Below are 230686 nucleotides of genomic sequence, written 5' to 3'. Positions count from 1 at the left end.
GATCAGTCCCTCAATGTTCAAAATTGCGAGCTACAAACTTAATAATTAGCATAAATATAAAATTTGCTAAAAATTAAATTAACCGTTTACCTTTTTCCAGGAGACAACAATGAAATCATTACAACAAGGTTTTACCTTAATTGAGTTGATGATCGTAATCGCGATTATCGGTATTTTGGCTGCCATCGCATTGCCTATGTACCAAGATTACATCACCAAATCACAAGTTACTCGCGTTTACTCTGAAATGAAAAACGCTACTCGCTTGGCTGACGTAGAGTTGTTTGAAGGTCGTGATCCTCAAATTGCAGACCCAGCAGCTGATGGCTACATCGGTGTTAAAGCTGACTCTTCAAACTTGATGGAGTTGACTGACAACTTACCTGCTACTGGTGTTGGTAATTTGCAAGCTACTTTCAACGGAAGTGCTAACTCAGGCATCACTACCGCAACCATGACGTTGACTCGTGCAGCTGACGGCGCATGGACTTGTGTTATTGCAGGCGGTTCAAACTTCAAAGAGAAGTTCAAACCTACTGAATGTACTGGTGCAGCAGGCTCAGGCTCTTAATTCTAAATAAGTATTTTAGACAAGCGTGTAATCATTTACACGCTTTTTTCATTGTAGATTGCTGCCAGTTTTGCTTATTAACAATCTATTTTTTGTCACCTAAAAATTTATTCGACATATTGCCACTCATGCATTTACCCACCTTATTAAGTCGTAAATTCAGCTTACCCCATATCACTACTAAGCAACTCATTTTTTTGGTTTTATGGATTATTCTGCCAAATATCTTTTTTTTAAGCATTGCATGGTTTAACAATTTAGCACGTCCGATTATCAATCTAGACTACCTTTTTGGCTTATTGTTGTTGTTGTTATCCTCGCCTTTATTACGCCGCTTAGGATTAATCAGCGTTGGTATCGCTTTTTTACTGGATGCGCTGGCTTTAAGCATTCAGATTTTTCCATTTTTAGATTTAAGCACCTTAATTTATTTCGCACCTTTTATTCCCACTGCTCCCATACGATATTTGATATTAATTGGAGTTTTATTCACTGTATGGTTAGCATGGCTGCTCTTTACATGTAAAAGTACATCATACTTCCACCAAACGTATACATTCGCCAGCATTCTATTGTTATTAGGCTTCGCTTATATGGCATTAGATTTCCGTTATGATCAATATAAAAGCAGCCTCATGGGGCGAAATAATTATTATATCGCACATGGTGTGAGTGCTTTGTTATACCAAAACCAAGATGTGTCTTTCCATCAAAGCATGCTCAAAGAACCTGAGTTAATACCTATACAACCTTCACAAAAAAATGCCCAAGAGCAATTAAAAAATCCACCTTCAAAAAAAATTCTGTATATAGTAGCCGAATCATTGGGTAGTGTACGTATGCAAGGCATACAAGACACCATGTTAGCAACTTTGAAACAACAACATCAATTTGAATTTTTCAAACAAGGTTCATTTGATTTCAAAGGTGCTACTGTACAAGCAGAACTGCGAGAACTTTGCCGTTTGGATGTAAGAAATGGCTATGCTTTTCGCAAATTAACCCACAATCCATTTACCCATTGTTTGCCTAACCAACTTAAACAACAAGGTTATCGCACCATTGCTCTACATGGGGCTACTAGTATTTTATATGACCGTCAGTCTTGGTATCCCAAAGCTGGTTTTGACAAACTCATTTTCAACGAACATTTACTGCAATTAGCACGTTGTACTGCTTTTAAAGGTACTTGCGACAACGCTCTAAAGCCAATCATTATTGAAGAGTTTGGCAAAAATACAGAACAGCCCTTATTTTTTTATTGGTTAACCTTAACCTCGCATTCACCTTTTTCGCAAGATGACATTGTTAATCACCGCTTTAATTGTAGTCAATTTGGCTTACAAACCAATGGTGATCTTTGTCGTAACTTGATGTTGCATACCCAATTTTTTGACAACCTCTCTAATTTGCTAAAACACCCTAATATGCAAGGTACTGAAGTCATGATTATTGGAGACCATATGCCGCCTATTTGGGGACATGAGCCAACACATCTGTTTTTAAAATCCAATCATGTCAGTTGGTTCCACTTTAAAACCATCTGACTTAAATTCCAAACACTGCTGTAATCCATAAATAAGCGTCCTGTAAACATTGACAGGACGCTTGAAACCAACATCAAAACCCTATCACACTTTGAATACCAACACACCGACCAACAAGACCAAAATCACCAACAAAACTTGCTGATTGCGCAATTGTTTGTACAGGCTTTCAGAACTGTTGCTGCGGCTTTGCTGTTCCAAAATATCGTTGATTTTGCGTGGCAAGCTTGGCAAGATATTCGCCCAATCGGGTGCTTCTTTCATCAAATTTTTGCGCAAGGCTTTCAAACCCATTTGCTCATTCATCCAATTGACCAAAAACGGTTTTGCCGTCGCCCACAAATCCAGTTCAGGGTCTAGCTGTCTGCCCAAACCTTCAATATTGAGCAAAGTTTTTTGCAACAACACCAATTGCGGCTGAATCTCGACATTGAAACGGCGACTGGTTTCAAACAAACGCATCAACACTAAGCCAAACGAAATTTGCGACAAAGGACGGTTAAAAATCGGCTCGCACACGGTTCGCACTGCCGCTTCCAATTCTTCGGCACGCGTATCAGCAGGCACCCAACCCGATTCAATGTGTGCAGTGGCGACACGGTGATAATCGCGATTGAAAAACGCCAAAAAATTGACCGCCAAATAACGTTTGTCGTATTCGTTCAAGCTGCCGACAATGCCAAAATCCAACGCAATATAACGCCCATCATCCGCCACAAAAATATTGCCCGGATGCATGTCAGCATGGAAAAAGCCATTTTTAAACACTTGCGTGAAGAAAATTTCCACACCAAAACGTGCCAATTGTTTTAAATCTATGCCTTTGGCTTTGAGCGTGGCGATGTCTGAAATCGGCGTGCCGTTCATCCATTGCATCGTCATCACCGTGCGGCTGCAATAATCAAAATACACTTTCGGCACAATCAACATGTTGCTGTTTTCAAAATCTCGACCCAATTGGCTGGCATTGGCCGCTTCGTGCATCAAATCCAATTCGTCATGCAAATATTTGTCAAACTCCGCCACCACTTCACGCGGCTTCAAACGCTTGCCATCTTTAAACAAACGCTCTATCCAACCTGCCGCAAAATGCATCAAAGCCAAATCTTGCTCAATCACAGGCGCAATATCAGGACGCAAAACTTTGACCGCCACTTGCACCCCTTGACCGCCTGCCTCATCAAACAAATACGCTTGATGCACTTGCGCAATCGAAGCACTGGCGACAGGTTCACGTTCAAATTGGTAATAGATTTGTTCCAAAGGTTTGCCAAACGCTTGTTCAATTTGCGCAATCGCCACGCCACCATCAAATGCAGGCACACGGTCTTGCAATTTTGCCAATTCCACGCTGTATTCGGCAGGAATCACATCAGGACGGGTCGATAACACTTGTCCGAGTTTGACAAAAATCGGTCCCAATTTTTCCAAAGCCAAACGCAAACGCACAGGATTGCTGTGCGTTTGGCTCGCTTGCGATTGTGGCACAATGCCCATCAACCAGCGCAGCACAGGATGGCGCAATTCTCCATCGAGCAATTGCAGCAAACCAAAATACCAAACCGTATGCACAATCAAATGAAAACGTTTCAACCACTTCATAAAGCCATTCCAAACCGCGCGTTTAAGCGTCCTGTAAATTATTGAAGACGATGCAAACGCGCTTGCAAGCGTGCCACATCATCGCGCAAAGCATCAATCGCTTCGCTGTGTTGTTGCCATTGCGCTGCCGACACCACAGGCGCATTTTGCTCCAACATAAAATCTTTCACTTCACCTTCTACTCGCGCCACCATCGCTTGCACATTGGCAAACAATGTTTTGGCGGTATGATCCAAATGGCTCGCCATCGTATTGCCAAACAAACGTGTGGCATCAACATATGGCTCATATTCCAATTGACTGAAAATCGCCAATACTTGCATCGCCAAATCTGCATCGCCATCAATGCTGATATCGCCCACGCCCAACGCTTTCGATTGCAACAATTTGCTCCATGCATCGCCTTGTATGGTGATATGGCATTCGGTGGCTATTTCGGCAGGCAATGTATGGACATAACCTTCTTCACCAATGAGCATGTCCACATTCACACCCAAAGCAGTCAAACGCAAGCTGCGTCCTGCTAAAAAGCTGAATGCTTGTTTTAAATGCTCTTGTTGTAACAACAAATGATTGATGAGCGCATGACTGATCCACATCTTGAGATTCCTTTAAAATGACCAGTGCTGATGGCAACTGACAATGACTTTACCACGGTGGGCATCATCGACATTGAAAACAGGCACAGGCAAACCCAAACGAGCCGCCTCTGCGGTATAAAACTCGGCACGGGTCGGATGCCCGCGTTCGACAATGTTCAAAACAGACTCTTTCGGCTGTTGCACCACATCGATTAAAGCTTGTATAGCGTGTTGACGGTGTACGACATTGACCACTTGATTTCCGCCCGCAATGTCCACGCGCCCACTCAAACGCTTGGCAGGATGGCGTTCATCATCATACAGGCCGCCCAAACGCAACACGCTGATATGTGGCAAACCACTTTGCAACCAAATGTTTTCACAAGCTGCTATTTTGCGCGCAGATTCGGTTTGCGGTGCAATGGGACTGCGTTCATCGCAGACCCGCGCGGCATCGCCATACACCGAAGTCGAAGAAGTATAAACCACATGGCGAATGTTTGCCGCTTGCGCTTGCTCGCACAACACTTGCATCTGCGCCACATAATCCACCGCCCCAGATGGCGGCAACAACACCACCCACACATCTGTTTGTTGAAAATCTTGCACAAGCAAAGCGGCCTGAAAATCCCAATAATGCCAATTCACACCGCTTAATTCATGGCGGCTACTGGCAACGATGCGATACGCTTGCGCTGCCAATTGCTGCGCCAAAGGGCGACCCAAATAGCCCGCCCCTGCAATCCAAACCGATTTCAATCTTGCATCCATTGTGGCTGATGCCATTTTTGTGTGTACACCGGCTCATAAGCACGCATCTTGTCTAATAAAGTTTGCGGATTGCTGTCGACCACCATCAATGTGCGATTGCTTTCAGGCATGAAACCCGATGTGATGGCTTGCTCAATCAAAGCCAATAAGGGCTGATAAAAACCATCCACGTCCAACAAACCAATCGGTTTTTGTTGCAAACGCAATTGTCCCATAGACAACACTTCAAACAATTCTTCAAACGTCCCCACGCCACCGGGCATGGCAATATACGCATCGGCTCGAACAATCATTTCTTGTTTGCGTACGGTCATATCAGGCGTTTCAATCAACTCACTCAAACCATCATGCGCTTTTTCCAACTCACGCAAAAAAGTTGGAATCACGCCAGTGACATGACCACCATGTGCCAAAACCGCATCGGCAATCGTACCCATCAAACCCACTTTACCACCGCCATACACCAAGCCCAAATTTTGCTCAGCCAACAAGCGTCCTAACTCTTGCGTCGCATCAAAATAATTTTTGGATTCACCAAAATTTGAGCCGCAATACACTGCAATTTTTTGCATCACAATACCGCCTTAGGATAAGCGCCCACAATTTTCAAGAATGCCGCCCGCTCTTGTAAATCTGCCAACGCATTTTTAACATGTTCGTCTTCTACATGGCCTTCCACATCAATGAAAAACACATATTCCCACAAACCCACTTTGGATGGACGGCTTTCCAATTTGCTCATAGACACACCGTTCTCAGACAAAGCATGTAGCAACTCATGTACCGTACCCACTTTATTGGGTGCTGAGACAATCAAAGACGTTTTGTCTATGCCGCTGGCACCTGTGGTTTGGTGACCCAACACCAAAAAACGGGTGGTGTTATTCGGCTCATCTTCAATATTAGAAGCCAATTTACACAATTCAAAACGTTCTGCCGCCGCTTGAGAAGCAATCGCCACTGCCGTTTCATCTTCAGCTGCCAATTGCGCCGCACGTGCATTGCTAGCAACTGCCACACGCGCCACATGGCTAGGCAAATTTTTATTCAACCACTCATGGCATTGCGACAAAGCTTGAGCATGCGCATACACTTTGGTAATGCCTTCTTGATTCGCCACTTTGCGCAATAAATGATGGTGTATGCGCAAAACCACTTCACCACAAGCTTTCAAAGGCGATGCTACCAACAAATCCAAAGTGCGACCCACTGCGCCTTCGGTTGAATTTTCAACTGGCGCCACCACATAATCCGCCTGACGTGCTTCGACCAAACGAAACGCTTCATCTATCGTCGCACAAGGTTGCGTGTGAGCGGCATGACCGAAATGCTTATTCGCTGCTTGCTGCGTGAACGTGCCTTCAGGACCCAAATACGTGATGGTCAATGGGCGCTCTACCGCCAAACACTCACTCATGATTTCACGGAACAACCGTGCCACCGCCTCATTAGATAACAAGCCACCCAAACCACCATTCAACTCTTGAATGCGGCGCAACACTTGTGCTTCACGTTCAGGACGGTAAACCACACCGCTGCCTTTTAATTCCCCAATAGCGCGTGCATGGGCGGCACGTTCATTTAACAAACTCAAAATGGTTTGGTCGATGCTGTCAATAGCATCTCGGTGCGGTTTCAGTAAATCATCCGTGCTCATGAAGCTGTATTCCGTCTGCGTTAAAAAAGAATGATTTTAACCCAAAAGCCATCAAAAAAGCGTCCTGTAAGTTTTACAGGACGCCTCAAAACCAAGCCTTGCAGGATTATGCTCACATACGCTTCAATTTTAAAACAGTATTTTTAGAAGCATCCAATAACAGCAGTTTATCACCTTCAATACGCCATGAAGACACACTTTCCAAATTGCGAATGACTTTGTACTCAAACTGCATGACAGAATCAGGCGAACAAGCCATACGACTAGTAGCAATACCTTTAAACTGAATCAATGCACCATTGCTGGCATAAGCGCTCATTAATTGATTACAGCCTACGCTGCCTGAAACGCGAGATTGCTCAGTATCAAATTGCAAAACCTTTGCACGCACGCCCTCAGACGGAACCGCAGCAGACGAAGCTTCTAGCAATTGCCAATGACCTTGTAAACTGCTGGCAGATTGTATAGAAGGTTTACCAATATTGGCACAAGCACCCAAACACATTGTTGCTAATAATATCCACGCTGTCTTCATACTGCCTCCTAGAAACATCTATTATTAAAATGCTTCATTCACCTTAACGCCACCTAGCAAATCTTTAGCAGAAGCCAAAGATGCCACACGCTGCTGCGCGGCTTTAAACTCAGGTGTTTGTAGCAATGCATCAAATTCAGCAACCGTTTTTTGACCAACCACATATTCCCAACGCTGCGCCAGTTTAGGTTGTGCTGCTGCATCCCATTGCCATTGATGTAACAGTTCATCCACCAAATCAGGACGATTGCAAATCAAAGCAATGTCACAACCTGCATCCAAAGAAATTTGCGTGCGTTCCACAATCCCACCCACACCACAAGCTCCTTCCATGGTCAAATCATCGGAAAAAATAATGCCATCAAAACCGACTTTATCACGCAATATTTGTTGCAACCAAAATGGTGAAAAGCCCGCAGGCAAAGCATCTATTTTAGGATAAACCACATGAGCAGGCATCACCGCACCCATGCCTGCTGCGCTCATCTGTACAAACGGTACAATGTCGTTTTGCCATAAAACTTCAAATTCACGCTCGTCTTGCGGTAAAACATGGTGGCTGTCACCTTCTACAAAACCATGACCTGGAAAATGCTTGCCACAGCTGCTCATGCCGCCTTGTTTTAAACCTTCTTGCAATGCCAATGCCAAAGCTGTCACTTCTTGTGCATCTTGTGAAAAACTGCGATTACCAATCACACTGCACGCACCCCAATCCAAATCCAAAACAGGTGTAAACGACAAGTCAATGCCACAAGCACGCAGTTCTGATGCCAATACCCAACCGACTTCACGGGCTTGATTCAAAGCCATTTCTTGACCTTGGTTTTGCCACATTTGACCCAAAACCGCCATCGCTGGCAAACGGGTAAAACCATCAATAAAACGCTGTACTCGACCACCCTCATGATCCACTGCGATGACCAATTCAGGCGTACGCAATGATTTGATGTCTGCTACCAACGCTTTGATTTGTGCTACTGAAGAAAAGTTGCGACGAAATAAAATCACACCACCGATTTCAGGACGCAACAAACGCGCACGTTCAATATCTGTTAATTCAAACGCTGCCACATCGGCCATCACAGGACCACGAGCTAAATTTTGCATATTTTTCATCTTTCTCACAAACAGCAACAGGCAGCCCAAGGCTGCCTGATTTCTCAAAATATCACTTCACACGCAACGGCAAAAAGAACGTATCTTGGTCACGCATGACAAACAATGGCGCGGCTGTACTCGCTTCTGCCAAAGCTTGTTTAAAAGTTTTTTCATCGGTCAAAGGATTCGGACCTGCGGAGATAATAATGTCACCTGCCATCAAACCCGAAGCGGCCGCAAAACCTTGTGCCTCAACCACCAATAAGCCACCAGCAATATCACGCTGCTTAGACTCTTCCGCTGACAATGCCACCAAAGACAAGCCCACTTCCGGCACCACAATGCGACTGCGAGTATCACTGCCATCATTTTGATTAAAGTTCGGCACAGTGACCGTACTTTCACCGGTCAACTCTGACAATTCCACTGCTACTTTGACTTCTTTAGAATCTCGCCATACGGTTAATTCAATCTTACTGCCTGGTTTCATCGCACCAATCAACACAGGCAAATCACTAGAACGCTCCACCACATTGCCATTGACTTTTAAAATGATGTCGCGTACTTGCAGTTTGGCTTTTTCAGCTGGACCATTTGGCAATACTTTCACCACCAAAGCACCACTGGGTTTATCTAATTTGAATGATTTGGCCAAATCAAACGATACTTCTTGAATGATGACACCTAATTGCGCACGACGCACACGACCGTATTGTTTCAATTGGTCAGCAACATTGGTTGCAACATCAATTGGAATTGCAAATGAAATGCCCATAAAACCACCTGAGCGGCTGTAAATTTGCGAATTGATACCGATAACTTCGCCTTTCAAATTGAACAATGGGCCGCCTGAATTACCAGGATTGATGGCCACATCTGTTTGAATGAAAGGTGTATAGCTTTCGTTAGGCAAAGAACGGCCTTTTGCTGACACAATACCTGCAGTGACAGTATTGTCAAAACCAAATGGTGCACCAATCGCCGCAACCCATTCACCCACGCGCAATTCATCTGGCTTGCCCAATTTCACCACGGGCAAATCTTTGGCTTCAATTTTCAATACCGCCACATCAGATTGTGTATCTGAACCGACTAACTTGGCTTCAAACTCACGTTTATCCGTCAATACCACACGAATAGAGTCGGTTCCACTGACCACATGAGTATTGGTCAAAATATAGCCATCATTGCTAATAATAAAACCCGAACCAAAGCTAGCACCATCATCGTCTTCTGGATTAGCAGGTGCCCCTGGAAAATCAGGAATCAAGCGACGAAAATATTCCAACATGGGATCTTCTTCGCTGCTCGTACCCTCATACGTCCCCATGCTACCTTGCTTCACTGCCTGTATGCTCACCACCGTCGCACCTTGCTCATTCACCAATTTGGTAAAATCCGGCAACAACATGGCTACAGAGTTATTGTCAGCAGGCTTAACCTCCTGTACATATTCTGTATTATTGCGATCGTCTTTTTTTACTAACCACTCTGGTTTGTCACAAGCGCTTAACGTCAAAGCGGTAACACACGCAGCGGCCATTAACGTGATTTTATTCACACATTATCCTTTATTTGACTTCTGCTGACTGCACTGTTCTATTGTTTTGTATATCCATAGCAATACATGGATTGGATTTAAAATTATGGCACTTTTACCATAAAAATAATATGCTTATTTAATGGCTTTACAAGGCTTTAGCTTTGTAATCGCACAAATCTTCAATCAAACAGGTCGCACACTGCGGTTTCAATGCCTTACATGTATAACGCCCATGCAAAATCAACCAGTGGTGCGCATCCACCATAAACTCTTTGGGAATGTGTTTGACCAATTGGTCTTCCACTTCGCGCACATTTTTGCCTTTGGCAATACCTGTTCGATTACCCACCCGAAAAATATGCGTATCTACCGCCATCGTTGGCTGACCAAACGCAGTATTGAGTACCACATTGGCTGTTTTACGCCCAACTCCTGGCAAGGTTTCCAAAGCCTCACGAGTTTGAGGCACTTGACCGCCAAAATGGTTCAATATCGCATCACAAGTTGCTATCACATGGGCAGCTTTGGTTTTGTATAAACCAATCGTTTTAATGGTGTCACGCACTTTTTCTTCGCCCAGTGCTAACATCGCTTGTGGATTGGGTGCCAAATCGAACAAAACTGCCGTCACTTTGTTCACTGCCACATCGGTGGTTTGTGCTGACAACAACACTGCAATCAACAATTGAAATGGACCATCAAAAACCAATTCTGTGGTTGGATGTGGATTGGCCTCACGCAAACGGCTAAAAATTTCATAACGTATTTGTTTGTTCATACTTTTTGATACTTTATTATTGTGCGCGCTCAGATTGGCGAAATGCCCATGGTGCTTGTGCTTGATGATTGCGCCACAAACCTACACGCTGCTTTTGAGCCTGTTGATGCAAACATTGATAATAACGATAAGCATCCACTTGCTGCTGTTTTTTGGCAATAGAATCGTAATGCCAAGCCAATCCCTGTGCCAATTGGCTTGCATTCACATCCACATCACCTTGCCACACAATCGCCACTTGGCGTTGGTATTGGTCTATGTCTGTCACTTGCACTTGGACTGTTTTTTGGCGACTCAACATGTTTTGCAAATTTTTGAAGCTCTCTTTGCCTGCCGCTTGCCGCATTTCTGGTGCATCAATAAAAGCCAAACGCACACGGTGTTTTTGACCGTGTGTGTCTTGAATTTGTACCGTATCACCATCACTGATTTTAACAATGCGTCCTGAATATTGTTTGACATTGTTTTTAGCATATTGCGCCATGTTTACAGACTGCCATTGCTGGCACGCAGTCAAGATATGGTCGTCACTTTGCGCTTGTGCACAAGAGATTAGCAAAAAGCTTGCCACAATTACCATACATGGTTTGAACATACTGCCATCCTTTAAAATCAGGCAGTGTGATTTTTCTGCCATAAGACATCAGACACATTCAAACGGCGATTCATTTCACGACCCAAAATAAAAAACACATCACTCAAACGATTCAAATAACGCTGCAAATTCAAAGAAATAGTTTCATCTTCCGCGCGCAAAGCAACCACACTGCGCTCCGCACGACGGGCAACAGTGCGTACCACATGCACTTGTGCCGCTTGGGCTGAGCCACCGGGCAAAATAAATTCTTCCAATGGACTTAAATTTTCATACCAAGCCGCAGCGCTGTGTTCCAAAAAGGTCAAATAATTTTCAGTAATGACATTCCAACCAGGCACCGCCAATTCAGAGCCGACATCAAACAATTGGTGTTGAATTTGGGTTAATTTTTGCTGAATGTCTTCAGGTATCGCCATTGCCAACAACACCCCTAAATGCGCATTGAGCTCATCCACTTCGCCAATTGCATGAATGCGCAAACTGCTTTTGGCCACGCGTGAGCCATCGCCCAAACCCGTATTGCCCGAGTCGCCTGTTTTGGTAATAATTTGTGTCAAACGATAAGCCATGATTTTTCTCACCATGAAAAATGCCGATGCAATCGCATCGGCGTAACAATAACAAAAACCATCAGCTCACATGGCTAACAGTAATGACTTCTGCACGGTCAGAGTGACCCAAAATCAAAACATCCGCAGGATGGCGTGCAAACACACCATTTTCCATCACGCCTGGAATGCGGTTGATTTCATCTTCCAATTTCATAGGCTCATAGATTTCCAAATCATGCACGTCTAAAATCTCATGACCACCACGAGTAATCACGCCTTCACGCAAAACAGGACGACCGCCTAATTTAACCAATTGAGATGCCACCCAAGAACGGGCAAATGGTACGACTTCAACAGGCAATGGAAACGCACCCAATTTAGACACGTATTTGCTTTCACCTGCCATGCAAATAAATTGGCGTGAAGCATGTGCCACAATTTTTTCACCCAATAATGCCGCACCACCACCTTTAATCATTTGCAAAGAATGGTTCACTTCATCAGCACCATCAAAATAAACGGGCAATTTACCCACATCAGCCAATGCCACTACTTTGATGCCATGTTGTTCCAATAAATCACGCGACTCAATAGATGCAGCCACCACACCACGGACACGGTCTTTGATACTGGCCAATTCTTCAATGAAAATAGCCACTGTTGATCCCGAACCCACACCAATATACTCATCGTGTGGTACATATTCCAATGCTTTGCGCGCGGCCTGACGCTTAAAATTATCTTGAGTAGACATGCTGACTTCCCTATTCTGTATGAATGACTGCTATAAGCAAGAGTGTAAGGTTTTAAGCCTGAACAAGCAACACCACAGCCTGTGCTTCTATGCCTTCTTCACGACCCAAATAGCCTAATTTTTCATTCGTCTTGCCTTTAATATTGACCAAGCCAATATCAATACCCAAATCTTGGGCAATATTTTGGCGCATACCCAACAAATGCGGCTTCAATTTAGGCTGTTGGGCAATGATGGTGGTGTCCACATTGACCACACGCCAGCCCAAATCTTGCACACTTTGATACGCCGCACGCAACAACACACGGCTGTCAGCATCTTTGAATTGTGCTGCTGTATCCGGAAAATGATGACCAATGTCTCCCAAAGCCACCGCACCCAATAAAGCATCGGTAATGGCATGCAATAAAGCATCGGCATCCGAATGACCTAACAAACCTTTGTCATGATCGATGGTCACGCCACCTAAAATCAAAGGGCGGCCTGTAACCAATTGATGGACGTCGTAACCTTGTCCCACGCGAATATTCATATTGTGTCCTACAAAGTGCCACTATCGAGCAGCAACTCAACCAAAGTAGCATCTTGTGCCAGTGTTAATTTTAAATTGCGCACATCACCCACCACCAATTGCGCATGAATGCCTTGCAATTCCATCGCCGAAGCTTCATCGGTAATGGCACTCAAATCATCTATACTCAAAGCGTCCTGTAAGGCCTTTGCACGAAACATTTGCGGTGTTTGCGCTTGCCACAAACCACTGCGGTCAATGGTGTCCGCAATCTTGCCACGAGCATCTTGTTTTTTGAGCGTATCGGCAACAGGCAAAGCCAAAATCGCACCTTGGCAAGCCTCATTCGCCACCGCCAACAAACGCTGCAAAGCCTGCGTTGGCAAAGAACAACGTGCGGCATCGTGTACCAACAACCAATCGTTGGCAGCGACTTTTTCAGATTGCATCAATTGCTGTATGCCATTGCGCACACTTTCAGCACGGCTCTGGCCACCGCAATACAATACTTGCAAACGCGCCGTTTTCGCCCAAGCTGGCAAAACCAAATCTTTAAAATAACCATCGTCAGGCGACAAAACCACTGCCACTCCTGCCAAACTCTCACACTCAAGCAAGCGTTGTACGGTGTGTAATAACACCGCTTGTCCTGCAATACTCGTATATTGTTTGGGAATGTGACTGCCGAAACGGCTACCAACCCCTGCTGCTGGCACCACCGCAAAAAAACGTGAATTCATACTCAAATATCTTGCATTTGTTGTCGGTACAAACTCTCACCACCGACTGACTTGTCCAATACTGCCACATACGCTGCATGTGCCGCTTGCTCTTGCTCGTCTGCGTCTATGACTTTAAAACGCATGCCTGCTTGGCGCTCAAACTGATGCGCGGCCTGTAAATGCAAAGCCTCTTCGTCAGTTGCTTTCACATCCAAGCTGAACTGACCCCGAGTCATGCCCAAATACACTTCAGCCAATAACTCGCAGTCAATCAAAGCACCATGCAACACCCGTTTGGTCTTATCCACACCCAAACGATTGCACAAAGCATCCAAATTGACTTTTTGTCCTGGATACAAACGGCGTGCCATCGCCACGGTATCAATGCTTTTGTGACCTGTAATGTGTTCGGTTTCAGGCATGCCCAAGCGAGCAAATTCCATATTCAAAAAGCCGATGTCAAACGCAGCATTGTGAATAATGAGTTCGCTGTCTTGCAAAAAGTCTGCTATGCGCTGCGCCACTCCCGCAAACTTGGGTTTGTCTGCCAAATCATCCAGCGTGATGCCGTGCACCGCAATGGCTTCAGGTGCAATGTCACGCTCAGGATGTACATACTCATGCAAATACTTGCCCGTCAAACGACGGTCTATCATTTCCAAACCTGCAAATTCAATCAAACGATCGCCTTGGTTGGCATACAGACCCGTCGTTTCAGTATCCAATACAATTTGTCTTACCGCCATCAGATACCCTTATTGTCCTGTCGCAGAAGCTGCCACTGCTGGCGTGCTCGCTGCAACAGGTGCCTCATCCATCAATTCATCAATCGATTGCTCTGGTGCCACTTGAAAACGCTTGCCGTTGAAGAGCAATTGGTTTTTAGTCACTGCAATTTCGCTGTCAATCACACCATTTTCTTGTGTCAAATAACCCGCATCTGCCATACCATTCAAAGTCGAGCGTACCAAAAAGCGTGCGGTATCACGTACTTCGTCCATGCTTGGTGGATTTTCAACATCAGGATCAACTGAGAAAATCGAATCCGCTTGCGCTACCGCCAAATTCTCTAACAAAATTTGCGGTGCATTCACATGAATCTTGCCTTCGGTTTTGCCCATTAAAGCATTAAAGCTGTTCATATCAGCGGCCTGTAAATCTTTAAAGCCAAACTCAGCGCTGAATTTCAATTGACCATCAGGCATTTTCAAATCAAATTGCGACACTTTAAACACAGGATTATTGGTGAAAATCGGCAAGGCTTCGTTTTGTGCCAATTTCAATAAAGCATCACGATATTGCGCTTCATTCAATGACTCGTTGCTCAAGCGGAAAAATTCATCGTTCAATTTCACCAAAGCAGCGGCCTGTAAATGTTCCGCACTGGCTTTCACAAGCAATGGTCCATAAACGTCTTGACCATACTGGAATTGATTGAACTGAATCTCGGCTTTGGCATCGGCAAAACCATCTTGCTCATCGGTTGAACGCTTCAATGCAAATTGTTGTACTGCGACATTGTTCGGTGCAATCGTACCATTTGGATTGATAAATGCACCAATTTGCAAGTCCTACACCATGTTAATCAACGAATTGAGTTTGATGTTGTAATCCACACCTTCAGACCAAGCCATACTGGCTTTCGCCACTTTCAACTCATTTTCACCAACATTCAAGCCAGATGGATTTAGACGAGATTTTGCCGTATAACCGATGTCTTCTAAAACCAATTGACCTTTATCTGCCAATTTAATATGGATGCCGCCACTTTGGCTCAAAACTTCATACGCATCGTAATTGTCTTGGTAATCCAACTCGATATTCAGACCTTTCCAATCAATGGCAATGCCTGACAATTCTTCATATTGAAAAGCGGGTATAGAGGCATTCATCACACCACCACCAAACAAATTCAAACGATTGGTCACAGACAAAGGGGTTTGCTTCTGGAAAAAACGTTCTAAACTTTGTTGTGCTTGTGAGCTAAATTTCACCTCAGACACCGATACCGCTTTCACTGGCGACAAACCATCGGCAAAGGGACCATGCTGAATGTGATTGGTAATGGTGAATGGTTCATTGACAATGACTTTGATATTGTCTGGCACATTGTCGCCCAATTTGTTCAACAAGTTGGGTTTCAAGCGCAATACGGTCACTTCTTTCGATGAAAACCAGCCACGCTCGTATTCATAACTGACCACATCTAATAATGGATTTTTTTGCACCAATTGTTGATGTTGCTTCATGCTCGCTTCAGCGCGCAAACCAAACCAATATGGCAAAGCCACAAAAACCAATATCACTGCCGCAATGACGCACATCAACGGCAGCATCCAACGTTTATTCTTCATTCGTGTGTCAAACATCAAGTTAAAATGAGCACAAGCATATCATTTATTTCATGACTTTGCTGCCCAAGTACCTTGTAAAGCAAAGTTAAAAACGTACAGGACGCTTGATTCAATACGACTTATTCACCTCAAAACTGTAGTCTTGGACTAATTTTTTACTTGTTAAAAAATTTAATAAGATGCATAAATTGATACTTTAAAGTTTAAAAGATGCACAGTATTTGATTTAAAATCAAAGTGTTCCTTTTCCGCACTCTAAATTAAAACCTTTATAAAACAAACGATTAAATCACAAACACCTGATGTTAACTCTATTAAAAACATACCCATTACCTAATAATAGAGTTAAACTCTAGGATTGATAAAATCACAACGATGAAAGTTCTACACATGCACAACGATTTTAAGCCGCTTACCATTCGTGGTCGTGAATTGATTCCTATCGTTCAAGGCGGCATGGGCGTGGGCATTTCTGCTTCTAGCTTATCAAGCGCAGTAGCACGCGAAAATGGCGTAGGTACGATTGCCAGCGTGGATTTGCGTCACTTGCATGAAGACTTATTGGCAGATTCCAAAATTGACCAAAGCGAAGAAAAATACGACCGCTTAAACCGCATTGCCTTAGACCGTGAAGTCAAAGCAGCGGTTGAAAAATCAGAAGGACGCGGCATGATTGCCGTCAATGTGATGAAAGCCGTTAAAGACCATCCCGCTTTGGTACGCCAAGCGTGTGAGTCTGGTGCTCACGCCATCGTGATGGGAGCTGGTTTGCCTTTGGATTTACCAGAAATGGTAGAAGGTCATCCTGATGTGGCCTTGTTCCCCATTTTGTCAGAGTCTCGCGGCATCAACATCGTTTTGAAACGCTGGATGAAAAAAAACAAATTACCAGATGCCATCGTTATTGAGCATCCTAACCATGCCGCAGGTCACTTGGGCGCAGCTACCGTTGCAGGCTTGGGTGACGCTCGTTTTGAGTTTGACCGTGTATTAGAAGAAACCTTTGAAGTCTTCAAAAAATTGGGTTTAGAGCGTGAAAAAATCCCATTAATTTTGGCAGGTGGTATGGCCAATTTTGACAAAATCAGCACCGCTTTAAACCAATGGGGCGCTTCTGCCGTACAAGTCGGTACTGCTTTTGCAGTAACCCATGAAGGCGATGCCCACATCAACTTCAAAAACACGTTGGCAGGTGCTGAAGGCGAACAAATTGTTGAATTCATGTCTGTTGCAGGTTTGCCTGCTCGTGGTGTGAATACGCCATTTTTGAAAAGCTATTTGAAGCGTGAAGAAGCTTTACAAGCCAACGCCAAAGCCGATCCACGCCGCTGTACTCAAGGTATTAACTGCTTGACCCAATGCGGTTTGCGTGATGGCTTGGATAAAATCGGTCAATTCTGTATCGACTTGAAATTGGCTGCTGCTTTCCGCGGTGAAGTGAACAAAGGTTTGTTCTTCCGTGGCAAAGACCCATTGCCATTTGGCAACCAAATTCGTTCCGTTAAAGAAACAGTAGAGTATTTGCTAACAGGTCAAACTGCATTGAACAGATAAGCGTCCTGTAAATCAAAACACCATAAAAAAGCCCCTATTCAGGGGCTTTTTGCATACGTAATGAAACTTGGAGTATGGCTTATTCAGCAGAATGAGTGCTAGGTGCTGCAGGTTTGCCACCATCATGACTGATGCTTACCGCACGAGCAGGAACCACAGTAGAAATGGCGTGCTTATAAACCATTTGCGTCACAGAAGTGTTGCGCAACAACACCACATATTGATCAAACGACTCTACTTGACCTTGTAGCTTAATACCATTTACCAAGTAAATAGATACCGGTACATGCTCTTTTCGCAATGCATTCAGAAAAGGATCTTGTAGCAATTGTCCTTTATTATTCATGTTTTAAACTCCATGTTTTTATTGTGATAAGCATTTGCATCTCAGGATATGCAAATGGAACGTCTAATGCTAACACACTATGGCTTAATATTCTTCTTAGCACTCACTTTAACCTTGCGTTTTAGTTGCTTTTTTTCCTCTTTTTTAGCAATACGAGGACTCAACTTAGCACGACGTAAGGTGGTTGGTGCTTTTGCTGGTGTGCCTTCTTGATCAAATGGATTTTCAGTCGATTTGTATTGCACACGCAAAGGCGTACCTTCTAAATGGAAGGCTTTACGGAAAGTTTGTACCAAATAACGGGTATAACTGTCTTTGATATGGTGCAAAGCATTACCATGAATCACAATAATCGGAGGATTCACACCACCTTGGTGAGCATAACGCAATTTTGGACGGATTGGACCCACACGAGGCGGTTGTTGGCGTTCCAAAGCCGATTGCAACACACGAGTAATCTTAGGTGTTGGCATTTTAATCATCGCAGCTTGATAGGCTTGGTTGATAGAATCAAACAAATCATCAATGCCTTTGTGTTTCAAAGCCGAAATATAATGGAACTTGGCAAAATCCAAGAAATACAATTTGCGTGCAATGTCTTTTTTGATTTGCTCTTTGCGCTCAGGTGTCACCACATCCCATTTGTTAATGGCAATAACCAATGCACGACCCGCTTCCAAAGCAAAACCTGCAATAGTCGCATCTTGGTCAGCAATATCTTGGTTGGCATCCAACACCAATACCGCCACATTCGCCGCTTCAACCGCCTGCATCGACTTAATTACTGAGAATTTCTCAATCGCCTCATCGACTTTACCACGACGACGCACACCGGCTGTATCGATGATGGTGTAAGGCTTCTCATTGCGCTCAAAATCAATGTGAATCGAGTCACGTGTGGTACCTGCTTGGTCAAATGCAATAACGCGCTCTTCGCCCAAAATGGCGTTCACCAAAGTGGATTTGCCCACATTAGGACGACCAATCACCGCAAATACAGGGTGTTTTGCATCCTCTTCTTCTTCCTCAGGTTCTGGGAAATCACTCAATACAGAGTCAATCAAATCCCAAACACCATCGCCATGCGCAGAAGAAATCACGAATGGTTCTAAATTCAAGCCCAATTCATAAAACTCTGCTGACACAACCGCACGGTTAGCACCTTCAGCTTTGTTCACCGCCAAATATACAGGACGACCACTCATACGCAATTTTTGCGCAATCAATTTGTCTTGTGGTGTCACACCCGCACGCGAATCCACCAAGAAAATCACCGCATCTGCTTCATCTACCGCTTGCAAAGTTTGCTTGGCCATTTCAAACAAAATACCGCTGTCTACTACAGGCTCAAAACCACCCGTATCGACTACCAAATAAGGTTTTTCACCCACACGACCATGACCATAGTGACGGTCGCGAGTCAAACCTGGCAAATCTGCTACCAAAGCATCTTTACTACGGGTCAAGCGGTTAAACAAAGTCGATTTCCCGACATTTGGTCGGCCGACCAACACTATCGTTGGTTTCATAATTCAATATCCTTTAATGTTTTAAGGCCATGCATCAATAAATACAGGACGGCTGCCCATGGCAACCCATGTGACAGCCGTCCCCTGATGCAAGGTTTACTGCTCTGCCTTAAATTTAACTAATTCATAATTTGGTGAGGTTTTTTCGTCCAAACCTTTTAATGCTTGCGCATATGCTTCTTTGGCCTTAACCACATCACCTTTGGCAACCAAAATATCACCTTTGGTTTCCAGCATCATTGGTTTCAATGCTTCAGGCACCACAGCATCTGCATATTTCAAAGCATCATCGTATTTTTGCTGTTGCAATTTCAAAACTGCCAAACGCTGATTGCTCAAAGCTTGCAAAAAAACATCTTGATGGTGAGTTTGCACCCACAACAAATGTTTTTCAGCTTGCTCATATTGTTTTTCATCAAATGCTTGTGCGGCTGCCATCAATGTGGCTTCGGCGGCACCAAAAGAATCTGCATACTGCTCTTGCAAAGTTTTCAATTCAGTCAAGGCAGTAGCATCTTTAGCACTGCTCTTTTCGATAAATTGATATGCCAAAGTAGCCGCTTCTTTATGACGATCAGCTTGATGGCTTTTGTTCAATACATAGCCTAAATACGCTAACGCCAAAACCACTAACAATATAAATAACCATTTGCCACCACGATGCCAAAAATGTTTTATATCATCCAGCTCTTGTTGCTCTTGAACATCATATGCCATTTATTATGCCATCCATTGTTGTAATTGCGATGTCAATTGCGTTGACACAATTTGTATCTGACCATTGTCACCACGCAAATCTTTCAAAGTCACCACGCCTTCAGTCACTTCGCTTTCGCCAATAATGACCGCAAAGCGTGCACCACTGCCATCGGCTTTTTTCATTTGCGCTTTCAAACTTTGCGTGCCTGAATATTGTGATACTGACAAACCTGCTTGGCGCAAGATTTGTGCATTGATCACCGCTTGTTGCATCGTGCCTTCACCTTGGTACATCACAAACACATCCAAGTTGTTTTCCACTTTCAGGACGCCTATTTGCTGTACCAATAACAACAAACGCTCAATACCCATTGCAAAACCAATGGCTGGCGCTTCTTTGCCACCCAAAGATTCAATCAAGCCATCATAGCGACCACCACCACAAATAGTACCTTGTGAGCCCAACTCACTGGTCACCCATTCAAATACCGTTTTGTTGTAATAATCCAAGCCACGAACCAAACGTGGATTTTCGACATACACAATTCCCACAGCATCCAACAACGCTTTGAATTGTTGGTAATGGTTCAGAGACTCTTCACCCAAATAATCCAACAAACGTGGTGCATGGTTGGCTATTTCTTGCAAATCTGGATTTTTGGTATCCAATACACGCAAAGGATTGGTATGCATGCGACGCTTGCTGTCTTCATCCAAAACCGCTTCATGTTGCTGTAAATAAGCCACCAAAGCCGCACGGTGCGCCGCGCGCTCTTCAGGAATACCCAAAGTATTGATTTGCAATTGAACTTTATCCAACACACCCAATCGTTCCCACAAATCAGCTGTCATCACAATCATTTCGGCATCGACATCAGGTTGGCTATAACCCAAAGCTTCAAAACCCGCTTGATGAAATTGACGATAACGACCTTTTTGTGGTTTTTCATGACGGAACATCGGACCCATATACCAAAGCTTCATAGGGCCGTTATAAAGCAAATTATGCTCAACCACAGCACGCAAACAAGAAGCCGTTCCTTCAGGACGCAAGCTCAATGAATCACCATAATCATCAAACGTGTACATCTCTTTGCCTACAACATCGGTCTCTTCACCGATAGAGCGCACAAACAAACCTGTTGATTCAATAATCGGAGTGCGAATGAATTGATACGCATATTGCTGCGCCCATTCATTCACCACAGTTTCAAATGCTTGCCAATAAGCAGAAGTGATTGGCCAGTCTTTTTGTTCAACTGGCAACAAATCATTCATGCCCTTCACTGCTTGAATCTTTTTTCCCATAATGCGTAGCTTTAGTCTTTACAATGTTTGAATCGGAATCACACGGTTTTGGCTGCGTTTGGCACCATTTGCACCGTAATTAGTTTCGACATACTCTTCGACAATGGCAATAAATTCTTGCGCCATATTATCGCCTTTTAAAGTCACTTTGCGCTCACCATCGACATATACAGGTGCGATTGGCGTTTCGCCTGTACCCGGTAAACTGATACCAATGTCAGCCAACTTGCTTTCACCTGGTCCATTCACCACACAACCCATCACCGCCACATTCAAGCTTTCCACACCGGGATATTTCAAACGCCAAACTGCCATTTGCTCACGCAAATAATGCTGAATATCGCGCGCTAATTCTTGAAATACGGTACTGGTTGTGCGACCACAACCTGGACAAGCTGTCACCAATGGCGTGAAATTACGCAAGCCCATGGTTTGCAACAACTCTTGTGCTACGACCACTTCTTGAGTGCGCGGCGCACCTGGTTCTGGTGTCAAAGAAATGCGAATCGTGTCACCAATGCCTTGCTGCAGCAAAACCGCCAAAGCCGCACTAGAGGCCACAATACCTTTACTGCCCATGCCCGCTTCGGTTAAGCCCAAATGCAATGGGAAATCACAACGCTTGGCCAAATCTGCATACACTTCAATCAAATCTTGTACATTGCTGACTTTACAAGACAAAATGATTTTGTTCTTTGGCAAACCTAAATCCATCGCTTTTTGTGCCGAAGTCAAAGCAGAGGTAATCAAAGCTTCTTTCATAACAGCATCAGCAGGCGCAGGATGGGCCAAAGCCAAATTGGCATCCATCATTTTTTTAGCCAAACTTTGGTCTAAAGAGCCCCAATTCACACCAATACGCACTGCTTTGTCATGCAAAGCGGCTTGTTCAATCATGTAAGCGAATTTCTCATCGCCCTTCACACCTTTGCCCACATTACCTGGATTGATACGGTATTTTGCCAAGGCTTTGGCACAATCTTGATAATCGCGCAACAAACGTTCACCATTGAAATGGAAATCGCCCACCAATGGTGTATTACATCCCATATCATCCAAACGTTGGCGAATCTCAGCCACTTTACTGGCCGCCTCAGGACTGTTAACCGTAATGCGTACCACCTCAGAGCCGGCATCCGTCAATTGCTTGACTTGCAAAGCCGTACCTTCTGCATCTACCGTATCGGTATTGGTCATGGACTGAACCAAAATAGGATGATCAGAACCCACCCACACATTGCCTATTTGGACTTGTTGGGTTTGTCTTCTTTTGATTTCATTCATTTTTGAGGCACCGTAAATGCTGCTGTTTTACCATCGACATAGTGTTTTTGAACGTCAATTTTTTGATCATTGAAGTTCACCTCACTGCCTGTTGCATAACCAATGCGTACTTGATAAGGCGTTTTGCCTTTAAATTGATGCACCGAATTAGCTGCAACAATACCGCTATGCAATGGCGTACCATCCGCATCGGTCACAATCAAATTAGAGCGATAACGCACTTTGATGTGCAAAACACCATCAGCCACAGCTTCTGTACCGCTTGCTGCAACAGCTGCACTGGCCGCGGCAGGTTCAGGAGTAGAAGCTTCGACAGCAGATGCCGAAGTAGATGCCATCGGCACAATCTGTACATTAGGATTGTCCAAAGCTGGCTGTGCCACTTCACCGACTTCCAAAGTAGATTTTTCCTGAGTTCGTGTTTGCTCAGAAGACTTGCTTTGCCAAAAACCAATAGCAATGACAACCACAATCAACACACCTACCAATGGCAACCATTTAGGTAAGCGGAACGGTTTTTGTTGGTCTTGAAAATTCAAACCATCGCGATTTTCAGATGAGCTTGTACTTGTAACATTTTTAGAAGCTTGCTCAGGAAATGCCTGATTCAATAATTGACCCAAAGTATCATTGTCAATTTCCAAGAAACGAGCATACGCTTTGATAAAACCTTTAATAAAAATAGGTTCTGGCAAGCCCTTATAATCTCCGCTTTCCAAACTTTCTATTTTTTTTGCAGTAAATTTCAAACGCTCTGCAACTTCGCCAATTGCGATTTTTTTGTCCAATCTTTTGGCTTTTAATAAAGCGCCAAGCTCTTGGGCGGCTTGATTGAATGCGCGCTCTTCTGACATGTTAGTGTCCTGTGGTCATTTGTCTTAATTCATCGGAATATGGGTAAGTAGAACGCAACTGCATTTCATACTCAGCTGCGGCCTGTATATGCCCCACACGGTGGGAAATCTGCCAACCTAATAATAAATCATCGGCAGACAAACGTTGTATTTGGCTTTGGTATATCTTGAAATAAGTATTGGCTAAGGCATCTTGCCCTTCGTTCATTTTCAAACGTGCCAATTCTTTATTGGCTACTGTAAACTGCGGATTGGCTGCCAAAGCTTGCTTTAATAAAGCCTCGCCTTGAGCATACTGCCCCAAACGCGCCGAACAAATACCTTTATTATAATAAGCAATAAATGGGGTTGGATAAGTAGGGTCTGCTAAAGCCACATCAAAATGCGTTAAGGATTCAGCAATACGCCCTAAGGTATTGCATTGGTACCAACCATAATTGTTATTCACTTCAGCGCTATTGGGCTCAATCGACAAAGCACGTTGATAACTTTCCTCAGCTTTGTCTGTCATCTTCAAATAATGATAAATTTCAGCCCGGGTCAATAATGCATTCAAACTGCGACTGTCTATTGCCAATGACTTATCAATTGCTTCAATTGCAGCGCGGTAGTCTTGAGCATTCATATACTCAATGGCCAATTGATTTTGAATTCTAGCCAAATCTTGAGCTTTTTCTGCTTTTGTTGGCTCTTTCAATTTGCTAGAACTACAAGCACTCAAAGCCAAAAAACTTACCGCAAGGATTGAAGCAATTTTCAAATTCATGACTGTCCTTTATCCAAATAAATTTGTTCCCACTTAGCTTGGCGCTTGGTTTTGTCTTTGACCTGACCTGCCAACTGGCCACATGCTGCATCAATATCATCACCACGTGTTTTACGCACAGTCACAATCAAACCCGCCTCCATCAAAATCTCTTTAAAGACATTGATACGCGCATTGCTTGAACGCTCATAACCTGAATTAGGGAAGGGATTGAATGGAATCAAATTGAATTTACAGGGCACATGTTTCACCAACTCAACCAATTCGCGAGCATGTTGCGGATGATCATTCACACCATCCAACATCACATATTCAAACGTAACAAAATCACGTGGTGCCTTAACCAAATAGCGCTCACAAGCGGCCATCAATTCTTTTAATGGATATTTTTTATTCAATGGCACAATTTCATCACGAATGCGATCATTCGATGCATGCAAAGACACAGCCAATGCTACAGGTGCAACCTCTTTCAAGCGATCCATTTGCGGCACCATACCTGAAGTGGATACCGTCACACGACGACGTGACAAACCATAGCCATGATCATCAAGCATGATATTCAAAGCCGTCACCACATTGTCAAAATTGGCCAAAGGCTCGCCCATACCCATCATCACCACATTGGAAATGACGCGCTCATTTTTAGGTGTCACACCCATGGCTTTATTCGCCCACCACAATTGACCAATGATTTCAGCCGCAGACAAATTGCGATTAAAACCTTGGCGGCCTGTAGAGCAAAATGTACATTCCAAAGCACAACCGACTTGCGAAGAAATACACAAAGTACCGCGCTCCGCTTCAGGAATGAACACTGTTTCGACACCGTTACCAGTGCCCACATCCAACAACCATTTGCGTGTACCGTCTTTAGATTGCTGTGATGTCATTAAATCCGGAACCACCAATTGTGCTTGGTCATTCAATTTAGCGCGCAACGATTTAGCCAAATCGGTCATTTCGTCAAACGATGAAGCACCACCTTGGTGCATCCAACGCATCACTTGTTTGGCACGAAAAGCTTTTTCACCCATTTCTTCGAAGTGAGCGGTCAATTGGGGTAAATCAAAATTCAATAAATTGGTGGTCATATCTAATACTTTAAGCCGCTTACAGGACGCCCTCTAAGCGGCGATGATTACAAAATTAACGTGAAACAACTTCTTCAGCAGAGAAGAAGTAAGCGATTTCAATCGCTGCATTTTCCAAGCTGTCAGAGCCATGAACCGCGTTAGCATCGATAGATTCAGCAAAATCAGCACGGATGGTGCCAGCAGCCGCTTCTTTAGGGTTGGTAGCACCCATCAATTCACGGTTAGCCAAAACTGCGTTTTCGCCTTCCAATACTTGAATCATAACAGGACCAGAAGTCATGAAAGATACCAAGTCATTGAAGAAAGGACGTTCTTTGTGTACAGCGTAAAAGCCTTCAGCATCTGCTTGGCTCAACTGTTTCATTTTAGCTGCAACGATTTTTAAGCCAGCTTTTTCAAAGCGAGAGTAGATTTCGCCAATCACGTTTTTCGCTACTGCATCAGGTTTGATGATAGAAATTGTTTTTTCAATTGCCATTTTTATGCTCCATTAAGAAATTTTCATGCAATCTGCTATTTTAGCAAGGTTTCTTGCCTTGTTGTAGCCATTTTGCCGTCTATATGTGTCAACTTTTGTTATTACCTAAACTTAAATGCGGTAAAGACAAATAATTATGCGATTGCATTTCCACCATTCGGCTTACGGTACGGGTAAATTCCTCTGCAAAAGAACCTTCTATGTAAATCTCTCCCGCTTCAACTTCTGACGTAGCACACATTTTGACACGGTAATCATAAAACACATCAACCAGCCAAGTTAAACGACGTGCTTCATTGCGCTGCAAAGGTGTCAACGCTGTCATATTAGAAACAAACACCATTTCATAATTTTGTGCCAAATACAAATAATCCGCCTGAGAGCGAGGACCAAAACACAAAGTCTCAAACTCAAACCAAATCGCTTTGCTTGTGTGCGCTTTGGCTTTTAAAGGCCGGTCCCAAATACTGATGGTATTTTCCAAACGGGTCTGCCCCTGCGTCATTTTTTCAAACAACTCTGACAATTTTGCTTCATGTTGCGAATCATTTGGCACCAAAAAAATCGGCGCTTGCGTCAACGTGCGCAAACGATGATCCTCACCACCATCCACATTGATGACCTGTAAATGGTTTTCAATCAGTGCAATCGTGGGTAGAAAACTGCTGCGATTTTGACCTTGGAAATACAAATTTTTAGGCTCATAATTGGACGTCGCCACCATCACCACACCACGATTAAATAAACCTTCTAATAAACGACCTAAAATCATTGCATCGGCAATATCACTGACATGAAACTCATCGAAACACAACACACGGACTTCTCGCGCCAGCTCTGCAGCCACAATATCCACTGGATTTTCTTCTGATTTGTATTTGCCTAGACGAGCATGCATTTCAGCCATAAAAGCATGAAAATGCACACGTCGCTTACGACGATATGGCAAACACCCAAAAAAAGCATCCATTAAAAAGCTTTTACCTCGACCCACCCCACCCCACAAATACAAGCCATTTGGCGATTGCGGCGAACGAATGCTGCGACCTAAAAAGCGATTGCGCTTTTGTTTAAAGGCCATTAATTCACCCCATAATTGATCCAAATGCGCAATCGCCATTTCTTGGGCATTGTCTGCAATGAAACCTTTTTGTTGCTTAGCTTCGGCATACCAAGTTTTTGGTCGCTCGCCCTGAAATGACGGAGGGGTAAAAGTGTTCATGGTTTGAGTCATAAGATACTTTATTAATAAGTTTTAAAGATTGTACCGTACCTTGCATCAAAAAAGCACCGCTAAATAGCGGTGCTTTGTTAGTGACTGATTCAATCAATTACAATTTTGCAAGGCTTGGTCCACGCGCTCGCGCAATTCCTTACCAGGTTTAAAGTGTGGTACATATTTCTCAGGTACTTCCACTTTATCGCCTGTTTTAGGATTACGACCTACTCGTGCAGGACGGTGGTTCAAATCAAAACTACCGAAGCCGCGAATTTCAATGCGTTGGCCTTTAGCCAATGAGCGTGTCATCGTATCAACCAATACTTTAACACTATGCTCCACATCTTTAGCGACCAATTGAGTCCCTTTTTGAGCAGAAACCAACTCTGCCAAGCGTAACATTAACTCAGATTTGGTCATGCACTTGCCTCTTATTCTTGCTCGCCAGACAACTTGGCTTTCAACAAGTCGCCCAAGCTGGTAGTGCCAGCATTAGCACTGCTGCCAGAAACAGATTTCAATGCATCAGACTCTTCTTTAGCGTCTTTGGCTTTGATAGACAAGTTGATGTTGCGGTTTTTACGGTCTACGTTCACGATAACCGCTTCAACTTCATCACCCTCTTTTAAGTGAGTGCGGATGTCTTCAACGCGATCGCGTGATACTTCAGAAGCGCGCAAGTAACCTTCAACGTCATTACCCAAATCGATTACAGCACCTTTAGCGTCCAAAGATTTCACAGAACCTTTAACCAAAGCACCTTTGTCGTTCATTGCCAAGTAGTTGTTGAATGGATCGCCTTCCAATTGTTTGATACCCAATGAAATGCGTTCTTTTTCAACGTCGATTGCCAATACAACAGCTTCAACTTCATCGCCTTTTTTGTATTTGCGAACCGCTTCTTCGCCTTGTTCAGACCAAGACAAATCAGACAAGTGAACCAAACCATCGATGCCGCCAGCCAAACCTACAAACACACCGAAATCAGTGATAGATTTGATTGCGCCAGACAATTTGTCGCCTTTTTGGAAGTTTGCAGCAAACTCATCCCAAGGATTAGGCATACATTGTTTCATACCCAAAGAGATACGACGACGGTCTTCGTCGATGTCCAAGATCATCACTTCTACTTCGTCGCCCAATTGAACCACTTTGCTTGGGTGTACGTTTTTGTTAGTCCAGTCCATTTCAGACACGTGAACCAAACCTTCGATGCCTTGTTCGATTTCCACGAATGAACCGTAGTCAGTCAAGTTAGTCACTTTACCGAACATACGAGTACCTTGTGGGTAACGACGTGCCAAACCATCCCAAGGATCTTCGCCCAATTGTTTCAAGCCCAAAGATACACGGCTCTTCTCTTGGTCGAATTTCAATACTTTAGCTTCAACTTCTTGACCCACTTCCAAAACTTCAGAAGGGTGTTTCACACGGCGCCATGCCAAGTCAGTGATGTGCAACAAGCCATCGATACCGCCCAAATCAACGAACGCACCGTAATCAGTGATGTTCTTAACGATACCTTTGATGATTGAACCTTCTTGCAAGTTTTCCAACAATGCTTTGCGCTCTTCGCCCAAAGTTGCTTCCAACACTGCACGACGAGAAACCACAACGTTGTTGCGTTTTTTGTCCAATTTGATGACTTTGAACTCGATCTCTTTACCTTCGTAAGGAGTCGTGTCTTTTACAGGACGGGTATCAACCAAAGAACCTGGCAAGAATGCACGGATGCTGTTGATCATCACAGTCAAGCCGCCTTTGACTTTACCGTTGATCACGCCAGACAAGATGTCGCCATTTTCCATTGCTTCTTCCAAAGCAACCCAATCAGCAGCACGTTTGGCTTTTTCGCGTGACAATTTAGTTTCACCGAAACCGTTTTCAACAGATTCGATAGTAACAGTAACGAAATCACCAACTTTGACTTCAACTTCGCCTTGAGCGTTCTTGAATTCGTTTGCATCAATCAAAGATTCTGATTTCAAACCAGCGTTTACAGTTACGAAGTTATTGTCAATGGCAACCACTTCAGCGGTGATCACTTCACCAACGCCCATTTCCTGTAATGCAAAACTTTCTTCAAGCAGCTGGGCAAAATTTTCCATACTCATAAATTCTCACAAATACACTGCCAAGGTGTGCAGAGGTTAGTTAGTCGCAGCTTACTGCCTTGGCCAAGTAAGCGAAATAAATCAATCAGTTGACAAAAAAATCATCAATTTGGTTCCAATATTTGAATTTGAAACCGTAAGTCAGCGATTATATCCTAAAAATCAAACTTGTTGATACCATTCCAAAACTTTTTTTACCGCATTTTCAATGCTTAACTCAGTGGTATCCAATAAATAAGCATCAGGCAATTGCTGTAATGGCGCAACAGAACGGTTGATGTCATTGAAATCGCGCTGCTTAATGTCATTGACAATGGCCTGGTATTGCTCGCTTGCCAAGTCAATATTCAATTGCAAAGCACGACGACGAGCACGCTCTTCTGCCGTTGCCGTTAAAAATATTTTTAAGGCCGCATCAGGAAACACCACGCTGCCCATATCACGGCCATCAGCCACCAAACCACGCTCACCAGCAAACGCTTGCTGACGTGCCAATAAAGCTGTGCGCACTTGTGGATGCTTGGCTACTTGAGATGCGCCCATACCAATGATTTCTTGGCGAATGGCTGCGCTCACATCCACACCTTTTAGTAAAATTTGACTATCGGCAAACACCACATCCAAAGCCGCAGCAACGCCAGCGACTGCCGCTTCATCGTCCCAAGCCAAATTTTGCTGCTGCGCTGCCAAAGCCGTCAAACGATACAAAGCGCCTGAATCCAAATAATCCATGCCCAAAGCCGCAGCCACTCGTGCGGCAACCGTGCCCTTACCCGAAGCACTCGGCCCATCAATTGCAATGACTGCTGTCATATTGTGCCTTTCAGTTAAAACCAAGCAAACACACATTATATATAGAGGCGGCTACAATTGCCCGTCCTGTAAAAACCAACTTTAAACTTGGCATAAAATGCCAAAATTATGCCAAAATCTTTATCTATCACATGAAGTTGTTTACACTGACGCTTCTCGTTGAATGGTTTTTACAGGCCGCCTTTACTTTGAGTTGATGATGAAAGATTTTATTTTCCTACCTGCTAGCAACATTCGTGACAGCCATGTTCGCTTACCCGGCTCTAAAAGCATCAGTAACCGCACTTTGTTATTGGCGGCTTTGTCAGACAATGAATGTGTTTTACACGATGTTCTAGATTCAGATGACACCCAGCGCATGCTCGAGGCTTTGGCACAATTAGGTGTTGTCATTGAAACGATTGATGCCAACAGCCATCGCGTTCACGGCAGCAAGCAGCGCTTCCCCAACAAAGACGCACAATTGTTTTTAGGCAATGCAGGTACGGCTTTTCGCCCTTTAACCGCCGCTTTGGCATTGATGCAAGGACATTATGAATTGTCGGGCGTACCACGTATGCACGAACGCCCTATTGGTGACTTGGTTGATGCGTTGCGTTTGTCAGGTGCGGACATCACATATTTGCAAAACGAAGCTTATCCACCTTTGAAAATCCACCCTTGGCGTGACAATGAACAACGCACGATTCCCGTCAAAGGCAATGTTTCTAGCCAATTTTTAACCGCTTTATTGATGTCTTTGCCATTAACAGGACAAGCTTATACTATTGAGGTGGTCGGCGAATTGATTTCCAAACCCTACATCGACATCACTTTAAAATTGATGGCACAGTTTGGCATCGTCATTGAGCACGAGCAACACCAAGTATTCCATTTGCCTGCCAATGCGCTTTACCATGCGCCAGAATCTTTGCATGTCGAAGGCGATGCTTCAAGTGCATCTTACTTTTTGGCAGCAGGTTTGCTCACAGGTAAAAAAATCACCGTCGAAGGCATCAATGAAAAAAGCATTCAAGGCGATGTGGCATTTGTCGATGCTTTGGTGCAAATCGGTGCACACGTTTCTTATGGTGACAACAGCATCACAGTTTGGCGCGACAAAAAACAAGCCATCCAAGCTTTTGATTTCGATGCCAACCACATTCCCGATGCTGCAATGACTTTGGCAATCGTTGCCGTTGCCACAGGTCAAGAATGCCACATTCGCAATATCGAAAGCTGGCGTGTCAAAGAAACCGACCGTTTGAGCGCGATGACTGCCGAATTGCGAAAACTGGGTGTGCACGTTGTCGAAGGACAAGACTACATCAGCATTCATGCCCAAGCGCCCTTAAAACCAAACGTGCGCATCGACACATATGATGACCATCGCATGGCAATGTGTTTTTCATTGATTGCATTATTGGGCACACCGATTATTATCAATGAACCTGAATGCGTGAACAAAACCTTCCCAACGTATTTTGAAGCATTTGCCAAATTGTGCGTTTGAAATCTTTAGGGTTTTAAACGCCTAAAAATAAGCGTCCTGTAAAGTTTACAGGACGCTTATTACTGATAAAACAGCTTTTAAATAGCATATTCCACTTCGTATTTGGGCAAATTCAAAATGCGATCCAAAATCTTTTGCTCAATGTGTGCCACTTCCGTCAATTGCGTTCTTGGATAAGGCAAGGTCACAGTTTCATTCAAATCAATTTGTCCTTGCTCAATCAAAACCACTCGCTGCGCCGTCAAGACCGCTTCATTAATATCATGCGTCACCAATACCACCGTAAAGCCATATTGCTGCCACAACTTGACAATCAATTGCTGCATTTCCAAACGTGTCAACGCATCCAATGCACCCAAAGGCTCATCCAATAATAAGATTTTCGGCTGATGAATCAAGGCACGCGCCAATGCCACACGCTGTTTTTGACCGCCAGACAAACTGCTAGGCCAATCGTGCGCTCGCTCTGCCAATCCCACATCCGCCAAAACCTTAAATGCTCGTGGCTTCCAATCGCCTTCCAAACCCAAACCCACATTTTCCAACACCGATTTCCAAGGCAACAAACGAGCGTCCTGAAACATCAAACGGGTGGCTGCTTGGCGTTGCGCATCCGTATGATTGAAAGACACAATTTGTCCATCGGTTACGTCATCCAATTGCGCCAACAACCGCAACAAGGTCGATTTACCACAACCGCTGCGCCCGACAATGGCGACAAACTCGCCTGCTTGTATGTCTAAATGCACGCCTTTGATGATGTGGCGAGGACCGAATGATTTGTGTACGTTGACCAAACGCAACGCAAAAGCGTCTTGACTCATGCTTTGTCTCCTTGTTTTACCACGTAAGCTGGATGCCAGCGCAACAATACACGTTCCAATTGGCGCGCAATCCAATCTGCAACAAAACCCAATAACGCATAAATTAAGATGGTAAAAATAATGATGTCGGTTTGGAAAAATTCCCGCGCATGCATCGCCAAATAACCAATACCGCTGGTTGCTGAAATCGTTTCTGCGACAATCAAAGTCAACCACATAATGCCCAAAGAAAAACGCAAGCCGACCAATACGCTCGGTAAAGCTCCCGGTAAAATCACTTCTTTAAACAATGCCCAACCTGACAAACCATAGCTTTTGGCCATTTCGATCAAAGCCGCATCGGCATTGCGTATGCCATGAAACGTATTCAGATAAATCGGGAAAAAAGTCCCCAAAGCCACTAGGCACAATTTTGCAGCCTCATCAATACCAAACCACAAAATCACCAATGGAATCAAAGCCAAATTGGGAATATTGCGCAACATTTGCAAAGTATTATCCAACAAAGTGCGCAAAGTCGGTGACAAGCCCGTTGCGACACCCAAAGTCAAGCCTGTGACCCCACCAATCAATAAACCTGTGAGCGCACGCGCGGCGCTGATGCCCAAATGCAACCACAATTCGCCATTGATTGCCAATGTCCAGCCCGCTTGCGCCACCGCCAAAGGCGATGACACATTGCGCAAATATTGCTCGGGCAACCACTGCCACGCGGCTATCGCTTGCCATGTCAATAACAATGCCAATGGCAATAACCATGGCAACCATTTTTGCTGGTGCTTGAATAAAATGCTTTTCAGGACGCCTCTTGCTTGCGGGCGTACAACAGGCAAGGTCTTGGCTTTCAATTGTGCCATGATATTCTCCTTTAGCTGGCGCTGAGCGCAGCAGGACGGAAACTGTGTCCGACCACATCGCCACGGGCTTCTTGCTCGACAATATTTGGAATGCTAGGCTTATTCACATCCAACAATGGGAACAACAATTCCGCCACATGATAAGCTTCTTCCAAATGTGGATAGCCTGAAAAAATAAAGGTGTCGATGCCCAAATCAGCATATTCTTGAATGCGTGCTGCCACGGTTTGTGCATCGCCCACCAAAGCCGTTCCTGCCCCACCGCGCGTCAAACCAACGCCTGCCCACAAATTCGGACTCACCTCCAATTTATTGCGGTCACCACCATGCAAAGCCGCCATACGTTGTTGACCGACTGAATCATGAGTCGCAAATGCCGCTTGCGCTTTGGCAACGGTATCGTCATCGACATATTTGATCAGTTCATTGGCAGCACGCCAAGCTTCTTCATTGGTTTCACGCACAATCACATGCAAACGGATGCCAAAACGCACAGTGCGACCATGTTTTGCCGCTTGCGCACGCACATCATCCAATTTTTCCTTAACCGCAGCAGGCGGCTCACCCCAAGTCAAATACAAATCCACTTGTTCGCCTGCCAATTTGTGCGCAGGTTCTGAAGAGCCACCAAAATACAAAGGTGGGCGTGGTTGTTGCAAGGGTTTGAAATCCAACACCGCTTTGTCTACATGAATGTGTTTGCCGTGGAATGTCACTTCTTCGCCTTCCATCAAGCGTGTCCACACTCGCGTAAATTCGTCCGCTGCCTCGTAACGCTCGCCATGTTCCAAATAAATGCCTTCCGCTGCCAATTCGTCAGGCTTGCCACCTGTAACCAAATTGAACAAAGCACGCCCATTGGACAAGCGATCCAAAGTCGCAGCTTGACGCGCGGCAACCGTTGGCGAAATCACACTCGGGCGCACTGCCACCAAAAAGCGCAAGCGCTGCGTCAACGGAATCAAAGAAGCGGCTACCAAAGCGGCGTCTTCGCACGAGCGGCCTGTAGGAATCAATACGCCACCAAAACCCAAACGATCAGCCGCTTGGGCAATTTGCGACAAATAAGCATGGTCTACAACACGCGCACCTTTGCTACTGCCCAAATAACGTGACTCACCTTGCGTTGGTAAAAACCAAAAAATATTCAATGACATGATTATTGCTCCTGATTAGTTTTGTGGGGCTTGCCACATGATTTCGTTGACTTGGATGGCTTTAGGAATCAATTTTTCTGCATAAAATGCATCCGCCACTTTTTGTTGTTCAATGGCAATTTCAGGTGTGATGAACGCTGCACCATATTTACGGCGAATCACTGCTTCATAAGCAATGTCTTCTGGAACACCTACTTGCTTGGCTGTGATGTTGCCAAAAGCTTTCAAATCGGCATTGATGGTTTGGTCGGCTTGGTCAATATGCTTCACAATCGTCTTCACCAATGCAGGGTGTTGCTCAGCAAACTCTTTACGCGCCAAATAAAACGAATAACTTGGTTTTAAGCCTGAAGTATTAAACAAAGTGGTCGCACCCAATTGTTTTTCAGCCGCAGCTCGATATGGCTCCCATACCACCCACGCATCGACACTGCCTTGTTCAAATGCCGCACGACCATCAGATGGCTGCAAATACACAGGTGTAATATCGCTGAACTTCAAACCGTGTTTTTTCAAACCTTGTAACAAGGTGTAATGCGCGCTTGAACCTTTAACAACCGCAATTTTTTTACCTTTTAATTGACTCACATCGGTGATATTCGAACCTTTTGGCAACAATAAGCCTTCTGAATCAGGCGAAGCCGCTTCGTGTGCCACATACACCAAACCTGCATTGGCCGCTTGCGCAAAAATCGGCGGGGCTTCCCCTGTCGTTGCAAAATCCAAATTGCCCGTATTCAAAGCTTCCAGCATCGGAGGACCTGAAGTGAATTTCACCCAATTGACTTTGATATTCTCTTTGGCCAAAGCTTCATCCAGCGTTTTCTGATCTTTCAAAAACACCAAAGAACCCGATGCCTGATGACCAATGCGTACTTCTTGAATAGTAGTTTGAGTGGCAGTGGCAGCGGCTGCCACAGTCGTTTGGTTCGCTTCGTTACCAGCTTGTACGCCACAAGCTGCCAAAGCCAAACTCACAGCCGCGACCAACAAATGGGATACTAAAAATGGTTGACTCATATTGAAGATGCTTTCTATTAATAGGTGATTGGATGAACGTTCAATGTGTCTTGGTTTGCCTGCCCAGCCGAACGTCGACATCGCAACACATATTGAAATTGTCCAACCGCCCAATCCAAACGCTCTTTCAAATCGGCATCCAACACCACATTGTGTTCCTGCACTTGAATTTGTTGGTCTTGAGCAAACACGCCTGACAAAATTTCCTGCGCCTTCATCGCTGATAACACTGGCTTCAAGGCATAATCCAAAGCCAATAAATGTGCCACCGAACCACCGCTTGCCAATGGCAAAATGACTTTGTGTGCCAAAGCATCTTGCCCCAACACATCCAAAATGATTTTCAGGACGCCTGAAATAGAAGCTTTGTAAACTGGCGTGGCAATCACCAAACCATCGGCACGCTCCACATCATCTTGAAATGCTTTAATACTGGGATGATTGAAATCACCGTGTAACAAAGCATCTTGATTGAAATCACTCAATGAATACGATTTGACTTGGATGGATTCAGCATGCAAACGCTGGCTAACATAACGTAACAAGCTGCTTGAACGCGAAACCGACTTCGGACTTCCTGCTAAGGTCACTATGTACATCTGCTGCACTCCGTTTTAAGATTGAATGCAATGTAACAAGAATTTACATAAATAAAAAAGAATAAAAAATCATTTTTTTATTCTTAGAAGTTATAAAAAAATAGCAACAATGCTGATTCTGGCAATTGTTATTTACAAATTTTGCCGACATAATGTGATTAAAACAGATTCATGAAAGAACAGTTATGACCACTATTTTTATCATCATTGGCTTGATTTTATTGGTGATTGGTATCTTAGGCATTGTCTATCCCGCTTTGCCTGGCTTACCGTTGATGTTTGTTGGCGCGCTGTCCATAGGCTATGCCAACCAATTTTTTTACATGTCTTGGTGGAGCTTAGGCGCCATTGCCTTGATTGCCATCATCGGCTCTGCGCTCGATTATGTGGCAGGCACTTTAGGCGCCAAATTCACAGGCGCCAGCAAAAAAGCCTTGTGGGGCAGTATTATTGGGGCATTGGTCGGAGCGGTAGTGTCGTTGGGTGGCCTGTGGATTGCGATTTTCTTGGGGCCTTTGGTAGGCGCTGCCATTGGTGAATATTTGGACAAAAAAGATTTGCTCAAAGCAGGCAAAGTCGGTCTGGGCACGTTTATCGGCTTCATTGCTGGCGTGATTGCCAAAATTGGCTGCGCATTCATCATTGTTTCGGTAGTGACCATTGCACATTTAATACCGTGGTTACAAAATATATTTTAAGCGGCCTGTAAACCTAGTCGCAAAAAAAACGCTGCTTAATCAAGCAGCGTTTCCATTTTTCATCCTTATAAATTCTTTTCTTCTTCAATGATTTGTGCCAATTGATGACCGTTAATGAGTTTCATTGCAATGCCTTTGGCAAACGCCACCGCATCAGGCGTAAAGTGTCCTGAAGTGATGACGTAACCGCCATCTTTGCCTTCTGCTGCCACCACGCCATACAACTCGCGCACCACTTTCACGCCCACGCGCTGTGCTTTCCAATGCTTGCACTGTACCAAATATGTGCCGCCATCGCGCTTAACAATCACATCTATGCCACCATCGGGGTGATCGCCGCCTTGCAATTGCACGTCAAAACCTTGGCGACGAAACAATTCTGCTACCAAAACTTCAAAGTCTTGCCACGACACATCATCAAAACCACTTTTAGTCTGGTATTGCAATTTTGTAATGATTTTTTTGCTCTGAAAACGCCGCCACAAACCCCATATAAAACACAAAAAACATCCTAAAGGCCACAAAAATGGCACAACATACACAGCAAGGCTTACAGGACGCTTGAACGCATCAGGCCATGCAGATTCTGTCCATAACCATGCCTCCACCCAACGCCAAACACCATGCCAAACCAATACGCCAATCACCGCCCAAATCAAGACCGTAGAAAAACGTTGTGCCGCCAAATAGCGACACATCCAAACCAACCACGTTGTGGGTTTTAACCACTTCATTTACACCTCATCATGTTCTGCTAGCCACTGCGCCACCACTTGTGGCACCCCAATGGTTGCGGGCGCTGCAATGGTTTGTACTGAGTTGCCCAAAACCGCTTGGGCATTCGGGTCGACATAGACAATTTTGGCATGTGGAGGGGCTTCATGTAACAAACCTGCCGCAGGATACACTTGCAAAGATGTGCCCACAATAAGCACCAAATCCGCTTGTTTCACCCACGCAATGGCATCCTTAATCAATGGAACATTCTCACCAAACCACACAATAAACGGGCGCATCGGATTGCCCCAAGGGTCGCAATGCGCTAAGGTTTGCGGCTCAGTCCAATCAATCACATAATGCTCATGCACACTGCTGCGCAACTTGTTCAATTCACCATGCAAATGCAATACTTGCGTACTGCCTGCTCGCTCATGCAAATCATCCACATTTTGCGTAATAATCTGCACATCAAAATCGCGCTCTAAATCCACCAACGCCCGATGTGAGGCATTCGGCTGTACGGTTTGCAATTGCGCTCGACGCTGATTGTAAATACCAATTTGGGATTGCGGGCAAACGCCTCAGGCGTGGCAACGTCTTCCACCTTATGACCTTCCCACAAGCCATTGGCATCGCGAAAAGTTTTCAGGCCGCTTTCTGCACTGATGCCGGCACCACTCAAAACCACCACACGACGTTTGCCCATTTTTAACCTCAATCTAGATTACTTGTCCGCTTGCACAAAAGCTTGTGCCGTTTGGCGCAAAGCCGCCACAGCGTCCTGTAAATCTTCATCACTGAGCAACAAACTTGGCGCAAAACGCACCACATTGCTGCCTGCATTCAAAATCATCAAACCGTGTTGCAATGCCACTTTCACAAATTCGCCTGCCCGTTGTGCATAAGCCTCACTCAACACCGCTCCGATTAAGAGCCCCAAACCACGCACTTGTTCAAACAAACCGAATTCTTCACCAATTTGGCGCAAAGCGTCCTGTAAACGTGCACCTTGCGCATTCACATGTGCCAAAGTTTGCGCATCGTTGATGATGTCAAATGCGGCGCTGCCTACCGCTGCTGCCAATGGGTTACCACCGAATGTGCTGCCATGCGAACCCAAAGACAAGCTTGGTGCCACTTTATCGCTGGTCAACATCGCACCAATTGGGAAACCCGCGCCCAAAGCTTTGGCACTCGAAACAATGTCTGGCAACACGCCATAATGCTCGTAAGCAAACAATTTGCCGGTACGTCCCATGCCTGTTTGCACTTCGTCCAACACCAACAATGCTTGATTTTCGTCACACACACGACGAGCGGCCTGTAAAAATTCAATGTCCGCAGGCAACACACCGCTTTCTCCTTGCACAGGCTCAATCACCACTGCACAAGTTTTGTCGCTGATGGCCGCTTCCAAAGCCGCCACATCGTTGAATGGAATATGGGTAATGCCAGCAGGTAAAGGTGCGAAACCTTCTTGGTATTTGGGCTGTCCACCGACACTCACCGTAAATAAAGTGCGACCATGAAAACCATTCACACAAGCGATGATTTCGTTTTTCTCAGCACCAAAATGGTCAAACGCATATTTGCGCGCCAATTTAAACGCCGCTTCGTTGGCTTCGGCACCCGAGTTACAGAAAAAAACCTTGTCCGCAAACGTGTTTTCAACCAGTTTTTGCGCCAAATCTTGGGCAGCTTGGGTCGTGTAAAGATTGGAGATGTGCCACAATTTTGCCGCTTGTTGGTTCAAAGCGGCCTGTAACACAGGATGGCAATGTCCCAGCGCATTGACAGCAATGCCGCCAGCCAAATCGATATATTCACGACCTTCAGTGTCCCAAACACGGCTGCCTTGGGCAGACTCAGGAATCACGGGAGCAAATGCAAAATTGGGAGTTAAGTAGTTTTCCATGGTGTCAATTCGTGAGAGCAACAAAAAGAAGTTGATTGTAGCCCCAAGCCAGCCGTTTGACCATGCCACAAAATAAGCCAAGCCGAGCTTGCACAAGCTTCTTGCTTTAAATCAGCAAGATGTGAATGAAAAATGTCTACAATGTAAATAGTGGCTAGGTTTACACAACTAAACACTAACAAGGAGAACAGCTCGGTACAATATGCAGCGACTATTACCTTATCATCATAAAATGAAGTTCGAATTTACAAAGGAACAGCTTATGTTAAACGTGCTGCGCCGCAAACCCACTTGGTATGCCACTTTAGGTTTGTGCTTGACATTAGGAATCAGCCTTCCTGCCCACGCCGATGATTTAGACATTTTAGGTCAATTTATCTCAGAACAAAATTTGGTCACTCCCGAAGCCACGCCCCAAGCACAATTTCGTGAATTGAGTTTTGAAGCGCAACAATTAGGTCCGGTATTGACATCACAATCGGCTTTGATTTTAGATGCCAATACAGGCCGCCCTTTGTATCAAAAAAGCAGTAACAGCGTGCGTCCAATTGCTTCTATCAGCAAATTGATGAGCGCCATGGTATTGCTGGATGCAGGACTGAACCCTAACGAGCGCATTACCATCACCAATGATGAAATCGATCGCCTCAAAGGCACAGGCAGCCGTTTGTCTATTGGTACGGTGTTGACGCGTGAACAATTGCTACACATCGGCTTGATGAGCAGTGAAAACCGAGCCATTCATGCTTTGGGTCGTACTTATCCAGGCGGTATGCCTGCATTTGTCAACGCCATGAACCAAAAAGCGCAACAATTGGGTATGACCAATTCTCGCTTTGTCGAACCTACTGGCTTAAGCCCACAAAATGTATCCACGGCCAACGATTTGGCCAAAATGGTTTTAGCAGCGTCTCAATACCAAGCCATCCGTTATTACTCCACCCACAACGAAGCGTTTATTCCAACCAGTGCGGGTAAAACCCAAAAATATTCCAATTCCAATGCATTGGTGCGTGAAGGCACTTGGAATGTGGTGGTACAAAAAACAGGTTATATTCGTGAAGCCGGTCGTTCTATGGTCGTAGAAACCCAAATTCAAGGCCGCCCTATTGTCATGGTCTTGCTCAACTCGCCAACTTCTGCAACGCGCGTCAACGACGCTCGCAGTATTGGCAATTGGGTGCAATACCAAGGTCCTGTTTAGGTCGCTACGCAAACATCTAAAAAAAGCCACTGTTTCACCAGTGGCTTTTTTGATTGCATATTGCATTTTTCACAACAAAAAATACATCAATGCAGGCAAAGTCAAAACACTTAAAACCGTTTGCAAGCTGATAATGCCTGCCATCAAAACCGCATCACCGTTCAAAACTTTGGTCAATACATACGATGCCGATGCTGTTGGCAAACCAAAAAACACAACCAAAACTTGTGTTGCCAAAGGACTCAAGCCAAACAACCAACACACGCCAAATGCCAATACGGGCAACAATAACAATTTTGAAACACTGTGTAATACCACCCAATGTGCGTTTTGTTTGATTTGCCCAAATTGCAAGGCCGCACCCACACACAACAAGCCCAAGGTCAAACTGGAATTAGAAAACAATTGCAACAATTGCCCCAAACCTGCCCATATTGGAATGTTCAACACATTGACAACAGAACCTGCCACACAAGAGGCAATCAATGGATTTTTAAACAATGATTTCAAAATATTGGGCAAATTCATTTGCTCTTTTGGCAGCAAAGAAACAATAGACAAAACATTCACCAATGGAATGCTCACCGCCATGATGACCGCCAAAATCGGCGCACCCAATCCGTCTGCCAAAGTAGACACTACCGCCAAACCAATATACGTGTTAAAGCGGATATTGCTTTGCATATACACGCCCAAACGTTGTGGGCTGATGTGGTATTTTTGACCCAACCAAAATACCAAAGCTGCCACCACACCCACCACCATCAACATCGCCCACACCACTTGCACCAATGGTTGCCATGTAATGTTGGCTTTGGATAAAGACAAAAACAGCAAAGCTGGAAACAAAACGTAATAATTCAGCTTCTCCGCACCTGCCCAAAAATCTGCACCAAAAAAATTTTGCCGTTTACACACATAACCACTGGCAATCAAGGCAATTGCTGGAAACAGCGCCAATACCATTTGTTCCATCTTGTTTTCATCCGCTCACGCCTGTTACAGGCCGCTTTGTTTGAGAATGAACACAGCATACCACTCATGCATACTCATGATAAAATGAGGTTTTACTCATGTATCAGCCATGACTTTCACCCAATTGGACATTTTTGTTTTGGTGGCAGAATTGAAAAGTTTCACCGCCACAGCCGAACGCTTGAACATTTCACAATCGGCTGTTTCACATGCCATCAAAAGCTTGGAAAAAGAATGGCAATTGAGCTTGATGTCGCGCCACCACACCGAGTTTGAGCTCACTGAGGCAGGGCACACGTTGTTGTTACATGCCAAAGAATTGCTGAGTGTGAATCAAACCTTGCAGCAACATGTGTCCTCTTTGCGCGGTTTACACGAAGGCTCCATCAAAATTGGTTCATTTGGAACCTCGGCTTCGATTTGCCTGTTGCCCAAAATTTTAGAAGCCTTCCAACAACGCTATCCCAAAATTGATGTGTACATAGACGAAGGCGATGACAAAGAAATCAGCACTTGGCTGTTAGAGCGTAAAATTGATGTGGGTTTTGTGGTCTTGCCGGATGAGCGTTTTGACACGTTTGCTTTGACCGAAGACCGCTTTGTGGCTTTGCTTCCCAGCAGTTTCCCATTGGCACAACAAACCTTTATTCATCCCAAGGATTTAGATCATCTACCCTTCATCATGACCACCGCAGGCAGTCAAACCTATGTTGAGAAAATCTTGCAACAACACCAATCCAAACCCAAAATCCAATACCATTTTTCTCAATTAATGACCATCATCAATATGGTCAATGCACAACTAGGTGCGAGTATTGTGGCAGAGATGGCTTTGTTTGATGAAGTATTGGAGCGTTATCCAAATGTAATTAAAAAACCGCTGCGCCCGAATGTCAGCCGCAAAATTGGTTTGGCGGTGAAAAACAAAACCCATATGAGCCCTGCTTGCCAAGCATTCATTGAAGTGGCACAAAGTCTTTTTGATTGAAAGGTGTTACAGGACGCTTGAAAACCACATTTTTGAACAGTGCCTCCCCAAAAAACCAAAAAAAAATCTGCCTTTGAGCAGATGATGATTTTTTGAAACTTGGATTCAAATGGTGGCCAGAGGCGGGATCGAACCGCCGACACACGGATTTTCAATCCGTTGCTCTACCGACTGAGCTATCTGGCCATGATGTCTCATGACAAGTTTTGAAGCAATCTTAAATGGTGGCCAGAGGCGGGATCGAACCGCCGACACACGGATTTTCAATCCGTTGCTCTACCGACTGAGCTATCTGGCCGCGCTTAAGAGATGCGTATTAAAACACCAATGGCGATTTTACGCAAGCATTTTTCGATTCTAACATCGCATAAATCACGAACACTTTGTTTTTATACACTTTAAAAGTGTCATACAAACACATCAAAAGCGTCCTGTAAACCTCAAAAAATGCCTACAAAACGCCTTAAGCGTATTATGACACTGCATCATTCAGCAATGTTGCAGCCACTTGACCAAACAACAATTGGCTACCAATAACGGCATTAGGGTCATTTTCACCTTTAGGTGGACGCTTGTGCGCCGCTTTAAACGCATCCGAAGCGCGCCAAACTTGAAAATCCTCCATAGTGCGCCAATACATATTCACGCTCATTTCATCTTGATTTTCTTGCTCTACCACAATCACCTCTACTTTGATGAAACCTGCAAACTCACACAAAGCTTGAGAACTGGTAAAACGTGGCGCCATTTCAGCACCTTTGCCTTTAGACACACAGATACGATTGGTCACAACAATCATTTTGCTTCCTTATTATTTGATTTAAGACAACTTTTAAAACATGACATCTGTTTCAACCCAACCTTTTTACCACAAAAAATAAACTTATCTTGACAATTCTTTGGGAACATTCCGATAATAATACAAATGATAATAATTATCAAAATTATTATCACAACTATACCATTCATCAACCGATACCGATTGCCAGAAAGTTTTTCAATGATTCGCTCTCTTCGTCCCATCGTTTACTGTGTCTGCAGTGCTTTAGCGGCTCTATCTTCACAAGCTGCATGGTCAGCCAATAACGAAGCAGAAACCGTGTTACCAACCATTATCATCAATGCCGACCAAGCAACGACTGCCAACACCCACAATCAAAAAATCAGTCGCGATGATTTGGACAAAGCTGGCGCGCACGACCTCAAAACCATGGTTGGGTATGAGCCCGGCGTAGAAGTGGAATCCCAAACAGGCTTGAACAATGGCAATTTCAATATTCGAGGTATTTCAGAAGACCGAGTTTTGGTCATGGTCGATGGTTTGAACCTACCCGATTCATTCAAAGACAGTTTTTGGTATGGCGGCAACAACAATCGTTCTAAAAATGGCATGACATTCGGTCAAAATGTGGTGGAACCCGATACCATCAATACCATCAACGTGGTCAAAGGGCCGTTTGAAGCACAATATTCAGGTGAAGCCATTGGCGGCTCGGTCAATATGAAAACGTACAATCCTGAAGATTTGATTGCCGAAGGCAGCCGTGTCGGTGGCTTATTCAAAGGCGGTTATAACAGCGGCAATCAAGGTTGGAGCAGTACTTTAGGCGGTGCTGCCAAAGGCGACGTGGCTTCAGGCTTGGTGATGTATACCCATCGCAGCTATGGCGAAACCCAAAGCGCAGGCGCACAATCGAGCGAGCAAGACAATGACAGCAACAATCTTTTGCTCAAAGGCAAACTGGATTTAGGTACACATCAATTGAGCGCCACAGGCGAATATTTCAAACGCAATGGTCATTCTCAAGATTTATTGAGCGTGGGCAGTTTGGATGACACTGCCAGCGAACGCATGCGCACCAGCTTGCAATACCAATATCTGCCTGAAAACAATGGCAGCTTGCAAGCCATCAAAATGGGATACGATTACCAAGATTCGGATTCAGAACTGTTCCAAATTGAACCAAGCAGCCGCCATTTTCAAGGCTATGATCAATCTCAACACCGTTTTCATACCCAAGGTTTGTGGCAATTTGATGCAGGTGTTCAACACAACATCATGACAGGCTTGGAATACCGCAATGTTACAACATCAACCAATCGCCACAAAACCGATTACAACGCTTCAGGGGTTCAAGTCGGTGCAGTTGATACTTTATTGTATTACCCTGAAAACCAAAGAGATATTTGGAATGTATTTGTACAAGACCGTATGGTGTTTGACAATGGTCTTTCTTTGACGCCTGCTTTGCGCTATACCCATGAAACATCCACGCCCAATCGCGATGATTTTGATCGTTTGAAAAACCAAGCAAATGTGTCTTTTGACCAAATGGCAGCCAAACGCAGTTACAGCAAAATCTTGCCAAGCTTGAAATTGAACCTGCCGTTGAATGACGAAAACCAATTGTTTGCCTCTTACGCCAAAGGCCATAAAACACCACAATTTGACTCACAAGGCGCAGCTTCACACAGCGTTTTAGGCGGCAGAATTCAATATTACAATATACCTAATTTTGATTTAAAACCTGAAGAATCCGACAGCTTCGAGTTTGGCTGGCAACACGATGGCGACAATACCCACGCCAAAATCACCGGTTTTTACAACCGTTATAAAAACTTCATTCAAGAAAGCCAAACCATCAACACATTCTATCCTTCAGGACGCCCACCGTTCCCGATGGTAATGGAATTGAGTGCAGTGAATCTGGACAAAGTGGTGACTTATGGTATCGAAGCACGTGGTCAATATGATTTTGCACCTTATTGGAACGTCAATGGCAGCTTCTTTTGGATGCGTGGTGTCAACCAAGATGACAACAGCCATTTGAGCAGTGCCTTGCCAATGAAAACCCGTTTGGGCTTGGCTTATGCCAATGAAACTTGGGGCGCCAATGCCGATTGGACCATCACTGCCGCCAAAACCAAATATGCCAGTGCTGACCAAACCACGCCCAAAACACCCGGTTATGGCTTATTGGATTTAGGCGCGTTTTGGAATGTGAACAAACACACCAAACTGTCGTTGAATGCTTACAACGTTTTGAACAAAAAATATTGGTTGCCCGCTGACATGTTGTGGTTGAACACCACAGGTCAATTGGCTGACAAAGACAGTCATACACAAATGGGTCGTGCCATTGGTGCCAATATCCAAATTAAATTTTAATCTGTAGTCCCAATATAGTTACAGGACGCTTAAATTAGATACAAGCGTCCTGTAAACCCATAACACCTATTTTATATGGAACCCAATCATGTCTCAATTATGGCAACAATACCAAGATTTAAAAGCACAAAACGCTTATTTATTCCAATACGAAGCAGCCGATTTGCTTCATGTCAGTGAAGGTGAGTTATTGTCATCGGCACCTGAATCTGTGTATTTGGGTCAAGACTTTGGTGCCATTTTCAAACGCTTAGAAGCGATTGAAGAAGTGCAATTGATGGTACGCAACCACATTGCCGTACACGAAAAACATACCCGCATCACACCGTTAAAATTGTCCCCAAAAGTGGGTTTGGCCATTGATGTGGGTGGTTTTGATGTGCGCTTATTCCCTAGCCATTGGCACCATGCCTTTGCCCATGATTTTCCTAGCCGCGGCAAAACCTTGCGCTCTATTCAGTTTTTTGATGCTCATGGTTTTGCTTTGCAAAAAGTGTATTTACAAAGTGACAACGACGATGTGTGGCAAGCGATTGTGGACGATTTCAAACAAGCGCAAAAACCCACATTCACACCAGAAACACCGCATATCACCGAACAAACCGTTTTAAACGATGAACAATTGCAAACTTTCCAACAACGCTGGCGCGGTTTGACCAATGTACATCAATTTTTCGGTTTGTTAGAAAGCTATGCTTTAACACGCCAACAAGCGTTTGAGTCGGCACCTGAAGGTTATGCTTTTCAATTAGAAACCACTGCCATCGAAGCCATGTACGAAACGGCAGCAGCACAAGAAGTACCGTTGATTACCTTTATCGGTAACAAAGGTATTGTGCAAATTCAAACGGGTACAGTAAAAAATGTGTCACGCATGCGTGGTTGGTTGAATATTTTTGACCAAAAACACAATGGTTTCACCATGCATTTAGACGATGCCAAAATCGCCACCACTTGGTTGGTATTGCGCCCAACCACAGATGGTTTAATCAGCTGTATTGAAGCTTTGGACGAACAAGGTCATACGGTTTTGAGCGTGTTTGGTCAACGTGTAGAAGGCCAAGCAGAGTTATCTTCTTGGCGCCAAGTATTGCAAAACGTGACCGAGCAAACCATTTCTGAGGAATCATTGGCATGAAACCGTCCATCAAAATACTGCTGTCAGGCATAGTATTGGCAATGACGACGGTTTCAGCGCAGGCAGCCGAACGCATTGTGGTATTGACCAGCGATGTGTCTGACATCATCGTGGCTTTGAAAGCGGAAAAACAAGTCATTGGCCGCGACAATTTGAGCAAAGCGCCCAGCTTGGCACATGCAAAAAACATCGGCATGTTTCGCAATTTGACTGTTGAGCCGATTGTCGCTTTAAAGCCGACGTTGGTATTAGGCAGTTGGATGGCCAATCCAACCCATATTTATGACCAATTAAACCGCCATCAAGTCAAAGCGGTGAATGTTTCACCACAACAAAATGAGCAAACATTCGCCAAAGGCATTGTGCTCGTGGGAAAATACGTGGGTAAACAACCCCAAGCCCAAGCTTTGTCCAATCAATGGTCGGCACAAATGAAACCTCGCTCACACACAGGCAAGCGTTATGTTTTCACTTACGATGGTCAAATGGTGGCAGGTAAAAATACCGTCGCAGACACTTTGATTCGTTTGGCAGGTGGCGTGAATGCTGCCAATCAATTGGAAGGCATACGCCCGATTGCACGCGAAACATGGGCCACATTGAAGCCTGATGTGATTGTGATTGCCAATCACAGCTTGCCTGTGGTCGGTGGCAGTATTGAAACATTCAAGCAGCGTCCTGAAATCGCTGTCAGTGCCGCAGCCAAGCACAATAAAGTGTTGACCATGACGGCCAATGAAGCTTTTAGCTTGGATTTAAATAGCCCGAAAGTTGTAGAAAAACTCCATGCGCTCGCTCGTTAGTCATTTGCCCATGCGGCACACTGCGCTCCCAAAAATCTTGTTTTGGTTTTTGGGAGCGGTATTGTTGGTTTGGTTGTGTTTGGGTGTCGGCTTGGGAACGTGGGAGCGTCCCGACCAAATTGACCCGATGATTTGGCAATTGCGCTGGCCTCGTGTTCTTGTCGCATTGCTCGTTGGCACAGCTTTGGCAGTGGCAGGTGCGGCAATGCAAGCTTTGTTTGCCAATCCTTTGGCAGATCCAAGCTTGATTGGTACCTCCAGTGGCGCGGCTTTGGGCGTGGTATTGGTGTTGGCGTTTGGCTTCGGCGGCATGGGCGTGTCACTCGCTGCATTTTTAGGTGCCATGACCGTGTGTTTGTTGGTCTTGGGCGTACACCATTTATTGGGTGCAGGACGCTTGGGTTTGCTGATTATCGGCTTTGCCATCAGCGCATTTTGTATGGCCGTGGTGAGCTTAATCTTGTTCATTTCAGACGACATGGTTTTGCGCAGCGCCACCAATTGGCTCTCAGGCAATTTGGGCGCAGCAGGCTTTGTGCCGATTCATTATGCCGCCATCACCATGCTCATCGGTTTGGTGGTTTTGGTCGCCAAAGCCCGTGATTTGGACATTTTATTATTGGGCGATGAAACTGCTTTGTCTATGGGCATCAATGTCAAACATTCTCGTTTGTGGATTGTCATCGGCACCACTTTGCTCACAGGTGCGGCAGTGTCTTTGTCAGGTGTGATTGGTTTTATTGGCATGATGATACCGAATGTGATTGCCTCGATTTGGGGCGGCACGCGCGCGAGCATCATGTGGCGTTCGGCTGTGGTCGGTGCAATATTTTTATTGCTCGTAGATACGTTTGCCCGCTCGATTGTTTATCCCATTGATTTGCCTGTCGGCATCGTCATTTCATTGATGGGCGCACCGTTTTTCTTGTGGTTATTTGTCAAAGGCATCCGCACATGAGCGATTTATTTCATATCAGCGGCCTGAAAGTCGCTTTTGGAGAACGGGTGATTTTGGACATTGATGAATTGGCCATTTCCAACCACGCCATCACCGCCATCATCGGTCCCAATGGTGCGGGCAAATCGACGTTGCTCAAAAGCTTGCTCGGACAATTTCCCAGCCAAAACTTGTCTTGTTTGGGCGAATCGGCAAGCCATATGCTCAAGCAAGGCAAAATTGCATGGGTTGGGCAACATGAAATGTTTGCCACACCTTTGAGCGTATTGGAATATGTATTGTTGGGTCGCTATCCGCATTTGGGTTGGCTCTCTCGCCCTAGCCAAAAAGACACAAATGATGCGCACCAATTGCTAGCAGAATTTGAACTCAGCGCTTTTGCCAACAAGCGTTTGCAAGCTTTGTCTGGCGGTGAAAAACAGCGTGCAGCCTTGGTACGGGCGTTGTTGCAAGACACCCGCATCATGTTGCTCGATGAGCCTAACAACCATTTGGACATCAAACACCAACACCAATTGATGCAACAATTGAATCATTTCCAACAACAAAAATCGGTTAGTTCGGTGATTGTGTTACACGATTTGACGCTGGCGGCCAATTATTGTGATGAAGTGATTTTATTGGGTCATGGTCAATTGATTGCGCAAGGCAAGCCCGAAGATGTGATGACGGCAGCCAATTTATTTGAAGCGTATCAATGGCACATCACACCGCAATACCGTGATGGTATTTGGTATTTTGACTCGTTTCAAGCAGCCCATTGAATGCACTTACAGGACGCTTTAAGCGTCCTGTAACTTATATGGTCTGTTCTATTTTCGCTTCTCGAATCGGCAAATGAATCAATGCAGCCACAGCCGCCAACACCATATCCGCATACCACATCCAACGATAATCCCCAAACTCGGTAATAGATAGACCACCCAAATACGCACCCAAAAAACCACCGACTTGGTGCGAAAACAAAGTCAAACCAAACAACGTCGCCAAATAACGCACGCCAAACAATTTGCCAACCAACGAAGCCGTTGGTGGTACGGTCGCCAAAAAAGTAAAGCCCAAGCCAACTGCCAAGACATAAAACACCCATGGCTCACGCGGCATATTGATGAACCACAACACCATCACCGCCCGCGCCAAATACATCCAAAACAAAATGTATTTGCTGCGATAACGTGACACCCAGCGTCCTGCCAGCAAACTGCCCGCCACATTCGCCAAACCAATCAATGCCAAAGACCAACCCGCCACTTGCGCATTCAAACCGCAAATCGCCACTTCACCGGGCAAATGTGTCACCAAAAAAGCAATGTGAAAACCACAAGTGAAAAAACCCAAATGAATCAGCAAATAATCTCGATTTCGCAATGCACTCAGCACAGTTTGTTTTAAACCACCATCGGCAGTGGCGGCAGTGGCGGCCTGTGTTTTGTCATACGGGCGTGTGGCGGCAAACAACAAAGGAATGGTGGCCACAGTCAAAGCCGCCATCGCAAACATCGACTGCATCCAACCAATCGATTTAATCAAGCTTTGTGTCAACGGCGATACCACCACTTGTCCCAATGAGCTGCCAGCATTCATGATGCCCGAGGCATTGCCGCGCATTTGCGGTGTAATGTGTTGCGCCACCGCACCCATCATAATGGAAAAGCTGCCTATGCCCGAGCCAATGGCACTTAAAATACCCAAACCCACCATCATGCCCCATTCGCTCGGCCACAAAGGTGGAATGACCAAGCCAATGAGTAAGACCACCATACCAAACACCAATACAGGTCGTGGTCCAAATTTGTCCGCAATCGCACCCGCTACAGGTTGAATTGCCCCCCATAAAAACTGTCCTATCGCCAAAGCCAAACTGATAGAGGCGATGCTGATGGAAGTTGCTTCGCTGATAGGCAATACATACAAACCCAAAGAATTGCGCACACCCATGGTAATCAACAACAATAAAGTGGCGGCCAAAACCATATACCACAGCGAACGACTGGATGAAGCGTGTGAAAACATGTATGCTCCGCTAAAAAATCGGTATTTAATTTAAATATATTCCATCATTTAAAAAAATTTTGATGGATTCAAACACTCAAGCAAACTTATTTGACATTATCTAACTCAGACGTGCGCCCATCTTGAGCATATCGTTGTTGGAAAAAAACAAATCCATCCAATCAAAACAAACATTTAAATCGATTGTCATAACAATATCAACACCTGTATCTATACAACATTGTTATCTTTCAAATAATATTTTTGTAGATTTTGAAACCATCTTTTTTGAAATCATCTATTATGAAAGCCATCATCCTACAAGCAATCTGTTAGCAAACACACAACTGGATACCAAAAAGATTCAGGCCACATACACATCTAGCTGCCATCTACACGAGAACAGCGATTGCACGGATTTTGATTATGGAAACACACGACCCGCCCAAATCATCACCATTATGGAAAGTCGTCTTTGTATTGATACTTGGCACTTTTGCGATGGGCAATGCCAAATTTTCTATCATTCCTTTGGTGCCAACCATTGCCGCTGATTTGCAAATCAGCAATCAAGCGGTTTTGGATTCTGTGTTTGCTTATTTTTGGGGTGGCTTTGCCGGTGCACCGATTTTGGCTTTGCTGTTTCGTAACTGGAACAAACCTAAAATCTTGGCCTTACTGAGTTTGTGGTGTTTTTTAGGCAATATTCTCAGCTCTTTTGCCCATAATGCCGAAACCTTATATTGGTTGCGCTGGTTTAGCAGCATTCCTCATGCGGCTTTTATGGCATTTGCCACTTTATTAATCTGCGAAATCGCCCCGCCCCAAAAACGCGGCCTGTATTTAGGCATCATCTTATTGGGCATCTCGTTGTCCACCTTATTTGTCGTGCCATTTAACACCTTAATTGGCATGCAACACGGTTGGGAAATCTCTTTTCGGTTTGTGGCTTTATTGGACTTGTTGATTTTCATATTGGTATTGGATTTACTGCCCAAAAACCTCAATCCCACCATTTCCACCACCATTGCCCAACAATTGTCAGGCTTAAAAAATCCACAAGTCTGGCAATTATATGTTTTGGGTTTGTGTATCATCACTTGCGCCACTGCCGCATGGTCGTTTGGGATTGCCACCATCAACCACGCAAGCCCACTCAATATGCCCTTCAAAGTCACGTTATTGGGTATTTTAGGATTGGGCTTTATCATTGGCCAAATCATCGGTGGTCTCGCCGCCGACAAAAATGTCCATGCCGCCATCGGCATCAATACGGCTTACACCTTATTGGTCTTGATTTGTTTGATTGCCAGCTTGCCTAACTATCACATAGGCATTATGGCAATTTTTTTACTGAGCATTTCATTTGCAACCATCAATATCATGATGCAAATTCGTTTATTGGATTTTCCCAGCACATCGCTGTATTTGATTATGTGTTGTTTCAATGCTTGCATACAATTGGGCAATTTTTTGGGCTCTTGGCTCTCAGAAGTGGCTCAACACAGCCATCAATCCACACAAACCATGATGGTTTATACCTTACCTTTAAGCCTCTTGGCGCTATTCATTTGGTGGTATTTAGACCATCAGCGTATCAAAAAACCTCAATCAAAATTTCCTTCTAGCTAGGTTTAATACATAAAAAAGCGTCCTGTAAAGATTACAGGACGCTTATTCTGATTACCGCATCAATATTGTCATGTCTGTTTTAACGCAATTCTTTTGGCAATACAAAAATAATGCTTTCTTCGACGCCGCTTAACTCTTCCACCACGCCATGTCCCCATTCTTGGATTTGCGCAATCACGCCTTGCACCAACAACTCTGGCGCCGAAGCACCTGCGGTCACACCAACATGTTTTTTGCCTTCAAACCAAGCTGGTTCTAAGTAAGTGGCATTGTCGACCATATACGCATCCACTCCCAACAACGCCGCCACTTCACGCAAACGGTTGCTGTTAGAGCTGTTAGGCGAGCCAACCACAATCACAATGTCGCATTCCGATGCCAATTTTTTCACCGCTTCTTGGCGATTGGTCGTTGCGTAGCAAATGTCTTCTTTGTTCGGGCTTTTAATATGTGGGAAACGTGCTTTCAACGCTTCAATAATGTCGAACGTCTCGTCCACAGACAATGTGGTTTGGCTCACATGCGCCAATTTTTCTACATCGTCTACTTCCAACCTAGCCACATCTTCCACCACTTCCACCAGCAACATACCGCCTTCGCGCACCTGTCCCATTGTGCCTTCGACTTCAGGATGACCTTTGTGACCAATCATGATGATTTGATAACCTTCATCATTCAAACGCTGTACTTGCTTGTGGACTTTGGTCACCAGTGGGCATGTGGCATCAAAAATGCGAAAACCGCGACTGATGGCTTCTTCTTGCACCGCCAAAGACACACCATGTGCAGAATAAATCAAAGTAGCACCTTCTGGCACATCACTCAATTCCTCAATGAAAATCGCACCTTTATTGCGCAAATCATCGACGACAAATTTATTGTGTACCACTTCATGGCGCACATAAATCGGCGCACCGTATTCTTCCAACGCACGCTCAACAATGCTGATGGCACGATCAACGCCCGCACAAAAACCACGAGGATTCGCCAATAAAATCGGTTGTGACATGTGTATATATCCTTGTTATTTGGCAGCGTTTGCCGCTGCTTGTTGTTTTTCTAATTTGCTTTGATGAAAACCATCAATCACCAACATCACCGCACCCACACAAATAAAGCTGTCGGCAATATTGAAAGCAGGATAGTAATAAGGCTCAACATAAAACAATAAAAAATCGATGACATGACCATGTACAAAACGATCGACCACATTGCCTATCGCACCGCCCACAATCGCCGCCGCACCCCAATTGCCCCAACAACCAAACTGCGCTTTGCGGATAGACCACAATAGCCAACCGCTGATGGCAAATGCCAACACTGAGAAAAACACCACTTGCCAACCGCCTGCATTCGCCAAAAAACTGAATGCCGCACCCGGATTGTAAACATGGGTCAAATCAAAAAAATCAGTGATGATATTGATGCGAGTCGCGCCCAAAAAATAACCTTGCTCATCGTAAACAGGCGCTGGAATTTTATGAATGACCATCCATTTGGTGAATTGGTCTAACACGATGGCCAAAAATGCCAACAACAAATATTTGCCTAAAGCAACAGGCTGAACAGGCTGGTTTTGAGTGTGCATAAACTGATTAACTTTATTGAGAACGTTCGTATTGTCGCACAATTTCAGCAATTTCCACGCGACAAGATTTGTACCACTTCCAGACACCTTTGTTTTGAGCAATTTGATGGTCGACATTATGACGCCATGCTTGAATATCGCCTAAGCTGTGCCAATATGAAACCGCGATTTCATCATTGCCTTGACCACAAGCTTGAAAATCAATGCAATGGTATTCATTTATCGCCAATTGACGCAAATATTGAGCAGTTTGCACATAATCTTCGTCCAATTGATCAATTGTTGCTCTAAAAATCACCACATACATTTTTGACTCCCTTATTTTACAGGTCGCTTCATCATGCTTTCGGTATCAACCATCCCATACATTCAAAACAAATTTACAGGACGCTGCTTGAAAGCGTCCTGTAAAAGATGGATTTATGCTGAAAACACGCCCGTAGACAAATAACGATCCGCGCGGTCACACACAATACACACAATCACCGCATCTGGATGGTCTTTGGCAATTTGCAAAGCCGCCCAAGCCGCACCGCCCGAAGACACGCCAGCGGCAATGCCTTCTTCAGTCGCCAATTGGCGCATGGTCGTTTCGGCATCGCTTTGCTCGACATCCATAATCACATCCACACGCGAAGCATCAAAGATTTTTGGCAAATACTCTTGCGGCCAACGACGAATGCCCGGAATGCTTGAGCCTTCGGCAGGCTGTAAACCGACAATTTGCACGTCTGGATTTTGCTCTTTTAAATATTTAGACACGCCCATAATCGTGCCTGTGGTGCCCATAGAGCTGACAAAATGGGTGATTTTGCCTTGCGTTTGTGCCCACAATTCAGGACCCGTAGTCAAGTAATGCGCTTCGTAATTGTCTGGATTGGCAAATTGGTCTAACACTATGCCTTTGCCTTCGGCTTGAAGCTGCAACGCCAAATCGCGCGCGCCTTCCATGCCTTGTTCTTTGCTCACTTCAATCAACTCAGCACCATACACACGCATCGCATCTTTACGTTCTTGGCTCATATTGTTAGGCATAATCAATTGCATTTTGTAGCCACGCATCGCCGCCACCATCGCCAAAGCAATGCCCGTATTGCCTGAAGTCGCCTCAATCAAAGTGTCACCCGGTTTGATGTCACCGCGTTTTTCCGCCTGCATAATCATATTGTAAGCTGGACGGTCTTTGACCGAACCTGCTGGATTGTTGCCTTCCAATTTGGCCAACACCACGCCCGCACCTGCATCTGATAAACGCTGCAAACGTACCAAAGGTGTTTTACCTACAAATGCATCCAATAAATATTCTTGTTGAGCAAACACATTGTTTTGCGACATAGTCATCCTTCATTCACTGCAAAAATAGCGGCACCTGCCGTCAGAAGCCGCTATTGTACCGCTTTTATGCGTTAAATTTGGTTTACATTCACGCCAAACACATGCGCAAAAATGCCATTGAACGCTGCCACGCCACCTCAGCCGCACCTTCGTTGTAAGCTGCTCGCTGATTGCAATTGAATCCATGCGCCGCAGGATAGACATACACCACCACTTCATCGGCATATTTTTCACGCAAAACATCAATGCCGTCCATCGGAGTGGTCATGTCATTATCCGAAAAATGTGCCAACACAGGCGCAATCGGCTTGTTTTGCAATTCCACCTCCGCAACCATGCCACCGCCATAATAACAAATCGCCGCCCACAAGCCTTGCGCCTGTTGTGCTGCACGCCAAGTATTCAGGCCGCCCCAACAAAAACCCATCATGCCCACTTTATTGACATGTTCATTGTCATACGCCCAATCAATACATGCTTGGATATCGCTCATCACTGGCGCTTTGAATATCACTTCGATTTCTTGTTTCAAAGCCTTGCCATGCTCAATGTCTGCCGCGCCATACGCCATATTGACGTTTGTTTCCACACGGTCAAACAATTGTGGTGCCATCGCCAAATAGCCTTCTTTTGCCAAACGGCGACACACATCTTGAATGTGGCTATTGACACCAAAAATCTCCATCGCAACCAAAACTGCGGCTTTAGCAGGTTTTTCAGGACGCACCACAAATACCTGCGTTTGAAAACCATCATCAGAAGCGATGCTGAGCCATTGTTCATTCATATTGTTTCCCCTGCTTTTATTACAAATAACCACACCCTAACGCTTTACCATAATTTTGTCATGACCATAATGGAGATTCACCCATTTATTGATTCATAAAAACTCAAACATGACAGTGACGATATGCTTCTTTTAAACAGAACATGAAAAACACAAGCAGATGCTTTGAAAGCGGCCTGTAAACATTCCCATCCATTCACACTCAAACAATCACTGCTTTAAATCATACTGGCATACAAACACGCCACCGCCACCATCGCCACCAACAAACCCAATACATTGATTTTGTGCAAACGCTCTTTATAAACCAACACCCCAATCACCGTTGCCAAACTCAACACGCCCACATTCACGCCTGCAAACACCACGCTTGGCGTATCACTCAAGGCTTGATGCGCTTTGATGTAAAAATAAATATTGGCAAAATTCAGCAAGCCTAATAACAAACCGCAACGCAAACTGAAACCATGCCATCGGGTTTTACTCAACAACAAAAAGCCCCAAATCAAGATTGCTGCCGCCACAAAACCCACCAACAACAATAAAGAAAATTGCGCGCCCGTTTTGGCCACTTGCTTGAAAATGATGTCAATGATGCCATACCCCATCCACACCAAAAACAACATCCATCCTGCACCCGTACCAACATTGGTTTGTTGTACGTTTTGTAATAATTCAGATTTGGGTTTTACCACAATCAACAATACCGCCAACACTGCCAAAGCAACGCCCATGCCTTTCAGGCCGCTGATATGTTCCCCAAAAATCCATACTGCCGCCAACAAAGGTATCACCAAAGACAAACGCTGTGCGGCATCGGCTCTCACCATTCCCGCGCGATATACCGCTTGTGCCATGAACACAAATACAGTCGGCAACAACACCCCCAACAAAATCACCCAATGCCACGGCAAAACATAGATTTTTTCCATACTGACATCAGGCTGCAGCAACACATAAGTGGCGAGAATGGTCACCCCATAATTCACTGCAATCGCTTGAGCGGCCTGTAAACCTTTTGGTCTTGCCCATTTGAATAAAACCGATACCGCCACACTGCACAACACACACAATACCAACATCCACATGTACCGAATACTCCCTAATCAAAGTCCAATTCTGGCTCCACTATGGTCGCCGCATCGACTGCTTGCATATTGGATAAATGAACCATTTGTATTTTTCGCCGCCGTTGTATACACAAACGCAATACCTCTTTTTTTTCGGCATCGTTATATGTGAACCACTGTTGCCGCTCTTCGCGCGAACGCAAACAACCTTTGCAATAACCACGGTTATTGCTTTCACATACCGAAATACACGGATTGGGTATTTTGAAAAATTCCAATTGTTCCATGACTCACCCACCTGACTGTGCAAGCTGCATGCATTTGATTGTATTCTCTATTTAGCATAAGCCCAAATTTTGTCTCCAGATACAAAAAAACGCCATCTTATGGAACATAAGACAGCGTTTTTCGAAACGATTTCAAGACTTACAACAACACGCGCTCAATACCGCCATTGGCTGCTTTGGCTACAAACTCATTTTGCCATTGCTCACCCAACACATGTTTTGCCATTTCAATCACGATATAATCGGCATCAACATTGGCATCGTCTTTGTAGCGGCTCAAGCCTTGCAAACACGCAGGACAAGAAGTCAAAATCTTCACAGGCTCGCCTTGTGGTAAAGCGGCTTTGCCTTTTTCAATTTCTTCTTGCTTACGGAAACGCACTTGCGTGGCAATGTCAGGACGGTTCACTGCAAACGTACCGGCTTCACCACAACAGCGATCTGACAATGGCACGTTTTGACCCATCAATTCAGATGCCAATTTAGCCGGCTGCATGGTTTTGATAGGTGTGTGACAAGGGTCGTGGTACAAATATTGCTGACCTTTGACGCCATCCAATTTCATGCCTTTTTCAAGTAAAAATTCATGAATATCAATAATGCGACAACCTGGGAAAATTTCCTCAAAACGGTATTCTTGCAATTGGTCATAACACGTACCACAGCTCACCACCACGGTTTTGATGTCCAAATAATTCAAAGTATTGGCCATGCGGTGGAACAACACGCGATTTTCAGTGGTGATTTCTTGCGCTTTTTCCACATTGCCCGCACCTTTTTGCGGATAACCACAGCACAAATAGCCCGGCGGCAACACCGTTTGCACACCGACATGCCACAGCATCGCTTGCGTTGCCAAACCCACTTGGCTGAACAAACGCTCCGAACCACAACCTGGGAAATAGAACACCGCTTCAGTGTCTTCTTGCAATTGTGGATTGCGAATAATCGGCACAGTTTTGTTGTCTTCAATCGCCAACAACGCACGCGCGGTCTTAATCGGTACATTGCGTGGCAATGGACGATTGATAAAATGCACCACTTGTTCTTGAATTTTTGGCTGTTGTGTGGTCGCCTCTGGCTGTTTTTTCTGTTTTTTGAGCTTACCAAAACTGAATTTTTTCGCCAAATCATAAGCCGCGTTTTGCGCCTTAAAGCCCACATTGACCACGCCCATACGCAAGGCTTTCACCGTTGCAGGATCTTTGGCATTCAAAAACGCCATGCCAATGGCAGCCGTTGGATTGAATTTCTTCTTGCCTTGTTTGCGTAAGAAGTCGCGCATTTCCACGGTTACATCACCAAAGTCAATGTTCACAGGACACGGTTTTTCACAGCGGTGACACACAGTACAGTGATCAGCCACATTATTGAATTCTTCAAAATGCTTGAGCGACACACCACGACGGGTTTGTTCCTCGTACAAGAATGCTTCGGTCAATAAACCCACACCCAAAATCTTATTACGCGGGCTGTAAAGCAAATTGGCACGCGGCACATGTGTCGAACACACAGGCTTACATTTGCCGCAGCGCAAACAATCTTTGACCGAATGGGCAATTTTGCCAATGTCAGACTGCTCCATGATCAAAGATTCAACGCCCAGCAATTCAAACGATGGCGTGTAAGCCATGCGCAAATCGCTGCCACGCATCAATTTGCCACGGTTAAAACGGCCATGTGGGTCGACTTTGGCTTTGTAATCCCAAAATGGCTGCATTTCTTCATCGGTCAAATATTCCAACTTGGTAATGCCAATACCATGCTCACCCGAAATCACACCGTTCAAATCGCGCGCGATTTTCATGATACGGTCTACCGCTTTGTGAGCGACCTGTAACATATCATAATCGTCTGAGTTCACAGGAATATTGGTATGTACGTTGCCATCGCCTGCGTGCATATGCAAAGCCACAAACACACGTGAACGTACCACTTTGCCGTGAATTTTGCCCAATTGCTCCATGATTTTCTTGTCAACATGACCGCTGAAAATCTCGCCAATTTGACGCATCAAATCACGTTTAATCGACACACGCAATTTGAAATCGCGCATCGCAATGAAGCAAGTGTTGTTCAAATCGGCGCTCGCATCTTCCAAAACCTCAGCACCAAAACGCTCAACATATTCAGATAAAGGCGCATCCAAATGGTCCAACAACCACTGCCAACGAGCATGTACCGCTTCGACATGTTGCAATGCATATTGACCACGCTCACCCAACAATTCTTTGCTAGGCAAATCTTCGCCCATTTTGTCCACAGGCAATTTTTCATGGCGCAAATACGCCTCCAAAGCGCGCACCAAAGCCAATTTGTTTTGAATCGACAACTCAATATTGATGCGCTCGATGCCGTCTGAATATTCACCCAAACGCTCAAGCGGAATCACCACGTCTTCGTTAATCTTGAACGCATTGGTGTGTTTGGCAATCGCAGCAGTGCGAGAACGGTCTAACCAGAAGGTTTTGCGTGCTTCAGGCGACACCGCAATAAAGCCTTCGCCTTCACGCGCATTGGCAAAACGCACAATGTGTGCCGCTGCTTCTTGAACTGCGTTTTCGTCATCGGACACAATATCAGCCAAAAGCACCATTTTTGGACGACCTTTGCCGGCGGCTTTGGTGGCATAACCAACCGCACGCACATAACGCCAATCCAAATGTTCCAAACCTGCCAATTTCACCGATTCGTGACCCAACAAATAATCGCGAATTTCGACAATGGCAGGTGTTGAGTTGGCAACCGTACCAAAGAATTCCAAACACACCGTACGGGTTTGTTTTGGCATCGTGTGCAATACAAAAGCGACACTGGTGATAATGCCATCCGTACCTTCTTTTTGCACACCCGGCACACCCGACAAGAATTTGTCGGTCACGTCTTTACCCAAACCAACTTTACGGAATTTGTGACCTGGAATGCTCAAACGCTCGGTTGAAACAATGGTTTTACCATCTTCTTTTAAGGTATGAACGTCAAAATCCGCCATATCTTGGTCATGGATTTTGCCAAAATTGTGGTTCACGCGTTCAATCAATAACCATTGACCTTGCGGATTGACCATTTTCCAATAGGCCAAATTGTCTAATGCTGTGCCCCACAACACCGCTTTTTTACCGCCGGCATTCATTGCCACATTACCACCGACACAAGAAGCATCGGCAGAAGTTGGGTCAACGGCAAACACAAAACCAGCTGCTGTTGCCGCTTCTTCAACACGGCGTGTCACCACACCTGCGCCACAATGAATGACAGGGTGTTTGCCTTCTAAACCTGGCATCGCCACCATTTGCACACCCATGTGCAAATCGAGTTTTTCAGTATTAATGACCGCACTCATGGCATCCAAAGGAATCGCACCACCGGTATAACCTGTACCACCACCACGAGGAATGATGGTCAATTCAAGCTCAATCAAAGCTTTCACCAAAGGCGCAATTTCCGCTTCCGAATCGGGATTGAGCACCACAAATGGATATTCCACACGCCAGTCAGTGGCATCGGTCACATGTGACACACGTGCCAAACCGTCAAACATGATATTGTGTTTTTTGGTAATCGAACTTAAACGCTTGACGATTTGCTCACGTTTGATGCGGGTTTTTTCAAATGATGCATCAAAATCATCGACCGCCACCGCTGCCAAAGACAGCAATTTTGCGACTTTGATATTGTCATCACGACGCTTTTGAATCTCATTCAAACGGTGGCGCATCTCGCCCACCAACGCCACTTGACGGTGTTTGTGTTCCAACAAATCATCGACCAAATAAGGATTACGCATCACCGCCCAAATATCGCCTAAAACCTCAAACAACATGATGGCAGAGCGGCCTGTACGGCGCTCAGAACGCAAATCGTCTAAAATCTCCCAAGCTTCGGAACCGATCAAACGGATGATGATTTCTTTATCAGAATATGATGTGTAGTTGTACGGAATTTCGCGAATGCGCGCGGTAGCAGTCATTGTGGTTCCATGTAACAGTTTTTTATAGCGTGCCAGCCTGAAAACTTGTCTTTCAGCGACACCAATTTTGTGTAAAACGACAGATTGCTAGTTTAACCGATACAAGATGTCCTGAAAACCTCAAATCCACCATCATGTCATTGAGGTTTTGTTACAAAGCCAAGCTTTATCAGCTTGCCCACCCTTTTATCTATTTTTAATAAAACTGTTATGTCGTTTTAAATGAAATGATAAATGGCTTATTGAGGCTAAAAATATTCCAGCAAAATACCCATATCAGTTCACCGTACACATTCCAAATCACAAAACCCCAAGTCAGCTTTCAATCTGACTTGGGGTTGGTATCAATGTGTACAGATTTCACGTCTCTTACATCAACTTACCTTAACACATTCATGATTACCATGCCATCATCTTACGATGCTTCTTCCAAGCTCGGAAACAACGCATGATAAGCCTCTTCATCAATGATATCGACCTGTAAACCTTGCATATAAGCCCACACAGACAACCAACGCTGCGCGCTTGGTGCGATTTCGGTTTCAAAACGACATAAAGTATCTGTCACAATCGCAGCGGTTAACGCGGCATCGGCTTGAGGCTCAGGATTGTGACGATTCCACAATGCCAAAGCTTGTTCAGGATGGCTTTGCCACGTTTTTACCGCCTCTTGCATGTGTGTAACCAAGCGAGCAATCGCTGCTTGTTTTTCAGGCGCAGCTTGCGCTTGACCAATCAACTCCAAAGCTGAAAAACCCGGAATCCCTGCATCTTTGGTCGTTACCATAATAATAGGCATGCCCAATTCTTTGACCATCACACCTTCAATATTGGCAAATGCCAACCATGCACCATCGGCGCCATTTTGCAAATTGGTGATGTGGTCAAAGCCTTGCTCCAACACTTGAATCTGCTCTTTTTGTACATCCACACCTTGCTTGTAAGCCCAAACCATCACAATGCGGCGGCACAATTCATCGGTCACATCATTGGACACAGGTGAACAAATTTTCACGCTTTCGCCTTGTTCCAAACGACTCAAGACATCTTCACGCAACAACACACCACCATCGGTTTCAAAAAAACAACCGTGCGATTGCATGGCCGCACTGTGTTTTTCCAATAAATGCAAGGGCTCATTGACGACAATATCGACCTCTCCCGTAGCCAAAGCTTCAAAACCATCATAATGATCGTCTGGAGCAATCAATTCAATCTCGTCCTCACTCGCCTCTTGTGCTGCCAACAAAGGCAAATGATCTGGATTTAAGAACCACTCCAATGCAATTTTCAACTGTGCCATTTTTCGCTTTCTGATTGCGTTTTAATGATGAATACAAACACAAATAGCGTGCTTGTCGGCAAACATGTTACAGCATTTTCCATTTAGAGCTGCACACAAAAAAGCGTCCTGTAACAGTATTACAGGACGCTTAAAAAAACCTTGGTCATCGACTCATCACATCACACCATAAGCCGCATTTCAAAAACAAAAAAGACTTGGAATTATCCAAGTCTTTTTGAAATTCTGGTGGAGGTAAGCGGGATCGAACCGCTGACCTCTTGCATGCCATGCAAGCGCTCTACCAACTGAGCTATACCCCCGTTAAGAAGCCGCATATTAGCAAAAAGCATTTTAGTTTGTAAATACTTTTTATAAAAAATTAATCCTGCTTAACAAATTTCATGGCTAAGGAATTGATACAATAGCGTTCTTTTGTGGGTGGTGGGCCATCTGGGAAGACATGCCCCAAATGCGCATCACAGCAACTACAACGCACCTCCTCACGCACCATACCATGACTTTCATCCAAAATACGCACAGTCGCCCCCACTTGCGCCTCATCAAAGAACGCAGGCCAACCACAATGGCTGTCAAATTTGGTTTGATGGGTGAACAACAAAGCATCGCAACACGCACAATGGTATTGCCCCACCTCATGAAAATCATTATAGCGGCCTGTATATGGACGCTCAGTACCCGCCTCACGCGTTATATAATACACATCGTCAGGCAACAAATCACGCCATTGTGAATTGGTTTTATGCACTTTTTCCATGTTAATATTTCCTTCTTTTTCGTGGTGGGTCAGATTTTTTTGAGTCAGATGAAACATGCCAACCTATGACAAAAATAGGCAACACCATCTCAAACGGTACCCAGACTCTTGTTTAATTGAATATTGAGGCATTATGACCAAAAAATGGTTGTTCTTCATCATTGCTGCATTGATTGGCTGCATATTGGCTTTTGCCGCCATGTTGTTTATCCCCAAAAGCAATGATGGCACACAAAAAATCCTGATTAAAAAAGGCGATTCCATCTCCACAATCAGCCAACAATTGGCCAGCAAAGAGGTGATTTACAGCCGTCCATTTTTGGTTTTAAGCAGCCGCTTACTCGGTCGCAGCCAAGTTAGACCCGGACAATACCGCTTGTCAGAAAGCATGTCGACTTGGGACATTTTACAAAAACTCGCTGGCAATCCTGACAGTTTTTATGTGCGCATTCCTGAAGGTTCCACCATCAAAGACATGCGGCGCATCATCAAAAATTTGCCACATTTAGACGATACCACTTCGCATTTGTCTACGGCACAATTCATCCAAAAAATTGATGCCAATGCGCCAGCCGACCGTTATCCAGAAGGTTTGTTCTTTCCCGATACCTATGAATACACGCCCGGCATGAATGATGTCCAATTATTCAAAATTGCGTATGACAAAATGCAAAATGAGTTACAGGACGCTTGGGATGACAGGCAAAACAATTTGCCTTACCAAAATCCATATGAATTGCTCATTATGGCAAGCATCATCGAAAAAGAAACCGCTCATCCCAATGACAGGGAACATGTGGCAGCAGTTTTCGTCAACCGTTTGCGCATAGACATGCGTTTGCAAACCGACCCAACGGTGATTTATGGCATGGGCGAGCGTTATAGCGGTAAAATTTACCGCTCAGATTTGCGCCGTGACACGCCTTACAATACCTATACACGTGCTGGTTTGCCACCCACACCCATTTCATTGCCAAGTACCGCAGCCTTACAGGCCGCTGGCAACCCCTCTTCTGAAAAATACCTGTATTTTGTGTCCAAAATGGACAGCACAGGTGAAAGTTATTTCAGTCACGATTTAAAGGAACACAATGCAGCCGTTAACAAATACATCCGCAAACGCGGCAACTAAACCCGTTTTCATCAGTTTGGATGGTATTGATGGCGCAGGCAAAACCACACATTTAAACGCCATTCAAACTTGGTTTACCGAACAAAATATGCCTTTCATCATGACACGCGAACCCGGTGGTACGCCATTGGGCGAACAATTGCGCAGCTTGTTGTTAGACCCAAAAACCCAAGTGAGCAATGAAACCGAATGTTTGTTGATGTTTGCCGCGCGCCAACAACATTTGCAAGACGTGATTGTGCCTGCCTTACAACAAGGCACTCATGTCATCAGCGATCGTTTTACCGATGCGACATTTGCTTATCAAGGTGGCGGACGTGGTTTACCGTGGGAGAAAATTGCCCAATTAGAACAATGGGTACAAAACGGTATTCAACCTGATTTGACCATCATTTTAGATGTGCCATTAGACGTATCGTTAGAGCGCATCGAACGCAGCCGCGAAAAAGACCGTTTTGAGCAAGAACAAAGCGCATTTTTCCAGCGCGTGCGCGAAGCGTATCACGCTCGTGTGGCGGCTCATCCTGAACGCTACGTCATCATCAATGCCCATCGTGAACGTGAAGAGGTCAAAGCCGATGTCATTGCAGCCGTCAATCGTCTGATGCAAAACCAAGGCGCGAACACATGATTTACCCATGGCAACAAGCCTCTTGGCAACACTTAAGCGCACGCTGGCAAACCTTGCCACACGCGGTGCTTTTAAGTGGACAACAAGGCATAGGCAAGCAAGTATTTGCCCAACATTTGGCACAAACTTTATTGTGTGAACAACCGCTGGCACAACAAGCTTGCCAACAATGTAGTGGCTGCCATTTGTTTGCCCAAAACAGCCACCCTGATTATTTGTTCGTCACACCCGAACAAGATGCCTCTTCTGCCCGCAAACTGGCACAGATTAAAGTCGATACTGTGCGTGAAATTTTGGCATTCGCTCAATTGAGCAGCCACCAAGGTGGCAAACGGGTGGTGGTGATTTCACCTGCAGAGAGTTTGAATATACAGGCCGCCAATGCTTTATTGAAAGTGTTGGAAGAGCCGCCTGAAAACGTTGTGTTCATTTTAATCAGCCACCACCGAGACCGCTTGTTGCCAACTGTTTTAAGCCGCTTGCAAATCATCGCTATGCCCAAGCCGACACCACAAGAAGTGCAAACCTATTGGCAACAACAAGGTTTACAGGCCGATATGGCGCAATTGGCTTTTCATGCAGGCTCGCCCTTACAACAAGAAGACGAAGCGGTGTCTGCCTTGCGTGAGCAATGGCTGCATGTTTTAGCCAAGCCTAGACTATTGGCTTTGTTAGATTTTGCCCATAGTTTTGACCAACAAAAACGCCCTTTGGCCGAAGCCTTAGATTGGTTGTACAAATGGTTGGTTGATGCAGCATTGGCTCAACAAAACGTGAATGCTTTGTATTACCCACAACACCAACAAGCATTGAGCCAATTACCTGCTTATCCAACTTATTTGTGGCAACAATTGGTCGAAAAATTGCATGACTTGATGCCATTTGGACACCACACATTGAATGTTAAGCTACAATTAGAAGACATCTGTATCGACTATTTGAATTTGATGACCACAAAGGAATCTTAAATGGCACAGCAACCGACATCCCCAGCACCCGTACCGGGTAAAATGGTCAAAATGGCTTTGGCCGACCGCACGACCATTTATAACTCTTACATGAGTTTTTTAAATAATGGTGGCGTATTCATTGCCTCTGACGATCATTTTGAAATGGGTGATGAAGTTTTATTGGTTTTGGAAATCGGAGATGCTTTAGAACGCTTTCCACTAAAAACCAAAGTGTGCTGGATTAACCCTAAACGTGGCAGCAGCACCCGTCCTCGAGGTGTGGGCTTGGCCTTTGACAACAGCGATGTTTCTAAAAATGCACGCCATTTAATTGAAAACAATTTGGCAGGTCTTTTAGACTTGCCTCGCGCAACTTATACGATTTAAAACCATGTTAATTGATTCACATTGCCATTTAAACTTCCCCGATTTGATGAACCGCTTGCCAGAAGTTTTGGACAATATGGCAGCTAACGATGTGCGCCAAGCTTTGGCTATCAGCGTCAGCCGCGACACTTATACCCAAGTACAAGCTTTGGCCGATGCACACGAACACATTTTTTGTACGGTTGGTGTGCATCCTGATGAAGAAAATGCGGCCGAATTTTTAGCCGAAGAAATGATTGCTATCGCTCAAGCACAGCCCAAAGTGGTCGGCATTGGTGAAACAGGCTTGGATTACCATTGGTGCAAAGGAGATTTGACATGGCAACACGATCGCTTTCGTGCCCACATTCAGGCCGCCAATGCCACCAAACTGCCTTTGATCATTCACACACGCGATGCAGGTCACGATACTTTGGATGTCTTGCGTGCAGAAAAAGCCCACGGTGGCGTGATTCATTGCTTTACCGAAGATGTGGCTTTTGCACGCGGGGCGTTGGATTTGGGATTTTACATTTCATTTTCAGGCATTGTGACGTTTAAAAATGCCCAACAAATCCAAGAAGCGGCCAAATTTGTCCCACAAGACCGCATTTTGGTTGAAACCGACGCGCCATTTTTAGCACCTGTTCCCAAACGTGGCAAAACCAATGAACCTGCTTACGTCAAACACACCGCAGAATTTTTAGCACAATTGCGTGGCGAAACTTTTGCTGAAGTAGAACAATATTCTTGTGACAATTTCTACCGCTTGTTTGACCAAGTTCCTCGCATCGACAAGGCTTTCATATGACAACTAGCATCACACTCACTGTTTTAGGCTGTGGCAGCTCTTCCGGCTGTCCTGTGATTAATTGTGACTGTGACACTTGTCAAAGCAATGCACCGCAAAACAAACGCAGCCGCTGCTCGGCATGGATACAATCGGATGATGCCTCTATCATCATTGACACAGGTACTGACTTTCGCAGCCAAGCTTTGCGTGAAAAAATTCCCCGTGTCGATGCCGTTTTATACACCCATCCTCATGCCGACCATTTAAACGGCTTGGATGATTTGCGCGCTTTTTGTTACAAACAACAAGCGGCCATTCCCATTTACGGTCATCGTTATACCTTGTCAAATATCGAAAGCCGTTTTGATTATGCGTTTTTACAACCCATCAAATTTTGGGACAAACCTGTTTTAAAAGCACACCGTTTACAGGACGCTCAAACCGTTATCGGTTTGCCTGTGCAAGCATTTGAAGTGCCACATGGACGCTGGACGGTTTCTGCTTTTCGCATTGGCAATATTGCTTGGTTGACCGATTTAAACGACATCAGCGATGAGGTGATTGCGCAATTGCAAGGCTTGGATTATTTGTTTTTAGATTGCTTAATGGACAAACCATACCCAAGCCATTTGAGCGTAGAACAATCGTTTGCTTTTGCCAAACGCATCGGTGCCAAACAAACTTATTTAATCCACATGACCCATTCTTTAGAATACCATGCGCTACAAGCACGCTGTCCTGAAAATGTATTTGTCGCTTACGATGGTTTGAAAGTCACCAGCGTCCTGTAAAAAAATAAGTGTTACAAATAAAAAACGATGCCAAAGCATCGTTTTTTTTATCGTGATTAATCTACTTTAGGATAATACGGATTGCCCCACAAAGCCTCTTTAGGATGGCTCATCATGATTTGTAAAAACAATGGCAACATATCAGACAAAATTCGCACTGCATCTTTCAGTTGCGCGCGATTGACACCGCTTAAATGAGTCGAGCCACCATGAAACACTTGATTGCGCAAAGTATACAAGCGTTCAAACACCACAAATAAAATCGTCGAAGTGTCTTTGTCTCGCAAAGCATCGTGGCTGCGGCGGCGTGCTTTGCTAAAAGCGTCTTGCCAAACTGCATCGCTGATTATACCGTTGTGATGATTCCAAAAAGGCTGAAACACATATTTGGAATCCAATAAATTGCGAATGCTGCTTGAATAAGTCTGCCAAACCAAATGGTAAATGTCATCATTATTGACACTGCAAATTTTCAGCAAAAAATCTCTGAAACCGATTTTATCTGCCGAAGGCAACGTATTTTGTGCGTCATGTGCATAAGCGGCATTAAAAGCCACCCACAAACACATAAAACGCACATCCAAATCCTCGCTGCGCTCGGCTTGCCTAAGCCAACTCAAGCTGCGATGAATGCGCAAACGCACAGGTTCTGACAAATCCATTTTACATTCAGCATACACATTTTCTACTTCGCCAAAAACATCTATTTCCCCCATCACTCGCTCCTTTACCCATTATTCATTTTTTAATCAAACCACCTTAATGACTTTGGCATTTATTTTCAAGTACCAACATCCACACTTTTACTTTATGATAGGCAATTAACTGATTTTTAAAAGAGATTGGTCATGAAAAAACATTTATTGGGTTTCACATTGCTGTTAAGCTTGCCGATAATGACATGGGCAAATCCTGCTTTAAGCACTGTGTCACCTGCTCAAAAAAGAATTTCCAAAAACCATATTCCAAAAACCTACCAAACCCAATGGCAAAAAGCCGAAAATCGCAACACATGCGCGCCATTGGTCTTACCATCTACTGCACCCTCGCACATCAAAAATGCCAGCATCCGTCCTGCTTCTTTTCATGGCGGTTGGGGCATTGCTTACGATTTACCCAACAAACGCAGTGCTTACGGCATTGCTGGCGCAGGCATCACAGGCAGTTTGGAGGATGTAAGTCGTTGGTCGCAATACCACGTTTGGAATGATGGCAGCGGTGCGGGCTGGGGCTTGGAAGGCGATACTGGACCGGGTCATTTGGCATATGTATATTTGAATACACAAGGCTGTTTGTACAATGTTTGGAGCAATGTTAGTGAAACACATTTGATTAATATGCTTAATGATTTACGCTTAACAAGGCATTAAAGCGTCCTGTAATACAAAAAAGCGTCCTGTAAATGTTTACAGGACGCTTTTGCATCACCTACTTAAAAACCCATTCATCTTAAGAAGCGTGCGCAGCCACCAGCAATTGGTTCATACGCTTAACAAAGCTGGCTGGGTCTTCCAATTTACCACCTTCAGCAAGCAAAGCTTGGTCGTACAACAATTGTGACAATTCCGCCTGAATCACACCATTGCCTTCATTGGCCAAACGCTGCACTAATACATGTTCTGCATTGATTTCCAAAGTCGGTTTCGCGCTTGGCATTTGGTCTGCTGCACCTGCTTGCGCCAACATACGCTGCAAGTTTTGGCTCATATCAAATTCACCCACCACCAAACACGCTGGGCTTTCAGTCAAACGCGTGGTGGCGCGAACATCGGCCACTTTGTCACCCAAATGGGTTTTGATGGTTGCCACCACATCTTTGGCAGCTTCTTGGGCTTTTTCTTGTTCGGCTTTGTCTGCTTCATTGGCCAAATCGCCCAAATCCAATTCGCCTTTAGACACGCTCGCCAACTTCTTGCCTTCAAACTCAAACAAGCTACCCACCACCCACTCATCCACACGGTCGGTCAACAACAAAACCTCAATGCCTTTTTTCAGGTAAATTTCCAAATGTGGGCTGTTTTTCGCTGCCGCATAAGTCTCAGCAGTGATGTAGTAAATCTTGTCTTGGCCTTCTTTCATGCGTTCAATATAGTCTGCCAAAGACACGTTTTGCGTGGCATCGCCACCTGCAGTCGATGCAAAACGGCACAAGCCTGCCAATTTATTTTTATTCGCAGCATCTTCACCAATGCCCTCTTTGAATACGCTACCAAACGTGTTCCAGAAGGTGGTGTAATCTTCAGCTCGATTTTTCGCTAAATCTTCTAACATCGCCAAGATTTTTTTCACCGCACCAGCACGAATTTGATCCAAATCGCGGCTTTGCTGCAAAATTTCACGTGAGACATTCAATGGCAAATCGCTGGTATCAATCACGCCTTTGATGAAACGCAAATACATCGGCATCAATTTTTGTACATCATCCATGATAAACACACGTTTGACATACAATTTTACGCCACCTTTGGCTTCGCGCTCATACAAATCATACGGCGCAGCTTTGGGCACATACATCAAGCCAGTGTATTCATGCTTGCCTTCAACACGGAAATGCGACCATGCCAAAGCGTCCTGAAAATCATGTGAAATGTGTTTGTAAAATTCTTGATATTGCTCGTCGCTGATATCATTTTTGCTGCGCGTCCACAAAGCTTGGGCTTGGTTCACAGCTTCCAACTCTTCCGCATGAATGATATTGCCTTCGTCATCGTATTGCGGTGCTTGCTTCATCAAAATTGGTACAGAAATATGATCGCTATACGTGGTTACAATGCGGCGCAAAGTCCAATCGCTGAGCAATTCGGCTTCGGCCTCTTTAACGTGTAAAGTAATGCTGGTACCACGCTCTGTTTTTTCAATCGCTTCAATCGAAAACTCGCCATCACCACGACTCACCCAACGCACCGCTTCATGAGCTGCTGCACCTGCACGACGGGTTTCCACTGTCACTTCATCAGCAACGATGAAAGCAGAATAAAAACCCACGCCAAATTGACCAATCAAATTAGCATCTTTTTTGGCATCCCCTGACAATTGCTCAAAAAAGGCTTTGGTACCTGATTTGGCAATCGTACCCAAATTCTCAATCACCTCTTCGCGACTCATGCCGATACCATTATCACTGACAGTAATCGTTTTGGCTTCGACATCACAAGTCACAGTGATTTTCAAATCACCATCATTTTCCAATAAAGCAGCTTGATTCAAAGATTCAAAACGCAATTTGTCCGTCGCATCGGCAGCATTGGAAATCAATTCACGCAAAAAAATCTCTTTATTGGAATACAAAGAATGAATCATCAATTGCAATAATTGTTTGACTTCAGTTTGAAAACTTAAGGTTTCTTTCATGAATTCCCTCGAAAATATGAGCTGTGACAAAGATAGAACTTAAATAAGGCATCAACTAAAAATTTCAAGAGACTGAACATGCATATTTGGATTTTTCGAGGCTACAAAATAAAAGTGCTTTGCCTCACGGCAAAGCACTTTTCAGATTTATTTGCATAAACATTAACCTTTGTAATATTCAAAAATCATCAAGGTTATAACTTTGATTATGCATTTTCAGAGCCTGATCCCATAACACAATACACTGGTAAATTGGTAAATGTAGCTAAATGTATTGCAGTAAATGAATATGATTCTGCATAGTATTTTACAAACCCATCATCTGAATATACTAAGTACCCGTCTGTTAAATTTTTCATACGCAACGCTAAACGAGCGACCAACAAACGTACCTCAGGTACTTCTGTATTACCTAGGCTTAATACTTGGGGTAAAGGTTTCAGAGCTACTTTGCCAGTTGCCATATTTTTCTGAAAACCAACAGAGTAAATTTCTGAATAAGGAGGCTTAGCAAGCATCAAAGTCTTTACTTTTCTAATCACGGTATCCATAGGTTAAGCTATTTGCCTTTCTTGAGAGAAATTGAAATATTTCATAAATTAAAACCACGAATCAACACCATTTTTTATGAAATTTCAATATATAAAATAATCATATTTAAAAAATCTGAGTTGGTAATAATGGTTCTTTTCCTAACGACAACAAAATGATAAATAACGATAAATTAAAAAATAACAATTACTTTATTATATTAACCGTACTGCATATTATTCATATTGACTATATAAATAATTGATACAAATCAAAATCTGTAACAAATCCTTTCTCAAAGACACAAGAAAGAAAAATTTAATACAATCAAACACATAAATTATTAAAATAATATATTAAAATTATAGCTATATATCATCGAAAATCCAAATAATACCTTTCTTCAATAGGGTTCAACCTATCCCCAAAAGTCTTTTACACATCTAGATGAATTTCCACTTTAATGCTGTTGATTTTTTCATTCATATCTTCTTTATTAAGATGTAAAACTGATATCAATCCATCAATTTTCACACCAGTCTCACTCTCAAAATCATGTATCAATTGAGCGACGTTTGTTTCTAAATCTTGTTTACGCTGCCGTAATTCAGAGATTTTCAACATTTTTTATCCTTCCACATCTATTTTTAAAACATTGCCTGAAATAATGTTAAGAAAAAATCATTTTATTGGAGATTCGCAAAGCAATATAAGTTCTTAATTAATGATACTTTTTACATAAACCATTCAATTCATTAAGAAGTTAAATACATCAAGATAAAAAATGCAATAAATTAACAATTACATACCCTTTTAAAACCAATTTTCCACATTGTAAGAATTAGTTTTAAAAGACAATAAAAACAACATATTCTATATAAATATTTTCAGTGTGGCTTAAAACAACTTCCGTCAAAATATTAATTAATATGCTTTATCTCCGACCCAACAAGCGATGCATCCGTTCACGTAAACGATCAAAATAAACATACACAATCGGTACAACAATCAAAGTTAAAATAGTAGAAGTAATCAAGCCACCAATAATGGCAAATGCCATAGGCTGGCGAGTTTCTGAACCATCACCCGAACCCAAAGCCAATGGCAACATGCCAAAAATCATCGCCAAACTGGTCATGACAATCGGACGCAAACGCACCTTGCCCGCTTCCACAATCGCATCCATCTTTTCCATACCTTGATTCACTCGCGCATGGTTAATGAAATCAACCAACAAAATGCCATTTTTCGCAGCCAAACCCATTAACATCACAATGCCAATGATAGAGAACATGTTCAATGTATTATTTGTTACCCATAGGGCAACAAAAACACCAATAAAGATTAACGGTAATGACATCATGATGGTTACAGGCAGGGTAAAACTTCTGAATTGCGCGACTAAAATCAAATAAATGAAAATGATGCCCAAAGCCAAAGCTTGCAATGCATAAATGCCAGACTCTTGCATGTCTTTACTGGCGCCTTCTTGCACAAATGTGACACTGTCTGGCAAATCCAAATCAATTTTCAAAGCATCGATTTGACTGAAAATATCACTAGGATTGTAACCATCTGCAATATTGGCAGTGAAATTGACTTCACGTTGCAAATTAACACGATTGATTTGACGAGGGCTCACACCTTCTTGCACAGAAGCGATGGTATCCAAACTGATCATGCGCGTTTGCCCATCACTGCCCGTTGCGGGAATGGTGATTTGCTGCAATAACTCACTGCTGCGTGCTGCTTCAGGAATGCGCAATTGCACGTTGTAACTGTTACCATCAGACGCTTCCCAACTGGATGAACGCTCACCTGCAAACATCATTTTCATGGTATCGCCCAATACAGCCAAATTGATTCCCAATGCTGACGCAGCATCTCTATCAATGACAATATTCAAAGACGGATCGGCATCGGCTTCGCTGTTTTCAATGTCAGTGACCCCTGCGATTTTATTCAAAGCGGCCTGAACCTCTTTGGCAGCCAACATCAAATCGTCACTATTATTGCTGCGCAAACCCACATTAATGACTTTGCCACCAGGACCTGCCTGACCCATCGCTTCAATCGACGTGATTTCAATACCTGCCACAGGTGCCAAATCCGTACGAATAACACGCATCAATTCATGAATGTCACGTTCACGCTCGTTTTTATCACCCACATTCACACTAAGCGAGCTATTGGTTTTACCATTACCAAAACCTGCAGCACCCACATCCGCAGCCACACTCTGCACCTCTGGCAAACGGCTGATAAGATTTCGCACTTCCGTCGTTTTAGACATGGTGTATTCCAAGCTAGAGCCTGGTGCCGTTTTAAAAGTAATTTTGATTTTGCCACGGTCTTGTTGCGGCATGAATTCACCACCAACCATGCCACTCACCACTAAGCCAAAGCTGGCGATCATCATCAAACCAACCACAGACAAAACCTTGATAGGATGTTTCAAACACCAGCGCAACCAAGATGTATAACGCTCAGCCACATCATCAACCCAACGATCAAAACGATCGACCAAACGCCCTAACCAACTGCGCTTGACATTTTTTGGGTCATGCCAAATGCTTGACAACATGGGGTCTAAACTCAAAGACACCACCGTAGAAATGACGATGGCAGCAGCCACAGTCAAACCAAATTGATGGAAGAACTTGCCAATGATGCCATCCATATAACCAATCGGCAAAAACACTGCCACAATACACAAAGTGGTCGCCAAAACAGCCAAACCAATTTCTTGAGTGCCATCCAAAGCAGCTTGATAATGGCTTTTGCCCATTTGCACATGACGCACAATGTTTTCACGCACCACAATTGCATCATCAATCAATAAACCCACTGCCAATGACAATGCCATCAATGTCATCAAATTGATGGTAAAACCCATCAATGAAATCGCCCACATCGCCCCAATCAAAGACACAGGCAAAGTCAAACCTGTAATCACCGTAGAACGCCAAGTGCCCAAAAATAAAAATACAATTAAAACCGTCAACACCACACCTTCGATCAATGTATCGCGTACTTCATTGACCGAACGGCGCACCTCTTCAGATTGGTCATAAGTATAAACAGCTTTCAAATTTGCAGGGCCACGAACCATTTCTTGATCCAGCATGGCTTTGACGCCATCTGCCACATCCACCACATTCGCACCGCGCGTGGCACGAATGTTCAGCGACACCGCAGGCTCACCATTCAAAGTAGCAATACTCAAAGCCTCAGCAATGCCATCGCTGACATCAGCCACATCACTGACACGAATCAAACTGCCGCCACGCTCAGCCACCACAATATTGGCAAATTGCAACGGATCTTTGATTTTGCCACTGACACGAACCGCCATTTCATTACCGTTTTGCATGACCGTACCAGATGGATAATCGCTATTGGCAGCACTGATGGCTCGACTGACATCAGCCACATTGACATTCAGACTGCGCAGTTTTTCAGGTTTCAAAGCAATCGAAATTTGACGCGTGGTTCCACCGACAATTTCTACTTCACCGACACCAACAACCGTTTGCAAACGCTTTTTCAATACGTTTTCTGTCCAATCGGTCAACTCACGCAAGCTGACCGATTGCGTACCCAAAGAAATATTGAGCATAGAGGCATCCATAGGATTGAATTCAGATACCACGGGTGTATCAATATCACGGTCAAAACCACCGCCAACCGTACCAATTTTGTCTCGTACGTCCTGTAAAGATTTAGCGGTATCCACATCCAACTCAAACTCGGCAATCACCACAGATGAGCCTTCAAATGAATACGAACGGATATTTTTCACACCATTGATAGTATTGAGCGCCTCTTCAATCGGTTTGGACACATCGCTTTCAACCACTTCAGGCGAAGCACCTTCATAAACAGTTGACACCATCGCCACTGGAAAACGCACATCAGGGAATGCCTCTACTGGCAATTTGAACATCGAGAAAAAACCCAACACCACAGTTGCCAACACAAGCACTGCTGCAAAATAAGGGTTATTAACACTTAGTCGGGTCAACCACATATTATTTACCCGCCTTTGGCAACGCCACCGCATCACCCACTTTCACACCCAGCAACTCTGTACGCAATACATTGGCACCTGCAGACAAACCATCAATAGCCAATAATCCACTGGTCGTATCTTGTAAAACAATTTTGATATTTTTTTGCGCCAACACACCATTTTCAACCACATATACAAATGGTGCTTGCTCTAGATTGCGCACAGCCAATTGTGGAATGACCAAAGCATTGTCTAAGCTTTGCAATACCACTTTGCCTTGTGCAAATTGACCGACTTTCAGGACGCCTTCGGGATTATTAACATGGATAAAAACTGTGAATTGGCGGGTCGCTGCATCTGCTACGGGGTTGATTCGTACAATGCGGCCTGTATGGCTTGGCGCACCCACAGCCACTGAAAAAGACACCTCCTGCCCCACACGCACAAAAGCCACTTGTTCAGAAGAAACCGTTGCAGCAATCTCCAACACACTCACTTGCGCCAATTTTAAAATTTGTCCACCAGCGGGTAACAATTCACCTGCATTGACCAATTTTTCATACACCACGCCAGTAATCGGCGCTTTCACACTCGCATCGGCTTGATTTTTATTCATTTTAGCCAATTCCGCTTGTTGTACTTTGTGGTTACCCAAAGCCACCTGATATTCGTTTTGAGCTTGCTCCAAAGCCAATTTGGAAACAAATCCTTTTTCAAACAACACTTGTTGTTGCTTAAGTTTGGTATTCGACAAAGCCAAATTGGCACGGCTGTTATCCACTTGTGCTTGCAAAGATTGTACATTTTGGCTGACCGCTTGGTTGTCCATCACTGCCACCACTTGCCCTTTTTGCACCTCATCACCTTCAGCGACCAACATCTTCGCTACCGTACCACCAGATTCAGCACTGACTATGGCTTCTTGCAACGGCCTTAACGATCCTGTAAAAGCAATGGTTTGTTCAAAATTTTGTGGTTGGATTTGTACCACATCAGCTGCCGATAATTGCTTGATGACCGTGGTTGTTTCATTAGAAGCTTTTTCACTACTGCACGCACTCACCAACCCAATGCAACAAACCAAAACCAACATCATCAAATTATTATTCATTTTTACTATGATTCTTTCTCAAAAATAGCTTCAGCATCGGCTTTTCATTGCAAAACCATGCAAATGCCTCACCATCAGGCAAATAAACGTAACTTTAAGCAAATAGACGCAGACTGTCACATGATTTATCAAGTGCTTGCATCGTCTTCAGATACAAAGCAACATCAAGGACAATACCTGCTGTGGTAAAATCAATTCTCATTCTAATAAGGATACACCATGAGCATGTCAACCACGTTTTCACTTACAGGCGAAACCCAAATCACATTACAACGCCTGTCTGGTGCAATGGATGCCCATTTTGAAATTTTAGGCAAAACTTTGAACGTGGAAATTCGCCGTGGTGCAGATGAATTATTGGTACGTGGTGATGCTGCCGAATTGGCAGTTTCTTGTTTACAACAATTACTGTCTTTGGCACAGCAACGCGACCTGAATGACAGTGATATCCAGCTGGTCATTGTTGCAGCCAAAGCCCAATCGACAACTGAAATGATTCCAAATCAATGGATTGAGAACCAGCGCAGCCAACAAGAGCAACGCGAATCCAATCCTTACAGTTTCAAAACCCGTCGCGGCCAATTAAGCGGTCGCACACCACGCCAAAATGGCTATATCAAGGCTTTGCTCAACCATGATGTGGTCTTTGGCTTAGGGCCTGCAGGTACGGGGAAAACTTATTTGGCAGTGGCCGCTGCTGTCGATGCAATGGAACGCCATTTGGTCAACCGCATTGTGTTGGTACGACCTGCCGTAGAAGCAGGCGAAAAATTAGGTTTTTTACCGGGTGATTTGACACAAAAAGTTGATCCTTATTTGCGCCCTTTATACGATGCTTTATATGAATTGATGGGTTTTGACCGTGTGAGCAAATTATTAGAAAAAGGTCTCATTGAAATCGCACCATTGGCATACATGCGTGGTCGTACACTCAATTCCGCTTATGTGATTTTAGACGAGGCACAAAACACCACACCTGAACAAATGAAAATGTTTTTAACGCGCATTGGCTTTGGTGCCAAAGCGGTGATTACAGGCGACTTGAGCCAAATTGATTTACCACGTCATATCAAATCAGGTTTGCGCGATGCGCGGGATAAATTGTCACAAGTCGATGGTTTGTATTTCCACACGTTTACCAGCGAAGATGTGGTACGTCATCCATTGGTACAAAAAATCGTTGAAGCCTATGACCAAGCAGCAGACACAGACCAACAAACCCATCCATCGGCCTCTAAAAGCGGCCGGTAAAAGGACAAAGCCATTATGGAAACCTTACTCAGTATCGTATTAGGTATCGGCTTAGCAGCTGCGGCAGGTTTTCGGGTCTTTGTACCTTTGTTTGCTCTGAGTTTGGCAGGATTTTATGAAGTGTTGCCGATGAATGAACAATGGCAATGGCTCAATTCTCCTGTGGCTTTAACGGTCTTAGCAGCGGCCTGTATCATAGAAGCGCTGGCTTATTTGATTCCTTGGTTTGACAATTTACTCGATACTTTGGCCATCCCATTAGCAGGTCTGGCTGGCACTGCCATCATGGCTTCTACTGCCATGGATTTACCACCGGTGTTCACTTGGGCATTGGCCATTATTGGCGGTGGCGGAGCAGCGGCAACGATTAAAGGCATCAATGCCAGTGCCAGAGCCACATCGACCGTAACCACAGGTGGTATTGCCAATCCAATTATCTCGATTGGCGAAACCATCAGCGCGATTGTATTGGCCATTTTATCTATTTTTGCCCCATTTTTAGCACTTGCGGCTTTGTGTTTTTTAGCGTTTATTTTGTACAAAACATGGCAAAAAATCCAAGCTCGCCGTACCCAAACATTGACTGAAACACTTTAAATTATGAAAAAAGCCAAAACCTTTCCTTTTCTAGCCATCCAAAAACAACGTTTACACTTGCATGTGGACAATGCCTCTAGCGCCCAAACGCCCACTGAGCAAGATTTTTTCAAATGGGCATGGCAAGCCATGAAACCATTTTACCGTCATGCAGAAATCAGCTTGGTATTATTGGATACAGAAGACGCACAAAGTTATAACCGCGATTACCGCGAAAAAGACTACGCTACCAATGTCTTGAGTTTCGCTCACGATGAATTGGATTTGCTATCAGGCCAACAAAGCAACACTTTATATGGCGACTTGATTTTGTGCCCACAAGTGATTGAACGTGAGGCTTTAGAACAAAACAAACCTTTAAAAGCCCATTACGCACATTTGACCGTACATGGCATGTTACATTTGATCGGTTTCGATCATATTGAAGAATCTGATGCTGAGGAAATGGAAGCGCTTGAAATAAGCATCTTGCATCAGTTAGGATATACCAACCCATATTTACAGGATGAACAATAATGGACGAAGGCTCGTCGAAGAAACCCAACTTTTTTGAACGCATTTTAAGCCGCTTAAGCAATGACACGCCAGAAAGCCCAGCAGAAATTTTAGACGTTTTGCGTCTGGCTGCTGACAATGAAGTGGTTGACAAAGAAACCCTAGAGCTTCTAGAAAATGTGTTGGATTTTGCCGATTTAGAAGTGCGTGATGTGATGGTCACTCGCAGTCAAATGGATGTCATCAAAGCCAATGACAGCATCGAACGCATCATCGCTTACGTACAAGAAACCTCACATTCACGTTTTCCCGTGATTGGCGAGGACAAAGACGAAGTATTGGGCATCGTCCATGCCAAAGATTTATTACGCTTTTTTGGGCAACCTGAACAATTCCAGTTGGCCAATATTTTGCGCCCTGCCGTATTTGTACCTGAAAGCAAATCACTGACCAATATCATGAAAGACTTCCGTGCACAACGCAATCACATGGCAGTCGTGATTGATGAATATGGTGGCGTATCAGGTTTGGTCACTTTAGAAGATGTGACCGAAGAAATCATGGGTGACATTGAAGACGAATTCGATTTGGATGACAACGAAGATCAAATTTTCGCCATCAGTCCTGAACGCTTTCGCGTCAATGCTACAACAGAAGTCGAAGATTTCAATGAGTACTTCAAAACTCAATTTTCTGATGAAGAAGTCGATACCATCGGTGGTTTGGTCATTCAAGAATTTGGTCGTTTACCTGCACGTGGTGACAAAATCACCATTGGTGATTGGACATTTACCATCGCCCGCGCTGATGCCCGTCGTTTGCATGTGTTATTGGTCACGCCCAACACAGAAGAATGATGTTTTAATAAGTTAGGAATATAATTATGGCAGGCTCTTTACTTCTTTTATTAGACGACATTGCAGCTGTTTTAGACGATGTATCTGTGATGACCAAAGTCGCTGCTAAAAAAACCGCGGGCGTGATTGGTGACGATTTGGCATTGAATGCCGAACAAGTCACTGGCTCTTCTGCCCAACGTGAATTGCCCATTATTTGGGCAGTCGCTAAAGGTTCTTTTTGGAATAAAGTAGTATTGGTGCCTGCTTTTCTAGCTTTGTCTTATTTTTTACCATTTTTAATTGGTCCGATACTGATTATCGGTGGTGCTTTTTTAGCGTTTGAAGGTGTCGAAAAAGTATTGCACAGCTATCACAAATACAAACAAAAGCGCCAACCCGCTGTTCACTCTTCTGAACCTATCTCGGATATGGCTTTTGACGAATCCGCCAAAATCAAAGGCGCCATTCGTACCGATTTTATTTTATCAGCCGAAATCATTGCCATTAGTTTAGGTACAATGGCCACCGCACCGATTTTGCAACAAGCTTTGGCGTTATCCGCCATCAGTATTGCCGTTACCGTTTTGGTTTATGGCTTGGTTGCTGGCATTGTAAAAATTGATGACTTAGGTTTTTGGATGAAAACCAAAGCCTCTGCTTTCTCAAAAAAATTAGGCTCTGTATTAATTAGCTCTACACCTTATTTAATGCGCACTTTAAGTATCGTCGGTACTTTTGCCATGTTCTTAGTAGGCGGTGACATCATCGTCCACAATCTGCCATTTTTAACCCATTTAGCACACAATCTCGAACATATCGGCAGTGGTTTCACCAATATTCTAGTAACCAAAGGTTTTAGTATTCTCATCGGTGCCATTGTTGGTAGCATCATTGTATGGATTGTGCACATGATACAAAATCTACGTGGACAGAAAGCTGCTCACTAATGCCCCAATCTTTGTTACAACGCCTCGCAAGCAGTCCAATTATGGGCGCATTGCTGATGGTCATTTCAGCGGCCTTAACCCCTTTTGCTTATGCACCTTATCGCCTGTATTGGCTAATGCCTATTTTATTGGCAGTCATGCTCATTGTGGCATTTTGGCATGAGCGCTATCGTTTGCGCTTGGTCTATTTATGGGCATGGGTGACTTATTTTGTGCAATGTTATTGGATTAATACAGCATTACATGACGTTTCAGGTTTGCCTTTGCCAATTTCCATCCCTTTGACTGCTTTATTGCCGATGTATTTGGCACTGTATCCGACATTAACCATTTGGTTATGTGAAAAAATCCGCCTACCTGACAGTGGCAAATTACTGTTGGTTTTTCCCGCTGTTTGGACCTTAACCGAATTTGTACGCGAGCGCGCCTTCACAGGTTTTGGTTGGGGAGCATTAGGCTATACGCAAATTGCCGAATCACCTTTGGCTGGTTACGCCCCTGTCAGTGGCATTGCTTTGGTCACATGGGCCACTGCATTGATTGGTGCAGCAATAGCAGGTCTTATTTTATGTAAGCCGATTTGGCAAAAATCGTTACATGTCGCTGTCAGCATGTTGATTGTCGCCATAGGTGTCAATTTATCACAACACCATTGGACAGAAAGAGATGGCACCCAAGCCAGTGTGGCTCTATTACAAGGCAATATTCCACAAACTTTAAAATGGGAGCCTGAAGCTTTTGCGCATACCATACAAGTATATTATGAATTGCTCACACAAGCTGAGGCTGACATTGTCATCATGCCTGAAACCGCCATACCCCTCATGCGCCAAGACTTACCCGAAGGCTTATTAACCCAATTTGTGAATACGGCACATAGACAAAACGCCGCTTTGGCAATAGGCATACCAGAATACACGCATACAGGCCGCCAATATTTAAACTCAATCATCAATTTTAGTTCATTTGATCCTGAAAAACCCGATCAAGCCTTGCCCACTTACAGCAAAAACCATTTGGTGCCATTTGGTGAATTCAAACCACAAGGCACACAATGGCTATATCAGATGATGAACATGCCACTGGCAGACTTCAGTGCTGGTGGCAAAAATCAAGCACCATTGGCATTGGCCAATCAGAAAATAGCTTTTAACATTTGTTATGAAGACAGCTTTGGTGATGAATTGATTGCCTCAGCCCAACAAGCTTCTTTACTGTCCAATGTCAGCAATATGGCTTGGTATGGCACCTCCCACGCCATGGATTTACAATTGCAACAATCCCAAGCTCGAGCTTTAGAATTAGGTCGCTATATGGTGCGCGCCACCAATACAGGCTTAACAGCGGTGGTGGATCCGAAAGGTCATATTGTGTCTTTGGCACCGCGCGATACCCAGCAAATTTTGACCACCACCATTCACGGTTATCAAGGCGAAACCCCATATATGCGCTTAGGTGGTACTTGGCCGTTGGCGATTTTGCTCTCGGTTTGGTTGTTGATATTATTTATTTACAGTCAGTTTAGACCAAACCCTCAGTCATATTGATATTTCTAATCGGTCTTGCATTTTTATGTCAAATACGTAATGATATTTAAACAATGCAAGACCGAATATTTCTATATACCCACTCAATATTTAGTATTTCTGCTACTTTTTTCAGTCTGGTTCCGTCTGTCTTGCGCACTTTTTTAATACAACATTAACACTTAAGCTTTAACTTAATTTAATGAAACTATCAGACTTGCCAAAAGTCTTAATAAAAGTTAAATTTATGTTACAGCAATAAGATAGCGTTGGTTTTATGCTACACTCAGTTGCTTGCATTATGTCTCATTGAAAGATAAGGACAATACATTGATGAACCCAGCTTTTGCTTTACCTGTACCCAGCGGTCATTCAACTTTGGAACAGTATATTCACACAGTGAACAGCATTCCATTATTGAGCGCAGAGGAAGAGCATGACTTGGCCGAACGTCATGCTTTGTATGATGATTTAGAAGCGGCAAAAAAAATGATTTTGTCGCATTTACGTGTCGTTGTTTCTATTGCACGAGGCTACGATGGTTATGGTTTAAACCAAGCAGATTTGATTCAAGAAGGCAATATCGGTTTGATGAAAGCCGTGAAACGCTTCGAGCCTAGCCGTGGTGTGCGTTTGTTTTCATTCGCTGTGCATTGGATCAAAGCCGAAATCCACGAATTCATTTTGCGCAACTGGCGCTTGGTACGAGTGGCAACTACCAAGCCACAACGCAAATTGTTCTTCAATTTGCGCAGCATGCGCAAAAATATGAATGCTTTGAGCGACATCGAAGCGCAGCAAATCGCCGACGATTTGGGCGTCAAATTGTCTGAGGTGTTCGAGATGGAGCAACGCATGACCGGCAAAGATGTGGCCTTGTTATCCGACAGCGATGACGATGAAGACAGCTTTGCACCCATAGATTGGTTGACCGACCACAACAGCGAACCGACACAAATCTTGGCGCAAAAAGCCCATCACCAATTGCAAACCGAAGGCTTGCAAACTGCCTTGGCACAATTGGATGACCGCTCACGCCACATTGTCGAATCTCGTTGGTTACAAGATGATAGCGGCTTAACCTTACACGATTTGGCCAGCCAATACGGTGTATCTGCCGAACGCATTCGCCAAATCGAAGCCAAAGCATTGCAAAAATTGCGTGGTTTTTTAGGCGAAGTCGTTCCAGCATAATCCTGATTAATGACAAGCGTCCTGTAAACTTACAGGACGCTTTTTTTATGAAAGAATATTCATGCAATGGTTATATCTGAGCATGGCTTTGATAGCAGGTGTTTTGCTTTCCACCCAAGCTGCCGTCAACAGCCAATTGGCAAAATCCCTACTCCAGCAACCTTTATTGGCTGCATTCATTTCTTTTTTAATTGGCACATTGCTGTTGTTCAGCATTGTGTTATTCAAAGGTCAATTGCCGACACTGCAATTGCTCCCACAACAAGCATGGTGGAAATGGACGGGCGGCTTGATGGGCGCATTTTTGGTTTGCTCTAGCATCATTGTTGCGCCTAAAGTCGGGGTTGCCAATATGTTGTTGTTCATCATCATGGGTCAATTGTGTGCAGGTTTACTCATTGATCATTATGGTTGGCTCAACATGCCGCTCAAACCCATAGATTTGAGCAAAATTATGGGCATGGGCATCATCATATTGGGCTTGTTGGTATTTTTCTTTGGTCACAAATGGTTGAAATTTTAAAGTATTTTTCACCGATACCAGACACCACCTGTCCCCATTTTGATTACAATAAAGCCATAAATCTATTTTTCTGAAACTTGATTTAGGAAAACACCGCCATGAAACTCTCTTTAGTGTGTGCAATCATTGGGCTATCGCTACCAGTTTCCGCATGGGCACTTAGCCAACAAGACGTTGATTTTGCCAATCGTCAATGCGCCCAACGCCAAGACCCACAAAAATGCCAAACCGCTCGTGACTTGTCCAAAGCCTATAACGAGCAGCAACGCAACCGCTTAGAATACGATGCTGCGGTGCGTGCAGGTCAACCCATGCAAGGCAGTGTGCGCATTGAAACCAATGTGTATGGCGGTGACAATCGAGGTGCTTACCATTGGAACAGTCGCCACAAAAAATACTGCCACCACAATAGTGATGGCAGTGTGTTCCGCTGTTATTAAGCGTCCTGTAAAAATGCAAACAAGCGTCCTGTAAAGATTACAGGACGCTTATTTTTCATCCATCAATCCAATATACAAGCTGAATTGATTTTATTCACTGCATGATTAGCTTAACAACAACGCATCATCCGCCAATTTTTCACCACTGGTTTGGTGGAACAATTGAATCAAACCTGCTTCATCCATATTGGCACGTTTGTCACCCGACACATCAAAAATCACCTGACCTTGATGCAACATCACCGTACGATGACCATGATCCAAAGCTTGGCGCATCGAATGCGTCACCATCATTGCGGTCAATTTGTTCTCGGTAATGATTTTATCGGTCAACTCCAATACAAATGCAGCAGTTTTCGGGTCAAGTGCGGCAGTGTGTTCGTCTAACAATAAGATTTTTGAAGGCTGCATGGCTGCCATTAACAAACTCACTGCTTGACGCTGACCACCTGACAACAAACCCATACGGTCTGGCAAACGGTTTTCCAAACCCAATTGCAACACGCTCAAACGCTCACGAAACAGCTCACGCTTGTCTTTGTCCAAAGCCAATTTTAAGCCGCGCTTTTCGCCACGACTCAAAGCCAAAGCCATATTTTCTTCAATGGTTAAAGCTTCACATGTGCCTGCCATCGGGTCTTGAAACACGCGAGCCACCAAATGCGCTCGTTTGTAAGCCGGTAAACGGGTCACATCTTGACCGTCAATGACAATACTGCCTGTATTGACCAACAAATCGCCACTGATGGAATTTAAGAAAGTCGATTTGCCCGCACCATTAGAGCCGATCACAGTGACAAATTCGCCCTCATTGATGCCCAACGTCATGCCACGCAAAGCACGGTTTTCAATCGGTGTACCTGGGTTAAATGTCAGGCGTAAATCAGTTGCTTGCATCATGATGGTTTACCCACTTTCTTAAAGTAACTTTTGATTTGCGGGAAACGCAATGCCAATACCACGAGCAAAGCCGTCACCAAATTCAAATCTTGCGGGCCAAAACCCATAGAGCGCAAAGTGTCGCTGCCCAAAGCCAAAGCAATAAACAAACGATACAACACCGCACCAATCACCACCGAAATGGTAATCAACAAGAATTTCTTAGACGGAATCAACGTTTCGCCAATAATCACGGCAGCCAAACCAATCACAATCGTACCGATACCAATCGAAATATCCGCACCACCTTGGGTTTGTACAAACAAAGCACCGCCTAAAGCAATCAAACCATTGGACAAAGCCATGCCTAAAATGACCATTTTATTGGTCGACACACCTTGCGCACGCGCCATACGTGCATTGGCACCTGTCGCTCGCATTGCCAAACCTGTTTGGGTAGAAAAAAACCAATCCATCAAGAATTTAGCCGCAATCACAAAACCCAAAATCACCAATGGCTGTATCCAATATTGGCTAGCAAAATCATCGCCCACAAAACCACTGTACACGCTGGCCTCACCAATCAGTGGTACGTTGGGCGAACCCATAATGCGCAAGTTGACCGAATACAAAGCCACCATCACCAAAATACCTGCAAGCAATTGCAAAATCTTCAAAGACACATGCATCCAAGCTGTCAACATACCTGCCAGAGCACCTGCAATCACAGCCACACCACAAGCAAGCCAAGGATTGACACCATTGACAATACAAACTGCCGCCACCGCACCACCTAAAGGGAAAGAGCCATCGGCAGTCAAATCAGGAAAATCTAAAATGCGAAACGAAATGTATACACCCAAAGCAACCAAAGCGTAAATGAGGCCCGTTTCCAAAGCCCCGAACAATGCAATCATGGACATAAGGATCTTCTTTGTCTTATTTAATCAGTTTTTATCACACCACTCGGTAAGCGGCCTGAATCAAAAAGGCCAACTCCAACAAAATATGCTGTTTAGAGTTGGCCATACTCAGTGGCACCTAAGCGAGACTTATTGAACGACTTCTTTAGCTGTGCTTACCAAATCAGCAGGAATTGTAAAGCCTTGCGCTTCAGCACCTTTTGGATTAACAAACAAATCCAATTTGTCCATTTTTTGCGGTGCAATGGCACCTGCTTTTTCACCTTTTAAAATGCGGGTCACAATTTTGCCCGTTTGCAAACCAACATCATAATAGTTCACACCCAAAGCCGCTGCCGCACCACGTTTCACAGTATCTGTGTCAGAAGCGAGCAATGGAATTTTGTTAGCCAAAGCCACTTTGTACAAAGCTTCATAACCTGAAACCACATTGTTGTCGGTGGTGGTGTAAATCAATTGTACTTTGCCTGCCAAGCCGTTTGCCGCAGTTGAAATGTCCGTAGTACGCTGAGCAGGCGCACCCACCACTTCAATGCCTTGCGCACCCAATTTGGCTTTCAACTGTTCCAAAATCACAGTTGAATTGACTTCACCCGGGCTGTAAACATAACCCACTGATTTGACATTCGGTACCAATTTTTTCATCAAATCAATTTGTGGCTCTAAAGGCAATTCATCCGATACGCCTGTCACATTGGTACCAGACGGCTCCCAAGACGTCACCAATTTCGCCGCCACAGGATCGGTCACCGCTGCAAATACCACAGGAACCGTGCGTGTTGCCGCTACCATTGATTGCGCACTTGGTGTCGCAATCGCCACGATGGCATCAGGATTATCGCCTGCAAATTTCTTCGCAATCTGACCTGCGGTTGCCGTATTGCCTTGTGCACTTTGGAAATCAATGGTCAAGTTTTCACCGACTTTATAACCATCTGCCGCCAATTGCTCTTCCACACCTTTGCGCACAGCATCCAAAGCAGGATGCTCTACAATCGCTGTAATAGCGACACGTTTTGGTGTGCCATCAGCCACAGGGGCCGATGCTGTCGTCGTACCTGATGCCGCTGCTGGTGCAGCTGCCGCAGGTTTGGTATCTGCACCGCCGCCGCACGCAGCCAAAGTGATGCCAGCAATGGCAGAAACAATCAAAGTTTGCACAAATTTAGCCACGTTTTCTTCCTTCGTTATGATTTTTCAATTTGATAAATTAACCCACACCTAAACCCAATCGCCTATAAAAAGTTGCTTGGTGCTTAGAGATAACGCTCATTTATGCTAGTTAATTAAATTAGGTTTCATTCTAAATTAATTTCTCTCAGGCTAACATGCCTACAATATGACAAACGGCCTGATAAATTATTATTTTTTTTCATTAAATCTCAATCAAAAAATAAAATCAACCAATGTATTTCATAAAAATAAAATAATATGCTAACAATAAAAGCCGATTCGCTAGAATCATACTTATCACTTATTTGCTGTTTTTGGGTGCTTAAATTAATGTCATCAGATATAGTTGTGACAAAAATCACGCAAATCGACCTTTTAAAGCGTTTCTTTTTTAACCTTATAATATGGCAATGATGATGAACAATATTCGACCATTTTTAAATACCATTCCAGATACACAGCATGCTGTTTTCATCGATCCTAGCTGTGTCATCATTGGCGATGTCATTTTAGGTACACAAAGTTCGGTTTGGCCTATGGCGGTGATACGTGGTGATGTTAACTACATTCGCGTAGGCGCACGCAGCAATGTGCAAGATTTGGCCATGCTGCATGTGTCACACAAAAATGATCAAAAACCTGAAGGCTCACCGTTAATCATTGGTGATGATGTGACGGTGGGTCATATGGCGATGCTGCATGGTTGCCGCATTGGCAATCGTGTTTTGGTGGGTATGAAAACAACGGTCTTAGACGATGCCATCATCGAAGACGATGTGATGATAGGAGCAGGCAGCCTCGTTCCTGCTCGCAAACGCTTGGAAAGTGGCTATTTGTATGTCGGCTCTCCAGTCAAACAAGTGCGCCGTTTAACTGAAGAGGAAATCGCTTTTTTGGCTTATTCTGCCCAACACTATGTTAAAGTCGCCCAACAACATCAGCAGTCTTTAAATGGAAATACGTAACAATATCAAAGGAACAAACATGAGCAAGTTGCAACAAGTGGCTCAATTAGGACAACAAATTTGGCTCGACAGTTTGTCGCGCTCATTGATTCAATCAGGGGAATTGGCAAGCAAATTGGCAGATGGTGTGATGGGTGTCACATCCAATCCTGCCATTTTCCAACAAGCTTTTCAAAACGATGCGTTGTATACCGAAGAATTGGCTGCTTTAAAACAGCAAGATATGGATGCCAAAAGCCGTTATGAAACCTTGGCCATTGCCGACGTACAGGACGCTTGTTTGGTGACTTTGCCTGTTTACCAAGCCCATAATGGTCAAGCTGGCATGGTGAGTTTGGAAGTATCTCCTGAATTGTCACACGATGCCCAAGGTACCATCACCGAAGGCAAACGCTTGTGGCAAGCAATTAACCAACCGAACGCCATGATCAAAGTCCCTGCCACAGACGCAGGCATTGAAGCACTAACCGAATTGGTGGCCTCTGGCATCAACGTCAACATGACTTTGATTTTCTCGCGCCAAGTTTTGGCACAAATCATGGACGCACACGCACAAGGCTTGCAACAACGTGTTGCGCAAGGTTTGCCGATTGACAAAATTTTTGTGGTCGCCAGCTTTTTCTTATCGCGCATTGATACGGCTTTGGACATCAGCTTGCCAGAAGCTTTACAAGGCAAAGTGGCTTTGTCTTTGGCACGCAGCGCTTATGCCGATTGGGAAGCGTTCACGCAACAAACACCTTGGCAAGATTTGCAAACACAAGGTGCGACACGTTTGCAATTGTTATGGGCATCGACAGGCACCAAAAATCCTGCCTACCCTGACACATTGTATGTGGACGAATTGATTGGCGAGCACACTGTCAATACCGTTCCTAGCGCCACTTTGAATGCCTTTATCGACCATGGCAACGTCAGCGCCAGTTTAAGTGGCAAAGAAGCTGCCTCAGCACAAGTATTGGCAGATGTAACGGCTTTGGGCATAGACTTGGACGCTTTGGCGTTGCGTTTGCGCGACGATGGCTTGAAGCAGTTTGAAGAGGCTTTCGCCAAAATTCTGTTGATTACCGCTTAAACAAACGTTGGTCGATAGATAGTGTATGGCGTCTGAATCACCATCACTAACAAGGGTTTAGACTCAAGCGTCCTGTAATGATTTACAGGACGCTTTTTTAGATACAAATAGCATTAATTTTCATTTAAATCATTGAAACTTAATGAGAACTGTTATTATTAATAATATAAATTAATACTTTCAAATTGATAAAATTTTTTGTTAAAATAAACCCATTACTACCCATGTCTGGTTCATCCGAACCACAAAATAAAGGAATCCATCATGCAAGGCTCAAAAGCTGTCATTCAATATTTGAACGAGTTGCTCGCAGGTGAGTTGGGTGCGCGTGACCAATATTTTATTCATGCCCAAATGTACGAAGATTGGGGCTATAGCAAATTGTTCGAACGCATGACGCATGAAATGCAAGAAGAAGGCGACCATGCCGCGCAAATGATCAAACGCATTTTGATGCTCGGTGGCACACCTCAAATGGTGCCCAGCGCATTGAATATCGGCACAGACGTTCCATCGATGTTCCAATCGGATTTGGCTTTGGAATTGCACGTGCGCGATGCTTTAAAACAAGGCATTCGTTTGTGTGAACAAGAATTCGATTATGTCACTCGCGATTTGTTGATTGTACAATTGCGTGATACCGAAGAAGACCACGCTCATTGGCTAGAACAACAATTGCGCTTGATTGATTTGATGGGCTTACAAAACTACTTGCAAAGCCAAGTCTAAACTCAATAAAGGAGACGAACATGCAAGGAAGCCGTCCTGTAAAACGTGAATTGAACAAAGTCTTGGCTGTGTCTTTGATTGCCATCAATCAGTATTTTTTACATGCACGCATGTTGAAAAACTGGGGCATCGAAGCTTTGGGCAAGCACGTTTACAAACAATCGATTGAAGAAATGAAGATGTCTGACGACGTCATTGAACGCATTTTATTGCTCGAAGGTTTGCCAAACTTGCAAGATTTGGGCAAGTTACTGTTGGGCGAAAACGTCAAAGAAATGCTCGAATGTGATGTGCAACTGGAAAATATCAAAAGCGCAGCTTTGATTGAAGCGATTAAAGTGTGCGAAGCTGAAGGCGATTACGTCAGCCGTGACATGTTGCACAAACTTAAAGAAGAAAACGAAGAACACATCGATTGGCTAGAAAATCAATTGTTCTTGATTGAAGAAATGGGTTTGGAAAACTTCATCCAACAAGCTGTTGGCAATCAAGCATAAAGCTTACACAGCGTGGATTAAAATGCCCACTGAGCGAGGTTCATGAACATGATGGGCTTCGCTCAATAATTTTTCGCACATATCACCACAACGACCGCAACAAGTCGCCACTTCCAACTCCGCTTGCAAACTCGCCATATCACGGCAACCATCCGCAATGCTTTGCTTGATTTCAGTATCAGTCACACCATTGCAAATACATACAAACATGTGGCAATCCTTGATTTAAAAACAATTATGAAACGCTATAATAATGATAGCTTTTATCATTTGCAAGTAGATTCACTGGATTTACACAAACTGTCAGTCATGTTGCCACTCAAAGCGGCCTGTATTTCACGTTATAATGCATCATTGATGCTTTGATTGAATTGAATACCATGAATTGTGATGCCCACAGCCATCTAGAAGATTTAAACCGTCCTGAAACCCAACAATATGCCGCTTGTGCCCATGCGCAAACCTTGGCACAGTTTGAAGACCAACGCACCAAAGACATGGCGCAAGACATGTTGGCGCAGATTCAAAATGAAAAACAAATTCCGTTTTGCCAAGAGCATCGTGCGCGGATGTACCACATTCATCAAAATGCCGATTATCCTAAAGGCGTTTATCGTGTGTGTACGGCGGCCAGTTTTCGTTCGGGCTTGCCTGATTGGGACATTTTGTTTTCGGTGGAAGCATTTGATGAGGTGTTACAGGACGATGTGTATTTGAATCATGTCACGCATTGCACGTTGCACCCAACTCGCACTTTGTTAGAGTTTGGCAGCAATGGCGGCGATGCCGCTTATACATTGGAATTTGATTTGGCTGAAAAACGCTTGGTGGACAGTGGTTTTCATTTTCCATTGGGCAAAAACCACATTGCATGGCGTGACTTAGACAGCGTTTGGGTCTGCCCTGCTTGGCACGAAGCGCAATTAACCACCAGCGGCTACCCTCGCCAAGTGTGGCTATTAGAGCGTGGCAACAGTATGGATGAAGCCATTCCCGTTTTACAAGCTGAAATCGATGATATGTTTGTCGCAGCTTGTCGCTATTTGGATCCACAAGGCAAAGATTTGGATGTCATTGAAGTGGCGCATGATTTTTACCGCAAAACCTATTACTGGGTCGATGGCGATTTGCAAGCGCAGCCTTTAAACCTGCCTGAAAACTGCGATTTGATTGGTTATTTGGGCGGTCAATTATTGGTGTGGCTCAAAAGCGATTGGCAACGTGCCAATACCCGTTATGCCAATGGCAGTTTGTTAGCGGTCAAATTGAGCAAAGGTCAATTGGGTGCAGCACAAATTTTGTTCGAGCCCACAGCGGCCTGTATTTTAGAAGCGGTCGAAACCACACGCCAATTTGTAGTGATGCATGTGTTGGACAATGTTCAAAGCCAATTGCGTGCGCAACAATTTTCCCAAGGTGCGTGGCAACAAGCCACCGTGCCTGCGCTGCCTCGTGGCACCATCGAATTAGTCGACCAACCTTATGGCGGTGATGTGGTCTATGTCGCCATCAGCGATTTCAGCACGCCTTTGACTTTACTGTGTGTCGATTTTGCCCAGCAAGATGTGGCGGTTTTGCGCAAACAGCCGAAACAATTTGATGCTAAAAACATGCAAACCCAACAATTTTGGACGCAAAGCACAGATGGCACGTCCATTCCTTATTTTCATGTTGGCACGCCAAGCGATGCGCCCAAACCGACAATTGTGTATGTGTATGGTGGTTTTGCTGTGGCTGAATTGCCGCATTATTTGGGTTTAATGGGTCGACATTGGTTGAGCCAAGGTTATGCTTTTGTGGTAGCGAATGTGCGTGGTGGCGGCGAATTTGGTCCGCAATGGCACCAAGCGGCCATTGGTAACAACAAGCACAAAACCATTGAAGATTTACTCAGCGTGGTACAAGATTTACAACAGCGAAATTTGGCAACTGCCACACAAATTGGTTTACAAGGTGGTAGCAATGGCGGTTTGGTGGTTTTGGCGGCGATGGCACAAGCACCGACTCAAATCGGTGCTGTGGTGGCTGAAATGCCATTAGCCGACATGCTCAATTATACAAAATGGTCGTCAGGAACATCGTGGATTGCTGAGTTTGGCAATCCAGATGATGCAGACCCAACAGCCACAGCATCACTACAAGCTTTGTCGCCCTACCACAATTTGCAAGAAGATGTGACTTATCCTAAAACTTTGCTCACCACCAGTTTCAGTGATGACCGCGTGCATCCTGCTCACGCTTTGAAAACGCATGCGCGCTTGCAAGAACTCAAACAAGCAGCATGGTTGTTGTGTCCTGAAGATGGTGGTCACAGCGGCAATGGCACACAAGACCAATTGGCAGAAGAAACCGCTTTGGTATTGCGCTTTTTTGAACAGCAATTAAGCCAATAAATCAACCCATAAAAAAGCGTCCTGTAAACATTTACAGGACGCTTTTACTTTTGATAAGCACATCAATGTGACGTATAACCCACGCCACCGCTCACTTGACCGTACACTTGGCTAGAGCCCGAAGTAGAACCTGTGCTGCTACACGCGGCCAAAGCCAAAACAATCAAAATCATACCCATACTTTGTTTCATTTTCATCACCTTATCAATAACCATACCGACGGTTTGGACGTGACTTGAACCAAGCAAACCAAGCCATACCAATAGCAAACACAAAAAACAAGGCGCTCCAAATTGGCAAAGGTACACCCAAGAAATAATCCACCACCGCACATTCACCTGAACCACTTAAAACCGTTTGAATCAAACTTTGCAATGGCAAAGTATTCATCATAAAGTCCAAACCCGGACCACAAGCAGGCACTTCTGAAGGTGGTAAACCTTGAATATAACGTTGGCGCAATGCAATGCTCAAACCAATGAGCGCAGGAATGCTGATTAAAATTGCCGCACCCAAACCAACCGTTTTTTGACGATTGGGAATCAATGCCATCAGCAAAGCCACAGCACCCACTGCCATTACCGCCACGCGCTGAAAAATACACAAAGGGCAAGGCTCCATTTTCAACACATGTTGCGAATACAGAGCTGCTGCCATGATGATGGCCGACACCACCACAATGAACCACAAATACTTTTTACCGGACATCTTCTACCCTTAGAATGTGAATCGATGCAGCTCAGGCTTAATCCTCAACTGCTTCATCACCGGCAATCGTCATCTCGCTGATGAGAATCGAACCAATGCGGTGCGCACTGCGTTTTAACCCATCATTGCCAATGGCGACAATATTTTTAAACATATTTTGCAATTGACCGGCAATCGTGATTTCATCAACAGGGTATGCAATCACACCGTTTTCTACCCAAAATCCTGCTGCACCACGCGAATAATCGCCCGTCAATGCATTCACGCCTTGACCCATCAATTCGGTCACCAACAAGCCTGTACCCATTTGCTTGAGCACATCACTCAAATCAATGCTATTGGGATTCAACACCAAATTGTGTGCACCGCCAGCATTGGCTGTGGTTTGCATGCCCAGCTTGCGTGCACTGTAACTGCTCAAAAAATAGCCTTCGACCACGCCATCTTTGATGATGTCGCGCGGCTTGGTTGCCACGCCTTCGCTGTCAAAATACGTGCTTGATAAACCACGCACAATGTGAGGCTCTTCACGCAATTGCACCCATGCTGGCAAAATAGACGTGCCCAAAGAATCTTGCAAAAAGCTGGATTTGCGATACAGGCTGCCACCACTCAAAGCACCAACCAAATGACTGATTAAGCTGCCTGAAACCGTATTGTCAAACACCACAGGATAAACCCCTGTTGGTACTTGGCGCGCACCCAAACGGCGTACAGTGCGCTCGGCAGTGATTTTGCCCAAAGTTTCGTTGTCCAATAATTCAGTGGCAATACGGCTTTGATCGTACCAATAATCGCGCTCCATACCATTTTCGTCTTGCGCCAATACCGAGCAAGATTTGCTGTGGCGGCTCGATTGCATGAACGCGGCAAAGCCATTGCTGTTAGCCAATACATATTGGCTAGAGCCTGTAGTATTGATGCTCGCACCTTCACTGGTATGAATACGGCTGTCTGCTGCCATCGCTGCCGCTTCACACGCTTTGGCTTCCTCAATGGCTTTGTCGACATCCAAAGCCCAAGGATGGAACAAATCCAAATCTTGCCATGTTCGTGCCAACAAAGCCGAGTCTGCCAAACCAGCACAATCGTCTTCGGCAGTATATTTGGCAATATTGAGTGCTGCATCGACAGTCGCTTTTACCGATGCCGCAGAAAAATCGCTGCTAGAGGCATTGCCTTTGCGCTGTCCCATATACACGGTAATATCGAACGATTTGTCTTGTTGGTATTCCAATTGCTCGATTTCTTGCAATCTGATGCTGACCGATTGACCAACCGACTCACTCACGCCGACATCGGCGGCGCTTGCACCACATTGCTTGGCATAATCCAAAGCTTGTTGAGCCAAATCGCTCAATTGTTTTTCGCTGTGATTGAACATAACCTCTTAAACCCATTTATCAGATTGCATCGTCGTTATTGTACCGATATTGTTTGAACTATGGTTAATTGTTATTTAACGGGCTGTTAGCTGCGAAGAATCGATAATTTCGGTATCATTCAACCTTGAAAATTTATGTGGTAGGAACTCTCATGCAAGAAGAAGAATTCGTCAGCAAGACCCAAATTAAAAAACAAATGGACGACAGACAAGATTTGGGCATGCAACTGACCAAATTATCAACCGATACTTTGAAGAAAATAGGCTTAGACGAAAGTTTGTACGAAGCCATCGTGTTTTACAAAAAAATCAATTCTAACGGTGCGCTTAAACGCCAAGCCCAATACATTGGCCGCTTGATGCGTGACACCGACCCTGCACCTATTGAAGCCTTTTTAGCCCGCTTAAAAGGCGACAATACCGCTCACAATGCTTTGATGCAGCGTTTGGAATTATTACGTGAACGCTTGATTGACAACGATGAGGCTTTGACCACTTTAATCAATCAAGAACCTGATTTGGACATCGGCACTTTGCGTACTTTGATTCGCAACGCGCGCAAAGAAAAAGAATTGAACAAATCACCTAAAGCCCGTCGTGAGATTTTCCAAGTTCTCAAGCAGCATTTCACTGCCGAAAAAAGCAGCGATAACGACAACAATGCTGATGAAAATGAACACAACTGATTTTCAGGACGCTTGATGCTCCCCCACTACGCCGCCCCAATTTGGCTAAAAGGCGGGGGGCATTTGCAAACCATTTACCCCAAAGTCCTTGCCCTTCCCTCAGTTTGTTACCGCCGTGAGTTGCTCAGCGATTCCACACAAGAAACTGTCGTCGCTTACGATTTCATCGATGCGCCCCAAACCCATGCGCCTGTCGTGGTTTTATTTCATGGTTTAGAAGGCAGTAGCCACAGCCATTATGCGTTGACATTGATGCATATGGTTAAACAAAAACAATGGCATGGTGTGGTCGTACACTATCGCGGTTGTGGTGGTGTGGTGAATCAAAGCCACAAAGCGTATCATTCAGGTGACAGTTTGGAGTGTGAATGGATGTTACAACAACTGCGCCAACGCTATCCTGAGCAAAAATTGTATGTGATGGGTGTGTCATTGGGTGGCAATATGTTGGCAAAATATTTGGGTGAAGCGCAAAATTTGGCACTGGCGGATGCTGCTGCGGTGATTTCAGCACCGTTGGATTTGCCTATGGCCAGTGTTGCCTTGGAAAAAGGTTTGAGTAAAAAATTGTACGCACCGTATTTTTTGCGCTCTTTACTGCCCAAAGCCACACAAGAGCGGCACCAAGGCAAACACCCCCATTTACATTGGGACCATTTGCTCGCCAGTAACGGCCTGAAAGACTTTGACCAACACTATACCGCACCTGTACATGGTTTTGACAATGCTGACAGCTATTACCGCCTCAGCAGTGCCAAACCTGTGTTGCGCCACATCCAAATACCCACGCTAATCATCAATGCCCAAAACGATCCATTTTTGCCGCCAGAAGCATTGCCAACGGCAGCCGAGGTCTCTGCATGCGTCACCTTGTATCAGCCTGATCATGGTGGGCATGTGGGCTTTGTCAGTGGGCCATTTCCAGGCAACTTACAATGGTTGCCACAAACCGTATTAACCTTTTTCAGTGAGCACGCATGAACGATATTTTGAATAAAATTCTGGCCACCAAAGCACAAGAAGTGAGCGCTTTTTTAGCACAAACCGATTTGACCACCATGCAACATCTCGCCCGCGATCAAGCGCCTGTGCGTGATTTTGTGGGTGCCATTCGTGCCAAACATGACCAATCGTTGCCTGCTGTGATTGCTGAAATCAAAAAAGCCAGTCCATCCAAAGGTTTAATTCGCCCTAACGACTTTAATCCTGCCAATATTGCCCATATATATGAACAAGCTGGTGCGGCTTGTTTGTCGGTTTTGACCGATGAGTCCTATTTTCAAGGTGCGCCTGAGTATTTGCAACAAGCCAAAGCGGCCTGTAACTTGCCCGCCTTGCGCAAAGACTTCATTGTCGATGCTTATCAAATTTATCAAGCGCGCTCTTGGAATGCAGATGCGATTTTATTGATTGCGGCAGCATTAGAACAATCGCAATTAGAAGAGTTTGAGGCAATTGCCCACGATTTGGGCATGGCAGTTTTATTGGAAGTCCACCATACCGATGAATGGCGCAAATGCGAACGCTTGACCACACCCTTGGTTGGCGTAAACAACCGCAATTTGCGTACTTTTGAGGTTGATTTGCAACAAACTTTAGATTATTTACCTATTTTGGACGATTCACGCATCATCGTGACTGAAAGCGGCATTGCCAAACGTGAGGAAGTGGATTTAATGCGCTCGCATGGCATCCATACTTTCTTAATTGGCGAAACCTTTATGCGTGCCGACAACATCGGTCAAGCCGTCCAAGATTTGTTATTTTAATGACAGTAACAAGCGTCCTGTAAAATTTTCAGGACGCTTTAAGACAAGAAGGAACCCAACATGAGTGTATATATTAACAACGAGCACGATATCGAAAAAATGCGTATTGCAGGCCGCTTGGCTGCCGAATTGCTCGACTATATTGAAGATTTTGTCAAACCAGGCGTTACCACCAATGAATTGAACCAATTGTGTCATGACTACCAAGTGGATGTTCAAGGCGCGATTCCTGCACCCTTGGGCTATGGTAACCCACCTTATCCAAAATCTGTTTGTACTTCAATCAACCATGTCATTTGTCATGGCATTCCAGATGACAAACCATTAAAAAATGGTGATTGCTTAAACATTGATGTCACCATCATCAAAGATGGCTACCATGGCGACTCAAGCCGCATGTTCATGGTCGGAGAAGTCAGCCCTCATGCCAAACGTTTGTCTAAAATTACCCATGAATGCATGATGTTAGGCATCGAACAAGTGAAACCAGGTGCGACTTTAGGCGATGTGGGTCACGCCATTCAAGTACATGCTGAAAACAATGGCTACTCTATCGTACAAGAATTCTGTGGTCATGGCATTGGCACCAAATTCCATTGCGAACCACAAGTTTTACACTATGGTAAGCGTGGTACAGGCTTGCGTTTGGAACCGGGCATGATTTTTACCATCGAACCGATGCTCAACCAAGGCAAACGCCATTTGCGTATTTTGGCCGATGGTTGGACTGTTGTCACCAAAGATCGCTCGCTGTCTGCGCAATGGGAACACGAAGTGTTGGTAACTGACACAGGTTATGAAATTTTGACTATTAGCCCTAAAACAAACAAACCATAATGTTAACTTCTTAATTATTTAAAGAAAATACATATTTTTAATAGTTTTCATATGGTTAAAACATAATTTTTCTTAACTTTAGTGACAAATCTTTACGTTCATTTCTGAAACTATATGGCATAATTCAGGCTCATAAAAACGAGCCATAAAAATAGATGGCCTCCATATGGTTTCAAAAAAACCTAGGTGGATATTCACCATAAAGACACTAATTAGAATCATGAAGGTACCACAATGAAAACTTTTCAAAATATCGACAACATTCGCGACATTCGTAAAAAATTGGGCTTGAACCAACAAGAGTTTTGGAGCCAAATCGGTGTGACCCAGTCAGGCGGTTCTCGCTATGAATCTGGTCGCAACATGCCAAAACCTGTGCGTGAATTATTGCGCTTGGTTCATGTTGAACAAGTAGATTTAACCAAAGTGAATCACGATGACATGGCAATTGCCACTTTGCTCAAAGTGCGTCATCCTGAAATCTACAAAACATTGAAAAAAGAAGCTAAGGCTAAGTAAGACATGTTCATCATGTTTGACTTTATTTTCATGCAATAAAAGCTGCCTTTCGGCAGCTTTTTTATATCAAACAAATACTTTCAGGACGCTTATTTCAATTTTGCCAATTGCTCGATGATTTGAGTCATTTTGTCATTCAATTGCGCCAATTCTGCACGGTCTTTTTCAACCAAGTGTGCAGGTGCTTTGTCGGTATAACCTGGTTTTTCCAATTTAGCCGTCAATTTATCCAACGCTTTTTGCACTTTTTCCTGCTCTTTGTTCAAGCGATCAGTTTCAGCAGCTTTGTCAATTTCCACTTTCAGCATCATGCGTGCGCCCAAAGCAACGGCAACAGGTGCATCGTCTTCTGGCAAAGTCTCGACCAAAGTCACGTCACTCAAACGTGCCATCATTGGCAAATACGGCAAATAAATACCCAACTCAGCACCGCCTTCAATGAACAAAGGTGCTTTCACAGCAGGACCCAAATTCATTTCGCCACGCAAATTGCGCACCGTACCCATCAATTCTTGTAACACATTCATTTGTGCCAAAGCTTCTGGATGGATTTTGCTTTCATCCGCCTCTGGCCATGTTGCTAACATGATGCTGTCGGTTTTTTTGGCGTTGGCCAAAGGTGCCACAGTCTGCCAAATTTCTTCGGTGATGAATGGCATAATTGGATGCAACAAGCGCAATACCACTTCCAATACACGCACCAACACACGGCGAGTAGCACGTTGAGAAGCTTCATCACCGCTGTTCAACTGAACTTTGGCCAATTCCACATACCAGTCGCAATATTCATTCCACACAAACTCATACATCGTTTGCGCAGCCAAATCGAAGCGATAGGTGTTGAATGCAGCCGCCATTGCCGCTTCGGTTTGCTGCAAACGTGACATCATCCAATGGTCTACAAATGAATATGCCAAAGGCAAGCTTTCATCTTGACCACAATCTTTGCCTTCAACGTTCATCAACACAAAACGGGTCGCATTCCACAATTTATTGCAGAAATTGCGATAGCCTTCAGCGCGTTTGAAATCAAAATTGACAGAGCGACCCAAGCTGGCATAACTTGCCATCGTAAAGCGCAAAGCATCGGCACCAAACACAGGAATGCCTTCTGGGAACAATTTTTCAGTCGCTTGAATGACTTTTGGCGCAGTTTCAGGACGGCGCAAACCAACTGTGCGTTTTTCAAGCAAATGTGGCAAATCGATGCCATCAATCAAATCCACAGGGTCAATCACATTGCCCTCAGATTTCGACATTTTCTTGCCTTCATTGTCACGCACCATGCCATGAATATACACATCTTTAAACGGCACTTGGCCTGTAAAATGGGTCGTCATCATAATCATGCGCGCAACCCAGAAGAAGATGATTTCGTAACCAGTCACCAATACAGAGCTTGGCAAGAAGGCTTTCAAATCTGGCGTTTCTTCAGGCCAGCCCATAGTAGAAAATGGCACCAAAGCCGAACTAAACCAAGTATCCAACACGTCTTCATCACGCGTCAATACCGCCTGAGCACCTGCTTGTTCACGAGCTTGTGCTTCAGTGCGTGCCACATAATGATTGCCCTCTTCATCGTACCAAGCAGGGATTTGATGACCCCACCACAATTGGCGTGAAATACACCAGTCTTGAATGTTATTCATCCATTGGTTGTACGTATTGACCCAATTTTCAGGCACAAATTTGACTTTGCCGCTGTCCACTGCATCACGCGCCTTGCCAGCCAAACTCAAACCAGTTTCATCGCCTTCGGCCACTTTTTCCATCGCCACAAACCATTGGCTGGTCAACATCGGCTCAATCACCGAACCGGTACGGTCGCCACGCGGTGTTTTCAACGCATGTGGATCGATTTTGACCAAATAGCCTTGGGCTTGCAAATCCGCTACCAACGCCTTACGGGCTTCAAAACGATCCAAACCTGCATACGCTTCAGGCAAAGCAAACGTTTCTTGCGCTTGACCTTGGAAATTGTACACTTCTGCTTGTGGCAAAATTTTCGCGGTCAAATCCAATACATTGATTAAAGCCGTTTGATGGCGTTTACCGACTTCGTAGTCATTGAAATCGTGTGCAGGGGTGATTTTCACACAACCTGTACCGAAATCTTTTTCAACATATTCGTCTGCAATCACAGGAATCAAGCGTCCTGTAAGCGGCAACACCACTTCTTTACCGATGAATGCAGCATAACGCTCATCTTCAGGATGCACAGCAACTGCCACGTCACCGAGCAAGGTTTCAGGACGCGTGGTCGCCACAATCAAAGCTTGTGATGCATCGTCTGCCAAAGGATAACGAATGTGCCACATCGAACCTGTTTCATCGACGCTTTCCACTTCCAAATCCGAAACTGCCGTACCCAAAACAGGATCCCAATTGACCAAACGTTTGCCACGGTAAATCAAGCCTTGCTCAAACAAGCGTACAAACACTTCAGTCACGGTTTCAGCGCGGGTTTCATCCATCGTAAAATATTCGCGCGACCAATCCACAGAACAGCCCACACGGCGCATTTGCTCGGTAATCGTGCCGCCTGAAATGTTTTTCCATTCCCAAATTTTTTGTAAAAACGCTTCACGACCCAAATCATGACGGCTGATGCCTTGTTCAGACAATTGACGCTCCACCACAATTTGCGTGGCAATGCCAGCATGGTCAGTACCCGGCACCCAAGCGGTATTAAAGCCTTTCATGCGATAGTAACGCGTCAAACCATCCATAATGGTTTGGTTGAACGCATGCCCCATGTGCAACGTGCCCGTCACATTCGGCGGTGGCAATTGAATGGCAAACGATGGTTTGCTTTCATCCATAGACGGTTTGAAATAGCCTTGGCTTTCCCAATGTTGGTACCATTTGCCCTCGATTTGGGCTGGATCGTATTTTGCAGCTTCCATTTGACAGATTATCTTTAGTGAAAATATTGAATCCGTCATTATAACGCTTTGCCCGATTTAGGCATACGAAAAGGCGTCCTGTAACTGCTTACAGGACGCCTATTGATATCATTTGATTAACGCTTTAAATCAGACTCTTGCCAATCTTGCGGCTCTTGAGCCGCAACAGTGTATTCCTCATCCGCCCAAGCACCCAAATCAATCAATTTGCAACGCTTAGAACAAAACGGACGAAATTCGCTTTCAGGCCGCCACAACACTTCTTGCCCACATGTTGGGCATTTCACAATTTTTACTTGCTCCATGCTGGCACACTCAATTTTTCAAAACCACACATATGCAAAGTAAACGGAATATTTTGGCTGACTGTCGCACCACGATTGTGAGCAAAATCTGGATGTAAAAAACGAATATTGGTCATGTATTTATTTGCCGATAATTCTGGAATCACACGTTGCCCAGCATCCACATCAATTTGCAATAACAAAACCTTATGTCCCAAACTACTTTGCTGAAACTGTCCTTTAATCGCCTCACACTCAATGCTCACACGATTGTCTCGCAAAATATCCAGCAAAACTTCTAAAGCATTGTAAGTAGGTAATAAAGATGCAATCCACCCATTCAAACGCTCACGGCGACTTTCAGCGGGCAATTGCAACCAATAATGGTAAGCGGGCAAATCAAATGGATTGACATTACCTGGAATCGCCATGCGCTGTTTGATGCCCATCAACCATTCATTTTCACGCAAATGTTGGGCAAATTTGTATTGCACTTGCTGTAAAGAAGTAGATGCTTGCACAATTTTTTGATGCAAAGGCCATTGCTCAGAATCTGCTTTTAACGGCACGCCATGAGTTTGCAAAGCCAATTTTTGGCGTTCTAACTCTTGCAAAATGTCCAATTTGAATTCAGCGCGTGAAGCACATTCCATGATTTCAAATAAAGTCATCAACGCTTGATGGTGCGACCATATATCATCTTGAGATAAGACAGCAGTAAAACGTTGGAACAAGTGTTCAACACGCAGCAGATTTCTCACCCGCTCTAATATGGGGTGTTCAAAACGTATGGTCAAACTGCCTCCTACACCGTACTGAAAAGTTGTTGATAATACCGATGCTGATGCAACACTCTTTGTTGTAATGCCAACACATCTTGATCATTGGCAATAACATCATCAGCTAAGGCCAAACGCTGTTCACGCGTGGCTTGTTGTGCCATGATAGCTTTGATTTGCACTGCCGACAATCCACTTCGCTGCATTACCCGTTCTATTTGTGCTTCGGGTGCGCAATCTATCAAGACGATTCGTTCAACCAAAGCCTGAAACATGATCAACTCAGTCAACAAAGGTACGTCAACAATGGCATATACTGCTTGTATCTGCGCTTTTTGACGCTCAACTTCCGCAACAATCAACGGATGTAAAATGGCCTCTAATTGCACTTTGGCTTCAGGCTGGCTAAAAATCAATTGGCGCATATAATCACGATTGAATCGACCATCCAATACCGCTTCAGAGCCAAACACAGCCTGAATATGCGGTAAAGCCACACCATCGTCAGCTGTTAACTGTCTTGCAATCACATCGGTATCAATGATGTGAACGCCCAAATCTGCAAAGAAACCAGCAGCAGTCGATTTACCACTACCAATGCCGCCAGTTAAACCAACCCAATGCGTCATGCGACAAATCCTGATTTGGCTAACCACCATTGGATAAATTGTGTGATGGGATGGCTAAATATCAATACCAACCAACCTGAAATCGCCAGATATGGACCAAAAGGCATAGGCTGGCTTTTCGCGACATTCATAATGACCGCAAAAATCAAACCTACCAACGATGACATCACAATCACAATCGGCAACATGCCCACGCCTATCCAAGCACCCAAAGCGGCCAGTAACTTGAAATCCCCATAACCCATGCCTTCTTTGCCTGTGACCAATTTAAACAACTGGAAGATGGTCCACAACGACATATAACCCACCACAGCGCCCATTACAGAGTCTACCAATGTCGTGATACCCCAAGCGCCCTGTAAAACTTCAGCCAACAAATGAAACACGATACCTGCCCACATCAAAGGCAAAGTCAATTGATCAGGCAATAATTGCGTGTCAGCATCAATGAAAATCATCGCAATCAAATAAGCGCTCAACAACATTGCACCAACTGCCGTCCATGTGACACCAAACTTCCATGCACAAACCGCAAATACCAAGCCCGTTAATAACTCTACCAAAGGATAACGCTTGGAAATAGGTTGGTCACAGTGTTTGCATTGCCCTTTGAGCAAAATGTAACTGACAATCGGAATATTTTGCCAAGGCTTTACAGGGCTTTTGCATTTAGGGCAATGAGAAGGCGGCGTCATGATATTGAAACGCTCCTCATCGATAGGTTCTAAAGGCATGTCCAACATTTGCTTGGCCTGTGTGCGCCAAGAGCGATTTAAGCCCTCAGGCACACGATAAATCACCACGTTCAAAAAACTGCCAACCAGCAAACCCAATACCAAGCAAACAGGCAACCAAAACTCTAATGATAAATTATTCATCATGATTAGAATGCATCACCCATACTGAACAATGGCAAGTACATGGCAATCAATAAGAAGCCAACAATACTACCCAAGACCACCATAATAATAGGTTCCATCAAGCTAGATAAGGTATCTACCGCTTGGTCGACTTCATCTTCATAAAATTCAGCAGCCTTATTAAGCATATCGTCAATCGAACCTGACTCTTCACCAATAGCAGCCATTTGCAAAATCATATTGGGAAATAAATCGGTTTCTTGCATCGCTGATGTCAAAGACGTACCTTGCTGAACTTTAGAGCGAATTTGGAATGTGCCTTCTTCATACCAAATATTACCCGCCGCACCTGCAACCGACTCTAAAGCCTCTACCAAAGGTACACCAGCTGCAAACAATGTCGCAGTCGTACGTGCCCAACGTGCAATCGCAGCTTTTTTAACAATCTCACCAAAAATCGGCATGTTCAACATCAGTTTATCCACAGCTTTTTGAACTGCAAAAAACTTATTAAATGCTACTTTCCATGCAATAAATGCCGCAATCGTCAAAAGCAACATCCACCACCAGTTAGCAACAAAGAAATCCGACACATTCATAACAATTTGAGTTAAATGCGGTAGTTCAGCCCCCAGACCTGAATAAATTTTACCAAACGAAGGCAATACAAATAACATCATTAAAACAATTAAGCCTACTGCCACAATAACAACGGCGGTTGGGTACATCAAAGCGCCCTTAACACGACGCTTAATGGCTTCGGTTTTTTCCATATAAGTAGCCAGTTTGTCTAACAATGAATCCAATACACCGCCGGCTTCACCTGCATCTACCAAACTACAAAACAATTTATCAAAATACTTGGGATGTTTACCAAATGCAGCGGCCAGTGCCGTACCTTGCTCAATATCAGATCGAACTTCCATCAACAAGTCTGTCATGTTCGCATTCGAATGCCCTTTAGCCACAATTTCAAATGCTTGTAACAAAGGTAACCCTGCTTTCATCATGGTAGCCAATTGACGGGCGAACAGTGTCACATCAGAATGTTTGATTTTACTGCGTTTGGCCGTCTTCATTTTACGTAAATGAACGACTTGAATACCACGTCGAGCAAGTTTCTCCTGTGCATCTTTTTCATTTTTCGCAATCACTTCACCACGCATGACTTGCTGACTGGCTCTACTTTTGCCCTCAAAAGAAAAACGTGTGCCTTTTTCTTTTTTGACCGTTTCTTTTTTAGCTGTTGCCATCAAAGATTCCCTTACTTGAATTTTTTAATTTTCTAATCGTTAGTGCCTGCAACCACTTCTTCCAACGAAGTCAATCCATTCATCACTTTTAACAAACCTGCACGGCGTAAATCTACCATACCTTCTTGATAAGCAATGTCAGCAATATCAACTGCAGTCGCATTTTTCATAATAGCACGCTGAATTTCACTACTAATCGGCATCAATTCATACACACCCAAACGACCTTTATAGCCACCGCCACGACAACGATCACACCCAACAGGACCATGAAACTGCAAGCCTTCAGTTTTCATTCTGGTCAACATTTCATCAGTGAAGCCCATTTTTTTCAAAACATCATCTGGAGGAGATTCAACAGGTGCTTTACATTCGCCACACAAACGACGCAACAGACGTTGCGCCATAATCAAATTCACTGAACTGGCAATATTAAAAGGTGCCACACCCATATTTAACATGCGCGATAAAGTTGCTGGCGCATTATTGGTATGCAGTGTGGAAAATACCATATGGCCAGTTTGGGCGGCCTTAATGGCAATATCGGCAGTTTCCAAATCACGGATTTCACCCACCATAATAATATCGGGATCTTGGCGTAAAAAAGACTTTAAGGCCGCTGAGAACGTTAAACCTTGTTTGTCATTCACATTCACCTGATTAATGCCAGGCAAGTTAATCTCTGCTGGATCCTCTGCAGTAGAAATATTGACATCAGGCGTATTCAAAATGTTCAAACAAGTATACAAAGAAACCGTTTTACCCGAACCTGTTGGGCCTGTTACTAGCACCATGCCATATGGACGGTTAATCGCATCTAACAAGATTTCTTTCTGGAAATCCTCAAAACCCAATTGATCAACATTCAGCGATGCCGCTGTTGAGTCCAAAATACGCATTACAATTTTTTCGCCAAACAACGTTGGCAAAGTACTCACACGAAAGTCGATGGCACGAGTATCGCTGACTTTCAATTTAATACGGCCGTCTTGAGGAATGCGTCTTTCTGAAATATCCAAAGAAGACATAACTTTGATACGCGAAGCAATTTGCTCTCTGATTTGAATCGGTGGATTAATCAACTCGCGCAATTGTCCGTCAACACGCAAGCGCACACGTGCCACTTTTTCATAAAACTCGAAATGGATATCCGATGCACCCGCTTTCAATGCATCCAATAACACTTTATGTACAAATTTGGCAATCGGACCATCTTCAACTTGCTCTTCTTCTTTTTCATCCCCAATCGTTCCGCCACCCAATAAATCAGTATCAAAATCATCTAAAATATTGGTAGAAGAGCTGGCACCTAAACGTTCAATTAAACCTAATAATTGATCTGCTGGAACCACAACCATATCAATGGTTACCCCAGCAGAGAACGTTGCTTTTTGCAAAGCTTGCAATACCGATGGGTCTGCAACTGCTACGGTCAAGCGACGTCCTCGTTGTAATAGAGGTATAGTTAAGAACTTGGCACTTTGTTCAGTAGTAATCACAGAGAAATCTACTTTCTCTTGATCAAACTGGCTTAAATCAAACAAAGGGCAACCAAATAAATGCGCTAACAAATGAGCCAATTGTTGAGATGTAATGATTTTTTCTTGTAATACAATCGCTACAATAGGTCTACCATCAGCTTGAGCTTTGCTTTCAAAAGCCGATATCTGCGCATCAGTAATGATTTTTTGTTGAGCCAATATACGTAATAAACCGCTATCCATAGATATAAGCCATAAGATTAATATTATTTTCTTATCATACTGCCATGCATGGTTTTTGTCATTTCAAAACGACATAGTCAAAAAAAAAGTCGGCTTTAAGCCGACTTTTATACCAATCTATATAATTAGATTAATTAGAATGCGTGTTTAAGACCAACGCCTACAGAGTACAAATCTTCATCGTTGCCGCCTTGTACTTGAGCTGTGTTGATCCAACCAGCAGAAACCAAAGCAGTAGTACGTTTAGACAAAGCGTAGTCAGCACCAATGATTACTTGGTTGTAGCCAGAATCTTTTACTTTAGAACCAGCAACTTTTTGGTCCCAACCGTGAGCGTAAGTCACTTTAGGAGTGATCGCACCCATAGTGTAAGCAACAGATACTGCAGCTTCATGAGCTTCTTCAGCTGTAACGCCGCTCAATGAACCGTAGCCAGCCATGTCTTTAGCGTATTGGTAAGCCAAAGCAACAAACAAGTTGTTAGCATCGTAACCAGCTTCTACACGAGCCACGTGACCGTCTTGAACGTCACCGTTTTTAACAGCTTCGTGTTTGTACAAACCGTAGCCCAATTTACCGAAGAAACCAGCATTTTCATAGTTCAAACCAACGATAGTTGATTGACCGTTAGTGCTACGAGAAGGCTCGTAAACAGTTTCAGTCGCAGAGTCAGCCAATTGGTGAGTCACGTTGAAGTTGAAACCAGAGAAATCTGGAGAATCATAACGAACACCTTGGCTACGACCGTCAAAACGAGTCATGTTTTGCAAACCACGTGCTTGTGCACCAGCACCGGTACGGTATTCCCAGAAATCCATGGTTTCCATGTTTTCATTGAATTGGTCAGATACATAACCTGCACGTACTTTACCGAAGCCGCCTTCTAAACCGATGAATGTATCACTGTTGTTCCAACCTTCAGAAGATTGGTTACCAGCCAAAGACACACGTTGTTCAACTTGCCAGATAGCTTTCAAGCCATTACCCAAGTCTTCTTGACCTTTGAAACCGATACGTGAACCGTAGTCTCCCATTTGAGTGATAGTACCGCTATCAGCACCTTTATCACCAACAGTAACGCCTACGCCACCTTTGATTTGACCGTACAATACTACGTCAGCCATAGCTGCAACAGGCAAAGCAGTTAAAGCCAAAGCAATCAGAGTTTTTTTCATTGCTGCATTCCTTTTCTAGTCTAAAACGAACTTAAACGTTGTTCCCAACATATTCAAGCTTAGGGGTTAACCGCTGCTCTGACAAGCAGATTCAGGCGATTTATGGCTGTTAATATAAATCGTTCGTTGTAAAAATACAAACCGTAATCCCATTTTCATGCCGCAAGTATCTCAAAATGTTAATGACAGATTAACATTTTTAAAAAAAATTCAAAAAAATCAATATATTAAACAAAATAATGCTATTAGATTAATCTATTAACATTTGTTGCAAAAATACAAATACCATCCTAACAATGACAATCAGCCTGCCATTTATCCAAAGTTACAACTATTTGATTTTATTAAAGACAAAAAATAAATCATTTGATATCATACACTTAAATGGAAACATTTCACTACACACACTCTTGGTCACACGCTACTTTTATATGACTTATGTCACTAGGAGACAATCATGAAATGGTTTTTCATCGTATTACTCAGCGTATTGATGACTTCTCCAGCATGGGCTGCCATCAACATTAACACCGCCACAGAAACGGAGTTACAAACCTTAAAAGGTATCGGCCCTAGCAAGGCCAAAGCGATAGTAGAACACAGAGAGAAAAATGGCTTATTCAAAGCCACCACCGACATCAAAAATGTGAAAGGCATTGGCGATGGTATTTATAATAGTATCGTGTCAGAAATCAATGTGGGCAATAAGCCTGTAGCCAATACCCCTAAGCCTGCAACTCAGGTAGGAACCAAACCTATTGAAAAAACCACTCCATAAAAAAGAGCGCCTTTAGGGCGCTCTTCCAGTATCTAAATCCAATACAAACTACACCAAACTACCATGACACTGTTTGTATTTCACACCACTACCACAAGGACAAGGATCATTACGCAAAATATGAATACCGCGCGCTGTTAAGGCCGCTGGACTGTAATCGATGCCATCATCTTGCTGCTGTATCGATACAACATCATCTTGCACCTGATGAATCTGTTGGTTTTCTTCCACACGTACACCCACTAACAAACGCACCACATCATCTTGGATGTTTTTTAATAAACCTTCAAACATAGAAAAAGCTTCGCGCTTGTATTCTTGCTTAGGATTTTTCTGCGCATAGCCACGTAAATGAATGCCTTGGCGCAAATAATCCATTGCAGCCAAATGCTCGCGCCAGCGGTGGTCCAATACTTGCAATGATACGCTACGCTCAAATCCTTGGATTTGCTCTTTGCCCACACGCTCCATTTTTTGCGTATAAGCAGCCTCTACCTCTGTCAATAACAATTCTTTAATACCTTCATTTTCCAAATTGTTATCAGCCTTGATCCAAGCTGCAATATCTACTTCCGTATTGAACTCTGTTGCCAAGACTTTCATTAAGCCCTCAACATCCCACTCTTCTTCCATACTTTGTGGCGGAATATAATGGTCAACCAAATCTTCCAATACCTCAGCACGCATTGCTTGAGTCACATCCGACACATCTTCGTGCTCTAACAAATCATTGCGGCGTGAGTAAATCACTTGGCGTTGGTCATTGGCCACATCATCGTATTCTAGCAATTGCTTACGAATATCAAAGTTACGCCCCTCTACTTTGCGCTGCGCACCTTCAATTTGACGTGTCAACAAAGAAGCTTCAATCGGCATACCACGTTCTGGAGCCAGCTTATCCAATAAGAATTTGGCTTTGTCCATCGCAAACAAACGCAACAATTGGTCTTCAAATGACAAATAAAAACGGCTAGAGCCTTCATCGCCTTGTCGACCTGAACGACCACGCAATTGATTGTCGATACGACGACTTTCATGGCGTTCTGTACCAATAATATGCAAACCACCTGCAGCCAAAACTTCATCGTGTACAAGCTGCCATTGCGCTTTCAAATCCGCAATTTTTTGTGCTTTTTGCACATCACTCAATTGCTCATTGACTTCAATGGCTTTGACATCCGAATCAATATTGCCACCTAACACGATGTCCGTACCACGACCTGCCATATTGGTTGCCACGGTAATCATGCCCGGTTTACCTGCTTGAGCAATGATTTCTGCCTCGCGCGCATGCTCTTTGGCATTCAAAACATTGTGTTTCAAACCTTGCTTGGTCAATAACTCTGCCACCAATTCAGAGGTTTCAATGCTTGCCGTACCCACCAAAACAGGTTGGCCACGGGTATAACAATTTTGAATGTCATTGATTACTGCTTCGTATTTCTCTTCAGAAGTGCGGAAAATTTGGTCATTCAAATCTTTGCGTTTTGGTTTGCGGTTCGGTGGAATAATCACCGTTTCCAAACCATAAATACTCTGAAACTCAAACGCCTCAGTATCCGCAGTACCCGTCATCCCTGACAATTTGTCATACAAACGGAAATAGTTTTGGAAAGTCACCGAAGCCAAAGTTTGGTTTTCTTTTTTAACTTCCACACCTTCTTTGGCTTCAATCGCTTGGTGCAAACCATCTGACCAACGACGACCCGTAGACAAGCGTCCTGTAAACTCATCGACGATGACAATTTCACCATCTTGAACCACATAGTTTTGGTCTTTATGGAACAACGTATGTGCACGCAAAGAAGCAGTTAAATGGTGCATCAACATAATATTATTGCTGGCATACAAAGAATCGCCTTCAGGCAGCAAACCCAATTGCACCAAAATTTGCTCTGCATGCTCATGACCTTGCTCACTCAAGCTGACAGTGTGATTTTTCTCATCCACCCAGTAATCACCCTCGCCATCTTCGCTTTCTTGGCGTTGCAAATAAGCTGGTACTTGGTTCATCACTTGATAAACTTGAATATTGTCATCAGCTTGACCTGAAATAATCAAAGGCGTACGCGCCTCGTCAATCAAAATCGAGTCTACTTCATCGACGACCGCAAAATACAAAGGTGTTTGCACACGCTCTTCTTGCGAACCGACCATATTGTCACGCAGATAATCAAAACCAAATTCGTTATTGGTACCATAGCAAATATCACTGCGATATGCCGCTTGCTTGTCCCACACTTCCATTTCACTGACCACCGTACCAACGGTCAAGCCCAAGAAGTTGTACAAACGCGCCATCAAACTGGCATCACGCACAGCCAAATAATCATTGACGGTAACAACATGCACGCCTTTACCTGCTAATGCATTCAAATACACCGCCAACGTAGCTACTAAGGTTTTACCCTCACCAGTACGCATTTCAGCAATTTTGCCTTGATGCAACACCATGCCACCAATCAATTGCACATCAAAATGGCGCATACCCAATACACGCTGACTGGCCTCGCGACACACCGCAAAAGCCTCAACCAACAACTGGTCTAATGTCTCACCTTTTTCCAAACGCTGTTTGAATTCAGCCGTCTTAGCCTGCAAAGCTTCATCGCTTAATGCCTGCATCTGCGGCTCAAGCGCATTGATCTTAGCAATATCTTTGCGGTATTTTTTTAACAAACGGTCGTTACGGCTACCAAACACTTTTTTGGCAAGACTGGTTAACATAATAATCGGCACCCTTCGCATGATTGCGAGTGAAAATAAAATCTATCGAATCGCTCAATTCTAGCACACGCAATTCCAAAACGTCATTGCACGCCAACCACATTAAGCAGCTTATCTTTTCCAACAGTATGGTGTTAAAGTAGGCATATTCAAGTCATCTCTGATACAAAACATGAATATCGAACATTGGAGCAAGCAACATCGCTTTTTGAATCGGCTCCTACAACAACAACAACATTGGCAACGCTTACAGCAATGTATCAATCAAAGTTTGCCTGCTAATTTAAGCCAACATTGCTCTGTGGCATGCATCAATGCGGATGGGCAATTGGTCATCTATGCACACAATCATTTGGTTGCAGGACGCTTAAAAATGCTATTGCCATCAAAATTAAATACCTTAAAACGCATTGACCCCAACATACAAAGCATACACATCAAACTGCGCCCTAACCCAGCACCTAAGCCCAAAAAAATACAGCGTCAATTTAGCAACCATGCTTTAGACAGCTTTGATGAAGCGGCAGAAAAAACCGCACATCATCCTGAATTGGCAGCTGCTTTACAAAGTTTTGCCAGCAAAAGACGTTCTTAATCTCGCCCCAATCAATAACAATAAAATCTATCCAACAAAGGAGTTTGTATGCCTCAAGCTTTACTCGGAACACCATTACCATTACATAAACATATTTTGCGCAATCGCATCATCATGGGCTCTATGCACACTGGCTTTGAAGAACATGCCGAAGGCAATGAGCATTTGGCCGCTTTTTACCAAGCCCGTGCTGAGGGCGGTGTTGCCTTAATTATTACAGGCGGCATCTCACCCAATGAAGCTGGCGCAGTCACCGAAGGCGGTGCCAAATTAACGACAGATGACGAAGTCAAATGGCATCGTTTGATTACCGACAAAGTACACGAGCACGACACCAAAATCTGTATGCAAATTCTACATACAGGACGCTATGCCATGAGTCGTCAACCGGTTGCTCCTTCTGCCATTCAAGCACCTATCAATCCCGCTCGCCCCAAAGCTTTGAGCACAGAAGAAGTCAAACAAACGGTTCAAGACTACATTCGCTGCGCCCAATTGGCACAACAAGCAGGTTACGACGGTGTCGAGGTGATGGGCAGCGAAGGCTACCTCATCAATCAATTCATCGCCCAACGCACCAACCAGCGTGATGATGAATATGGCGGCAGCTTAGAAAACCGCCATCGCTTTGCCACCGAAATCGTACATGGCATACGCCAAACTTGTGGTGACGACTTCATCATCATCTTCCGCATTTCCGTATTGGACTTGGTTGAGCATGGCTCAACATGGGAAGACAACTTGCAATTGATTCAACGTATTGAACACGCGGGTGCATCTATTTTCAATACTGGCATTGGCTGGCACGAAGCGCGCATCCCCACCATTGCAACCATGGTTCCTCGTGCTGCTTTCAGCAATTTCACTGCCAAACTCAAACAAGCCAGTCATTTGCCTGTGATTGCCACCAACCGCATCAATATGCCAGACGTAGCAGAACAATTATTACAAGATGGTATTGCCGATGCAGTGTGTTTGGCACGCCCAATGTTGGCAGATGCACAATGGTCTAATAAAGCCTTGGCCAAGCGTCCTGAAAGCATCAATACCTGTATCGGTTGTAACCAAGCTTGTTTAGACCATATTTTTGCAGGCAAACTGACTTCTTGCTTGGTCAATCCATTTGCTTGTCATGAGTTACAATTGATTCAAAAACCTGCTAAAAATTCCAAACGAATTGCAGTCATCGGCGCAGGCCCTGCCGGCTTGGCATGCGCCAAAACTGCGGCAGAACGTGGTCATCATGTAACTTTGTTTGACGCACAATCACAAATCGGTGGGCAATTGAACATTGCCAAGACGGTTCCTGGCAAACAAGAATTCAATGAAACTTTGCGTTATTTTGCGCATGAATTGTCACAGTTGAAAGTAGATGTGCGCTTGAATGCTTGGGCAGATGCAGCGCAATTACAAGACTTTGATGAAATTGTTTTAGCCAGCGGCATTCATCCACGCCAAGTCAACATTGAAGGCATTGACCATCCCAAAGTTTTGAGTTATTTGCAAGTTTTGCGCGACAAAGCCCATGTGGGTAATAAAGTCATCATCATCGGTTCAGGCGGTATTGGTTTTGATGTGGCGGAATTTTTAAGCCATCAAGGCGAAGACAGCTCTCAATCGCCCACATTATTCCAACAAGAGTGGCAAATCGATGCCAGTTTAGAGCAAGCAGGCGGCCTGAAATCCATCGAACCACAATTAACCCCTTCCGTTCGCGACATCACCATTTGCCAACGCAAAAGCGGCGTAGTCGGTCGCAACTTGGGCAAAACCACCGGTTGGATACATCGCTTAAGTTTGAAAGAAAAAGGGGTCAATATGTTGGGTGGCGTCACATATTTGAAAATTGATGATGCAGGCTTGCATGTCCAAATAGGTGACCAAATCCAAGTATTGGCAGCAGACCATATTATTATTTGTGCTGGACAAGAATCCAATCGCGATTTACAGGACGCTTTAAACACTTTAAATAAGCCTGTGCATATTATTGGCGGTGCCGATGTTGCCACCGAATTGGATGCCAAGCGTGCCATTTTGTCAGGCACAGAAGTGGCTTTGGCTTTGTAAAGTGAGACTCAAATAAAAAAGCCTGCTCAAAAGCAGGCTTTTTTGTGACATACGCTTAGTCAGCTTGACGGCGTAACATCGCAGGAATTTCAAAATCATCCAAAACCGATTGATCTGCAAAATCAGAAGCACCCAAGTTCATAGAGCGAGCAGAGCGGCCTGAACGAATCACATTCGGCACTTCCGCACCATGTGTACCCGTTGCTTGTTGCGATTTCACCATTTTCAATGAAGATGGCGCCACTTTGGCATGTTCTTTCAAACCTGTTGCAATAATGGTCACACGCAATTGGTCTTCCGCCATATTGGCATCTTCAGCCGTACCATATTTACGCTCGGCTTCAGGATGCGCATATTCGCTCACCACAGACATGATTTCTTTGTATTCAGACATTTTCAAGCAGCCAGGTGCGGTGGTGATGTTCACCAACACGCCTTGCGCACCATCCAAAGACACATCGTCTAACAATGGGCTGGCAATCGCTTGCTCAGTTGCCAAACGTGCGCGATCGACACCGCCTGCTTGTGCTGAACCCATCATCGCCATGCCCATGATGCTCATCACATTTTTTACGTCAGCGAAGTCCAAATTGATGATACCAGGACAAGTGACCACTTCCGAAATACCTGCAACAGCATTGCGCAAAACATCATCTGCCGCGCGGAAAGCCTCTTTCAAAGTCACATCATCGCCCAAAGCTGACATCAATTTGTCATTTGGAATCACAATCAAAGAGTCCACTTGGTTTTTCAAACGCTCCAAACCTTCTTTGGCCACGTTCAAACGCTTGCCTTCGTATTCAAACGGACGCGTTACCACCGCAACAGTCAAAATACCCATTTCTTTGGCAATATCAGCCACTACAGGCGCAGCACCAGTACCCGTGCCACCGCCCATACCTGCAGTAATAAATACCATATTGGCGCCATTCAACGCTTCAGCAATGGCTTCACGATCTTCTAGAGCGGCATTTTTGCCCACTTCAGGATTGGCACCAGCACCCAAACCACGGGTCAAATTAGTACCCAATTGGATGCGTTTAGGAGCTTGATTCAACTGCAATGATTGCGCATCTGTATTGGCACTGATGAACTCAACACCACGTACAGCACTGTTAATCATATTGTTAATGGCATTACAACCACCGCCGCCAATACCAATGACTTTAATGACAGCAGAACTTGCTGCTGACTCTACAACATCATATACCAATTGCATTTTGACTCCTAAGCGTATCGCATATTTTCAAGCGGTTACGCAAATTATAGCGGATTAAAGCAAACAATCTCAATCTGCTTGATCCAATTTATTTAAAATGATTAAAAATTATTGCGTAGCCAGTTCTTAAATTTCGCAATCACAGATTCACCCTGCTCCTCTTGCTGAACCCGTACTTCCAATAATTTTCGCGTCTCACCCGTATTTGATAATTGTAATAAACCAATTGCAGTTGAATAACGTGGGTTACGAATGCGCTCTGAAACACCACCCACATCTTTTGGTACACCAATGCGTGCAGGCAAATTAAACATGTCTTCCGCTAAGTCCACAATACCGGTCAACAAAGACGCTCCGCCTGTTAATACAATACCTGAAGTCAAAACTTCTTCTGGAAAACCTGCTTTACGCAGTTCATTCAATACCAATTCCAAAATTTCTTCAACTCGTGGACCAATCACACTGGCCAAAGTCTTACGAGAAATTTGACGGGGTTGACGATCACCCACGCTAGGCACTTCAATCATTTCATCTAAATCATCCATCGTTGCAATCGCCACGCCATGATTGATTTTAATGTATTCAGCCGCATTGTGCGGTGTACGCAATGCTTGCGCCAAATCTTTGGTAATCAAATCACCTGCAACAGGAATAACAGCTGTATGGCGAATCGCACCATTGGTATACACCGCGATATCAGTCGTACCGCCACCGATATCAATCACACACACGCCCAAATCTTTTTCGTCTTCAGTCAAAACCGCATGACCACTGGCCAAAGGTTGCAAAATCAAATTGTCAATGTGCAAACCACAACGGCTGACACATTTTTGAATGTTTTGCATTGCTGTAACCGCGCCAGTAATGATATGTACACGCGTATCCAAACGCACGCCACTCATACCGATAGGTTCTTTAACACCTGGCTGATTGTCAATAATGTATTCTTGCACCACAGTGTGCAACACATTGTGATCTGGTGGAATGTTCACCGCTTTGGCTGTTTCAATCGCACGATCAATGTCTGCTTGCATCACTTCGCCGTCTTTGATTTTCACCACACCTTGTGAATTCAAACTGCGAATGTGATTGCCTGCAATGCCTGTGGTGACACTGTTCACACGACAATCAGCCATAAGTTGCGCTTCATCCATGGCTTGTTTGATGGCTTGAGCTGTGGCATCAATATTGGTTACCATACCGGCTTTCAGGCCGCGCGAAGCCGCTTGACCCAATCCCACTACCTGAATTTCACCATCATCTAACACTTCGCCGATCAATGCGATGACTTTAGAAGTCCCGATATCTAATGCTGAGATGTATTGTTTGTCTTTCACAGTCAACACCTGTTTTTAGTTAATATTCGATTCATTATTTTTTATTGTTGCTGCATTTGTCACAACAGTGTCTGCTTCATTTGCTTTGGCTTTGGCCTCAGCTTCTTTTTGCAACCTCACCGCCAGTGCAGCATCTCGTCTGATGGCAAACCCATCGTGGTAACGTACGTCCACATATTCCAAACTGGCACCCAAAGGTGCTAAATCACGCTGCCAATACGTTAAAAAGCGCTGCAAACGTGGTTCCAAATCTCGCCGACCTAACTTTACCACCACTCCATTGTCCAGCACTACAATCCAAGCACCACGCTCACTGACTTCTAAAGTCTGCAAATTCAAATTCTGTTTGCGTAAAAGTGGTACCATTTTATCCTGAAACACCACCATTTTCGGCAACATATATACAGGACCCTTAAACAGAGGCAATGTTTTTTCAGTTTGAGCCATAAATACCACACCTTTGGCATCAATCAGACGTTTGTCATCTTGTTTGGCTACAACTTGACGTTCATCTACAAACACATTAATCGTATCTGGCCACAAACGTTGCACCCGAACAGATTCAATCCATTGGTCTTTTAACAAAGCCTCTTTTAAAACATTCATATCGGCTTTAAAAAAGTTACCTGTAATATTACGCTGTGCCACTTCAGCCAAAACTGTGGCATTGGTTTCTTTCAATTCACCATAAAAATGAATTTTTTGCACAGGAAAATAAGACGAATCCCACAACCATTTAAAGCCTGTTACACACAATGTCATCACTACAATTGTATACAACCATAAAGTGACGCGGCGTAAGGCTTTGGCATCATCCCAAAGTCGCATGTTCTAAGATTTCCACACACAACTGAGAAAAACTACGACCTGTTTGCAAAGCAGCTTTAGGCACTAAGCTATGAGACGTCATACCAGGAACTGTATTGGCTTCTAACACATACAATTGTCCATCTACACCACGTAAAAAATCCACACGTCCCCAACCTCGACCATCAATCGCAGCAAATGCTTGCAAAGACAATTCACGCATCAAAGCTTCGTCTTCTGCGCTCAAATCCGATGGGCACAAATATTGAGTATCGTCACGTGCATATTTAGCTTCGTAATCATAAAACTCAGTGGCAGGCACAATTTTAATGGTAGGCAATGCTTCATTGCCCAAAATAGCACAAGTATACTCACCACCGCCAATAAATGCTTCTGCAATCACCGCACCACGGTATTGTTTGAGCTCTTGGTATACCGCAGGCAATTGACCCGTGGTTGATACTTTTACCACACCAACACTGCTACCTTCCGCGCTAGGCTTCACAAACATAGGCAAACCCAAGCGCGCTTCCACTGCGGCAAAATCAGTATCGTCCTGTAACACTGCAAAATCAGGCACAGGCAAATCCAAAGCTTTCCAAATCAATTTGGTGCGCAATTTGTCCATACCAATGGCAGAAGCAGCCACACCACAACCTGTATAAGGCAAGCCCATAGTTTCCAATACCGCTTGCACACGACCATCTTCACCCGCGCCACCATGCAAAACGATGAACACACGATCAAAACCCAAATCTTTCAAAGCAAACAAAGATTGCTCTTTGGTATCAAACAAATGTGCATCCACACCTGCTGACAACAAAGCTTGGTAAACCGCATTGCCACTGTTCAAAGACACTTCACGCTCAGTGGACTCTCCACCCAATAATACCGCGACTTTACCTAAGTGTTGCATCATCATACCTTTATGCGAAATGGTTTTTCAATAATTTAGGCAAGGTGCTAATATTGCCTGCACCCATATTTAATAAAATATCACCGTCCTGTAATACATGCGCCAAGCTTTCAGGCAACTCAGCAACCGTTTCCACATAAATCGGCTCTAGCTTGCCATGTACACGAATAGCACGAGCCAAAGCTTTGCTGTCTGCGGCAACAATCGGCGCTTCGCCCGCAGGATAAACTTCGGTTAAAACCAAAGCATCCACTTGTTTTAACACGCTCACGAAATCTTCAAACAAATCGCGTGTGCGGGTGTAGCGATGTGGTTGAAATGCCAATACCAAGCGCTTGCTTGGATATGCACCACGTACCGCAGCCAAAGTCGCTGCCAACTCCACAGGATGATGACCATAGTCATCAATCAAAGTAATGCTACCGCCTTGCGGCAATGCCAAACCATCATAACGCTGAAAACGACGACCCACGCCACCGAACTGCAACAAACCTGCTTGAATGGCTGCGACATCCACACCACATAACAAAGCAATCCCAATACTTGCCAAAGCATTCAAAACATTGTGCTCACCCGGTGTATTTAACACCACATCAAACGGACGCACCGACATGTCTTTGACATGCACAGTGAAACGCATTTGCATGCCATCTGCCACCATGTCTGTAGCGTACAAATCTGCATCTACACTGAAACCATAAGTAGAATAAGGCTTGTTGATTTTCGGTAAAATCGCGCGCACATGTTCGCTTTCCACACACAAAAACGCACGACCATAAAATGGTAAACGGTGTACAAAATCAATGAAAGCTTGGTGCAATTTATCGATGCTGTGATCATATGTGTCCATGTGATCGGTATCGATATTGGTAATGACGGCCATAATTGGCGACAAATGCAAGAAAGACGCATCTGACTCATCCGCCTCAGCCACAATATAATCGCCCTTGCCCAATTGCGCATTGGCGCCAGCGGCATTGAGTTTGCCACCAATGACAAAAGTTGGGTCTAAATTGGCTGCACCCAAAATCGAAGCGGTCAAGCTTGTGGTCGTGGTTTTGCCATGAGTGCCCGCAATGGCAATGCCTTGGCGAAAACGCATCAACTCCGCCAACATCATCGCACGCGGAATCACAGGAATGTGTTCATCCAAAGCCGCTTTGACTTCAGGATTGTCACGGTTGATGGCAGTCGAAGTAACCACCACATCCACATTTTCCACATTTTCAGCATGGTGTCCGTGAAAGACAGTAATGCCCAATTCTTTTAATTGTTTGGTAGTGGCACTTTCAGATTGGTCTGAACCTGAAACTTGATAACCCAAATTGTGCAATACTTCAGCAATGCCACACATACCCGTGCCGCCTATGCCTACAAAATGAACACGTTTGACCAAATTTTTCATTATTATTTATCCTTTTTTTATCATTCAAACGTTGAAATCACTGCCGCAGCGGTTAAACGTGCCGCATCAGGCAAAGCTTGTTCGCGCGCACACTGCGCCCATTGTAAACAAGTTGCTCTGTCCATGTTTTGCAATAAATCAGCTAAAGCCTCTGGCGTAAACTGCGATTGTGGCACACTGACCGCCGCTTTGGCATCTACCAATACTTTGGCATTAAAAGTTTGATGGTCATCCACTGCATGTGGATACGGCACAAATACAGCGCCCAAACCAGCCGCTGCCAATTCCGCCACCGTCAAAGCCCCCGCTCGGCACACAATCACATCCGCCTCAGAATAAGCTTTGACCATTTCATCAATAAACTCTACACACTGTGCTTCCAAACCCAATTGTGTATAAGCGTCCTGTAAAGCAGGCAATTTATTGCGACCTGATTGATGCATCACGCTAGGACGTTGCTCTTCAGACAGCAATGCCAAGGCTTTGGGCACAATGTCATTGAACACTTGCGCACCCAAACTGCCACCCACCACCAACAATCTCAAGCGTCCTGTACGCCCTGCAAAACGCGCCTCAGGCGCAGGCATCGCTACAATGTCCGCACGCACAGGATTGCCTACCAAACCCTCGGCATTGGCAAAAACTTTCGGAAACGCATACAACACACGATTGGCATAACGTGACAACACTTTATTCGACAAACCCGCAATCGCATTTTGCTCATGAACTGTTAATGGCAAACCTGCCAGCTTGCCACCGACGCCACCGGGAAACGTCACAAAGCCGCCAAAGCCAATCAAAGCTTTGACGTTGTATTGTTTGATAATGCGTTTCACATCTTTGATATTGCCCATCAAGGTAAACGGCAACATCAATTTGCGTTTGATACCATTACCACGCACACCTTTAATCGCGATGGTTTCAAGCGGAATACCTGTTGGTGGCACAATGCGTGTTTCCATGCCGCCTTCAGCCCCAAGCCACACCACATCAAAACCTGCGGCCTGTAATTCACGCGCTACCGCCAAAGCAGGAAAAATATGACCGCCCGTACCACCGGCCATAATCATGACAGTTGCTTTACTCATACCTTATACCCTCTCATGACTCGGCGATTTTCCCAATCTACCCGCAACAAAATACCCATACACAACAACATGACAATCACTGCTGAACCACCATAAGAAATCAATGGCAAAGTCAAACCTTTGGTCGGCAACAAACCCAAATTCACACCCAAATTAAAAAAGCTTTGAATGCCTAGACAAATACCAATACCTTTAGCGGTATAAGCTGCAAAATACTGTTCTAAATCGCGTGCTTGTTTACCAATAGAAAAAGCGCGCCACACCAACCACACATAGCAAAAAATCAGTACGAACAAACCTGCAAAGCCCAATTCTTCACCAATGACTGCTGCGATGAAGTCTGTGTGCGCCTCTGGCAAGTAAAAACGTTTTTCCACGCTGGCGCCCAACCCTGCTCCCAACCATTCGCCACGAGCAAATGCCATCAAAGCATGGGTCAGTTGATAACCCGAACCAAAAGGATCTTCCCAAGGATTCATAAATGCCGTGACCCGTCGCACTCGATAAGGTGAAGTCCATACCAACGTCACCATAGAAGCAATGGCAATCCCCACGACCGCTAAAAACCAACCCATAGGCAAGCCGCCAATAAACAACAAGCCTACCGCAATCACAGCAACAACCACAAACGAACCGAAGTCTGGCTCCAACATCACCAAAGCCAAACCTGCACCAATCGGAATGCCGACAAACCATACCTTACGGAAATTGGTTAAAACATCCACACGACGGGTTAAAAAGCTACTCAGGTATAAAATAATGGCAATTTTAAAAATCTCTGTGGGCTGAATATTGAAAGGTCCAATATGTATCCAACGCTTGGCACCGTTGATTTCACGCCCCAATACCAATACCAACACCAACAGCAAAAAACTGAACAACAACAAACCCCACATACCTTTGTGCATGGTGCGTATGGGTGTTTTCATCATGCACCACATCGCAAAAAAACCCATGCTCAAAAATATCAATTGGCGTTCGACAAAATAAAAACGGTCGTCATGTAAACGCTCTGCGTGTTCAATCGAGGCTGAAAAAATCATCACCAAACTGAACATGGTCATCAACACAATCATCCACAACAGCGACCAGTCGAAAGTTTCACCATTTTTCAACAAGGTGCGGTCTAGCCATTTGGTATTGATGCGAAAATTCATGCTTGTGACAACTCTTTGAAAGCTTCGATAAAGACTTCTGAACGGTGCGCATAATCACGGAACATGTCCATGCTCGCACATGCAGGGCTTAACAAAACCGCATCGCCCGCTTGTGCCAACGCAAAACCTTGTTGCGTTGCCGCTTCCAAACTTTCACAACGCACAACAGGCACATCCAATTGCAATGCCGCTTCAATGTGCGCCGCATCGCGACCAATCAACATCACCGCGCGGGCTTTATGAAGCAAAGCGTCCTGTAAAGGTGAGAAATCTTGCCCTTTGCCCAAACCGCCTGCAATCAACACTATCGGCTGTTGCAAGCCTTGCAAAGCCGCACAAGTAGCACCAACATTGGTACCTTTAGAGTCATCAATGAATTGAACGTCTTGGTAAAAACCGATGGTTTCCACGCGGTGTGGCAAACCTTTGAATTGCGTCAACAATGGCAACAAACCCGCGCGCGGCAAACCAATCGCCTCACACAAAGCCAACGCCACCAACGCATTCGCAGCATTGTGTAAACCTGTCAAAGCCAAATCTTGCGCCTTTAACAACATGTCTTCACCCGCTTTGAGTGGCAAAGTAGCGTCCTGTACATCGACCCAATAATCACTCGGTTTTTGCAATGAAAACCATTTCACCTCACGATTCGGACGCGCCATTGCCAAACACAAAGCATCATCCGCATTGAGCACTTGCACACCACTGCCTGTGAAAATGTGCGTTTTGCTGTGCGCATAATCCAGCAAATCGTCATAACGATCCAAATGGTCTTCTGAAATGTTCAACACCGTTGCTGCCGATGCTTGCAAACTGCTCGTGGTATCCAATTGGAAACTGGACAATTCCAAGACCCAAACGTCTGCTTGTCCTTGGTTTTGCATCCAAGCATCCAAAACAGGCAAACCAATATTGCCTGCCACGACTGTTTTCAGGCCGCTTTGCTCGCACAAAAAGCCCGTCAAACTGGTCACTGTGGTTTTGCCATTGGAGCCAGTAATCGCCAACACTTTGGCATCTGTCTGCGCCACAAGCTGTGCAAAAATTTCCACATCGCCCACAACCTTGCCGCCACGAGCTGCGAAAGCTTGGACTTCAGGCTGACGCGATGGAAAGCCTGGACTGACTGCCAAAATATCAGCGTCCTGTAACACTTGCGCCAAACTGCCATCGACCAATTCAATGTCAGGACATTGCGCAGCAATCTCAGCACGGCGTTCTGCGCTCAATTTCGCATCGTAACCTTGCACCGTACATTCTTGAGATTGGAAAAAGCGCAACATGGATACGCCACTGCTGCCCAAGCCAGCCACAACAATGTGTTTATTTTGCCAAGATGGTTTGCTCATCGCCCTACTCCCTTAACGAATTTTCAAGCTGGCCAAACCAATCAACACCAACACAATGGTGATGATCCAAAAACGCACCACCACTTGGGTCTCTTTCCAACCCTTTTGCTCGTAATGGTGGTGAATCGGTGCCATTAAGAAAATGCGTTTTTTGCGCGTTTTGTATGAACCCACTTGCAACATCACCGACAACGCTTCTACCACAAACAAACCGCCCATGATGAACAAAATGATTTCTTGGCGAATAATGACCGCCACCGTACCCAAAGCCGCACCCATCGCCAAAGCACCCACGTCACCCATAAATACTTGCGCAGGATAAGCGTTGAACCATAAAAATGCCAAACACGCACCACAAATGGCTGCGCAGAAAATCATCACTTCATTGGCACCTGTAATGTGGGGCAATTGTAAGTAACGGGCAAATTCCGCATGGCCGCTGGCATAAGCAAAAATCGCCAAACCCGCAGACACCAATACAATTGGAAACGCTGCCAAACCATCCAAACCATCGGTCAAATTGACCGCATTAGACGTACCGACAATGACCAAGTAAGTCAAAATCAAAAAGCCTACCAAGCCCAATGGATAAGCGATGTGCAAATTTTTAAAATATGGAATCACCACATAAGCCCATTGCGGCATGTTGACACTTGAAATTAAGAACAAGCCTGCGCCCAATGCCACCACCGATTGCCACACAATTTTAAAGCGGCCTGAAACACCATTGGGGTCTTTGTAGACCACTTTGCGCCAGTCATCATAAAAGCCCAAAGCACCCGTACCTATGGTCACTGCCAACAACAACCAAATGTATTTATTAGACAAATTACCCCAAAGCAGCACGCTCACGGCAATAGCGGTAATAATCAACGTACCGCCCATTGTTGGCGTACCGGTTTTGACCAAATGCGTTTGCGGACCATCGCGGCGTACCGCTTGTCCCACTTTCAATTGAGTCAATTTGCGTATGGTCCAAGGACCCAATAACAAACCGAATAATAAAGCTGTCAACGCAGCCATGACTGCACGAAACGTCGTATATTGAAACAAATTCCAAACATCGAACCACTGGTCCAACAAACTGGCTAACCACAACAACATAATTCAGGTCCTATTTATCCGTAGCTGACAATAAAGCTTCAACCACACGTTCCATTTTCATAAAGCGCGAGCCTTTGATTAACAAAGTATTACCCGCCATATTGTATTCACGCAACGCTTCAATCAAAGCCGCTACGTCCTCAAAATACTGTCCCACCTCGCATGCTTCACATGCAAAACGAGCATCTTCACCCAATCCAAACAAAGCCTGCAAACCGATTGCATTGGCATATTGCCCCACTTCAGCATGCAAATTCGGCGCATCCTCGCCCAATTCACCAATGGCACCCATCACAAACACTTTGGCGCCATCAAAACGTGACAACACGTCCAAAGCCGCTTTCATCGAATCAGGATTGGCATTGTAAGTGTCATCAATCACCAATGCACCCGCTTCAGAGGTAAAGCCTTGCAAACGACCTTTGACATTGGCGAATGTCGCCAAGCCTTGCGCAATACATTCCCATTGCACACCCAAAGCACGCACCAAACTCACTGCCGCCACTGCATTGTAAATATTGTGCTCACCTGCCACAGGCAAATGCACTGCCACTTCTTCTTGACCATCGGTCACAATAAAATCACTGGCCAACGGCGACAAAACCACATTTTTGGCACACACATCGCCTTGCGCCAAACCAAACGTGGTTTGTGCAAAGCGTTGAGCAGCCGCTTGGAAAATAGCCAAATTGGCATCATCTGCTGGCAAAATAGCCATGCCATTTGGTTTCAGGCCGCTGTAAATCTCACTTTTGGCACGAGCAATGTCATCGACACCATTAAAATCATTGCCAATGTGCGCACGCAAAGCATTGTTCACCAAAACCACATCAGGTTGGGCAATGTGGGTCAAGCGTTGGATTTCACCAAAATGGTTCATGCCCATTTCCAAAACCATCACTTGATGAGCGTCCTGTAAACGCAAGATGGTCAAAGGCATGCCAATTTCATTGTTAAAATTGCCCGCTGTTGCCAAAACCGCAGCTTCACCAAAGGCCACACGCAAAATGGCTGCCACCATTTCTTTGACAGTGGTTTTGCCACTTGAACCTGTCAAAGCGATGACCTTGGGATTGAGTTTCATGCGCCAAGCATGGGCAATTTGTCCCAACGCTGCCAAAGTGTCTTCCACAATGATTTGACGCGCATCACCTGCCACCACTTCGCGGCTGACAATCACCGCAGCTGCGCCTTGCTCAAGCACTGCTGCAACATAATCATGCCCATCAAATTGCTCACCAACCAAGGCCACAAACACGTCACCCGCTTGCACTTGACGACTGTCAGTCACAATGCGCACCACTTGTGTATCGGCATGATGGGAGGGCACTTGCAAAGCGTCCTGTACAAAAGACAAAGTCAATGCTGTCATTTTTTACATTCTTTATTGACGTTGTGCCAACGCAGCGCGGGCACATTCAAAATCGGAAAAGTGGTTTTTCACGCCACCCATATCTTGATAAGTTTCATGACCTTTGCCTGCAATCAAAACAATGTCATCGGCTCCTGCATGGGCAATGGCATATTCAATCGCTTCGGCGCGTTCAATCGTCACATATTCAGGACGCTCAAGCGCAGGCAAAATATCATTCAAAATGTCTTGTGGCACTTCCAAACGCGGGTTGTCACTGGTCAACACCACTTTGTCAGCATATTGGTTTGCTGCCGCACCCATCAATGGACGCTTGCCCTTATCGCGATTGCCACCACAACCGAACACACACCATACTTGCGAATGCGCTTGTTTGAGTTCATGCAAAGTCGCCAAAGCTTTTTCCAAAGCATCTGGCGTGTGCGCATAATCAATCACCACCAAAGGTTTACCCGTTTCGCGAATGCCATCCATGCGACCTGTTGCTGGTTGAATCTTGCCCAACACAGATGCAATGTCCGCCAAAGCATAACCTTGTGCGCCTAAAACTGCCACGCAAGCGGCCAAATTTTGCGCATTAAAGCGTCCAATCAATTGGGTGTGAATCGTGACATCGCCCCAAGGCGTCCTGAAATCAATTTGTGTGCCGTCCAAACTCGGCTGATATGCCACAATGCACACATCTGCTTGCTCGGAAAAACCATAAGCATAAGCTTGTGTAGAAGGTGTGTTGGCTTGAATTTGCTGCAACAAAGAAACGCCAAACTCATCATCAATATTGATAATGGCGTGTTGCAAATGATGCCAGAAAAACAAACGGCTTTTAATGTCGCCATAAGATTGCATGTCACCATGATAATCCAAATGGTCACGCGTCAAATTGGTGAAAATGGCCGATGTGAACGGGACACCATTCACACGAAACTGATCCAAACCATGGCTAGATACTTCCATTGCCACCGCTTTGGCCCCTTCGTTGACAAAGCGCTGCAACCACTGTTGCACCGACCATGCATCTAAGGTGGTGTGGGTACTTTGTTCAAGCTGCTGCCAAAAACCATTGCCAACCGTACCCATAATGCCGCACGGTGTTTGCAATTGGTCCAAAGCCTGCGCCAGCCATTGAGTGATAGAAGTCTTGCCATTGGTGCCTGTTACACCAATCACATCCAATTGGCGTCCAGGATAGGACAATGCATCTGCCGCAATCACGCCCATATATTGACGCAAATGCTCAATGCCTAAATTGGGCGCATCACCGAAAGTCCATTCAAAACCACCTTCGGTATCCCAAAGCACCGCAGCAGCACCACGATTTAAGGCGGCCTGAATAAAATCGCGCCCATCAGTGTACTCACCGGGGCACGCTAAGAAAACTTCGCCAGCTTGAAGCTGGCGGCTGTCAATGACCACACGCACTGGCATGGTCAATCCCAAATCTGACCATTTCCAGGTCAATGGGTATAAGGGTGTTTTATCACTAAACATAGTTATGGCTGTTTTGTCGTTTGGGCCTCAGTGACATATAGAGGCTTGGTTGGTACCACGCCCAATACATTCAAACTGCCGGCCATAATTTCTTGGAAAGCAGGTCCTGCTACTAGACCGCCATAATAGCCATTTGCACTCGGTTCATCAATGCTTACTACGACAATTACACGAGGATTTTGTGCTGGTGCAAAACCTGCAAACAATGAAACATATTTACCTGTCGTATAACCTTTACCTGGCACATATTTTTGCGCCGTACCAGATTTGGCTGACACATCATAACCATTGACTGCACCGCGCGTACCCGTACCACCAGGCTCAGTCACCGATACCATCATTTTTCTGATATCTTGCGCAGTTTGCGCTTGTATGACTGGCTCACCTTGCGGTGCTTTGTCTAACTTATGAAATGTCACGGGCAAAATCGCACCATCGTTAGTAAAAATAGTATAGGCACGTGCCAATTGCAAAATACTTACTTGAATGCCATAGCCATAAGACATGGTCGCTTGCTCAACAGGTTTCCATTTTTCCCATGGGCGCAATTTACCATACGACTCACCCGGAAAACCTGTTTCCAATTTACGACCATAACCAATTTTAGAATAAAAATCATACATGTCTTGTGGCTTAAACATCGCTGACAATTTACTTGAACCGACATTAGATGATTTTTGCAACATGCCAGTAATACTCAATTGAGGATAAACATGTGTGTCTTTAATGACTTTCGGGCCCACGCTATATGGCATGGTATTCATCACCGTATTATTTTTTACTTTACCTTTATCCAAAGCCAAAGCAATCGGAAAAGGCTTCATAGTAGAGCCGGGCTCCACCATATCAATGACAGCGCGATTACGACGGTTTTCAGCAGTGGATTTAGCAGGATAATTACCATCAAAACTTGGCGCATTGGCCAATGCCAAAATCTCACCTGTTTTAGCATCTAACACCACGGCACTACCCGCTCGGGCTTTATGATGATCCAAAGTTTTAATCAAACTGTCATAAGCCACAGTCTGAATGCGTTGATCCAAAGACAACTTCAAATCTTCACCATTTTTTGCAGGACGGTTTTGACCTTCGTCGACCCCACTAAAAATAGTGCCGTATTTATCCACCATCACTGTTTTAACGCCATTTTCACCCGAAAGCGATTGATTCAAACTACGCTCTAAACCTTCTTGACCTTCGCTATCAATGTTAACAAAACCCAAAACAGGCGAAAACGCCTCACCCATCGGATAATGGCGTTTAGAATCTTGCTCCAAATGAATGCCTTTGATACCCAAAGCCTCGACTTCTTTGGCTTTATCCAAAGGCAATTGGCGCTTCAAATACACAAATTGGCGTTTTTTATCACTGAGCTTTTCCAATAACTCTTCACTGCTTACACCCAAAATAGCAGACAATTGCATCAATTGCTCTGCAGTTGGCAAAGTCGCTAGTTTAGATGGATCAGCTGTCACATAGCGCGCAGGAACACTCAAAGCCAAAACAGAACCATTGCGATCGGTAATCGTGCCTCGGCTGGCTGGTAAAGGCAGACTGCGTATCACACGCTGATTGCTCTGTTCTTGTAAAAACGATTGCTGCTGCGTCTGCATGTAAATACCCTTAGCACACGCAGCCACAAAAGCCACCGACAGCAATCCTAAAACCACAAACAAGCGTCCATTACTGGCTTGCACTTTTTTAGGCTTTTTGGACTTATTGGCCACCATCTTAGGCTTGAATTCGTTCTTAATTAGCATGATTTATTCTTTTTCTATCATTTTGGTTTCAGCCAAGCTTGGGACATGCAATTTTTGTTTGGTAGCAGCCGCTTGAATCACATGGTGATTGCCAAATTTAGCTTGCTCCAAAATCAAAACTGCATGCTCCTCCTCCAAGCGATGACCGTCTTGCTGCGCCTGAATCAATGCAATAAATACCACTCGATTTTCATAATGCAAAGTTACCAATGCAAATGCTGATGCGACCACCAATACCAACAACAACACATTCAATTTATTCATTTTGTATTCAAACTGTTTCTGTGCGCTGTGCAACCCGCATAATAGCCGAACGTGAGCGAGGATTAGCCTTCACCTCTTGCTCCGATGGTTTAATGGCTTTTCCCATCAATTCAATTGGGGGTTGAGGCAAATCCTCATCTTTAACCATCACCCAACGAGGCAATTTTGGTTTTTCCACCAAGCTTTTAAAATACTGTTTCACAATTCGATCTTCCAAAGAGTGAAACGCAATCACAGCCAAACGCCCTCGCGGATTCAAACGTGCAATCGCTTGGGGCAAAATCTGCTTTACTTCTTCAAGCTCACGGTTGATGAAAATCCGAATGGCTTGGAACGTCCTCGTCGCGGGGTCTTGTCCACGTTCGCGAGTACGGACGACTTGTGCCGTAAGGGCTGCCAACTGACCGGTCGTTGTAATGGGGTCTTCATCTCGCCGCGCCACAATGGCACGCGCAATTTGGCGATTAAACCGCTCTTCACCATAAGTCTTAATCACCTCTGCAATGTCTTGTTCTTCCGCCTGTGCCAACCACTGCGCAGCAGTCAAGCCACGGCTGGTATCCATACGCATGTCCAAAGGCGCATCAAAACGGAAACTAAAACCACGACTGCCATCATCGATTTGTGGCGATGAAATGCCCAAATCCAATAGCAATCCATCTACTTTTTCAATGCCCAATTCATCCAAAGCACTGTCTAAATTGGAAAAACCTTGGTGCACCACGGATACGCGAGCGTCTTGCGCCGCTAAAGCTGTAGCCACCGCAATGGCCTGTGGGTCTTTATCAAATACCACCAAACGACCTTGGTCGCCCAATTGGCTTAAAATTTTACGGCTGTGACCACCTCGGCCAAACGTACCGTCTACATAAATGCCGTTTGCCTGAATATTCAAAGCTTCTACAGCTTCATTCAGCAACACGGTTAAGTGGGTAAATTCTGTCGTACTCATAAACGCAATGTGGTTTTACCCAATTCTTCTGCTAATATATTTTCATCAATATCCAAGGCGGCCTGTATTTGCTCATCCCAAGCCGCTCTAGACCACAATTCCATACGATTGCCACGCCCAACCAAAGTCACTTCAGACTCAAAATTCACCAATTTACGCAAATTTTGAGGCAGCAACACACGACCCATAGCATCCATCGTCACGCTTTCCGCATGGCTTAAAACCAATTGCTGGAAGCGCCGCAACACCAAATTACTCTGAACGGGCAACGCCAACAATTGCACTTCTACTGCTTTCCATTCTTGCTTTGGATACAACAACAAATGATTGCGCCGCTCCAAAGTCACCATCAACTCATTGCTATCGTGTCTCAATAAAGCATCTCGAAACTTACTGGGAATCACCAACCGTCCTTTGGCATCGATGGTCAACTCTTGTATCCCATTTAACATGCACATCACCCATTTGGTGTATCAAAATCAACAATTCGTTCAAATTCCCAGCCAAATAAAGCTTCCAATTCCCACTTTATTCCACTTCATACCACACTATAAGAAAAAAAATATGTCTGGTCAATGTGCGACATCAAGCGCAAGCCAATAAAAAACTGTGTCATATAAATGGCTTAAGCTTCAAAACTGTATTCACTTCAACATCTCAAAGCTCAAAACAACACACAGACAAACGAATGACATTATACTTTTACTTTAACAACTGATACTTGCATTTTAGTTCCATAAACAGCATAAAAAAACGCACTTATATTTGATTGTGAATTAAAATGCCATGACTAAGATTAATCCATACTTGATTAGTGTAACATGAACAAAAATTTACCTTTGCCACACCCCGATGCAGAACAAGCAAGTTTGCATCTACAACAACTCATTGCCCAAAACATCATCACCCAAAATGGCTGGCTTTCCTTTCACGATTACATGAATATGGCCTTGTTTGCCCCCAATTTAGGTTATTACACAGGTGGTAGCCATAAAATTGGTAGCGCAGGCGACTTTGTCACCGCACCGAGTTTAACGCCTTTGTTTGGATTAACCATCGCCAAACAAATGGAAGCCTTACTGCCACAAACAGCAGGCAATATATATGAGTTTGGTGCAGGTACGGGTGAATTGGCGGTCAGTTTGTTAGCAGGAATCGAGCCAACATCTTTACAAAACTATTATATAGTCGATGTCTCACCTGAATTAAAACAAAGGCAATGGTCATTGATTGCAGAAAAATTGCCCGAACACGTACACAAAGTCGTTTTCTTAGAACAATTGCCCGACGAATTTGACGGCATCATCATTGGCAATGAGGTTTTGGATGCCATGCCTTGCCATGTCACGCGTTGGCAAGACGGTCAAATCTTTGAAATGGGTGTGGCGCTTGAACACAATCAATTCCAATGGCAAGCCAAAGCCATTACCGAAGGCGCTGTCTTTGAAGCGGCAAGCCGTTTAACGCCAGCGGCAACGCCTTTTACCAGTGAATTGCATCTCAATCAAATCTCTTTCATCGCCACTTTGGCACAACGCCTCAAACGCGGTGCCATCATCATGATTGATTATGGTTTTGATGAAGCGCAGTTTTACCACCCTCAACGCAGCATGGGCACATTGATTGGTCATTATCGCCATCATATTGTAGATGATCCGTTTTTCTGGCCGGGCTTAATGGATTTGACCAGCCATGTAAATTTCACCGCAATCGCGCAAGCGGCAGTCGACAACGATTTAGATTTGATTGGCTATACCAGCCAAGCGCATTTTTTGTTTAACTTGGGCATTACCGATGTTTTAATGAGCCGCCACAGCGATATTAACCACAAAGAATACTTACAGGACGCTGCTCACTTGCAGCAATTGATTGCCCCACATGAAATGGGTGAGTTATTCAAAGTGATTGCCATGGGCAAAAATATCGATGTCGATTGGCAAGGCTTTGCACATGGCGATTGGTGTCACAAACTTTAATCACCTTAAAAACAACAATATGGATTTTAAAATGTCAAAAATACTATAAATAAGTTGACTAAAAAAAAACATATCTGTATTATTCGAAATCTCAGGAAACGGCGAATTAGCTCAGTCGGTTAGAGCAGAGGAATCATAATCCTTGTGTCCGGGGTTCGAATCCCTGATTCGCCACCAAATTTTAGAAACCACATCTTCGGATGTGGTTTTTTTCATTCAAGCGTCCTGTAAAGCCAGAATCTGACCAATAGCAAACATATTTTTGCCTCACACAATCTGCGTACAAACATATTGACAAAAAAACTGAGCTTCTATAATATTCAACCCCTCAGGAAACGGCGAATTAGCTCAGTCGGTTAGAGCAGAGGAATCATAATCCTTGTGTCCGGGGTTCGAATCCCTGATTCGCCACCAAATTTTAAAAACCACATCTGCAGATGTGGTTTTTTTCATTCAAGCGTCCTGTAAAACTTATAGCATGTTTACAGAATGCTGGTTTCATTCTCATCACAAAAAAAGGGCATCCAAAGATGCCCTAAAACCACACGCTCATTGCAGCAAAAAAATCAATTTTATGGCACCGCCAAAATCGTTTTGGCTCGTTGGCGCAGCACAAATTTTTGTATCTTGCCCGTTGCTGTTTTAGGCAACTCTTCAAACACAAAATGCTTCGGCACTTTGAATCTGGCTAATTTACTCAAACAATATTCTGTCAATTGCTCAGGTGTTGCTGTCTGTCCCGCTCGCAACTCTACAAACGCCATTGGCACTTCGCCCCATTTTTCATCTGCCACCGCCACCACCGCGCATGTCAGCACAGCAGGATGTTTGTAAAGAACATCTTCCAACTCAATACTGGAAATATTCTCACCGCCTGAAATGATAATGTCTTTGCTGCGGTCTTTGATTTGAATATAACCATCAGGATATTTCACGCCCAAATCACCACTGTGAAACCAACCACCCTCAAAAGCCTCCGCTGTGGCTTGTGGGTTTTTCAAATAGCCTTTCATGGTGTGATTGCCGCGTATCATCAACTCACCTATGGTTTCTCCATCAGCAGGCACTTCGGTCATGGTTTCCGGATCCATCACCGTAAAACCTTCGACCAAATTTGAACGCACACCTTGGCGCGCATTCAAAGCCGCTCGCGCTTCAATGTCCAAATTTTGCCAATCATCGTGGCGTTCACAAATTGTGGCTGGACCATATACTTCGGTTAAACCATAAATATGGGTTATTTCAAAACCCATTTGCTCCATCGATTCCAATAAAGCCGCAGGCGGTGCCGCCCCTGCAATCGTGCCATGCACCACATGGTCGATGCCTGCTTTGGCTTCCGCCGAAGCATTGGCCAACCCCGCATGCACAATCGGTGCAGCAGCATAATGCGTGACTTTATGATCTCGAATCAATTGCAAACACAAGTTAGGCTCAAAACGGCGCAAGCACACAAACGTGCCAACTTTGGCGGTGATGCTCCACGGATAACACCATGCATTACAATGAAACATCGGCAAAGTTGCCAAATACACAGGATGTAAAGGCACGTTCCAATCAAGTAACATCGACAAAGAACTGAGCACAGCCCCACGATGTGAATACACCACCCCTTTGGGCTTGCCTGTTGTACCTGAAGTATAATTCAGCGCAATGGCATCCCATTCATCATTGGGTAAAACCCAATTGTCCGACTGATTCAAAGCGTCCTGTAAAAAGGTTTCATAATCCACATCACCAAACAAAGCGGCTTGTGGACCCAAAATATCGTTCACTTGTACCACATACAAATCAGGCAACGCCGCTTTGATTTGCGCCACTTCTTCTTCAAATTCACTGTCAGCAAGCAATACTTCCGCTTCGCCATGCTCCAAGATGTAAATCAAGGTTTCCACATCCAAGCGAATGTTCAAAGCATTGAGCACGCCTCCTGCCATCGGCACCCCAAAATGTGCTTCTAACATCGCAGGCGTGTTGGGCAACAAAGCCGCCACCGTACTGTTACAACTGATGCCATGCACTCGCAAAGCCGCTGCCAATTGTTTGCAACGCTCCGCCGTTTCATGCCAAGTTTGGCGCAAATCACCATGTATCACCGCCACGCGGTTGGGATACACTTCTTGTGCGCGCAATAAAAAATCAATCGGCGTTAAGGCAGCAAAATTCGCTGCCTGCCGACCCAATCCAGTATCAAAATCAGCCATCTACATTTCTCCTCAGTGTCGACTTGACGCGACTTTTTGTATTTGTGCTTACTTCATATCAATACTTGAAAAGGCCATTGCCTCATGCACAACGGCCTTTTTCTCCTTTGAGTCGACTTGGCGCGACTTTTTTTAACCTTATTTAATCAGGCTTGATGTGGCGTCCTGTAAAAACTTTTATAAGACAAAAGCTTCTACAAAACGATGGACTGCAGTTTGATTCAAAGTTTGAGCATCGGCACACAAATCAAAAATAGCATTTGAGCGTTGCGGCACAAAACGCGTTGCCAAATTGGCTTTGAATTTGGCTTCCAATAATGGAATGCCTTCTGCACGGCGGCGACGGTGACCGACTGGATACTCGATTTCCACTTGCTCAGTAGACGTGCCATCTTTAAAGAACACTTGCAAAGCATTGGCAATCGAACGCTTGTCGCTTTCCAAATACTCGCGGCTGTAACGCTCGTCTTCGACAATTTCCATTTTCTCGCGCAACTCATCAATCAATGGATTCGCCGCATGGAAACCATCTTCGTAATGCTCAGCCACCAAATCACCAAAAATCAATGGCACAGCCGTCATGTATTGCAAGCAATGGTCACGGTCAGCTGGATTGGCCAAATCACCCACTTTAGAAATGATGCGAATGGCAGATTCGTGCGTGGTAATGACAATTTTTTCAATGTCGGCAATGCGGTCTTTGACTTGTGGATGCAAACGAACCGCTGCTTCGCAAGCCGTTTGCGAATGGAATTCCGCTGGGAACGAAATCTTGAACAAAATATTTTCCATCACATACGAATCGAAAGCTTGTGGCAATGAAAATTGACGCTCAGATTCAGATTTCAAAGCCAAATCTTTGTTGGTGTGGCTGAACAAAATGTCATAAAAACCCCATTGTGGCGCAGTCAATACGCCCGGAATGCCCATTTCGCCACGCAAAGCCACCAAAGCCAAGAACACGCCACGGCTGGTTGCATCGCCTGCTGCCCAAGATTTGCGCGAACCTGCATTCGGTGCGTGGCGGTAAGTGCGCAAAGCCTGACCATCGACAAACGCATGCGATACCGCAGACAACAATTGCTCACGCGTCGCGCCCAACATTTTGGCAGACACGGCAGTAGAGGCGACTTTCACCAACAACACATGGTCCAAACCCACACGGTTAAACGAGTTCTCCAAAGCCAACACGCCTTGAATTTCGTGCGCTTGAATCATGCCAATCAACACATCTTTCATCGTCAATGGCGCTTCGCCTTGGGCAATACGCTGTTGTGACAAATAATCTGCCACCGCCAAAATCGCACCCAAATTGTCCGATGGATGACCCCATTCAGCCGCCAACCAAGTATCGTTGTAATCCAACCAACGCACGATGCAACCAATATTCCAAGCGGCCTGTACTGGGTCTAAGCAATACGGCGTGCCTGGTACACGCGCACCATTTGGCACAAACGTACCCGGAATAATCGGACCCAAATGTTTGGTACATTCAGGAAAACGCAAAGCCAGCAAACCGCAACCCAAAGTGTCCATCAAACACAAACGCGCTGTATTGAATGCTTCGTCAGAGAAATTCGGCTCTGCCAAAACATAATCCACGATGGTTTGAATCACGCTATCGTAATCAGGACGGTTATTGACATCGACGTTGTGCGACAACAAATCAGCATTATTTGACACTTGCAACTCCTTCACGTTGGGCAATTGGGGTAACAGTACGTTGTTCAGCTCCAGTGTATTCGGCACTTGGACGAATGATGCGGTTGTCGGCACGTTGCTCAAATACATGTGCCATCCAACCTGTCACACGCGAGCAGACAAAAATTGGGGTAAACAATGGGGTTGGGATGTTCATGAAGTTGTAAGCGCTGGCATGGAAAAAGTCTGCATTTGGAAACAGTTTTTTCTCATCCCACATCACTTGCGCAATCGCTTCTGAAATCGGGAACAAGGTTTCATCACCAGTATCCTCAGACAAACGTCGTGACCAAGCTTTGATGACTTCATTGCGAGGATCGAATTCTTTGTAAATGGCATGACCAAAACCCATGATCAAATCTTTATTGGCCAACATTTTCAAAGTGCCATCTACCGCGTCTTGAGGGTCTTTGAATTTGCTGATCATCGCCATCGCCGCTTCGTTCGCACCACCATGCAAAGGACCACGCAAAGAGCCGATTGCAGCAGTCACACAAGAATACAAATCAGACAAAGTCGATGCACAAACACGAGCGGTAAAGGTAGAAGCATTAAATTCATGTTCTGCATACAAAATCAACGACACATTCATCACTTTGGTATGCAATTCAGATGGTTTTTTATCCAACATCAAACGCAGAAAATGACCTGCTAATGTTTTTTCATCGGTTTGCGTATTGATGCGTTTGCCAAAATGGCTGTATTGATACCAATAACATAAAATCGCTGGCAAAATCGCCACCAAACGCACCGCAATGTCTTGTTGTTGGGTGAAAGAATGCTCAGGCTCCAAAGTGCCCAAAACGGAAACACCCGTACGCAAAACGTCCATCGGATGCGCACTCGCTGGCAATTGCTCCAAAGCCAAACGCAAAGCACGTGGCAATTCTCGTTGCAAACGCAATTGTTCTTGGTAATGATTCAATTGTGATTGGGTTGGCAACTCGCCTTTGAGCAGCAAATACGCCACCTCTTCAAACGAACAATGCTCTGCCAATTCACGCACATCGTAACCACGATACGTCAAGCCCGCACCTTCTTTACCCACTGTACACAAAGCGGTTTTGCCTGCCACTTGTCCACGCAAACCTGCACCTGATAAGACTTTTGCTTCTGCCATCTATTTCTCCTTTGTAACTTGTTTTTTGATTCAAAAGATACTTCTGAGACTGTCTAAATATGTGTCGTTTTGTTGTTGATTTTGGTATTAATGACTTGCTACGGGCGGCCTGTAAATATTTACAGGACGCTTAAAATTGTTATTTGGCTTTGGCTGCAGCATACAGCTCATCTAGTTTGTTTTCATACGAATGGTAATTCAAATAATGGTATAAATCGGCACGCGATTGCATGATATCAATCACACCTTGTTGTGTGCCTTGCTCGCGAATTTCTTGATAAACTTTCAAAGCCGCCGCATTCATCGCACGGTACGCACCGCAACAATACAAAATGATGTCCACATCAGCAGACGCCAATTCATCCCGCGTGAACAAAGGCGTTTGACCAAACTCAGTGATGTTCGCCAAAATCGGCACACCCACCGCCTCACGCACTTTTTTATACATCGCCAAAGTATTAATCGCTTCAGGAAAAATCATATCCGCACCCGCTTCAACATACGCCTGACAACGCTCTATCATTTTGTCCAAGCCTTCTGAAGCATATGCATCCGAACGCGCCATAATCACAAAACTCTCGTCTGTGCGTGCATCGACTGCGGCCTTAATGCGGTCAACCATTTCTTCTTTAGACACCACCGCTTTGTTCGGACGATGACCACAACGTTTGGTACCTGTTTGGTCCTCCATATGAACTGCCGCCACACCTGCTTTGATAAACGATTTAACCGTGCGAGCAATGTTAAACGCCCCACCCCAACCGGTATCAATGTCTACTAACACAGGCAAGTCCGTTGCATTGGTAATGCGATTGGCATCAATCAACACATCCTCCATCGTCGAAATGCCCAAGTCCGGCAAGCCCAAAGAATTGGCAGACACCGCACCACCTGAAACATACAAAGCTTTGTAACCCACAGCTTCAGCCATGCGTGCGGTATATGCGGTCAAAGTACCGACCACTTGCAAAGGTTGCTCTTCTTGCACAGCATTGCGGAAACGTTGACCTGGGGTAATGTGACTCATACTTGCTCCTCAATAGATGCTTCATTTTTAAAATGACTGGCCATGTTTTGTTTTGAAGCTTGAATGTGGCGGCGCATCAACAATTCTGCCAATTCGCCATCCTTGGCCGCCAATGCGTCCACAATCCGATAATGCTCTTGCAAAGCTTGTACAGGACGCTTAGGCGCGCTCGAAAATCGAATGCGATACATGCGTACCAATTGGTATAACTCATCACACAACATGGTTTTCAAAGTTTGGTTACCACTGGCGACAATGATGCGGTGGTGAAAATCATAATCGCCATCTTGTTCATAATAGGATTTGCCCGCTTGAAACTGTGGATCTTGTTCGTGTACTTTCAACACCGCATACAAGCCATCAATATCTGCTTGCGTCATATTTTCTGCCGCCAAACGACAAGCCATGCCTTCTAATTGAGCGCGCACATCATACAACTCTTCCAATTCACGTAAACTCAAAGACACCACTCGCGCGCCCACATGCGGCATGCGCACCAATAATTTTTGTCCTTCCAAACGGTTCAATGCTTCCCGCAATGGACCTCGACTGATGCCATAGGTATCTGCCAATTCTTGCTCCGATACCTTACTTCCCGGCTCAAGTTCGCCACGAATGATAGCGGCCTGTAACTGTAAAAATACTTGTTCTGCGCGTGTGGCGTTCATTTCTGTGCTTTTCGTCATATTGTTGACAATTTTTATTTTAATGACGCTAATTTACACATTAAATCCAATTTAAACAATATTTATTTTTAATATTGTCTACAATTTTTGATTTTCATCAGCAGATGTCTGTTTTCCAGACGCAAAAAAAGACACCTTTTACAAGGTGTCTTTCACTCGACTCAAAACGAAGATTATTTGTCTTCTTTTTTGTCTTTCACTTCTTCAAAATCAGCATCAACCACATCATCGGCAGCTGCTTTTTTAGGTTCAGCATCAGGCGCTTGACCTGCTTCAGCCTGTGCTTGAGCGTACATCATTTCGCCCAATTTTTGGCTCACAGTACCCAAAGCTTCTGCTTTGGCATCAATCGCTTCTTTGTCTTCGCCTTGCAATGCTTCTTCGGTTTCTTTGATGGCTGCTTCAATTTTTTCTTTTTCAGCAGCATCCAATTTATCACCGTATTCAGTCAAAGATTTTTTCACTGAATGAACCAAACCTTCCGCTTGATTGCGTGAAGCCACCAATTCGGTCAATTTTTTGTCTTCTTCGGCATTCGCTTCAGCATCTTTCACCATGCGCTCGATTTCTTCTTCGCTCAAACCGCTAGAAGCTTGAATGGTGATGTTGGCTTTTTTGCCTGTACCTTTATCCAAAGCAGACACGTGCAAGATACCGTTGGCATCAATGTCAAACGTCACTTCAATTTGTGGCATGCCACGAGGAGCAGGAGCAATGTCGCCCAAGTTGAACTGGCCCAAAGATTTGTTAGCAGATGCACGGTCACGCTCACCTTGCAACACATGGATGGTCACAGCATTTTGGTTGTCTTCAGCAGTTGAGAACGTTTGGTTCGCTTTGGTTGGAATGGTGGTGTTTTTGGTGATCAATTTGGTCATCACACCGCCCATGGTCTCAATACCCAAAGACAATGGGGTTACATCCAACAACAACACGTCATTACGACCACCGCTCAACACTTCACCTTGAATCGCCGCGCCCACAGCCACCGCTTCATCAGGGTTCACGTCTTTGCGAGGTTCTTTACCGAAGAAGTCTTTGACAGCGTCCTGTACTTTAGGCATACGGGTTTGACCGCCTACCAAAATCACATCGTCGATGTCGTTCACGCTCAAGCCAGCGTCTTTAATCGCAGTACGGCAAGGCTCAATCGAACGCACGATTAAATCTTCTACCAAGCTTTCAAATTTCGCACGCGTCACTTTCAATGCCAAGTGTTTAGGACCTGTGGCATCCATGGTGATGTATGGCAAGTTGATGTCGGTTTGTTGGCCACTAGACAATTCGATTTTGGCTTTTTCAGCTGCTTCTTTCAAGCGTTGCAAAGCCATGACGTCTTTGGTCAAATCAATGCCTTGTTCTTTTTTGAACTCGTCAATGATGTAGTTAATCAAGCGTTGGTCAAAGTCTTCACCGCCCAAGAATGTGTCACCGTTGGTTGCCAACACTTCAAATTGTTTGTCGCCATCAACATCGGCAATTTCAATGATTGAAATGTCAAAAGTACCACCGCCCAAGTCGTAAACCGCAATTTTACGGTCGCCTGAAGCTGCTTTGTCCATACCGAACGCCAAAGCCGCAGCAGTTGGTTCATTGATGATGCGTTTCACTTCCAAACCAGCGATACGGCCAGCGTCTTTAGTGGCTTGGCGTTGGCTGTCATTGAAGTAAGCAGGAACAGTAATCACTGCTTCAGAAACGGTTTCGCCCAAATGGGCTTCAGCCGCTTGCTTCATTTTGCGCAAGATTTCAGCTGATACTTGTGGTGGCGACAATTCTTTGTCTTGTACTTTCACCCAAGCATCGCCATTAGATGCTTTTACGATTTCAAATGGCAATTTGTCGATGTCTTTTTGTACTTCAGCATCTTCAAAACGGCGACCAATCAAACGTTTTACTGCATAAATAGTGTTTTTAGGATTGGTCACGGCTTGGCGTTTGGCAGGCGCACCCACCAAAATTTCGCCGCCATCAACGTATGCCACCACTGAAGGTGTGGTGCGTGCGCCTTCTGCGTTTTCGATTACTTTGGTTTGGCCATTTTCTGAAATCGCCAAACAAGAGTTGGTTGTACCTAAGTCAATACCAATTACTTTAGCCATGTTTCGTTATCTCCAATACGATGGTCAAACCATCACAAAATCAAAATAAATATGAATTAATCTATGCTAGGAAAATGGGGCATCTGTGTCATATTTCAAGTGTTCAAAACCATTTTGTTTGTAACACCCACACTGCCTATTTCCTTCTTGAAAGACTAAATGGGAAACAAAATCTGAATTTCAAGAGCCTTAAGCAATATTTTTCCAAACCATGCTCTAAAGTCATATAAAAAGCGCCCTGTAAAGTTACAGGACGCTTGATGGGAACTGCCAATCATACCCATATCAAGATTAATTCGAATTTTCCATTAACCATTGCAAATCACGCAAAAATTGTTTGGTATTCTCAACTGGTGCCGATGAATGAGCACACGCCCATAATTCAGGATATGACTGCGTGTTTTGGCAAGTCACTTGTGGCAAAGCTTGCAATTTTTTCAGCAACGCAGGTTGCAAGAAACCACCCACACCGACAATGTTTTCACCTTGATTATAAGCAAACAAATAAGGTGTATTGTCCGCCTCTTCATCGCCATCAATCATATGGTAAGGACCATGAATCACTTGTGCAGGTTGTTTCCAATTGACATCATCCAAATCAAAACGGTTGTTTTTCAAAAACGCCATGCTGCGTTCTGGTGTGATGTTCGCTTGTGACAACAAAGTCACGGCATCTTGCTCCAAACGCTTCATACCAGCGTTGTTGATAATCTCAGCCGATGCCATCGCGCCCATACCCAGTAAAACCACGCTCAATATCATTTTTTTCATCATCGCACTTCAACCTATTTTGTTTGAATTATGATTGCAAACACATTTCACGCCACAACTTGTGGTATACCCCAGAATTGCTGGCACTGTATTTGGTCCATTCTCTGTTGCGACCATTATTGCTACCAATTTGTTGGTTGCCATTGATGTAAAACACCGAAGAATTCGCTATAAATTCTTTGGCATTGCAATCGGCACTGAACCAAACCGTTTCACGAGTGTAATACTTACCCGATGTGGTTTTGACAGGCTTGTCATAATCCAAACGATAATGGGCGCGAATGGTATTGTTCACTTCACGCGCAATGCTGCCAGAGCCACTTTCTTGATAAAACGTTACATTGCCTTGTTTCATCATTCGATCCCAAGTAGCCGCTTGGGCTTGCGCCGCTACCAATAATAACGCCACCATCAAACTTTGTTTCAACATCACTTAACCTCCTAAAAATGATTTGTAATGCTTGCAAATCGCACGCGCGGTAGTGGCATATGAGCCGCTGTCATCGCTGTCGTATTTATTCCAATCTTCATTTTTAGTGTTTTCTTTATGCACCAATTCTCTATTGATAAACCATCTAGGATTGGTGGCAGCATACGCGCCATGCAAACAATCCACTGCAATAGTTTCATTGAGCTGGTTATAGTATTTACCGCTCTTCAATTTTTTTGGTTCAACATAGGTACGGTTAATTGTCGTTTGCAAATAACGATTTTTGTATTCATCCACTTTTGGCTGAATACTGTTAGCGTCCATATACAATGTTACACTTTTGTTATTAAAACTAATTTTTTGCCACTGCGCTTCAGCCATCGCCAAAGTTGCAGTACCAGCCATTACCGCCGCAAGAATCATTGTTTGAACGCGATTCATTACTGTCTCTTAATAAAGTTTCACAAGTAATTAATTATACATTAATCAGATAGCATAAACATTCAAAATGCTTTATTTGCGGCGATTGCACCATAAAAAAGCGTCCTGTAAACCATTACAGGACGCTTTAAATATGCTGAAAAACTATTCAGCAGCTTTAGCCACGACAACCATCGCAGGACGCAACAAGCGACCTGATAAGCTATAACCTTTTTTCATCACAGACACGACAGTATTGGTTTCTTGTTCGCTTTCTACCGCTTGCATCGCTTGGTGTTTATGCGAATCCAATTTTTCACCTACGGCAGGATTGATTTCTTCGATTTGAGCTTTTTCAAAAGCTTTCACCAATTCAGCCAAAGTCATACTCACACCCATTTTCAAGGCATCAAAATTTTGGCTTTGATCGAGCAAAGCCATTTCCAAATAATCTTTGACCGTTAACAATTCAGTGGCAAATTTTTGGCTGGCAAATTTATGTGCGGCTTGAATTTCATCTTGATGGCGGCGAGTCAAATTTTGTACCGCAGCAGCAGAACGCAAGCGCTCATCTTGTAACTGACCTTGCAACTCAGCCACTTCCGCTTCCCAATCCGCCACAGTTTTCTCTACCGCCTCAGCTTCTGGTTGTGCATCTGTTGCATTGACATCCATATGGCCATTTTCTTCAACATTTGCTTTGTTTTCGTTATCCGTCATTTGACTTCCTTTCTCAAATAATTGGGTATGGATACACAATCCATGTTCGCTATTGAACGATAATTGCCTAAATTTGGGCATATCTGTGTAATTCAAGCCAAATACTGACTTCTATCTGAGAACTGCCATTTTGCTTACGTTGCATTGCAAAAAATAAGATAAGTAGATTAATCTTCCATTTCAATCAATAAAATAACAAAACCATCAGACTGAATACCAAGGGAGAAAGTTGTGAAATCTAGATTGACCAACACTCAAGCCAAAGCCATTGCCACCATGGTTTTGGAACACTTTAACCAACATGCCGCCTTATTTATCAACACCGACGAATATATTAAACCCATGTTTGAAGCAGCAAATTGGGAAGGCATCAAGCAAAATCAAACCATTCGAGTCCAAGCATACAAAGACAAAGTTATTCAAATAGCCACCAAGCTGCGCCAAGAAATCGGTGCCAATGCTTTATCCGATGAAGTTTGGCAGCAAGCCAAAGCCGAATACTGCAATTTATTACAACTACATTCTCAATCTGAATGGGCCAAAGCATATTTCAGCTCGGTCACAACTGAAATTTTAAAATGCCATTACTTTGACAATCCTTTTACCTTCAGTAAAACCCACTCATTAACAGAACAATTGGCAACACCATCCAGCATATTTGCCTTATCGAGCACCCATTCAAGCGACCTGAAACCGGTCTGGCACAATATATTGTCTTATTTTGATTGGCAAACCCCGTTTGCTCACCTCGAAACCACACTGACCAACATCATGCAAATGCTCAAGACACATTACCAAAAGCCATCTGTATCACCTACTGAACATTGGCATTTTCAAGTGTTGAATCATCCGATTTATCACAACCAACACGCTTATGTATTCGGTCAAATGATTCAAAATGAGCAACAGCAAACTTTTGCTTTGGTGATCACTCACGATGCCAACGCTTTATTGTGTATAGACACCATTTTATTAGAGCATGAGCAAATTGCTATTTTGTTTTCATCTTTGCAAACATATTTTCTAGCCGACTTGGATTTACCCTCTACTTATGTAGAATTTTTACACACCATGTCACCCAATCAATCCAAAGACGGCTGGTATGCTTTTTTAGAATTGCAAAAATAATGCTTTTTTAAAAGAGGCATAAAAATGGCCATTGATCTGCATTGAATGCCATCACAAAACATGCTCTATCAACACTCTCACCATCATCATTTATCAAGGATATAAAAATGGGACATCATTTTTTAGCAACCCTGCTTGAGACGCTTTGTATAAGCGTCTTTTTTATGCCAGTTTAATGTCCACTCACTCCAACCGAACCATAATCCCCTTTTTTTGCATCAAACCATGTTCAAAAAAAGACATCCAAATTTTTGTCACAATTTTGCAACGCAAAAAACTTTTTTTTCGACTTTTTTACACTAGGCCTAGTTTTTTATGCTTATTGCCACCTTGTGAGAGTGAAAAAATACGAACCAATACACCTGAAAACAATCGCTCACAATCGCACAAACTTTAAATTATATTGATAGAACATAACAATTATCACCAATATATAACATATATAGTCATTTTTCGAAAACAATGTTCATATTCGCAACATTATGAAATTTAAAAACTTTTTTCAAAAATTGCTTTGCTTTTTCATAAAACACAGGTAAATTTGCTGCATCGCACCACCAAACAAGTGCGTTTCCAAAAACCGATCAGAACAAAGGAATAGTAAGATGACAACACGTGCAGAACGCATTGCAGCCATTGAAAAAGACTGGGCAGAAAATCCTCGCTGGAACGGCATCAAACGCGACTATACCGCAGCAGACGTAGAACGTTTACGTGGCTCTGTTCAAGTAGAACACACTTTGGCACGCAACGGCTCTGAAAAATTATGGAATTTGGTGAACAACGAAGATTTCATCAATTGCTTGGGTGCTTTGACCGGCGGTCAAGCCATGCAACAAGTTAAAGCGGGTATCAAAGCCATTTATTTGTCAGGCTGGCAAGTGGCTGCAGACAACAACAGCTACATGAGCATGTACCCAGACCAATCTTTATACCCTGTGAACTCTGTTCCTTCTGTGGTTGAGCGCATCAACAACACTTTCACTCGTGCCGATGAAATCCAACACTCTAAAGGTGTTGAAAAAGGCGATGAAGGTTATACCGATTACTTCGCACCAATTGTTGCCGATGCTGAAGCAGGTTTTGGTGGTGTATTAAATGCGTTTGAATTGATGAAATCCATGATCAAAGCAGGCGCTGCAGGTGTGCATTTTGAAGACCAATTGGCTTCGGTGAAAAAATGCGGTCACATGGGCGGTAAAGTATTGGTACCGACTCAAGAAGCCGTACAAAAATTGGTTTCTGCACGTTTGGCTGCTGACGTTTTGGGCGTACCAACGGTATTGTTGGCGCGTACTGATGCCAATGCTGCGGATTTATTGACCAGCGATTGCGACGAATACGATCGCCCATTTGTGACAGGTGAACGCACCGCTGAAGGCTTCTACAAAGTGAATGCTGGTATTGATCAAGCGATTGCTCGCGGTTTGGCTTACGCACCTTACGCTGACTTGTTGTGGTGTGAAACTGCAACGCCTGACTTGGAAGAAGCACGCAAATTTGCTGAAGCGATTCACGCTCAGTTCCCGGGTAAATTGTTGGCTTACAACTGCTCTCCATCATTCAACTGGAAGAAAAACTTGGACGATGCCACCATCGCCAAATTCCAACGCGAATTGGGCGCAATGGGCTACAAATACCAATTCATCACTTTGGCTGGCATTCACAGCATGTGGTACAACATGTTCGACTTGGCTCAAGACTACGCTCAACGCGGCATGTCAGCTTATGTTGAGAAAGTACAAGAGCCAGAATTCGCAGCCCGTGACCGTGGCTACACATTTGTGTCTCACCAACAAGAAGTTGGCACTGGCTATTTTGACGATGTGACCACTGTGATTCAAGGTGGCAAGTCTAGCGTAACGGCGTTGACTGGCTCTACCGAAGAAGAGCAATTCCACTAAGTCTATCCTTCAAATCTATGTGTGTCGTTTTGGGCAACCTTCGGGTTGCCTTTTTTATTCCTAGTAAGTATTAAAAAATGCCACCAACATCAAAACAAAGTCAAATTCATTGACAAAATACAATATTAATCATAATGATTAACCATCTACTTCCCAATCAACGATGAAACTTGCATGAGTATTTATCTATTAAAACCTAAATTCCAAGCCTTATTGCGCCCAATTGTTCAAACATTGGCTGCTAAAAACATCACTGCCAACCAAATAACTTTATTGGCTTGCGCTGCCTCTATAATAGTGGGTCTCATTCTTGCCGTATGCATCAGCCAGCAAGCATGGTTAGGATTGTTGCTACTGCCTTTGTTTTTATTCATTCGTATGGCGATGAATGCGGTAGATGGAATGCTCGCACGAGAACACCAACAACAATCTGCTTTAGGTGGCTATTTAAATGAATTGACCGATGTGATTTCAGACAGCGCCCTGTATTTGCCTTTGATATTATTACCGCATACTCATGCTTGGCTGGTGTATTTGCTGGTGTTTCAGGCCGCTTTAACTGAGTTTGCAGGCGTTTTAGGACAAGTTCATGGCAACAGTCGCCGTTATGATGGTCCTATGGGAAAAAGTGATCGCGCTTTCACCATTGGTCTATTGGCCATTGTGGGTTTCTCTTTCCCTCATACTTTGGCTTATCAAAACATTGCCTTCATTCTGATTAATCTTGCTTTGGCTTATACCATTTATCGCCGCATTCACAATGGTTTGCCTCAAACACAGGAATCGACATGACTCAAGCCTCTGAATCTTTTTTTAGCAGCCATGATGGTGTTTCATTGTTTTACCGACATATTGCTGCCACAGCCTCGCATAACGAGCCTAAAGCTTTGATTTTGTTTCACCGTGGCCACGAACATTCAGGACGCATGATGCATGTGGCAAGCGAATTGGCTTTGGATGATTGTGATATTTTTGCTTGGGATGCGCGTAGCCATGGTCACAGCCCGGGAGACAGAGGAGATGCACCCAGCTTTGGTTCTCTGGTCGCAGATGTAGAAGCCTTTATTCAACATATACACCAGCAACACCATATTGCTATAGAAAATATGGTCGTGATTGCCCAAAGTGTGGGTGCGGTTGTGGTTGCCACTTGGTTACACGATTATGCTCCTCATATTCGTGGCGCGGTTTTGGCATCTCCTGCTTTCAAAGTCAAATTGTATGTGCCATTGGCCAAACATGGTTTGAAGCTGATGCAAACTGTTCGAGGCAATTTTTTTGTTCAAAGCTACGTCAAAGCCCATTATCTGAGCCATGACGAAGAGCGCATCCAAAGCTACGACACCGACCCATTGATTACCCGTGCTATTTCTGTGCGTATTTTATTGGGTTTGTATGAAGCTGCTAACCGTGCTGTCAATGATGCTGCCGCCATTACTACGCCCATACAATTATTGATTTCAGGTAGTGATTGGGTGGTACATCATGAACCACAACACCGCTTTTACAATCAACTGGGTTCCTATATCAAAGAACGCCATGTCTTTAAGGGTTTTTACCACGATACTTTAGGCGAAAAGGACCGCCATTTGGCGATAGATGCCATGCGAGGTTTCATTCAACGCCTGTACCAACAACCGCCTCAAACGGTCAATCTGCGTTCAGCCCATTTACACAGTGCCAGCCGCCAAGAATCTGACACCTTAGCCACACCTTTGTCTCTTTTTTCGCCACGTCGATGGTATTGGCAAAGTCAGCGCGCAGGCATTGCCTTGGGCGCACGTTGGTCTGAAGGGTTAAAACTGGGACAACAAACAGGTTTTGATTCAGGTTCAACCTTAGATTATGTCTATCGCAACACGCCTACAGGCCGCAATAAAATGGGTGTATTGATTGATCAAAATTATTTGAATGCCATTGGTTGGCGTGGCATACGTCAACGCAAAATACATTTGCAAATCTTGATTCAGGACGCTTGCCAACGTTTGCACCAAGAAAATCAAGCCATACATGTCTTAGATGTGGCTGCAGGTCATGGTCGTTATGTATTGGATGCATTAAATGGCGATATTTTGCCTGACTCGATACGTTTGCGTGATTACAGCGATGTGAATGTGCAAGCGGGTCAAACCTTAATCGCCTCCCGTCAATTACAACACATGGCTCAATTTGAAACTGCCAATGCTTATGACAGACATGCTTATCAAAATCTGCCCACGCCACCGAGCTTGGGGATTGTATCGGGTTTGTATGAATTGTTTCCTGACAATGATTTGGTCATGCAATCTTTACAAGGCTTCGGCGATGCCATTGCCAGCGGCCACTATCTGATTTACACCAACCAACCTTGGCATCCACAATTGGAAATGATTGCTCGCTGCTTGACCAGCCACAAACAAGGTGAAGCTTGGGTGATGCGCCGTCGCAGCCAAGCCGAAATGGATCAATTGGTTGCTGCGGCAGGCTTTGAAAAAATACGCCAATTGATTGATGAAGACGGAATTTTTACGGTATCGCTAGCACGTAAAAAATAAGCCAATCAGAGCATTTATAGGGTTTATGCACACTGACAACGGCACTCTGATATGTAGATTGTGTATGATGTATCCGTTTCATCCTCTTTTTCACTGCCATTCAATGACAAAAAGGTTGCCATGTCCACACCGAACGCTCGTCTACTTGCTCGATTCTTAGACACCCTATTGTGTTTTTTCACCTCTTTTTTAACAGGTGTCACCTCCAAATCCGCCAGTGATTTGACATTTGGTCCTAAGAATAAAATCTATTATGCCAATCACTCCAGTCATGGCGATTTTATATTGGTATGGATTTCATTACCCAAAAAATGGCGCATGCTCACCCAACCTGTTGCAGGCTCTGATTATTGGCTTAGCAGCAAACTGAAAACATTTATTGCCGAACAAGTCTTTCAAGTCTTGCTCATCGACCGTCAACACGCGCCCAAACAAGCCATTGCAGACATGAGTGCGGCTTTAGAACAAGGGCGATCGTTGATTTTATTTCCTGAAGGCACACGCAATACCACCGACGACCAAATCTTATTGCCATTTAAAAGCGGCCTGTATCATTTGGCTCAAACCAATGAGCATATCGAATTTGTCCCCGTTTGGATTAACAACATCAACCGAGTTTTACCCAAAGGTAAGATTTTGCCGATTCCATTATTGTGTGATGTGCGCATCGGCTCTGCGTTAACCAAATTGCCCGATGAAAGCAAACAAGCCTTTTTAGAACGTACACGCCAAGCTTTATTAGATTTGTCACCGAAGGAGCCAAAATGACTTTACCATTTTCATTGTGGTGGCTGTTTGGTGCCATTTTATTGATACTCGTTATTGCCAGCAGTATAGGCTATGTTTTAGCGCGCCGATATGGTTATCAAAACGCCACCATCAGCAATTTGAATGCTCGCATCAATGCGTGGTGGGTCATGACATTGGTCATCGTTGTGGCATTTCTCACTGGACATATTGGCTCTACCATTTTATTTTTTCTCATTTCATTTGCAGCCTTACGAGAATGTTTAAGCCTGATATACAGTCGACGAGGTGATTATGCGGTGTTGGTGGCTTGCTTTTACATCATCTTGCCCGTGCAATACTATTTTGTTTTAACCAATTGGTATGGCATGTTTGCCATTTTCATCCCTGTGTATGCTTTTTTATTGTTGCCGATTTTGGCAGGCTTATCAGGCGATGCTACCCGTTTTTTAGACCGCACTGCCAAAATTCAATGGGCTTTGATGGTCAGCGTATTTTGTATTTCCCACGTCCCTTTCATTTTGAATTTGGAGTTGAAAAATTTCGACCAAAATATTCTATTGGTCATTTTCTTATTGGCAGTGGTTCAAGCCAGTGATGTGTTGCAATATGTGTGGGGCAAATTATTGGGTAAACACAAAATCGCCCCAACCTTATCCCCTTCTAAAACCGTCGAAGGTTTTGTCGGTGGCGTATTGTCTGCCACGGCTTTGGCAGCCGCTTTGTGGTGGATTACGCCTTTTTCACCTTGGCAAGCGGCGATGATCGGCTTTTTAATTTGCTTAATGGGTTTTGCTGGCGGTTTGGTGATGTCGGCAGTGAAGCGTGATTTTGGCGTGAAAGACTGGGGACAAATGATCAAAGGTCATGGCGGCATGATGGACAGAGTAGATTCCATTTGCTTTGCAGCTCCAATTTTCTTTCATATTTTGCGTTATTACTGGACATAACATCCATCAAAAAGCGTCCTGTAAACTCATTACAGGACGCTTGTTCCATCATCACATTAAAAAATCATTGCGCGGCCAATACCGTTTGTACAGCTGGGTCTGACATCACACGCTCATACAAAGCATTCAAAGCCACCAAATCGCTCAAATCCAGTGCATGCATTTTGGCCCAATTCATGGTGACCGCCACATACACATCGGCAATCGTCAAAGCTTTCTGTGCTTGTGCCTGTAAATGCTGATCCCATAAAGCATACAATTGATGCAATTGTGCTTTGACATTGGCTTTTAAGGACGCTTGCGCTGCATCGGTTTCAACCCATTGAGCGGCCTTAAACAACACACTTATTTTGGAATGAATGTCTGAATTGGTGAACGCAAACCATTGCTGTACTTGCGTTTGCGCTTTGATATCACCACCACCAAACAATTTGGCTTCAGGATAAATCTGATTCAAATAATTCAAAATTGCCATGTTTTGTGTGATTAAAAAACCATTGTCATCCAATAATGGTACGACACCTTGTGGGTTCAAACTCAAATACTCAGGCGTTTTCGTCCCTGCAAAATCCAATTTCACCACTTCATGCTCAGCCTTAGCCCAAGTCAATGCAACTTGAGCCACAATCGAACCTGCATGAGGTAAGGTATAAAGCTTCATGGTCATTCCTTATTTACATTATGCAACTTGAAATTGTGACAAAATTTTACCCACAATTTCACCTGTGTCTTTAGACAAGCTCGCTTGCGCTTGAATACGTTGCAACTGTGCCAACATCAAATTTTGACGCTGCACATCCACACGATTCAAGACATTGAATGCTTGTACCAAACGTGCCGCCACTTGTGGATTATAAGCATCCAATTCAATGATTTTATCGGTTACAAACGCATAACCTATACCCGATTCATGGTGAAAATGACGAGTATTGCGTGTGAACGTGCCAATCAAAGAACGCACTTTATTCGGGTTTTCCATACTAAAACGCGGATGCTTCAAAGCGTCCTGTACACGTTCAAAAGCATCTTCTCGACTGCTGCTGGCCACCAAAGTAAAATATTTATCCATCACCAAAGCATCATGGTCAAATTTTTGAGCAAATTGCTGTAACATTTGGTCACGCAATGGGCTTGTTTCATGATTGATGGCTTGTAAAATACCCCACTCGTGCGTCATATTGAATGTGAGGTTTTCGTATTGTTGATTCAAATACACCAAAACTTCAGGCTGTGCACGCGCAGCATACGAACGTGTGGTACTGATCAGGCTACGCAATTTGGCCAATTCAGGATGGTAATCACGAATATTGGCAATACCACTTTTTTGCTCGGCTTCACGCGCTTTCAAACGCAAATCACTGATTTCTTTCAAACAGGTTTTGGCAATGCTCAACACCAACCATTCACGCGCTTGCCACAACAATACAGGATTCAAATGTTCGAAATCTTGATCCCAAATCTCTTGCTCACTTGGAATGGTCAACATCAAAGCCAACAAGGCAGGGTCTATTTCTTGCTGCATCAATTGCGATAAAGCCTGAATCAAGCCATCGATATTAGGCATCTCTTGCTCAGCACGCAAAGCACACACGGCTTGTTTCATCACGCGGCGGAACAAAGTTTGACCTGCTTCCCAACGTGCAAATGCATCGACATCATTCAGCATCAAAGTCATCAAATCTGCTTCAGAATACGCATATTCCAAATAAATAGGCGCACTGAATCCACGCAATAATGACAAAATAGGTGCAGATGCCACTTGCTGAAATTCCCAAGTTTGCTCAAATGCAGTCAATACCAATACCGTTTCATCTGCTTGCTTGCCATCGATGACAAAAGTTTGTGCTTGTCCATCTTGCGTCAACATGCCTACTGTCATCGGAATCATCATGGCTTGTTTTGGCAAAGTGGTATCAGGCGTTGCTGGCAATGTCTGTTGTGCATGGATGCGCAAAACTTGGTTTTGAGCATCGTATTCACTGCGCAGCTTCACTTGCGGTGTACCCGCTTGGCTGTACCACAAAGCAAATTGGCTCAAATCATACGCATTGGCATCGGCCATCGCCAAACGAAAATCATCACATGTAACGGCTTGTCCATCATGACGTTGGAAATACAACTTCATGCCTTTTTGAAAACCTTCTTCACCCAACAAAGTGTGCAACATACGCACCACTTCAGAACCTTTTTCGTATATGGTCAAAGTATAGAAATTGTTCATTTCAGTATACGATGCAGGACGAATCGGATGTGCGGTAGGACCTGCATCTTCAGGGAATTGGTGGCCACGCAAAACCATCACATTTTCAATACGACGCACATCACGATTGGCCATGTCACCTGAAAATTCTTGGTCACGGAAAACCGTCAAACCTTCTTTCAATGACAATTGGAACCAATCACGACAAGTGACACGGTTGCCCGTCCAATTATGGAAATATTCATGACCAATGACCGCTTCAATGTGTTCGAAATCTTTGTCTGTGGCGGTTTGGGCATCGGCAAACACATATTTGGTATTGAAAATATTCAAACCTTTGTTTTCCATCGCACCCATATTAAAGTCGCCAACGGCCACCACCATAAAGATGTCTAAATCATATTCCAGCCCAAAGCGTTCTTCATCCCAACGCATTGAGCGTTTTAAGGCATCAATGGCATAAGGCACTTTGTGTTTGTCTTGCTCGGAAGTGTAAAAATGAATGGCGACCTTACGACCTGATTGAGTCATGAATTCGTCTTTGCTACATGCAAAATCGCCCGCCACCAAAGCAAACAAATAACTTGGCTTGCGAAATGGATCAATCCATTTCACATAATGACGTTTTTTATCAATGTCACCTGCTGCCACTTGATTGCCATTCGATAGCAAAACGGGATAACGTTTTTTATCCGCCACAATCGTCGTACTGAATTTGGTCATCACATCAGGACGGTCTAAATAATAAGTGATTTTACGAAAGCCTTCTGGCTCACATTGGGTATACAAATTGCCATTGGATGCATACAAACCCATCAAGCTTTTGTTTTGCTCAGGATAAACCTTGGTCGTGATTTCCAGCACAAAGCTTTCAACAGGCACATTGGGAATACGCAAGCATTCATCTTGTACTTGGTATGCATCGCTGCCTAAAACCTCACCATCTAAAACCACACTCACCAACTGTGCCGAACCATCCAATACTAAAATCGAAGACTGCTCTTGTTTAGGCAATACGAGCATGCGTGCCTTCACTTGAGTATGGGTTTCTTGAATATCAAAGTGCAAGTCTAATTGCGTCACGGTAAATTCAGGACGCTTATAGTCTTTAAGATAATGAACAGTCTGCATTGGAACAGCTCCAAATTAAAGGTCAATCAATGAATGGCTGCATTTTACTGCCATTGAATCATTTTGTCGTTTACTATAATAACAGCATGAAACTTATTGCATAGCTTTACAAAATCCAAAATAAATTTCTAATATATTTTTTTAAAAATATCATGTGAATATAGTCTGGTTAGATTACAACATTTTTGATAAAAATAAATCTGCTGATAAACATGACACGCCAACACTCAATCAAAATAAAATTTCAATTTTTATATCTCATATAAGATATGCCATCATTGAAATAAGCATTCAAAATATCATGTGCATTGAATATCCATGACATGGCATACACCCTCAATCAATCTTTACTATACAATGGCTTCAATTGAATCAGGCCTCATCTAAAAAATGCTGACTTTGTTTCGCTAGATGAAATAAGAATATATCATAACATCAATAAAAAGAGCGTCCTGTAATATTTACAGGACGCTCTTTTTATTGGTATTTGAAACCACAGCTGACACGCCACTCAATCAAACCAATCATATACCTATGAAAACAACCACAGTCATCAAAATTTAACCTAATTACAACATCATATGATAAAAAAATATTAAGACTGCGCTATTACCTATGTATGACAAAATATTCAATCAGATGAAAAAGCCCGGTCTCAAAAAGACCGAGCATTCATGTAACAATTACTTTAGAAGTAGCGTGATTACAGAGTTAGGCAAATATTTTGCCTAACCTTCTTAAAAATAATCTTACAAGATATCAACGATGTTTTTAGCAGCACGCTTGGCATCTAAGAAAATCAAACCTAACTTAGCACCTTCTTTGGCAATCACCGTCAATACAGCATCGTGACCTGCATAACTCATCAAAATATAACCATTGCTACCTTTAACCATCACTTGGTCAAGATCACCACGATTCAATTCACGTGCAGTACGTTCACCCAAGGCCAACATCGCAGCTGCCATTGCACCAACACGATCTTCGTCTACATCTTGAGGTAATAAAGCTGCCATGGTCAAACCATCGGCAGAGATAATAGCAGATGCTTCGATATCTGCTGATGAGCCATTTAAATCACTCAGAATAGACTTGAGCATTTGTTCACGCATTTAAATTCTCCAACTTCTAAAATAAAAATTAAAAACCGTAACGTTGATATAAGATCTCGACCATTTTTACAAATGCATCTGATTGTAACTGGGGAGTGCCTGCAATCACCAATACAAATTTGTATTCACCAAAATACAATGGGTAAAAAGCCAAATGACTTTGTCCCGATGGATCACAAATACCCCATGCACTTTGGTTGATGTTCAAATTGTTACGAATCAATAATGCATGTTGCTCTGATAAACGTATTACTTCACCAGCCAGTGCCGAGATTTCCTCAGCAGACTCATGATGAAATCCTGACTCAGCAATATAGAGACCTGTATCATTGGCCAATAGTGCGCGACCCGTATCCGATAATTGTTTCAATAAGTCTGGCAACGTCGCTTCCATATTATTCGCAGAAACCAATTCAGGCTCTAAAGTGCCTGTAATAAACTCTAGCTTCTGTAAACGATACAAGATATTGACGGCAGACTCTAAATTGTCTGTTTGCCCCCATGCTTGCACTTTTTCAGCGGTCGCATTGATGGGCTTACGCTCTCCTAAAACATTACATAAGAAGGTGCGACTAGGGTTTTCTGCATTACCCGAAACCGCAAAATAAGCACCAGCTGGTGTTAGCTTAGGATAAAGCTCTGACTGTAATGAGAATTGTGCTTGCATACGATTAAGCCTCTAAACCAGGGTCAATCGAAAATAATAAAGCCATCACCAAATTTTTAACGTCGTTCTCCTCACGAGCATCAATTTCAAATACTGGCGCATTGATTTTGTTCTCATGTAAATAATTACGATAGACATCCAAATTTGGTTTAGGTTGCAAATCCATTTTTGTCACACCAATCACCATCGGAGCAACCTCAATCAAATCTGCAAAGGCTTCCATAAAAAATGTTAGGTCTTTTAACGGATTAGAACGCGTATTGTCTAACATCAAAATCAAACCGATACTACCTTGGCTTAAAATTTCCCACATAAAGTCAAAACGCTCTTGACCCGGAGTACCATATAAATGCACCTTTGTTGACTCATCCAGACGAATCACACCATAGTCCATCGCCACAGTCGTATTGGCTTTACGTGATAAGGTCATATCAGATGCACGAGCATCTGTTTGAATGGGCGGTTCATCACTGATTGCAGCAATGGCAGTAGTTTTACCAACTCCAACAGGCCCTGTAAAAATAATTTTACTTTCAATCATCGAATCCTACCTTAAATTTTATTTACCTGTTAATTTTTTCAACAAACGCTGCAACATTGAGCTTGGTTGCTGCTTAGGACGTGCTGGCGACGCAACAGGAGCCGCTTGTGTAACCTGATTCTCATTTTCTGACACTTGCTGCGATGCAGAATGATTAGCAGTAGTATGTACAGTTTGTTGCTGACCTTGCGAGCCTAATCCAACTGTAGCTGATGCTGTAACTCCAGCTGATGTAGCAGATGTCATTCGAATCAAGTTTGTGACATGGCATGCAGAGATGAAATTTAGCAAATCTGTTAATTCAACCCGAATCATTTTATACGTCATAGGTAAACTAACTGGCGATTTGGTTAAAAAAGCAGATAAGCGCATCGCATCTGGTATATATGCCAGTCGAGTAATATTTGGCCAACTGTGTAATGAAATCGGCTGATTAACATTCAAATCATTAGGCAATCGACCCTGTGAAGTCCAGATAGCAAACTGCCACAAACACGAATCCATTTGTGCCTTAGCATGTTGTTTCCATTCTGGATGATCACCAATTTTTTTAACCTGAATCACAATATTAGCATCTTGACAAATTTGCTCTAAACGACTTGGAGCCACGGCCAACAATACTCGTTCAATATCAGCAAAATACATCAAAATAGGTTTGTTTTCTACAATCAAAGCCACATTTTCAGCCTGTTTGGCCGCTTGACGCAACGTTCCCAATAAACCTTGATGTGCATCAAATAATTGCAGCTGCTCAACAGGGAAACGCACATCACGCGGTGCCATAGTTGCCACAGGCTCATCAGATAGCGTATTTTTGTAATCTTTGGCTTGTTGTTTAAATGACAATCGGTCACGACCAGAACCTTGTTCACCGCCTTCTGTCGCCTTAAATGTCACCAACCCCGACAAAGCAGCTCTTAATACAGGAAATAAAGTTTCTATTTTGATGGGTTTAGGCAAATAAGCAACATCAAATTTAGGCTCCATAATAGATGAGTAGACTTTAGGAATACCTGCGTATTGAGCACAAGCTTTTTCCCATAATTCTTCTCCTCCCATACCATCAACATCAACTACCAAAACATCGGCCTGAGTATTACTTTCTGCCAATTGATAGTTGGTCGCTGAGTGCATTTTGAATGCCATGCTGAAAATTGCAGATTTTCGAGCATCTACCCCTAATAACATTACCTTCACTGAAGGCATATTAGACACTGAGTTCATGATTAGGCCACCATTCCAATATTATTATTTTTGAATTTTTGTACTAGCTTCGCCATCACCAAGATAACTTCCTCTGGTAAGTCATGCACATCGGTACGCAAACGTTTAGAGAATTCTTCTAGGCGCTCCCAACTTTCAGCACGCTCATACAATTCAAACAAATTGACATACAATTGAGGTTCATTTTTATGCAACTTAATACCTTGTTCAAGCGCTTGCATCGCCTCATCTAATTGGCCATACATCAAATAAGCATCGGCCTCTTGCAAAATACTATTTACATCTCGACCCAAGCTTTTCGCCAAGCTAGAACCTGTATCATCACTTACCAATGGTAAACTCATGCTGGCACTTTTAGGCTGCATTCGATAACCAAACTCACGACCAATATCACGTACTTCTTGCTCATTGCTAACCATAGCCAAACGATTTAATACTTCATGATTGCCTAAACTATAGCCCCAGCCTAACATTTTATCTTTAATATTTTGACCATTCTTGCCCAAAATATTATACAACTCCCATAAATGATGGGCGAATGCATCGATATTTTTATTTTGGTAATCCAAGCCCAATGCGTCCACCAATGCAGCTGCTGGATTTTTCAATTTAGACAATGAACGGTCAAATTTATGTGTAAAAGTAGTGTAATCGGCAAAGGTTCTCATCAATTTTACTGCGTGATCATTAGGTAACATCGCAGAAATCACTTGCAACTCTTCATGTGTTACCGGCTGTAAGGAACCATGTCCGACCACCAATTTACCTTCTTCGATGCCAGTAGCAGCACGAGCAACCATCTGAATATTAGAATCATGACTTGCCATACTCTCAGCTGGCATAGCCTGAGATTTTTCTGCAACAACTTGATTCTCATGCTGTTCAGTATGCAAAACCTGCGTATTAATGGTTTCAACATCCCAACTCAACACTTCATCCGCTAATACACGTAATTCTAGGTTATTAGCATCTTGCTCCAAACCAACACGAATGATTTCACCCACTTGCTCATTAGTGAATTCATTTTTGCTGGTTCTTACAAAATCACTCAACGCCTCGTAGTTTTCTAAGCTTAAATATAATGAAGACAATTCTAATAAAATATCTACATTTTTAACTTGGTGAGATTGAATATAAGCATGTAAGGACTCAGCTGCTTTATCCAAATAACCGAATTCTTTATAAACTTTGTATTCTGTTAAAGGATCGACCTCCTCTACAGATACCTTAACAGGTTGGCTCAAATTAATTTGAGTTAGCTGATCTTCAATGTTTTTAGAAGCTGAGTCACTTTCCTCGGTTTCAGAATTGGCATGCTCACCTTTAGCTTGCCTAGACTTATCTGATTTTTGAGCTTCGTTTTTATTTTTTTTCTTCAGCCCTGCTTTTTCAGATGCTTGACTGCCAGCGGCCTTAGATTGCTTGTCCTTCACAATCTTAAAGACCACTAACAAACCAATCAAAGCAACAATTAAAATAATGTGCATTGTTTCCAATTGAATCACCCTAATCAAATATCAATTTGGTATTTTTAACTTTTTAAAAGTTATCAAATATTTAAGATCGATGTTGATAATTATTATATGCCTCATACGCATATTGGTTATTTGCAGATTTTTCTACGCCATTCAAAACAGCACCTTTAACCACAACATTACTACTGTTAAATCGTGAAATAGTATTTTCAATATCTTGTTCGGTTGTCACGCCATAACGTGCCACAATCACAGTACTACCAACTTGTTGACCCATGATTGCTGCGTCAGTAACTGCCATAATAGGAGGTACATCCAAAATAATATAATCGTATTGACTCATTGCTTCTTTGAGTACATGAGTTAAATCTGAGCTCATCAACAATTCAGCAGGATTATTTGGTAATTCGCCCCTCGTGATAATATCCAAACCATCTATTTCAGTTTTGCGAATAGCATCATTTACGGTACATTTACCAGATAGCACATCACTAAAACCAAAGTCTAATGGCTGTTTAAGCATGGCATGTAAATAGCCATTTCTCATATCTGCATCAACAATTAAAACTTTTTTAGACGATTGCGCCATCACAACAGCCAAGTTCACACTGACAAAGCTTTTACCCAAACCTGAAGTAGCGCCAGACACCATCAAAATATTATTTTTAGCTTCCATCACCATAAAGTAAACACTGGTACGCAATGCTCTAATAGCCTCTACCGTTGCATCAGTTGGCATTTCTTTGGCTAACAAGTAATCTGTACGAGTTGCTTTACTGTTGTTTTTACTTTTAAATAATGTATCTTTGTTTTTTTGCACTGTCGATAATGGAATGCTGGCTAACACATCCACACCCAATTTATTTAAACTCTGCGCTTCCGTAATCGTACGATTAAATAAAGATTTTAATACAAAATAGACAGAAGCCAAACCAGCGAAACCGATTGTTAACAAGAACAATATCAATGATTTTTTCGGTTTAATCGGCTCTTCTAAGGTAACTCCCTCATCTACTACGCGCACTTTACCAGAACTACTTGCCTGTAAAATTGAGAACTCTTGGCGCTTATTCAACAACTGCATATACACTGCCTGCTGTATTTCTACTTCACGACGCAAACGAATAATATCTTGTTGTAGCTGTGGCATAGTGGATACACGCTGCGTCAAACTATCTTTATTACTCATTAAAATTTTTCGTTGTTCCAACAAGGCTTGGTAGTTTGGATGATCTTTGGTAAACAATTCAGCCAACTCGGCTTCTTTAGTCGCCAACATAGTCAAGTCCGCCTCTATTTTCGTGAGGTTCTGTAAAATCGAGGCGGCCTCTACCGTCAGATCAATTGTCGCATTTTTTTCACGGAAAGCATTATATTCATCTTCAGCAATTTGCAAAGACTCTTTGGTTACAGGCAGCTGCTTATTAATAAAATCTAAGCTTTTTCCTGCAGAAGAAATACCAAACTCTTGATCTTGTACCACATAATTTGACACTACCTGATTCAAAATATTTTTAATCAGGGCTTTATCCGTACCCACATAAGAGAAAGCTAAAATACCGGTATCACGCCCAACGTCATTAACTGTTAAATTATTACGCATCGCTTCAATAGCTGCCAGGCGAGACTGTTTTGTTAATAGAAACTTCTGACCCTCTTTGGCGTCAATCTGACTCACAAAGAGTTCAATTCCCGAAGCTTTCAAAGAACTACCTACTTTACCCTCTATCGGATTAGAATCAGCGGTCTTACCATCAATATCTTCAGGTATATAAAGACGATAACTTTTACCATCAATATTTTCTAAAATAAACTCTCGGTTTCTAAGTTGATCGGATATATTAAATACTTTAACCCCTAAAGCTTTATTGGCAGCTATATTGTCACGTGATAATTGGCCTATCAAAGGTAATTCATCATATTGAATTTGCAGATCTATACCCAAATCATCCACAGTCTTGCCTAAAACCATACGGGATCTAGCTAAGTTGATTTCAATATCTGATTTATTACCACCACCACCACCTAACAAACTTGCAGCACCGCCTCCTCCAAGAATCGAATTATTTTGATTTGAACTAACTTGAATCAATGCAGAAGCTTTGTAAACAGGAGACGCCAACATCAAATACACCACTGCTAACAACAATCCTGCCCCTCCTGCTGCAATAATTTTATACTTATTAAAATTAATTACATCCCATAATTGATGTAAATCAATTTCATCATTTCGAGAATTGTTATTACGTGTATTTTCTGCATTAGCCATCAACAATAATCTTCCAAATTTAACCTAATTTTTGTGCCCAATATTTCGCTGCGTCATCAACTTTTTGATAAACCAATGCAAACATTTCATCACTTTTTTGATAAGGATCGGCAATATCTTTATCGCCACCAAGCCACTGGCCAAATAGCATAACCTTGCCTCGAGACATAGGACAAATACCATCAATCACATTAGCGTGCCCAGCTTCCATGACTAAAATCAAATCCGCCTCTTGACACATTTTTTGAGTCAACTGCTTGGCCTCATGCTTAGATAAATCAATATGATGTTCTGCTGCAATAGCTTGAGCTTGTGCATCAGCCTGACTCCCAACCAAAGCCTTGACCCCTGCTGAATCAATTTGACAACGAGTCACATATTTTTTCAACAATGCCTCACCAATAGGCGATCTACAGATATTCCCTACGCATACTACAAGTATTTTATTAAACATACTACCATCACCATGCTACTTATCTTTTTTAGAATTAAAAGCTACCAACCGAATTACTTACCGCCAATAAACTTGATACTGAAGGGAAAATATTAGATAAAACGCGATTCCAACGTGCCACAGGAGCCGCAGTTACATAAACCACATCATTAGGCTCTAGTTGAAACTGCGCTCCCAAGACATGAGCACTGGCATCAGATAAGTCCAGTTGGTAAATTTTACCTATTTTATTATTTGACATACCACTTTCAGCTCTAATCACAAAAACACCTTTGGCATTAGCAATATTATTATTCAAGCCATTGGCTGCACCTAAAGCAGCCGTTAATGTCATGCCAGCGGGTTCCATACGCAACGTTTTTTGCGCCTGTACTTCTCCTAAAATGTGCACTTTCATACGCTCATTATTAGGTACATAAACCACATCGCCATCTTTCAACAATAAGTTTTGGCTTAAATCACCGTGTTGCATCAAATCATACAAAGAAACTGCAAGATCTCGACCATCACGAGTGATTTTAATATTTTGGATGTCCGCATTTTCATTGTAACCGCCCACATTATTAATGGCATCTAACAAAGTTAAAGGAACATTCGTAATAGGCAATTGATTAGATGCCCTCACTGCACCAGAAACATACACTCGTTGCGAACGGTATTGAACCACATCAACTTCAACTTTAGGATTTTTAATATAGCCCGCCAAACGCTGAGTGACGATACGACGAATTTCAGTCGTGGTTTTACCTGCAACAGAAATAGCGCCCACATAAGGATAATAAATCCGACCATCTTCATGTATAACTTGACCAGCAGTTGTTGGCATATCTCTAGAAGATGACACAGGTACAACCCCAACTGGAGCCATCAACTGAGGATGATCCCAAACAGTCACTCTCAATACATCGCCAGCTTGTACACGATATTGGTATTTTTGCTTGGCTTGCAATAATGCAATATTTTCTTTTGAATGCAACGCAGGTTTTTGCAAACGCTGAACCAATAAAGGTGTAATAGGATAAATATCTACCAACTCATCAATACTGACGTGTTGATCTGATTGTGCTACAACATTTTTATTATTAATTTTGAGTGCAGAACCCGGAACCGTACAAGCAGCTAAGCTGGCTACCATGGAACTAATTAAAACAATATTCTTTACTGATTTCACTGTGCGTGTACCCAAAATTTTAAAATTAACATTCAATCGACATCAACCCACTCTACCAACATCACCATACCAAATATATAGTATATATTGATTTGCATTAATTCTTAGTGGATCAAACAAACGTTTCACTATGGCTTATATATAACACTCACAGCAATGCCAATATTATAGATAGATATATTTATTTAGATTCTAACCGAAATTGCCATCAATGTAACTGTTAGATATCAATTAAGCACCATTACTAAGCCAAATTCCCAACATCTCATAAAAAAAGCGCCCTGTAAAATTACAGGACGCTTTCATTCAATTCAATTACAAAGTTAAGCCACCAGTGACTTCAATGGCTGCACCATTAATATAGCTGGCTTCATCTGACGCCAAGAATGCATATACATTCGCGATTTCACTTGGCTCAGCCAAACGTTTCATCGGAATGTTATCCGCCATACTTTGCAATACTTTTTCTGGCATGGCTTTCAAAATTGGCGTACCTACAAAACCTGGACAAACTGCATTGGCACGAATGCCTTTTTTACCCAATTCGCGCGCCCATGTTTTCACCATACCAATGACACCGAACTTCGTAGCAGCGTAATTGGTTTGGCCAAAGTTGCCGTACACGCCCACAACTGAGCTGGCATTCAAAATCACGCCAGAGCCTTGTGCCACCATAGTGTCTACCAAAGCGCGCGCCATGTTGTAAGAGCCTTTCAAATTGATATCGATGACTTTATCAAATTGGTCTTCAGTCATTTTAATCAATTGCGCATCCAATACGATGCCAGCATTATTAACCAAAATATCAATGCGACCTTTATCAGCTAACAACGCATCGCGCATCGCCGCAATTTGGTCTGTTTTGGTCACATCCAAAATGTAACCGACCGCTTGACCGCCAACAGCCTCAACTTCTTTGATGGCTGCATCAATGGCTTCTTGATTCAAATCACCAATGGCTACAAACGCACCTTCTTGTGCAAATTTGATGGCAGTTGCCAAGCCAATACCACTTGCACCACCCGTAATGATTGCAACTTTATCTTGTAAACGCATTTTATCAGTTTCCTTCTACGAAATTTAGTTTCATTTTTGCTCTGTAGTAGGCGTACCTTAACCGATTTTTTTGCAACGCACAACAAAAAATTTAAGCTGATTTTTTCTTTAACATAAAGCAACAATACTGCGATTCACACTGGTAAAAACCAAAGAAATAATCTATTTAACATACATCATTCCTATCTGGATGAGACATTAATCTCAATCTAACTTTTTTTCCGTGAGTATCAAATACGGTACACCGAAGCCACTCTTAGCTTTAACGCTGTTAACCACCATGCTCACCCAATATCACCAAAATGTTATTTCCAGTCATCTATAAGAATTATTTTCAGATGGTATTCAGATACTATAATCGTACTCAAATTAATCAATTTAAACGTTGCTGTTTTTGCCAAATCCAACCAACCAATGGGCAATACCCTATCACCACATCATAAACACCTTATAAATAAAACAGTTTTCCTCTCAAACACTGTGTATCTTTAACCAAACGCACATCTAATATAATTGTTGTAAATTTCTTACAATTATTCATAAAAAAGCCAATTCGCCTGAATCAATGCCCTCATTGACCAATACGCACCATAAATCCATTGAAAACCAAAGAAAAACGCCTGATATTCAGGCGTTGGGTTTAAGAGCGCTTTTTCTTAAAAAATGCCAGTAGCGCAGTGATGACCAGCATTAAAATTTTATTGTGCACAGTGTTCGGTGTTATAAAAGCGCGCCAAGTCTCTGGATTGACCTCACCCAATTGCCTCACTACCGATACATTGCCCAACAAAGAATGGGATGTTTTCTTACGCAAATGGCGGGCATATTGATTATTCAACATACGCAAGCGAATGATTTGTGCTTCTAACTCCAATAATTCTTTTTCTTCATCAGGTGTCATTTTTCCAACTCCTCAATATGAATGTCACCGTAATTTTTTTGCCCGCGAATATAGGCTAAGTCGTCCTGTAAATCATCCAGTGTGGTTTTTAAAAATGCTTGTTGACTTTGCAAAGCATTCAAAATCATGGCTGTCAAAGAGGCAACGACAATCAGAGCCAAGCCAACCAATCCAAAAAACACCCAAATTTTTGCCACTGGGCTCAATACAGCATTCAAAGCAAACAACAAACAAATAATACCTAGAAATGCGACCACTACCGCAGCAATGGCACACAAGATGATTTTTAACAACGCATCTTTGAAACCCAACAAATCTACCCGAGCCATTTTGGCGCGTATCAACAGCAAATCTAAACCGTCGCCGAGCAAATCTTTTAACAGTGAAAATTGACTTGGATGGTCTTTACTCACAAGCTTCTCCTTTCACATCAGATACAAACTGCCTCAGAATGATGCTCATCCTGAGGCAGACTATTGAGATTATTTCACTTGCGTGTCAACAACACACCCAATAACAAACCCGCAGCTGCCGCAATGCCCAATGCTTGATAAGGTTTTTCATGCACCAATACATCGGCCTGCTTGGCCGTTTCTTTGGCTTTGTCTGCCACAGTCGCTTCTAACGAAGCGTATTTGACCTTGGCATTGTCCAATTGATCTTTCAATTTAGACTTTAATTCTTGCGCTTCGGCAGATCCATCATCTACTGCCGATTTGTACAATGTTTCAGCCTCTTTCAAAACTTCGCGCACATCGTTCAACAATTCATTTTTGCGATTTTCAAATTCTTGTGACATCTTTCATTCCTCCAGAAGTAAACAATCAATCTGCGATGGCAATCAATAACTACACATTTATTGCACTCGCTATATCTTAAGCATACAACAAAAAGCGTCCTGTAAGTTTACAGGACGCTTTTATTTTCAAATCTACACAAACATTTCATTTATGTTGATTTTTATCAAGCCATTACTTAACCATGCCACGTGCTTTTAACACTTCCAACATGGTCGAACCCAACTCAGCAGGGCTACGAGTGTAAGCCATGCCTGCGCGTTCAAAAGCTGCGAATTTCTCATCAGCAGTACCTTTACCACCAGAAATGATTGCACCAGCATGACCCATACGTTTGCCTTTAGGCGCGGTCACACCAGCGATGTAGCCCACAACAGGTTTGGTCACGTTAGATTGGATGTATTCAGCTGCTTCTTCTTCCGCAGTGCCGCCAATTTCACCAATCATGATGATTGCGTCAGTGTCTGGGTCGTTTTGGAACAATTCCAAAGCATCAATTTGGTTCATACCAGGAATCGGGTCACCACCGATACCGATACAAGTAGACTGACCCAAGCCCAATTTGGTGGTTTGCGCCACAGCTTCGTAAGTCAAAGTACCAGAACGAGAAATGATACCGATGCGACCTGGTGTATGAATGTGACCTGGCATAATACCAATTTTACATTCGCCTGGAGTGATCACGCCTGGGCAGTTAGGACCTACCAAACGTGTACCATTACCGTTGGTTTCCAAGTAACGCTTGGCTTTCAACATATCAATCGTTGGCACACCTTCAGTAATCACCACAATCAAACCCACGCCTGAATCTACCGCTTCAACGATAGAATCCAAAACAAATGGTGCTGGCACATAGATTACAGAAGCATCTGCACCTGTTTCTTTAACCGCATCTTTCATGGTGTTGAATACTGGCAAGTTCAAGTGAGATTGACCACCTTTACCAGGAGTCACACCACCGACTACTTGAGTACCATAAGCCAAAGCTTGTTCAGAGTGAAAAGTACCGTTTTTACCGGTAAAACCTTGTACCAATACTTTGGTATTTTTATTGACTAAAACGCTCATTCATTCACTCCTTATTTAACAGCTTCAACGATTTTTTGAGCTGCGTCAGACAAACCATCAGCAGGGATCAATTGCAAGCCAGAATCACGCAAGATTTGCGCACCCAACTCTGCATTGTTGCCTTCCAAGCGCACAACCACTGGTACGGTTACGTTCACTTCTTTGACCGCAGCAATAATCGCTTCAGCAATCATGTCGCAACGTACAATACCACCGAAGATATTAACCAATACGCCTTGCACAGAAGGATCAGCCAAAATCAATTTGAACGCTTCAACCACGCGTTCTTTGGTCGCGCCACCACCAACGTCCAAGAAGTTTGCAGGTTGGCCACCGTACAATTTGATGATGTCCATGGTTGCCATTGCCAAACCAGCACCGTTCACCATACAGCCGATGTTGCCTTCCAAAGCCACATAGTTCAAATCAAACTCAGAAGCTTTCAATTCACGCTCGTTCTCTTGAGATTTGTCACGTTGAGCAGCCACTTCTGGCAAACGGTACAAAGCATTAGAATCGATGCCGATTTTTGCATCCACACAAGCCAATTCGCCATTTTCACGCACAGACAATGGGTTGATTTCAAACAAAGCAAAATCGTTTTCAACAAAAGCTTGGTAAGAACCTGTCATCAATTTGACGAATTGATTGATTTGCTTGCCTTCCAAACCCAAAGCAAACGCCGTTTCACGCGCTTGGTTAGGCAACAAGCCTACCAATGGATCCACAGTCACTTTGATGATTTTTTCAGGTGTTTCTTCTGCTACTTTTTCAATTTCCACGCCACCTTCAGTTGATGCCATGAAAGTGATACGACGGCTAGAACGATCTACCACTGCACCCAAGTACAACTCACGCGCTACTGGATACATGTCTTCACAAATCAACACGCTGTTAACTGGCTGACCCGCAGCATCTGTTTGGTAAGTCACCAAATTGGTACCAATCAAGCTCTCAGCCACTTCTTTGGCTTCTTCACGGGTTTTAACCACTTTAACACCGCCAGCCTTACCACGACCACCAGCATGGACTTGTGCTTTAACGACCGCAAATTTACCACCCAATTCGTCAAACGCAGCCGCAGCTTCGTCACCATTGGTGGCCAAGATACCACCTTGTACTGGCAAACCGTAATTTGCTAACAAGGCTTTTGCTTGATATTCATGTAAATTCATCAGAGTTTCCTCTATCTAAGTTAAACGAATTGCTTACGCAATCATCAGTTAATACACTCAAAATTCATCATTCAAAGCCGTCTGTACCCAATTAATCAAAGCCATCAGTACAAATTACTATGCTCGATGCATCACTTTTTAACAAACCATACGTCATTAAGCAAGTATTTACATCTTATATCAGACGTTTTTTATTTGAAGGCGGCCTGTAAACCACTCAAAGATGCAGATACCTGCTGATATACCTGAACCAAACTTACTGTCATGACAATGTGGTTGCAAACATCCAATTGAAAATTTATTTACATATAAATAAAAACGCACCCGAAGGTGCGTTTGTTTATTTAGCCGTGCAATGCACGCTTGTCCGTCGCCAATGCGGCCTCATGTAATACTTCCGACAAACTCGGGTGCGCATGAACGATGCGACCGATGTCTTCAGCAGATGCCTTGAACTCCATGGCCATCACGCCTTCAGCAATCAATTCTGAAGCGTTAGGGCCAATGATGTGAACGCCTAATACACGATCGCTTTCAACATCTTTCAAGATTTTAACTGTACCTTGCGCAGAACCTAAGCCCAACGCACGACCATTGGCAGCAAAACCTGAAGTACCTTTGGCATATTTCACGCCTTCGGCTTTCAATTGTTCTTCAGTTTTACCAACCCAAGCCATTTCTGGATGGGTGTATACCACGAATGGAATGGTGTTGAAGTCTAGATGTGGTTTTTGACCCGCGATACGTTCAGCCACAGCCACACCTTCGTCGCTGGCTTTGTGTGCCAACATCGGGCCACGAACCACATCACCAATTGCCCATACATTAGGCAAGTTAGTACGGCAATCGCCATCCACAGTAATGAAACCACGTTCGTCTTTAGCCAAGCCCACTGCTTCAGCATTCAAACCGTTGGTGTTAGGAACGCGGCCAATGGCTACAATCAATTTGTCGAAGGTTTCAGATTTCGCTTCACCTTTGACTTCGTAGTTAACAGTGACATTATCGCCATTGTTCACCACTTCATTGATTTGCACGCCCAACTCGATTTTCATACCTTGTTCTTTGGTCAAAATCTTGAAGGCTTCTTTAGCGATTTGTTGGTCAGCATTGGCCATAAATGTTGGCATCGCTTCCAAAACAGTCACTTCTGAACCCAAACGATTCCAAACAGAACCCATTTCCAAACCAATCACGCCCGAACCAATCAAGCCCAATTTCGCAGGAACCGCATTCACGTTCAACGCGCCTTCGTTGTCCAAGATGATTTTGTTGTCAACAGGAGCGATAGGCAATGGACGTGGGGTAGAACCGGTAGCGATAATCACATGCTTGGCTTCAACCACAGATTTTTCGCCTTGGTTGTCCACTTCTACTTGCCACAAATCACCGTTTTGCGCTTTTAAAGAACCCAAACCATGGATAGACTCAACTTTGTTCTTTTTGAACAAGAAGCCGATACCACCAGTCAATTTGGTCACGATTTCGTCTTTGCGAGCAATCATGGTTTCAGCGTTGAAGCTGTTAACAGTCACATCGATACCATGAGCTGCAAATTCTTCAGAAGCTTGATGGAAGTTTTCAGAAGATTGCAACAAAGCTTTAGATGGGATGCAACCCACGTTCAAGCAAGTACCGCCCAAAGCTGGCGCGTCACCTGCTTTATTGCGACCTGCATCGATACAAGCTGTTTTAAAACCTAATTGTGCGGCACGGATGGCTGCGATATAACCGCCAGGACCCGCACCAATCACTACTACATCATATTGAGTAGACATTTATTCATCCTTTTTACAGGACGCTTTAAGCGTCCTGTAAGCTTTCATTGTTTGAAATTTAACGACATTTAAATGGGCTGCCCTCAACAGGGATGCCTAAGCGGTTTTTCACCACTACCGAATGTGTATTGCGTTGAGACTGGCAAATCGTTTGTACTGCCAAATCTTGACCTTCTTTATTAAAAGAAAAATTGGTCTTTTTGCTGACTATTTGACCCTTGGCATTCATGGCTTCAGCCGAATAATGCTGCGTCACATGAGAGCCAGTTTGACAAGCGGCCAACAAACCCAACACACTGGCACATAAAATAAATCGTTTCATCACAAAACCCTCTTTATATTATGGTCAGTCAGGCCACCGCAAGCGATGGCCCACATGCCATTAAATATCCAACAACAAACGTGCAGGATCTTCCAAAGCGTCTTTGATGGCTACCAAAGTCAATACCGCTTCACGACCATCAATCAAACGGTGGTCGTAAGACAATGCCAAGTACATCATTGGCAATGCAACCACTTGACCATTCACAACCATTGCACGCTCTTTAGTAGCATGCATGCCCAAAATCGCAGCTTGTGGTGGGTTGATGATAGGGGTAGACATCATAGAACCAAAAGTACCGCCATTGGTAATACTGAAAGTACCGCCAGTCAAATCTTCCAACGCCAATTTGCCATCTCGTGCTTTTACCGCAAATTCAGCAATTTGTTTTTCGATGTCAGCCAAAGACATTTGGTCAGCATTGCGCAAAATAGGCACTACCAAACCACGTGGGCTACCGATAGCCACACCAATGTCAAAGTAACCATGGTAAACCACGTCTTTGCCATCGATAGAAGCATTCACTACTGGGAATTTTTTCAATGCAGCCACTGCAGCTTTAACAAAGAAAGACATGAAGCCCAATTTAACGCCGTGCTCTTTTTCAAATTTTTCTTTGTATTTCGCGCGCAATTCCATCACAGGTTTCATGTTCAATTCATTGAACGTGGTCAAGATGGCATTTTCAGACTGTGATTGCAACAAGCGCTCAGCAATACGTTGACGCAAACGAGACATTGGTACGCGTTGTTCAGGACGGTCACCTGCAATTTGTACCGCAGGTGTTGGGCTAACAGCAGGCGCAGCAGCAGGAGCTGCAACAGGTGCTTGAGCAGCAGCAACGTCTTCTTTCAACACGCGACCAGCACGGCCTGAACCTTGAACGGTAGACACGTCAATGCCTTTTTCAGCCGCTAATTTTGCAGCAGCAGGCATCGCAACACCCGCTTGTGCATTGCTTTGTGGAGCCGCTTCAACAGCAGCTGGCGCAGCCGCAGCAGGTGCAGCAGCAACGTCACCTGCTTTAGCAGCAGTGTCGATGCGAGCGATCAATTGACCAGAAACCACAGTCGCACCATCTTGTTCGATGATTTCAACCAAAACACCTGCTTGAGGTGCTGGCAATTCCAACACAACTTTATCGGTTTCCAAATCAATGATGTTTTCATCACGTTCAACAGCATCGCCCACTTTTTTGTTCCAAGTCATCAATGTGGCTTCAGATACGCTCTCAGGCAATACTGGTACAGTAACTTCAATAATAGACATTACATTCTCCTAAATCAGGGGTTGGTCGCCCAATGTATATGGCGACCAAATCTTAGCGACTCATTATTACGCGTCTAAATTGCAAGCAGTTTCAACCAATGCTTTCAATTGTGCCGCATGTTTGCTCATATAACCTACAGCAGGAGACGCGCTGGTTGGGCGGCCTGCAAAAGTCACTTTTTGTTTGTCAGTTGACACAGACTCGATGCGGTGACGGATTTGGTACCATGCACCTTGGTTTTTCGGTTCTTCTTGTGCCCACATAATTTCTGTTGCATTGGTGTAACGGCTTAATTCCGCAGCCAACACTTCGTACGGGAATGGATACAATTGTTCCACACGCACGATAGCGATTTCTTCTTCCGAGCCACGTTCTTTACGACCTGCTACCAAATCATAGTAAACCTGACCTGCACACAATACCACGCGTTTCACATTGGCATCATCACGTTCATGCGCATCACCAATCACAGTACGGAAACCCGAACCTTCAGTGAATTGGCTCAAATCGCTCATAGAGTCTTTGAAACGCAACAAACGTTTTGACATGAAGATGATCAATGGCTTGCGATATGGACGCAATACTTGACGACGCAACACGTGGAACATTTGTGATGCTTCTGACATCATCACGATTTGCATGTTGTGCTCAGAGCACAATTGCAACCAACGCTCCAAACGAGCAGATGAGTGTTCAGGACCTTGACCATCGTAGCCATGAGGCATCAACACAGTCAAACCACACAAACGACCCCATTTGGTTTCACCTGAAGCGATGAATTGGTCAATCGCCACTTGTGCACCATTCGCGAAGTCACCAAATTGCGCTTCCCAAATCACCAATTGCTCAGGTGCTGAACATGCAAAACCATATTCGTATGCCAAGACCGCTTCTTCATTCAAGATAGAGTCGATGACCATGAAATTGGCTTGGTTTTCAGACATGTTGCGCAATGGAATGTAAGCACCCGCATCCCATTTTTCACGACTTTGGTCATGGAAAACAGCATGGCGGTGTGAGAACGTACCGCGACCTGAGTCTTCACCAGAAATGCGCACGCCATTGCCATTGGTCACCAAACTTGCATACGCCAAGTTTTCTGCCATACCCCAATCAATAGGCATTTCACCAACACCCATTTTCTTACGGCTTTCCAACAATTTTTTCACCGTATTGTGCAATTGGAAGTCAGCAGGCACTTGAATCAATTTTTCAGACAAACGTTGGATGTCTGCAGCAGGCAATGCCGTGTCAACAGGGTGCGCCCAATGCGTACCCATGTATTGTGACCAATCCAAAGCATGTTTGCGTTGGTAGTCGGTCAACTTGGTTTGCTCTACGTGTTCGCCTTTGTCCAAAGCGGCACGATAAGTCTTGATCAAGTTGTCGCTGTCTTCTGCTGAAACCACGCCTTCTTTGGCTAATTTTTCAGCGTAAATGGCGCGTGAACCTGGATGTTGTGCAATTTTTTTGTACATCATTGGTTGAGTCAAATAAGGATCATCGCCCTCGTTATGACCCAGTTTGCGGTAACAAACCAAATCCACAACCACGTCTTTTTTGAACTTCATGCGGTAATCAATGGCCGCCTGCATCACATAGCAAACTGCTTCTGGATCATCACCGTTCACGTGGAAAATCGGTGCATCCACCATTTTGGCAATGTCAGTACAGTACACAGTTGAACGGGTATCGCGTGTGTCTGAAGTGGTAAAACCAATTTGGTTGTTGATAACGATATGCACAGTACCACCAGTGGTATAACCACGGGTTTGTGACAAGTTGAACGTACCTTGGTTAACACCCAAACCAATGAAGGCAGAGTCACCGTGAATCAACACAGGCATCACTTGTTTTTGACCATCTTCACCACGACGGCGTTGACGAGCACGTACAGAACCTTCAACCACTGGGTTCACAATTTCCAAATGCGATGGGTTAAATGCCAAAGAAATGTGCATCGGACCGTTTGCAGTAGGAATGTCTGAGCTAAAACCATTGTGGTATTTCACGTCACCGCTAGGCAATTGTACAGTGTACTTGCCTTCAAATTCGCTGAACAAATCTTTAGGCGATTTGCCCAAGATATTCACCAACACGTTCAAACGACCACGGTGAGCCATACCAATAATGACTTCTTCCACGCCTTCTTTGGTTGAATTTTGAATCAAATAATCCAACGCAGGAATCGCCGCTTCGCCACCTTCCAAAGAGAAACGTTTTTGACCCACATATTTGGTGTGCAAGTAACGCTCTAAGGTTTCGGCAGCAGTAATTTTACCCAAAATGCGTTTTTTGGTTTCGGTGTTAAAACGAGGGGTAGACAAATCGTTTTCAAAACGGTCTTGCACCCAATGTTTTTCTTCCGAACGAGTGATGTGCATGTATTCCACACCCACCGTACCGCAGTAAGTTTGTTGCAATTTGTTAATAATTTCAGACAACGGCAAACGGTCGCTGCTAGAAAAATTACTAGACGCATTGAACTGAACCGCCATATCTTCGGCTGTCAAGCCGTAAGATGCTGGATCCAATTCTGAATAATATTGTGAGCTCATGCGTTGCAATGGGTCGATGTTCGCATGGCGAGAACCCAAAACACGGTAAGCTGAAATCAAGCGCAATACAGCCACTTGTTTTTTCATGGCATTGGCATCCAACGACGCGCTGGCTGCATGTTGTGTTACAGGACGCTTGGCCATTTCGACAAATGATTGTTGAATCGGCGCATGTGCTACATCTCGTGCAGCCGCTCCCGGTAAGGTAACGATTTCATCAAAATATTGTTTCCAATGACTGTCGACCGAGCTAGGATCTTTCAAGTACATCTCGTACAGCTCTTCAATATATGGTGCATTGGAACCATATAAATACGATAAGCCGAATTCTTCATTCATCATGGCAAAAGACCTTTAATACTGTCTGCCTAAGCAAACTTTAAATGTATAAGACAGCACCGGCTGTCAAGTCGGTGCTGTCAACGACGCTATTAGCGTTTATCTTCAGGGATGTAGTCGCGACGTGGAGAACCAGTATACAACTGACGTGGACGACCAATTTTGTACAACGGGTCAGCAATCATTTCGTGCCAATGGCTGATCCAACCTACAGTACGAGCCAAAGCAAAAATCACAGTGAACATAGAAACTGGGATGCCCAAAGCAGACAATACGATACCAGAGTAGAAGTCTACGTTAGGGTACAATTTGCGCTCAACGAAGTAAGGATCGTTCAATGCAATTTGTTCCAATTCCATAGCCAACTTGAATTTAGGATCGTTTTCCAAGCCCAATTCTTTCAACACTTCATCACACGTTTGTTTCATGATTTTAGCGCGTGGGTCCATGTTTTTGTAAACACGGTGACCGAAGCCCATCAAACGGTGTGTACGGTCTTTAACGCCTTGCATGAATGCAGGAACGTTTTCAACCGAACCGATTTCGTCCAACATTTTCAACACAGCTTCGTTCGCGCCACCGTGAGCAGGACCCCACAAGCAAGCGATACCAGCTGCAATGGCTGCAAACGGGTTAGTGCCAGAAGAACCAGCCAAACGTACAGTAAAAGTAGAAGCATTTTGTTCGTGATCTGCATGCAAGATGAAGATGCGATCCAAAGCTTTCACCAATACTGGGTTTGGTGTGTATTCTTCACATGGTGTAGAGAACATCATGTGCATGAAGTTGGCAGTGTAAGACAAGTCGTTACGTGGGTACACGAAAGGTGCGCCAGTTGAGTAACGGTAGCACATTGCAGCAATCGTAGGGATCTTAGAAATCATGCGGTATTCAGCCACACGACGGTGATCTTGATTGTTGATGTCCAAACTGTCTTGGTAGAATGCAGCCAATGCGCCAACCACACCAGTCATCATCGCCATAGGGTGAGCATCACGACGGAAACCACGGAAGAACCAAGTCAATTGTTCGTGAACCATAGTGTGTTTTGTGATGGTATTTACAAACTCTTCACTTTGTTGTTTGGTTGGCAATTCACCGTATAACAACAAATAACAAGTTTCTAAATAATCACTGTCTTCAGCCAATTGCTCAATTGGGTAACCACGGTAGTACAACTGACCTTCATCACCATCGATGAACGTGATTTTTGACTCGCAGCTTGCAGTAGAAGTAAAGCCAGGATCGAATGTGAATGCGCCTGTTTCTTTCAACAAGCTACGGATATCGATCACATCAGGGCCCAAAGTACCTTCCAAAATCGGGAAGCTTACTTCTTTATCTTCTACTTTCAATGATGCTTGCTTGGTCATTTTATCTCCTTAGTGTTTTGGTTTTTTCAGGACGCTGGTATTACAAGCGTCCTGTAAAGGATTAAGCCGAACGAATCAGCGTTATCAGTGCCTCAAAACGTTCTTCAGGCACTTCTTGATAGCCATTGACGATGGCTAAAAAGTCTTGGTCTTGCCAATCCAGAATGTCACGGAACACCTCCAACTCACCCTCACTCAAAGCATCAAAATGCGTTTTCATAAAGCGGGTTAAAACAATGTCCAGCTCTAACAATCCACGTCTGGTCAAATAGCGCAGGCGTTTTTTCTCGGCATCGGTCATCATCAGATGGCTCGTTTCAACATCAATTCTTTAATCTTACCAATAGCACGGGTAGGATTTAAGTGTTTAGGACATACGTCCACACAGTTCATGATGGTATGGCAACGGAACAAACGGTATGGATCATTCAAATCATCCAAACGCTCACTGGTGCGCGTGTCACGAGTATCTGCAATGAAACGGTAAGCATTTAACAGGCCAGATGGACCGACAAATTTATCAGGATTCCACCAGAATGATGGACATGCAGTCGAACAACATGCGCACAAAATACATTCGTACAAACCGTCCAACTCTTTGCGCTCTTCTTGCGTTTGCAAGCGTTCGCGGGTCGGAGCTGGTGTGTCATTGATGACATAAGGCTTGATAGAATGGTATTGATTGAAGAACTGAGTCATGTCCACAATCAAGTCACGAATAATCGGCAAACCTGGCAATGGGCGCAATTGAATCGGCTGCTTCAAATCGCGCACGTTGGTCAAACATGCCAAGCCGTTTTTACCATTGATATTCATGCCATCAGAACCACAAATGCCTTCACGGCAAGAGCGACGGAAAGACAAGCTGTCGTCTTGTGCTTTTAATTTCACCAAAGCATCCAACAACTTCACATCCGTTGGTTCTAATTCAACTTCATAATCTTGTAAATACCACTTTTCATCTTTATCTGGATTGAAACGCAATACTTGAAATTTAAACTTTTCCATGAGAGGTATCCCTAAATTCTTATTAGTAAACGCGCTTCGCAGGCTTGATGTAATCAACAGTCAGAGGCTTGGTGTGAACTTCTTTGTAAGTCAAAGAGTTGTCTGCCGCATGCCACAAAGTGTGTTTCATCCAAACTTCATCATCACGATCTGGATGGTCATCAGAAGCATGTGCACCACGAGATTCTTTACGCGCTTCAGCAGAAGTCAAAGTTGCTTTCGCCACTTCAATCAAGTTGTCCAATTCCAAAGCCTCAGAACGAGCAGTATTCCATACTTTAGATTTGTCTTTGATCTCGGTTTTTTTCACACGCTCAGCCAAAGCCAATACTTTTTGTACGCCATCTTTTAAAATGGCATCAGTACGGAATACACCTGCATGACTTTGTACCATGCGTTGCAATTCAGTACGCAACGCGTCTACATCTTCACCACCAGTTTGGTTTTCCAAACGAGCCAAACGTTGGCGTGTAAATTCACCCGCATCTGCTGGCAATTCTTTCCAAGTTTCTTGAGTTTGAATGTAAGAAATCATGGTATCGCCTGCGGCTTTACCAAACACCACCAAGTCAAGCAATGAGTTCGTACCCAAACGGTTCGCGCCATGTACAGAAGCACAAGCACACTCACCCGCTGCATAAAAACCATTCACAACCGCTTCAGGATTGTCACCTTGAGGCACAACCACTTGACCACGGTAATTGGTCGGAATACCACCCATCATGTAATGCGTTGTTGGCACTACTGGAATTGGATCTTTAATTGGGTCAACACCAGCAAAGTTAATCGCGATTTCACGAATGCCTGGCAATTTTTCAATAATCTTGTCAGCACCTAAGTGATCCACTTTTAACAATACGTGGTCTTTGTTTTTACCACAGCCACGACCTTCAAAAATTTCCATCGCCATAGCGCGAGAAACCACGTCACGAGAAGCCAAATCTTTTACTGTTGGCGCATAACGTTCCATGAAACGCTCACCATTGCAATTCAACAAGATACCGCCTTCGCCACGCACACCTTCGGTAATCAATACGCCCGCACCCGCCACACCTGTTGGGTGGAATTGCCAGAACTCCATGTCTTCCAAAGGAATGCCTGCACGAGCAGCCATGCCCAAGCCATCGCCTGTGTTCATAAATGCATTGGTAGAAGATGCGTAAATACGACCGCCACCGCCAGTGGCAAACAATACTGCTTTAGCATGCAAAATGAATACTTCACCAGTTTCCATTTCCAACGCAGTCACGCCAATCACATCACCAGCTTCATTGCGAACCAAGTCCAAAGCCATCCACTCAACGAAAAATTGAGTATTGGCACGCACGTTTTGTTGGTACAAGGTATGCAACATCGCATGACCTGTACGGTCAGCCACAGCACAAGCACGCTCTACAGCACGCTTACCGTGTTCAGCAGTATGGCCACCGAATGGACGTTGGTAAATTTTGCCGCTTTCAACACGGTCAAAAGGCATACCCATGTGTTCCAATTCAATGACAGCATCAGGCGCAGCACGCGTCATGAATTCGATGGCATCTTGGTCACCCAACCAGTCCGAACCCTTAACGGTATCGTACATATGCCAATCCCAACGGTCTTCTTGTACATTGCCCAAAGAAGCAGAAATACCACCTTGAGCCGCCACAGTATGAGAACGGGTTGGGAACACTTTAGATAAAACGGCTGTATTCAAACCAGCTTTTGAAGTTTGTAAGGCAGCACGCAAGCCCGCACCACCGCCACCAACGATAACGGCATCAAAACGACGAACAGGATAAGTCATGCTAACCCCCAAATAACTTTAAATGAATAAATCACACAACCTAGCAACCAAACAATGGTGCCAACGTGTAAGAACAAACGCAAACCAGCAGATTTGCTCAAATAGTCCATCCACAAGTCACGAATACCTACCCATGCGTGCAACGCTACGGCAATGAATGTGATTTGGGTGAACAAACGTACCCAAGTTTGGCCAAAAAATTCACGCCATGCAGCATAGTCACTTGGGATAGTGAACAATAAGACAATCATAGCGACGGTATAAATGGCCATGATGACAGCAGTCACACGCTGCATGATCCAATCGCGCAAGCCATAATGCGCGCCGGTCAAATTACGATTTACCATAACAACGCTCCCAAAACGACAGTCAACGCCAATGCCGCAGCAAATACCAACTTAGCGGTATTACGGGCAGTTTCCAATTCTAAACCTTTGTGCATATCCAACAATAAAAAGCGGATACCAGCCAAGAAATGGTGTAAATAAGCCCACAACAAGCCTAACAATAACAATTTAACAATTGGATTGCCAACCAAAGCTTGATATTGATTAAAAGCATCTTCAGTGCTCAACGTACCTGCAAATAAGCACAGTAGTAATGGTAAGCAAATGAATAAGCCGACGCCACTGACCCTGTGTAAAATTGACACAATACCAGGGATAGGCAGACGCGTCTTTGCGAGGTCTATGTAGACAGGTCTTTGTTTATGCATTGATGGTTCCTTAAAAATTGCGTAAGTTAAATAAGGTAAAACAACTGTTTAAATATAATGTCACTAATACATTAATTTACGCCCAGCGCAATTTACTCTTTTTTAATTTCGGTGAAAAGCCTTTATTATCATATTTTAAACAATGGCATTGCAGACAAGTTCAATTGATAATGGCGCGTGAGTATATAACGTTTTTGCACCATTACCATCTCACTCTTGCTATCAGCACTTTTCATTTGCATGAATAAAACAGGCTCTTCAGCCGAAACTTTCAAAATGCTGGCCTGCTCAGTGTTCAAACCACCTACACCAATCACACAAGCTTGCTCGACGACAGCAACCGAATACTCTTTCAGCAGTAAGTCACCGACGCTCAAACGAGTGCTCAATTGACGACGATTAAAATCAGGCAATCTTTCATATGGCAAATAAACCTCTTCTAAAGCCACCACATGAATTTGATGTCGCCAAACAATCAAAACGCGCCACATCAATGGATTACCCATTCTGACATTAAAGAGCTGGTTGATGTCTGCTCCAACATGAACAGCTGCCACGCTCAAAATCTCATGCTTGGGGAAAATTACATGCGACTCTTTATCAAATACATTGACCAAGCCACATCGTCCCCAATCACCATATTGATCGGCTACAAAAGTGCCCACGCCTTGTTGACGGTACAGCACTTTTTTAGCCACCAATTCTTCCAAACCTTTTCTCACCGTTCCTTGACTAACATCCAATTTTTTTGCCAATTGGAATTCTGTTGGAATGGCTTGATGTGGTTTGTATATCCCTGCTGCAATCTGCTGCCGCACAAAAGCGGCTACTTGCACATACAAAGGATTTTTAGAAGTCGGCTTTGACATGAAGGCTATTGTAACGCTTGATATGGAAAAGTGAAATTATGTCTTATATAAGATATAAGAGATTTATTTAAACATATTAATAAAATCTTTTTACGCAAACAGAAAAGTTTTGCTATGATTCAGGTCGGCTCGAACCGCCATGCCATGTAATTTATATGTCTGTAACAGACGGTATCGATACTTTGAATTGTCGTAACTCGTTTATACGTGGAGAAAAAATATGAAAGCACCTGTACGTGTTGCCGTAACCGGCGCAGCTGGCCAAATTGGCTATGCTTTGTTGTTCCGCATTGCTAGCGGCGAAATGTTGGGCAAAGACCAACCTGTTATTTTACAATTATTGGATTTACCACAAGCTCAAAACGCTGTTAAAGGCGTGATGATGGAATTGCAAGACTGTGCATTCCCATTGTTGGCTGGTATGGTTGCCACTGATGATCCAGAAGTGGCATTCAAAGACGCACAAGTTGCGATCTTGGTAGGTGCTCGTCCACGTTCTAAAGGCATGGAACGCGCTGACTTGTTGGCTGCTAATGCTGAAATCTTTACTGTTCAAGGCGCTGCATTGAACAAAGTGGCTGACCGTGATGTAAAAGTATTGGTTGTAGGCAACCCAGCTAACACCAACGCTTACATTGCAATGAAATCAGCACCTGATTTAAATCCAAACAATTTCACTGCGATGTTGCGCTTAGACCACAACCGTGCGTTGAGCCAAGTAGCTGAAAAAACTGGTAAAGCTGTTGGCGATATTGAAAAATTGTGTGTTTGGGGCAACCACAGCCCAACCATGTATGCTGACTACCGCTTTGCAACCATCAATGGTGAAAACGTTAAAGATTTGATCAACGACCAAGTATGGAACGCTGAAGTGTTCTTGCCTACCGTTGGCAAACGTGGCGCAGCCATCATTGAAGCGCGTGGCTTGTCTTCTGCTGCTTCTGCTGCAAACGCAGCTATCGACCACATCCACGACTGGTGGTTGGGTACTGATGGCGCTTGGGTAACCATGGGTATTCCTTCTGATGGTTCTTACGGTATTCCTGAAGGCACTATGTTCGGTTTCCCTGTGACTTGCGCTAACGGTCAATACGAAATCGTTCAAGGTTTGGAAATCGATGCATTCAGTCAAGAACGCATCAACATCACTTTGGCTGAATTGGAAGAGGAAAAAGCTGGCGTGGCTCACTTGTTGCCATAATCAAGCGTCCTGTAAAAAAAGCCGCTGAAATTCAGCGGCTTTTTTATTGGTCAAAGCTTATTTACAATTTTGAAATTCGCGCGGCAAACCATTGTCTTTCGCCAAAACCGCACCTTCGCTATTGCATAACATCACATTCGATATTCTCGAACCAATCAGTTTTGTCGTATCATAATCAACAGACATCTCCATCGCTCGCAATGATTCGCTTTGTAAACCCAAGTTCAAACGATAACAGCCTTCGCTACGATGTTTCAAAATCAAACCCCACCAACCAGTTTGTATTTTATCACGACATGATACTGAGCTATATTGGCTCATATTGACTTTAACAGAACTCAAATCACCAATCGCTTTACTAATGACAGTTTTATCTTGTAACTCTGTCAAAATAGCGCTGCGTAACTGTATGTATTGGTAGCCACAAAAAATGGCATACACCAATCCTCCTAAAAACATTACATTGAAAATTGTACGCAAATTCATTCTTGTCAATCTCCCCTATTGGAACCTTTAACCATATCAAATACAAACAAACGGCAATCCAATTTACCATTGAACAGCGGAATCTTGCGTGCAGGCTTCAATCTCACGCCAGTAGGCAATGTGCGGTCGGCCGTAATCAAAGCGACTTTCCAACCTGAGAACTGTTGCTTCAAGACACTGCCCAGTTGTGGGTAAAACCCACGCAAAAAGTGTTCATCTTCCAAACGAATACCATATGGCGGATTAGACACCACAATACCTTCAGCAGCAGGTGCTGTTGCTTGTGCCATATCTTGTACATTAAACACAATCAAATCATCCACACCTGCTTGATGTGCATTGTTCAATGCTGTTTTCAAAACACGTCTGTCCACATCAGATGCTTTTAAAGGTGACACAACATCTGTGACTGCTTGTAAAGCGTTTTGTTTGATAGTCGCCCACAAAGCTTTATCAAAACCTTTTAATTTTTCAAAACCATAATGACGATACAAGCCTGGTGCTTGATTTTTAGCAATTAAGGCCGCCTCAATCGCAATGGTGCCACTGCCACACATCGGATCATAAAATGCTTGGGAGCCATCATAACCTGCCAATAACAACAAACCTGCCGCCAAATTTTCACGCAATGGCGCTTCACCCGTATCATCACGATAGCCACGTTTAAACAACGCCTCACCACTGGTATCGAGCATCAAGCGCGCTTGTGTACCTTCTACAAACATATGAATGCGCACATCAGGGAAAGTCTTGTCTACGCTTGGACGTTTACCGGTTTTTTCACGGAAAACATCACACACAGCATCTTTGACTTTCAAACCCAAAATATCAATGCGGTTAAAAGGTGTTTTTTTACCCGTCACATTGACTTTGATTAAATCATTAACATCAAACCAATAAGCCCAATTCACCTTAAGCGCCAACTGGTAGGCCGCATCCTCGCGTGGGCAAGCGCCACGCACCAACTCCACCAAAACACGAGAAGCAACTCGAGAATGTAAATTGATTTGATAGACTTGTTTCCATGAGCCTGTACAATCCACACCGCCATCAACCGTATGAATGTATTGCAATGACAAAGCATTCAGCTCATCTACCAAGACACTTTCCAAACCACGTGGACAAGTGATAAAAATTTTCAGTGCGGTCATAACTTCACTTTGTGACAAAATAGCGTTTTATTGTAACTGAATCGTCCCATGTCTTCGGAATCATTTTCATTTAATTTAAACAAAGCTGTCTTTTCAACCACATTACTAAAATGGCAACACCAACACGGACGAAACGACTTGCCGTGGCAACAACGCAATCCTTATTTGGTTTGGGTGTCAGAAATCATGTTGCAACAAACCCAAGTCAAAACCGTATTAGACTATTATCCTCGCTTTACCGCGCGCTTTCCCGATGTACACACCTTAGCGCAAGCACACAGCGATGATGTCACAGCCTTGTGGGCAGGCTTAGGCTATTACAGTCGAGCCCGCAATTTACACCATGCCGCCAAACAAGTGGTGCAAGACTTCAATGGCCAATTCCCTAGCGAGCGCGAGTCATTACAGCAACTCAAAGGCGTGGGTCGCAGTACGGCTGCCGCCATCAGCGCTTTTGCTTTCCATCAGCGCGAGACCATCTTAGATGGCAATGTCAAACGGGTTTTATGCCGCATTTTTGCACAATTTGGCAACCCTCAAGACAAAGCTTTTGAAAACCAATTATGGACATTGGCAGAAAGCCTCATCCCACAACATCCTCAAGACATGCCTGCTTACACACAAGGCTTGATGGATTTAGGTGCCACCGTTTGCACTCGCAGCAAACCAAAATGTACACAATGCCCGATGCAAAAAGGCTGTGAAGCTTATGCCAAAAACCTAACTGATGTTTTGCCGCAGCGCAAAACTCCCGTCAAAATTCAAGAACTACCCTTAAAATGGCTATGTTTGATTAACCAAAAACAAGAAATCTGGCTACACAAGCGGCCTGAAAGCGGTATTTGGAGTCAATTGTATTGCGTGCCGTCGATTGATGAAAGTGCATGGCTGCCATATCTGCAAAAACATTCTTTACATGAAACCGCCATGACAGCGTTGGCGCCCATCACACACAAGCTGACCCACCGCCATATGCGCATTACTCCATATATTTTGCACACAAACTCAGAACGCATACAGCAAATGCATATAGATGGTCAGTTTTATAGTTTACAGGACGCTTTAAAGCTCGGTTTACCTAAACCTTTACAGCAACACTTGTCGACCTTTATGCATTTGGATTGGATTACAAAATCGCATTAGCGTTTGTAGTCATATCGATGTGACCAAATCATCCTAAAAACCCACGCTAATTAGGCTATAATCCTTGTTTCGTTTCAAAACTTCCATGCTCGTAAAGGATGTCGCACGCAATGGTCTCTCTGACTACGGTTAATGCTCCAGAAGAAACCCTGACTCCAGAACAATGGCTTAGCCGTTTTTCCACACAGCTGCCAGAAGAAGAAGTCTGTTTACTCGAAAACGCTTTGAAACTGGCACAAGAGTTCTATCCTGCTGATGCAGTCACACAAATGGGCGAACCCATGTTGTCGCATGTATTAAGCGCCACGTATTTTGTCCATGAATTGAATATTTTCAGCGATGCCATTGCCGCCACGCTTTTGTCTGCTTTGCCTGTTTATTGCGCAGATTGGAAAGAACGTGTTGCCACACAATGCAATGACAGCGTAATGAGATTGGTCGAAGGCATCGATCAGATTCAAAAACTGACCAAATTCTCCAAAGTCGAGAAAATCAGCACGCCGCAAGAAAACCAACAACAAGCCGAATCCATGCGCAAAATGTTGATTGCGATGGTATCTGATATTCGTGTGGTATTGATTAAGCTGGCAATGCGCGCCCGCACGATGCATTATATGGCGCGCATTCCTGACAGCGAAGAAAAGCGCGAATTAGCCAAAGAAACTTTGGACATTTTTGCCCCTTTAGCCAATCGCTTGGGCGTATGGCAATTAAAATGGATTTTAGAAGATTTGGGGTTTCGCTACCAAAAACCCGAAGAATACGTCCAAATTGCCCGCTTGCTCGATGAAAAACGCATTGAGCGCATCGACTATATCAATGATGTTGTGGCTACGATTGAGCGTGAATTAAGTCGCCTCAGCATTCATTGCGAAGTTGCAGGCCGCCCCAAACACATTTATTCCATTTACAAAAAAATGACCAAGAAAAAGCTCGATTTTTCGGGCTTGTACGACATTCGTGCCGTACGGGTTTTGGTTGATACTGTGCCACAGTGTTACACAACTTTGGGCATCATCCACAGCATGTGGCAACCGATTCCAGGTGAATTTGACGATTACATCTCCCACCCCAAATCCAATGATTATCGCAGCTTGCATACTGTGGTCATCGGCCCCAAAGACAAAGGTGTGGAAATTCAAATTCGCACGTTTGACATGCACCAATATGCTGAATTTGGCGTTGCCGCACACTGGCGCTACAAAGAAGGTGGCGAAGGCGACAAGGCTTACGAGCAAAAAATTTCATGGTTGCGTCAATTATTGGATTGGCGTGAAAATGTGGCGGAAGATGACAAAGCCAATGAGTTGGCCGAAGCATTTCAAACCGAACTGTTCAATGACACGATTTATGTGTTAACGCCTCACGGCAAAGTTTTGTCTTTACCCGTTGGCGCAACACCAATCGATTTTGCCTATGCTGTTCATACCGATTTGGGTCATCGCTGCCGTGGTGCGAAAGTCAATGGGCATATTGTGCCCTTGTCTACACCATTGGAAAATGGTCAACGTGTGGACATCATCACCGCCAAAGAAGGCAATCCATCGGTCAACTGGCTGATTGAAGGCTGGGTCAAATCGTCCAAAGCCATCAGTAAAATTCGGGCTTTCGTACGAGCGCAAAATTCTGAAGCCGTGCGTGAAGATGGTCGAGCGCAGTTGGACAAACAATTAAACAAATTGCCGCAAAAGCCTAATTTGCAACAACTGGCAGAAGCCTTGAATTTCAGCAAAGTGGATGATTTGTATTTGGCTGTCGGTCATGGTGAAATGACCCCGCGCAGCATCAACATCGCTGCGCGCCAATTATTACATCCTATTGTCGAGCAAACGACCATTACGCCCGATAGCCTCATTCGCAAAAGCCGTGCGCAAACAGACAAAAGTGGTATTTTGGTCGATGGTGAAGATGGCTTATTGTCATTTTTAGCCAAATGTTGCAAACCCGCGCCGCCTGATGAAATTGCAGGTTTTGTCACCAAAGGTCGTGGTATTTCAGTGCATCGCCAAAATTGTGCCGCTTACAAAAACCTAGCCCAAATGCATCCAGACAAAATTGTCTCCACGCAATGGAGTGCCTCGAAAATCGATCAAGTTTTTCCAATTGATGTGGAAATCATGGCACGCGATCGCAATGGTTTGTTGCGTGATGTCTCCGAAGCATTCTCACGCAATAAATTGAACGTCATTGGCGTCAATACCTTGACCAAAGACTCTTTGGCCACGATGCGTTTTACAGTAGAAATCAAACAAGTCGAAGATTTGCCGCGCGTTATCAGCAATTTGAGTGAAATCAAAGGTGTATTCAGCGTCAATCGCTTGTAAGCACCATTAAAAAAGCGTCCTGTAAACATTTACAGGACGCTTTTCATTATCTTAGAACAATGGCAACTTATTCGTCATCTGTCGCAACATCTTCATCACTGCCACGAATGACCAACAATGGCAAATCTGTTTGACGCATCACAGTTTCAGCAAAACTGCCCATCAACAAATGCATCAAGCCAGTACGGCCGTGAGTGCCCAATACCAACAAATCCGCACCACTGTCTACTGAGTAATCAACCAACAATTGCGCCATATCACGCACGCCTTTGATAGAAATCGCAATGTGACGTTGCACTTCGCTCAAACCCAATGATTTTGCCAATTCTTGTGCATCGTCCAACACACGCTCAGCCTGTGCCAAAGCTGTGGCTTCATAACCGTCTTCTTGCAAAAATTCTGGTGCCAAAGCCATGTATTCCGTTGGATTGGCAATATTCACCAAAGTGATTTTACCTTGACCTGCAATCGCAATTTGAGCTGCGTGACGCAAAGCTTTCAAAGAAGTATTACTGCCATCAATGGCTACGACCAAATTCTTATACATATTTACCGCTCCTTACGGATCATTTTTCATGGTGATGAGTTAAGTGCTATCTCACATACAGTATAATCACAAGCGCCCTGTAAGACACTGAGTGGCCTTACCTAAATGACGATTTATTGACTTGGCTTAAATAATACAACAGCATGGATACACAAACAAACCCTAATCGCCGCTTCGGCGGCATCGAAAGACTTTACGGCACAGCCTCTTGGCAAAAACTGCAACAAGCACACGTGACCATTGTTGGCGTAGGCGGTGTCGGCTCGTGGGTCGTTGAAGCATTGGCACGCTCAGGCGTGGGTCAATTGACTTTGATTGACTTGGACAATGTTGCCGAATCCAATACCAATCGCCAATTGCCTGCTGTGACACCTTTGTTTGGCATGCCCAAAGTGGAAGCACTCAAACAACGGGTATTTGACATCAATCCTGAATGCCAAGTCCATATCATTGAAGACTTTGTGGATGAAGACAATATCTCTACTTTGTTCGCTCAAAACGTGGACTTTGTCGTGGATGCCATAGACCAAGTGCGTGTTAAAGCTGCGATGGCAGCATGGTTTGTGCGCCACAAACAAGCGTTTATCGTATCAGGTGCAGCAGGTGGTCAACGCCATCCTGAACACATTCGTGTGGCAGATTTGAGTGCCGTCAAGAATGACAAATTGCTTTCTAATTTGCGTTACACTTTACGCAAACGCCATGGTTTTAGCCGTGATACAGACAAAAAAATGAAAGTGCCATGTGTGTATTCATTGGAAACCGTGATGCCGCCACAAAACGATGGTGCTTGCGATTTGAATGGTTCACAAGGTTTGTCTTGTGCAGGTTATGGCGCCAGCATGTTGGTGACAGCAAGCGTTGGCTTGCAATGCGCACATGCGGCAATTGAACACATTGTGAGCGCATCTCAATGACAGTGACGGAAGTACTGACCTTACAGCCCGAGCCTGCAATTGCTTGGGTGTTTGGTCAACCTGTGGCCGACATACCCAAAGATTTGTTCATTCCACCCGATGCATTGCAAGTGGTTTTGCAAAATTTCGAAGGGCCATTGGATTTGTTGCTGTATCTGATACGCAAACAAAATCTCGATATTTTAGACATTCCCATCACCCAAATTACCGAACAATATTTAAGCTATATTCAACAGCTAAAACACCAGCAATTTGATTTGGCAGCAGAATATTTGTTAATGGCGGCGATGTTGGTAGAAATCAAATCACGCTTGTTATTGCCTAAAACCATCACTATGGACGATGCCGAAGAAATCGATCCACGCCAAGAATTGGCGCTGCGCTTATTAAAATACGAACAAATGCGTTTGGCTGCAATAGGCTTGGATGAGTTGCCACAAGCAGGACGCGATTTTGCATGGGCAGTGCTACATGTCGATGTCCACATTCCCAAAGCTTTACCACAAGTGGATATTGCGGATTTAAAGCAAGCTTGGTTGGCGATTTTATCGCGGGCAAAAAACCATGCAGGGCATCAAGTGATACAAGATGCCGTCTCGGTGCGAGCACAAATGTCACATGTATTGCGTTTGTTAAAAAAACACGGCTCTTGTCGCTTTAATCAATTGTTTGCCGCATCCAGCAGCGTTACCATGTTGGTGGTCAATTTCATCGCCATGTTAGAGTTAATCAAAGAAGGCTTGATTTACGCGGAGCAAAACCATGCTTTTGCCGACATTGATATTTTTTTGAACCCAACCCCATTATCAGAAAGCACACCATGACAGAGCCGGTCAATCTTGTGGTTTATGAAGCACTGAAAAATCATTACGTGCATTTGCCACATTGCAAAATATTGAATTTGCAATTTGAGCACACAATACATCGCAGCCCTACTTTGAGCGTGGGGTGGCGAGAAGATTTAATGGGCAACAGCAGCAATCAAGTCATACATGGCGGCGTGATTACCACTTTGGTTGATGTGGCCTCTGCCACGGCTGTGGCGGCTCATTTGCCTGAGTTTGAAACTTTGGCCACGTTGGACATGCGCATTGATTACTTACATGCCGCCACTCCCAAGCAGCGTATTTATGCCACATCAGATTGTTATCGCTTGAGCGGACAAGTCGCTTTCGTGCACACCACTTGTTATCACGACAATCAAATCGACCATCCTATCGCTTTGGGTATGGCAACATTCATGCGCACGCCGATTCCTGCACATTTAAAAGCTTACATACACAAGGAGTTGGCATTATGAGCGGCTATCAATTGCATCCTGTTTTAACTGAAAAAGCCCACACTCACATGCCTTATACCCATTTAATTGGCTTGCAAATATGGCTCAATGCTGAAGGTGTGCCTTTATTTCATGTTCCATTCAAATCTGACAATATCGGCAACACTTTTTTACCTGCTTTGCATGGCGGCATGATAGGTGGTTTTATTGAAAGTGTGGCAACACTGTTTTTAAAACACCACAGCGGTTTGGATGAATTTGCCAAAGTCATCGACTTTTCAATTGATTATTTGCGTTCAGGCTTGTCCGAAGCCATGTATGCGTCCTGTAGCCTTACCCGTCAAGGCAGCCGTATCGCCCACTTAACCGTCACCGTCTGGCAAAGCGATGCCAAGCGTCCAATTGCCGTGGGACGGGTACATTGCTTGATGCCAGATGCCGCGTGAATGGGCGCAAAGGAATTAAAATGTCATACAAATATGTTTTACAGGCCGCTTGTATTGCTTTGATTGGCCTATTCGTCAATGCCTGTGGCGCAAGTCATGAACAGGCTTTGTCCCAAAACAGTACCGTCTTGATTTTGGGAGACTCCTTAACACAAGGTGTGGGCGCTAGCAGCAAAACTATGGCTTATCCAAGCTTATTGGCGCAATCTAGTGGTTGGAATGTCATCAATGGCGGTGTTTCGGGTAACACCTCTGCCCAAGCTTTAGAACGCTTGCCCGATTTACTCAGCGAATACCAACCAGAACTGGTCATTATCAGCATAGGTGGCAATGATTTTTTACAACAAAAACCCAATACAGAAACCCGCGCCAATATCAGCCAAAGCATACAATTAAGCCAACAAAACGGTGCCAAAGTATTGTTAGTTGCCGTACCTTATTTGAGTCTTGCTGCCGCAATAGGGCATCCTAGCGACCACGATATGTACGAACAATTGGCCAAAGAACACCAAGTGTATTTGTTACAGGACGCTTGGAGCGATGTTTTGGGCGATGAAGATTTGCGCGCAGACACAGTCCATGCCAACGATGCAGGCTATGCCAAATTCCATACTACCTTGGTCAAAAAATTAGAACAAATTGGTTGGTTACCCTAAAGCTTCAACATCCCATTACGAGGTTTTGACAGGGCGATATGTCTTACCCACGGCCGTGGTCTTTTGGCAAATTTCCAACAACTCATGAAAAAATATTCAGTTCGGATATAAGGCAACAACACTTGCACTTGATGATCAGATGGCGGCAAAACACGTGAGCAAATGAGGATGAATTCAGGATAATCGAGAACTTTTTTCTGTTTTGGATGCTTGGGGGTTTCAAGAAAACCGATGGTCTCAACATCTTGCCAGGCAATGAAGTTTTCATGGTGATGGCAAACAGGTGGGTATTTTGTTCCCAAACGATAAAAAGATGACCATTCAATCACATCAAAACACCAATGCATCCCTGCTTCATCCAAACGAAACCAACCCATTTCACGATTGATTGTCAACTGCCAAGCCTGTATCAACTTCAAACGCTGCAATCCCAATATCACCACACCCAGCACACCGATGACCACGCAGCTTGCTGTGCGCCAACCAAGCTGACTGAAATCCATATAATACAATCCCAGCCAAGCCATATTAATAAACATTAATAGAAAAATATTTTTTTCAGCAATGCGATAATTGAAATCATGGTGGATGTTGATTTTCAGTGTGGGAAAGGTATTTTTACCCAAACGTCGATATCGCAATATTTTGTATTCGATGCTGTACATCAAATGAATCAAATAATAGCCGGCAAAATAATAAATAGCGATGCAAACCATACCCAGTAATTTACGCGTCCCATCATTGTCTAAGCCCTCAATGTAAGCCTTTTGCGCAAAAAACCCAAATAAAACCACACCCAAGATGTGCCACAATTTTTGGTATTTGGCCACACTAGATATCAAAGCCAGCACCAACATCGCCCACATGGCACACACCAAAGCCACCCATTCCCAAGGCGCCACCCATTCCCAAGGCGCAAAGCGATTGCCCAAAGCATACCAATACCTAGCAAGCATATCGCTGTACTGGGCTAAAAAACTGATATACCAAGGCACCATACTCACCAGCACCAACAGCCAAATAGGCGTGGTTAAAGCACGAGAAAATTGATTGAATACCATATGCCGGCGCATCCTAATCATCAAAATTTGCAATCAGCATAATGTATCTTAAACATAAAAAAAGCGTCCTGTAAAATTTACAGGACGCTTTTGATTCAACTCAAAGATATTAAAATCTTCAAATTAACGTTTTTTACCAGTGATTGCAGCAATCGCCAAGTTTTCATCACGTTTCAAAGATACGCTTTCAACGCCTTCTGGGAATACGATGTCAGAAATGTGAACGATTTGGCCAGCAGTTGCCGCTTTCAAATCAACAGTCAATTGTGCAGGGATGTTAGCAGCAGGTGCGTAAACTTCGATCGCTTGGATCAAACGGCTTACACGGCCACCTTGCAATTTAACTGCAGGAGATTGTTCAGCGTTGATGTAATGTACAGGTACTTTAACTTTGATGACTTTAGCAGCATCAACAGCTTGGAAATCTACGTGCAAAACGGCTGGTTTGAATGGGTGCATTTGGAAATCACGCACGATCACGTCAACTTCTTTACCATCCAAAGACAATTTCAACAAAGAAGAATGGAAAGATTCTTTTTGCAATGCGTAAAAAATCGCAGTACCGTCAATAGCAACCATAGTTGCTTCTTGGTTTTCACCGTAAACAACTGCAGGAACTTGACCAGCGCGACGCAGGCGGCGGCTCGCACCAGTGCCCTGTACGTCACGAACGATAGCTTGAATAGATTGAGACATAATAAAACTCCAGATTAGATAATAACGCCGCCATCGGTCGCGACCAACTTAAGACGGCTCTATCATAGGTTATGGGAGAAAACGCGCTCCCGGCGCGGTAACGTCCTCATTGAAGAGGTACGATACAGATTCTTCATTGCTGATACGACGAACAGTTTCAGCCAACAAACCAGAAATGGTCACTTGGTGAATGCGTTCAGATGCTTCCGCTTGTGCGCTCAATGGAATGGTGTCGGTTACAACGACCAAGTCGATGTCTGAAGACTCAATGCGCGCCACTGCTTCGCCTGAGAATACCGCATGAGAAGCATAAGCCACCACACGCTTAGCACCACGTTCTTTCAACGCAGTCGCTGCTTTGCACAAAGTATTGGCAGTATCGATCATGTCGTCGATAATCAAACAAGTTTTGCCGTTGATATCACCAATGATGTTCATCACTTCAGCGACGTTGGCTTTAGGACGACGCTTGTCAATAATAGCCAAATCAACATTCAACATTTTCGCAGCAGCACGCGCACGCACCACACCACCAATGTCAGGACTCACCACGATTAAGTCTTCAAAACGACGTTGTAAAATGTCGTGAATCAAAATCGGAGTAGCATAAATATTGTCTACAGGAATATCAAAGAAACCTTGAATTTGGTCAGCATGCAAATCCACCGTCAATACACGGTCGATACCTGCTGAATACAACATGTTGGCAACCAATTTCGCAGAAATCGGCACACGTGCAGAACGAGGACGACGGTCTTGACGAGCGTAACCAAAATAAGGAATCGCTGCCGTAATACGACCTGCAGAAGCGCGCTTCAAAGCGTCTGCCATCGCCAAAACTTCCATCAAATTGTCGTTGGTCGGTGCACAAGTAGGTTGTACGATAAACACATCGCGACCACGCACGTTTTCCAATAATTCAATGGCTACTTCACCATCAGAAAACTGGGTTACAGACGCACGGCCTAACGAAATATCCAAGTGTTTCACTACGTTTTCTGCCAATTTCGGGTTGGCATTACCCGTAAATACCATCAAGCTGTCGTATGCTGCCATGTCGTCTTCTGCGCCTTGTTTCAAATGATGAAATTGTGTGTTCATAATGCTGCGTTCCCAATGTAACGGTGACCGCCGCACGGTCAAGCGCGTAATGATACACCATCCCATAGGATAATTTCCACTGCCAATACCAAATTATCAATAAAAATCAACTATTAACCAACAAATTCAAAATGCAAAAAAGCGCATCGGCTTAACCAATGCGCTTTTTCTATTTGGCTGGGGTGGTAGGGATCGAACCTACGAATGCTGGAATCAAAATCCAGTGCCTTACCACTTGGCGACACCCCAATAAACTGGGCGATATAGAAAGATTTTTGGCTGGGGTGGTAGGGATCGAACCTACGAATGCTGGAATCAAAATCCAGTGCCTTACCACTTGGCGACACCCCAAAAAACTCAATCTATTTCTGCAAGAGGATGTTTATCTAGCCCTACAACACAATATGCTTCGAAATGTGATGCAACCGCTGTATACACTTTTTTAGCAGCTGATTCATTCGGCATCGGTAAAAATACACATGCCCCAGAACCCGTCATTAAAGCATCGCCGTATTGTTTTAATACATCCAAAGCTTCTTTGACTTCTGCATACTCTTCCAGAACGACTTGCTGCATATCATTTCTATGCTGCTGCGTCGATTCGAGGATTCGCATTATGCTAGGCTTAGAATCGCGTGTCAAGCGTTCGTGATTAAATATTTTTGCGGTTTGAACATGCACATTGGGCTTAATCACCACATACCATTGATTTTTTAGCACAACTTCGCTCAAAATTTCACCAATACCCGAAGCAAAAGCATTGCGCCCAAAAATAAAAACAGGTACATCTGCACCCAAACGCACGCCTAAATCCATCAACTCTTGGCGTGACAAACCCGTTTGCCATAACTGATTTAAAGCCAACAAAACGGTTGCAGCATCAGACGAGCCACCGCCCAAGCCACCACCCATAGGAATGTTTTTTTCTACCCACAAATCTGCACCCAACACACTGCCCGTGTGTGTTTTAAGTGCAACCGCAGCACGTACACTCAAATCTTGCTCAGGTGCCACGCCGTCTATCAAGGTATGCAAAACAATTTCGCCATCATCACGCACTCGCACATGCACAGTGTCATACAAACCAATAAAACGAAATACCGTTTCCAACAAGTGGTAACCATCCTCACGGCGACCGACAATGTGTAACATCAAATTCAATTTGGCAGGTGCCAAAAAAGCCTGCGCATCGGCAGGCACATTCATCAAAGCCATTTCATATTTTCCATATTCTTCATACTCAAGCGCTGCGCTCGCACACCTCTGTGTCTGGTAAAGTGCTAGGACTTTGGTATTGGCTGAACAACAATCGAATGCTCAATTGTTCACTTTCTAGCAATAACAAACGCGGTTGACCCTCTTCATTCACTTGTCGTTCAATCACCCAACCGTCTTGCAACAAGCGCCCATCTTCAAGCACTGTATGTGGGCTGCGCTCATGCCAATGCCCATGCGCCCACACATCCAAAGCCTCCACAGGAATGGCAAAGCCCATCAAACGCTCGCTCAATTCACTCGCTGTTGCCGCTTCAAAACGTGAGCCATCGCTGGCAACTGCAACCACGCCTTGTGCATCTTGGCACAACTGCCCCACAGTATTGCCCAAAGGCGTGTTCACATCCAATTGTTGCATCTTACCGCTGCTGCTCCAATCGAAATTGGCATAAGAGCCTTTGTCATTTTGTTTGACCGCCAAGCGTCCTGAAGCATCGAATGATGTTTTGTTTTCAGGACGCTCATGCCAATCTTTGGCCACAGGCACTGTTTGACACGCTGCCAACAAAACACTGGCTAAAACCACGCCACCGAAGCGCCAATTCATGGCTGTACCTCTTTATTTGGCAACAAATTCAACCGTTTTAAAGTGTCGAGCAATACAGGATGTTCGGGATTGAGTTTCCAACCTTGCTTGGCCAAAGCCCGCGCATTTTTTTCATCGCCCAAAGCATGGTAAGTCTCAACCAAGTGCGCGGCTACTTCTGCATCAGGGTATTTTTCATACGCAAATTTCAAATATGCCAACGCTTTTTCAGGCTGCCCTTTTAAAAAATACGCCCAACCCAAACTGTCATTGATGTGTGGTGCTTGTGGTGACAATTTAAACGCACGTTCTAGCAACACAAAACCTTGCTCACGCGAAGCTGCATTGCTGAGCATCGTATAGCCCAAAGCATTCATGGCATCGGCACTGTCAGGACGCAATTGCAATTGCTTGCCCAAGTCTTGCATCGCCTCTTCAGGACGGTTGAATTTGTCCGCCAACAAAATACCCCGCTCCGCATACAAATCTGCCAAAACCTCTCGATTTGGCGACGCGCTTTTCAATTGCGCCTCAATCAATTGAGTGTATTGCGCATACGCTTCATTGGGCGCTTGCTTGCTAATCCACATCAATTCCAAATGACGCCATTGCTGTTCATCATACAAATGATTGCCTGTGGGTTTATGGTCTTTGGCAAGATCCAAAGCCTTGCGCATCGCATCCCAATCTTTGCGCTCTGCTGCTGCCGTTGCCAAAATCACACTTTTATCAAATTGGAAAGCAGGCGCATCAATTTTATCGGTCCATTGCATCGCCGCTTCGTTTTTCTTTTGTCCAAACGACAACACCGCCAACAAAGTCGCAACACGATTGCGTTCTTCTACATTACCATTTTGATAAGCGCGCTGTAACCAAGCTTCCGCAGCGGCATAATCATTTTTCTTCATCGCCAAAATACCGGCCTGAATCTGTAACTCAGTACGTGGATTTTGACTTAATTCTTGTTGTATCAATTGATATGCTTGCTCAAATTGCTCACTTTTGACCAAAGCATCAATTTGCAATTCTCGCCACACATCCGATAAATATCGAGAATCAGCTTGAGCAAAAAATTGGCTGACTAATTCAGGTTTGCGCTGCGCCAAAATCCCAATAACCACTTGCGTTGCTGGGCTAATATCTGCATCTAATTTGGCCAAACGATTCAACGCCGCAATCGCTTCTTTATCATGGTTAGACAAAGCTGCAAACATCGCCTCTGCCACTGCTGCTTCGGGCAAATTGGCATGATTTTTCACCGCATTGCGCACCGTGTCATAGCCTTGATGGGCCACTTCGCCACCACTCAAACTCAATTGTGCCAACAATAAAAACATGCGTTTGATTTTGATGTCATCCACATATGGCAATACATCATTCAAGTTTGCCAAAGCCGTCTTCGCATCACCACGAGCGGCACTCAATTCCCACGCCACTTGACGCTGTAATACGGTTGGCACAGGTTCAATTTTACGCCAACGGTCTAACAATATCTGCGCTTCAGCATAAGCGCCTTGTCCAATTGAAATCTGAATGGCGCGCTCTGCCATTTCAGGGCGGCCTGTACGCTCAAACAATACCGCATAAGCACCCAATGCCCCACGAGTATTGCCTTCTAATAAAGCCAATTCACTGGCAATCATGCCCGAAAACGCATTGGCATCTTGTGTGACTTGCTGCAAACGCAATTTTTCTTCTGCCGCAGCACGTGCTTTTTTAGCCTCAGGTGACAACGTCTTTGGTGAGATAGTCTCATCCAATTGCACAGTATTGGTATCTGCCTGACTGGCTTCAACCACTGTTTGCGCCCATGTCGTGCCTGTCGAGAGTAAGGTTAAACCAAGTGCCATCGGTAATAACCGTTGTTGCCAACTTGCCATAAACGCCCATCCTTATGTCATTTCAGATTTCAGTATTCATACTTTAACACAGCACAATGTTAGTTTGGGTATGGCAAACTTGGCTCTTGAATCAAAGCTTTTTAACCTTATCTACTTCCACCTATACTTGATGAAAGCCATACCATGCCTGAATTACCAGAAGTTGAAACCACCCGCCGAGGCGTGGCGCCATTTTTGAATGCTCAAATCGTAGACCATGTCATCATTCGCCAATCTAAATTACGCTGGCCTATTCCAACGGATTTGAATGAACACATTGGTGGCTGTCAAATTGAAAAAGTGGAACGCCGCGCCAAATATTTGTTGATTCATTTTGCTCATGGTGTGGTGTTGGTGCATTTAGGCATGTCTGGCAGCTTGCGTGTGTTTGAAGCGGGACAAATACCCGAAGTCGGCAAACACGACCATGTAGACATGGTCTTGCGCAATGGTACCGTGCTGCGTTACCACGATCCGCGTCGTTTTGGTGCATGGCTGTGGTATAGCGGTGCTTTGGAACACCACCCATTGTTAAACAAACTGGGTCCTGAACCTTTATTGCCTGAATTTAACCGCATTTATTTACAGGACGCTTTAAAAACACAAAAGCGAGCAATCAAATTGGCGTTGATGGACAATCATGTGGTCGTTGGTGTGGGCAATATTTATGCCAATGAAGCATTATTTCGTTGCGGCATCTTACCCACACGTCCTGCAAACCAAGTCAATATAGACGAAATCGAAAAATTGGTGATTGAAATCAAACAAGTGCTTACCCAAGCCATTGCCGCTGGCGGTAGCACTTTGCGCGACTTTGTAAACAGTGATGGCAAAAGTGGCTATTTTCAGCAACAATACTTCGTCTATGGGCGTGACAATGAAACATGTCATCGCTGCGCAGGACTGATACACAAAATAGTCATCGGTCAGCGCTCTAGTTTTTACTGTCCTCTTTGCCAACAATGAACAATGCCAAAACATGATTGTTAATCCTCCTGCTCGCCCGATTGCCTTGTTACAACGCTATAAACGCCTTTGGCGTTCATTGTGTTGGTTAATCAACTTGCTCAAAGCTTCACGCAAAGCCAATTTGATGCCACACTCGCTCAAAACCGAACAATTCATGCAAAAAGCATCTCGCGACTTGCTGAATATTTTGAATGTTCGGGTCGAGTTACATGGCAAAATTCCTGAGGATTTAAACGGCTTATTGATCGTCGCCAATCACGTTTCATGGTTGGATATTTTAGCCATGGTGTCGGTACAACCGATGCAATTCATTGCCAAACAAGAAATTCAATCATGGCCTTTATTGGGCAAAGTGGTTGCTGGCGTGGGAACGGTGTTCATCAATCGCTCCCAACGCAAAGACACCGCTAAAATCAATAGCGTGGTCAGCGAACAATTAAAACAAGGTCAAACCGTTGCCTTTTTCCCAGAATCACGCACCTCCGATGGTAAAGGTTTGCGCTCATTCAAAGGTGCATTGTTTCAGGCCGCTATCGATAGCAACAGCACCGTGTTACCCATTGCCTTGCGTTATTTCAATGCCGATGGCAAACGCTCCAGCCACGCCGCTTTTATAGATGGTGTGAGCTTACCCAAATCTTTGTGGATGGTTTTAAGCGAAGAAGAAACCGTTATCCGCATCGACTTCACACACACCTTGTCCAGCAGCACTTCAGACGTGCAAGAGCCTGTCACCCGTTTTAAACTCAAGCAACAAGCACAACAACAAGTGGCTGACTTGGTTTTAGATGACCGCGACCTAACGCGTTTATCTGAATGGAATTATTTATAATATCTATCACTCAATAAATAATGATAAATACATTTTATATTTACATTGCAGCATAATGGTTTCAATCAAATTGAAACAAACCTGTTGTAGTTTTTACCTTACTAACCCCAAAAAACCTCTATTAGGAGTTTTACCATGGCATTTGAAAACAAAGAAGGTCAACGCGTACCTAATTGTTCTTTCCCAGTTCGCGTAGGCGACTCTTGGGCTACTTTGACCACTGACGAGATTTTCAACGGCAAAACCGTTGTTGTATTCTCTTTGCCAGGTGCTTTCACACCAACTTGTTCTTCTACTCACTTGCCACGTTACAACGAATTGGCAGCTAAGTTCAAAGAATACGGCGTTGACGAAATCGTTTGTGTATCTGTGAACGACACGTTCGTAATGAACGAATGGAAAAAACAACAAGAAGCTGAAAACGTTTCTGTGATTCCTGATGGCAACTGCGAATTCACTCGCGGTATGGGCATGTTGGTTGCTAAAACTGCCTTGGGCTTCGGTGACCGTTCATGGCGCTATTCTATGTTGGTTAAAGATGGCGTGGTTGCAAAAATGTTCATCGAACCTGAAAAAGACGGCGACCCATTTGAAGTATCTGATGCTGACACCATGATCCGTTACATCAACCCAGATTTCACTGAACAAGCTTCTATCAGCATCTTCACTAAACCTGGTTGCCAATACTGCGCGAAAGCAAAAGAATTGTTGAACGAACAAGGCTTGGCTTACGAAGAAATCGTTTTGGGTACTGATGCTTCTACCGTATCTGTACGTGCGATTACTGGTAAAACTTCTGCACCTCAAGTATTCATCGGTGGTCAATACATCGGTGGCTCTGAAGAGTTGGAAGCTTACTTCGCGACTGCTGAAGCTTAATTTTAGATTGTTTCTAAAATTGAATGCATAAAAAAAGCCATCGCAAGATGGCTTTTCTGAACACCTTTTCAAGGCTGTTCAGTTGATGGTTTTGACAGCAGAATCATCAACTCGACGGCTTTATCAAGCCATTGATTGAACTTTAATAAGGACAACTCACATGAAACAAATTCAAGCAGATGTCGTCATCCTCGGCGGCGGTTCGGCTGGCATGGGTGCGTTCCGCTCAGCTCGCAAATCAACCGACAACGTTTACATCGTTGAAGATTACAAATTTGGTACCACTTGCGCCCGCGTTGGCTGCATGCCATCTAAATTGTTGATTGCGGCTGCCGAAGCTGCCCACCATCCGAAACACACTGCTCAATTTGGTGTTCATGTGGAAGGTGACATTCGTGTCGATGGCAAAGCGGTGATGGATCGTGTACGCTCTGAGCGTGACCGTTTCGTAGGCTTTGTAGTAGAAGACGTGAACGAGTGGCCTGAAGACAAACGCATCTTGGGCAAAGCACGTTTTACCGATGCCAACACCATTGTTGTGACCAACAACGAAGGCGAAGAAACCCAAATCACCGCCAAGCGCGTGGTGATTGCCACAGGTTCTCGTCCAATTGTATTGCCACAATGGCAAGCGTTGGGCGAGCGTTTGATCATCAATGACGACGTATTCTCTTGGGAAACCTTGCCAAAATCAGTAGCGGTATTCGGTTCTGGCGTGATTGGTTTGGAATTGGGTCAAGCATTGGCACGTTTGGGCGTAGACGTTCATGTGTTTGGTTTGGGCAATTTGATCGGTGGCGTTTCTGACCCGAAAGTCGCTGACAAAACTTTGGAAATTTTCCACCAAGAATTGACCATGCATTTGGACGCAAAAACCACTGTCGCTTTGAACGAAGCAGGCAACGTGGTGGTGTCTTACGAGCAAGGCGATGACAAAGGCGAATTTGAAGCGGAATACTTGTTGGCATCGATTGGTCGCAAACCCAACACCGACAACATCGGTTTGGAAAACGTCGCTGGTTTAGAATTGGACGCGCGCGGCGTGCCTGTTGCCAACCGTTTGACCATGCAAACGAACGTGCCGCACATCTTCATCGCGGGCGATGCATCTAACCAATTGCCATTGTTACACGAAGCCTCTGACCAAGGCGTGATTGCAGGTACCAACGCAGGCGCATTCCCTGTGATTAGCGAAGGCTTGCGCCGCAGCGCCATTGGCGTGGTGTTCTCTGACCCGCAAATCATGAGCATCGGTTTGAAATACGCCCAAGTGACAGCGCAATATGCTGAAGAAGATTTTGTGGTGGGCGAAGTGTCATTCCACAACCAAGGTCGCTCTCGTGTGATGGGCGTAAACCGCGGCATGATGCGTGTTTATGCTGAGCAAGGCACTGGCTTATTCTTGGGCGCTGAGATGGTTGGTCCTGCTGCCGAACACATTGCGCATTTATTGGCTTGGGCACACCAACAACAAATGACCGTGCCTGCCATGCTGGATATGCCGTTCTACCATCCTGTGATTGAAGAAGGCGTGCGCACCGCTTTGCGTGATGTGAATGCCAAATTGGTTTTGGTAACGCAAGAAGAAGCGGTTGAAGCTTAAGGTTTGAATACCATTTAATGATTTGAAAATACCATCAGCGTCCTGTAAGGTTTACAGGACGCTTTTTTAATTATCTTTTATAAATTGTAATAATTTTTCATACATTCTAGTTTCACTTTGTAAAACACTACTCACATCAATTTCCCCTTGATATTCATATAAAATTTTATTCAATATATCAGTATTCTTGAAACTCAAATCTCTTAATACATCATATTTTTGAATTAACCTTAATTGCTGCGAAATTAACAAAATATCTTTTTGACTATACTGAGTAGGATTTTTCTCAATTCTATCAGTAGTTTCAATAAAGAAATAAAAGATACCCCTTAATTCATACGGAGATAAATTATTGACTAATATATTAATATACTCCTCTTTATCTCTTGTATCTAAGAAGTCAGGAGCTTGGTCTATTTTTTTCAAAATACTAACCAATGCAAAAATGTAATTTTCCAAACCCACGAATATTTTAGGTCTATCTCCAAATTTACTTTGAAACAATGTCAATAAGAAAAAATATATTCCTTCCTCTAATCCATTCTTTCCATAAGTCGTTCTTACAGAAACTCCCCCTTTAGAAGATGGACCATGCCTCTTAAATTCAAACAATTTAAGCGGTTTCTCAGTATTTTCTAACAATCGCAAAAATAAGCTTTCGAAATTTTGCCTGTCAACTTGCTCAATTTGCTTTTGTGTTAATTGAGCCTGTAATTGTTGCGCCTCACTTGCTTTGGCTAACTCATCACGGGCTTCTTTTAACTCTTGCTTTTGTACTTTAAAAGACTTAATCAGCACATACAAAGCGCATCCTGCAATCAAAGGGTTTAAAATCCCACCAAAATAATCTCCCATTGCGCCCCAACTAGCAGCTTCTTTTTGAATTTCATACCCTCCAAAATGAAGAAAATAAGCCACACCTGCAAGCACAGCAATACAAAAAACCGTCCAGCCTAAGTTCTCAACTGTACGTTCTTCTTTTCCTTTGTCTTTATCTTTAAGCTTTTGATTGCCCATTCTTCAATACCCATTTTAAATATTATTTGATTATTACATATCAATAAATAAGCGTCCTGTAAAACCTTACAGGACGCTTCTCATTTCAATGTTTCTAAATTTCAAACCAATATCAAATCAACCCAACACAAACTTCGCCAAAGCTTTTTGGGCTTTAAGAATGTCGCCGCCGCGTCCAAATGTGGTTTCAATCGGCTCTGTGCGTCCTGAAACCCACAATTTCAATTCCGATTCCAAATCAAACGTGCCTGCCGATTCAATCGAAAACGTGACAATGTTTTTATAAGGAATGCTCAAATATTCGGTTTTTTTGCCCGTCACACCTTGTTTGTCGATGAAGATGACACGTTTGTTGGTCAACACCAAAGTATCACGCAACACTTGATACGCACTATCGACCATTTCGCCATCTGCCAAAATTTGCGCCAAAGCCTCTTGCCATTTTTCGCTTTTCGCCTCACTGGCATTGCCCATCAAGCCACTAAACAAACTCATGTTTCATCCTTTCGCATTCATCCAATACAGATGATATTACCTATAAAAAAGCGTCCTGTAATCTTTTTACAGGACGCTTGCAGCACGATACCAAGCTTAAATATTAAAAGCTTCTTTAATAAATTGAATGCGACCTTCGACCTTGAAGTTCTGCTTGGCAATTTGATTGAGCTTGTCTTTGCGACGGGCTTTTTCTTCGTACGGCAATTTTTCGTTTTCAATCGCTTGTTGCAACTCATTGAGCAAGCTGTCTACTTGCGCTTGAATGCTCACTGCGTATTCATCAATGCTGCCCGATTTCACACCCACGTCAAACTCTGCTTCACTGATAATAGGCTTAATGACGCGAGTATAAATGGCTTCGGCAATTTGACCTGAAATCTTCACCAAATCAACTTGATACAATTCATATTCCACATCATCCGTACCCCAATCAGCAGAAAAAGGCGTTGCCGCAGCACGTTTGACCCAACCCCAAGCGCCCGATTGCTCGATGACTTTGGTACGCATTTCGCTTTTCACAGACGTTTGCTTGAATTCAATTTTATTCACCGAACGCGGTGTCATCGCAAAATGGCTAGGCAACGTCACTTTTAGATCAATGCCTTCATTCGAGAATTTGCGTTTAATGCTGTCAAACGATTGGCGATATTCTTCTTGAATCTCTTCCAAGCCTTGCTGCATGATGCCCAAATGCGTTTGCACCGCTTGAGTTGCATGGTCGTTTGCCATCACCGATAAGCTCAATGTCACATCGTTCATCATTTCAAAGAACGCATCTTTGTCTTGTGCCGACACGGTCAAGATTTTAGAGGTCAATTGATTCTCGCGGCTGTCCTCGCTGGCTGCCAATTGCGCAGCAGCTTCACGGCGCTTGTCTTTAGAAGACACTTCGCCCTCTTCGCCCTCGCCTTTATTGCCTTTGAACATGCGCAAAATCTTAGGCAAACCCGAAGCTTCACGGTATTTTTGCTGTGCATCCAACAAATTTTTGTCCATCTCTGAACTCAATTTGGCAATCGCACGTTGGGTTTGGCTTTCTACGTCAAAAATAATCCGTTGCGCGCTGCGGTTCAAATCTTTTTTCAGTTTCGCCAAGCTGTCTTTGAACTCGTGGGTGAGCTTCTTAGACAATTCATTCACTTTCTTCTGATCTTGCTGCATTTGCACGATGGCGGCTTTAATGCGCTCCAAATCCTGCTCATTGAGCTCAACTTGGCGGCTGAAATAACCATTGATACTGAACACGTTTTTAATGTCGTTAAACACTTTGTCCACATCAACCAAAGCCGAACAAATTGCCAAATAAGGCGCATTGTCGTTGGCGCTGACGATCACTTGCTCCACAGGCTCTTTGATATTCGAACGCTCAAGCAAACGCTCAATACGGCGGTAAATGGTCTTCTCGCTGTATTCTGCCCATTCTTCTTCGTCAATCTCACCAAACGCTTTTTTGGCAAAGTCGGCAACCCAACTGGATTCTACATAAACAGGTTTTTCACGATACACACGCATGTAATTGGACAAACGATTGGCCAAATACGCGTCTTGCGCAGAAATCGGATACACACGATCAATTTGAATACGCCCTGCCAACAAATCCGATGCCACCAATACTTTGGTCATGCGCGCATCGTCAGCATTGGCATTTTTTTGGTCAAATTTGTTCACAAATGTGTACAAACGACTTTGGTCAATTTTTGGAATCTTGCTTAATTGATCACGAACTTCAGCCTCAGCTTCAGACTTCAATTGCGTGTAATCCAAAACCAAAACCACTGCCGAGCTGCGACGCAATTGCTCTTCGAGCATCACTTTCAATTGCGGCTGTTTCGCTTCATTCGGCCCTGGCGTATCAAGCAACATCAAGCGGCCTGAACTCGGTCCTGCATTTTTCAGATAATCAAATTCAACTTCAATAATCGGCAATTGGTGAATGTCACGGTAACTAGAAAACGGAAACTCGACGCCCATTTCCAAAGCTTCAGACAAACGCACCAAATCATTGAAATGCGACAACACATTGAAAACACGCTTAGCACCAGTGCTGTTGTTCTCAAAACGCACGCCTTTTAAAACACCCATACACAATTTTTGTAACTCAGGCTGCAAGTTATCAATCGACTTGGTATTGAGTTTTAAATATTTGTGAACTTGTTCAAGAAAATCGTTAATAGGATGGTTATTGAAGGTAATTCTAGGCTCGGTTTGACCTTTTTTATGACAAATCAAAGTCGGAATCGCCGTCATCGGACGATTGCGATTGGGCATGATTTCTTTGCCAACAATGGCATTGATGGTGGTCGACTTACCTGCCTTCATCGTACCAACAATCGCCAAAATCACATCAAAATTTTGTAACTTGTGTTTTTCACCTTCCAACAGCTTCACCATCTCAGGCAAATGCTTGTCGTCAATCATCAAGTCATGGTTTTCTTTGTGAAACGGCACCAAACCCAAGGCAGTCATTTCGTGCAATAGACTGATTTGGTGGCTCAATACGCGGGTCAACTCATCTCTAAATGCCAACAATTGCTGTGGGTTGTAATTGTTGCTTGGAGCTGGCTGTGTGTGTGTGGTAGTCATAAGCGTCCTTTTTCATGAGACGGGTGTTGTATGGCGGCTATCTTAACGGAATATCATTCTCTTAATATCGATTTAAATCAAACGGCATGCATCAAAAAAAGCGACCCGTAAATAGATCGCTATTATAAGTTTGTCATTATGACGATACAATCTCAAGTAACTCTAATTCAAAGATTAACGTTGAATTAGCACTGATTTCTTTCGATTTATGTTCATCTTTATACGCTAATTCCGATGGAATATACAAGACCCACTTGCTGCCAACAGGCATTAATGGCAATGCTTCTTGATAACCTTGAATCAACTTATTCACTGCAAAAGTTGCTGGCTGACCACGATTCACCGAGCTGTCAAATACTTCACCTTTTAAATTTTGACCATGATAATGACACACTACTTTATCTGCCAGAGTCGGTTTTGAACCAGTACCCTCAATCAAGACAAGGTATTGCAGACCCGAAGGTAAGACGTTCACGCCTTCTTTTTGGGCATTTTCAGCCAAAAAATCTTGACCTTCTTCTAAGTTTTTCAAAGCTTGAGCCGCTTTCTTTTTGGCCAATATTTCAGCAACTGACATCGTTATTCCTACAAAAAAACTAAACACCGCATTATAACAAGATGTGAATAGCCGCTTCAGATTCACATTTAGATTTTCTGCATACCGCAGCCAAACACACCGAATAGTTACTGTGACATACCGCCTCACAAACCGTCATGATTCATATTGATACATTTTCAAATTCATACTCAAACCCAACAAGCAATCTACTCAATCACTAAGCATTTTTGCCATTTTATAATGAATACATATAGCCTAAAATTCACAACCTTGATTTAATAGATTTTTTTGAATAAAATAGCATCATCTTTCACAACATTTGTTTTTATATGAGTACCTTAAAAAACCGTTTTTCTCATTCATCTACCACTCAAAACCATTCTCATAACATGACATCAGACGCTCATCATGACGATGTCCATCAACCTCCATCATCCCCAATGCGCTGGTGTTTGCCTTGGCTGACATTTGGCAAAGCGTTCATGGCTGTGTCCGAACAGCGCCGCCCGAACCGATAAACTGTCATCACACCAATATTGCCCTTGTGCCATTTGTGGGATTTCTGCTTTAGACTGGTGTACATGTTCCAAACGCTGACCTAAATCAATATCGATATTGCTATAAGGCTGCATTTTCGCCACGATGCGTTTTTGCGTGACATCATCGGCCCAAACCGGTTGGTAATTGTGCGTCTTGTTCGTATCAGACACTGCCAATGGCAAAGGCAATACTTCCGTGGCGACCAATTGATTGCCATTAAACTCCAATTGCAATTGCACCATTAAGCTGTCTTTATCAGATGGATTGCGGTTGCCGCCAAACACAAAATTGGCCAACGAATACACAATCACGCCTTGCTTATACTGCTCTACACCTTGTACGACGTGCGGATGATGCCCCAAAACGGCATGAAAGCCTTGGTCTATGGCATAACGCCCTAAGGCTTGCTGCGTGGCATTTTGTTGGTATTCTCGCTCATTGCCCCAATGAAACGACATGATGTAATAATCAATTTTTTCTTGCTTAAAGAAAGCCAAAGCTCTGTCTACCGATTTTTTACCTTCCTGCACATCCCAACCTTTCGCCCCAGCCATTGCAATGCGCTTGCCTTTAATTTCATATATTTGGTAATGCTCATAACCAAATGCTTGAATGCCGCTGTGTTTTAAGGTCGCTAAAGTATCATCCAAACCTTGTTGCCCATAATCATGGCTGTGATTGTTCGCCACATTCACCGCTTCAATTGAACCGTGTTCCAAAATTTGAACCAATGCAGGTTTGCCTTTGAAAGCAAATTGCTTTGGCGTCGGCACATTCGCTTCGGTTAACGGCCCTTCTAAATTAGCAATGCTCAAGTCATCGTGCGCCAACACATCAGCCACATTTTCTAGGAAATAACTAGAGCCATATTGCTGCCAATAATGTGGCAACAAAGCAGTATTGTCTTGCCCCAAATGACTGCCCAAAGTCATATCGCCCACAGCCGTAATCGTAATCTGGGTTTTCTCCACAACATGGAAGCTGCTAGAAGAAAATGGCGGTAGAAAATCATGTTTGAGGACAATAGGCGGTATTTGCGGCTGCCAAGGTTGCATATACAAAGTCGCTGCAATCACCGCAGTCGACAAGCCAAACCACAGCCACCGATTTGGAAAAAATGGTTTGTCTTGCCAAACATCGTTAATGACGGCATTTTGAATTGGTAAACGTCCTGTATCAGACAGCACTACAATTTTTGACTCTGGTGAAAAATGTTGCTGCCAATGCACATCATAATGTCCACGCAATCTTGGATTGAGCAACCATTTGCGCACCAGCAACCATTCTTGCAAAGACAATTCGCCCCATTTGGCTTGCAATGCTTGGGCAATGTCTTGGCGCGAAGCTGCAGCCGATAAATTCAATTTAGCATAAGCATCCCATCGAGCAATGTTGATTTTTTCAGGCGCTAAAGGATGATGATGTAAGAAAAAATCATATTGTCGTCTTGCCATATCGCTGAGCAAATAATGCTTGGCGGCTTCTAAAATAGGCGCAGGCAATAATTTCGCTTGAGCATGTTGCCCAATCACATTGGCAACTTGCTCAGAATGGGTTTGTGCAGGAATTCCCAATAGAATATAGAAATTGATTTGCTTAAAATCGATCGTCAAGCCTCGCACCTGTCATTATTAAAATTTAATGTCATTTAATTATATGCAAATAAACTAAGCAAAACATCTGTTTCATATAGATTAAATCTAAATATTTGTTTCAATATGAAAAATCAATCTATTCAACGTGTTTTAAAACCCATAAAAAAGCGTCCTGTAAACATTTACAGGACGCTTGATTCCAACCTATTTGTATTCAAACCATTAAAAATCGTAAGACACCGACAACCACAAATTGCGACGCTCAATGAATGTGCCCGCAATGCTTTGTGCCGTATTAGAATACATATAAACTTCTTCAGGCTGACCGTTGAAAGTGTATTTGGCAGTTTCATCAAACTTGCGGTCAAACAAGTTATTAATCGAAGCTGACACTTTCAAATTGTCAGTAAAGCGATAGCTACTACCCAAATTGAATACTGTATAGCCTTTTAATTTGTTACCCGTAGCATCCCACATCGCTTGGTTGGCAGCAGATTGGTCTTTTTTATCGCCTTGGAAACGATTGCGGTCGGCTTTGTATTCACCTTCAAACCAAATTTTCCAACGCTCGTTCACATTGTAAGCAGTATGCAAATTCAAGGCATGACGTGGCGCGCTCACCAATTCTTGACCTCTATTTTCGCCTGAAGTAATTTCGGTTTTCATCCAAGTATAAGCACCTTTCACATACCAATCTTGGGTCAAATTCACACGACTAGACAATTCAAAACCTTTGGTTTCTGCCTCGCCCACATTGTAGCTTTGACCAATGGTTGCTTGAGCTGGGAAATCAGCCAATGGATAACAGTTTGACGTATTGTTAACAGCACAATTATCAACCGTGGTGCTTTCAATTTTGTCTTTGAATTTGTTCAAAAATGCCGTACCCGTCACATCGAAACGCTCGGTTGCATAATTGGCGCTCAATTCAAAATTGGTGGATTTTTCAGGTTTCAAATGTGGTGAACCCACAGTCACAGTTCGACCTTGACCACTCCAACCATTGATGCCTGCATGCAAAGAATTGCTGGTTGGCACTTTGTAACCTGTACTCACACCGCCTTTTAAAGTCAAATTGTCAGTTGTGTTCCAAACCAAATACGCGCGTGGCGTAAAATGACCACCAAAACTGCTGTGATCTTGATAACGCCCACCAACAGTTAAACCCAAAGTTGGCAAGATTTTCCATTGGTCTTCAACGAACATCGCCCAAGAATCTTGGGTGAATTTCACATCTTTACCTGCCGCCAAATCCACCGTTTCATTGTCTGAATATTCAGCACCCACCACCAAATTGTGATTGCCCAATTCGGTTTGGAATTGCGTATTGATGGTCAAATCTTTGTTGGTCAAAGTACGGTCTTCGCCATTAAAACGGTAAGAATCGTCTTTGGTCGTCCAACCGTAAGGCATGGTACGACCACGCGTTTCGGCTTCCGATTGCATCACGTAGCTCTTCCAAGTGCCTGCTTCAAACTCAGAGGTATGACCCAAAGCGTATTGCTCTTTAATCGAAATAATCGCATCTTTATAGCCACTGGCACGCAAACCAGATGGCAAACCTGGACGAGCTGGAGGCAAATTTGGTTTGTCCAACGTGCCCATGCGATTGTCTTCATTGCTATAACGTTGGCGCGAACGATTCAAATCCAACCACAATTCATGGTTTTCATTCAAATTGAAACTTAATTTGGTACCAATATCGTAGTTTTCAGACTCACCCGGACGCGGGTCACGACCTGTACCTTCTGTCATCATGCGCTCAGCATCACCACGGTCAAAATATTTACCACGCAATTGAATGCCGATTTTGTCTTGCACAATCGGACCGCTGGTAGAAAAACCAATTTGGCGGGTATTGCCACCTTCATGTTGGTGCAAAATGGTTTCAGCAGCAATATTGCCGCCCCATTCGCCTGAAGATATTGGTTTGGTAATGATATTAATCACGCCCCCCATCGCATCCGAACCGTACAAAGTAGACATAGGGCCACGAATCACTTCAATGCGCTGAATTTGTGATACAGGCGGCATAGAACCAATGGCAGTATCACCCACACCATTAGGTGTGATAGAACCAGAAGTATTTTGACGGCGACCATCAATCAATACCAAAGTGTAATCCGCAGGCATGCCACGCAATTGCACATTCAAACCACCTGTTTTATTCACACCATTGCGAATGTCTACACCCGGAATACCAGCCAAAGCTTCAGCCAAATTGCTATGGCTTTTTTCTTGTAATTCTTGTGCAGTCACCACAGTGATGCTAGCAGGGGCTTCTTTGATGCGTTGAGCCGTACCCGTAGCAGTCACCACCACTTCGCCCAAATCGGTATCGGCTTCATTGCCCACTGCATCATTGGCAAAAGCAGGCACTGACAATGCCGCTAAAACCAACACAGATAATTTTGAATGTAAAAAATGCTGACGCATGACAGACTTTCCCCCTAAAGGTTAAATATTAGACCCAACACGTTAAATTTCGTTGTGAAGTATAAATGATAGTCATTATTAATATCAAACTTAACTGCTATTTATTCTAATAATGATCCCCTTTTACCAACAGTTATTACTCTAATTTCATTAAAAAAAGCGTCCTGTAAGGTTTACAGGACGCTTGATATGTTGATTGAAATGTATCGTTAGAAACGAGCAGTCACACCCACGAAGAACGTACGACCTTCGATAGAATGGTAGTCTGCTGAAGCCGATTCGTCTTTTTCAGGCTGCTTATTAAACATATTGCTCACACCACCGCGCACAGTGAAATTGTCTGATACGTTGTAATTGGCATTCAAACCAAACGTCCAATACGCTTCCAAAACATCAGGCGTAGACACTTCGGTTTTGTATTGAGAACCTGTGTAACGCGCGTTCGCACCCAAATTCAATTTGTCATTCGGCGACCACAACAAATCGGTGTTATAAGCAAACTTAGGCGTATCAATCAAAGGCTGATCGGTTTCTTCATTTTTGGTTTCAATGAAGTAAGTAGCATTGTGTTTCCAAGACCATTGATCGTTAATATACCAAGTCAAAGAACCTTCCAAACCACGAATCACCGCTTCATCAGCATTGTCCACTGCGGTATACCAAATACCATATGGATAACGGCTTTGGAATGCAGGATTGATATCGCTGCTTGGTGTGTGTTTCACAGGTTTGGTAATTAATTTATTTTCAAAATCAGTATGGAAATACGTCAAGCCTGCATTCAATTTTTCATTTTGGAAATTGAAACCAAACTCATAGTTGGTTGATTCTTCTGCTTTGGCACTCGGGTTACCCGTTGAGTAACAGTTTACAAAACCAGTCAAACTGTTAGAGCTGCGGAAGCCATTAGGATTGGTTTGTGCATCGTAGCGACCAAATTGGGTGTTACAACCATTGCCGCGAGAGCCTGTTGCAAAACCTGCTGCCGTTTGCACCAAATCAGGCGCACGGAAGCCGCGTGAAATACCGCCTTTTAACGTCCAATTGTCGGTCAAATTATAAACTGCATAACCACGAGGTGAGAATTGTGTACCGAAACGGCTGTCATCATCCAAACGACCACCCAAAGTCAAATTGAATTTGTCAGTCAATTTCATCGTGTCTTCTACAAACAATGCCCAAGATTTGCCTTCAACATTGGTATTGCCTGTGTGGTCTTGACCATCAACAGATGGCGCACCATTAGAATTGATGCCCAAAGTACGCGTGTTGGTCAGTTGTTCTTTTTTCCATTGACCACCCACAGTCAAATTGTGCTCAACGCCGAATTGAAATTGGGTATTGATTTTACCGTCAATTACTGTTTGTGAGTTTTCTTGGTCAGTTGGTGACAACACGCCACCGATTTCAACCATTTCATTAGGCTTTTCAAACTCATTGCGGTACACACTCAAAGCACTGCTGCCCCATGCGTATTCGCCTTCCCAAGCAGCACCATAACGACGTGTCACAGTGGTGTCTTTTTCACCTTCGCCACCCAACCAAAATTCACTGGTATCGGCGCCTTCTGCATATGTTGGATTGGTGCTGATTTGTTTACCATAAGTACCAAACACATCCAAAGTGTGACCTTCTACGATTTCCCAAGACAATTTACCATCGATGTTTTGGTTTTTAATGCCTGTGGTTGAATCAGCGAAATCATCGCCCTGTAAACCACTGTCCGCATCACGCTGGGTTTGTGCCACAGTCAAACGTGCACCCAAGTTTTCCAAAATCGGACCAGCTACTGTCACAGCGGTTTGCACTGTATCGCCTGCGGTGCTGTCAGATGGTGCTTTGTAATTGACTGTTGCAGAGCCTGACCATTCTTGTGGAATTTTTTTAGTGATGATATTCACCACGCCACCCATCGCATCCGAACCATACAAAGACGACATTGGGCCTTTCACTACTTCAATGCGTTGAATCGCTTCAGGGCTAATCCAATCCAAATCTTGGCGTGCCAAGTCAGGACGATAAGACACTCGCGAAGAATTGCCAATGCGGCGACCATCAATCAAAATCAAAGAATATTCAGATGGCAAACCACGCAATTTGATTTTGCTGCCTTCAGCATTCAAACCTGTACCACCGCTGACACCCGGCTCTTTACCAATCAATTCACCAATAGACGTCACAGGCTGGCGTTTGATTTCGGTTTCTGAAATCACCGAAATGCTCGCAGGCGCATTTTTAATGTTCACGCCAGAACCGCTGGCAGTCACCACAATTTCGCCCAATTCAGTATCGGCTTCTTTGGTTGCTACTGCAGGTTCGTTGGCAAAAGCACTGGTTGCAAAAGCGGCCAGTAAGGTCGTATACAAAGTAGTGTGTAAAAAACGTTGGTGCATGACAGACATTCTCAATTTTGGATAAAAAAAATATGGATCAAAAATAATGGATTAACCAAACATTACGAATTATAAATGATAGTAATTATGAATATCAATTTAATTTGTGATTATTTTTTTAAAAAATATTGATGAAATATACTAAATTATTATCTGTATTAAACTTTCATGCTCATAAAAACCCAAAAAGCGTCCTGTAAAATTACAGGACGCTTTTTTAAATATCTTTTTTATTTTCAATATATTGAAATGATTCAAAACCCAATATTGTCAAAAATTTAAGCTTGGAGAACACCCACAGCCATACCAGCTTGTTGCAATAAATCTGCGTTGTTTTGTCCCAATAAAGATGCATCTGATAACATTCGACGCCATTGTCGCGCGCCATTCATACCATGACTCAAACCCAAATAATGACGTGCCATATGGCGCAATAAGGTACCTTTATTGGCTTGAATATGCATATTGGCATAATCATGTAACACAGGAATCAGATTTTCCAAGCTCATGATTTCATGATGATCATCATAAAATAGCGCATCCCATTGTGCCATCATTGTCAAAGGTTGATGGTAAGCCGCTCGCCCAACCATCACGCCATCAACATGTTTTAAATGCTCGGCAATTTGTTCATTATCGGTCACGCCACCATTAATCAAAATTTCCAAATCAGGAAAATCACGCTTCAATTGGTAAACATAATCGTATTTTAATGGCGGGATTTCGCGATTTTCTTTAGGGGACAAACCCTTAAGCCATGCATTGCGCGCATGGACAATGAATGTTTTACAGGACGCTTGCTCTGCCAAATGCCCAACAAAATCACGCACCACACTGTAATCTTCTTGCTGATCCACACCGATACGGTGCTTGACCGTGACATCAATGTCGACCACATCTTGCATCGCTTTGACACCATCAGCAACCAAACCCACTTCATTCATCAAACACGCGCCAAATGCGCCTTTCTGCACGCGCTCGCTTGGGCAACCGCAATTAAGGTTCACTTCATCATAGCCATATTCTTCAGCAATTTTGGCACATTGCGCCAAATCCGCCGCATCTGAGCCACCCAATTGCAAAGCCACGGGATGTTCGCATTCATTGAACGCTAAAAAACGCTCACGGTTACCATGAATCAACGCACCGGTGGTCACCATTTCCGTATACAACCACGCATGGTGGGTAATTTGTCTGGCCATGTGACGGTAATGGCGATCGGTCCAATCCAGCATGGGCGCCACAGACAAAGTGCGCGGTGGCAGTTTTTTCGTTGTCATCTGCATCTATTTTTCGAAAAAACGTTTATTATACTAAGTTTTAGCACATTTTCGCAGTAAGTCTTTTCATGAATGCAACAGATTTAATTGGTTTGATGGGCACAGCCGCCTTTACCATCTCAGGCTACCTCGTTGGCTACCGCAAAGGCCTTGATTTATTGGGCGTGATCATTGTCTCGCTGTTAACCGCTATTGGTGGCGGTATCATTCGTGACATGTTGATTGGTCGCCTGCCTGCGGTTTTCACCAGCAATACCTCTTTAATCATGATTGCCATCACTTTGATTTTGGCAATGGTCTTTCACCTAGCCAAGCGCGAGCAACGCATTTTATCGTGGTCGTTTTACATCGCTGACGCCATTGGCTTGGTCGCCTTCAGTATTACAGGTGCACAAATTGGCTTGTTATATGAATTAAATTTGTTTGGCGTAGTGAGTTTGGCTTTTGTGACTGCCGTTGGCGGTGGCATGGTACGAGATACTTTGGTCAACGAAGTACCTGAAATCTTAACCGAAGGCATTTATGGCACCGTAGCAGTATTGATTGGCTTGTTTATGTTTATGCTCGACACCGTGGCCTATTTGAATGCTTGGACCTTGTATTTCATTGCCAGCTTAGGCTTGATTTTACGCTTGTGGGCAATTGTAGCCAAAATGCATTTGCCAACTTTGCAAAAAAAATCAGATTACAAAAATTAACAATTATTTTTTGAACCGACTTCAATCTGTTACGTCTATGCTATACACATTAATCTTGGTCTAGGTAATGTGGATTGTAATCAGACGTTTTCCTGTAATGCCTTTGCCATTTAATCCTCCCCCCTTGGATTAAATGGCTTCTTTTTTATGCCCATTTTTCAAATTAAATATAAAGCCTACAGCATAAAAATAACGAACAAAATCATCGCAAATCATTGAAAATAAAAAAATCTTACTATCCTTAACAGCAATTAATACTCATAAGCGTATTATAAATTCCATCGCCTCTCTGCTCCGAGGTTGGCGATTGAAGTGAGTAAGACGTTTTCCCCGCAATGAATTGACCACCTAATGGCTTTCTCCCTTGGCTTTAGGTGGTTTTTTTTGTGTTTTTGTTTTGCAATCCACCTAGCTTGCTGAAACTGTTATACTTCTTGCTTTAGTCTGACTACTTAGTGAACCCAATCACCATGCAAGAAAATTACCAACCTTCAGCCATCGAACCGGCTGCACAAAAATTGTGGGATGATGCCCGCTTGTTCAATGTGGAAATCGATGAATCTAAGCCCAAATATTACAGCTTGTCGATGTTCCCTTACCCATCTGGCAAGTTACACATGGGTCATGTGCGCAATTACACCATTACCGATGTGTTGTCGCGTTACAAATTGTTAAACGGCTTCAATGTGATGCAACCTATGGGCTGGGATGCTTTTGGTTTGCCTGCTGAAAACGCAGCGATGAAAAACCAAGTAGCTCCTGCTGCGTGGACGTATTCCAATATTGATTACATGAAAAAACAATTGCAGTCTTTGGGCTTTGCCTTGGATTGGGAACGTGAAGTGGCCACGTGCACACCTGACTATTACAAATGGGAACAATGGTTGTTCACCAAATTGTTTGAAAAAGGCATTGTGTACAAAAAAAACGGCGTGGTGAATTGGGATCCTGTTGACCAAACTGTGTTGGCCAATGAACAAGTGGAAAACGGTCGTGGTTGGCGTTCGGGCGCGCTGATTGAAAAACGCGAAATCCCGATGTATTACTTCAAAATTACCGATTACGCAGAAGAGCTGTTGCAAGACTTGGACAAGTTAGAACACTGGCCTGAACAAGTCAAAACCATGCAACGCAATTGGATTGGCAAATCTCGCGGCATGCAAGTGCGTTTTGGCATTGCAAACGACAGCAAAACTGGTTTGCCTGAAGGTTGGAACGAATATTTGCAAGTGTACACCACCCGTCCTGACACGTTGATGGGCGCAACTTATGTCGCAGTAGCCGCAGAGCACCCATTGGCAACGGCTGCTGCCGAAGGCAATACAGAACTGCAAGCGTTCATCGCTGAATGCAAAGCAGGTTCAGTTGCCGAAGCAGACATGGCAACCATGGAGAAAAAAGGCTTGCCTACAGGCCGCTTTGTCGTGAACCCATTGAATGGCGACGTGTTACCTGTATTTGTAGCCAATTATGTATTGTTCAGCTACGGCGACGGTGCGGTGATGGCAGTACCTGCACACGACGAACGTGATTTTGAGTTTGCCAAAAAATACGATTTGCCGATTAAAACCGTAATTCGCCCAAGCGAAGAGGAAGCGTTGGCAGAACCTTTACAGGCCGCTTATACCGAGCATGGCGTGTTGATTAACAGCGGTGAATTCGATGGTTTGGATTTTGCTGCCGCGTTTGATGCGATGGCAGCCAAACTCGAAAGCTTGAACGCTGGCGCACCGAAAACCCAATTCCGCTTGCGTGATTGGGGTATCAGCCGTCAACGCTATTGGGGTTGCCCAATTCCTATCATTCATTGCCCTTGCTGTGGCGATGTGCCTGTGCCTGAAGACCAATTGCCAGTGATTTTGCCTGAAGATGTGGTGCCTGATGGCGCGGGTTCGCCATTGAACAAAATGCCTGAATTCTACGAAACCACTTGTCCTAAATGTGGTGGTGATGCCCGTCGTGAAACCGACACCATGGACACCTTCATGGAATCAAGCTGGTATTTCGCGCGCTACGCTTCGCCTAAATGCGATACTGCCATGGTCGATCCTGCGGCTGGCAAATATTGGATGGCGGTAGATCAATATGTTGGTGGTATTGAGCATGCGATTTTGCATTTATTGTATGCACGTTTCTTCACCAAACTCATGCGTGACGAAGGTTTGTTGAATGTGGATGAGCCGTTCACCCGCTTGTTAACCCAAGGCATGGTGGTGTGCGAAACTTACTACCGCACAGGCGCCAATGACTCCAAAGAATGGATTGCGCCACAAGACGTTGAATTGGTGCGCAATGACAAAGGTCAACCGATTTCAGCCACGCTGATTGCCGATGGTTTGCCAGTTGAAATTGGCGGCATTGAAAAAATGTCCAAATCTAAAAATAATGGCGTTGACCCGCAAGCGTTGATTGATGAATATGGTGCAGATACAGCACGTTTGTTCATGATGTTTGCAGCGCCTCCTGAACAATCTTTGGAATGGTCAGATAACGGTGTAAAAGGCGCTTACAACTTCTTGCGTCGTTTGTGGCGCACAGTGTTTGAATTCCAAAAAGGTGGTTTGGTCACGGCTTTTGCTGGTAACCAAGACGCTTTGGATGCAGGTCTGAAAGATTTGCGCTACAAATTGCACACCACCATTGCCAAAGTCAGCGATGATTATGGTCGCCGCCAACAATTCAATACTGCCATTGCCGCAGTGATGGAATTGATGAACACATTGGACAAAACCGATACATCAAGCGAACAAGGTCGCGCAGTGGCGCAAGAAGTGTTGGAAAACATCATGCGTTTGTTGTGGCCGATTGTGCCGCACGCTTGCCAAGCTTTGTGGCAAATTTTGCGTCCTGAAACCAACTTATGGGATGCCGCTTGGCCGACAGTAGACGAGGCGGCTTTGGTCAAATCGGAAATTGAAGTGATGGTTCAAGTCAATGGCAAATTGCGTGGCAAAATCACCGTTGCGGCCGATGCCAGCAAAGAGGCTTTGGAAGCTGCCGCTTTGGCAAACGAAGGCGCAGTGAAATTCATGGAAGGCAAAACACCTAAAAAAGTGATTGTCGTACCAGGTCGCTTGGTAAATATTGTCGTGTAAGTCAGGAATTGACTTTATGATAGCAGCGTCCTGTAAGTTTACAGGACGCTGTATTTATTCATTGTACGGAACACCAATATGAACATTAAATATCGTATTTTAGCAACCGCCCTAGCTTTACCATTATTATGGTCACCTATGGCTCATAGCGCCAATAACAGCGATTTAAGCGTGGTTTACACACCCAAATTGTTTTATCCCAATGCCGCAAGATTGGCCAAACAAGAAGGCTTGGTGGTGATTTTGGGACAAGTGAATGCGCAAGGCAAAGTCACTCAAGCACACATCAAAACCAGCTCAGGTCATGCCGATTTAGACCAAGCAGCTTTAAAACAAGTCCAAAAAACCCGTTTTAAGCCCTTACCACAAGGTCAAGACAGCGCTGATTTTGAACAACCCATTCAATTTACACTTTAATGTAAAGAATGGATTGATTCCTATATGCCCGCACGATTTCATTTTCTAAATACCCACCCACGCCATTGTCTGAGTATTGTTCGTTCATTGTGGCTGATTTTAACGCTGCATTTATTAAGTGCTTGTGCAAGCTTACCGCCAGCCATTGCGGTTACCGAACCGGTTCAACACATCACCACTACCAACAGTCAACTGGCACAAGTCATTCACTCATTGCGCCAAGACCGCCAAAATCTCACAGGGATTTATCCGTTATCAGACAGCCATGATTCGTTTGCGGCACGAGCCAATTTGATTCATTCGGCAGAATTCACTTTAGATTTACAATATTATATTTGGCATAACGACACTTCAGGCCGCTTATTAGCGCAGGCTTTACAACGTGCCGCCAATCGAGGCGTGAAAGTGCGTTTGTTATTGGACGACAACAATACCGATGGTTTGGATTATTTTTTAAGTGATTTGGATGCACATCCGAACATACAAGTGCGCTTATTCAACCCTTTTCACCATCGCAAGATGCGCTGGATGGGCTATATCACGCAATTTGAACGCTTGAATCATCGCATGCACAACAAAGCGTTTATTGTTGACCAACAAGCGGCTATTTTAGGCGGACGCAATATTGGAGATGAATATTTTGGTGCGGGCGATGGCACGATGTTCATGGATTTGGATGTTTTGGCAGTAGGCAAAGTCGTTGATGACATCAATCAAGATTTTGAACGCTATTGGCGCAGTGAATCCAGTTACTCTTTAGAGCAAGTATTACAACACCGTTCTGTTGCACCGCCACCAGTGGCATTAAGCCCACACCAACAACAAGAACAACAAAATCAAAAACGCAATTATTTAAACCAAGTCGCACAATCTGATTATGCCAATGCCTTGCGTGAGCAACGCTTGCCATTGCAATGGTCAGATGTTGCATTGGTCTCTGATGACCCAGCCAAAGCCTTACAAAGTTTAGGCGCCACGCCAACACACAATATCGTCAATGATTTGTCACGCGAACTAGGTGACCCCAAAGAACAATTATTAATCGTATCGCCTTATTTTGTGCCAACTAAAAATGGGACCAAAGAGCTGGTTCAACTGGCACAAAATGGCGTTCACATCACCATTTTGACCAACTCCTTAGCCGCAACCGATGTGGCACCTGTGCATGCAGGCTATGCCAAATACCGCAAACCTTTGCTCAAAGCAGGCATTAATCTTTATGAACTCAAGCCCAGCATCATCAAACCCATGATTTTCAAAGACCGTGGTTTGACTGGCAGTTCTGGTTCCAGCTTACATGCCAAAACCATTGCCATCGACAACCGTTCAATGTTCATTGGTTCTTTCAATATGGACCCACGCTCTGCCAATGTGAATACTGAAAATGGTGTTGTCATTCACAATCCACAACTGACCAGCCATTTCAAAGAAACCTTACTCAATAACGTGCCTAGCAATGCCTATGAAGTACAATTAGACAGCAACGGACGTTTGGTGTGGTTAGAACATGGCGATTATGCTGCGATGGTGTATCAAAAAGAGCCTCAAACCACATGGATGAAACGATTTTGGATCAGATTTCTGTCCATTTTACCGATTGAGCCTTTGCTATAAATCCATCAAACGTCCTGTAACTTTACAGGACGCTTGATAAAAATATGCCATCATTGTGCCAAACGCATGATTTCCAATTGATTTTGTTGGTCTAATTTTTGCAATACTTGCAAAAATTTTGGCATATCAGCCACTACAATAGGCTGCTGAGCCTCACTCCAACCTTCCACATTGACCAAACGATTGCTGACATATTCTAAATTCGCAGCAAGTTTGCCATCTGAATAAAAATATTGGCTGCGACCATGCAACATGCCTTGGTCAAATTGATTGACATGAAATACCGTACCGTTTGGATAATAAGCAGTACTGCTACCAACCAATTTTCCTTTGTCATACAAACTGTTTTCCAAACGTGCACCATTGGCATAATACAAAGTCACTTCACTGTCTGTATGCTGGTTGTCAAAGACCTGCAAAGCCTCTTTATTGGTCACTTTCAAAGGATCACTTTGTTTTTGATCATTGCGACTGTAAAAGTCTTGCACGATAAAATGATTATCAGTGGTCGTACCCAATAATTTGCGATAATAACCATTGGCTACTTTTTGATTGGTAACACTGCCATCCAAATTAAAATGTGCCACCACTTCCTCTTGTTTCACTGCAATTTGTCGATACGCATCATTGTGCATACTGCTTGTGCTGCTACACGCAGCCAAGCCCATTGCCACCGCCACTACTAACATCCATGTTTTCATTGTTCAACCCTTGATTTCCAATGCCACTACATCATAACCAATGTGTCCATCATCGTCATGTATTGACTATGTGTTTGCTTGTAAAGTTTGCGCCAACCACTGTTTGGCTTCAGGCAACACCACACACCCATCTTGCTGCGTAAAATGCCCATAGCCTTGCAAACGGATTAAAGCGGCCTGTAAATGTTGGCTCAAACGTGCAGTAGCTGCGGGCAAAACATCGGTATCATCTTCTGAAAGCAATACCGTTGTTTGTAACGAAATATTCTGTAAAAATGCCCAAGGCAAATCATATTGATTGAATTCATCCAACTCAGGCAATAAAGCTAATTTTTCTGCAAATCCTGCAACCAACAACAAACCACCCAAGCGTGCGCTGGAAGCTTGTTGTGACAAAAAATGCAAAGTCGCCACACAGCCCAAGCTGTGCGCCACAATATAAGTCTGTTCATCCACATCACCAATGGCTTGCTGCAAAGCCTGTTGCCACTCAAGCAAACTGGGCATATGTGAGCTTGGCAAAGCAACAATATGGCTGTTAATGGCAGGAAATTGCTGACACAACCATTCAAACCAATGATTTTGTGGATGGGCTTGATAACCATGAACAATAAACAAACGGGATTTCATAAAAGCAGCTTTCAAAACAAAATACCGCTTGATGATAACAGGGATGAGCCCCATTAAAAGGATTGAATCATGCTATCGAAATTGCTATTGGATATATTAAACAACCATCAAATTAAAAATAAAAAAACGACCAATGGCACAACCACTGCCAAACACCATTGCCATTGATGGGCCACTGAAGCAGATTCCGAGGGTTGGGATGAACCCAATCTTCCATTCAAACTCACACCATGGGCTACCCAGCCCTGCCGCACACCCAAACCTATGGCAAAAACAGCCATCAGCAACATGCTCAGCATGAGAAATTTATTTAACATTCAATACCTTCATGAGATGAATGGAATTTCACAAAAAATCATAAACAAATGCAATGACTTCAATCTTTTGAGATATGGATGCAAAAAACATGCCAAAACAATAAAAATAACCGTAAGTCTATTAATTCATCATTCACGCATCGCATAAAAAAACCGTGACTTAAGTCACGGCTCCATGATGTGATTCTTTATTTTCACTTTAACGCTTAAACAAGCCTTGCTGCTGTAAAAATGGCAACATATGCGGGCGCACAGGTTTACACAAAGTCTTGGCAATCGCATCTTGCCATGTGGCGGGCTCTGCGCCTCGCTCCACATAATATGCTTTTACCTGTGCTTCATAAGCAGCAACAGCATTTAAATCTTGTGCTTGATAAGTATTTTCACTGACAAACAATGCCGTTGGCAGTTTTGGCTTCATGTTGGGATTTTGTGCAGGATAGCCCAAACACATACCAAACAAAGGAACGGTTTTTTCAGGCAAAGCCAAAATTTCAGCCGCCTTCACCATATCATTGCGCAAAGCACCAATATACACACCACCCAAACCCAAAGACTCTGCCGCTAATAACACATTTTGCGCCATGATGCCTGCATCAATCGCACCCATAATGCCCACTTCTGCCCAATCGGTTTGTGTGTTTTCAACCAACATGCTATGTCTTGCTACATCCAACACAAATACCCAAAATTCAGGTGCTGATTCGACATAAGCTTGATTGGCACACACCTCACGCAGTTGCTGCCGCTTATGTTTATCAGTAATGCGAATAATGTGAGTGGATTGTAAAAAATTAGAAGTCGCTCCAGAAGACGCTGCCGCTAACAATGCATCACAAATTTCTGCTGTCACAGCTTGTTCGGTAAATGCTCTAATGGAACGATGATGCAATTGGGTGGTTAAAGTTGCCTGACTGTTCAAATTCATATACTCATACCATATTAATAGGTGAATTAATGCTGTTTGCCCATTTCCAATTGACGGGCAGTTTGCGCCAAACGCACGCCTTGAGAAAACGCCACTTTTTTCTCTTCAACACTCAAAACAGGATTGCCATTAGCACCTGCCACATGCGATGCACCATATGGTGTGCCGCCTGTTTGAGTGTGACTCATATCCGATTGGCTAAATGGCACACCCAAAACCATCATGCCTTGATGTAATAAAGGCAACATCATCGTCAACAAAGTCGACTCTTGACCGCCATGCATGGTAGAAGTACTGGTAAAAACCACAGCCGGCTTACCAATCAAATCCCCTGATAACCACACACCACTGCTACCATCCAAAAAATACTTCATCGCCGCAGCCATATTACCAAAACGGGTCGGGCTACCCAAAGCCAATGCCGCACATTCACGCAAATCATCCATCGTGGCATACGGTGCACCACTGCTAGGAATATCGGCTTGCACTTGCTCACATACCGTAGAAATTTTCGGCACAGTGCGCAATACCGCTTCACAGCCTTCTACACTTTCAATACCTTTGGCCATTTCTCGTGCCAAATTCAAAACACTGCCATTTTGGCTGTAATACAAAACCAATATTTTCAACATGAGTCTACCTTCTTCATCTATTTCAATGCGATACAGATAATACGCTACAATGCAGACTTATGTGTATTTCAGGACGCTTTATGTTGAAATCCTTCATCGCCCAATCTTGGCAATGTCTGACTGAGCAACGCTTGTGGCAGTTTGCGATATTCATCTTGAAGCGCTGCCAACAACTGCATTTATTTCAAGTTTCATCCAGCCTCACTTTCACCACTTTGCTCGCTTTGGTGCCATTTTTCACCATTGCATTGACGGTGATTTCCGCCTTTCCCATGTTCGAAGGCATTACCCGTCAATTTCAAGATTTCATCACCGACAATTTGGTCCCGCAAGCCAGTTATACCATTATCAATGAATATGTGTTCGGCTTCTTAGACAACGCTTCAAAACTCACCACCATCGGTATCATCATGTTGGTGGCTTCAGCCATTTTATTGATTAACACCATTGAAACGGCCTTCAATCAAATCTGGGGCACCACCAAACTGCGTCCTTGGCATACACGTTTATTGGTCTATTGGGCATTGTTAACCCTAGGACCAGTCATTCTAGGTTTAACCATTTCTCAACTAGGACGCTTAACCAAACAATCTATTTTTGCTTTACATTACCCAACTTGGGCATTGTTACTACAAGTTAGCATCTCTATTTTAGTCAATATGATTTTGTTATGGCTGATGTATCGTGTCGTACCCTCACGCTATGTTCCGGCCAAACATGCATTGGTAGGTTCTTTGTGGAGTGCGGTGATTTTAGAAATTGCCAAGCGCATATTCAGTTCTTATTTCGGACACGTCGGCAATTATCAAGTCATTTATGGCGCATTTGCGGCCGTACCTTTGTTTTTAGTTTGGATCAATGTTTTGTGGGCGATTTTGTTGTCAGGCGCCATCTTAACCAATGCTTTATCCTATTGGAAAGGCGACGCTTTCCACAGACATACAGGGCAACATGGGCGCTTTGATGATATTTTAAAAATATTGATTTTACTTGCCCAAGCCCATGATGAAGGCAAAATTTTACCCACGCGTTCATTTCGAAACCATATCAATATGGGTTATGACGAATTAACCGACATGTTAGAACAATTGCAACACTATGATTATGTTGCTCGCGACAATGATGGTTGGTTACTCAAAACCAATCCACAAAACATCGATTTACGGGCTATTTTTGAATTGTTTGTTTACAGGCCGCATGACAACCAACAAGACCAAATCGGGCAAATGGTACAAAATTTCATGCAACCGAGTATGGAAACATTGAATATGTCATTGGCTGACTTTATGAAGCACTCCAAAGTCCCAACCACGATAGTATAAAAAAAATGCCCAGAGATTTCTGGGCATTTGTCAAAATCAAAACACAATCAACGTTGAATAGGATTCACAGTGATTTCTACACGGCGATTTTCTGCACGACCTGCCACAGTATTGTTACTTGCAACAGGTTGGCGAGAGCCTGCACCAGCAGTCGTAATGCGATTAGATGCAACATTGCGGCTCACCAAATAATTGGCAACAGCAGAAGCACGATTGCGTGACAAAGGTTCATTAATCGCATCGCTACCAGTACTATCGGTATGACCTACAATATTGATAGTAGTATCAGTATATTGAGCCAACACGCTGCTGACTGAGTTCAAGCTAGAAGAAGCTGAACTGTTTAGTTGATAACTACCTGTCGCAAAAGTGATACTTTCTGGCATCACCAAACGAATTTCATCACCCACACGGTTTACTTCCACTTGGGTATTCGCCAAACTTTGACGCAATTGACGCTCTTGATGATCCATATAAGCGCCTACACCTGCGCCAATGGCGCCACATGCCAAAGCCGAATTACGCGCACCTTTACTACCATGAGTCAATGCACCCACAATACCGCAAGTCGCCGCACCACCCAAAGCACCCAAAACCGTATTGTTGCGATCCACTTGACCTGTCATAGGATCGGTTGCACAAGCACTCAAAGCCACTGCTGCAACCGTCGCCATCAAACTGAATTTTTTCCATGCTTTCATTCTAGACTCCTTGAATTATCGTATGCTTTTAATATATTGGCACTAATAACCATATTTCACAATAGCTATGTTTAGAAAATAAATCCTCATAATTAATTTCATAAAACCATTACAAGAGCTTAAAAATTATGTATTAACCATATTTACCCAAATTTTGCATAATTCTAAATTAACGGTATAATGCGCTTCTTATCTAGAGAGGTGGATGAGTGGTTGAAGTCGCACGCCTGGAAAGCGTGTATACGTTTATAGCGTATCGAGGGTTCGAATCCCTTCCTCTCTGCCAATATTCAAATTACCCGCATTCGTGCGGGTTTTTTATTGACCTAAAAATCCTTACAAAACAAGGTTCTTTGTAGTTTCTTTGTGCTTTACCATTCGCTCACATTCGTTTACAGCCATTTTTTTATGGGTTACTCTTTGGGTTACAGCATTGGTATATATGTAAATCAGTAACCCAATAGCACTATCAGTCCACTTTTTACAGTGAGTAACCCATCATGCCAAAGATTGCCAAACGCTTGACCGACACAGCCGTGAAAGCCTTAAAGCCAAAGGAAAAGACCTACAAAGTGGCTGGCGGTAATGGCTTGTCTTTGTTCATCAAACCGAACGGCTCAAAGCTATGGGCTTTCAGGTTTATTGATAAAGTAACCCAAAAGGATTGCACTGTGTACTTGGGTAGCTATCCTGCCTACTCATTGGCTGAGGCTACCAAGTGGGCAGACGAATTGAAGCAACGCCACCTCAAAGGCTTGGCAGTCATTGAAGAAAAGCCCGACACCGACAAATATGTTTTTCAGACAGTTTATCAATCATGGTTTGAGCGATGGCAGCCAACAGTGACACCACGCCATGCCTTACAGGTTCAGAGCGTCATTGAAAAGGATATTTTCCCGACTCTCAGCAGCATGGATGTTCGAGAGATTAAGCCCGTCAATATCGTGGACGCTTTGCGAGTGTTTGAAGAGCGTGGCGCATTGGAACGACTGAGGCGCACCAAGAACGCTTTGAATCTCTTGTTTGGCTATGCGGTAAGCGGTGGACTGATTGATGCCAATCCTGTGGCAAGCGTCCAAAACAATGCTTTCAAAAAGCCTGTAAAGGGTCAATTTGACGCTTTGCCACAATCTGACTTGCCCATGCTCATGAAGTGGTTAGGTGAACCGATTACCATTGCCAAGTTAGCGATCAAGTGGCAATTGATGACACTATGCCGCCCCATTGAAGCAGTGGGCGCAAGGTTTGACGAAATGGACTTGGCCAATAAGCTTTGGGTGATTCCTGCCAATCGAATGAAGCGAGGCAAAACTCACACAATACCTTTAACCGATGCGCTCATAGAATTGTTGGATTTAATCCAATATGTGAATCAAGGTGGCGTGTACCTGTTTGAAAGCTTGGACGGTGACAGTCATTTACACAGGGAAAGCCCACGCTTGGCACTTCGCAAGGCAAAGTTTAATACCACAGCGCATGGCCTACGCTCTACAGCGTCCACCATACTGAATGAATCAAGATTGTTTCGTGAGGATGTCATCGAGGTTCAATTAAGCCATGCTGACACCAACAAAGTGAGAAGCGCATACAATCGCAGCGACTACCTACAGGAACGCTTAGAGATGCTTCAATGGTGGCATGACTACCTAGCACAGCAAGAAGCATAAGCAGAATGAACGAAGCCACCAACGTCGGTGGCAATCCTACGTTTTACCTATCAAATTTTTCTTCAATAAATAAAGTTCCAAATCCTTTTTACTAGTCTCAGGTGGTATTTCTCTAACCCCTAAATGGATAAGCGTTTGCGTAAATTTCTCAAATATATCTATTTGCTGCAGAGACTCACCTATCCCACTAAAATTATCATATGCGACTATCTCAAATAATTTTTTAGTGCAAAATACTAGCTTTTCAACTGATATGTCTGATTTCCAAAACTCATACAATATATTTTCAATTGAGCTATCAAACATTATTTGGGAAATGTTTCTATCCACTACTGACATCTTCTTAACATCTTGGAAATATGACAATTTATACAACTCTGAAATATGTTGCATCTTTAATGGCTTTGACTCAATCTCAATTATGAATTGATCTACATTTTTTAACCCACCTCTAAATGAATTATAAACATAGTCATAATTAGACATACATGGTCCTAATTTAACAAGAGTATCGAAAAAACTTTTTATTTTTGAAGTAAAAGATTTTTTGTCCAAACTTGTTTGTATATTACGACTGCATTTATCTATTTGAAATGTCAATTTTTCATCAAACTCAAAAAAATCAAAATTCTTGTCAAATCTACTCTCATACAACTCATTCATTACTTTTTCAAGTTCTGGATAATCATTAATTATATTGACCATCTTTGTATCAAGTTCAGTCATAAGCTTAAATATTGATATAGAGCAATATGGAACACTTATATTTTTATATATTCCCCAATAAATCTCGAAATCACTTACACACCAATCATAGATAGATTTACCTTCAATTTCTATTGTGTGTGATGCTCTAGCAATTGCAAACTCAAGCACTTCATTAATAGATGTATCCCTATGTCTACGAAGCATATCTAACATTTGCTTGTATCTAGGACGCACAGTCCCACCAACTCTAATAGGTACTTCACCTTCATATCGCGGCGGACGACCACCTTTATTTTTCTCGTTCATAGTTTATGTCTCAAAAACAAAATTAACTATTGAAATCGTACATGACTGTCATTATACTTACAACACCGTATATGTTTTTGATACATTAACTAAATAAACGAAAAAAACTATGCTACCTACACAAAATCAATCACTACCAAATAATCAACACCTAGACGATATTCATACTCTTTGGGCAAAACCAAAGGTAAAAGAAGTATTGGGTATTGCTGATACAAAGCTATATCAGTTAATCAAAGAAGGAGAATTATCTAAACCATTAAAAATTGGCAGACGTTCTTTGTGGCGCAAGTCTGATGTGTTGGCATTTATTGATGCCAAAGCCTCAAGCTTGCAAGGATGAAAGACAAAGGCATTATGCTTAAATTTTTATTAATGCACTCAATGCTATGGGGAATTGTCCTGTGTGGCGGGCAATACCTGAATCAATCAACGCCACCAAAAGAAAAAGGCTATCACTTGCAAACTTTGGACGGAGCGCAAGTAACAGCCACAACATTCACCAATCGAATTAGGAAAAATGTCTAGATGCCAATTCTACACACTCAAGCCCACATGGGCAAAGCACTTCGCTTTACTTCACCACAGGCAGCCAGCCTATTTATTGACAACATGCTACGCACCAACGAAAGCGCATGTTTTCAAATTCAGCAATACCGCAACACCTGGACAGTTAAACGTGTGGAGGTGGTGGCGTGAATCTAGCATTACTTCCTACCCCACAACAATACATTGAATTGCATGACATGGCGGCTGAAACACTGTGGCAAGCTGAATTGGCAGGCATGAGTTTTTTAAGTGCCAATTTAGAAGATGATGAATTACGAACGGCTCTACGCACAATGGTAACCATCATTCGAGCCTCAAAGGTCTACGATATACAAGGTATTGGCGAGCTTCGTGTGGAATTAGAAAAAGAGGCTGCCTTATGAATACCACCACACCACAACAACACGCCTATGAATTGCACTGTGATGGCTTGAGTACATTCTTGAATATGGCGGCTCAAACTCTTGAAAAGCGTCTTTATGATAATGACTTGCCAAGTGCTGAGGCGGTTTCTTTGCAAGCCCAAGCGGAATTGGCCATACACACATTAGGTACGATGGCTGAGTTTGCAGCACGAGATCAGATGGCCAATGAAAGTAGTCAGCATTGTGCCTCTACACTGCTGATGACTGCCCGTGTGATGCGTGAATTAGGCAGCATCATGGCAACGGCAAATTGTGCAATCAACAATGGTAAAAAGCACACAGCAAGAGCCAACGCCACCACAGTGAAGTCTGCTTAACAGCTTAAATTTTCCCTATGTGAAATCAGCTAGCCCATGCCCTTAAACGGCATAGGCTGGATTGTTGCAGCCTTTTTTTAGGGCAAAGGAGCGTTACAGATGCAAAACGAACATGATAACAAGGTCATTCCAAGCCGCTTAATGCCGTTTCTTGATGCGGTACAAACAGATGCCATACACGGTAAACCATGCAGTCAATTGCGCCATGTCAAGGATGTGATTGTAGAGGCTTTGGAATTGGGCTTAGTCGGTGTTTTTGATGCCAATGGCGTGGCAGTAATGGACTTTACCGATACAGGACACGCCCGTTATTGCCAACAAGCCACTAAAAACATGACAAATCCGAACAAATAAGCAGCACGAGCCGCCTTTGTGCGGCTTTATTCACTGATTGGAATCAAGATGATTGATTTTAAAGACATAGCGCACCATGCCATAGGGCAATGGCATTACGTTTTAACCGCTTTGGGCGTACCAGCCCAATCATTGACCAACAAGCACCAGCCTTGCCCAGCTTGCGGCGGCAAAGACCGTTTTCGCTTCGATGATAAGCAAGGAAAAGGCACATTCATTTGTAGCCATATGGACGGTTTGGGCGGTGATGGCTTTGCATTGGTGCA

The 230686-nt window shown here is 43.9% G+C and carries 219 protein-coding genes, 8 tRNA genes and 2 pseudogenes (1 of these 229 cut by a window edge); 76 read left to right on the top strand and 153 right to left on the bottom strand.

Going from position 1 to position 230686, the window contains the following annotated elements; all coding sequences use genetic code 11:
- The 3 genes from H150_RS14645 to H150_RS14925 all read left to right on the top strand — a co-directional run.
- Window positions 1-42 carry the 3' end of a pilin gene (locus tag H150_RS14645; protein ID WP_019957214.1) on the top strand. 459 nt of this gene lie to the left of the window's left edge, so the window shows 42 of its 501 coding nt (coding positions 460-501); the start codon falls outside the window, past its left edge; its stop codon occupies window positions 40-42.
- Window positions 43-109: 67 nt separating this feature from the next.
- Window positions 110-571: a pilin gene (locus tag H150_RS0101170; RefSeq protein WP_019957213.1), complete on the top strand. Its 462-nt coding sequence runs from the start codon at window positions 110-112 to the stop codon at window positions 569-571.
- A 128-nt stretch (window positions 572-699) separates the two neighbouring features.
- Window positions 700-2118, top strand: a complete 1419-nt coding sequence (locus H150_RS14925) for a sulfatase-like hydrolase/transferase (protein WP_169708853.1) — start codon at window positions 700-702, stop codon at window positions 2116-2118.
- An 84-nt stretch (window positions 2119-2202) separates the two neighbouring features.
- Here H150_RS14925 and ubiB read toward each other — a convergent pair whose 3' ends face one another.
- The 16 genes and pseudogenes from ubiB to H150_RS15275 all read right to left on the bottom strand — a co-directional run bounded on the left by ubiB (window position 2203) and on the right by H150_RS15275 (window position 16146).
- On the bottom strand, window positions 2203-3720 hold the full coding sequence (ubiB, locus tag H150_RS0101160; protein WP_019957209.1) for a ubiquinone biosynthesis regulatory protein kinase UbiB: 1518 nt from the start codon (window positions 3718-3720) through the stop codon (window positions 2203-2205).
- Between the two features lie 38 nt (window positions 3721-3758).
- A complete protein-coding gene (locus tag H150_RS0101155) occupies window positions 3759-4319 on the bottom strand; it encodes a ubiquinone biosynthesis accessory factor UbiJ (RefSeq protein WP_019957208.1) in 561 nt (186 codons plus the stop codon).
- A 12-nt stretch (window positions 4320-4331) separates the two neighbouring features.
- Window positions 4332-5072, bottom strand: coding sequence for an NAD-dependent epimerase/dehydratase family protein (locus H150_RS0101150; protein WP_019957207.1), 741 nt, complete (start codon window positions 5070-5072; stop codon window positions 4332-4334).
- On the bottom strand, window positions 5057-5644 hold the full coding sequence (locus H150_RS0101145) for an LOG family protein (RefSeq protein ID WP_019957206.1): 588 nt from the start codon (window positions 5642-5644) through the stop codon (window positions 5057-5059). The genes H150_RS0101150 and H150_RS0101145 overlap by 16 nt, the downstream gene beginning before the upstream one ends.
- Complete coding sequence (pheA, locus tag H150_RS0101140; RefSeq protein WP_019957205.1) at window positions 5644-6729, bottom strand: prephenate dehydratase; 1086 nt, start codon at window positions 6727-6729, stop codon at window positions 5644-5646. Before pheA ends, H150_RS0101145 begins: the two co-directional genes overlap by 1 nt.
- 112 nt (window positions 6730-6841) lie before the next feature.
- Window positions 6842-7264: an META domain-containing protein gene (locus H150_RS14640; protein ID WP_169708852.1), complete on the bottom strand. Its 423-nt coding sequence runs from the start codon at window positions 7262-7264 to the stop codon at window positions 6842-6844.
- Between the two features lie 24 nt (window positions 7265-7288).
- The gene (gene nagZ, locus H150_RS0101130; RefSeq protein WP_019957203.1) at window positions 7289-8374 is read right to left on the bottom strand and encodes a beta-N-acetylhexosaminidase; all 1086 of its coding nucleotides are present in this window, start codon (window positions 8372-8374) and stop codon (window positions 7289-7291) included.
- A 61-nt stretch (window positions 8375-8435) separates the two neighbouring features.
- Window positions 8436-9908, bottom strand: a complete 1473-nt coding sequence (locus tag H150_RS0101125; protein ID WP_019957202.1) for a DegQ family serine endoprotease — start codon at window positions 9906-9908, stop codon at window positions 8436-8438.
- 145 nt (window positions 9909-10053) lie between these two features.
- Window positions 10054-10686 carry an endonuclease III gene (gene nth, locus H150_RS0101120; RefSeq protein WP_019957201.1) on the bottom strand — a complete coding sequence of 211 codons (633 nt, stop codon included), beginning with the start codon at window positions 10684-10686 and terminating at the stop codon, window positions 10054-10056.
- A gap of 16 nt (window positions 10687-10702) precedes the next feature.
- Window positions 10703-11281: a thermonuclease family protein gene (locus tag H150_RS13475; protein ID WP_019957200.1), complete on the bottom strand. Its 579-nt coding sequence runs from the start codon at window positions 11279-11281 to the stop codon at window positions 10703-10705.
- 17 nt (window positions 11282-11298) lie between these two features.
- The gene (locus H150_RS0101110) at window positions 11299-11853 is read right to left on the bottom strand and encodes a cob(I)yrinic acid a,c-diamide adenosyltransferase (RefSeq protein WP_019957199.1); all 555 of its coding nucleotides are present in this window, start codon (window positions 11851-11853) and stop codon (window positions 11299-11301) included.
- 61 nt (window positions 11854-11914) lie between these two features.
- Entirely contained in the window at window positions 11915-12589 is a 675-nt protein-coding gene (gene rpiA, locus H150_RS0101105) for a ribose-5-phosphate isomerase RpiA (RefSeq protein WP_019957198.1), read from the bottom strand.
- A 52-nt stretch (window positions 12590-12641) separates the two neighbouring features.
- Window positions 12642-13121, bottom strand: coding sequence for a 2-C-methyl-D-erythritol 2,4-cyclodiphosphate synthase (gene ispF / locus H150_RS0101100; protein ID WP_019957197.1), 480 nt, complete (start codon window positions 13119-13121; stop codon window positions 12642-12644).
- Window positions 13122-13129: 8 nt separating this feature from the next.
- Window positions 13130-13840, bottom strand: a complete 711-nt coding sequence (gene ispD, locus H150_RS0101095) for a 2-C-methyl-D-erythritol 4-phosphate cytidylyltransferase (RefSeq protein WP_019957196.1) — start codon at window positions 13838-13840, stop codon at window positions 13130-13132.
- 2 nt (window positions 13841-13842) lie between these two features.
- On the bottom strand, window positions 13843-14568 hold the full coding sequence (gene dnaQ / locus H150_RS0101090) for a DNA polymerase III subunit epsilon (RefSeq protein ID WP_019957195.1): 726 nt from the start codon (window positions 14566-14568) through the stop codon (window positions 13843-13845).
- A gap of 9 nt (window positions 14569-14577) precedes the next feature.
- Window positions 14578-16146: pseudogene (locus H150_RS15275) on the bottom strand (YdgA family protein).
- A 420-nt stretch (window positions 16147-16566) separates the two neighbouring features.
- Here H150_RS15275 and H150_RS0101080 point away from each other — a divergent pair.
- On the top strand, window positions 16567-17730 hold the full coding sequence (locus H150_RS0101080; RefSeq protein ID WP_019957192.1) for an NAD(P)H-dependent flavin oxidoreductase: 1164 nt from the start codon (window positions 16567-16569) through the stop codon (window positions 17728-17730).
- A gap of 79 nt (window positions 17731-17809) precedes the next feature.
- Here H150_RS0101080 and hfq read toward each other — a convergent pair whose 3' ends face one another.
- The 13 genes from hfq to cmk all read right to left on the bottom strand — a co-directional run bounded on the left by hfq (window position 17810) and on the right by cmk (window position 30237).
- On the bottom strand, window positions 17810-18076 hold the full coding sequence (gene hfq, locus H150_RS0101075; RefSeq protein WP_019957191.1) for an RNA chaperone Hfq: 267 nt from the start codon (window positions 18074-18076) through the stop codon (window positions 17810-17812).
- 77 nt (window positions 18077-18153) lie between these two features.
- Window positions 18154-19605, bottom strand: coding sequence for a ribosome biogenesis GTPase Der (gene der / locus H150_RS0101070; RefSeq protein ID WP_019957190.1), 1452 nt, complete (start codon window positions 19603-19605; stop codon window positions 18154-18156).
- A 96-nt stretch (window positions 19606-19701) separates the two neighbouring features.
- The gene (locus tag H150_RS0101065) at window positions 19702-20322 is read right to left on the bottom strand and encodes a YfgM family protein (protein WP_019957189.1); all 621 of its coding nucleotides are present in this window, start codon (window positions 20320-20322) and stop codon (window positions 19702-19704) included.
- A gap of 3 nt (window positions 20323-20325) precedes the next feature.
- A complete protein-coding gene (hisS, locus tag H150_RS0101060) occupies window positions 20326-21612 on the bottom strand; it encodes a histidine--tRNA ligase (protein ID WP_019957188.1) in 1287 nt (428 codons plus the stop codon).
- A gap of 18 nt (window positions 21613-21630) precedes the next feature.
- Window positions 21631-22896: a flavodoxin-dependent (E)-4-hydroxy-3-methylbut-2-enyl-diphosphate synthase gene (ispG, locus tag H150_RS0101055; RefSeq protein WP_019957187.1), complete on the bottom strand. Its 1266-nt coding sequence runs from the start codon at window positions 22894-22896 to the stop codon at window positions 21631-21633.
- Entirely contained in the window at window positions 22893-23750 is an 858-nt protein-coding gene (locus tag H150_RS0101050; protein ID WP_019957186.1) for a helix-turn-helix domain-containing protein, read from the bottom strand. The genes ispG and H150_RS0101050 overlap by 4 nt, the downstream gene beginning before the upstream one ends.
- A 1-nt stretch (window position 23751) precedes the next feature.
- Entirely contained in the window at window positions 23752-24516 is a 765-nt protein-coding gene (pilW, locus tag H150_RS0101045) for a type IV pilus biogenesis/stability protein PilW (RefSeq protein ID WP_019957185.1), read from the bottom strand.
- Entirely contained in the window at window positions 24513-25610 is a 1098-nt protein-coding gene (gene rlmN, locus H150_RS0101040) for a dual-specificity RNA methyltransferase RlmN (RefSeq protein WP_019957184.1), read from the bottom strand. The genes pilW and rlmN overlap by 4 nt, the downstream gene beginning before the upstream one ends.
- 55 nt (window positions 25611-25665) lie before the next feature.
- Complete coding sequence (ndk, locus tag H150_RS0101035; RefSeq protein WP_019957183.1) at window positions 25666-26091, bottom strand: nucleoside-diphosphate kinase; 426 nt, start codon at window positions 26089-26091, stop codon at window positions 25666-25668.
- An 88-nt stretch (window positions 26092-26179) separates the two neighbouring features.
- Complete coding sequence (zapE, locus tag H150_RS0101030; protein ID WP_026353369.1) at window positions 26180-27325, bottom strand: cell division protein ZapE; 1146 nt, start codon at window positions 27323-27325, stop codon at window positions 26180-26182.
- 93 nt (window positions 27326-27418) lie between these two features.
- A complete protein-coding gene (locus tag H150_RS0101025; protein WP_019957181.1) occupies window positions 27419-27730 on the bottom strand; it encodes an integration host factor subunit beta in 312 nt (103 codons plus the stop codon).
- 11 nt (window positions 27731-27741) lie between these two features.
- Window positions 27742-29424 carry a 30S ribosomal protein S1 gene (gene rpsA / locus H150_RS0101020; RefSeq protein WP_026353368.1) on the bottom strand — a complete coding sequence of 561 codons (1683 nt, stop codon included), beginning with the start codon at window positions 29422-29424 and terminating at the stop codon, window positions 27742-27744.
- 162 nt (window positions 29425-29586) lie between these two features.
- Window positions 29587-30237 carry a (d)CMP kinase gene (gene cmk / locus H150_RS0101015; RefSeq protein ID WP_019957179.1) on the bottom strand — a complete coding sequence of 217 codons (651 nt, stop codon included), beginning with the start codon at window positions 30235-30237 and terminating at the stop codon, window positions 29587-29589.
- Between the two features lie 199 nt (window positions 30238-30436).
- Between cmk and aroA the strand changes: the two genes are divergently transcribed.
- A complete protein-coding gene (gene aroA / locus H150_RS0101010; protein ID WP_026353367.1) occupies window positions 30437-31729 on the top strand; it encodes a 3-phosphoshikimate 1-carboxyvinyltransferase in 1293 nt (430 codons plus the stop codon).
- A 77-nt stretch (window positions 31730-31806) separates the two neighbouring features.
- Here aroA and H150_RS0101005 read toward each other — a convergent pair whose 3' ends face one another.
- The 5 genes from H150_RS0101005 to ssuE are packed head-to-tail and all read right to left on the bottom strand — an operon-like array spanning window position 31807 to window position 36186.
- Window positions 31807-32553, bottom strand: coding sequence for an ATP-binding cassette domain-containing protein (locus H150_RS0101005; RefSeq protein ID WP_019957177.1), 747 nt, complete (start codon window positions 32551-32553; stop codon window positions 31807-31809).
- The gene (locus H150_RS0101000; RefSeq protein WP_019957176.1) at window positions 32550-33410 is read right to left on the bottom strand and encodes an ABC transporter permease subunit; all 861 of its coding nucleotides are present in this window, start codon (window positions 33408-33410) and stop codon (window positions 32550-32552) included. The genes H150_RS0101005 and H150_RS0101000 overlap by 4 nt, the downstream gene beginning before the upstream one ends.
- Before the next feature lie 11 nt (window positions 33411-33421).
- Window positions 33422-34567 (bottom strand): FMNH2-dependent alkanesulfonate monooxygenase, encoded by a 1146-nt coding sequence (ssuD, locus tag H150_RS0100995; protein WP_019957175.1) that lies wholly within the window; start codon window positions 34565-34567, stop codon window positions 33422-33424.
- 15 nt (window positions 34568-34582) lie between these two features.
- The gene (locus tag H150_RS0100990; protein WP_019957174.1) at window positions 34583-35587 is read right to left on the bottom strand and encodes an aliphatic sulfonate ABC transporter substrate-binding protein; all 1005 of its coding nucleotides are present in this window, start codon (window positions 35585-35587) and stop codon (window positions 34583-34585) included.
- A 17-nt stretch (window positions 35588-35604) separates the two neighbouring features.
- On the bottom strand, window positions 35605-36186 hold the full coding sequence (gene ssuE / locus H150_RS13465; RefSeq protein ID WP_081619513.1) for an NADPH-dependent FMN reductase: 582 nt from the start codon (window positions 36184-36186) through the stop codon (window positions 35605-35607).
- A gap of 185 nt (window positions 36187-36371) precedes the next feature.
- Between ssuE and H150_RS0100980 the strand changes: the two genes are divergently transcribed.
- A complete protein-coding gene (locus tag H150_RS0100980) occupies window positions 36372-36884 on the top strand; it encodes a DUF456 domain-containing protein (RefSeq protein WP_019957172.1) in 513 nt (170 codons plus the stop codon).
- 65 nt (window positions 36885-36949) lie between these two features.
- On the opposite strand, the gene H150_RS13460 is transcribed toward H150_RS0100980, so the two are convergent.
- The 3 genes and pseudogenes from H150_RS13460 to H150_RS0100965 all read right to left on the bottom strand — a co-directional run bounded on the left by H150_RS13460 (window position 36950) and on the right by H150_RS0100965 (window position 39519).
- Window positions 36950-37618: a restriction endonuclease gene (locus H150_RS13460; RefSeq protein ID WP_019957171.1), complete on the bottom strand. Its 669-nt coding sequence runs from the start codon at window positions 37616-37618 to the stop codon at window positions 36950-36952.
- A pseudogene (locus H150_RS13455) lies at window positions 37619-38310 on the bottom strand (SIR2 family NAD-dependent protein deacylase).
- An 18-nt stretch (window positions 38311-38328) separates the two neighbouring features.
- Window positions 38329-39519, bottom strand: a complete 1191-nt coding sequence (locus H150_RS0100965; RefSeq protein ID WP_019957170.1) for an acetylornithine/succinyldiaminopimelate transaminase — start codon at window positions 39517-39519, stop codon at window positions 38329-38331.
- A gap of 262 nt (window positions 39520-39781) precedes the next feature.
- Between H150_RS0100965 and H150_RS0100960 the strand changes: the two genes are divergently transcribed.
- The gene (locus H150_RS0100960) at window positions 39782-40723 is read left to right on the top strand and encodes a D-alanyl-D-alanine carboxypeptidase family protein (protein WP_019957169.1); all 942 of its coding nucleotides are present in this window, start codon (window positions 39782-39784) and stop codon (window positions 40721-40723) included.
- Window positions 40724-40792: 69 nt separating this feature from the next.
- Here H150_RS0100960 and H150_RS0100955 read toward each other — a convergent pair whose 3' ends face one another.
- Window positions 40793-41698, bottom strand: a complete 906-nt coding sequence (locus H150_RS0100955; protein ID WP_019957168.1) for an AEC family transporter — start codon at window positions 41696-41698, stop codon at window positions 40793-40795.
- Window positions 41699-41807: 109 nt separating this feature from the next.
- Here H150_RS0100955 and H150_RS0100950 point away from each other — a divergent pair, with 109 nt between their 5' ends.
- Window positions 41808-42686 carry a LysR family transcriptional regulator gene (locus H150_RS0100950; RefSeq protein ID WP_019957167.1) on the top strand — a complete coding sequence of 293 codons (879 nt, stop codon included), beginning with the start codon at window positions 41808-41810 and terminating at the stop codon, window positions 42684-42686.
- A 110-nt stretch (window positions 42687-42796) separates the two neighbouring features.
- Here the strand turns inward: H150_RS0100950 and H150_RS0100945 are convergent.
- From H150_RS0100945 to H150_RS0100930, 3 genes are all read right to left on the bottom strand, one after another.
- A tRNA-Phe gene (locus H150_RS0100945) sits at window positions 42797-42872 on the bottom strand.
- A 36-nt stretch (window positions 42873-42908) separates the two neighbouring features.
- A tRNA-Phe gene (locus H150_RS0100940) sits at window positions 42909-42984 on the bottom strand.
- A gap of 174 nt (window positions 42985-43158) precedes the next feature.
- Window positions 43159-43485 carry a heme oxygenase gene (locus H150_RS0100930; protein ID WP_019957165.1) on the bottom strand — a complete coding sequence of 109 codons (327 nt, stop codon included), beginning with the start codon at window positions 43483-43485 and terminating at the stop codon, window positions 43159-43161.
- A 201-nt stretch (window positions 43486-43686) separates the two neighbouring features.
- Here H150_RS0100930 and H150_RS0100920 point away from each other — a divergent pair, with 201 nt between their 5' ends.
- The 5 genes from H150_RS0100920 to H150_RS13450 all read left to right on the top strand — a co-directional run bounded on the left by H150_RS0100920 (window position 43687) and on the right by H150_RS13450 (window position 49518).
- Entirely contained in the window at window positions 43687-45855 is a 2169-nt protein-coding gene (locus tag H150_RS0100920; protein WP_019957163.1) for a TonB-dependent hemoglobin/transferrin/lactoferrin family receptor, read from the top strand.
- 88 nt (window positions 45856-45943) lie between these two features.
- Window positions 45944-46993 carry a hemin-degrading factor gene (locus tag H150_RS0100915; RefSeq protein ID WP_019957162.1) on the top strand — a complete coding sequence of 350 codons (1050 nt, stop codon included), beginning with the start codon at window positions 45944-45946 and terminating at the stop codon, window positions 46991-46993.
- Window positions 46990-47796, top strand: a complete 807-nt coding sequence (locus H150_RS0100910) for a heme/hemin ABC transporter substrate-binding protein (RefSeq protein ID WP_019957161.1) — start codon at window positions 46990-46992, stop codon at window positions 47794-47796. Before H150_RS0100915 ends, H150_RS0100910 begins: the two co-directional genes overlap by 4 nt.
- 10 nt (window positions 47797-47806) lie before the next feature.
- Window positions 47807-48754 carry a FecCD family ABC transporter permease gene (locus H150_RS0100905; protein WP_051082948.1) on the top strand — a complete coding sequence of 316 codons (948 nt, stop codon included), beginning with the start codon at window positions 47807-47809 and terminating at the stop codon, window positions 48752-48754.
- Window positions 48751-49518: an ABC transporter ATP-binding protein gene (locus tag H150_RS13450; protein WP_019957159.1), complete on the top strand. Its 768-nt coding sequence runs from the start codon at window positions 48751-48753 to the stop codon at window positions 49516-49518. The genes H150_RS0100905 and H150_RS13450 overlap by 4 nt, the downstream gene beginning before the upstream one ends.
- Window positions 49519-49552: 34 nt before the next feature.
- On the opposite strand, the gene H150_RS0100895 is transcribed toward H150_RS13450, so the two are convergent.
- Window positions 49553-50767: an MFS transporter gene (locus H150_RS0100895; RefSeq protein ID WP_019957158.1), complete on the bottom strand. Its 1215-nt coding sequence runs from the start codon at window positions 50765-50767 to the stop codon at window positions 49553-49555.
- A gap of 405 nt (window positions 50768-51172) precedes the next feature.
- Between H150_RS0100895 and H150_RS0100890 the strand changes: the two genes are divergently transcribed.
- Window positions 51173-52378 carry an MFS transporter gene (locus tag H150_RS0100890; protein WP_026353362.1) on the top strand — a complete coding sequence of 402 codons (1206 nt, stop codon included), beginning with the start codon at window positions 51173-51175 and terminating at the stop codon, window positions 52376-52378.
- Between the two features lie 79 nt (window positions 52379-52457).
- On the opposite strand, the gene ispH is transcribed toward H150_RS0100890, so the two are convergent.
- The 11 genes from ispH to msrB all read right to left on the bottom strand — a co-directional run bounded on the left by ispH (window position 52458) and on the right by msrB (window position 63475).
- Window positions 52458-53387, bottom strand: a complete 930-nt coding sequence (gene ispH / locus H150_RS0100885; RefSeq protein WP_019957156.1) for a 4-hydroxy-3-methylbut-2-enyl diphosphate reductase — start codon at window positions 53385-53387, stop codon at window positions 52458-52460.
- A 15-nt stretch (window positions 53388-53402) separates the two neighbouring features.
- The gene (lspA, locus tag H150_RS0100880; RefSeq protein ID WP_019957155.1) at window positions 53403-53966 is read right to left on the bottom strand and encodes a signal peptidase II; all 564 of its coding nucleotides are present in this window, start codon (window positions 53964-53966) and stop codon (window positions 53403-53405) included.
- A 13-nt stretch (window positions 53967-53979) separates the two neighbouring features.
- Window positions 53980-54273 carry an antibiotic biosynthesis monooxygenase family protein gene (locus H150_RS0100875; protein WP_019957154.1) on the bottom strand — a complete coding sequence of 98 codons (294 nt, stop codon included), beginning with the start codon at window positions 54271-54273 and terminating at the stop codon, window positions 53980-53982.
- A 113-nt stretch (window positions 54274-54386) separates the two neighbouring features.
- Window positions 54387-55307: a cysteine synthase CysM gene (gene cysM, locus H150_RS0100870; RefSeq protein ID WP_051082947.1), complete on the bottom strand. Its 921-nt coding sequence runs from the start codon at window positions 55305-55307 to the stop codon at window positions 54387-54389.
- Window positions 55308-55389: 82 nt separating this feature from the next.
- A complete protein-coding gene (locus tag H150_RS0100865) occupies window positions 55390-56088 on the bottom strand; it encodes a dienelactone hydrolase family protein (protein ID WP_019957152.1) in 699 nt (232 codons plus the stop codon).
- A 218-nt stretch (window positions 56089-56306) separates the two neighbouring features.
- Window positions 56307-57176 (bottom strand): EamA family transporter, encoded by an 870-nt coding sequence (locus tag H150_RS0100860; RefSeq protein WP_019957151.1) that lies wholly within the window; start codon window positions 57174-57176, stop codon window positions 56307-56309.
- 14 nt (window positions 57177-57190) lie between these two features.
- Complete coding sequence (locus H150_RS13445; protein ID WP_019957150.1) at window positions 57191-57445, bottom strand: DUF1289 domain-containing protein; 255 nt, start codon at window positions 57443-57445, stop codon at window positions 57191-57193.
- Window positions 57446-57584: 139 nt separating this feature from the next.
- Window positions 57585-61415, bottom strand: coding sequence for a DUF3683 domain-containing protein (locus H150_RS0100850; RefSeq protein ID WP_019957149.1), 3831 nt, complete (start codon window positions 61413-61415; stop codon window positions 57585-57587).
- Between the two features lie 415 nt (window positions 61416-61830).
- Entirely contained in the window at window positions 61831-62718 is an 888-nt protein-coding gene (locus H150_RS0100845) for an ABC transporter substrate-binding protein (protein WP_019957148.1), read from the bottom strand.
- A 226-nt stretch (window positions 62719-62944) separates the two neighbouring features.
- Window positions 62945-63020 (bottom strand) — tRNA-Ala (locus H150_RS0100840).
- A 59-nt stretch (window positions 63021-63079) separates the two neighbouring features.
- Complete coding sequence (gene msrB, locus H150_RS0100835) at window positions 63080-63475, bottom strand: peptide-methionine (R)-S-oxide reductase MsrB (RefSeq protein WP_019957146.1); 396 nt, start codon at window positions 63473-63475, stop codon at window positions 63080-63082.
- 133 nt (window positions 63476-63608) lie between these two features.
- On the opposite strand from msrB, the gene mltG reads away from it, so the two are divergent.
- Genes mltG through H150_RS0100805 form a run of 6 tightly spaced genes read left to right on the top strand, consistent with a single transcriptional unit; the run spans window position 63609 to window position 68138 of the window.
- Window positions 63609-64607, top strand: a complete 999-nt coding sequence (gene mltG, locus H150_RS0100830; protein ID WP_019957145.1) for an endolytic transglycosylase MltG — start codon at window positions 63609-63611, stop codon at window positions 64605-64607.
- The gene (gene tmk, locus H150_RS0100825) at window positions 64567-65238 is read left to right on the top strand and encodes a dTMP kinase (protein WP_019957144.1); all 672 of its coding nucleotides are present in this window, start codon (window positions 64567-64569) and stop codon (window positions 65236-65238) included. Before mltG ends, tmk begins: the two co-directional genes overlap by 41 nt.
- Window positions 65235-66206 (top strand): DNA polymerase III subunit delta', encoded by a 972-nt coding sequence (gene holB / locus H150_RS0100820; RefSeq protein ID WP_019957143.1) that lies wholly within the window; start codon window positions 65235-65237, stop codon window positions 66204-66206. The genes tmk and holB overlap by 4 nt, the downstream gene beginning before the upstream one ends.
- The gene (locus H150_RS0100815; protein ID WP_019957142.1) at window positions 66207-66575 is read left to right on the top strand and encodes a PilZ domain-containing protein; all 369 of its coding nucleotides are present in this window, start codon (window positions 66207-66209) and stop codon (window positions 66573-66575) included.
- A 4-nt stretch (window positions 66576-66579) separates the two neighbouring features.
- Window positions 66580-67365, top strand: a complete 786-nt coding sequence (locus H150_RS0100810) for a TatD family hydrolase (RefSeq protein ID WP_026353359.1) — start codon at window positions 66580-66582, stop codon at window positions 67363-67365.
- Window positions 67362-68138, top strand: coding sequence for an MBL fold metallo-hydrolase (locus H150_RS0100805; protein ID WP_019957140.1), 777 nt, complete (start codon window positions 67362-67364; stop codon window positions 68136-68138). The genes H150_RS0100810 and H150_RS0100805 overlap by 4 nt, the downstream gene beginning before the upstream one ends.
- A 56-nt stretch (window positions 68139-68194) precedes the next feature.
- Here H150_RS0100805 and H150_RS0100800 read toward each other — a convergent pair whose 3' ends face one another.
- On the bottom strand, window positions 68195-68854 hold the full coding sequence (locus H150_RS0100800) for a HEPN domain-containing protein (RefSeq protein WP_019957139.1): 660 nt from the start codon (window positions 68852-68854) through the stop codon (window positions 68195-68197).
- A 132-nt stretch (window positions 68855-68986) separates the two neighbouring features.
- Here H150_RS0100800 and H150_RS0100795 point away from each other — a divergent pair, with 132 nt between their 5' ends.
- A complete protein-coding gene (locus H150_RS0100795) occupies window positions 68987-69508 on the top strand; it encodes a hypothetical protein (RefSeq protein ID WP_019957138.1) in 522 nt (173 codons plus the stop codon).
- 79 nt (window positions 69509-69587) lie between these two features.
- Here the strand turns inward: H150_RS0100795 and htpG are convergent, their stop codons facing one another.
- The 5 genes from htpG to H150_RS13440 form a co-directional block, all read right to left on the bottom strand.
- Entirely contained in the window at window positions 69588-71489 is a 1902-nt protein-coding gene (htpG, locus tag H150_RS0100790; protein ID WP_019957137.1) for a molecular chaperone HtpG, read from the bottom strand.
- 206 nt (window positions 71490-71695) lie between these two features.
- The gene (locus tag H150_RS0100785) at window positions 71696-72040 is read right to left on the bottom strand and encodes a hypothetical protein (protein ID WP_019957136.1); all 345 of its coding nucleotides are present in this window, start codon (window positions 72038-72040) and stop codon (window positions 71696-71698) included.
- A gap of 415 nt (window positions 72041-72455) precedes the next feature.
- Window positions 72456-72644, bottom strand: coding sequence for a hypothetical protein (locus tag H150_RS0100780; protein ID WP_019957135.1), 189 nt, complete (start codon window positions 72642-72644; stop codon window positions 72456-72458).
- Between the two features lie 310 nt (window positions 72645-72954).
- Entirely contained in the window at window positions 72955-76050 is a 3096-nt protein-coding gene (locus H150_RS0100775; protein ID WP_019957134.1) for an efflux RND transporter permease subunit, read from the bottom strand.
- 1 nt (window position 76051) lies between these two features.
- Window positions 76052-77143 carry an efflux RND transporter periplasmic adaptor subunit gene (locus H150_RS13440; RefSeq protein ID WP_019957133.1) on the bottom strand — a complete coding sequence of 364 codons (1092 nt, stop codon included), beginning with the start codon at window positions 77141-77143 and terminating at the stop codon, window positions 76052-76054.
- A 219-nt stretch (window positions 77144-77362) separates the two neighbouring features.
- On the opposite strand from H150_RS13440, the gene H150_RS0100765 reads away from it, so the two are divergent.
- From H150_RS0100765 to H150_RS0100725, 9 genes are all read left to right on the top strand, one after another.
- On the top strand, window positions 77363-78394 hold the full coding sequence (locus H150_RS0100765) for a PhoH family protein (RefSeq protein ID WP_019957132.1): 1032 nt from the start codon (window positions 77363-77365) through the stop codon (window positions 78392-78394).
- 15 nt (window positions 78395-78409) lie between these two features.
- The gene (locus H150_RS0100760; RefSeq protein WP_019957131.1) at window positions 78410-78991 is read left to right on the top strand and encodes a DUF4126 domain-containing protein; all 582 of its coding nucleotides are present in this window, start codon (window positions 78410-78412) and stop codon (window positions 78989-78991) included.
- Window positions 78992-78994: 3 nt separating this feature from the next.
- The gene (gene ybeY, locus H150_RS0100755; protein WP_019957130.1) at window positions 78995-79507 is read left to right on the top strand and encodes an rRNA maturation RNase YbeY; all 513 of its coding nucleotides are present in this window, start codon (window positions 78995-78997) and stop codon (window positions 79505-79507) included.
- The gene (locus H150_RS0100750) at window positions 79507-80343 is read left to right on the top strand and encodes a CorC family transporter (RefSeq protein ID WP_019957129.1); all 837 of its coding nucleotides are present in this window, start codon (window positions 79507-79509) and stop codon (window positions 80341-80343) included. The genes ybeY and H150_RS0100750 overlap by 1 nt, the downstream gene beginning before the upstream one ends.
- A 26-nt stretch (window positions 80344-80369) precedes the next feature.
- A complete protein-coding gene (locus H150_RS0100745; RefSeq protein ID WP_019957128.1) occupies window positions 80370-81272 on the top strand; it encodes a DUF808 domain-containing protein in 903 nt (300 codons plus the stop codon).
- Window positions 81272-82819: an apolipoprotein N-acyltransferase gene (gene lnt, locus H150_RS0100740; RefSeq protein WP_019957127.1), complete on the top strand. Its 1548-nt coding sequence runs from the start codon at window positions 81272-81274 to the stop codon at window positions 82817-82819. The genes H150_RS0100745 and lnt overlap by 1 nt, the downstream gene beginning before the upstream one ends.
- Before the next feature lie 312 nt (window positions 82820-83131).
- On the top strand, window positions 83132-83992 hold the full coding sequence (gene rpoH / locus H150_RS0100735; RefSeq protein WP_019957126.1) for an RNA polymerase sigma factor RpoH: 861 nt from the start codon (window positions 83132-83134) through the stop codon (window positions 83990-83992).
- A 61-nt stretch (window positions 83993-84053) separates the two neighbouring features.
- The gene (locus H150_RS0100730; RefSeq protein ID WP_019957125.1) at window positions 84054-84515 is read left to right on the top strand and encodes a DMT family transporter; all 462 of its coding nucleotides are present in this window, start codon (window positions 84054-84056) and stop codon (window positions 84513-84515) included.
- A gap of 98 nt (window positions 84516-84613) precedes the next feature.
- Window positions 84614-84955 (top strand): hypothetical protein, encoded by a 342-nt coding sequence (locus tag H150_RS0100725; protein ID WP_019957124.1) that lies wholly within the window; start codon window positions 84614-84616, stop codon window positions 84953-84955.
- Between the two features lie 105 nt (window positions 84956-85060).
- On the opposite strand, the gene H150_RS0100720 is transcribed toward H150_RS0100725, so the two are convergent.
- The 3 genes from H150_RS0100720 to H150_RS0100705 all read right to left on the bottom strand — a co-directional run bounded on the left by H150_RS0100720 (window position 85061) and on the right by H150_RS0100705 (window position 87930).
- Complete coding sequence (locus tag H150_RS0100720) at window positions 85061-85855, bottom strand: ABC transporter ATP-binding protein (RefSeq protein WP_019957123.1); 795 nt, start codon at window positions 85853-85855, stop codon at window positions 85061-85063.
- On the bottom strand, window positions 85852-86757 hold the full coding sequence (locus tag H150_RS0100715; protein ID WP_019957122.1) for an ABC transporter permease: 906 nt from the start codon (window positions 86755-86757) through the stop codon (window positions 85852-85854). Before H150_RS0100715 ends, H150_RS0100720 begins: the two co-directional genes overlap by 4 nt.
- Before the next feature lie 129 nt (window positions 86758-86886).
- Window positions 86887-87930, bottom strand: coding sequence for an ABC transporter substrate-binding protein (locus H150_RS0100705; protein ID WP_019957120.1), 1044 nt, complete (start codon window positions 87928-87930; stop codon window positions 86887-86889).
- A gap of 416 nt (window positions 87931-88346) precedes the next feature.
- Between H150_RS0100705 and H150_RS0100700 the strand changes: the two genes are divergently transcribed.
- The 4 genes from H150_RS0100700 to bfr (H150_RS0100685) all read left to right on the top strand — a co-directional run bounded on the left by H150_RS0100700 (window position 88347) and on the right by bfr (H150_RS0100685) (window position 91196).
- Window positions 88347-88895, top strand: a complete 549-nt coding sequence (locus tag H150_RS0100700) for a gamma carbonic anhydrase family protein (RefSeq protein WP_019957119.1) — start codon at window positions 88347-88349, stop codon at window positions 88893-88895.
- Between the two features lie 19 nt (window positions 88896-88914).
- Entirely contained in the window at window positions 88915-89970 is a 1056-nt protein-coding gene (gene tal / locus H150_RS0100695) for a transaldolase (protein WP_019957118.1), read from the top strand.
- A gap of 264 nt (window positions 89971-90234) precedes the next feature.
- Window positions 90235-90699 (top strand): bacterioferritin, encoded by a 465-nt coding sequence (gene bfr, locus H150_RS0100690; protein WP_019957117.1) that lies wholly within the window; start codon window positions 90235-90237, stop codon window positions 90697-90699.
- A 20-nt stretch (window positions 90700-90719) separates the two neighbouring features.
- On the top strand, window positions 90720-91196 hold the full coding sequence (bfr, locus tag H150_RS0100685; RefSeq protein ID WP_019957116.1) for a bacterioferritin: 477 nt from the start codon (window positions 90720-90722) through the stop codon (window positions 91194-91196).
- A 3-nt stretch (window positions 91197-91199) separates the two neighbouring features.
- Here bfr (H150_RS0100685) and H150_RS14625 read toward each other — a convergent pair whose 3' ends face one another.
- Entirely contained in the window at window positions 91200-91406 is a 207-nt protein-coding gene (locus H150_RS14625; protein ID WP_019957115.1) for a (2Fe-2S)-binding protein, read from the bottom strand.
- A gap of 170 nt (window positions 91407-91576) precedes the next feature.
- On the opposite strand from H150_RS14625, the gene H150_RS0100675 reads away from it, so the two are divergent.
- The gene (locus tag H150_RS0100675; protein ID WP_019957114.1) at window positions 91577-93589 is read left to right on the top strand and encodes an alpha/beta fold hydrolase; all 2013 of its coding nucleotides are present in this window, start codon (window positions 91577-91579) and stop codon (window positions 93587-93589) included.
- A gap of 62 nt (window positions 93590-93651) precedes the next feature.
- On the opposite strand, the gene H150_RS15355 is transcribed toward H150_RS0100675, so the two are convergent.
- The 3 genes from H150_RS15355 to pmbA are packed head-to-tail and all read right to left on the bottom strand — an operon-like array spanning window position 93652 to window position 95681.
- Window positions 93652-93780: a hypothetical protein gene (locus tag H150_RS15355; protein ID WP_280520942.1), complete on the bottom strand. Its 129-nt coding sequence runs from the start codon at window positions 93778-93780 to the stop codon at window positions 93652-93654.
- Window positions 93781-93793: 13 nt separating this feature from the next.
- Entirely contained in the window at window positions 93794-94297 is a 504-nt protein-coding gene (locus H150_RS0100665; RefSeq protein WP_019957112.1) for a disulfide bond formation protein B, read from the bottom strand.
- A gap of 37 nt (window positions 94298-94334) precedes the next feature.
- The gene (gene pmbA / locus H150_RS0100660; protein WP_019957111.1) at window positions 94335-95681 is read right to left on the bottom strand and encodes a metalloprotease PmbA; all 1347 of its coding nucleotides are present in this window, start codon (window positions 95679-95681) and stop codon (window positions 94335-94337) included.
- A 152-nt stretch (window positions 95682-95833) separates the two neighbouring features.
- On the opposite strand from pmbA, the gene yjgA reads away from it, so the two are divergent.
- The 5 genes from yjgA to H150_RS0100635 all read left to right on the top strand — a co-directional run bounded on the left by yjgA (window position 95834) and on the right by H150_RS0100635 (window position 99492).
- Window positions 95834-96367, top strand: coding sequence for a ribosome biogenesis factor YjgA (gene yjgA, locus H150_RS0100655; RefSeq protein WP_019957110.1), 534 nt, complete (start codon window positions 95834-95836; stop codon window positions 96365-96367).
- A 15-nt stretch (window positions 96368-96382) separates the two neighbouring features.
- A complete protein-coding gene (locus H150_RS0100650) occupies window positions 96383-97348 on the top strand; it encodes a YheT family hydrolase (RefSeq protein WP_040755244.1) in 966 nt (321 codons plus the stop codon).
- Window positions 97345-98136: an indole-3-glycerol phosphate synthase TrpC gene (gene trpC / locus H150_RS0100645; RefSeq protein WP_019957108.1), complete on the top strand. Its 792-nt coding sequence runs from the start codon at window positions 97345-97347 to the stop codon at window positions 98134-98136. The genes H150_RS0100650 and trpC overlap by 4 nt, the downstream gene beginning before the upstream one ends.
- Window positions 98137-98196: 60 nt before the next feature.
- Window positions 98197-98973 carry a type I methionyl aminopeptidase gene (gene map, locus H150_RS0100640; RefSeq protein WP_019957107.1) on the top strand — a complete coding sequence of 259 codons (777 nt, stop codon included), beginning with the start codon at window positions 98197-98199 and terminating at the stop codon, window positions 98971-98973.
- 234 nt (window positions 98974-99207) lie between these two features.
- The gene (locus tag H150_RS0100635; protein ID WP_019957106.1) at window positions 99208-99492 is read left to right on the top strand and encodes a helix-turn-helix domain-containing protein; all 285 of its coding nucleotides are present in this window, start codon (window positions 99208-99210) and stop codon (window positions 99490-99492) included.
- A gap of 89 nt (window positions 99493-99581) precedes the next feature.
- Here H150_RS0100635 and H150_RS0100630 read toward each other — a convergent pair whose 3' ends face one another.
- The 8 genes from H150_RS0100630 to H150_RS0100595 form a co-directional block, all read right to left on the bottom strand.
- Window positions 99582-102398, bottom strand: coding sequence for a valine--tRNA ligase (locus H150_RS0100630; RefSeq protein WP_019957105.1), 2817 nt, complete (start codon window positions 102396-102398; stop codon window positions 99582-99584).
- A 116-nt stretch (window positions 102399-102514) separates the two neighbouring features.
- The gene (yacG, locus tag H150_RS0100625; protein ID WP_019957104.1) at window positions 102515-102703 is read right to left on the bottom strand and encodes a DNA gyrase inhibitor YacG; all 189 of its coding nucleotides are present in this window, start codon (window positions 102701-102703) and stop codon (window positions 102515-102517) included.
- On the bottom strand, window positions 102691-103479 hold the full coding sequence (gene zapD / locus H150_RS0100620) for a cell division protein ZapD (RefSeq protein ID WP_019957103.1): 789 nt from the start codon (window positions 103477-103479) through the stop codon (window positions 102691-102693). Before zapD ends, yacG begins: the two co-directional genes overlap by 13 nt.
- Before the next feature lie 8 nt (window positions 103480-103487).
- Window positions 103488-104090 carry a dephospho-CoA kinase gene (coaE, locus tag H150_RS0100615; RefSeq protein ID WP_019957102.1) on the bottom strand — a complete coding sequence of 201 codons (603 nt, stop codon included), beginning with the start codon at window positions 104088-104090 and terminating at the stop codon, window positions 103488-103490.
- Complete coding sequence (locus H150_RS0100610; protein WP_026353355.1) at window positions 104087-104968, bottom strand: prepilin peptidase; 882 nt, start codon at window positions 104966-104968, stop codon at window positions 104087-104089. The genes coaE and H150_RS0100610 overlap by 4 nt, the downstream gene beginning before the upstream one ends.
- A gap of 5 nt (window positions 104969-104973) precedes the next feature.
- Window positions 104974-106203: a type II secretion system F family protein gene (locus tag H150_RS0100605; protein WP_019957100.1), complete on the bottom strand. Its 1230-nt coding sequence runs from the start codon at window positions 106201-106203 to the stop codon at window positions 104974-104976.
- A 32-nt stretch (window positions 106204-106235) separates the two neighbouring features.
- Window positions 106236-107927: a type IV-A pilus assembly ATPase PilB gene (gene pilB / locus H150_RS0100600; protein ID WP_019957099.1), complete on the bottom strand. Its 1692-nt coding sequence runs from the start codon at window positions 107925-107927 to the stop codon at window positions 106236-106238.
- Between the two features lie 134 nt (window positions 107928-108061).
- A complete protein-coding gene (locus H150_RS0100595) occupies window positions 108062-109102 on the bottom strand; it encodes a porin (protein ID WP_019957098.1) in 1041 nt (346 codons plus the stop codon).
- Window positions 109103-109559: 457 nt separating this feature from the next.
- On the opposite strand from H150_RS0100595, the gene H150_RS0100590 reads away from it, so the two are divergent.
- The gene (locus H150_RS0100590; protein ID WP_019957097.1) at window positions 109560-109880 is read left to right on the top strand and encodes a ComEA family DNA-binding protein; all 321 of its coding nucleotides are present in this window, start codon (window positions 109560-109562) and stop codon (window positions 109878-109880) included.
- A 48-nt stretch (window positions 109881-109928) separates the two neighbouring features.
- Here the strand turns inward: H150_RS0100590 and secA are convergent, their stop codons facing one another.
- Window positions 109929-112607: a preprotein translocase subunit SecA gene (gene secA / locus H150_RS0100585; protein WP_019957096.1), complete on the bottom strand. Its 2679-nt coding sequence runs from the start codon at window positions 112605-112607 to the stop codon at window positions 109929-109931.
- Window positions 112608-112779: 172 nt separating this feature from the next.
- Between secA and H150_RS0100580 the strand changes: the two genes are divergently transcribed.
- Window positions 112780-113202, top strand: coding sequence for a DciA family protein (locus H150_RS0100580; protein WP_019957095.1), 423 nt, complete (start codon window positions 112780-112782; stop codon window positions 113200-113202).
- 48 nt (window positions 113203-113250) lie between these two features.
- Window positions 113251-115269 carry an NADPH-dependent 2,4-dienoyl-CoA reductase gene (locus H150_RS0100575; RefSeq protein ID WP_019957094.1) on the top strand — a complete coding sequence of 673 codons (2019 nt, stop codon included), beginning with the start codon at window positions 113251-113253 and terminating at the stop codon, window positions 115267-115269.
- A gap of 55 nt (window positions 115270-115324) precedes the next feature.
- On the opposite strand, the gene ftsZ is transcribed toward H150_RS0100575, so the two are convergent.
- From ftsZ to mraZ, 15 genes are all read right to left on the bottom strand, one after another.
- Window positions 115325-116488: a cell division protein FtsZ gene (gene ftsZ, locus H150_RS0100570; RefSeq protein WP_019957093.1), complete on the bottom strand. Its 1164-nt coding sequence runs from the start codon at window positions 116486-116488 to the stop codon at window positions 115325-115327.
- A gap of 101 nt (window positions 116489-116589) precedes the next feature.
- Window positions 116590-117825, bottom strand: coding sequence for a cell division protein FtsA (gene ftsA / locus H150_RS0100565; RefSeq protein WP_040755481.1), 1236 nt, complete (start codon window positions 117823-117825; stop codon window positions 116590-116592).
- A gap of 15 nt (window positions 117826-117840) precedes the next feature.
- Window positions 117841-118653, bottom strand: coding sequence for a cell division protein FtsQ/DivIB (locus H150_RS13430; RefSeq protein ID WP_019957091.1), 813 nt, complete (start codon window positions 118651-118653; stop codon window positions 117841-117843).
- Window positions 118637-119548: a D-alanine--D-alanine ligase gene (locus H150_RS0100555; RefSeq protein WP_026353353.1), complete on the bottom strand. Its 912-nt coding sequence runs from the start codon at window positions 119546-119548 to the stop codon at window positions 118637-118639. The genes H150_RS13430 and H150_RS0100555 overlap by 17 nt, the downstream gene beginning before the upstream one ends.
- 10 nt (window positions 119549-119558) lie before the next feature.
- Window positions 119559-120956 carry a UDP-N-acetylmuramate--L-alanine ligase gene (murC, locus tag H150_RS0100550; RefSeq protein ID WP_040755194.1) on the bottom strand — a complete coding sequence of 466 codons (1398 nt, stop codon included), beginning with the start codon at window positions 120954-120956 and terminating at the stop codon, window positions 119559-119561.
- Window positions 120957-120973: 17 nt separating this feature from the next.
- Window positions 120974-122041: an undecaprenyldiphospho-muramoylpentapeptide beta-N-acetylglucosaminyltransferase gene (gene murG, locus H150_RS0100545; protein ID WP_019957088.1), complete on the bottom strand. Its 1068-nt coding sequence runs from the start codon at window positions 122039-122041 to the stop codon at window positions 120974-120976.
- Window positions 122038-123198: a putative lipid II flippase FtsW gene (gene ftsW, locus H150_RS0100540; RefSeq protein ID WP_019957087.1), complete on the bottom strand. Its 1161-nt coding sequence runs from the start codon at window positions 123196-123198 to the stop codon at window positions 122038-122040. The genes murG and ftsW overlap by 4 nt, the downstream gene beginning before the upstream one ends.
- Window positions 123195-124547 carry a UDP-N-acetylmuramoyl-L-alanine--D-glutamate ligase gene (murD, locus tag H150_RS0100535; protein ID WP_019957086.1) on the bottom strand — a complete coding sequence of 451 codons (1353 nt, stop codon included), beginning with the start codon at window positions 124545-124547 and terminating at the stop codon, window positions 123195-123197. Before murD ends, ftsW begins: the two co-directional genes overlap by 4 nt.
- A gap of 12 nt (window positions 124548-124559) precedes the next feature.
- Window positions 124560-125651 (bottom strand): phospho-N-acetylmuramoyl-pentapeptide-transferase, encoded by a 1092-nt coding sequence (gene mraY / locus H150_RS0100530; protein ID WP_019957085.1) that lies wholly within the window; start codon window positions 125649-125651, stop codon window positions 124560-124562.
- Between the two features lie 10 nt (window positions 125652-125661).
- The gene (locus H150_RS0100525) at window positions 125662-127023 is read right to left on the bottom strand and encodes a UDP-N-acetylmuramoyl-tripeptide--D-alanyl-D-alanine ligase (protein ID WP_019957084.1); all 1362 of its coding nucleotides are present in this window, start codon (window positions 127021-127023) and stop codon (window positions 125662-125664) included.
- Between the two features lie 12 nt (window positions 127024-127035).
- Complete coding sequence (locus H150_RS0100520; protein WP_019957083.1) at window positions 127036-128448, bottom strand: UDP-N-acetylmuramoyl-L-alanyl-D-glutamate--2,6-diaminopimelate ligase; 1413 nt, start codon at window positions 128446-128448, stop codon at window positions 127036-127038.
- A gap of 65 nt (window positions 128449-128513) precedes the next feature.
- Entirely contained in the window at window positions 128514-130271 is a 1758-nt protein-coding gene (locus H150_RS0100515) for a peptidoglycan D,D-transpeptidase FtsI family protein (protein WP_026353351.1), read from the bottom strand.
- A 3-nt stretch (window positions 130272-130274) separates the two neighbouring features.
- Window positions 130275-130535 carry a cell division protein FtsL gene (gene ftsL / locus H150_RS0100510; RefSeq protein ID WP_019957081.1) on the bottom strand — a complete coding sequence of 87 codons (261 nt, stop codon included), beginning with the start codon at window positions 130533-130535 and terminating at the stop codon, window positions 130275-130277.
- A 7-nt stretch (window positions 130536-130542) separates the two neighbouring features.
- Complete coding sequence (gene rsmH, locus H150_RS0100505) at window positions 130543-131487, bottom strand: 16S rRNA (cytosine(1402)-N(4))-methyltransferase RsmH (RefSeq protein WP_019957080.1); 945 nt, start codon at window positions 131485-131487, stop codon at window positions 130543-130545.
- Window positions 131484-131939, bottom strand: a complete 456-nt coding sequence (gene mraZ, locus H150_RS0100500; protein ID WP_019957079.1) for a division/cell wall cluster transcriptional repressor MraZ — start codon at window positions 131937-131939, stop codon at window positions 131484-131486. Before mraZ ends, rsmH begins: the two co-directional genes overlap by 4 nt.
- Window positions 131940-132308: 369 nt before the next feature.
- Between mraZ and H150_RS0100495 the strand changes: the two genes are divergently transcribed.
- The 3 genes from H150_RS0100495 (at window position 132309) to H150_RS0100485 (ending at window position 133877) form a co-directional block, all read left to right on the top strand.
- The gene (locus tag H150_RS0100495) at window positions 132309-133463 is read left to right on the top strand and encodes a class I SAM-dependent methyltransferase (protein WP_019957078.1); all 1155 of its coding nucleotides are present in this window, start codon (window positions 132309-132311) and stop codon (window positions 133461-133463) included.
- Between the two features lie 100 nt (window positions 133464-133563).
- Window positions 133564-133640 (top strand) — tRNA-Met (locus tag H150_RS0100490).
- A 160-nt stretch (window positions 133641-133800) separates the two neighbouring features.
- Window positions 133801-133877 (top strand) — tRNA-Met (locus tag H150_RS0100485).
- A 158-nt stretch (window positions 133878-134035) separates the two neighbouring features.
- Here H150_RS0100485 and H150_RS0100480 read toward each other — a convergent pair.
- The 10 genes from H150_RS0100480 to grpE all read right to left on the bottom strand — a co-directional run bounded on the left by H150_RS0100480 (window position 134036) and on the right by grpE (window position 144644).
- Window positions 134036-135667 carry an AMP-binding protein gene (locus H150_RS0100480; protein ID WP_019957077.1) on the bottom strand — a complete coding sequence of 544 codons (1632 nt, stop codon included), beginning with the start codon at window positions 135665-135667 and terminating at the stop codon, window positions 134036-134038.
- Window positions 135668-135844: 177 nt separating this feature from the next.
- Entirely contained in the window at window positions 135845-137350 is a 1506-nt protein-coding gene (prpD, locus tag H150_RS0100475) for a 2-methylcitrate dehydratase (RefSeq protein ID WP_019957076.1), read from the bottom strand.
- Window positions 137340-138488, bottom strand: a complete 1149-nt coding sequence (prpC, locus tag H150_RS0100470) for a bifunctional 2-methylcitrate synthase/citrate synthase (RefSeq protein WP_019957075.1) — start codon at window positions 138486-138488, stop codon at window positions 137340-137342. The genes prpD and prpC overlap by 11 nt, the downstream gene beginning before the upstream one ends.
- A gap of 139 nt (window positions 138489-138627) precedes the next feature.
- A complete protein-coding gene (gene prpB / locus H150_RS0100465; protein WP_019957074.1) occupies window positions 138628-139515 on the bottom strand; it encodes a methylisocitrate lyase in 888 nt (295 codons plus the stop codon).
- Window positions 139512-140183 carry a GntR family transcriptional regulator gene (locus H150_RS0100460; protein WP_019957073.1) on the bottom strand — a complete coding sequence of 224 codons (672 nt, stop codon included), beginning with the start codon at window positions 140181-140183 and terminating at the stop codon, window positions 139512-139514. Before H150_RS0100460 ends, prpB begins: the two co-directional genes overlap by 4 nt.
- A 191-nt stretch (window positions 140184-140374) precedes the next feature.
- Window positions 140375-142303, bottom strand: coding sequence for a molecular chaperone DnaK (gene dnaK / locus H150_RS0100455; protein ID WP_019957072.1), 1929 nt, complete (start codon window positions 142301-142303; stop codon window positions 140375-140377).
- A gap of 291 nt (window positions 142304-142594) precedes the next feature.
- Window positions 142595-143074, bottom strand: a complete 480-nt coding sequence (locus H150_RS0100450) for a hypothetical protein (RefSeq protein ID WP_104932076.1) — start codon at window positions 143072-143074, stop codon at window positions 142595-142597.
- A gap of 28 nt (window positions 143075-143102) precedes the next feature.
- Entirely contained in the window at window positions 143103-143504 is a 402-nt protein-coding gene (locus H150_RS0100445; RefSeq protein WP_019957070.1) for a surface-adhesin E family protein, read from the bottom strand.
- A 3-nt stretch (window positions 143505-143507) separates the two neighbouring features.
- A complete protein-coding gene (locus tag H150_RS0100440) occupies window positions 143508-143945 on the bottom strand; it encodes a hypothetical protein (protein WP_019957069.1) in 438 nt (145 codons plus the stop codon).
- A 144-nt stretch (window positions 143946-144089) separates the two neighbouring features.
- Window positions 144090-144644: a nucleotide exchange factor GrpE gene (gene grpE, locus H150_RS0100435; RefSeq protein WP_019957068.1), complete on the bottom strand. Its 555-nt coding sequence runs from the start codon at window positions 144642-144644 to the stop codon at window positions 144090-144092.
- 231 nt (window positions 144645-144875) lie between these two features.
- Between grpE and H150_RS0100430 the strand changes: the two genes are divergently transcribed.
- The 6 genes from H150_RS0100430 (at window position 144876) to H150_RS0100405 (ending at window position 151907) form a co-directional block, all read left to right on the top strand.
- Window positions 144876-145772 (top strand): isocitrate dehydrogenase kinase/phosphatase AceK regulatory subunit, encoded by an 897-nt coding sequence (locus H150_RS0100430; protein ID WP_026353348.1) that lies wholly within the window; start codon window positions 144876-144878, stop codon window positions 145770-145772.
- A 605-nt stretch (window positions 145773-146377) separates the two neighbouring features.
- Window positions 146378-147676: an isocitrate lyase gene (gene aceA, locus H150_RS0100425; RefSeq protein ID WP_019957066.1), complete on the top strand. Its 1299-nt coding sequence runs from the start codon at window positions 146378-146380 to the stop codon at window positions 147674-147676.
- Between the two features lie 174 nt (window positions 147677-147850).
- Window positions 147851-148468, top strand: coding sequence for a CDP-alcohol phosphatidyltransferase family protein (locus H150_RS0100420; protein ID WP_019957065.1), 618 nt, complete (start codon window positions 147851-147853; stop codon window positions 148466-148468).
- Window positions 148465-150210, top strand: a complete 1746-nt coding sequence (locus tag H150_RS0100415; protein WP_019957064.1) for a bifunctional alpha/beta hydrolase/class I SAM-dependent methyltransferase — start codon at window positions 148465-148467, stop codon at window positions 150208-150210. Before H150_RS0100420 ends, H150_RS0100415 begins: the two co-directional genes overlap by 4 nt.
- A 120-nt stretch (window positions 150211-150330) precedes the next feature.
- Window positions 150331-150978, top strand: coding sequence for a lysophospholipid acyltransferase family protein (locus H150_RS0100410; RefSeq protein WP_026353347.1), 648 nt, complete (start codon window positions 150331-150333; stop codon window positions 150976-150978).
- Window positions 150975-151907: a phosphatidate cytidylyltransferase gene (locus H150_RS0100405; protein WP_019957062.1), complete on the top strand. Its 933-nt coding sequence runs from the start codon at window positions 150975-150977 to the stop codon at window positions 151905-151907. The genes H150_RS0100410 and H150_RS0100405 overlap by 4 nt, the downstream gene beginning before the upstream one ends.
- 64 nt (window positions 151908-151971) lie before the next feature.
- Here the strand turns inward: H150_RS0100405 and H150_RS0100400 are convergent, their stop codons facing one another.
- The 27 genes from H150_RS0100400 to H150_RS14620 form a co-directional block, all read right to left on the bottom strand.
- The gene (locus H150_RS0100400) at window positions 151972-152568 is read right to left on the bottom strand and encodes a glutathione S-transferase family protein (protein WP_019957061.1); all 597 of its coding nucleotides are present in this window, start codon (window positions 152566-152568) and stop codon (window positions 151972-151974) included.
- Between the two features lie 18 nt (window positions 152569-152586).
- Entirely contained in the window at window positions 152587-155238 is a 2652-nt protein-coding gene (pepN, locus tag H150_RS0100395) for an aminopeptidase N (RefSeq protein WP_019957060.1), read from the bottom strand.
- A 749-nt stretch (window positions 155239-155987) separates the two neighbouring features.
- The gene (locus H150_RS0100390) at window positions 155988-156350 is read right to left on the bottom strand and encodes a roadblock/LC7 domain-containing protein (protein WP_019957059.1); all 363 of its coding nucleotides are present in this window, start codon (window positions 156348-156350) and stop codon (window positions 155988-155990) included.
- Between the two features lie 28 nt (window positions 156351-156378).
- Window positions 156379-157017, bottom strand: coding sequence for a hypothetical protein (locus H150_RS0100385; RefSeq protein ID WP_019957058.1), 639 nt, complete (start codon window positions 157015-157017; stop codon window positions 156379-156381).
- Between the two features lie 4 nt (window positions 157018-157021).
- Window positions 157022-157558 (bottom strand): GTP-binding protein, encoded by a 537-nt coding sequence (locus H150_RS0100380; RefSeq protein WP_019957057.1) that lies wholly within the window; start codon window positions 157556-157558, stop codon window positions 157022-157024.
- An 18-nt stretch (window positions 157559-157576) separates the two neighbouring features.
- Complete coding sequence (locus H150_RS0100375; protein ID WP_155970356.1) at window positions 157577-158773, bottom strand: hypothetical protein; 1197 nt, start codon at window positions 158771-158773, stop codon at window positions 157577-157579.
- Between the two features lie 11 nt (window positions 158774-158784).
- The gene (locus H150_RS0100370) at window positions 158785-160278 is read right to left on the bottom strand and encodes a tetratricopeptide repeat protein (RefSeq protein ID WP_155970352.1); all 1494 of its coding nucleotides are present in this window, start codon (window positions 160276-160278) and stop codon (window positions 158785-158787) included.
- Between the two features lie 61 nt (window positions 160279-160339).
- On the bottom strand, window positions 160340-162526 hold the full coding sequence (locus H150_RS0100365; RefSeq protein WP_019957054.1) for a polysaccharide biosynthesis tyrosine autokinase: 2187 nt from the start codon (window positions 162524-162526) through the stop codon (window positions 160340-160342).
- Window positions 162527-162545: 19 nt separating this feature from the next.
- Window positions 162546-162980: an arsenate reductase/protein-tyrosine-phosphatase family protein gene (locus H150_RS0100360; protein WP_026353344.1), complete on the bottom strand. Its 435-nt coding sequence runs from the start codon at window positions 162978-162980 to the stop codon at window positions 162546-162548.
- A 34-nt stretch (window positions 162981-163014) separates the two neighbouring features.
- Window positions 163015-164187, bottom strand: coding sequence for a polysaccharide export protein (locus tag H150_RS0100355; RefSeq protein ID WP_211206658.1), 1173 nt, complete (start codon window positions 164185-164187; stop codon window positions 163015-163017).
- A 279-nt stretch (window positions 164188-164466) separates the two neighbouring features.
- Window positions 164467-165207, bottom strand: a complete 741-nt coding sequence (fabG, locus tag H150_RS0100350; RefSeq protein WP_019957051.1) for a 3-oxoacyl-ACP reductase FabG — start codon at window positions 165205-165207, stop codon at window positions 164467-164469.
- A gap of 640 nt (window positions 165208-165847) precedes the next feature.
- Complete coding sequence (locus H150_RS0100345) at window positions 165848-166108, bottom strand: hypothetical protein (protein WP_019957050.1); 261 nt, start codon at window positions 166106-166108, stop codon at window positions 165848-165850.
- A complete protein-coding gene (locus tag H150_RS0100340; protein WP_019957049.1) occupies window positions 166105-166521 on the bottom strand; it encodes a phage holin family protein in 417 nt (138 codons plus the stop codon). The genes H150_RS0100345 and H150_RS0100340 overlap by 4 nt, the downstream gene beginning before the upstream one ends.
- 74 nt (window positions 166522-166595) lie before the next feature.
- Complete coding sequence (locus H150_RS0100335) at window positions 166596-166907, bottom strand: ElaB/YgaM/YqjD family protein (protein WP_019957048.1); 312 nt, start codon at window positions 166905-166907, stop codon at window positions 166596-166598.
- A 172-nt stretch (window positions 166908-167079) separates the two neighbouring features.
- On the bottom strand, window positions 167080-167973 hold the full coding sequence (gene sucD, locus H150_RS0100330) for a succinate--CoA ligase subunit alpha (protein ID WP_019957047.1): 894 nt from the start codon (window positions 167971-167973) through the stop codon (window positions 167080-167082).
- Window positions 167974-167984: 11 nt separating this feature from the next.
- A complete protein-coding gene (gene sucC, locus H150_RS0100325; protein WP_019957046.1) occupies window positions 167985-169148 on the bottom strand; it encodes an ADP-forming succinate--CoA ligase subunit beta in 1164 nt (387 codons plus the stop codon).
- 344 nt (window positions 169149-169492) lie between these two features.
- A complete protein-coding gene (lpdA, locus tag H150_RS0100320) occupies window positions 169493-170926 on the bottom strand; it encodes a dihydrolipoyl dehydrogenase (protein ID WP_019957045.1) in 1434 nt (477 codons plus the stop codon).
- A 58-nt stretch (window positions 170927-170984) separates the two neighbouring features.
- Window positions 170985-171248 carry a hypothetical protein gene (locus H150_RS0100315; RefSeq protein WP_019957044.1) on the bottom strand — a complete coding sequence of 88 codons (264 nt, stop codon included), beginning with the start codon at window positions 171246-171248 and terminating at the stop codon, window positions 170985-170987.
- Window positions 171249-171308: 60 nt separating this feature from the next.
- The gene (gene odhB, locus H150_RS0100310) at window positions 171309-172517 is read right to left on the bottom strand and encodes a 2-oxoglutarate dehydrogenase complex dihydrolipoyllysine-residue succinyltransferase (protein ID WP_019957043.1); all 1209 of its coding nucleotides are present in this window, start codon (window positions 172515-172517) and stop codon (window positions 171309-171311) included.
- A gap of 66 nt (window positions 172518-172583) precedes the next feature.
- Window positions 172584-175418 carry a 2-oxoglutarate dehydrogenase E1 component gene (locus H150_RS0100305; RefSeq protein ID WP_026353341.1) on the bottom strand — a complete coding sequence of 945 codons (2835 nt, stop codon included), beginning with the start codon at window positions 175416-175418 and terminating at the stop codon, window positions 172584-172586.
- 89 nt (window positions 175419-175507) lie between these two features.
- The gene (gene gltA / locus H150_RS0100300) at window positions 175508-176788 is read right to left on the bottom strand and encodes a citrate synthase (RefSeq protein ID WP_019957041.1); all 1281 of its coding nucleotides are present in this window, start codon (window positions 176786-176788) and stop codon (window positions 175508-175510) included.
- A 61-nt stretch (window positions 176789-176849) separates the two neighbouring features.
- A complete protein-coding gene (locus H150_RS13425) occupies window positions 176850-177092 on the bottom strand; it encodes an FAD assembly factor SdhE (protein WP_019957040.1) in 243 nt (80 codons plus the stop codon).
- Entirely contained in the window at window positions 177092-177796 is a 705-nt protein-coding gene (locus H150_RS0100290) for a succinate dehydrogenase iron-sulfur subunit (RefSeq protein WP_019957039.1), read from the bottom strand. Before H150_RS0100290 ends, H150_RS13425 begins: the two co-directional genes overlap by 1 nt.
- Before the next feature lie 22 nt (window positions 177797-177818).
- Window positions 177819-179582, bottom strand: coding sequence for a succinate dehydrogenase flavoprotein subunit (gene sdhA, locus H150_RS0100285; protein WP_019957038.1), 1764 nt, complete (start codon window positions 179580-179582; stop codon window positions 177819-177821).
- The gene (sdhD, locus tag H150_RS0100280; protein WP_019957037.1) at window positions 179579-179929 is read right to left on the bottom strand and encodes a succinate dehydrogenase, hydrophobic membrane anchor protein; all 351 of its coding nucleotides are present in this window, start codon (window positions 179927-179929) and stop codon (window positions 179579-179581) included. Before sdhD ends, sdhA begins: the two co-directional genes overlap by 4 nt.
- Complete coding sequence (gene sdhC / locus H150_RS0100275) at window positions 179923-180297, bottom strand: succinate dehydrogenase, cytochrome b556 subunit (RefSeq protein WP_040755111.1); 375 nt, start codon at window positions 180295-180297, stop codon at window positions 179923-179925. Before sdhC ends, sdhD begins: the two co-directional genes overlap by 7 nt.
- A 128-nt stretch (window positions 180298-180425) precedes the next feature.
- Window positions 180426-181166 (bottom strand): GntR family transcriptional regulator, encoded by a 741-nt coding sequence (locus tag H150_RS14620; protein WP_019957035.1) that lies wholly within the window; start codon window positions 181164-181166, stop codon window positions 180426-180428.
- Between the two features lie 220 nt (window positions 181167-181386).
- Here H150_RS14620 and H150_RS0100265 point away from each other — a divergent pair, with 220 nt between their 5' ends.
- Window positions 181387-182367, top strand: coding sequence for a malate dehydrogenase (locus tag H150_RS0100265; protein ID WP_019957034.1), 981 nt, complete (start codon window positions 181387-181389; stop codon window positions 182365-182367).
- Window positions 182368-182424: 57 nt separating this feature from the next.
- Here the strand turns inward: H150_RS0100265 and H150_RS0100260 are convergent, their stop codons facing one another.
- A complete protein-coding gene (locus H150_RS0100260; protein ID WP_019957033.1) occupies window positions 182425-182853 on the bottom strand; it encodes a hypothetical protein in 429 nt (142 codons plus the stop codon).
- A 5-nt stretch (window positions 182854-182858) separates the two neighbouring features.
- On the bottom strand, window positions 182859-184004 hold the full coding sequence (locus tag H150_RS0100255; RefSeq protein ID WP_019957032.1) for a THUMP domain-containing class I SAM-dependent RNA methyltransferase: 1146 nt from the start codon (window positions 184002-184004) through the stop codon (window positions 182859-182861).
- 48 nt (window positions 184005-184052) lie between these two features.
- On the opposite strand from H150_RS0100255, the gene mutY reads away from it, so the two are divergent.
- Window positions 184053-185147: an A/G-specific adenine glycosylase gene (mutY, locus tag H150_RS0100250; protein ID WP_019957031.1), complete on the top strand. Its 1095-nt coding sequence runs from the start codon at window positions 184053-184055 to the stop codon at window positions 185145-185147.
- Between the two features lie 110 nt (window positions 185148-185257).
- The gene (locus tag H150_RS0100245) at window positions 185258-187471 is read left to right on the top strand and encodes a RelA/SpoT family protein (RefSeq protein ID WP_019957030.1); all 2214 of its coding nucleotides are present in this window, start codon (window positions 185258-185260) and stop codon (window positions 187469-187471) included.
- Window positions 187472-187538: 67 nt separating this feature from the next.
- On the opposite strand, the gene H150_RS0100240 is transcribed toward H150_RS0100245, so the two are convergent.
- Window positions 187539-188018: a universal stress protein gene (locus H150_RS0100240; protein ID WP_019957029.1), complete on the bottom strand. Its 480-nt coding sequence runs from the start codon at window positions 188016-188018 to the stop codon at window positions 187539-187541.
- A gap of 143 nt (window positions 188019-188161) precedes the next feature.
- On the opposite strand from H150_RS0100240, the gene H150_RS0100235 reads away from it, so the two are divergent.
- From H150_RS0100235 to H150_RS0100215, 5 genes are read left to right on the top strand one after another with little or no spacing between them, the layout of a single operon-like run.
- Complete coding sequence (locus tag H150_RS0100235) at window positions 188162-188935, top strand: tRNA threonylcarbamoyladenosine dehydratase (protein ID WP_019957028.1); 774 nt, start codon at window positions 188162-188164, stop codon at window positions 188933-188935.
- A complete protein-coding gene (locus H150_RS0100230; protein ID WP_019957027.1) occupies window positions 188932-189759 on the top strand; it encodes a segregation and condensation protein A in 828 nt (275 codons plus the stop codon). Before H150_RS0100235 ends, H150_RS0100230 begins: the two co-directional genes overlap by 4 nt.
- A complete protein-coding gene (locus H150_RS0100225; RefSeq protein WP_019957026.1) occupies window positions 189756-190235 on the top strand; it encodes a PaaI family thioesterase in 480 nt (159 codons plus the stop codon). The genes H150_RS0100230 and H150_RS0100225 overlap by 4 nt, the downstream gene beginning before the upstream one ends.
- Window positions 190232-190660 carry a PaaI family thioesterase gene (locus tag H150_RS0100220; protein ID WP_019957025.1) on the top strand — a complete coding sequence of 143 codons (429 nt, stop codon included), beginning with the start codon at window positions 190232-190234 and terminating at the stop codon, window positions 190658-190660. Before H150_RS0100225 ends, H150_RS0100220 begins: the two co-directional genes overlap by 4 nt.
- A gap of 20 nt (window positions 190661-190680) precedes the next feature.
- Window positions 190681-191316, top strand: a complete 636-nt coding sequence (locus H150_RS0100215) for a GDSL-type esterase/lipase family protein (protein WP_019957024.1) — start codon at window positions 190681-190683, stop codon at window positions 191314-191316.
- Here the strand turns inward: H150_RS0100215 and H150_RS0100210 are convergent.
- The 8 genes from H150_RS0100210 to H150_RS0100175 all read right to left on the bottom strand — a co-directional run bounded on the left by H150_RS0100210 (window position 191313) and on the right by H150_RS0100175 (window position 197855).
- On the bottom strand, window positions 191313-192377 hold the full coding sequence (locus H150_RS0100210; RefSeq protein ID WP_019957023.1) for a hypothetical protein: 1065 nt from the start codon (window positions 192375-192377) through the stop codon (window positions 191313-191315). The genes H150_RS0100215 and H150_RS0100210 overlap by 4 nt on opposite strands.
- A 123-nt stretch (window positions 192378-192500) precedes the next feature.
- On the bottom strand, window positions 192501-193073 hold the full coding sequence (locus H150_RS0100205; RefSeq protein ID WP_019957022.1) for a 50S ribosomal protein L25/general stress protein Ctc: 573 nt from the start codon (window positions 193071-193073) through the stop codon (window positions 192501-192503).
- Window positions 193074-193142: 69 nt separating this feature from the next.
- Entirely contained in the window at window positions 193143-194129 is a 987-nt protein-coding gene (locus tag H150_RS0100200; protein ID WP_026353339.1) for a ribose-phosphate pyrophosphokinase, read from the bottom strand.
- A 219-nt stretch (window positions 194130-194348) separates the two neighbouring features.
- Window positions 194349-194423 (bottom strand) — tRNA-Gln (locus tag H150_RS0100195).
- Window positions 194424-194450: 27 nt separating this feature from the next.
- Window positions 194451-194525, bottom strand: a tRNA-Gln gene (locus H150_RS0100190).
- A gap of 6 nt (window positions 194526-194531) precedes the next feature.
- Complete coding sequence (gene ispE, locus H150_RS0100185; protein ID WP_026353338.1) at window positions 194532-195380, bottom strand: 4-(cytidine 5'-diphospho)-2-C-methyl-D-erythritol kinase; 849 nt, start codon at window positions 195378-195380, stop codon at window positions 194532-194534.
- A 34-nt stretch (window positions 195381-195414) separates the two neighbouring features.
- Window positions 195415-195996 carry an outer membrane lipoprotein LolB gene (locus H150_RS0100180; RefSeq protein ID WP_019957019.1) on the bottom strand — a complete coding sequence of 194 codons (582 nt, stop codon included), beginning with the start codon at window positions 195994-195996 and terminating at the stop codon, window positions 195415-195417.
- Window positions 195993-197855: a UDP-N-acetylglucosamine--peptide N-acetylglucosaminyltransferase SPINDLY family protein gene (locus H150_RS0100175; RefSeq protein WP_019957018.1), complete on the bottom strand. Its 1863-nt coding sequence runs from the start codon at window positions 197853-197855 to the stop codon at window positions 195993-195995. The genes H150_RS0100180 and H150_RS0100175 overlap by 4 nt, the downstream gene beginning before the upstream one ends.
- A gap of 144 nt (window positions 197856-197999) precedes the next feature.
- On the opposite strand from H150_RS0100175, the gene mutM reads away from it, so the two are divergent.
- The 4 genes from mutM (at window position 198000) to H150_RS0100155 (ending at window position 202138) form a co-directional block, all read left to right on the top strand.
- Window positions 198000-198821 carry a bifunctional DNA-formamidopyrimidine glycosylase/DNA-(apurinic or apyrimidinic site) lyase gene (mutM, locus tag H150_RS0100170; RefSeq protein ID WP_019957017.1) on the top strand — a complete coding sequence of 274 codons (822 nt, stop codon included), beginning with the start codon at window positions 198000-198002 and terminating at the stop codon, window positions 198819-198821.
- 13 nt (window positions 198822-198834) lie between these two features.
- Window positions 198835-199656 carry a lysophospholipid acyltransferase family protein gene (locus H150_RS13415; protein WP_019957016.1) on the top strand — a complete coding sequence of 274 codons (822 nt, stop codon included), beginning with the start codon at window positions 198835-198837 and terminating at the stop codon, window positions 199654-199656.
- A 135-nt stretch (window positions 199657-199791) separates the two neighbouring features.
- Complete coding sequence (locus H150_RS0100160) at window positions 199792-200535, top strand: glutathione peroxidase (protein ID WP_019957015.1); 744 nt, start codon at window positions 199792-199794, stop codon at window positions 200533-200535.
- Between the two features lie 160 nt (window positions 200536-200695).
- Window positions 200696-202138 (top strand): dihydrolipoyl dehydrogenase, encoded by a 1443-nt coding sequence (locus tag H150_RS0100155; protein WP_019957014.1) that lies wholly within the window; start codon window positions 200696-200698, stop codon window positions 202136-202138.
- 66 nt (window positions 202139-202204) lie between these two features.
- On the opposite strand, the gene H150_RS14615 is transcribed toward H150_RS0100155, so the two are convergent.
- The 8 genes from H150_RS14615 to dusA form a co-directional block, all read right to left on the bottom strand.
- On the bottom strand, window positions 202205-203155 hold the full coding sequence (locus tag H150_RS14615; protein WP_019957013.1) for a putative phage abortive infection protein: 951 nt from the start codon (window positions 203153-203155) through the stop codon (window positions 202205-202207).
- Between the two features lie 117 nt (window positions 203156-203272).
- Complete coding sequence (locus H150_RS0100145; RefSeq protein WP_019957012.1) at window positions 203273-203650, bottom strand: PH domain-containing protein; 378 nt, start codon at window positions 203648-203650, stop codon at window positions 203273-203275.
- A gap of 96 nt (window positions 203651-203746) precedes the next feature.
- A complete protein-coding gene (locus H150_RS14610) occupies window positions 203747-206236 on the bottom strand; it encodes a dynamin family protein (RefSeq protein WP_019957011.1) in 2490 nt (829 codons plus the stop codon).
- A 136-nt stretch (window positions 206237-206372) separates the two neighbouring features.
- On the bottom strand, window positions 206373-206813 hold the full coding sequence (locus H150_RS13400) for an FKBP-type peptidyl-prolyl cis-trans isomerase (RefSeq protein WP_019957010.1): 441 nt from the start codon (window positions 206811-206813) through the stop codon (window positions 206373-206375).
- Between the two features lie 413 nt (window positions 206814-207226).
- Window positions 207227-208948 (bottom strand): CapA family protein, encoded by a 1722-nt coding sequence (locus H150_RS14605; RefSeq protein ID WP_155970349.1) that lies wholly within the window; start codon window positions 208946-208948, stop codon window positions 207227-207229.
- A 204-nt stretch (window positions 208949-209152) separates the two neighbouring features.
- Window positions 209153-211366, bottom strand: coding sequence for a TonB-dependent receptor domain-containing protein (locus H150_RS0100125; RefSeq protein ID WP_019957008.1), 2214 nt, complete (start codon window positions 211364-211366; stop codon window positions 209153-209155).
- A 209-nt stretch (window positions 211367-211575) separates the two neighbouring features.
- On the bottom strand, window positions 211576-213759 hold the full coding sequence (locus H150_RS0100120) for a TonB-dependent receptor domain-containing protein (protein ID WP_019957007.1): 2184 nt from the start codon (window positions 213757-213759) through the stop codon (window positions 211576-211578).
- Between the two features lie 278 nt (window positions 213760-214037).
- On the bottom strand, window positions 214038-215045 hold the full coding sequence (gene dusA / locus H150_RS0100115) for a tRNA dihydrouridine(20/20a) synthase DusA (protein ID WP_026353337.1): 1008 nt from the start codon (window positions 215043-215045) through the stop codon (window positions 214038-214040).
- Between the two features lie 62 nt (window positions 215046-215107).
- Between dusA and H150_RS0100110 the strand changes: the two genes are divergently transcribed.
- The 4 genes from H150_RS0100110 (at window position 215108) to H150_RS0100090 (ending at window position 220863) form a co-directional block, all read left to right on the top strand.
- Complete coding sequence (locus tag H150_RS0100110) at window positions 215108-215737, top strand: trimeric intracellular cation channel family protein (protein WP_019957005.1); 630 nt, start codon at window positions 215108-215110, stop codon at window positions 215735-215737.
- Between the two features lie 470 nt (window positions 215738-216207).
- Window positions 216208-218832 carry a leucine--tRNA ligase gene (leuS, locus tag H150_RS0100100; protein WP_019957004.1) on the top strand — a complete coding sequence of 875 codons (2625 nt, stop codon included), beginning with the start codon at window positions 216208-216210 and terminating at the stop codon, window positions 218830-218832.
- A 78-nt stretch (window positions 218833-218910) separates the two neighbouring features.
- A complete protein-coding gene (locus H150_RS13390; protein ID WP_019957003.1) occupies window positions 218911-219249 on the top strand; it encodes an energy transducer TonB in 339 nt (112 codons plus the stop codon).
- 24 nt (window positions 219250-219273) lie between these two features.
- A complete protein-coding gene (locus tag H150_RS0100090; RefSeq protein WP_019957002.1) occupies window positions 219274-220863 on the top strand; it encodes a phospholipase D family protein in 1590 nt (529 codons plus the stop codon).
- Between the two features lie 50 nt (window positions 220864-220913).
- On the opposite strand, the gene H150_RS0100085 is transcribed toward H150_RS0100090, so the two are convergent.
- From H150_RS0100085 to wrbA, 5 genes are all read right to left on the bottom strand, one after another.
- Window positions 220914-221564, bottom strand: a complete 651-nt coding sequence (locus H150_RS0100085; protein WP_155970346.1) for a toxin-antitoxin system YwqK family antitoxin — start codon at window positions 221562-221564, stop codon at window positions 220914-220916.
- A gap of 66 nt (window positions 221565-221630) precedes the next feature.
- On the bottom strand, window positions 221631-222194 hold the full coding sequence (locus H150_RS0100080) for an RBBP9/YdeN family alpha/beta hydrolase (RefSeq protein ID WP_040755446.1): 564 nt from the start codon (window positions 222192-222194) through the stop codon (window positions 221631-221633).
- 107 nt (window positions 222195-222301) lie between these two features.
- Window positions 222302-222511, bottom strand: a complete 210-nt coding sequence (locus H150_RS0100075; protein WP_019956999.1) for a hypothetical protein — start codon at window positions 222509-222511, stop codon at window positions 222302-222304.
- A gap of 199 nt (window positions 222512-222710) precedes the next feature.
- A complete protein-coding gene (gene nfsA, locus H150_RS0100070; protein ID WP_019956998.1) occupies window positions 222711-223439 on the bottom strand; it encodes an oxygen-insensitive NADPH nitroreductase in 729 nt (242 codons plus the stop codon).
- A gap of 26 nt (window positions 223440-223465) precedes the next feature.
- On the bottom strand, window positions 223466-224071 hold the full coding sequence (gene wrbA, locus H150_RS0100065) for an NAD(P)H:quinone oxidoreductase (RefSeq protein ID WP_019956997.1): 606 nt from the start codon (window positions 224069-224071) through the stop codon (window positions 223466-223468).
- A gap of 80 nt (window positions 224072-224151) precedes the next feature.
- On the opposite strand from wrbA, the gene H150_RS0100060 reads away from it, so the two are divergent.
- On the top strand, window positions 224152-225393 hold the full coding sequence (locus H150_RS0100060; RefSeq protein WP_019956996.1) for a YihY family inner membrane protein: 1242 nt from the start codon (window positions 224152-224154) through the stop codon (window positions 225391-225393).
- Between the two features lie 47 nt (window positions 225394-225440).
- Here the strand turns inward: H150_RS0100060 and H150_RS0100055 are convergent, their stop codons facing one another.
- Window positions 225441-226094, bottom strand: coding sequence for a YiaD family glycine zipper/OmpA-like lipoprotein (locus H150_RS0100055; protein ID WP_019956995.1), 654 nt, complete (start codon window positions 226092-226094; stop codon window positions 225441-225443).
- Window positions 226095-226289: 195 nt separating this feature from the next.
- Here H150_RS0100055 and H150_RS0100050 point away from each other — a divergent pair.
- Both H150_RS0100050 and H150_RS0100045 read left to right on the top strand, forming a co-directional pair.
- A tRNA-Ser gene (locus tag H150_RS0100050) sits at window positions 226290-226380 on the top strand.
- Between the two features lie 214 nt (window positions 226381-226594).
- Entirely contained in the window at window positions 226595-227761 is a 1167-nt protein-coding gene (locus H150_RS0100045) for a tyrosine-type recombinase/integrase (protein WP_019956994.1), read from the top strand.
- Between the two features lie 36 nt (window positions 227762-227797).
- Here H150_RS0100045 and H150_RS0100040 read toward each other — a convergent pair whose 3' ends face one another.
- On the bottom strand, window positions 227798-228775 hold the full coding sequence (locus tag H150_RS0100040) for a hypothetical protein (protein WP_019956993.1): 978 nt from the start codon (window positions 228773-228775) through the stop codon (window positions 227798-227800).
- A 109-nt stretch (window positions 228776-228884) separates the two neighbouring features.
- On the opposite strand from H150_RS0100040, the gene H150_RS13385 reads away from it, so the two are divergent.
- From H150_RS13385 to H150_RS13380, 5 genes are all read left to right on the top strand, one after another.
- Window positions 228885-229118, top strand: a complete 234-nt coding sequence (locus H150_RS13385; protein ID WP_040755032.1) for a helix-turn-helix transcriptional regulator — start codon at window positions 228885-228887, stop codon at window positions 229116-229118.
- A 352-nt stretch (window positions 229119-229470) separates the two neighbouring features.
- The gene (locus H150_RS0100020) at window positions 229471-229707 is read left to right on the top strand and encodes a hypothetical protein (protein ID WP_019956989.1); all 237 of its coding nucleotides are present in this window, start codon (window positions 229471-229473) and stop codon (window positions 229705-229707) included.
- Window positions 229704-230066, top strand: a complete 363-nt coding sequence (locus H150_RS0100015) for a hypothetical protein (RefSeq protein WP_019956988.1) — start codon at window positions 229704-229706, stop codon at window positions 230064-230066. Before H150_RS0100020 ends, H150_RS0100015 begins: the two co-directional genes overlap by 4 nt.
- A gap of 99 nt (window positions 230067-230165) precedes the next feature.
- The gene (locus tag H150_RS0100010; RefSeq protein ID WP_019956987.1) at window positions 230166-230420 is read left to right on the top strand and encodes a hypothetical protein; all 255 of its coding nucleotides are present in this window, start codon (window positions 230166-230168) and stop codon (window positions 230418-230420) included.
- Between the two features lie 48 nt (window positions 230421-230468).
- On the top strand, window positions 230469-230686 hold a 218-nt coding region (locus H150_RS13380; RefSeq protein WP_040755018.1), incomplete at its 3' end, for a primase-helicase zinc-binding domain-containing protein.

It is taken from the genome of Vitreoscilla stercoraria DSM 513 (assembly GCF_000382305.1).
Lineage (GTDB): Bacteria > Pseudomonadota > Gammaproteobacteria > Burkholderiales > Neisseriaceae > Vitreoscilla > Vitreoscilla stercoraria.
Note: the sequence above shows the minus strand (reverse complement) of the source record. Positions and strands in the feature narration are given on the sequence as shown.

Bases quoted from the DNA above. Each gene is read 5' to 3' on its own strand.
- H150_RS0101050 (WP_019957186.1), bottom strand. From the start codon at position 23,750: ATGTCAGAAGAGCGCGCATTCAATCAAGCCGCCCAAGAGCTTGGCGCT.
- H150_RS0100265 (WP_019957034.1), top strand. From the start codon at position 181,387: ATGAAAGCACCTGTACGTGTTGCCGTAACCGGCGCAGCTGGCCAAATT.
- H150_RS0100080 (WP_040755446.1), bottom strand. From the start codon at position 222,194: ATGAAATCCCGTTTGTTTATTGTTCATGGTTATCAAGCCCATCCACAA.
- murD (WP_019957086.1), bottom strand. From the start codon at position 124,547: ATGAGCAAACCATCTTGGCAAAATAAACACATTGTTGTGGCTGGCTTG.
- H150_RS0100765 (WP_019957132.1), top strand. From the start codon at position 77,363: ATGAGCATGTCAACCACGTTTTCACTTACAGGCGAAACCCAAATCACA.
- H150_RS14925 (WP_169708853.1), top strand. From the start codon at position 700: ATGCATTTACCCACCTTATTAAGTCGTAAATTCAGCTTACCCCATATC.
- H150_RS0100555 (WP_026353353.1), bottom strand. From the start codon at position 119,548: ATGCAACACTTAGGTAAAGTCGCGGTATTATTGGGTGGAGAGTCCACT.
- H150_RS0100665 (WP_019957112.1), bottom strand. From the start codon at position 94,297: ATGTCCGGTAAAAAGTATTTGTGGTTCATTGTGGTGGTGTCGGCCATC.
- H150_RS0100040 (WP_019956993.1), bottom strand. From the start codon at position 228,775: ATGAACGAGAAAAATAAAGGTGGTCGTCCGCCGCGATATGAAGGTGAA.
- H150_RS0100145 (WP_019957012.1), bottom strand. From the start codon at position 203,650: ATGAGTTTGTTTAGTGGCTTGATGGGCAATGCCAGTGAGGCGAAAAGC.
- H150_RS0100420 (WP_019957065.1), top strand. From the start codon at position 147,851: ATGAGTATTTATCTATTAAAACCTAAATTCCAAGCCTTATTGCGCCCA.
- H150_RS0100745 (WP_019957128.1), top strand. From the start codon at position 80,370: ATGGCAGGCTCTTTACTTCTTTTATTAGACGACATTGCAGCTGTTTTA.
- H150_RS0100760 (WP_019957131.1), top strand. From the start codon at position 78,410: ATGGAAACCTTACTCAGTATCGTATTAGGTATCGGCTTAGCAGCTGCG.
- H150_RS0100415 (WP_019957064.1), top strand. From the start codon at position 148,465: ATGACTCAAGCCTCTGAATCTTTTTTTAGCAGCCATGATGGTGTTTCA.
- secA (WP_019957096.1), bottom strand. From the start codon at position 112,607: ATGTTAACCAGTCTTGCCAAAAAAGTGTTTGGTAGCCGTAACGACCGT.
- leuS (WP_019957004.1), top strand. From the start codon at position 216,208: ATGCAAGAAAATTACCAACCTTCAGCCATCGAACCGGCTGCACAAAAA.
- H150_RS0100960 (WP_019957169.1), top strand. From the start codon at position 39,782: ATGTTAAACGTGCTGCGCCGCAAACCCACTTGGTATGCCACTTTAGGT.
- H150_RS0100315 (WP_019957044.1), bottom strand. From the start codon at position 171,248: ATGAAACGATTTATTTTATGTGCCAGTGTGTTGGGTTTGTTGGCCGCT.
- H150_RS0100525 (WP_019957084.1), bottom strand. From the start codon at position 127,023: ATGACAGCATTGACTTTGTCTTTTGTACAGGACGCTTTGCAAGTGCCC.
- H150_RS14615 (WP_019957013.1), bottom strand. From the start codon at position 203,155: ATGGGCAATCAAAAGCTTAAAGATAAAGACAAAGGAAAAGAAGAACGT.
- H150_RS0100725 (WP_019957124.1), top strand. From the start codon at position 84,614: ATGAAACTCTCTTTAGTGTGTGCAATCATTGGGCTATCGCTACCAGTT.
- H150_RS0100860 (WP_019957151.1), bottom strand. From the start codon at position 57,176: ATGTGGATGTTGGTATTGTGTGTGTTGTGCAGTGTGGCGGTATCGGTT.
- H150_RS0100650 (WP_040755244.1), top strand. From the start codon at position 96,383: ATGCTCCCCCACTACGCCGCCCCAATTTGGCTAAAAGGCGGGGGGCAT.
- H150_RS14620 (WP_019957035.1), bottom strand. From the start codon at position 181,166: ATGTCAAAGCCGACTTCTAAAAATCCTTTGTATGTGCAAGTAGCCGCT.
- sucD (WP_019957047.1), bottom strand. From the start codon at position 167,973: ATGAGCGTTTTAGTCAATAAAAATACCAAAGTATTGGTACAAGGTTTT.
- H150_RS0100010 (WP_019956987.1), top strand. From the start codon at position 230,166: ATGCAAAACGAACATGATAACAAGGTCATTCCAAGCCGCTTAATGCCG.
- H150_RS0100730 (WP_019957125.1), top strand. From the start codon at position 84,054: ATGCAATGGTTATATCTGAGCATGGCTTTGATAGCAGGTGTTTTGCTT.
- H150_RS0100930 (WP_019957165.1), bottom strand. From the start codon at position 43,485: ATGATTGTTGTGACCAATCGTATCTGTGTGTCTAAAGGCAAAGGTGCT.
- rpsA (WP_026353368.1), bottom strand. From the start codon at position 29,424: ATGAGTATGGAAAATTTTGCCCAGCTGCTTGAAGAAAGTTTTGCATTA.
- H150_RS0100055 (WP_019956995.1), bottom strand. From the start codon at position 226,094: ATGAAAGCATGGAAAAAATTCAGTTTGATGGCGACGGTTGCAGCAGTG.
- ubiB (WP_019957209.1), bottom strand. From the start codon at position 3,720: ATGAAGTGGTTGAAACGTTTTCATTTGATTGTGCATACGGTTTGGTAT.
- H150_RS0100955 (WP_019957168.1), bottom strand. From the start codon at position 41,698: ATGGAACAAATGGTATTGGCGCTGTTTCCAGCAATTGCCTTGATTGCC.
- H150_RS0100200 (WP_026353339.1), bottom strand. From the start codon at position 194,129: ATGGCAGCATACGACAGCTTGATGGTATTTACGGGTAATGCCAACCCG.
- H150_RS14640 (WP_169708852.1), bottom strand. From the start codon at position 7,264: ATGAAGACAGCGTGGATATTATTAGCAACAATGTGTTTGGGTGCTTGT.
- H150_RS0100965 (WP_019957170.1), bottom strand. From the start codon at position 39,519: ATGGAAAACTACTTAACTCCCAATTTTGCATTTGCTCCCGTGATTCCT.
- H150_RS0100605 (WP_019957100.1), bottom strand. From the start codon at position 106,203: ATGGCAACAGCTAAAAAAGAAACGGTCAAAAAAGAAAAAGGCACACGT.
- H150_RS0100810 (WP_026353359.1), top strand. From the start codon at position 66,580: ATGTTAATTGATTCACATTGCCATTTAAACTTCCCCGATTTGATGAAC.
- lpdA (WP_019957045.1), bottom strand. From the start codon at position 170,926: ATGTCTACTCAATATGATGTAGTAGTGATTGGTGCGGGTCCTGGCGGT.
- H150_RS0100260 (WP_019957033.1), bottom strand. From the start codon at position 182,853: ATGAATTTGCGTACAATTTTCAATGTAATGTTTTTAGGAGGATTGGTG.
- dnaK (WP_019957072.1), bottom strand. From the start codon at position 142,303: ATGGCTAAAGTAATTGGTATTGACTTAGGTACAACCAACTCTTGTTTG.
- ispD (WP_019957196.1), bottom strand. From the start codon at position 13,840: ATGAATTCACGTTTTTTTGCGGTGGTGCCAGCAGCAGGGGTTGGTAGC.
- tmk (WP_019957144.1), top strand. From the start codon at position 64,567: ATGCAGCCGTTAACAAATACATCCGCAAACGCGGCAACTAAACCCGTT.
- H150_RS0100345 (WP_019957050.1), bottom strand. From the start codon at position 166,108: ATGACACCTGATGAAGAAAAAGAATTATTGGAGTTAGAAGCACAAATC.
- H150_RS0100630 (WP_019957105.1), bottom strand. From the start codon at position 102,398: ATGGAAGCTGCAAAATACGATCCAGCCCAAATCGAGGGCAAATGGTAC.
- lspA (WP_019957155.1), bottom strand. From the start codon at position 53,966: ATGCACACTCAAAACCAGCCTGTTCAGCCTGTTGCTTTAGGCAAATAT.
- H150_RS0100785 (WP_019957136.1), bottom strand. From the start codon at position 72,040: ATGGATACCGTGATTAGAAAAGTAAAGACTTTGATGCTTGCTAAGCCT.
- H150_RS0100365 (WP_019957054.1), bottom strand. From the start codon at position 162,526: ATGGCTAATGCAGAAAATACACGTAATAACAATTCTCGAAATGATGAA.
- H150_RS0100155 (WP_019957014.1), top strand. From the start codon at position 200,696: ATGAAACAAATTCAAGCAGATGTCGTCATCCTCGGCGGCGGTTCGGCT.
- mraY (WP_019957085.1), bottom strand. From the start codon at position 125,651: ATGTTGTTGTGGTTAGCCAGTTTGTTGGACCAGTGGTTCGATGTTTGG.
- H150_RS0101125 (WP_019957202.1), bottom strand. From the start codon at position 9,908: ATGGCCGCTGCGTGTGTTACCGCTTTGACGTTAAGCGCTTGTGACAAA.
- lnt (WP_019957127.1), top strand. From the start codon at position 81,272: ATGCCCCAATCTTTGTTACAACGCCTCGCAAGCAGTCCAATTATGGGC.
- cysM (WP_051082947.1), bottom strand. From the start codon at position 55,307: ATGACTATGTCGCAAAACAATGTGTTTGCTCAACAAGAATATTTATTG.
- H150_RS0100815 (WP_019957142.1), top strand. From the start codon at position 66,207: ATGGCACAGCAACCGACATCCCCAGCACCCGTACCGGGTAAAATGGTC.
- H150_RS0100865 (WP_019957152.1), bottom strand. From the start codon at position 56,088: ATGAATGAACAATGGCTCAGCATCGCTTCTGATGATGGTTTTCAAACG.
- sdhC (WP_040755111.1), bottom strand. From the start codon at position 180,297: ATGCATAAACAAAGACCTGTCTACATAGACCTCGCAAAGACGCGTCTG.
- H150_RS13385 (WP_040755032.1), top strand. From the start codon at position 228,885: ATGCTACCTACACAAAATCAATCACTACCAAATAATCAACACCTAGAC.
- hfq (WP_019957191.1), bottom strand. From the start codon at position 18,076: ATGAATAATAAAGGACAATTGCTACAAGATCCTTTTCTGAATGCATTG.
- mutM (WP_019957017.1), top strand. From the start codon at position 198,000: ATGCCTGAATTACCAGAAGTTGAAACCACCCGCCGAGGCGTGGCGCCA.
- ispF (WP_019957197.1), bottom strand. From the start codon at position 13,121: ATGAATATTCGCGTGGGACAAGGTTACGACGTCCATCAATTGGTTACA.
- map (WP_019957107.1), top strand. From the start codon at position 98,197: ATGAGTGTATATATTAACAACGAGCACGATATCGAAAAAATGCGTATT.
- ispE (WP_026353338.1), bottom strand. From the start codon at position 195,380: ATGAATGTGCCTGCCGATGCGCAGGCTTTTTTGGCACCTGCCAAATTG.
- nfsA (WP_019956998.1), bottom strand. From the start codon at position 223,439: ATGAATTTGAACAGTCAGGCAACTTTAACCACCCAATTGCATCATCGT.
- H150_RS0100445 (WP_019957070.1), bottom strand. From the start codon at position 143,504: ATGTTGAAACAAAGTTTGATGGTGGCGTTATTATTGGTAGCGGCGCAA.
- sdhA (WP_019957038.1), bottom strand. From the start codon at position 179,582: ATGACTTATCCTGTTCGTCGTTTTGATGCCGTTATCGTTGGTGGCGGT.
- H150_RS13440 (WP_019957133.1), bottom strand. From the start codon at position 77,143: ATGAATAATAATTTGATGATGTTGGTTTTGGTTTGTTGCATTGGGTTG.
- H150_RS0100225 (WP_019957026.1), top strand. From the start codon at position 189,756: ATGACAGAGCCGGTCAATCTTGTGGTTTATGAAGCACTGAAAAATCAT.
- H150_RS0100290 (WP_019957039.1), bottom strand. From the start codon at position 177,796: ATGGAAAAGTTTAAATTTCAAGTATTGCGTTTCAATCCAGATAAAGAT.
- pilB (WP_019957099.1), bottom strand. From the start codon at position 107,927: ATGGATAGCGGTTTATTACGTATATTGGCTCAACAAAAAATCATTACT.
- murG (WP_019957088.1), bottom strand. From the start codon at position 122,041: ATGAGTAAAGCAACTGTCATGATTATGGCCGGTGGTACGGGCGGTCAT.
- H150_RS0100405 (WP_019957062.1), top strand. From the start codon at position 150,975: ATGACTTTACCATTTTCATTGTGGTGGCTGTTTGGTGCCATTTTATTG.
- H150_RS0100220 (WP_019957025.1), top strand. From the start codon at position 190,232: ATGAGCGGCTATCAATTGCATCCTGTTTTAACTGAAAAAGCCCACACT.
- H150_RS0100060 (WP_019956996.1), top strand. From the start codon at position 224,152: ATGTTGAAATCCTTCATCGCCCAATCTTGGCAATGTCTGACTGAGCAA.
- H150_RS0100720 (WP_019957123.1), bottom strand. From the start codon at position 85,855: ATGATGCAAGCAACTGATTTACGCCTGACATTTAACCCAGGTACACCG.
- prpB (WP_019957074.1), bottom strand. From the start codon at position 139,515: ATGAGTCACATTACCCCAGGTCAACGTTTCCGCAATGCTGTGCAAGAA.
- H150_RS14625 (WP_019957115.1), bottom strand. From the start codon at position 91,406: ATGTTTGTATGTATTTGCAATGGTGTGACTGATACTGAAATCAAGCAA.
- H150_RS0100160 (WP_019957015.1), top strand. From the start codon at position 199,792: ATGGCATTTGAAAACAAAGAAGGTCAACGCGTACCTAATTGTTCTTTC.
- hisS (WP_019957188.1), bottom strand. From the start codon at position 21,612: ATGGGAAAAAAGATTCAAGCAGTGAAGGGCATGAATGATTTGTTGCCA.
- pmbA (WP_019957111.1), bottom strand. From the start codon at position 95,681: ATGTTCAATCACAGCGAAAAACAATTGAGCGATTTGGCTCAACAAGCT.
- prpC (WP_019957075.1), bottom strand. From the start codon at position 138,488: ATGGCAGAAGCAAAAGTCTTATCAGGTGCAGGTTTGCGTGGACAAGTG.
- H150_RS0101025 (WP_019957181.1), bottom strand. From the start codon at position 27,730: ATGACCAAATCTGAGTTAATGTTACGCTTGGCAGAGTTGGTTTCTGCT.
- der (WP_019957190.1), bottom strand. From the start codon at position 19,605: ATGAAACCAACGATAGTGTTGGTCGGCCGACCAAATGTCGGGAAATCG.
- H150_RS0101145 (WP_019957206.1), bottom strand. From the start codon at position 5,644: ATGCAAAAAATTGCAGTGTATTGCGGCTCAAATTTTGGTGAATCCAAA.
- H150_RS0100440 (WP_019957069.1), bottom strand. From the start codon at position 143,945: ATGAATCGCGTTCAAACAATGATTCTTGCGGCGGTAATGGCTGGTACT.
- H150_RS0101170 (WP_019957213.1), top strand. From the start codon at position 110: ATGAAATCATTACAACAAGGTTTTACCTTAATTGAGTTGATGATCGTA.
- H150_RS0100110 (WP_019957005.1), top strand. From the start codon at position 215,108: ATGAATGCAACAGATTTAATTGGTTTGATGGGCACAGCCGCCTTTACC.
- H150_RS13400 (WP_019957010.1), bottom strand. From the start codon at position 206,813: ATGTCAGTTGCTGAAATATTGGCCAAAAAGAAAGCGGCTCAAGCTTTG.
- H150_RS0100460 (WP_019957073.1), bottom strand. From the start codon at position 140,183: ATGAACGCCACACGCGCAGAACAAGTATTTTTACAGTTACAGGCCGCT.
- dnaQ (WP_019957195.1), bottom strand. From the start codon at position 14,568: ATGGCGGTAAGACAAATTGTATTGGATACTGAAACGACGGGTCTGTAT.
- mutY (WP_019957031.1), top strand. From the start codon at position 184,053: ATGTCTTCGGAATCATTTTCATTTAATTTAAACAAAGCTGTCTTTTCA.
- H150_RS13460 (WP_019957171.1), bottom strand. From the start codon at position 37,618: ATGAAGTGGTTAAAACCCACAACGTGGTTGGTTTGGATGTGTCGCTAT.
- H150_RS0100015 (WP_019956988.1), top strand. From the start codon at position 229,704: ATGAATACCACCACACCACAACAACACGCCTATGAATTGCACTGTGAT.
- fabG (WP_019957051.1), bottom strand. From the start codon at position 165,207: ATGCGTTTACAAGATAAAGTTGCAATCATTACGGGTGGTGCAAGTGGT.
- H150_RS0101080 (WP_019957192.1), top strand. From the start codon at position 16,567: ATGCACAACGATTTTAAGCCGCTTACCATTCGTGGTCGTGAATTGATT.
- H150_RS0100805 (WP_019957140.1), top strand. From the start codon at position 67,362: ATGACAACTAGCATCACACTCACTGTTTTAGGCTGTGGCAGCTCTTCC.
- H150_RS0100920 (WP_019957163.1), top strand. From the start codon at position 43,687: ATGATTCGCTCTCTTCGTCCCATCGTTTACTGTGTCTGCAGTGCTTTA.
- H150_RS0100120 (WP_019957007.1), bottom strand. From the start codon at position 213,759: ATGCACCAACGTTTTTTACACACTACTTTGTATACGACCTTACTGGCC.
- H150_RS0100305 (WP_026353341.1), bottom strand. From the start codon at position 175,418: ATGATGAATGAAGAATTCGGCTTATCGTATTTATATGGTTCCAATGCA.
- H150_RS0100715 (WP_019957122.1), bottom strand. From the start codon at position 86,757: ATGTCCATGATTGCATTGTTCGGGGCTTTGGAAACGGGCCTCATTTAC.
- aroA (WP_026353367.1), top strand. From the start codon at position 30,437: ATGAAAGATTTTATTTTCCTACCTGCTAGCAACATTCGTGACAGCCAT.
- H150_RS13450 (WP_019957159.1), top strand. From the start codon at position 48,751: ATGAGCGATTTATTTCATATCAGCGGCCTGAAAGTCGCTTTTGGAGAA.
- H150_RS0100335 (WP_019957048.1), bottom strand. From the start codon at position 166,907: ATGTCACAAGAATTTGAAAATCGCAAAAATGAATTGTTGAACGATGTG.
- H150_RS0101000 (WP_019957176.1), bottom strand. From the start codon at position 33,410: ATGGCACAATTGAAAGCCAAGACCTTGCCTGTTGTACGCCCGCAAGCA.
- H150_RS13445 (WP_019957150.1), bottom strand. From the start codon at position 57,445: ATGGAACAATTGGAATTTTTCAAAATACCCAATCCGTGTATTTCGGTA.
- wrbA (WP_019956997.1), bottom strand. From the start codon at position 224,071: ATGTTGAAAATATTGGTTTTGTATTACAGCCAAAATGGCAGTGTTTTG.
- dusA (WP_026353337.1), bottom strand. From the start codon at position 215,045: ATGCAGATGACAACGAAAAAACTGCCACCGCGCACTTTGTCTGTGGCG.
- ndk (WP_019957183.1), bottom strand. From the start codon at position 26,091: ATGGCAATTGAAAAAACAATTTCTATCATCAAACCTGATGCAGTAGCG.
- H150_RS0101150 (WP_019957207.1), bottom strand. From the start codon at position 5,072: ATGGATGCAAGATTGAAATCGGTTTGGATTGCAGGGGCGGGCTATTTG.
- rlmN (WP_019957184.1), bottom strand. From the start codon at position 25,610: ATGACCACCAATTTATTGAATTTTGATTTACCCCAATTGACCGCTCAC.
- H150_RS0100845 (WP_019957148.1), bottom strand. From the start codon at position 62,718: ATGGCACAGTTGAAAATTGCATTGGAGTGGTTCTTAAATCCAGATCAT.
- ftsL (WP_019957081.1), bottom strand. From the start codon at position 130,535: ATGAATAAATTGAATGTGTTGTTGTTGGTATTGGTGGTCGCATCAGCA.
- H150_RS0100800 (WP_019957139.1), bottom strand. From the start codon at position 68,854: ATGGGGGAAATAGATGTTTTTGGCGAAGTAGAAAATGTGTATGCTGAA.
- H150_RS0100400 (WP_019957061.1), bottom strand. From the start codon at position 152,568: ATGAAGCTTTATACCTTACCTCATGCAGGTTCGATTGTGGCTCAAGTT.
- ftsW (WP_019957087.1), bottom strand. From the start codon at position 123,198: ATGAATTTTCGCATCAATACCAAATGGCTAGACCGCACCTTGTTGAAA.
- mraZ (WP_019957079.1), bottom strand. From the start codon at position 131,939: ATGTTAAATGGGATACAAGAGTTGACCATCGATGCCAAAGGACGGTTG.
- H150_RS0100780 (WP_019957135.1), bottom strand. From the start codon at position 72,644: ATGTTGAAAATCTCTGAATTACGGCAGCGTAAACAAGATTTAGAAACA.
- H150_RS0100915 (WP_019957162.1), top strand. From the start codon at position 45,944: ATGTCTCAATTATGGCAACAATACCAAGATTTAAAAGCACAAAACGCT.
- H150_RS0100610 (WP_026353355.1), bottom strand. From the start codon at position 104,968: ATGAATAATTTATCATTAGAGTTTTGGTTGCCTGTTTGCTTGGTATTG.
- H150_RS0100575 (WP_019957094.1), top strand. From the start codon at position 113,251: ATGCCTCAAGCTTTACTCGGAACACCATTACCATTACATAAACATATT.
- trpC (WP_019957108.1), top strand. From the start codon at position 97,345: ATGAACGATATTTTGAATAAAATTCTGGCCACCAAAGCACAAGAAGTG.
- H150_RS0100085 (WP_155970346.1), bottom strand. From the start codon at position 221,564: ATGAAAACATGGATGTTAGTAGTGGCGGTGGCAATGGGCTTGGCTGCG.
- pepN (WP_019957060.1), bottom strand. From the start codon at position 155,238: ATGCAGACTGTTCATTATCTTAAAGACTATAAGCGTCCTGAATTTACC.
- holB (WP_019957143.1), top strand. From the start codon at position 65,235: ATGATTTACCCATGGCAACAAGCCTCTTGGCAACACTTAAGCGCACGC.
- H150_RS0100895 (WP_019957158.1), bottom strand. From the start codon at position 50,767: ATGTTTTCACACGCTTCATCCAGTCGTTCGCTGTGGTATATGGTTTTG.
- H150_RS13425 (WP_019957040.1), bottom strand. From the start codon at position 177,092: ATGATGACCGATGCCGAGAAAAAACGCCTGCGCTATTTGACCAGACGT.
- ybeY (WP_019957130.1), top strand. From the start codon at position 78,995: ATGAAAAAAGCCAAAACCTTTCCTTTTCTAGCCATCCAAAAACAACGT.
- H150_RS0101065 (WP_019957189.1), bottom strand. From the start codon at position 20,322: ATGGCATATGATGTTCAAGAGCAACAAGAGCTGGATGATATAAAACAT.
- sdhD (WP_019957037.1), bottom strand. From the start codon at position 179,929: ATGGTAAATCGTAATTTGACCGGCGCGCATTATGGCTTGCGCGATTGG.
- nth (WP_019957201.1), bottom strand. From the start codon at position 10,686: ATGAACAAACAAATACGTTATGAAATTTTTAGCCGTTTGCGTGAGGCC.
- ssuE (WP_081619513.1), bottom strand. From the start codon at position 36,186: ATGTACATAGTGACCTTAGCAGGAAGTCCGAAGTCGGTTTCGCGTTCA.
- H150_RS0100910 (WP_019957161.1), top strand. From the start codon at position 46,990: ATGAAACCGTCCATCAAAATACTGCTGTCAGGCATAGTATTGGCAATG.
- rpoH (WP_019957126.1), top strand. From the start codon at position 83,132: ATGAACCCAGCTTTTGCTTTACCTGTACCCAGCGGTCATTCAACTTTG.
- msrB (WP_019957146.1), bottom strand. From the start codon at position 63,475: ATGGAAAAAGTGCATAAAACCAATTCACAATGGCGTGATTTGTTGCCT.
- H150_RS13430 (WP_019957091.1), bottom strand. From the start codon at position 118,653: ATGCGACTTTGGGATGATGCCAAAGCCTTACGCCGCGTCACTTTATGG.
- H150_RS0100520 (WP_019957083.1), bottom strand. From the start codon at position 128,448: ATGCCAGTGCGTGTGGTCATTGACAGCCGCCAGCTTCAAGCTGGCGAA.
- grpE (WP_019957068.1), bottom strand. From the start codon at position 144,644: ATGACGGATAACGAAAACAAAGCAAATGTTGAAGAAAATGGCCATATG.
- yacG (WP_019957104.1), bottom strand. From the start codon at position 102,703: ATGGAGCAAGTAAAAATTGTGAAATGCCCAACATGTGGGCAAGAAGTG.
- pilW (WP_019957185.1), bottom strand. From the start codon at position 24,516: ATGAATTTGAAAATTGCTTCAATCCTTGCGGTAAGTTTTTTGGCTTTG.
- H150_RS13475 (WP_019957200.1), bottom strand. From the start codon at position 11,281: ATGTTCAAACCATGTATGGTAATTGTGGCAAGCTTTTTGCTAATCTCT.
- H150_RS0100905 (WP_051082948.1), top strand. From the start codon at position 47,807: ATGCGGCACACTGCGCTCCCAAAAATCTTGTTTTGGTTTTTGGGAGCG.
- H150_RS0100480 (WP_019957077.1), bottom strand. From the start codon at position 135,667: ATGGCTGATTTTGATACTGGATTGGGTCGGCAGGCAGCGAATTTTGCT.
- pheA (WP_019957205.1), bottom strand. From the start codon at position 6,729: ATGAGCACGGATGATTTACTGAAACCGCACCGAGATGCTATTGACAGC.
- H150_RS0100245 (WP_019957030.1), top strand. From the start codon at position 185,258: ATGGTCTCTCTGACTACGGTTAATGCTCCAGAAGAAACCCTGACTCCA.
- zapE (WP_026353369.1), bottom strand. From the start codon at position 27,325: ATGACTCAAACCATGAACACTTTTACCCCTCCGTCATTTCAGGGCGAG.
- ispG (WP_019957187.1), bottom strand. From the start codon at position 22,896: ATGAATGAAATCAAAAGAAGACAAACCCAACAAGTCCAAATAGGCAAT.
- H150_RS0101005 (WP_019957177.1), bottom strand. From the start codon at position 32,553: ATGAGTCAAGACGCTTTTGCGTTGCGTTTGGTCAACGTACACAAATCA.
- H150_RS0100700 (WP_019957119.1), top strand. From the start codon at position 88,347: ATGAACAATATTCGACCATTTTTAAATACCATTCCAGATACACAGCAT.
- H150_RS0100125 (WP_019957008.1), bottom strand. From the start codon at position 211,366: ATGCGTCAGCATTTTTTACATTCAAAATTATCTGTGTTGGTTTTAGCG.
- H150_RS0100795 (WP_019957138.1), top strand. From the start codon at position 68,987: ATGAAAAAACATTTATTGGGTTTCACATTGCTGTTAAGCTTGCCGATA.
- H150_RS0100890 (WP_026353362.1), top strand. From the start codon at position 51,173: ATGGAAACACACGACCCGCCCAAATCATCACCATTATGGAAAGTCGTC.
- H150_RS0100385 (WP_019957058.1), bottom strand. From the start codon at position 157,017: ATGCAAGCACAATTCTCATTACAGTCAGAGCTTTATCCTAAGCTAACA.
- rpiA (WP_019957198.1), bottom strand. From the start codon at position 12,589: ATGTCTACTCAAGATAATTTTAAGCGTCAGGCCGCGCGCAAAGCATTG.
- H150_RS0100875 (WP_019957154.1), bottom strand. From the start codon at position 54,273: ATGTATGTGGTGATTTTTAGAGCAACAATTGATCAATTGGACGAAGAT.
- odhB (WP_019957043.1), bottom strand. From the start codon at position 172,517: ATGTCTATTATTGAAGTTACTGTACCAGTATTGCCTGAGAGCGTATCT.
- H150_RS0101155 (WP_019957208.1), bottom strand. From the start codon at position 4,319: ATGTGGATCAGTCATGCGCTCATCAATCATTTGTTGTTACAACAAGAG.
- ftsZ (WP_019957093.1), bottom strand. From the start codon at position 116,488: ATGCAATTGGTATATGATGTTGTAGAGTCAGCAGCAAGTTCTGCTGTC.
- H150_RS0100580 (WP_019957095.1), top strand. From the start codon at position 112,780: ATGAATATCGAACATTGGAGCAAGCAACATCGCTTTTTGAATCGGCTC.
- ssuD (WP_019957175.1), bottom strand. From the start codon at position 34,567: ATGTCATTGAATATTTTTTGGTTTTTACCAACGCAAGGTGAGTCACGT.
- H150_RS0100515 (WP_026353351.1), bottom strand. From the start codon at position 130,271: ATGCTAATTAAGAACGAATTCAAGCCTAAGATGGTGGCCAATAAGTCC.
- ispH (WP_019957156.1), bottom strand. From the start codon at position 53,387: ATGTCACAACCGATTTTATTGGCGAATCCTCGTGGTTTTTGTGCGGGC.
- bfr (WP_019957116.1), top strand. From the start codon at position 90,720: ATGCAAGGAAGCCGTCCTGTAAAACGTGAATTGAACAAAGTCTTGGCT.
- H150_RS0100360 (WP_026353344.1), bottom strand. From the start codon at position 162,980: ATGTTTAATAAAATACTTGTAGTATGCGTAGGGAATATCTGTAGATCG.
- H150_RS0100380 (WP_019957057.1), bottom strand. From the start codon at position 157,558: ATGATTGAAAGTAAAATTATTTTTACAGGGCCTGTTGGAGTTGGTAAA.
- H150_RS0100090 (WP_019957002.1), top strand. From the start codon at position 219,274: ATGCCCGCACGATTTCATTTTCTAAATACCCACCCACGCCATTGTCTG.
- cmk (WP_019957179.1), bottom strand. From the start codon at position 30,237: ATGACAGCAGTCATTGCAATTGATGGGCCGAGTGCTTCGGGTAAGGGC.
- H150_RS0100450 (WP_104932076.1), bottom strand. From the start codon at position 143,074: ATGAAAAAAATGATATTGAGCGTGGTTTTACTGGGTATGGGCGCGATG.
- H150_RS0100175 (WP_019957018.1), bottom strand. From the start codon at position 197,855: ATGGCAAGTTGGCAACAACGGTTATTACCGATGGCACTTGGTTTAACC.
- H150_RS0100390 (WP_019957059.1), bottom strand. From the start codon at position 156,350: ATGCGTGAACAAATGCTCAAGTCTATTCTGAGTGATTTAAATGGCTCA.
- H150_RS0100990 (WP_019957174.1), bottom strand. From the start codon at position 35,587: ATGAGTCAACCATTTTTAGTATCCCATTTGTTGGTCGCGGCTGTGAGT.
- nagZ (WP_019957203.1), bottom strand. From the start codon at position 8,374: ATGCAAAATTTAGCTCGTGGTCCTGTGATGGCCGATGTGGCAGCGTTT.
- H150_RS0100635 (WP_019957106.1), top strand. From the start codon at position 99,208: ATGAAAACTTTTCAAAATATCGACAACATTCGCGACATTCGTAAAAAA.
- H150_RS0100215 (WP_019957024.1), top strand. From the start codon at position 190,681: ATGTCATACAAATATGTTTTACAGGCCGCTTGTATTGCTTTGATTGGC.
- H150_RS0100075 (WP_019956999.1), bottom strand. From the start codon at position 222,511: ATGTTAAATAAATTTCTCATGCTGAGCATGTTGCTGATGGCTGTTTTT.
- H150_RS0100205 (WP_019957022.1), bottom strand. From the start codon at position 193,073: ATGTCTCAATCTATTCAAGCTATCGTTCGTGACGTACAGGGCACTGGT.
- H150_RS0100495 (WP_019957078.1), top strand. From the start codon at position 132,309: ATGAACAAAAATTTACCTTTGCCACACCCCGATGCAGAACAAGCAAGT.
- aceA (WP_019957066.1), top strand. From the start codon at position 146,378: ATGACAACACGTGCAGAACGCATTGCAGCCATTGAAAAAGACTGGGCA.
- H150_RS14610 (WP_019957011.1), bottom strand. From the start codon at position 206,236: ATGACTACCACACACACACAGCCAGCTCCAAGCAACAATTACAACCCA.
- H150_RS13415 (WP_019957016.1), top strand. From the start codon at position 198,835: ATGATTGTTAATCCTCCTGCTCGCCCGATTGCCTTGTTACAACGCTAT.
- H150_RS0100980 (WP_019957172.1), top strand. From the start codon at position 36,372: ATGACCACTATTTTTATCATCATTGGCTTGATTTTATTGGTGATTGGT.
- H150_RS0100675 (WP_019957114.1), top strand. From the start codon at position 91,577: ATGAATTGTGATGCCCACAGCCATCTAGAAGATTTAAACCGTCCTGAA.
- H150_RS0100590 (WP_019957097.1), top strand. From the start codon at position 109,560: ATGAAATGGTTTTTCATCGTATTACTCAGCGTATTGATGACTTCTCCA.
- H150_RS0100045 (WP_019956994.1), top strand. From the start codon at position 226,595: ATGCCAAAGATTGCCAAACGCTTGACCGACACAGCCGTGAAAGCCTTA.
- H150_RS0100595 (WP_019957098.1), bottom strand. From the start codon at position 109,102: ATGAAAAAAACTCTGATTGCTTTGGCTTTAACTGCTTTGCCTGTTGCA.
- htpG (WP_019957137.1), bottom strand. From the start codon at position 71,489: ATGAAAGAAACCTTAAGTTTTCAAACTGAAGTCAAACAATTATTGCAA.
- H150_RS15355 (WP_280520942.1), bottom strand. From the start codon at position 93,780: ATGAAACAAAGTATGGGTATGATTTTGATTGTTTTGGCTTTGGCCGCG.
- yjgA (WP_019957110.1), top strand. From the start codon at position 95,834: ATGCAAGAAGAAGAATTCGTCAGCAAGACCCAAATTAAAAAACAAATG.
- H150_RS0100950 (WP_019957167.1), top strand. From the start codon at position 41,808: ATGACTTTCACCCAATTGGACATTTTTGTTTTGGTGGCAGAATTGAAA.
- H150_RS0100210 (WP_019957023.1), bottom strand. From the start codon at position 192,377: ATGGTATTCAATCAATTTTCTCGTGCTTTAACCACGCCTATTTGGCTG.
- H150_RS0100180 (WP_019957019.1), bottom strand. From the start codon at position 195,996: ATGAATTGGCGCTTCGGTGGCGTGGTTTTAGCCAGTGTTTTGTTGGCA.
- mltG (WP_019957145.1), top strand. From the start codon at position 63,609: ATGACCAAAAAATGGTTGTTCTTCATCATTGCTGCATTGATTGGCTGC.
- bfr (WP_019957117.1), top strand. From the start codon at position 90,235: ATGCAAGGCTCAAAAGCTGTCATTCAATATTTGAACGAGTTGCTCGCA.
- H150_RS0100255 (WP_019957032.1), bottom strand. From the start codon at position 184,004: ATGACCGCACTGAAAATTTTTATCACTTGTCCACGTGGTTTGGAAAGT.
- H150_RS13390 (WP_019957003.1), top strand. From the start codon at position 218,911: ATGAACATTAAATATCGTATTTTAGCAACCGCCCTAGCTTTACCATTA.
- H150_RS0100240 (WP_019957029.1), bottom strand. From the start codon at position 188,018: ATGTATAAGAATTTGGTCGTAGCCATTGATGGCAGTAATACTTCTTTG.
- sucC (WP_019957046.1), bottom strand. From the start codon at position 169,148: ATGAATTTACATGAATATCAAGCAAAAGCCTTGTTAGCAAATTACGGT.
- tal (WP_019957118.1), top strand. From the start codon at position 88,915: ATGAGCAAGTTGCAACAAGTGGCTCAATTAGGACAACAAATTTGGCTC.
- coaE (WP_019957102.1), bottom strand. From the start codon at position 104,090: ATGACGCATTGGGTTGGTTTAACTGGCGGCATTGGTAGTGGTAAATCG.
- gltA (WP_019957041.1), bottom strand. From the start codon at position 176,788: ATGACCAAGCAAGCATCATTGAAAGTAGAAGATAAAGAAGTAAGCTTC.
- H150_RS0100230 (WP_019957027.1), top strand. From the start codon at position 188,932: ATGACAGTGACGGAAGTACTGACCTTACAGCCCGAGCCTGCAATTGCT.
- rsmH (WP_019957080.1), bottom strand. From the start codon at position 131,487: ATGAGTACGACAGAATTTACCCACTTAACCGTGTTGCTGAATGAAGCT.
- H150_RS0100775 (WP_019957134.1), bottom strand. From the start codon at position 76,050: ATGTGGTTGACCCGACTAAGTGTTAATAACCCTTATTTTGCAGCAGTG.
- H150_RS0101110 (WP_019957199.1), bottom strand. From the start codon at position 11,853: ATGGCTTATCGTTTGACACAAATTATTACCAAAACAGGCGACTCGGGC.
- H150_RS0100235 (WP_019957028.1), top strand. From the start codon at position 188,162: ATGGATACACAAACAAACCCTAATCGCCGCTTCGGCGGCATCGAAAGA.
- H150_RS0100410 (WP_026353347.1), top strand. From the start codon at position 150,331: ATGTCCACACCGAACGCTCGTCTACTTGCTCGATTCTTAGACACCCTA.
- H150_RS0100750 (WP_019957129.1), top strand. From the start codon at position 79,507: ATGGACGAAGGCTCGTCGAAGAAACCCAACTTTTTTGAACGCATTTTA.
- H150_RS0100850 (WP_019957149.1), bottom strand. From the start codon at position 61,415: ATGACTGCTACCGCGCGCATTCGCGAAATTCCGTACAACTACACATCA.